Origin of the sequence: Bradyrhizobium sp. AUGA SZCCT0158 (assembly GCF_018130065.1) — a bacterium.
GTDB lineage: Bacteria > Pseudomonadota > Alphaproteobacteria > Rhizobiales > Xanthobacteraceae > Bradyrhizobium.
The window spans coordinates 1-189,604 of sequence record NZ_JAFCME010000015.1; the positions used below are offsets into that span (position 1 = coordinate 1).

Consider the following 189,604-nt stretch of genomic DNA (forward strand, 5'->3'; position numbering starts at 1 on the left):
AAACCAGCGTCCACCGCAACCCGCCCAACGTCCGTGACGACGGCCGACGCCCTTCTGAGTAGGACGGGATGGCGATAGATGCGCACTGATTTGGGTCGGCCAACAACAGAAATATTTTTGATTTACGGAAATTTTCCGCTTGACACGATTTCCGCAAATCAGAACTGATTTGCCCGTCGGGTCGTTTTGTCGCATCTCAGTCCGTCATTGCGAGCCAACGGGTCGCGCGAATGCGCGCCCGATGACAGGCTCCGCGAAGCAATCCATTCCCCGGCTGGGCGCGCCATGGCTTGCTTCGCTGCGCTCGCAATGACGCGGAGAGGACGACGTCCAAATCAAGCTGTCATTCCCCGATCAGCGCCAGCCACTCGTCTTCCGTCAGCACGGCCACGCCCAGCTCACGCGCTTTTGTCAGCTTCGACCCGGCATCCTCGCCGGCGACGACATAGTCCGTCTTCTTCGACACCGAGCCCGCGACCTTGGCGCCGAGCCGTTCCGCCACCGCCTTGGCTTCGTCGCGGGTGAATTTGGTCAGCGAGCCCGTGAACACCACGGTCTTGTCCGAGACCGGCGAGCTCTTGCGCGGCCGCTCGGCCGCCTTCACCTCGATCTCGCCCAGGAGTTCGCCGAGCGCCTTCACATTGCGCGGTTCGGCAAAGAACTCGACAACAGCTTCAGCTACGATTTCGCCGATACCGCCGATATTGTTGAGGTCCTGATAGGCCTCGGTGGTGTTCTCGTCATCCTTCGTGCCCTTGGCGGCCGCCAGCATCGCCTCGCGAAAATGATCGATCGTGTGGTAATGCCGCGCCAGCAATTTGGCATTACCCTCGCCGACATGGCGAATACCGAGCGCGAAGATCAGGCGATGCAGATCGATGCTGCGGCGGGCGTCGATCGCGTTGAACAGATTGCGCACCGAGGTCTCGCCATAGCCCTCGCGTTGCATCAGCTTGCTGGTGGAGCGGGCGTCGCGCTTCTGCAGCGTGAAGATGTCGACCGGCGACATCACGAGGCCCTCCTCGTAAAACTCCTGGATCTGCTTGTCGCCGAGGCCGTCGATATCGAACGCCAGCCGTGAGACGAAATGCTTCAGCCGCTCTGTCGCCTGCGCCGGGCAGATCAGGGCGCCGGTGCAGCGCCGCACGGCCTCATCTTCCTCGCGTACCGCATGGCTGCCGCACACCGGACAAACGTCCGGAAACTTGTACGGTTTTGCGTTCTTCGGCCGCTTGTCCATGACGACGCTGACGACCTGCGGGATCACGTCGCCGGCGCGCTGAACGACGACGGTGTCGCCAATGCGCAGGTCGACGCCGTCGCGGATCGGGTTGCCGTCGTTGCCGATGCCCTTGATGTAATCCTCATTGTGCAGCGTCGCGTTGGAAACAACGACACCGCCGACCGTGACCGGCTCGAGCCGCGCCACCGGGGTCAGCGCGCCGGTGCGGCCGACCTGGATGTCGATGCCGTTGAGGATCGTGGTCGCCTGCTCGGCCGCGAATTTGTGCGCGATCGCCCAGCGCGGGCTGCGCGACACGAAGCCGAGGCGATCCTGCCAGTCGAGCCGGTCGACCTTGTAGACCACGCCGTCGATATCGTAACCGAGCGTGGCGCGCTCCTCGCCGATCCTGCTGTAGAATTTGAGAACGTCATCGACATTCTTGCAAAGCTCGGTCCGCGGGTTGACGACAAAGCCGGCTTTGTCCATCCACTCCAGCATGCCGTGCTGCGTGTCGGCCGGCCGCTCGCTCATCTCACCCCAGGTATAGGCAAAGAATTTCAGCGGCCGCGACGCGGTGATCGAAACATCCTTCTGGCGCAGCGAGCCCGCCGCCGAATTGCGTGGATTGGCGAACACCGTGTCCTCGGCTTCCGCCTGCTTCTTGTTCAGCTCGAGAAAATCCTTCTTGAGCATGTAGACTTCGCCGCGCATTTCGCAGGCCGCCGGAATGTTGCGGCCCTTCAGGGTGTGCGGGATATCCTTGATGGTGCGGACATTGGCGGTGACGTCCTCGCCCGTAAAACCGTCGCCGCGGGTGGCGGCGCGGACCAGTTCGCCGTCCTCGTAGCGCAGCGACAGCGACAGGCCGTCGATCTTCGGCTCGGCGACCAGCGCCGGAATATGGTCGGCATCGAGCTTGAGAAAGCGCCTTATGCGATCGACGAATTCGGTGACGTCCTCGTCGCTGAAGGCGTTGCCGAGCGACAGCATGGGAACGGCGTGCTGCACTTTTGCGAACCCGCGCGCCGGTGCGGCGCCGACCTTTTGCGTCGGCGAATCCTTGCTGACGAGATCGGGAAACTTCGCCTCGATCGCAACCAGCCGCTGACGCAGCGCGTCGTAAGCCGCATCCGACACGGTCGGCGCGTCCTTCTGGTAGTAGCGCTCGTTATGGGCCTCGATCTCCAGCGAAAGCCTGACATGCTCGATCTTCGCCTGGGCCTTGGTGAGCTTGGCGACGTCAACGAGCGGCTTCTTTGCTTTTACAGCCATCGCACCACGCCGCCTTCACGCCGTCGCCGCGCGCAGCAGCCGGTCGGCGGCGGCGCGGGCTTCCGCGGTGATCTCCGCGCCGGCCAGCATCCGCGCGATTTCCTCGCGGCGGTGGTCGGCGGCGAGTGCGTTGACGCGGGTGGCGACGCGCTTGCCCTTGTCCATCGCATCCTTGGAAATCAACAAATGATGGCTGGCGCGGGCGGCGACCTGCGGCGCGTGCGTCACCGCCATCACCTGGACCTTGCCGGCAAGCCGCGCCAGGCGGGCACCGATCGCGTCCGCGACCGCACCGCCGACGCCGGTATCGATTTCGTCGAACACCAGCGTGGGCGCCGAGCCGCGATCGGACAGCACCACCTTGAGCGCCAGCAAAAAGCGCGACAGCTCGCCGCCGGAGGCGACCTTCATCATCGGCCCCGGTTTGGTGCCGGGATTGGTCTGGACCCAGAACTCGACGCGGTCGATGCCCTGCGGGCCCGGTGAATTGGCGTCGGTTTCGACCTGCGCCATGAATTTGGCGCGCTCGAGTTTCAGCGGCGCCAGTTCGGCGTTGACGGCCTTGTTGAGCTTTTCCGACGATTTGGTGCGGGCGGCGGAGAGTTTGGTTGCTGCCGCGGCATAGCGCTTGTCGGCTTCATCGGCGGCGGCTTCCAGCTTCTTCAGTTGGTCCGCGCCGGCATCGATCAGCGCGACGTCGGAGGCATATTTCGCGGCCAGCGCGGCCAACCCCTCGACCGGTGTCGAATATTTGCGCGATGCGGCGCGGAGCGCGAACAGGCGCTCCTCGATCCGCTCCAGCTCGGCCGGATCGAAATCGGCGGCAATCAGCGCGGCGCTGAGATGCTGATCGGCCTCCTCCAGCGCGTTGATCGCGATATCGATCGCCTTGACCGCGGGCTCGACCAGCGACGGCGAATTGGCGGCACGGCGTTCCAGCCGCCGCACCGCGGCCGCCAGCGCCGGCACCGGCGAATGGTTGCCGCCGACGGCCTCCTGCGCCTCGCGCAGGTCGCTGGCGATCTTTTCGCCCTGCATCATCGTGGTGCGGCGTTCGGCGAGCTCGGTTTCCTCGCCTTCCCTGGGCCGCAGCGCCTTCAATTCGTCGGAGGCGTGGCGGAGGTAATCGGCTTCGCGGGCGGCGCGCTCCATGCCGGCGCGGTGCGCGTCGAGCGCATTGTCGGCGGTGCGCCTGAGATCCCACAGCACCTCCAGCGCGGCGACGTCTTTTTCGAGCCCAGCGAAGGCGTCGAGCAGCTGCCGGTGGGTCGAGGCGTCGACCAGCGCGCGTTCGTCGTGCTGGCCGTGGATCTCGACCAGCGCGGCACCGACGGCTTTGAGCGTCTGCACGCTGATCGACTGGTCGTTGATGAAGGCGCGGGTGCGCCCGTCGGCGAGCTGCACGCGGCGCAGGATCATCTCGCCGGTGTCATCGAGACCGTTTTCGGAAAGGATCTTTGCGGCCGGATGGCCCTTGGGCACATCGAAGGTGGCGGTGACCTGGCCCTGCTCCACGCCATGGCGGACCAGCCCGGCGTCGCCGCGGCCGCCGAGCGCCAGCGCGAAAGCATCGAGCAGGATGGATTTGCCCGCGCCGGTTTCACCGGTCAGCACCGCGAGGCCACGGGAAAACTCGATATCGAGCCGTTCGATCAGGACGATGTCACGGATCGACAGACGCGCCAGCATGCGAACTAAATTCCCATAGCGTTTTCACGCGAAGTGGGTACCGGTTCGCATGAAGAAAACGCGTCGAATCAAAGACTAGAGCCCGGTTCTGATTTAATCAGAACCGATGGCTCTAGCCGAGACCCATCTTCTTGAAGGCCCTGGAAATATAGGACCCCTGATTCTCGCTCGGCTCGAGACCGCCGGACTTTACTAGATTATAGGCGTCCTTGTACCAGCGGCTGTCAGGAAAATTGTGCCCAAGGACGGCGGCGGCGGTCTGCGCCTCGCCGACGATGCCGATCGCTATGTAGCCCTCGGTGAGGCGAAACAGCGCTTCCTCGACATGGCGGGTGGTCTGATAGCGGGTGACCACGGTCTTGAAGCGGTTGATCGCCGCGGTGTAGTCGCGCTTTTTCATGTAATAGCGGCCGACATCCATCTCCTTGCCGGCAAGCTGGTCACGCCCGCCTTCGAGCTTGGCCTTGGCGCTGGTGGCGTATTCCGAGGTCGGATATTTGCGAATCACCTCTTCGAGCGCGGCGATCGCCTTTTCGGTGCGCCCCTGATCGCGCGAAATATCCGGGATCTGGTCATAATGCGAAGCGGCGATCAGGTATTGCGCGTAGGCGGCGTCGGGGCTGCCCGGATGCAGCGTGACGTAACGGGTCGCCGCGCCAATGCAGCCGTCATAGTCGCCGGCTGAGTAGAACGAGTATGCCGACATCAGCAGCGATTTGCGCGCATAGTCGGAATAGGGATGCTGCCGGTCGACCTCTTCGAATTTCTTCGTCGCCGCCTTCGCATCCTTGCGCTGGTTCATCAGGTACAAGCCCTCATTGTAGAGCTTGTCCGCGGGCTCCTCGATGAAGGTGTCGTCCTTGGCGGTAAACTTGTCCCACAGCGAACCGGTGCCGCATCCGCTCAAGGGGACGGCCAGCGCGATCAGGCCCGCCGCCAGCCGGAGCGACCGGGCTGCCTGATGAAGGCCGGAAAGTTTGCGTGATTCGAGCGTCATACGCTGTGCCGACATGGAATGTGAGACCTGACGCCTTTAACGCAGTTGGTAGCTACGCAGTTGGTAGCGGTGCGGTTGGTGGTTGAGCCCGTCCATCCATGAACCGCGATCATGAACGCAATATTCCCCGTGCCCCAATATCCCGTAGCGCCAACATTTGCAGCGCCCCGTCTTGCAACCGCGGGCCTATCTAGCCGAAAAATGGTCCTTAACCAACCGAATACGCAGGCATTTCGCCCGGATTAAGGCGGCAGGACATCATCGTTACCAATTGTGGTTACTACGGAAATCGGGATGGAAGCCGGAAAGCCGGCTTCAGGACGTTTCGAAATCGAAAGTCAGGACATTTCGAAAACGAAAGTCAGGACACGTCCGGGCCATAGGCCGGGGCGACCATACCGCCGACCATGCCGGCGCCGGCTTCGACGCGGGGGCGGCGTGCCGGTTCGGCCTCGACCACCCGCCAGGCGCTGCGATCGGCCATCAGGGCCGTCAGCACCGCGTGGTTGAGCTTGTGGCCGCCACGGGACGATCGGTAGGCGCCGAGCAGCGGCAGGCCGGCCAGCGCGAGATCGCCGATCACGTCCAGCACCTTGTGGCGGGCGCATTCGTCGCTGTAGCGCAGGCCTTCGGTGTTGAGCAGACGGGTCTCGTCGAACACCACCGAATTCTCAAAAGACGCGCCGAGCGCGAAACCGGCGCTCCAGAGCCGCGCCACGTCATTCATGCAGCCGAAGGTCCGGGCGCGGGAAATCTCGCGGCGGAAGCTTTCGGGGTTCAGATCGAGCGAATAGCTCTGGCGGCCGATCACCGGATTGGCGAAGTCGATCTCGACCTCGGCGCGGAAACCGTTGGCGTGGGGGCGCAGCTCGCCAAAGGAATCACCGAGCGAGACCTGCACCGGCTTCAGCACCTGGATGAAGCGGCGCGCGGCGGATTGCGTCACGATGCCTGCCTGATCGATGGCGGCAACGAAGGCAGCCGCGCTGCCGTCCATGATCGGAACTTCCGGGCCGTCGACTTCGATGGTGGCGTTATCGACACCCATGCCCCGCAGCGCAGCAAGCACATGCTCGGCGGTGGAAACCAGCGGGCCCTGGCGGTCGCCGAGTACGGTCGCAAAGTCGGTGGCAATCACGGATTCCGCGATCGCGGGAACTTCGCGGTCGGCATCGTCAAGACCGGTGCGGACAAAAATAAAACCTGCGTCGACAGGCGCAGGTCCGATGGTCAGATTTACCGGTATACCGGAATGAACGCCGACACCTGTCACGGTGGCTTGCGACCGAAGCGTTGTCTGACGGCTGAACTTCATTCGATAATCGCCCACTACCGACTTTACCAAAAGACAGGAACTGTTCGCTTTCGCGCCGAATCTGCTTCCGGTATCCCCAAGTCACGGCAGACCATAGTCACTGCCCCCTCGCGCACAACTCACGCTTTTTTACCGATTGTTACCCTATCTCTGCCGCATTCACGCCAAGGCTTAACCAAATTCCGGCGCGGTCCGGCCTCGTTCCGATGGCCGCATCAGATCACGTAATTCATAATTAATCATTTAATATCAGTGGCTTGATGACAAAGCTGTGACGCCTCGCACGGCTAAGAAAAAGGCCCCGGCTGGTTCCGCCGGGGCCTTTTGGGTTGCCTGAATTGTAACAAAACCTCAGTTGGACTGCCGCCGGAGGAAGGCCGGGATATCAAGATGGTCGTCGCCCTGTGGCGCGGCTGCAACAGGTGCGGGGCGACCATGGACGTCCAGACCCTGCGGCGCCGGACGGCGGGCATACTCCGATACCGGCTCGTTACCCATCTGCTGAGCGACGGAACGCTGCGGCTTGCGCTCGGGGAGCGGCGCCATCGCCGGACCGGAGGCGCGGGCCGCGATCGGCGGCTCGCTCTCTTCGTCGCGGCGGCCGAGGCCGACATTGGCCAGGCGCTGCAGCAGCGACAACCGGGTCTTCTGCGGATGCTCTTCTTCCTGCTCGCCGCGGGCCTGCCGGATTTCGGCCTGGGCCGGCATCGGAAGGTCCTCGAACTTGGGCATCCGCGGGCTGCGGGCGGGCGGACGTTCGGCCGCCTGCGGGATGAAGGTCTCCGGCAGCATAGCCTGCGCTTCCGGCTCGGCGCGGGCCGCCTCGTTATGATCGGGGAACAGCGTCGGCTTCTGGGCAATCGGGCGAACCGTGACGTCGCCATAGGAGCCGGGCTGCAACGGCGCCTGGGCCTGCGGCACTTCCGGGGCGACGGCCGCGGCAATGGCGGCGAGCGCGGCACGCTCGACGCTGTTGGACGCGCGCTGCTGCGGGGCGGCGGCGGGAACCGGGGGTGGCGCGGCCTGCTGGGCGGGCGCCTCGAGCTTCTGGGCGCGGTCCGCAAGGCGCTGGTTGTCAGCACGCAGCCGTGCGGTGAGATCGGCCAGACGGGTGTCCGGCGTCGAGGCGGGCGCGTTGGTCACGACAGCGGCGGGCGCTGCCGCGTTGCGCGCGATCAGCGCCTGCTCGATGCCGGTGGCGACGACGGAGACGCGGATGACGCCGTCGAGGTTTTCGTCGAAGGTCGCGCCGACGATGATGTTGGCGTCCTGGTCGACTTCCTCGCGGATGCGGGTGGCGGCTTCGTCGACTTCGAACAGGGTCAGGTCCTTGCCGCCGGTGATCGAGATCAACAGGCCGCGGGCACCCTTCATCGACGAGTCGTCGATCAGCGGATTGGCGATCGCAGCTTCGGCCGCGGTCAGCGCGCGCTTCTCGCCGGTGGCTTCGCCGGTGCCCATCATCGCCTTGCCCATTTCCCGCATCACGGCGCGGACGTCGGCGAAGTCGAGGTTGATGAGGCCTTCCTTGACCATCAGGTCGGTGATGCAGGCGACGCCCGAGTAGAGCACCTGGTCAGCCATCGCGAAGGCGTCGGCGAAGGTGGTCTTTTCGTTGGCGACCCGGAACAGGTTCTGGTTCGGGATGATCAGGAGCGTGTCGACCACCTTGTGCAGCTCGGAAATGCCCGATTCGGCGGTGCGCATGCGGCGCTGGCCTTCGAAGTGGAACGGCTTTGTCACCACGCCGACGGTGAGGATGCCCATCTCGCGCGCGGTCTTGGCGATCACGGGGGCTGCACCGGTGCCGGTACCGCCGCCCATGCCGGCGGTGACGAACACCATGTTGGCGCCGGTCAGATGATCGCGAAGCTCGTCGATGACCTCTTGCGCGGCGGCCGCACCGACATCGGGCTGCGATCCGGCACCCAGGCCCTGGGTCACTTGCGTGCCCATCTGCACGATGCGCTGGGCCTTGGACATGGTGAGCGCCTGCGCATCGGTATTGGCGACGACGAAATCGACGCCCTGCAACCCGGCAGTGATCATGTTGTTGACGGCATTGCCGCCTGCTCCACCGACGCCGAAGACGGTGATCCGCGGTTTCAGCTCGCTGATGTCAGGGGGTGTCAGATTGAGTGCCATGGTTGCCTCTCGATTATTACGCGCGCGTTGGTTCGCCCCGGCCGACGGCCGCGGGAGTGGGTGCAGGAGTTGGTGAATGTGAATGTCGTTTGGTATGAAAACCGGTCATCAGAAGCCCTCTCGCAGCCATCGTCCGACCCTTCCGAAATAGCCGTCAGTCCCTGTCCTGAGCTGCCGCGTATGCCGCGGTTCGACGTGTTCGAGGTGTGCGTATTGCGGATAGACCAGGAGACCCGCCGGCACCGCGAACGAGGCGCTCTTGGCCTCATTGGGCAGCCGGCCGAAGCCGAGCGGGCGGCCGATCCGGACCGGCCGGTTGAGAATACGGGTGGCAAGCTCGACGGTACCGGTGAGCTGGGACGCGCCGCCGCTCAGGACAACCCGCGCCCGCGGCTCTGCCGCAAAGGGGGAATCCGCGAGCCGGTCCCGGACCATTTCAAAGATCTCCTCGGCGCGATGCCGGACGATGTTCGCGATCGTGGCGCGCGAGACGATCTGCGGCGCATCGCGCTCGTCATCGCCTGCGGTGGGTACGGACATCAACTCGCGCGCGTCTGACCCGCCGGTCAGCACGGTGCCGTATAAGGTCTTGATTCGCTCGGCATCCGCAATGCATGCGCCGACGCCGCGTGCAAGATCCATCGTCATGTGTTGCCCGCCGACCGCAAAGCCGGAGGCGTGCACAAAGCGTCCGGCCGAATAGGTCGCGATCGTGGTCGATCCGGCGCCCATCTCGACCACGGCGGCGCCGATGTCGGCTTCATCGTCGGTGAGGACCGAAAGGCCCGCCACATAAGGACTTGCGGCCATGGCCTCGACGTTGAGATGGCAGCGCTCGACCACCAGCATCAGGTTCTTGGCCACCGTGGCATCCGCCGTCACGACGTTCATGTCGACGCCGAACTGCCGCGCCACCATGCCGCGGGGATCGCGGATGCCCTTGACGCCATCCAGCGTGTAGCTGACCGGCAGCGCGTGCAGCACGGTGCGGCCTTCGCCGGTGGCGTGGCGCATGCCGGTGGACGTCACGCGGGTGACATCGTCAGAGGTGACCGAGCCGCCCCTGATATCTGCGGCGGCTTCGACCAGCTGGCCCTGCAGCCGGCCGCCAGAGACCGACAGCAAAACGGATTCGACGCGGACCTTGGCCATGCGTTCGGCCAGCGCCACCGCCTGGCGCACGGCCTGTTCGCATTCGGCCAGATCGACCACCGCGCCGGCCTTGACGCCGCGCGACTGGATCTGGCTGTAACCGATCAGCTCGACCGCGTGGCTGCGGCCGCGCAGGGCCTCGTTCGGCGGCGACGGCTTCAGCCGCGCGATCATGCAGGCGATCTTGCTGGTGCCGATGTCGAGCGAGGCCACCAGCGCGGTGCGCTTCTGCGCCATCGGCCGCGTCTTCGGGGTCTGGTTGCGATCGAGGCCGGTCATGCTGCGTCACCGGCTTTTTTCTTGGGCTTCTTGTCCTTGAACAGTTCCTCGCGGGCCTTCGCCGCGTCTTCGGACAACAGCACCGTCAACCGGTCCGGCAGGCGCATGTCGACCGCGACGATGTCGCGGGAGAACAGCCTGTCCTCCTTGTCGAGCTTGCTCAGCAGCGCCAGCGCATTGCCGACGTCGTGTTCCGGCAGGCGGATATCGAGACCGTCCTTGAGGCGCAGGTTCCAGCGCCGCTCGCCGACATAGATCGCAGCCTTGGTCACGCTGCGGACCTGCGGATAGCGATCCAGCAGCGCCAGGAAGTCCCGCGCCTTCTCGGCGGCGCCCTTGCCCACCACCAGCGGCAGCGAGATGAAGCGCCGCGACATATAGGGTTCGAGCACCGCGCCATCCTCGGCGATGACGGACAGCCGGCCGTCCTGCTGCCACAACGCGAACGCGGTACGCTCGACGATGTCGATCTGCAGCCGGCCGGGATAAAGCTTCAGAATCGCGGCGTCCGATATCCAGGGATTGGTCTTGAGCTTGTCGCGCACGGTGGCGGCATCGAGGAACAGCAGCGAGGAGCGGCCGTTGACGCCGCCGATCGCGAGCACTTCATCTTGGCTCAGCTGCTTGCGGCCGTTGATGGCCACCTCGGTGATGCGGAAGCCGGCCGAATTCGCCAGCGCGTTGCGGGTATCGCTGAGCGCACCGACGAACTCGTCGACATGGCCGCCCTTGACGACACCAAGCGAGGCGCTGCCGAGCAGCATCAGCACGGTCAGGGCGACGCCGGCACGGTTCGGCAGGTAACGTTCGAGCCACAGGATCAGGCGGTTCGGCGGTTCGCGGTCGATCACCCGCTTCGCCCGCACGCGGGCGCGCAGGCCCAGCCGCTCGCGCAACAGCACGACCGCTCCGATGGCGGCGGCTTTCAGGTCAGCTTGGGGCCCCAGCGATCGCAGCGATCGAGCGAGGCGTCCTGCACCATCCATTGCACGAGCTCGTCAAAAAGTTGTTCCCGCAAAAAGGCTTGCGGGCTCTGGCGCACGTGATGTCTCGGTGATGCCGGGCTGGGCTCAAGACCTCGGTTGTGAGGAGGCCATTTTTCCCTCGATGCGATCGTCGAAGCGGAAATCCGCAACAGCTTACGCCCCGGCAGCCAAGCGCCACATGCGCCGCCAGCGTTAACCTTCGGACTTCCTGGTAAACAAAGGGTAAATGTGACCGGTCAGGGGCGTGTTTTGCGCAGCCTTGTGAGTAGTTTGCCGGGCATTGGTTAGGATTTTAGTAATATTTCATCCGGACCGGGCGGGTTCCCTCAACCAGCACGTTAACCCGGCGAATCACCCCCGCCTCTGAAGGCGTTGCTCGGCCAGTACGACCTGGTCGCGCAGGAAATCGGAAAAATCGATTCCCTGGGCCTTCAGCGCCTTCGGATACAGCGAGGCGGCGGTCAGTCCCGGCAAAGTGTTGGTTTCGAGATAGACCAGCCCCTTGGCCGAGACGATGAAATCGCTCCGGGAATAGCCGCTGCAGGACAGTGCTCGGTGCGCCCGGTGCGCCTGGTCCATCAGGTCGGCAGTAATCGCGGGCGAAAACCGGCCCGGGCAGATCTCCTGGGTCGATTTGAGCAGGTATTTTGCCGTGTAATCGAACGCGCCCTCGCCCGGGATGATTTCGACCGGCGGCAGCGGCATGATGGTGCCGTCGGATCGCTCCAACACGCCGCAGGTGGCTTCGACGCCGGAAACGAATGCCTCGATCAGATATTCCTCGGATTTGGCGGCGTTGCGGACCGCGACGAGGTCCTGCTTGGCGTTGACGAAGATCAGGCCGTAGCTCGATCCGTCCCGCGCCGGCTTCGCAATCAGCTTGCCGTATTCGGCGAACGCGGCATCGATATCGTCGAGCGCGATGCCTACCGGCGTCTCCACGCCCGCAATCGCCGCAAAGCGCTTGGCCGCGGTCTTGTCGAAGGCCAGATTTGAAGACGCCGAGCCGGACCCGGTGAAGGGAATGCCGCGCATTTCGCACATCGCCTGCAGTTCGCCATTCTCCGCCCGGCCCCCGTGCAGGCCGAGCACCAGCACGCGATCTTCGGCTTTCGCTTTATCGAGCGCCGCTTCCAGCGCGATGCCGCGATTGCCCGGATCGAATTCGTCCTCGAACGGCCGCTGTTGATTGAGCAGGGCTTCCGACGTCACCTCGTGCACAGTGTCGGCGACGTGCCAGAACCACAGATCCGCCTCCGGCAAGGCACGATGCAGCGCCTGCGCGCTCGCTACCGAAACCAGCCGCTCCTTGTTGGTGCCGCCGAAGAGAATGGTAATCCGCATCAGCCTTGTCCGATTCCGATCCGCTTGATTTCCCAGTGTAACTCGATTCCGGAGTTTTCCTTAACCCGCGCACGCACGGTTTCACCCAGCGTTTCAATGTCATGCCCGGTCGCGTTGCCAGTGTTGATCAGGAAGTTGCAGTGCATTTCCGACACCTGCGCGCCGCCGACGCGCAAGCCGCGGCAGCCGGCGGCGTCGATCAGCTTCCAGGCGCTGTTGCCGGGCGGGTTCTTGAAGGTCGAACCGCCAGTCTTTTCGCGGATCGGCTGCGCGGTCTCGCGATGGGTCTGCACTTCCTCCATCCGCGCGCGAATGGTTTCAGGCGCGGCAATGGCGCCGCGGAAACGCGCCGAGGTGAAGATGATGGAAGGATCGACGCCGCTGTTGCGATAGACGAACTTCATGTCGGCATTGCTGAAGCTGTGCTTCGTGCCGTCGCGGCCGATGCCGGTGGCCTCGATCAGGACGTCCTTGGTCTCGCTACCATTGGCGCCGGCATTCATGCGCAGCGCGCCGCCGATCGTGCCGGGAATGCCAAACAGGAATTCCATGCCGCCGATATTGGCCGTCGCCGCGGTTTCCGCCACGCGCTTGTCGAGCGCGGCGGTGCCTGCGATCACGACGTCGCCCTCGGCACGCGTCTCGCCGAACGCGCGCGGCGACAACCGGATCACGACGCCGGGAATGCCGCCATCGCGCACGATCAGGTTGGAGCCGACGCCGACGACATAGACCGGCAATTCCTGCGGCAGTTTTTTCAGGAAGTACGCGAGATCATCTTCATCCGACGGCGTGAACAGCACCTGCGCCGGACCGCCGACGCGAAACCAGGTGAGTTCGGCGAGCGACTGATTCGCCAGCAGCCGCCCGCGCAAGTCGGGCATTGCGGTTTTGAGATCGGGGGTGATGTCGGGGAAGGTCAACGGAGTTCTCTCGGCTCGTCATGGCCGGGCTTGTCCCGACGATCACACAGTAAAGACGTGGATGGCCGGGACAAGCCCGGCCATGACGGAGTTGGAGGTGATACGCCCCTCACCCCAGCGCCTTCAATTCGCCGGGCAGCGCATAGGCCCATTGCGTGATGTTGCCGGCGCCGAGGCAGACGACGTAGTCGCCGTTATCAGCGATGCCGCTGATCACCTTGGCGAGTTCGGACGAATTTTGCAGCGGAATGACTTCGCGATGGCCGTGTGCGCGCAGGCCGAGCACGAAATGGTCGCGATCGATTCCCTCGATCGGCGCCTCGCCGGCCGGATAGACTTCGGCGACGACGACCGCATCGGCGTCGTTGAAGCAGGTACAAAATTCCTCGAACAGCGATTGCAGCCGGGTGAAGCGATGCGGCTGCACCACGGCGACGATCTTGCCGTTGGTGGATTCGCGCGCCGCCTTCAGCACCGCTGCGATCTCGACCGGGTGATGGCCGTAATCGTCGATGATGGTGACACCGTTCCATTCGCCGGTCTTGGTAAAGCGCCGCTTGACGCCGCCAAAGCCCGCCATCGCCTTGCGGATCACCTCGCCGGAAATGCCGAGTTCATGCGCCACCGCGATCGCCGCCGTTGCATTCGATGCGTTGTGGCGTCCCGGCATCGGCAGCATGATGTCGGATATCTCGTGGGTCGCGCCGGTCTTGCGGTTGCGGAACGCGACCTTGAATCTCGAGCCGCTGCCCATCGGCGTCAGATCGACCAGCCGCACATCGGCCTGCGGGTTCTCGCCATAGGTGATGATGCGGCGATCCTCGATCTTGCCGACGAGGGTCTGCACCACGGGATGATCGGTGCACATCACGGCAAAGCCGTAGAACGGCACGTTCTCGACGAAATTGCGGAATGCCTCCTGGATCGCCTCGAAAGTGTTGAAGTGATCGAGATGTTCGGGATCGATGTTAGTGACGATCACGACATCGGACGGCAGCTTCAGGAACGTGCCGTCGCTCTCGTCGGCCTCCACCACCATCCAGTCGCCCGCGCCCAATCGCGCATTGGAGCCATAGGCATTGATGATGCCGCCATTGATCACGGTCGGATCGAGGTCACCGGCGTCGAGCAGCGTCGCGACCATCGTCGTCGTCGTGGTCTTGCCATGGGTGCCGGCGATTGCGACGCAGCTTTTCAGCCGCATCAGTTCGGCGAGCATTTCGGCGCGGCGCACCACGGGAATGCGCTGGGCACGCGCCGCCATCAGTTCGGGATTGTCGCGCTTGATCGCGGTCGAGACCACGACAACGTCGGCGCCGTCGACATTCTCCGCCTTGTGGCCGACCGAAACGGTGATGCCCTTGTCGCGCAGCCGCGTGACGTTGCCGCTTTCGGAGGCGTCCGAACCTTGCACGGTATAGCCGAGATTGCTCAGGACTTCGGCGATGCCGCTCATGCCGATGCCGCCGATCCCGACGAAGTGGATGGGTCCGATCTCGCGCGGCAGTCTCATGTCTGTCTCGTATGTTCCCGTCATGCCCGGGCTCGTCCCGGGCGTCCACGACTTCTACGTCACTTCATGCAAGACGTGGATGCGTAGGCACTCGGTATACCGAGTGCCGTTCTTTTTTAAAGGGTCAAGTCGGATATATCCGAATTGACATGACAAGCCCGGCCATGACGCAAAAACAATGAAAATCGACCATTGCGGCCTAGATTCCGGCAACTTTCTGCACCAGATCGGCCAGCCGCTCGGCAGCGTCCAGCCTGCCCACGGTGCGGGAGGCGGCGGCCATCTCGGTCAGCTTCGCCGGCTCGGCGGCGAATGCGGAAATTTCGGAAGCCAGCCGGTCCTGCGTGAACTCCGCCTGCGCGATGCGCAGCGCGCCGCCCACCTTGGCCAGCACGCCGGCATTGGCGAACTGATCCTGATCGATCGCGCCGGGCAGCGGCACCAGGATCGAGGGCCGGCCGATCGCGGCGAGCTCGGCCACCGTGCCGGCGCCGGAGCGCGACACCACCAGATGGCTGGAAGCCAGCCGCGCCGGCAAGTCCGTGAAGAACGGCGCCAGCTCGGCGCTGATCTTGAGCCGGTCATAGACCGCGCGCACCCGCGCCATATCCTCTTCGCGCACCTGTTGCGTCAGGATCAGCCGGCTCCACAGCACCGGCTCCAGCCGTTCGATCGCCGGTGGCACGATGTCGCTCATCACGCGCGCGCCCTGGCTGCCGCCGACCACCAGCAACCGAAGCGGCCCGTTCGCCTCGGGCGAGGCAAAGGGTATCGCGGCGGCGGCCAGGATCGCCGGACGCATCGGCGTGCCGACCGTCGTTGCCTTGCCAGCCAGCGCCGGATCGCGATCGAGCACGCCCGGCAGCGAGGTCGCGATCGCGTTGACTCGGCTGGAGAGAAACCGGTTGGCGCGGCCGAGCACCGCGTTGGCGTCGTGAATGAGGCTGGGCACGCCGAGCAATCTGGCCGCCATCAGCGGCGGCAGCGTCGGATAGCCGCCGAAGCCGATCACGGCTGATGGCTTCAGCCGCCGCACCAGATTGAGCGCGATGAGACCGCCATAGCCGAGCATGACAGCGGTGCGCGCCAGCGAGATCGGATTGCGGCCACGCACGGTCTCGCTCGGCACCACGTCGATATTGTCATTGACCCTGGAGAACAGGCCGCTGTAGCGCAGCGCGCGGGCGTCGGTCGCGAGCCGCACGCGAAAACCGCGTTTGATCAGCTCGACGCCGAGCGCTTCGGCCGGAAACAAATGGCCGCCGGTACCGCCGGCCGCGAGGAGGATGAGGGGCGAAGTATTCATGGGGAATTCTTCTATAGCCAATCAGGCGTCATTGCGAGCCACCGGGTCGCGCGAATGCGCGCCCGATGACAGGCCCCGCGAAGCAATCCATAGCGCGGCATAACGGATGGGTGGATTGCTTCGCTGCGCTCGCAATGACGGGTTGGATTTACCTCGCCGTCATGCGTAGCTGCGCACCGAGTTGGCATTGTTCTGCGACTCGATCTCGGTGCGCGGGCGCTGCCGCGTCAGCGCCAGCATCATGCCGACGCCGTAGGCCAGCGAGATGATCGAGGAGCCGCCATAGGAGATGAACGGCAGCGTCATGCCCTTGGCAGGGATCAGCTGCAGATTGACCGCCATGTTGATCGCGGCCTGCACGCCGAACAGGATGGCGAGGCCGGAAGCGGCAAACCGGGAGAACATGTCCTCGCTGGCATAGGCGCGCAGCAAGGTCCGGATCACGATAAAGGCGAACAATGCGACCAGCGCCAGGCAGAGGATGATGCCGAACTCTTCCGCCGCCACCGCGAACACGAAATCGGTGTGGCTGTCCGGCAGGCTGCGCTTGGCGATGCCTTCGCCGGGCCCGAGCCCGAACCAGCCGCCATTCCAGAATGCATCCATCGCCATGTCGAGCTGGAACGTATCGCCCGAGCCGGGATTCATGAATCGTTTGATGCGGTGCGCGACGTGCGGCACCAGCAGATAGGCGCCGAACAATCCGGCTGCGGCGGCGCCGGCAAGACCGACCACCCAGATCATCCGCATGCCCGCGATGAAGAACAGCGCGCCCCACACCATCAGGACCAGCATGGTCTGTCCGAAATCCGGCTCCATCACCAGGAGCGACACCAGCATCAACAGCAGCACCATCGCCATCGAAGTCGCCGGCATCTCCGGACGTTTGGTCGATTCTGCAAACAGCCACGCCGCGATCACGACAAAAGCCGGCTTGGCGGATTCCGAGGCCTGGATGTTGACGCCGAGCAACGTGATCCAGCGCCGCGAACCCTTGACCTCGGCACCGAACATCAGCGTCGCCACGATCAGCACGATCGAGACCGCAAATACCAGCAGCGCCCCACGGCGGATGTTCTTCGGGGACATGAAGGATACCCCGATCAGCACGATGAAGGACGGCAGCAGGAACATCACGTGCCGGTTGAAGAAGTGGAAGGGATCGAGCCCGATCCTTGTCGCCACCGGCGGGCTCGCCGCCAGCGACAGGATGAGGCCGCCCACGACCAGCGCGATGATCGCCGCGAGCAGCAGTCTATCCACGGTCCACCACCATTCCGAGAACGGGGTGCGTTGGTCACGGGCGAGCATGGGCGTCCCCAAATGGCAGAGGTAACGTCCATTGGTGGCGGAGGATGGTTTCCAAGGAGTTAATGAGGTCCGTCAAATTTTCGGTTTCACCAATTGCGCCCTTGGCTTTAGGGTAAGCTCCAATCACAAGGCTTGGGAGGAACCATGCGTTCTCTTACCGCTATCGTCGTGGCATCGCTGTTGGTCGCATCACTTCAGACGGCATCCGCCAAGGATGAAAACTGGGTGGTGTCATGGACCGGTTCGGTCCAAGGACCCTACCCCGTCGGCAACCCGTCCGCCCAGCCCGACCAGAAATTTGCGTTCCCCGATCCTGCGGCCGGCGCGCGGGATCAGACCTTTCGCCTGATCGTGCGGCCCGATCTGTGGGGCCGTCAGGCCCGGCTTCGTTTCAGCAATGCGTTCGGCACCAGGCCCGTGACGTTCGACGGCGTTTGTGCCGGCCTGCAATTGAGCAGTGCTGCGCTGCTCCGCGGCTCCAATCGCCTGGTGACGTTTGGCGGCAAGACTTCCGTCACCGTCCAGCCCGGCGATTCGGTCTGGAGCGACGCCATCACGCTGCCGTTCGGAGGACAGCCCGACCAGCTCGCCGGCCGCCGCCTCGCGGTCAGCTTTCACATCCCAGGTGAGAGCGGTCCGATGACCTGGCACGCCAAAGCGCTGACGACGTCTTACGTCACCGCACCCGGTGCCGGATCCAAGGGCACGTTGGAGGACGAGGCAGCATTTCCGTATACGACCGCGTCGTGGTTCTTCCTCGATGCGATCGAGATGACGGCACCGACCGACGCCTTCGCCATCATGGCGTTCGGCGATTCCATCACCGACGGCACCGCGTCGACGATGAACGGCGACGACCGCTGGCCCAACGTGCTGTCGCGCCGCCTCAAGGCGATCCATGGCAACAAGGTCGCGGTGGTGAACGGCGGCATCGGCGGCAACCAGATCGCCGGGCCGGCCGAATACGGTCCCGGCAAACCGTTTCCCGGCGGTCCGGCCTCCGGACAGCGGCTCGAGCGCGACGTGCTGACGCTGTCGGGCATCTCCAGCCTGATCTGGCTGGAAGGCATCAACGATTTCAGCAAGAACGGAAACGCCGAAAGCGACAAGGTGATCGCCGCCATGAAGGACGGTGTCGCTCGTTTGCGCGCGAAATGGCCGCAGGTTCGAATCTTCGGCGCCACCGTGACGACAGCATTGGGCAGTTCCAGTGCGGCGCATGGTTTCGCCGAACAGGACACCAAGCGAAAGGCGCTGAACGACTTCATCCGCACGTCAGGCACATTCGACGGCGTGATCGATTTCGACAAGGCGACCCTCGATCCGCAATCGGGCGGCCTCAAGGTAGAATTCGTCCCCGACAGCACCACCGGCGGCGCCGGCGACAAGCTGCATCCCAATCGCACGGGTTATCTGGCGATGGGCCAGGCGATCGATCTGGACTTGTTCAAGCCGGTGCACGCGCGTCGGAGTGCGAAGAAGTAGGATGGGTTGAGCGACCGCATCCGCCGAAGCGCAACCTGGCAAAGGTGGGAGCGAAACCCATCGAGGCAATAACGACACGTGATGGGTTTCGCGAAGAGCTCAACCCATCCTACATCGTCACACCACCGGCTTCACACCCGGCATCGCCGTGACGAGATCGCGGAACCTGGCACCGCGGATTTCGAAGTTGCGGTACTGGTCGAACGAGGCGCAGGCCGGCGACAGCAGCACGACGGGGTCGGTGAGGCCCGAGGCTTCGGCGTCGCGCGCGGCGCTGGCGACGGCGACGTCGAGCGTCTGCGAAATCTCGTGCGGCACGCGGGTCCCGAGCGTGCCGGAAAACTCCTGCGCGGCTTCGCCGATCAAATAGGCTTTGCGGATGCGCGGGAAATATTCGGTCAGGCCGCTAATGCCGCCGAGTTTCGGCTTGCCGCCGGCGATCCAGAAAATATCAGCGAAGGACGACAGCGCATGCGCTGCCGCGTCCGCATTGGTACCCTTGGAATCGTTGACGAACAGCACGTTGCCGAGGCGGCCGACCTGCTCCATGCGGTGCGCGAGACCGGGAAAACTGCGCAGGCCGTTCTGCAGAATGTCGGTCGAGATCCCCATCGCCAGCGCGCAAGCCGAGGCGCACGCCGCATTCTGCGCGTTGTGCAGGCCACGCAATGAGCCGATGCCGCCGAGTTTTGCGATTTCGCTCCGCGCGCCGCCGGAGGCCCGGACGATGGTTTCGCGCTCGACATAGACGCCGTCGGGCAGCGGGTTTTTCACGGAGATGCGCACCACGCGCTTGCCGGCCTGATCGAGCCGGTCGGCGATGTTGCGGCACCAGCCGTCGTCGACGCCGACGATGGAGGTGCCCTGCGGCTGCACGCCGGCAACCAGCCTCGCCTTCACCGCCGCGTAATGTTCCAGCGTGCCGTGGCGATCGATATGGTCTTCGCTGACATTCAGCAAGATGCCGACCGACGGATCGAGCGAGGGCGCCAGATCGATCTGATAGGACGACATCTCGATCACATGCACCCGCCCCATCCGCGGCGGCTCCAGCGACAGGATCGCGGTGCCGATGTTGCCGCCCATCTGGGTGTCGTAACCGGCAACCTTCATCAGATGCGCGATCAGCGCCGTGGTGGTGGATTTGCCGTTGGTGCCGGTGATGGCGACGAACGGCGCATCGGGCGCGTGACGCCTTCGTTCCCTGCAGAACAATTCGATGTCGCCGATCACCTCGACGCCGGCCTGCCGCGCCATCAGCACCGACCAATGCGGCGCCGGATGGGTCAGCGGCGCGCCGGGGGTCAATATCAGCGCGGCGAAATTATCCCAGGGGACGTTGCGCAGGTCAGCGGTGATGAAGCCGTCCTGTGCCGCCCTGGCGACGTTATCGGCGCTGTCGTCGCCGGCAATGACTTCGGCGCCACCCGCCTTCAGCGCGTGGCAGCTCGCGAGCCCGGAGCCGCCGAGGCCGAAGACGGCAACTGTCTTGCCTGCGAAGGAAGTGACCGGAATCAAGTTATCACCGCAGCTTCAGCGTGGAGAGGCCGGCCAGCGCCAGCATCACCGAGATGATCCAGAACCGGATCACGATCTGCGGTTCGGTCCAGCCCTTCTGCTCGAAATGATGATGCAGCGGCGCCATCCGGAACACGCGTTTGCCGGTCAGCTTGAACGACACCACCTGCACGATCACGGAAACCGCTTCCAGCACGAACAGGCCGCCGATCACGGCCAGCACGATCTCGTGTTTGACCGCAACCGCGGTCGCGCCCAGCATGCCGCCGAGCGCGAGCGAGCCGGTGTCGCCCATGAAGATCGAGGCCGGCGGCGCATTGAACCACAGGAATCCCAACCCGGCGCCGAGCACCGCGCCGCACAGCACCGCAAGTTCGCCGGTGCCGGCGACGTATCTGATCTGCAGATAGTCGGAGAAGACAGCATTGCCGGTCAGATAGGCGATCATGCCGAAACTGGCGGCGGCGATCATTACGGGGACGATCGCAAGTCCGTCGAGGCCGTCGGTCAGGTTGACCGCGTTGCCGGCGCCAACGATGACGAAGGCGCCGAAGATCACGAAGAACCAGCCGAAATTGAACACCATGTCCTTCAGGAATGGAATCGCCAGCGAGGTTGAGGTCACGTCGCGCCCGAGCCGCACCAGCGCGTAACAGGCGATCAGCGCGATCACGCCTTCGATGGCGAGACGAAACTTGCCGGCAAAACCGCTATGGGTCTGTTTCGTCACCTTTAGATAATCGTCATAGAAGCCGACGAAGCCGAAGCCGAGGGTCACCGCGAGCACGATCCAGACATAGGGATTGAGCGGGTTGGCCCAGAGCAGCGTCGAGACGACGAGGCCAGACAGGATCATCAGCCCGCCCATCGTCGGCGTGCCCTTTTTGGCGATGATGTGCGAGGCCGGACCATCGGTGCGGATCGGCTGGCCCTTGCCCTGCCGAAGCCTTAAGTGATCGATGATCCAGGGACCGAACAGGAACACGAACAGCGCGCCCGTCACCATCGCCCCGCCGGTGCGGAAGGTGATGTAGCGGAAGACGTTGAGGAGGCCGCGTAAAAACGAGAAAGCGGGGACGGTGTTGGAAAGTTCGATCAGCCAGTAAAACATTCAGTATGCCCTATTGCGGCCTGGTTGCGCCGTCTTGCCGGGTAAGCGCATTGCAAGCGCGTTGACAATCGTTTTCATCCTGGAAACCAAGCAAATCTTGGTCACGATCGCGGCGGCGGTTGCGCGAATCACCACGGAAATCACGAGTGGGTCAGCCCGGCCAGTTTACGCTTTTGCCTGTAAGGCGGCCAGCAGCTTGGGCACAAACTTGTTGACCCAGAACATCTTTTTGCTGCCCTTGACCACCACGACGTCACCGCTTTGCAACAATGCGGCGATTTTCTGCGGCTCCAGCGTGGCGGGGTCGTCGTGCCAGCCGAGGGCGCGATCGGCCGGCAAAAGGTCGTACAGATGGCGCATCAGCGGGCCGACACAATAGACGCCGTCGATGCCGGGCAGGTCCCTGGCCAGCCTGACATGATAGGCGGGCGCGTCGGCGCCGAGCTCCAGCATATCGCCCATGATGGCGATGCGCCGGCCTGACTTGACCGGCCGCGCCTTCAGGCTGTCGAGCGCCGCGACCATGCTGGCCGGATTGCCGTTGAAACTGTCGTCGATCACGGTGACGCCGGCGGCGGTCTGCTCCACCCCGCGCCCGGTCATGATGCCGACCTTGCCGAGTTCCTTGGCCAGCGCCGCCTCATCGAGTTTGGCGGCATGGACCGACGCCAGCGCGGCCAGCGCATTCTGCAGCCGGTGCGGCGCGCCCGGCGTCAGGTCGAACGTTATTTGCTTATCCCCGACCTGTGCCGACACGTCCCAGCTTTCGCCATGCGGGGTGTGCTTCAACGCGAGCACTTCCGAGCCATCGCCGAAGCGGACAAGCTTGCCGTTCCATTCCGGCGCTTCGACGTCGGTCGGCAGCACCAGCACGCCATTTTGCGGGAGGCCCTGCGCGATGCTCACCTTCTCGCGCCGGATCGCCTCCAGGCTGCCGAGCTTTTCCAGATGCACGGGCTGGACGTTGACCACCAGCGCCACGGTCGGCTGCGTCAGCTCGCTGAGCCGTGCGATTTCGCCGGTCTGGTTCATGCCCATTTCCACCACCCACAGCGAGGCGCTCGGGCTGGCATTGCACAGCGTCAGCGGCACGCCCCAGAAATTATTGAAACTGCTCGGGCTGGCATAGGCGGCAGGGTACGCGGCGAGATATTCCTTGGTACTGGTCTTGCCGGCGCTGCCGGTGAGGCCGATCACCGGGCCCTTGAACCGCGCCCGCGCCGCGCGCGCCAATCCCCAGAGACCGTCGATCAGCGTATCCTTGACGATCAGCTGCGGAACACGCACGCCTTCGATCCTGTGCGGCACGATTATCGCCACCGCGCCGGCGGCTTCCGCCTTGTCGGCGAATTCCCAGCCGTCGCGCGCGCTCGCAAAACTCGAAATGAAGCCGCCGCTCGGCGTGCCGCTGAGCGCCACGAACAGGCATCCGGGTTTTACCAGCCGGCTGTCCTGCGTAACGAAATCAATCGCGGTGTCGGGAAACGTACCCGCCAGACCTAAAGCCTGGGCCACTTCGGCAATCGTCCACAATGGCGCAGCGCTCATGTAGTCCTCTCCGCCAGCGCGGCTGCCACCGCGTCGTGATCACTGAACGGTAGCGTCTTGTCGCCGACAATCTGGCCGGTCTCGTGACCCTTGCCGGCGATCAACAGCGCGTCGCCCGGCTGCAGTCCGGCAATCCCGGCCCTGATGGCTTCCGCCCGGTCGCCGATGTCCCGGGCGCCCCTGGCGGCAGCCAGAATGGCGGCGCGGATGCTTGCCGGATTCTCGCTGCGCGGATTGTCGTCGGTGACGATGACGCCGTCGGCGTTCTCGGCCGCGATCGCCCCCATCAGCGGACGCTTGCCGGCGTCGCGGTCGCCGCCGCAGCCGAACACCACCACCAGTTTTCGCTTCGCATAGGGCCGCAGCGCCTGCAGCGCTTTCGCCAGCGCGTCCGGCTTGTGCGCATAGTCGACGAAGATCGGCGCGCCATTATGTTCGCCGACTTGTTCCAGCCGGCCCTTGGCGCCCTCGAGATGTTCGAGGCTGGCGAGCACCGCCGCGGCCTCGCTGCCGGTACCGATCGCCAGCCCCGCCGCGACCAGCGCGTTCTCGATCTGGAATTCGCCGACCAGCGGCAGCTTGATCATATGCCTGCGTCCGCGATGTTCGAGCGTCAGCTTCTGCGCAAAGCCATCGACGACAGCATCGACCAGACGGATGCCCCCGTCCGCACCATCTGCGTTGCGGCCGATCGCGATAATCCGCAGTTTCCGTTCCCGCGCGGCGTCGATCACCTCCAGTGAGCAATCGTGATCGGCCGAGATCACGGCTGCACCATCGGCCACGACGAGATCGCGGAACAGCCGTAGCTTGGCATCAAGGTAATGCGCGACGTCGGGATGATAATCCATGTGGTCGCGCGTCAAATTGGTAAATCCGCCCGCGGCGATGCGCACGCCGTCGAGCCTGTATTGGTCGAGCCCGTGCGAGGAGGCTTCAAAGGCGAGATGGGTGACGCCGTCACCGGCGATCTCGTCGAGCTGGCGATGCAGCGCGATCGGATCCGGCGTCGTCAGCGAGCCGTAGACGGTGCGCTTCGGCGAAACGAGACCAATGGTGCCGATGCTGGCGGAGGCATGGCCGAGCCGTTGCCAGATCTGGCGCGTGAACGCCGCGACCGAGGTTTTTCCGCTCGTGCCCGTGACGGCTGCAATCGTCTGCGGTTGCCTGGGATAGAATTTCGCCGCCGCCAGCGCCAGCGCACGGCGCGGATTTGGCGTCGTGACGAACGGCACGCGGCAATCCCTGGTGGGGTGATCACCCGCGACCGCGACCGCGCCTGCGGCAATGGCTGAATCGACGAAGCGCGAACCATCGGTCTTGCTGCCGGCGAGCGCGAAAAACAGATCGCCCGGCTTTACCGCGCGGCTGTCCACCGCCAGGCCCGTCACGTCGATCGCATCCGCGATCTCGACCGCATCCGCGGTCTCGATCGCTTCCGCCTGCGGCTCGATCGCGGCATCACTGCTGAAGAGGTCGCGAAGTCTCATGGTCTTCCAGTCCGGCGCAGCAAGGGGGGCTGCAAGCTTGATCCGAATGGATCATGCTTGCAGCCTCTTGTTTGAGCATGATCTTTGTCGGAAAACCGGTCTCCACTTTTCCGGATCATGCTGTGATCTAACGCCTTACTGGGTTGTCTTCGATGCCGCAAGAATGAGGCGATCCGAGGTCGGCAGATCGAAGCGTGGTTCGACGCCCAAAAGTGGTCCGATTCGGGCGATCACCTTGCCGCCGGTCGGCACCGTGTTCCAGCCCGAGGTGATGAAACCATGGGTTTCCGGCAGCGCCTTGGGCTCGTCCAGCATGATCAGCAGCTGATATTGCGGGTTGTCGGCCGGGAAGATTGCGGTGAAGGAATTGAGCACCTGCTTCTTGGAATAGCGGCCATTGACCACCTTTTCCGAGGTGCCGGTCTTGCCGCCGATGTAATAGCCCTTCACGTCGGCCTTCTTGGCGGTTCCGATCTCGGCGTTCAGCCGCATCAGATAGCGCATCTTGTCCGACGTTTCGGTCTTGAGCACCTTCTTGCCGATCGCCCTGGCTTCTTCTTCCGAGCGCTTGAGGAAGGTCGGCGGAATCAGGTAGCCGCCGTTGATAACGGCGTTGATGCCCATCACCGCCTGCAGCGGCGCCACCGCGATGCCGTGGCCGAACGAGATGGTGATGGTGTTGAGTTCGCTCCAGCGCTTCGGCAGGATCGGCGACGTGCTTTCGGGCAATTCAGTGCGCAGCCGGTCCATCTGGCCGAGTTTCTTCAGGAACGCCTTGTGGGCCTCGACGCCCTGCCCCAGCGCGATCTTGGCCGCGCCGACGTTCGAGGAGAACGTGAATACTTCCGACAGCGTGATCGAGCGGCCGACCGGATGCGTATCGTGGATGGTGAATTTGCCGTACTTCAGCACACCCCGCCCGTCATACAGCGTGTTGAGATTGGCCTTGCCGGAATCCAGCGCCATCGCCAGCGTCAGCGCCTTGAAGGTCGAGCCCATCTCGAATACGCCGGTGGTCAGGCGGTTGATGCGCTCGGGGTCGTGCGCCTCTTTCGGGTTGTTCGGGTCGAAATCCGGCAACGACACCAGCGCGACGATCTCGCCGGTCCTGACGTTGGAGACCAGGCCGGAAGCGGCCTTGGCCTTGTACTTCTCCTTGGCCTTCAACAATTCGTCGCGCAGCGCGTGCTCGACGCGCAGGTCGATCGACAATTCCACCGGCCGCTGCAGCCGATCGGTGGCAAAGCCGGCGCGGTGCAGGTCGGCCAGCCCGTTATTGTCGAGCCACTTCTCCATCCCGGCGATGCCCTGGTTGTCGATATTGACCAGGCCGATCAGATGCGCGACCGCAGCACCGGTCGGATAGACGCGCTTGTTCTCGCGCAGGAAGCCGATGCCGGGAATGCCGAGGCGATGAATGGCCTGCTGCTGCTTCGAGGTGATCTCGCGCTTCAGCCACACAAAGCCCTTGCGCGACGACAACCGCTCGCGGACCTCGGTCGTGTCGAGATCAGGCAATGTCGCGGTCAGAAGCTCGATCGCCTCGTCCTTGTCGATGATGCGGCGCGGTTCGCCGAACAGGCTCGGCGACTTGACGTCGGTCGCCAGGACCTCGCCATTACGATCGACGATGTCGGGCCGCGCGGTCGCGATCGCGTCCCGCGAGCCGGTGCGGGCCGCATTGTGGCTGTCGGCGCCGATCGCAAACATGACGAGGCGTCCGGCAATGATGGCGTACACCAATGCGAACGCCAGCACCGCAAGTCCGACGCGCGCCCGCGCCTTCGCCGCGCGATCGACATTGCGCCCGTAGAGCAGGCTGCGGATCAGCCGCTGCCGCCAGGGCTCGGCAGGCTTTGCAGGTCGGGTGGTGGCAAGCGCCTGATCGGTCATTGCTGATCTCCCGGCGCGGGCACCGAGCCGGTCACGGTCGGCGCATCGGTGGCAGCCTCGATGGTATTGATCATCGCGCCGATCGGATCGGGCGCGCCTGGCCTCGCAAAGCTGGGCGGCCGTTCCGGCAGGTTCTTCAACTGGTCATATTGCGTGGCGACCAGGGACTTCAGCGGCAAATGCCGGTCGGCCAGGCCCTGCAGCCGCAGCGGCGCGTCGAGCTTGGCCCATTCGGCGCGGAGCGCGGCAATGGCGTCGCGCTGCTCGCGGATTTCCGCGTTCAGCCGCAGCACGCGCTCGGTGCGCGAGGTCGATTCCATCTTGATCCGGTAGACATAGGAGGCGGCGAACACCAGCATGCCGATCACGAGGAGGTGGATGATCCGCATGGTCAGCCTCCCCTCATGACGCTGTCGATGGTCGGCCACGCCGGCAATTCGCCCGCCGTATGCGCCGGCGCCGCCGTCCGCTCCGCGGCGCGCAGTTTGGCGGACCGCGCGCGCGGATTGGCCGAAACCTCGGCCTCGCCGGGTGTGACCGGACGCTTGGTCAGGATTTGAAAGCTCGGAACGGCCTGCGCGACCTCGGGCAGATGCCGCGATCCGCCGCCGGACTTGCCGCGCTGGTTAAGGAAATCCTTGACGATGCGGTCTTCCAGCGAATGAAAGGACACCACGACCAGCCGGCCGCCCGGCTTCAGCACGCGTTCCGCTGCCGACAGCGCCAGATGCAGCTCGTCGAGCTCCGCGTTGACGAAAATCCGCAGGCCCTGGAACGTCCGCGTCGCCGGATGAATTTCGTTCGGCTTGGAGCGGACCACCTTGCCGACGATGTCGGCGAGCGCCTTCGTGGTCGTGATCGGCGCTTCCTTGCGGGCGGCGACGATGGCGCGGGCGACGCCGCGGGAGTGACGCTCCTCGCCGAAGATATAGATGATGCTGGCGAGATCGGCTTCGGAGGCTTTCGCGACCACGTCCGCCGCGGTCGGGCCGTCATGCCCCATCCGCATGTCGAGCGGACCACCAAGCCGGAACGAAAAGCCGCGCTCGGCCTGATCGAGCTGCATCGACGAGACCCCGACGTCCATCACGACGCCGTCGACGGCATCAACGCCCTGCGCGGCACAGACCTCGGCGAGATTGGAAAACCGGTCCTCGACCAGCGTCAGCCGGCCATCCGCCTGGTCGACCAGATCGAACCCGCCAGTAATCGCCGACCGGTCGCGGTCGATACCGATCACCCGGGTTCCAGCGGTTTCCAGGATCATCCGGGTGTAGCCGCCGGCGCCGAAGGTGGCATCGACATAGATGCCGCCGTCGCGGGGGGTGAGCATCTCGACCGCCTCGCGGCCGAGAACGGAGATATGGCGGGAGGCAGCCGGGGTCATCCGCCGGCCTTCAGCGTAGTCCAAGGTACGATACAGAAACTGGACGCCAACCGGTCCATTGCGCCTCAAATCCCTGCGCTTCGCCGGGTCGTTCCGGCCAAAAAACCGCTGCGAGGCGCGCTGGCTGTTTCCCGCCCCAGCCCGCAAACCCTGTTTTCCGGACGGAATTTGCTGGGCTGCCATGGCTTTTCGAGCGTGAAAGAGGGCCTCGGCCGTCCCCAAACCGGTTCGGCTCTTCATCACTTAGTAACGGCACTTAGCGTTAAGAAAGCGTTGACGATCGGCCGCAGCTTTTACGCGCTTTGTCGCTACTCTCAAGCCGGTGATGCCCCCGGCTCACTGGCCCAGCCAAGTGACGCCCCGGCTCATCTGGCGAAGCCGGCCGTCTGTCGAAGCCAGTGATGCCCGCCGCACACACTCGGTCAAAATGCGAGAGCGGGCGCGGCTGCCGGATTGCGCGGATGGCTTGGTAAAGGAATAGTAAAGATCATTGTTTTGTAAAATTTGCGGGTTGTCGTTCTCCTGCCCGGTTTGAGCTCATATAATGGCTGCTGGTTCGTTCACGTCTGCTGGTATTGATTCGAAGCGTCAACGTGCCCTTCCCGTTCCCAGGGCCATCGCGGACATGAAGACTTTTACCCCGGATTCCTCGATTGCCTCCGACGTGATCCCGTCGGCGAACTATGGCGACCGGAACAAGGGGCGCCTGCCCGACATGATCCTGCTGCACTACACCGGCATGCCGGATGTGGAAGGCGCAATCGCCCAGCTCTGCACCGCGGGAACCGACGTATCGGCGCATTACATCGTGCTGGAAGACGGCCGCATCGTGCAATGCGTGCCCGAGAGCAAGCGCGCCTGGCATGCCGGCGTATCGTTCTGGGCCGGCGAGGAAGACATCAACTCCTGTTCGATCGGGGTCGAGATCATCAATCGCGGCCACGACTGGGGTTATCCGGATTTTCCGCTACGCCAGGTCGCCGCCGTGATCGCGCTGTGCCGCGGCATCATGCTCCGCCGCAACGTGCCGCCGCATCGCGTGCTCGCGCATTCCGACGTCGCGCCCGCGCGCAAAAAGGATCCCGGCGAGAAATTTCCGTGGCATTCGCTGGCCAATTCCGGCGTTGGCCATTGGGTGCAGCCCTCGCCGATCGTGCGCGGCGAATCGCTCAAGCTCGGCAGCATCAGCGACGATGTCGCGGGCCTGCAGACCGCCCTGGCGCGCTACGGCTACCAAGTGCCGAACCACGGCAAGTATGACGGCCCGACCATGGAAGTGGTCACCGCGTTCCAGCGCCACTTCCGCCCGGCCCGCGTCGACGGCATCGCCGATCATTCGACCATGAGCACGCTGCACGCGCTGCTGGCCACTTTGCCGGCCGATGCGACACCGACGCAGGTCGCGGCACAGTAGCTAGAGCATACCGGTTCCCGCGCTGTCGCGCAGCTGCCGCATAAAATTCTCGTCGTCGTAGCGTGACAGGCTGAGTCGCTCCGCAAACCCGGGCCGCTGTGCGCCTTGAACCCAACTCGCGCAAAGCGCGCCCGTGGCGCAGGCAGCCATCGTTCCGAAACCGGAAAGCGCACCGGCGACGAAGGCGCCTTCGGTCTTCATCGGCCCGATCAGCGGCCAATTCTCTCTGGTCATGGTGTAATAACCGCCGTAATGCGTAATCTGCCGCGGCAGCCGGCCGTAATACTGCTTCAAGAGCGGGTTCAGCCTGCTCGCGCCTCTCAGAACGATATCCGGAAAGTTGGGATCCGTCGGGAGATCGTCCTGCGGCTCTGACGGCTGGCGATTATAAGCCCAGCCGAGCTTGATCCATTTTCCGTGATCGCCACCTTCCGGACGGCAGTGAATTCCGCCCGGCATCGGTCGGGCGAGCCAGGCCGTTGCACTATCCTCCTCGAGGAGCTGACGCTCCTGGTCGGTCCAGTCGATCGTCTGCCCATCCAGATCGATCGAGAACGGCATTCGTCGATCGATGGCGCCGAGATTGTCGGCGAACGCAATCTTCTGGTGAAACACGTTCTCGACCGGAAGCTCTTCCCCCAGCATTCGTGCGATGTCGGCGACATACGGGCCGGCGGCGTTGACCAGGATCGCAGCATGAAGTGTCTGCTCGCCTTCCTCGCCACGCATCTTCAGGGCGAAGCCGCCGTCTTGCCGGACGATTTCGGTGACGCGCGCACGGCTCACTGTGCCTCCGGCTGCCCGGACTTCCTCCAGCATCAGACTTCCAAGCTGCTGCCCGCTGATATCTCCGGCGCGGCGGACGTGCAGAACGGTGGAGACCTCAGGATCAAACGTTGGAAAATGGCGACGGATCAGTTCCGGGTTTTGAAGTACGTCGACACCTTCGGGCGCATCCTGCCAATCCTCCGAGACCGCCGGTATGTAGGACGAAGACGACGCTGCGCCATGCACGCGTATCCGGCGCGCACCTTCCGGCCCGTAACCTGTATGGAGCTCCTCCAGCAATTGGTCCGGCTTCGCCTGACGCGTGGCCAGTGCGTAGCCCCGGCGGGTCATACGGACGCGGTTGTCGTGCCGACGGGCGATTTCCTCGAGCAGATCGATGCTGTAGTCGGTGAACTCAGTCATGATCGGATGCGGCCACCAGTTACGGTAGTTTTCACCCGAAGCCGCCGAGGTCAGACTCATGGGAGCATTCTGGTCGACGATCACGATCCGCGAGCCGGGACGGCTCCTCGCCAGATAATAAGCGCAGGCGAGGCCGACGATGCCTGCGCCGATCACGGCGATATCGGCTTTCCGGGCGTTCATTTCATTTTTTCTCCAGGCTGGCTTCCGCCGGCAACGCGATCAGGGCGCGTGCGTGTTGATGCGGTGATCAATCCGGACTTGCATCCCGTGAAGCGTGACGTTGTGCGGACCTCAGCGTTTTCTGCGTCTGCACGATGTGCTCGCGCAAAAGCCGAACGGCTTTTTCAATCTCGCCGGCGCGACACAATTCGAGCAGCTGGTAATGCTCGCGCTGCGGGCGCTCCTTGCCGGTCGCCCGGGACACCAGAGCCCGCGTAAAACGGCTCACGTGACCATAATTTGCTTCGATCATCGCAAGCAGCCGCGGCCGGTTGCACGGCGCGTAGAGCGTTTCGTGGAATCTCCAGTTGAACGCGCCCCACTTTTCCGGATCGGGCTCCTTGTCGTACGACCGGAGGATCTTGTTGGCATCGTCGAGATCAACCTCTCCCATGGCCGGGATAGCAAGGCGCAGCGCATGACATTCAAGTGCGATGCGAATCTCGAGCAGCTCCACAACCTCGTCGATCGACATATCGGATACGACGGCGCCGCGATTGGGCAGGAACGTAACGAACCCCTCGGCCTCCAGCTGCTTGAGCGCTTCCCTCACGGGAATACGGCTCGTGCCGAACCGTTCCGCCAATTCGTCCTGCCTGAGCTGAAACCCGGGCGCAAACTCGCCCAGGCTGATCGCGAGTCTCAGCGCCTCACGGACGGCGTCCGGCGTGGATCCATGTCCCCCGGCCCCTCGGCTCTTTGCGGATACTCCAGGTCCCATCCGGCCTACTCTGTATAAAATCGATTTGTATATTATACAGTTCATGTGTATAAAATCCAGCACAATCGCGTTCAGCAACGGCCGGTCAGCCGAGTAGGGAGTAAGCCCATGAAAGGACTGTTTTATTCATTGATCCTGGCGACCGCGGTCGCTGTCCCCGCCCACGCACAGTCGCCCGGCGGAACGCTGGCCAAAATCAAGGACAGCGGCGAAATCCGGCTCGGGCACCGGGACGTTTCGATCCCGTTTTCGTACCTCGACGACAATCAGAAGCCGGTCGGGTTTGCGATGGACCTCTGCGGAAGGATTGTCGATGCGGTGAAAAGCGAACTCAAGCTTCCTGCCATTCAGACGAAGCTCCAGCCGATCCAGCTTGCCACTCAAATTCCGCTCATTCAAAACGGGACGATCGATATCGTTTGCGGTCCCGCAACCAACACGCTTGAACGGCAGAAAGTCGTGGCCTTCAGCAACACCATCTTCGTCTCCAGCATTCGCGCCGTGGTGAAAAAGGACGCTGCGATCAAAACCTTCGAAGACCTGAGCGGCAAGCCGGTCTCCCTGACGTCAGGTTCAACGTCGATCGCCCTGCTGACGGCGCGAGGCCAGGAGAAGAATTTCCAGACCAGGAACATCCTGTCGGGTGATCATGCCGGATCGTTCCTTGCGCTGACGACGGGCCGCAGCGAGGCCTTCATCATGGACGACATTTTGCTCGCCAGCCTGATCGCCAACAGCCCCGATCCGGACAACTGGCGCATTATCGACGATAGCCTCCGCACCGAACCGTACGGGCTGATTATCCGCAAGGACGATCCGGAGTTCAAAGCGTTGATCGACAAGACGCTGGTCGCGATGATGAAGAGCAATCAGTTTGCGGATCTCTATGCAAAATGGTTCATGAAGCCCATTCCGCCCAAGAACGTGAACCTGAATTTCCCGATGACGCCACCGTTAAAGGACGCGGTCGCCAACCCGACGGACAAGGGAGTCTGATTTATCCCGATCGCGATAAATCTCGCCTAGGCCTTCGCTCCGGCATCGCGGTCCAGCTCTTCCATCCGCCGTGCGTAAAGCCGCCGCAACGGCTCCAGTTGCGTGGCAGCCGTCGCCGCCTGATAGGCTTCGCGCGCCGCATCACGCCGGCCGAGGCGGCGGAGCAGATCGGCGCGGACGGCCGGCAGCAACTCATACCCTTTCAACCCGCCGCGCGCCTCCAGCGCATCGATCAGGTCGAGCGCCCGCGCCGGCCCATCGACCATCGACACCGCGGCGGCATGATTGAGCTCGATCACCGGCGACGGGCTGATCCGCAGCAACACCTCATAGAGGCCGGCGATCTGCGGCCAGTCGGTGTCGTTATAATTCGGCGCACGCGCGTGCAGCGCTGCGATCGCGGCCTGCACCGCATAGGATTGCGGCCGCCCCGGCATCCGCAACGCCTTTTCGACCAGCTTCAAGCCCTCCGCGATCTGGGCCTGATCCCACAGCGAACGGTCCTGCTCTTCGAGCAGCACGATGTCGCCGCCCGCGGTCTCGCGGCCGGCGCGGCGGGAATCGTGGAGCAGCATCAGCGCCAGTAATCCCTTGATCTCGCCGCGGCCGGGCATCAGCGCGTCGAGCAGCCGCACCAGCCGGATCGCTTCGCGGGCCAGATCAGGCCGCATCAGATCTTCGCCCGAGGTCGCGACATAGCCTTCGGTAAAGACCAGGTAGATCACCGCGAGCACGCCGCGCAGGCGCGGCTCCAGCGCTTCGCGTTCCGGCACTTCGTAGGCGATGCCGGCGAGGCGGATCTTCTGCTTGGCGCGCACCAGCCGCTGCGCCATGGCGTCCTCGCTCGCGAGAAACGCGCGCGCGACCTGCGCCGTCGAGAGCCCGCACACCGTACGCAGCGTCAGCGCCACCTGCACTTCCGCCGCAAAGGACGGATGGCAGCAAATGAAGATCAGCCGCAACATGTCGTCGTCGAGCACATTGTCGGCGGCCTCGTCAAGCGCCGACGCATTGAGCAGGATTTCGCGCGTCAGCTCCTGCTGCTTGTCGCGAAACGCGGCGTTGCGGCGGACGCGATCGATGGCCTTGTTGCGCCCGACATTGACCAGCCAGGCGCGCGGATTGGACGGCATTTCGGCAACGGACCAGCGCTCCAGCGCCACCGCGAAGGCGTCCTGCAGCGCATCCTCGGCGAGATCGAAATCGCCGACGAGGCGGATCAGGGTCGCCAGCGCCCTGCCCGCCTCGTCGCGGAAGATTTTTTCGATCTCAAGCGGCGTCATCGGCGTACTTGCCGTCAATCATAAACCATGATCGGCCGCACCTCGATCGAACCTTTCCTGGCCTCGGGAATGCGCGCGGCGATGGCGAGCGCGGTGTCGAGATCCTTGGCCTCGACCAGGTAATAGCCGGCGAGCTGTTCGCGCGTTTCCGCGAACGGACCGTCGGTCGTGAGCGTCTTGCCGTCGCGGACGCGCACGGTGGTCGCCGTCGTCGTCGGCTGCAAGCCGTCGCCGGCCTTGAAGTGGCCGCTCTGGATGATAGATTGCGTGAACGCGCCATATTCCGCCGACATTTCCTTGCGCGCCGCCGCATCCATTTTGCCGAACTCGGCTTCGCTCCGATAGATCATCAACAGATACTGCATCGCTCTACTCCTCTTGATCGGCTGGATCGCCGACACCCAGTCGAACGGGCCGGACGCGAAACGACATCTTCAGGATAGTTTATTTTCGCGCGTTTCGTGGCTTGACGCCACGCCGCCCAGCGCCCATGCGTAAGGGGTCAGTCGGCCGGACGGCCGCTCCCGCTACGGCCGAAAGGCTGCGGGAGAGGAAAGTCCGGGCTCCATCGACATACGGTGCCGGATAACGTCCGGCGGGGGCGACCCCAGGGAAAGTGCCACAGAGAACGAACCGCCTTCTCCTCCGGAGGAGGCAAGGGTGAAAAGGTGCGGTAAGAGCGCACCGCGGGTCCGGCAACGGAACCGGCATGGCAAACCACACCGGGAGCAAAACCGAATAGGGACGGCACCGCGGGCAGTTCGCGAAAGCGAAAACGCCGCAGGGCAATGTCAGGCTCGCCGTCCGGGTAGGTTGCTCGAGGCCATGTGCAAACATGGTCCCAGAGGAATGGCCGTCACGTATCACTCGCGAAAGTGAGTGGTGCCCTACAAAACCCGGCTTACAGGCCGGCTGATGTTTCTAAAATGAGGGGTTCGGCGTAACGCGCCGGACCCCTCGCCATCTTCAGGAGTGCGCAACGATCCTAGTCGCGCGCCGCTTCCTCAATCGCCTGCGCCAGCCGCGCCGGACTGCTGAAGAACATTTCATGGCTGCCATCGCACTCGACGAGGCGAAACAGGCCGAGGCGCTCCGACAGCCGCGGATGCCAGGGCAGGCTGTGCGGCAAGGCGATGTCCTGCCGGCAATTGACGTAGGACTTGCCGACCGGCAGCTCCGCTAGCGGACGCTTCAAAGCAATCTTGTCGGTGAATGTCCGGTAAGGATGCGGGTTGAGTTTGGCGTACGCGGACTTTGCCAGTTCGAGGTCGGCGTCGTTGATGAAAGCATCGCGCCAGATTTCGAACGGCAGCATGACCGCGTTCTTGTTGGCGGCCGCCACCGCATCGAACAGCCCGACATAATGCGGCGGCACCATGTCGTTGAGACATTGTCCGTCCAGCGGGACGAAGGCATTGACATAGACGAGACGCTTGATGCGATCCGTCAGCCGGTCGGCGACGCCCGAAATCAGCATTCCCCCATAGCTGTGGCCAACCAGCCAGATGTCCCGCAGGTTGTTGGTTTCGATGTAGCTGGTAACCGACGCGATTGCCTGTTCCAGCCCGATCTTGTCGCGATCGTCGCCCGCATTGTTGCCGGCAACCGTCGGGCAATGCACGGCATGGCCGTATTTGCGCAAGTGCCCGGCGACCGCATCCATTTCGGCACCGGTGTGCCACGCGCCGTGTACAAGGACGTAAAGGCCTGCCATTTCCGTCTCCCCCGTTATGGAAGTGGATTTGATAGGTCCGGCAGGTTATGCCGGATGGCCGGATTAAGCCACCATCATCGCCGATTTGCGCCATGGTCTTTGCCTGAACGGGTCAGCGCTGTCGCCTGAATGCGGCCGGTGTCATGCCGAGATATCTGCGGCATTGGCGAATGAAATGGGACGGATCGGACAGGCCGACGCGCAATCCTATCCCGCCGACGCCGATGTGATCGAACCGCGCTTCACTCAGCAACCTGCGCGCGACCGCCATCCTGCAGTCGTTCAGCATGCCGCTAAACGTCAGGCCTGACTTGTTGAGGCAGCGATGCACCGTCCGCTCCGAAACCCGCAGATGCTCCGCGACGGAAGCGGCCGTCAATCCCGGTTCGGCGTAGAGCAACCGGATGGCGCGGCCGATCTGATCCAGCAGGTTGTCAGCCTCGCGCCGCTCCGACGGCGTGGCTGGAATCTCGCTGCCCGCCGCCAGCGCCAGCAGGCCGCCGAGCTGGTCGGTGAGAACCTGCGCGGGCAGCGGCAGGTCGACCGCCAGATGGGGTGATAATTGGCACGCAAATGCGCTGAGCGCCGCGCCCCAGCCGGTGCGCCCGTCGATCCGCTGCCCGGTCCGCCGTTCCGGGTCGGTGACCCACGATTCGACCCACGCGATCGGCAACTCCAGCGACAGCGTGTTCGCAGTCACCGGAAAATTGAATTCATAGCAGCGCCGGGAATCCAGCAACACGAGATCGTGCGGCTGCATCATCGACCGATGGCCGTTCTGCATCACCGTCCAGTCGTTGTCGGTCTTGCAGAGAAGGTAGTAGTAGTTCGACGCACTACGCCCGAGGCTGGCTTTCCTGCGGTAGACGTGCTGCGCCGAGCCCTCGACACGGTTGATGCCGATGGTGTCGAGTTGCCCGCGCTGGACCGAGCAGTCGAAGCCCGACCGGACCTGCGTGGTGATATCCATCTCGAGAAAGCATTCGCAGACGGCGCCGATCCAGTAGTCCAGCCGCCGTTCCGGCTCGACCAGGCCGGTCGACCATTTCTCGATGACTGCCGCCGTCCTGGCCACCATGGCTCGACCTCCCCAATCCTACGCCACGATCTTCTCCAACAGCGCCATCAGCGCTTCCGGCGCGGTGACGTTCGGCGCGTGGCTGGCATCGATCTCGAAATAGCGCCACGCCGGATCGCTCTTTGTCTTCCTCGCAAACGGACCGAACGTATCGGCCGGCGGGAAGCGGGTGGCGTAGATATAGCTTCGCGGCAATGTCAGCCTGCCGCCTTGCAGCTTGAGCCTGGTCTCGAAGCATTTGACCGGCATCGGGGCGCGGCGCGCGGCCAGCCATTCGACGTCTTCAGCCGCGGTGTCCGGCGGCGACGTCATCGGCGGGATGCGCCAGCCATCCCCCTTCTTCGCGCCATCCAGCATCGGCTGCCGGCCCGGCTCGTTGATGTCGAACAGCGACTGTCCGTCTTCCGGCACGAAGGCGTCGACGTAGATCAGCTGCGTAACGCGATCCCTGGCACGATCGGCGACGCCGGTCGCGACCATTCCGCCATAGCTGTGGCCGACCAGCACGATGTCGCGCATATCCTCATATTTGATGACATTGAGCATGTCCTCGATATGGGTTTCGAGATCGATCGAGGGGTTTGCCAGATGCGCACGTTCGCCAAGCCCGGTGTAGCTCGGCGTCACCAGGTGATGCCCCGCGGCGCGCATCAGCGGGTGCATCTTCCTCCACGCCCAGCCCGCCGACCACGCGCCGTGACAGACAAGGAAGGTCTTTGCGGAGGTTGAGCTCATCGAGGCATTTCCATGATTGTTGTTGAAGGCTTGAATTGCGATAGTACCTGTTGGCGTGGGCGTGTAAATATTCGCACCCAATCAACCGTCATTCCGGGATGCGCCTCTTGGCGCAGGCCCGGAATCCATAACCACGATCGGAGTATGGATTCCGGGCTCGTCGCTTCGCGCCGCCCTCAGATGCGCAATTGCGCATCGGGGAATGACGAAGGAGAGAAGAAAAATTGGAAACGTCCACTTACGCGCTGTTGCTTTTTGGCGCGCTCGCCGGGGGCTTCGTGTCCGGCCTTGCCGGTTTCGGAACGGCGCTGATGGCGCTGGGGATCTGGCTCTATGTGCTGCCGCCGTCGCTGGCCGTCCCCCTGGTGCTGATCTGCTCGGTCAGCTCGCAGATCTCGACGCTGCCGACGATGTGGAAGGTTCTCGACTTCAAACTGGCCGCGCCGTTCGTCATCGGCGGGCTCGCCGGCATGCCGATCGGCGCGCTGCTGGTCGCGCAGGCCGAGCCGCAAATATTCAAATTGAGCGTCGGGGTGATGCTGCTGGTGTTTCCCGCCGCGCTGTTTTTCGTCCGCAAGCCGATGGCATTCGCCTTCGGCGGCCGGCCGGCGGACGCTGCCGTCGGATTTGCCGGCGGCATCCTGGGCGGCCTCGCCGGGCTGTCCGGCCCGCTGCCGACCCTGTGGGCCAGCGTGCGCGGCTGGACCAAGGACCAGCGCCGCGGCGTATTCCAGATCTTCAACGGCAGCGTGCTCGGCGCCGCCTTGCTGCTGCAGATCGTCAGCGGTTTCGTCAAGACCGAAGTGTTCTGGCTCGCGCTGCTGGCGCTGCCGGGCACGCTGATCGGCGCATGGATCGGCGCGCGGACCTATCGGGCCCTGAGCGACCGCAATTTCTACGACATCGTGCTCGGCTTGCTGTTTCTGTCCGGGCTCGCACTGGTGTGGAGCAGTATTGCTCCGAGCTAGCGGCGCATGGCCGCCATGTGCTCCGAGTAGATTGCTGTACGCTGATCTGGAAAACAGTTATCCAATCGCTTCATGACCTCTCCAACTTTTTCACGCGCACGTCTCGGTCTGTTGCTGGGTTTTGTCGGCGTGCTGATTTTTGGCGGTACGCTGCCGGCGACGCGGCTCGCGGTGTCGGCAATTGATCCGATTGCACTGACCTCGCAGCGCACACTGATCGCCGGAATATGCTCGCTGATATTGCTGGTCGCGTTACGCCGCCCGCTGCCGCCGCGCGCGCTGTGGCCGCAACTGGTCATCACCATGATCTGCGTCGCCATCCTGTTTCCGTTCCTGATGTCGGTGGGGGTGCAGACCGTCGACGCTTCGCATGGCGGCGTGGTGTTCGGGATCATGCCGATCGCCACCGCCCTGGTGGCGGTCATGATCACCCACGAACGGCCGCGGCCGCTGTTCTGGATCGCCTCGTTCGCGGGCGCCGGATTGGTGATTGCGTTTGCGCTGCGGCAAGGCGGCGGCGAACTGTCGGTCGGCGATTTATACTTGCTTGCTGCGGTGGTCGTGTCCGGCATCGGCTACGCCTTCTCCGGCCGGCTCACCGCGCAGATGCCGGGCTGGGAAGTCATCAGCTGGGTGCTGGTGATCGCATTGCCGCTCTCGATTCCGGCGGCCGCGCTGACGATGCCGGCTGATCTCACCAGCATCCCCCTAAAACCGTGGCTCGGGCTGCTCTACGTCGCGCTGTTCTCGCAATGGATCGGCTTCTTTGCCTGGAATGCCGGCATGGCGATGGGCGGCATCGCGCGAGTGTCGCAGGTGCAATTGCTGCAGCCCTTCGTGGTGTTTGCACTCGCAGCCGTATTCAACGACGAGACCATCACGCCGCAGATCGTGCTGTTCGCTGCCGGCGTGGTCGCGACCGTCGCGATCTCGACCCGCACGCGCGGGCACAAAGCGCCGGATCGTTCGAAGCTGACGTCCGTTCCAGGCGTCACTCCGCCGGCAACGCCGACTTGAGCGGCGCCAGCCGTTTCCTGAACTCCAGATGCAGCAGCCACAAACTCAACGCGGCCTGCAGCGTCGTCGACAGGTTCGACAGGTACCACGCATACTCAATGCGAAGACCTGGCCTTGCCGACAGCCAGAGCACCGGCAAGGCGTAGGTGATCAGACGTATGCCGGAACTCAGCAGCACCGGTTTGGTGTTGCCCAGTCCCTGAAACATGCTGGAGCACACGAAGTTGAATCCCTGCGCGACGAGATTGAGCGAGACCAATTGCAGGAACACGATTGCGACCGCGATCGTCTGAGCGTCGCTCGCGAAGCCGCCGAGCAGCAGCCCGGGCCAGCATTGCGCCAGGATCGTGAAAGCGATCATCACCAACGTGGCGATCAGTGCTGCCTTGGTGAAGGTTTCCTTCACGCGTGCGGCGTTGCCGGCGCCAAAATTCTGCCCGGCGATCGGTCCGGCGGCGAGCGCAATCGCCAGTGCCGGCATCTGGATGAGGCCGAGCACACGCGTCCCGATGCCAAATCCAGCCTGCGCCGCCGCGCCAAAGTCGCGTAACGCGTAATAGATCACGCCCATCCAGAGGAATATGATCGCGAACTCACCGCCGGCCGGCAGACCGACATTGAGGATGCGCGTCCACTGCCGGATCCGCGGGCGCAGTTGCGCGGGATTGAGGCCGACGTAGCGCTCCAGTCTTCGAAAATACATCCACAGCATCAGCGCGCCGATCAGCACCGCAATTGAACTCGCAAGGCCTGCGCCCGCGACGCCGAGCGCGAGGCCGGTGCCCCAGCCGGAGATCAGGACCGGCGCCAGCGCAATATTGATGATCACCGCGAGCACCTGCACGATCATGCTGGGCCGCACGATACCGGTACCTCGCAGCGCGGCCGCCATCACCTGCGTGGCGAATTGCAACGCCAAAGCGGGCATGAACCAAAGCAGATACGTCGTGCCGGCCTCGACGGTGGCCTCGTCGGCGGCGACCATGCGCATGTAACCGCCAGCGAATGCGGATCCTGCCACCCATGTCAGCAGCCCGCACGCGGCCGCCAGGCCGAGCGACTGGTTGAACACCAGATTGGCGTCGGCCTGATCCTTGCGGCCCACAGCATGCGAAATGAGCGCGACGGTGCCCACCCCCAGGACCTGCATCAGGCCGTTGATGAGAAATGCCAGATTGCCCGCCGCCGCCACACCCGCGACGGCGGCATCACCAAGCCCGGCCACGAAATACAGATCGACGAGCTGGCAGATCATGATCGTGATCATGCCGGCGACGATCGGTGGCGCCATGCTCAGGATGTGGCTCACGATGGAGCCCTGCGTAAGGTCTTTCATTTCAAATCCGCCCCCGGCGCGCGACCTTGGAACATCCCAAGGCCGCGCGCCGCAATGTCATTTACTCCGCCGCCGTAATGCGGCCGAACTCCGTCGCCTGCCGCTCGAACAATCCGCGATAGATGCCGCCGGCGCGCGCCGTCAGCATCGCGTGGGTGCCCTGCTCGACGATCTTGCCGCGATCGAACACCAGGATGCGGTCGAGGCTGCGCACCGTCGACAGCCGGTGTGCGATCACGATCGAGGTGCGGCCTTTCATCAGCCGTTCCATCGCCTGCTGGATCAGGCCTTCGGACTCCGAGTCGAGGCTGGAAGTCGCCTCGTCCAGGATCAGCACCGGCGCATCGGCCAGGAAGGCACGCGCCAATGCGACGCGCTGCCGCTCGCCGCCCGACAGCTTGACGCCGCGTTCACCGACCAGCGTGCCGTATCCCTTCGGCAGCCGCAGGATGAACTCGTGCGCGTTCGCCAACCTTGCTGCCTGCTCGACCGCGGCCATACTGGCGCCCGGCCTGCCATAGGCGATGTTCTCGGCCAATGATCGATGAAACAGGATCGGCTCCTGCTGCACGATCGCGATCTGGCTGCGTAGCGAGTGCTGCGTCGCTTTCGCAATGTCCTGACCGTCGATCAGGATCTTGCCGCCGCCGATGTCGTAGAGCCGCTGCACCAGCTTGACGAACGTCGTCTTGCCCGACCCCGAACGACCGACCAGGCCGACGCGCTCGCCGGCACGGATGTCCACCGACAGGCCGTCATAGAGCGGATCGCGATGGCCGCCGTAATGGAACGTCACGGCGTCGAACACGATGCGGCCGCCCTGGATGTCGATCGGCTTCGCGTCAGGCGCATCCGCAATGCCGATCGGCTCGGCGTGGATCGCGACCAGCTCCTCCATGTCGTTCACCGAACGCTGAAGATTGTTGATGTGCATGCCGACGTCGCGCAGGTACGCATGGATGATGTAATAGCTGGTCAAGACATAGGTGACGTCGCCCGGCGTGGCGCGGCCCGCGATCCACAGCAGGATCGCGCCGCCGATCACGGACGTGCGAAAACACAGCAGCACCGCGAGCTGCGCCGTCGAGGTGTAGTTGTAGCGTATCCAGGTCCGCCGCACGCGCCTGCCCCAGCGGCCGATGACGCCGGACAGCCGCCCGTCCTCGCGCGCTTCCGCGCCAAAGGATTTCACCACCGCGTTACACGTCAGCGCATCCGCCAGCGTACCCCCGACCTTGGTGTCCCAGGCGTTGGAGACGCGCGCGGCCGGTGCGATGTAATTCATCGAGAACGCGATCGTCATCGCGACATAGATCACCGTGCCGACCGCAATCACCGCCCCGAGCGAGGGCCAGTGCAGCCCGAGCAGGATCATCGAGCCCAGCAGCACCGTCAGCGACGGCGCCAGCGCCATCAGGATGGTGTCGTTGAGCAGATCGAGCGCCCACATGCCGCGGGTGATCTTGCGCACGGTGGACCCGGCGAAGCTGTTGGCGTGCCAATCGGTCGAGAAGCGCTGCACCCGCATGAAGGCGTCGCGCGACACGTCGGACATGATCTTCAGCGTGAACGGCACGATCGCCTGCAGGCCGATCAGCCGCAGCACCATCGACAGCGCGCCCAGCGCCACGATGCCGCCAAAGGCGATCATCGCCGCGCGTCGCGCGGCGGGATCAGACGCGCCTTGCGTCAGCGCGTCGACCAGATGGCCGGAGAACAGCGGCATGAACAGGTCGGCCGCTGTCGCACCCAGCAGACCGCCGGCAACGACGCTGGCGCGGCCGGGCTGTTCGAGCCAGTGCCGGAACACGAACGGGATCACCACGCGTATCGCGGCGGGACGCTTGTCGGTTTGAACGGTCATGGCCTCATCCGGCACCGCTTGCGCGCATGCCGGCTCCATTTGAAAGGACGCACGGACGGCACAGGGCCGAACGCAAGCGTCGTTGAAAAAAACGGTAACTCGTTGAGATGTTTTGAAGATCGGGGAAGCTTGGGATGATCGGGACGTCAGGCCCGATCAGAGCTGGCGAAAAGTGGCCTCAGAGGCCCGATACGGCGTCCAGCATAGGCATCGAACGCAAGCGGGCGGTCTGCGAATTAGACGAAATCATGCAAATCCTCCCCGGTTCGAGCGACAATGCGCAAGCTTATAAATGCATCACGGGTGATTTGCAATATGACAACCGCGTGAGCGCGCGAAATCAATCAACGCAAGGTTCAGTGCCCAATTCAATGCCCTGAGCCACCGCCCGCCGCCAGCGCCGGCGGCTTGTTCAGCAGCACGACCAGAAGGCTGAGGCCGACATAGAACACTGCCAGCATGAAGAAGGCGTCGCCGAACCCCATCACTACCGCCTGGCGGTGGACGATCTGCGATAATTGCTTCATCGCCATTCGCGCGGCGTCGCCCATGCCCTGCATGCGCTGGGTAAGCATGTTGAGCGTCTCCACGGCGGTGGCGTTGCCCCAGTTCATGCGGTCGTGCAGGCGGGAGATATGCAGGTCGGTGCGCTCGTTCAGCACCTGGTTGATCAGCGCGAGCCCCACCGCGCCGCCGAGATTGCGCGTCAGGTTGAACAGGCCGGAGGCGTTCTTGACCCGCTCCGGCGCCAGCGTGCCGAGCGCGATGGTGTTGGTCGGCACCATCGCGAACATCATGCCGACGCCGCGCAGGATCTGCGGGACCAGCAGCTCGTAGAAATCATATTCGCGGGTGATCCATGTCATCAAATAGGAGCCGAGCGCGAAGCTGCAAAGCCCGAAGGCGATGAGGTAACGCATGTCGACCTTGGTCATCAGCCGTCCGACGAGCGGCGCGGTGAGGAACATGGCGACGCCTGAGACGAACATGGTCTCGCCGATCATCAGCGCGCTGTAGCCGCGCACTTCGGCAAGATAACGCGGATAAACATAGGTCAGGCCGTACAGCCCGATGCCGACGCAGAACGAGATCAGGCAGCCGATGGCGAAGTTGCGGTCGCCGAACGTCCTGATGTCGACGATCGGCTCATGCGCGGTCAGCACGCGCCAGAAAAACGCGATTCCCGAGACGAGGCAGACGGCGGCGCAGACTGCGACCGAGGTATCCTGCAGCCACTGATATTGCGGGCCTTCCTCGAGCACGTATTCGAGCGAGCCGAGGAAGCCCGCCATGAACAGCAGGCCCCACCAGTCGAAATGTTCGAGCAGCTTGAAGTTCGGCTCGTCGAAATCGACCAGGATCAAGACGCCGATGGTGATGCCGATGCCCGGAATGATGTTGATGAAGAACAGCCAGTGCCACGACATCAGGTCGGTGATGTAGCCGCCGACCGTCGGACCGATCGTCGGCGCCAGCGTCGCCACCAGGCCGATGATCGGGCCGACGATGTAGAATTTCGAACGCGGAAACACCGTATAGGCGGAGGCGAACACGGTCGGGATCATGCCGGCGCCGAGAAATCCCTGCAGCGCGCGCCACACGATCATCTGCTCGATCGTGGAGGCGAAACCACAGAAGAAGCTCGCGATGGTGAAGCCGGAGGCGGAAATCGCAAACAGCAGGCGGGTGCCGAACGCACGCGACAGGAACCCGGAAAGCGGAATCGCGATCACCTCGGCGATCAGATACGAAGTCTGCACCCACGACACTTCGCTCGAGCTTGCCGAAAGCCCGGCCTGGATCTCGTTCAGCGATGCCGAGACGATCTGGATGTCCAGGATCGACATGAACATCCCGAACACCATGATGAGGAACGCAAACAGCCGCCGCGGCGGGATGCGCTCGTCCGGCACGCTGGCGGCTGGTATCATCGACGGCGATGCGGTGGTGGCGTCTGCCATGATCTGCTCAGGACGCGCCGGGCTCCCCCTGCGCTGAAAAATTACTTCGGATGCAGCATCGGCGATGCGTCGAGGTCGGCCTCGTTGTCGGCATCGGCGGCGCCGTCACGGGTGTTGACGGTAGTGTAGACCGACATGCCCGCGCGCAGCAGGTTTTGCTTCGCGACATCTTTCGGCACGCGAATGCGCACCGGCAGCCGCTGCACGATCTTGGTGAAGTTGCCGGTGGCGTTATCGGGCGGCAGCAGCGTGAACACCGAGCCCGCCGCGGGCGAGATGCTGTCGACCACGGCGGCGAACTTGCGATGGCCGTAGGCATCCACGGAAATCGTCACGGGCTGCCCGGGACGGATGCGCTTGAGCTGGGTTTCCTTGTAGTTGGCGTCGATGAAGACGTCGTTGAGCGGCACCACATTGCCGAGGCGCTGGCCGGCCTGGATGTAGTCACCGGTGTTGACGATGCGGTTGGAGAAGGTGCCGTCGACCGGCGCACGCACCGCGGTGAATGCAAGATCGCGCTCGGCCTTGGCCAGCGTGGTCTGCAACTCCGCCAGCTGGGCGCGGGCCTCGTTCTGCTGCGCCCTGGTCACCTCGACATTGTCGCGCGCGGCATCAAAGGCCGCCTGCGCCGATTTCACCTGCGCGACACCCTGATCGCGGCCGGCTTCGGAAACTTCAAACGTGGCGCGCGAGGCAAAGCCTTTGGTGCTCAGCGCCTGCTGACGGTCGAAGTCGAGACCTGCGCGCTTCAGCGCCGCTTCCGCGGAGACGAGTTGCGCCTTGGCCTGCTCGACCGCGCTTTCCATCGCCGCCACCTGACGGCCGATACGGTCGATGGTGGCCTGCTGGGTCGCGATTTTGGTGCGCGCGGCATCCACGGCGATCCGGTAATCGCCGTCATCGATCCTGTAGATCACGTCGCCGGCGCGAACGATTGAATTGTCTGTCGGAATGATCGCCGCGATATGGCCCGCGACCCGCGCACCCAGTGTGGTGTTGTTGGCACGCACATAGGCGTCGTCGGTCGAGATATAAAAGCGTCCGATGAATGTGTAGTAGACGCCGTAGCTGACGGCCGCGAGTGCCAGCAACGCGAACACGCCCATCATCACGAATTTGCGTTTGCCGGATTTCGGCGCGGCGGGTTGTGCGGCATCGGCGGGCGCGGCGGTTGCCGGCGCGCCCGGAGCAGTTGCCGGCTGGCGCCTGGTTTCTTCTGCAACGTGAGTTCGAAGCTGGTCGGCCAACTGGGCGGGGTCGCGCGCGGCCTCGCCTTCGGTCGCTTCTCCCTCGGGCTGCTGCCGAGCGACGCGTGCGGCCTGATCTCTCGCTGCGGCCATACCCCGGCCTCCCCATTACTCATGCACGGCGCAGACGCAGCCGAAACCCGGCCGTGAAGGCACCGTCACTTGCAACATTTAGCATTGACCGAACCGTTCGGTCAATATACATTTGCGTGAGGGGGACCATAGAGCGAGAAACCCTTCCGGTATCTAACTCAGGTTGAAATCTTTCCCGAGAAGATAAACCAATGGTTGCAGACACTTCGAACCCGCTTGATGTCGTGATCGACGAGGATTCCTCGAAGCGCCGCCAGATCCTCGACGGCGCGCGAAAGGTGTTCCTGGATCTCGGGTTCGACGGCGCCAGCATGGGCGAGATCGCGCGCTCCGCCGGCGTCTCCAAGGGAACGCTCTACGTCTACTTCGCCGACAAGCACCGCCTGTTCGAAGCCATCGTCGAGGAAGAATCGATCGAACAGGGCAAGACCGCATTCAATTTCGATCCCGACCGCGGCGTCGACATCACGCTGCCGGAATTCGGCCGGGCCTACATCCAGGTGCTTTGTCGGCCCGGCGGCGGCTCGGCGATCCGCACCGTGATGTCGATTGCGGAGCGCATGCCGGACGTCGGCCGCAGATTTTACGACAATGTGCTGGCCCGCACCGTCAATCGCTTCGCCGCCTATCTGGAGGCGCGGGGACGGCTCGGCGAACTCGTGATCGACGATTACGAACTGGCGGCCTGGCAATTCATGCAGATGTGCCAGGCGACGCTGTTTCAGGCTTTCATCTTCCAGGCCAAGCCCTCACCGTCGCCAGAGCAGATCGCAACCGTCGTCGACAGCGCGACGCGGGTGTTTCTGACGGCGTATCGGGCGAAACGGGACTGAGGGCGACTGTAGCTTCCTACAAAGACTGTCATCCCCGCGCAGGCGGGGATCCAGTACGCCGCGGCTTCTCGGTTCAATCATTACCGTCTCTGGGATACTGGGTCGCCCGCCTTCGCGGGCGATGACAGTTGAGTGCGTGTGCTCATGCGGGTGCATCTCCACCCCGCCCTACCGTTCCTTCAAATTGTCCGCAATCGCAACCACGCGCCACCTCTCCGCGTTTGACCCGTGGGAGATATGTGCCATGGCAATTTTCGGTCGAAAGCCCCGGCCCTCTCGCCGGCGAACCAACCAGCCTGCATGGATGACCATCGACGGCAGTTTTGCCGCGCGTCAATGCACCGTCATCGACATTTCGGAAGGCGGTGCGCGATTGCGGGTGGAAGACCCGCAATTCGTCAAGCCGCATTTTCATCTGAAATTCGACCGGGCCTCCCCGGGCAGGGCCTGCAAGGTCGCCTGGAAGAAAGGCGACCTGATCGGGATCAAATTCGTTTAGGGCGGGACGCCACCGCCTGCTTGCGCCGACCGCTGCGCGGCTGCGCGCGATGCGGTGCAACAATCCGCGCACGCCATGGAACAAGTGTTCCCGCCAATAGTTGCCAGCGACGAAACCAAAATCGACCATTGATTCAAAAGCCGGGTTCGTATTTGCACCGACGCAGGCTCTCGAAGCGAGAGACTCGGGGGAAGAATAGCCATGCGTGTCGTTATCCTGGCATTGTCGATCCTGGGAATTCTCGCCTGCTCGGATGCCGCCAGGGCCGGCCCAAGCACGACCACGCGCGATTCGACGACCTCGGTCGATGAGGCGGTCTTCACCGACGAAGCAACCCAGGCAACCGAAGACCGGATCGGCCTCGACAAGCGAAAGCGCCGCGACCTGCAGCGCCGGCTGACCCGGCTCGGCTTCGACACCAGGGCCAACGGAAAGTTCGACGCGCGGACCCGCGCCGTCATCACGCGCTGGCAGGCCGCGCGCGACTATCCCAAGACCGGCTTCCTCAACCCGTTGCAGCATCAGGCGCTCCTGAACGAGTCCGCCTCGACGGCGAACGCCAGCGTCCGCGAAAATGGCAAGTCGGGTAACGAACGTCGAGCCCGTCGACGCGGCGGAAGCAATCCGGTTGGCGTGATCGGCGGCGTCGTTGGCGGCGTGGTCGGCGGAATTTTCGGACGCCGGTGATCCGTAAATGGTCGTGGGCTTGAACCCGGCCGCCGCGACCGGCAGCGAGACGTGGGGCAGTTAGCCGCGCCCCAACACAAATCCGTCATTTGACACTTCGTCTCATTTTGTCAAATTCGTCAAATGAAGCCCCGCGACCGCATCCTCGATGCCGCGATGCTGGTATTCCGCCGGCAGGGGTTTCGGCGTTCGTCGATCGAGCAGGCGGCGGAGGCCGCCGGCCTGACGCGCCAGGCGCTCTACCATCATTTCAAGTCCAGGGAAGAACTGTTCCGCGCCGTGATCGAGCGGCTGCATGAGAACGCGCTGGCCGCCGAGATCGCGGCGGGCGAGGCCACCGAAAAGGCCGGCAGCGGCCTTGCCGACATCCTGATCGCCGAGATTACCGCGCGGATCGGGCAGTTGATCGCGCCGCTCGAGGGTTCGCCCCATATCGAAGAGCTGTTCTCCGAGCACCTGCTGCAGGCCCGCGACATCTACCAGAAATATGCCGCGCATTATGCCGCGCAGCTGACATCCACGATCGAACGGGTCTGCCGCAAGCAACGTCTCGCGATCAAGGACATGACCGCGCCCGACTTCGCGCGATGCGTCGAGATGGCGTTCAACGGCACCAAGTCAGCCTATCCGGCGATGCAGCCGGCTGACGCCTTCCTGCGGGATTTCGGCATCATGGTGCGCACGCTGGTCGCCGGCGCCGTGGGCCCAGCGCCGAAGCGCGGTCCAAGAACAACTACAAAAAAAACTGCAAGAAAACCTGTCGCAAGCAAAACCGCCCGCAAATCAGGAGATCGCAGATGAGTACGATGACGATCAACGGCCGTGTCGCCCCCCTGCCCGACGACATCGACGCCATGCTGATCGATGTGGTCAGGACCGATCTCGACCTCACCGGCACCAAGCTGGTCTGCGGCGCCGGCGTTTGCGGCGCCTGCACCGTGCTGGTGGATGGCGCGCCGGTGGCGAGCTGCCTGATGCCGGCCCGCGCCGCGGCCGGCAAGACAGTCACCACGGTCGAGGGCATTGGCACCGAAAAGCTGCATCCGGTGCAGAAGGCGTTCATGGTGCACGACGCGCTGCAGTGCGGATTCTGCACGCCGGGCTTCATCATCGAGGCTGCGGCGTTCCACGACCGCTGGCGCGCAACAAAGGGAACGGCAACACCTTCGCGCGAGGAAATCGGCGCTGTCCTGTCGGGGCATCTGTGCCGCTGCGGCGCCTATGACGGCATCTTCAGCGCGGTGGCCGCGGCCTGCAGCGGCCAGTTCGATGGAGGCGACATCGTCTCGCCGCGCGTCGAGGCACGCGACAAGGTGACGGGTGCGGCGAAATACACCGTGGATATCAACCATGAAGGCCAGCTCGAAGGCGTTATCCTGCGCTCGGAGATCGCGCATGGCAAAATCGGCGAACTCGATTTCGCGCCGGCGCTGGCGCTGCCGGGTGTCGGCGCCGCGATCTCGCTGCTCGCCGAAGACCGAATCGTCCGCTTTGTCGGCCAGCCCATCGCCGCCGTCGCGGCCAGGGATCGCAAGACGGCGCTGGCGGCGATCGCCGCGATCAAAGTATCCAGCGAAAAGCTACCCTCCGTGATCGGGCTCGATGAAGCCCGTAAGCCGAATGCGCCGGTGGTGTTCGAAAAGGCGGACCGCAAGAAAGCCGGCAACGTCTCCGAAGGCGCCGGCGCACCGGCGCCGTGGAAGGCGAACATCCGCGGACCGTCGGCGGCGTTCTCGCTCAAGCCGAAGCAGGTGCGGAGCTGGGTCGAAAGCGCACGGCAGGAGAAAAATCCGTTGCTGGTCGAAGGCGTATTCCGGACCGGCACGCAATCGCATACCTGTCTGGAGCCGCACGCCACGGTCGCGCATTTCGAAGGTGACCGGCTTACAGTGCACGCCTCGACGCAGAGCGTGTTCCATCTGATGGAGCTGATCGCCAAGCGCTACAAGCTCGACCACGACAAGGTCCGCGTCATCGCCGATCACGTCGGCGGCGGTTTCGGCTCCAAGGCCAGCCTCGGCGCGGAGACGACGATCGCGATCGATCTGGCGCGCGCCGCCAATGCGCCGGTCCGCGTCGCCTTCGATCGCCATGAAGAACTTTCGGTGACCGGCTATCGGCCGGCGTCGGAGGTCAAGCTTGCGCTGCTGCCGTCCGAGCAAGGCGGATTGAAAGCGCTGTCGGTGACCGCCTATGCCGACACCGGCGCCGCGATCAATTCCACCATCGCCACCCTGGCACGGCTGATCTATCCGGCCGAAGGCAAGGAGCTCGCCGATTTCGACGTCATCAGCAATCTGCCGCCGGGGGCGGCGTTTCGCGGCCCCGGCGGACCGCCGATGGCGTTCGCGGTGGAGCAGGCGATCGACGAAGCCGCGCTGCGGATGAAGGTCGATCCGATCGAGCTGCGCAAACGCTGGGATACCGATCCCAACCGGCGGCGGCTTTATGAATGGGCGCAAGGGCTCGACGTCTGGCGCAACCGGAAGTCACCGGCCGAGCAGACCGGCCGCTATCGCCGCGGTGTCGGCGTCGCCACCGGATACTGGCTTTATCTCTGGCAGCCCGGCTCGAAAGTGGAAGTGTCGGTCAAGGGCGGCCGCCTGATCGCAAGCACGGCGATCCAGGATATCGGCACCGGCAGCCGCACCGTGATCGCCAATACGGTGGCGCGCGAATTCGGTCTCGAGCCGCATGAGGTCGAGGTTCACATCGGCGATTCCAAACTGCCGGTAGGCCCGGGCTCGGGCGGCAGCCGCACCACCGCCTCGGTGGTGCCGCCGACATTACTCGCGATCCAAAAGCTGAAGGCCGCGATCGAGAAAAATGCAAAACAAAAGCCGGCGCCGGGATCGAATGCGCCGTGGCGCGAATTGCTGGCGGCCTCCCCCGACCTCACCGCATCAGGCGTGCGGCCGGAAGACAGCAGGCAAATGGCGCCGGGGATTGAGTCGCCGCTGAAGCAGGTGGGTATTCTGGGCTGGATCTTCGGCAAGATGATGCGCTGGATGTCCAACATGGTGATCGGCGCCGGCGTGCCGAGTTCGGTGCAGGTGATCGAGGTCGAAGTCGATACCTGGCTCGGCCATGTCCGCGTCCTCAACGTCCACACCGGCATTGCGGTCGGCAAGATCGCAGCGCCGGCACTGGCGCGAAGCCAGGCGGCGGGATCGGTCATTCAAGGCATCGGCTACGCGCTCTACGAAGCACGCGAGATCGACGGGCGCACCGGCGATACGCTGAGCGGCGGACTGGAGGATTACCGGATTCCCGGGATAGCCGACACGCCTGTGATCGACGTGCATTTCGACGAAGCCGGTTTCGATCACGTGCTCGGCGGCAGCGTCGGCATCGGCGAGGTCGCCACCGTGCCGACGTCGCCGGCGGTCGCCAACGCGATCTACAACGCCACCGGCATCCGGCCGATGGATTTGCCGATCCGCCCCGACCGTTTGATCTCAGCGCTGAAAGGGAGGGCCGCCGCATGACACCGGCCATGACGACCGAATTCCGCGCCGCCGGCACCGATCTTTCCGAACGCCGCCGCAGCGGCGTCTCGAAGGGCCCGCTGATGGATATCGTGCCCGCGTCCGATATCTCGGGCATGCATTGGGGTGCCGACGGCACGCTGCGCATCGGCGCCTACACCACCATCGCCATGATCGCCGCCGATCGAAGCATCGCCGCCGCCTATCCCGGCATTGCGGCGTCGGCGCAGGGCCTCGCGACGCCGCAGATCCGTCACCTCGCAACGCTCGGCGGCAATATCGCGCAGCGCTCACGCTGCTGGTATTTTCGAAATCCGCACATCGCCTGCCTGAAGAAGGGCGGCACCGATTGCCCGGCCCGCAGCGGCAATCATCTCTATCACGTCGCCTTCGATCTCGGCCCCTGCGTGGCGCCGCACCCTTCCACGATGGCGGCCGCGCTACTGGCTTATGACGCGACCATCATCACCTACACAAGAAGTGGGCTATCGATCCCGGACGTGCTCGGCGACGGCTCCAACGGCACCGCCGACAATTTGCTGCAGCCGGGGGAAATGATCCGGGGCATCGAACTGCCCAAGCCGATGCAGGACGAGCGCGCGTTCTACAAGCGCGCGATCAGCCGTGCTTATGCGGAATGGCCGCTGGTCGAGATCTGCGCCCGCGCGGTCGTCAAGGACGGCGCGTTCCAGTTCATCCGCCTCGCCGCCGGTGGCATCGCGCCGGTGCCGCTGCGGCTGAAGGCGGCGGAAGGCGCACTGCAAGGCAAGGCGGCCAATGCGTTGAACATTGAAGTGGCTGCCAAGTTTGCGACCTCGGGCGCCAAGCCGTTGCCGATGACGGGCTACAAGCTCGATCTCCTGGAAGGCGTGGTGCGCGATGTGCTGGAGAAGCTGGCGGCGTAAGCCGGCCGACCCTTCAACAAAAGGTGTCATACCCGCGCACGCGGGTATCCAGTACGCCGCGGCCTCTCGGTTCTATCGCTGATGTCTCTGCAATACTGGATCGCCCGCTCCAGTGCGCAATTGCGCACAAGGCGGGCGATGACAGCTGGGCCTAATGCCCGTCGAACTCGTCTTCTTCGTTGACCTTGCTTGAGTGCCGGTGCGCCTTCCTGCCGCCGAGCGAACCCGTCGTCCAGGGCTCGCGCGACGACGCGTAGGGACTGCGCCCTCCGGCCCTACCCGCGACCTGATCGCCGGACACAGCTGCCGGCTGGCAGATCACCCGCCCGCTGGAGCGGCGCATCAGGTCGACGTGGAGGTGGTCCTCGTGATGGCGGTTGGAGCCCGGCGCCAGCACGGTGTTGAACTGCTGGCAGGCGCTTGCCTGCACGTCGCGCAGAAAGCCCTGCTCTTCCGGCATGCCGCGCCAACCGCCCCTCACCGTCACGCGCCTGCCGTCGGCGAGCACGAAGGCGGAGATATCGAGCGCGTTGCCGAAAGCGTGTTCGGAAATATGCGAGTTCGGATTGCCGTTCATGCCGCGGCAGGAATAGGCGGAGATCTGCTTGATCTCGACCACGCGCACGCCGAACCAGCGCTGAGCGGCGGGCTGTACCGAGTCGGCGAGCCAGCGGTCGAGCACCGAGACGATCGGACAGGCCAGCGTCGCGGTCGGCTTGATCGCGACCGGTCCCACCGTGTTGACGGGATCGCCCAGAACAGGCCCGAGCCGTGGCGGCGGCGCGGCGGCGGGCGCCTGTGAATAGGGTGCCGACGAATAATTCGGGGATGACGGGTAGCGGTCGCGCGGCGGATAGGAAGGCGCGGCCATATAAGAGCCGCCGCGCGGGTCGCGCGATTGCGGCGCGCCTTCGGCCGGCAGATCGATTTCGTCGTCCTGCTGGGCCACGCCCGGCGCGGTCAGCGAGATCGGCCCGTTGGACGGCGCGCCATAGCTCGGCTGGCGCAGCGCCTGATCGGAATAGGTCTGCGATGGTGCGGCGGCAGGCGCCGGCCGAACCGGCCAGCGCGGCTGGTTGCCGATATTGCCGGGCGGCCGCAACTCGTCGGCGAAACCGAAACTCGGGCTGCCCTCGCCGAGGGCCGCGACTTTCAGCGGAAATTGCGCGCCACAGGCGCCGGGACCGGAAATCGGGTCAATCCGGACCAGTTCGGGGGTCTCCTTGACCGCACCGGACTTCAGGCATGCGACCTCGGCCTCGGCCCGCCACGGTTCACGCTCGGCGGACTGAAACAGTCCGCGGCCGCAACCCGCCAAGGAGACAAGGACGAAGGAGCCGACGAGATACAAACGAACTCCACGCGTCATCCGCGCACGTTCGGCGAATTTATTTAAGAAGTCTTCAACACGTTGATTTCATGAATTATTTACCATGTTGCCTGCAACCGCCGGCTGTGGACAGGCGGGGATAGACAGCAACGCTGACTTGTTTTGGCGGGGAACGCTTTGTTAGCGTCGAGCGTTATGAGCGGGCACGACGTGAACCAAGGGAGTATTCCCATATGACCATGGTCAGCAGACTGAGCGTTGTAACCGCGTATCTTGCATTCGCCTTCGTCGGCGCCATTGTGATCGGCGTGTTCTAGGCTTCCCCTTCCAGGCTTGAAGCCAATCGAAAACTGTTCGCCCGGTGGTCGCTACACCGGGCGTTTTTATGCGCGACGATTACGACCGCGGCTCCGCAAGAGTCTGCCGCGATGACATCAGGCTTTCCGCCTTGGCGTTGATCCGGCGCCAGTTGTTGCCGGAGCAGTAGAAGCGGCCGAGCGCACAGGCTTCGACGCGCAGCGTGTTCTGGCCTTTCATATCCATCGTGCCGTAATAGGTGTCGCCGCTGGCCTGGCTGTAGACGCTGCCGGTCCACTGCTTCCCGGTCTTCGGCTTCATGTTGATCAGGACGGCCTCACCCTTGTCGTTGGAGGACGAATTGAGCACGTAGCCGCACAGCGCGTTGCCGCATTTGGCGATACGTACCGATCCCTTGCCTTCGGTCTGCCAATCTCCAACAGGCGTGTCGACATCGTCGGCGAGATCATGCGAGACACGCGAAATCTGTGGCACGGCCACCGGCGCCGGCTCGGCCGGCTTCGCAACCGGTGGCGCAGGCGGCGGTGGCGGCGGTGGTGGTGCAGGCGGAACAGCGAGTGTTGCCGGTGGAGCGGGTGGCTGCGGAGCGGGCACGAGTTGCGTCGCGGCGGCGGCCGGCCTGTACACGGCGGGCGGCGGAGCGGCAACGGATTGAACCGACGGGGGAGCTGCCGCCGGTACGGCTGGTAATGTCCTCGTTGACTCGCTGATCCTGCGATCATCGCGATGGCGATCATCATCGTTGTAACGATCACGGTCGTCATAACGACTTCGGTTGCGCGAGGTGCCCGAAATCGAAACCGAGGCGCAGGAGGTCGAACGGCAGTACCTGGACGCGTCGATCTGGATGCGATGACCGCCGACCACGAATGAAATGGAGTCGCCCGCATACGCGGACGGACTGAGCAGCATCAGCACGGCGAGAAAACAGAAACGCTTCATCGGACCCTCCCCGGGTTGAGCGCGAAAGCTAGGCCGCGGCCGGTTCCCTGGATGTGATTTGAGTCACCTAGGTCCCCCGTGACCTACGTCACAGAAGGCGCACCCGGCCGGGCATAGGGTCTGCGCAAGTTCATCGCCAACCCAATTCACAAGCCGCCCAGGAGGCTCTCATGAAGAAGCTCTACATCCTCGCCGCGCTGATGATGGTCACCACCTCGGCCCATGCCGGTGGCATAACCTTCCAGATCGAAGGCCAGCGCGTCCGCATCGAAGCGCCGCGCGGCTGCGCCTCGCTGTCCTGCATCAACATCACGGCGCCCGGCTTCAAGGGCCTCAAATCCAACCGCAACGACGACGATGACGATGTCGCACCGGCGCCGACACGGCCCGAATACAGCGGCACCAAGCGCTACAATGATGATTACGCGCCGGCGGCCGGCAAGCCCCGCTACAAGGGCGACCAGGCCAAGCGCTACAACGATGACGACTACGCCGCAGCGCCTCCAAGGCAGGACCGCGTTCCGGCCCCGGCTGCTGATCAGGTGGCGGCACCCGCTCCTGCGCCCGCCCCGGCTCCGGCCCCGACGACCTACGCCGCCGCGCCGCCGCAAGCCGACGTCGCACCACCGGCCCCTCCTCCGGCTGCCGAGCCCGCGCCTGCCAGGTACGCAGCGCCCGCTCCGGCTCCAGTTGACGCTGGCCCCGCCTCCGATCCGAACTCGCCGATCGGCGTCTGGGCCACCGAAGAGAACAAGGGCAATGTCCGCATCGAGCAGTGCGGCGACAATCTCTGCGGCTATGCCGTCAAGACCGGTGAAAAGATCCTGATCAACATGAGACCGCAGGGCTCGAAATGGGCCGGCCGGATCAACGATCCCGACAGCGGCCGCAAATACGACTCGACGATGTCGATGAAGAGCAACGGCTCGCTCCGCGTGCAGGGCTGCGCCTTCGGCGGCATGTTCTGCGGCGGCCAGACCTGGAAGCGCGTGAGCTGATACTTCTTCGAGCCCTTTTCGCGTTTCCATCAGTTAACGACTCCTTACTCGCGATCGACGACGAAACAATTCTCCGCGCGACGAAACCGTTTTGGTCCCGCGACGAAGAAATCCCGAAACCAGGCTCACGTAGTTCTCTTGCCCAACGAGGCGCCACCCGGCGCGCAACTCGGGCGCACCACTCACCAAACCTGCAAGAGGGACACACATGGCTTTCGCACGCTCCACCATCCGTAACTGCCAACTGCTGATCGCGGCCACGCTTGCGTTCGGGATGCTGACCACCGTTTCCCAGGCCCATACGCCAGAGCAGGAGCAGATGTGTGCCGGCGACGCGATGCGGCTGTGCGGAGCGGAAATTCCGGATGTCGATCGCGTCACCGCCTGCATGATCCGGCAGCGCGCGTCGCTCAGCGACGGCTGCAAGGCCGTGTTCCGTTACGAGCCCCCGGCCGCGACGCCCGTCAGCTACGCGCCGTCGGCCAAGCCGTCGAAGCCGATGAACCTGGCCCCGCACAAGCGCGGCTGATCAACGCTCTATGTAAGATGCAAGATGAGAAAGCGCCATGCCCGGCAATGCCGGACGCGGCGCTTTCTGTTTCCGTCGCCGGCCATGACGAACCAGCAGGGATTACGCCGCGCGCCGAAACCAGTCTCGCACCTTCTCCATGAAGCTGCGTCGATCTCTGAAATCGCTGATCGTCTCAATCCGCACGGGCTCCGGCGCACGTTCGACTGTCCCGCTCGGCGTGGCATGCTGTGCAGCCATCGCGATCGGCCCGACATTTTCCAGAAACGCGCGCTCATAGCCGCGCGACAGCCGCTCGATCGCGTCCGCCAGCGGCAGCCACTCGACCGCCTTCACGTCGCGCATCAGTTTGCGGACCGGCTCGGCGCCCGCCTCCATCCGCCAGAAGTGCACGACCTTGGAGCCGCCGCGGGATTCGTAAACCAGCGTGCCGAGGAATTCGTGTACGGCGACATCGTGCCCGGTTTCCTCATTGACTTCGCGCTCGGCCGCGTCGCGCGGCGTCTCACCGCGATCGAGCTTGCCCTTGGGCAGAACCCATTCATTGCGCTTGCGCAGGCGCACGATCGCGACCAGCGGCGTTGCCGCCTGCCGCAATACAATGCCTCCCGCCGCCAGCACAGGCGCTCGCGCCATCTTGCTTCCCTGGTTTGCGAAAAAATCGTGATTCGATCGCAACTATATAGGAAAGCTCGCGTGCGGAATCGAGACTAGACGAGAGGTTTCCTCAGCAGCGCTCCGCCGGCACGAACGCGCGCGCCGTCTGCGACATTGTCGGCAAACTCAAAGCTTTCCGGCGCCAGCACAATGATGGTCGAGCCGTGCTCGAACCAGCCGAGTTCATCGCCCTTGCGCATGCTGGCGGTGCAGGGGAAATTCACCGGCCCCCGGCTCTGCGCGTTCAGCGTCACATCCAGAAAGTGCAGGCGGATGCTGGCGACCAGGATCGCGGCGACCGGCACCAGGGTCAGCGCTTCGCCGGAGGCAAGCCGCGTCTCCAGCACCGCGCGCTCGTTCTTGCAGAACAGCCGCTCCACCCTTTTCAACGCAATCGGATTGACGTTCCAGACGTCGCCGTGGATGAACCTCACCCGCTCGATCGTGGCGTCATAGGGCGCGTGAAAACGATGATACATGCTCGAGGTCAGGCGCAGCGTAAGGTAGCGGCCGTTGCGGTGACGCTCCACCAGCGCGGGATCGCCGAGCAGATCCAGCAGCGAATACGGTGCGCCCTTGATCTGGAACAGTTTTGTGTCCTCGATCCGGCCGAACGCGCCGATGATGCCGTCGGAGGGGCTGGCGACAACGCTCGGATCCGGATCGGCGGGCCGCAGGCCCGGGCGCAACTCGCGGGTAAAGCAATCATGCAGGCTCTTGAACTCGGTCTTCTTCGCCTCCGACAGATCGAGATCGGAGAACAACCGCCAGCAGGCGATCGAGGCATCCCGCACCAGCGGGTTCTCGATCTTGCTGAACCACCCCATGAAACGGGTGATGGCCGCCCGGGGAATCCGGTTGGTGAGCAGGAAATTGAGGTCCTCCTGCTGGGTAAAGGCCGAAATCAGGCCTTTGACTGTCATGAATCTGTTAGCAGGATTAGCTAGCGCTGGTGGCATGGATTCGCCCCTTTCGATTCTGTCGCTGTCCGCCGTTGCGATTGCCGGCGCCGCGGTGACCTTCCCCAAATTGCAGGCGCGGCTGGCGCTGTCGCGCGCCAAACACCGCTCGCTGACCGGACATTCCAAGATGTCCAAGATGGTCGCGCGGCTGATGCCGCATTACGAATTCGATATCGGCGAGTTCTTCCGCTCCGACGGCGCGCCGGCCGATGTCGCGGCGCAGCGCCAGGACGGTTTCTTCCGGCTCGCCGGCGTCTATCAGGACCGTTACCCCAAGGGACGGCAGATGACCGCCGAGGCGGCCGAGCACATTTCGGATCTGCAATTCACCGAAGCCTACCGGGTGCCGTTCCAGTACAGCCGGCTGGTGCGCGAGCATCTTTCCACCAGCGCCTTCGTGCAGTCCTCTTCCGGCGTCACCGTCACCGATGTCGACGGCAATGTCTCCTACGACCTGACCGGCTCGTACGGCGTCAACATTTTCGGCAACGACTTCTACAAGGACTGCATCACCGAATCGGAAAAGCGCGCGCAGGCGCTCGGACCGGTGCTCGGCCCCTACCATCCCGTTATCACCGACAACGTCAAACGGCTGTGCGAAATTTCTGGCCTCGACGAAGTTTCGTTCCACATGTCCGGCACCGAGGCCGTGATGCAGGCGGTGCGGCTGGCGCGCTACCACACCAGGCGCACGCATCTGGTTCGCTTTGCCGGCGCTTATCACGGCTGGTGGGGCGACGTGCAGCCCGGCGTCGGCAACCCGGTGTCGCCGCACGAGACCTATACGCTCGCCGACATGTCGGAGCGGACACTGCATGTTTTGAAGACGCGCCGCGACATCGCCTGCGTGCTGGTCAATCCGCTGCAGGCGCTGCACCCGAACGCCAATGCGCCGGGCGATTCCGCGCTGGTCGACAGCTCCCGGTCCGGCAATTTCGACCGCGCCGCCTATACCGAATGGCTGAAGAAGCTGCGCGAAATCTGCACCGAACGCGGCATCGTGCTGATCTTCGACGAGGTCTTTGTCGGCTTCCGCATCGCCGCCGGCGGCGCGCAGGAATATTTCGGCGTCCGCGCCGATATGGTGACCTATGGGAAAAGTCTTGCCGGCGGACTTCCGGTCGGCGTGGTCTGCGGCGCTAAGGACCTGATGCGGCGCTTTCGCGACGATCGCCCCGCCGACATCTGCTTTGCCCGCGGCACCTTCAATTCGCATCCCTACGTCATGACGGCGATGGACGAATTCCTCGGCCGGCTCGCCAGCCCGAACTTCAACTCGGTCTATAACGGGCTTGACGAGACCTGGAACGCCCGCGCCAAGGCGCTCAAGGACCGGCTCGTCGCGCACGACCTTCCGGTGCGCGTCAGCAATCTGTCGTCGATCTGGATGGTGCATTATACCGTGCCGTCCCGCTACAACTGGATGCTGCAATATTATCTGCGCGCCGAAGGGCTGGCGCTGAGCTGGGTCGGCACCGGCCGGCTGATCTTCAGCCTGAACTATACCGATGACGATTTTTCCGCGGTCGCCGACCGTTTCGTCAGCGCCACCGAGAAGATGAAGCGTGACGGCTGGTGGTGGCATGATGCCGCGATCACCAACAAGAACATCAAGCGGCAGATCCTCAAAGAGATGTTTGCCAAGAGGTTCGGTCGCTGAGCGCGCCTCTTCTACAATCTTCATAACCTGGCCAGCTCTTTCGTCATTGCGAGGAGCGAAGCGACGAAGCAATCCATCTATCCCCGCGCGGAGAGATGGATTGCTTCGCTTCGCTCGCAATGACGATCTCATAACTGGTGCTTAAGACGTGGATGCCCGGGACAAGCCCGGGCATGACGCATTTCGTGACAGGTCAAATCGATCAGGCGTGCTTGACGTGCTTCTCGAGGCCCGGGTCGATCAGCTCGCCCTTCATCAGGGCGATCGGCGCCTTGTAGTAGAGCTTGAGGTCGCTGAACGGGTCGGTCACGATCTTGGTCATCCAGACGAGGCCGGTCTCGACGTCGCGGATGAAGAACAGATGGATGGTGCGGAACAAGAGCCCGCCGATACCGATCGCCAGCCAGATCTTGGCGACCTGGCGCATGAAGTCCGCCGACGTCTCCCACGGCGCGAACATGCCGAGCAGGGTCGGATCGAGATACAGCACCGCCGGCGACAGCGCCCAGATCACCATCAGCACGACCTTGCGCTGCAGATTGTAGCCGACCTTGATCTCTTCCTTGTGCTCGTGGGTGGCGTGGTTGACGTGGTCATACCCTTTGGGCTCGAAGAAGAAATGCCCGGCCTGGCGTGACGTCATCGACACCAGCCAGCCGACCAGCGCCGACACCACGGGATCGATGAAGAGCATGACATAGGCGAACAGGAAGCTCGCCGCGCTGACGAAGTGCAGCGACTGGTTGATGCGGCTGTGGTGATAGTAGCGATGGTCGTCCCAGCGCTGGGTTCGCAGTTCCTGCATGAAGTTCTTGATCATGGTCTCCCCCAAAATTCTTTCGGGTTAAGGATTAACGGGATTCGATGTCCGGCGTATGACATCATCTAAATGTCATATGAAGTTTCGCGGCGCAGCGTTGACACAGCGCCGCCGCGGCGCGCTACGCTGCCTTCGCGACGTCGACTTTCCGGAAACGCACCAGCGAGAAGTGACCGAGCGGCGGCACCAGGCGGCGCTCCGCCAGCTCCATGCCGCGCGCGCCGGCCAGCCACTGCGCGTAGCGCGACCAGGCGAACTCGGCGGTGCGGAAACCGAGCGGGCGAACCACCGGCTGCAGGCGCTGCTCGATGAAGCGGCGCATGCCGGCGTCGGCGCTGACGCGGGTCAGGATGATAAGTTCGCCGCCCGGGCGCAGCACGCGGGCGAATTCGTCGAGCGCCGCTTCAGGGTTCGGAACCGCCGTGACGACATACTGCGCCATCACGACGTCAAAGGAGTTGTCGGGGAATTCGAGTTTCTCGGCGTCCATGACAGCCAGACCCTCGACGTTCTTCAGCTTGAGCTCGTCGACGCGCTTCTTGGCCTTCTGCAACATCGCCTCCGAAATGTCGGTGCCGAAGATGCGTATGTGGGCTGCGTATTGCGGCAGCGAGATGCCGGTGCCGACACCAACCTCGAGCACGCGGCCGCCGATCTTGTTGGTGGCCTGAATCGCCGCCTTGCGGCCCTTGCTGAACACGCCGCCGAACACGAGGTCGTATACCGGCGCCCAGCGGTCGTAGGCCTGCTCGACCGTCTCGCGGTCGAAGTCCAACGCCCTGGTGCCGTCAAGCTTGATGATGTCTGCCATGGTCTGCCTTCTCGTCTCTCTTCAGAAGTAGATTGAACTAACCCTGTACGGCGCTGGTGCCGGGGATGCGGCGCGCCGGCAGCGTGGCGCGGCTGGGCTGCAGCGCGGCCAGATTGCCGATGAATTGCCGGGCGCTGTTTTCCCAGGAGCGCCCGAGCGCAAAGTTCCGGCAGGCCTCGCGCGACATCGTCAGCGCGCGCAGACAGGCGCTGCGCAGATTCCAGTCCAGCGCGCCGATCGGATGATCGGCGATGACGTCCAAAGGCCCGGTGACCGGAAACGCCGCAACCGGCGTGCCACAGGCCAGCGCTTCCAGCTGCACCACGCCGAACGTGTCGGTGAGGCTCGGAAACACAAAGACATCGGCGGCGGCGAGATGCGACCTCAGATCCTCGCCCTTCTTCTCGCCGAGGAAGACGGCGTGCGGATATCTCTGCGCGAGCTGCGCCCGCTGCGGCCCGTCGCCGACCACGACTTTCGTTCCCGGCAGGTCGAGCGAGAGAAACGCTTCGAGATTCTTTTCGACCGCAACGCGGCCCATGGTCATGAAGATCGGCCGCGGCAGGTCGATCGTGGCCGGGCTTTCAGGCGAGAACAGATCGGTGTCGACGCCGCGGGTCCAGAAACCAAGCTTGCGAAAACCGCGCTCGCTGAGCTCCTGCCGCAATGAGGCGGTCGCGACCATCGTGGTCGACGCCGCCGCATGAAAATGCCGCAACAAAGCGTAGCCGACGCTGGCCGGGATCATGGTGCGGACCGCGACATATTCCGGGAAGCGCGTGGTGTAGGACGTGGTGAACGCGAGCTTGTGACGGCGGCAATAGCCGCGCACCGCCCAACCGATCGGGCCTTCGGTCGCGATATGGATAGCCTCGGGCGCCGCCGCCTCGATCCGGCGCGCGATCTCGCGGCGGTTCGGCAGCGCGATGCGCAAGCCAGGATAGGTGGGGACGCCGACGGACGGAAATCCGTCCGGGGTCAGGAAGCTGATCTCGGCGTCAAGCTTGGACGCACTGCGCGCCAGCGAGGTTAACGTCCGGACCACACCATTCACCTGCGGATGCCAGGCGTCGGTTGCTATCAATACCCGCATGTCGGGACCCCGGGGTTATCCATGATTCTCACTTCCCGACGTTGGTTCATGGATATTTCAAGCGTATGACGTCATCGATCTGTAAGGATGTTTTTCCGGTCGTCCCGGCGCTTTTTCGTGTAACGTGACAGTACGATGTCAAACCCGAACGCAAATTCCGCTCCCTCCCGCCCGCGCCGGAAGCGAAAGAACAACTCGCTGCTGGTGCTCGCCGCCGGAATTTTCATTTTCGGCGCCGCCGCCGCCACGCTTTATTATCTGTTGCAGCCGGTCACCTTGCGGATCGCGGTTGGCCCTCCCGGCAGCGACGATCAGAAACTGATCCAGCTGATGGCGCAGACCTTCGCGCGCGACCACGGCGCCGTTCGGTTGTCGCTCGTTTCGACCCCGGGCGCGGTCGAGAGCATCGCGCTGTTCAACACCGGCAAGGCCGACCTTGCGGTGGCGCGCGGCGATCTGAACCTGCCGGCCAACGCCGAGTCGGTCGCCATCCTGCGCAAGAACGTCGTCGTGCTGTGGGCGCCGTCAGGCATCGCGCCGAAGGGCTCGAAGAAAACACCGGTAGCCAAGATCAAGAGCCTCGAGGAGCTCGCCGGACATCGCGTCGGCGTGGTCGGACGAACCGAGGCCAACGTCAAGCTGCTGCGCACGATCCTGACCGAGGGCGGTATTAAGGTCGACAAGGTGACGATCAGCCAGTTCGGCGTCAATCAGCTCGCGGAGATGGCACGCGACCAGACCGTCGACGCGTACATGACGGTCGGCCCGCTCAACAGCAAGATCACCGTCGACGCGATCAACGCCACCGTAGCGGTCCGCGGCGAACCGAAATTTCTCCCGATCGAGGTGTCGGAAGCGATTTCGAAGAAGCACCCGGTCTATGAAGCCGAAGAAATTCCCGGCAGCATCTTCGCTTCATCGCCGGCGCGCCCCGAAGACAAGATCGATACCGTCAGCGTCAACCATTTGATCATCGCGCCGAAGTTGCTGTCCGACACCGCGGTCGGCGCGCTCGCCCGCCAGATCTTTACCCACCGCCAGCAGCTCGCGCGCGAATTGCCGATCGCAAGCCAGATCGAGAAGCCGGACACCGACAAGGACGCCGCCTTGCCCGCGCACACCGGCGCCGCCGCCTATATCGACGGCAACGAGCGGACGTTCCTCGAACGAAACAGCGACTACCTCTGGTTCGCGGTCATGGTGCTCTCAGGCATCGGCTCGGCATGGGCCTGGCTGCAGCATTACTGGAAGCGGGACGAACGCGAGCAATATTCCGAGCATCGCGACAATCTGCTCGACCTGATTTCGAAGGCGCGCACCGCCGAAACGCCGGAAGAATTGTTCGAGATGCAGGGCACCGCGGATGCGCTGTTGCGCGAGGCGCTCGACTGTCATGAGGACGGTGCGATCGAGGACGGGGAATTAGCCGCCATCGGGCTGGCGCTCGAACAATTCCACCATGCGGTGACCGACCGCCGCGCCACGATCGGCACGGCCGAGCCCGACATGCAGCGGCTGCGGGCGCTGCAGAGCTAAGCAAGAACGGCAGCCTTTTCTCTATTTTTTTAATGCTTTGCGCACGAACCGCGCCCCCGCTGCCGTCCCCAAGCCCTGCGACGAAGCCGTCCTGAAACAATTCCCTAACGCGACGAAACCATTTTGGCGGCATTGTGCAAATGTCCTGAAACGGTTGGCCTGTACTGGTTTGCCTCAACGACGCGCTGGAACTGGCGCGACAGGGCGCAAACTGAAGGGGACGACCGATGCTCAATTCATTCAAACTGAATACCCGCCTCGCCGCCGCCGCTTTCGGCGCCATCGCGATCGGCGCGACCGCATTTTCCGCACCCGCCGCCGCAGCCCCGCTGCCGCTGTTTCCCTTCTTCATGGCGCCCCCGGTCGAAGCCGCTCCGCCGCCGGTCGCGGTTGCTCCCTCGCAGGACGAAGAGCGCTTCGAGCTGCCCGCCCGCCTGCGCCGCCAGGTCGTGAACTACAACACCCGCGAAGCTCCGGGCACCATCATCATCGACACCCCCAATACCTATCTCTATCTGGTGATGGGCAACGGCCAGGCGATGCGCTACGGCATCGGCATCGGCCGCGACGGCTTCACCTGGTCCGGCACGCAGACGATCACCAAGAAGGCGGAATGGCCGGCATGGACCCCGCCCCCGGAAATGATCGCCCGCCAGCCCTACCTGCCGCGCCACATGACCGGTGGCCCGGGTAACCCGCTCGGCGCCCGCGCGATGTATCTCGGCGGCACCATCTATCGCATCCACGGCACCAATGCTCCCGAGACGATCGGCACCCGCGTTTCCTCAGGTTGCCTGCGCCTCACCAATGAAGACGTCAGCGACCTCTATTCGCGCGTCAGCGTCGGCACCAAGGTGATCGTGCTGCCGATGACGGATCGCCGCGCCGACCTCGGTCGCGCCATCCGCTAAAACTCAAACTTCGAAATCCAAAACGGCTCCGGCATTCGTCGGGGCCGTTTTTGCGTTGCGCAGTTCGCTGCTGCCGGCACCATTCCCCAAAACATCTTCGCGCACGGCCGAAGTGCGTTATGTTGCTTAGAACTCGGCAATCAAGAGCAACGACGCCGTCGGCCGGCACAATGTGCTCGGCGGTCAAAAAGGCGGAACAACGCCGCCGTCGATTGCAGGGAGGATTCATGAAGCTTCAGCGCCGTCGATTTTTGAATCTGGCAGCGGGTGCTGCCGCGTTCCCGGCCGCTTCGCGGATAGCGCGGGCGCAGACCTATCCGTCTCGGCCGGTTCGGATCATCGCCGGGTTCGCTGCCGGCGGCATCGTTGACATCCTGGCGCGCATCATTGGCCAGGCCTTGTCGGAGCGCCTCGGGCAACAATTCATCGTTGAGAACCGTCTGGGCGCCGGCAGCAACATCGCCACCGAAGCGGTGGTTCGCGCGTCACCCGATGGCCACACGCTGCTCCTGATCAGCGTCGGGAATGCAATCAGCCCGGCGCTTTACGGCAATCTCAGTTTCAATTTCATCCGCGACATCTCGCCGGTCGCGGCCATCATGCGTGTTCCGAATGTCATGGAGGTAACTCCATCACTCCCGGTCGAGACCGTTCCTGAGCTTATTGCCTATGCCAAGGCCAATCCCGGCAGCATCAGCTACGGCTCGGCCGGCATCGGAACCTCCGTCCATGTCTGCGCCGAGTTGTTCAAGCAAATGACCGGCGTCGACATGGTGCATGTGCCGTATCGCGGCATGCCGGGCGTGCTGACCGACCTGCTGAGTGGCCGAATACAGGTCGCCTTCGATAACGTCTCCAATTCGATCGAACACATCAGGGCTGGCCGACTGCGGGCATTGGCGGTCACAACCGCAACACGCTGGCATGGCTTGCCTGACATCCCGACGGTAGGCGACAGCGTGCCGGGCTTCGAGGCGAGTGCGTTTTTCGGCGTTGGCGCCCCGAAGGACACGCCAGCCGAAATTGTTGGCCTGCTCAACAAGGAAATCAACGCGATCCTCGCAAGCCCTGTGGCAAGGGCGCGGCTTACCGATCTCGGCGGCGCGATGCTTTCAGGCTCGTCTGCCGACTTCGGCACGTTCATCGCCGATGAAACCGAGAAGTGGGGCAAGGTGATCCGCACGGCAAACATCAAGGCGGAATGACTCAGTCGGCACTTCGCCAGCGATTCCATAAGCTCCATATGGCTTCAGCGCGTTGGCGATTTTCACCGCGTGCTTCTTCCTGCGCCGGACCGATCCTTCGACGCTAGAGGGATCGTCGGCTCCGCTTTATGATTAAGCCGAACGGTCTCGGCCCAAGCGCTCTTCCGCATGACGCGCGATTGATGTAGGTTAACCGGCAGCCGCAAGCGGGCAGTGCCGAAGGCCCGTTGGAGTGCTAGCGGTATTTTGCCCACGGCGGGCTTGCAATGTTCATCTCACGTTTTGGGGGGCCGATCCGTTTTCAATGGAGTCGGCAGGGAGGCGTGCGCCTCGTTGATCAAACACACCCAACAGGAGGACATCATGCATTTTTGTATGACGGCACAATATACGCCTCAAGCTCTCAACAAGATTTTGGAAAATCCCAAGACCAATCGCCAGGAAGCGGCGAAAAAGCTGATCGAAGCAGCTGGTGGCAAATTGCTTTCGATGTACAGCACCGCGGCCGATGGACCCGGCGTTCTGGTAATCTTCGATGTACCTGACCCCAATGCAGCACCGGCCATTTCGGGCACGGTGGTGGCATCCGGAGCCATCCACAATGTAACCCTGACTCGGTTGTGGACGCAGGATGAAATCATGCTGGTTCGCCAGAAGGCGGTCCAGCTTCGTGGCTCATACACACCGCCCGGCGGCTAGTCCGAAAGGTGGAGTGAGCCCAACGGGCGTGCGCAAAGCGCGGCCCGTTGGGCGCCGCTCGTAACTCTATCCTGCGCCCGACGAACAATCGTCGTCCGCGATCGATGTGCGGGGATTTTGGTGCAGATGATCGCGCGGAGTCTTCGCGGAGCCTTGGCTGACCCTTGGCGAAAGCCGGACGCCAGCGAGCCGCCACCCAATCCAGCCTCACGGACAGGATCAACCTCAGCATTGCTGAGGCCTTCGTCAACGACGGCTCGCTGACTTCGAGTGAATCTACACACCCGTCGCCACCAGCGCAAATCCTCGTGCCAGGTCCGGCATGTCCAATGTGAATTTTGCATTGGATCGGTCAGATCGCGCCAACTAGTATCCCGCCGGACATCACGAACAATTCCCAAGACTTGGCGGCAACGACGATGACGCTCCTCGCCGCGCTGTTCCAGGACGCCGTCCGCCTGCGGAGATTGCCAATGAAATGCACGCCTGCCCTGCTTGCCGCCGTGTGCGCCGGATTCATCGCGAACGCCGGCGCAGCCGTCGCACAGACTGCCGATCTCGCCATCCGGGGTGGCACCATCTACACCGGTGGCGACGAAGCCCCGCTTGTCGGCGACATCGCGGTCACCGCGGACAAGATCGTCTATGTCGGCCCTTCCGCCGGCGCACCTGCCGCAACAGCGAACATCGCCGGGCAGGGCATGATCGTGGCGCCCGGATTCATTGACGTTCATACCCACCCGGAGAGCTTCATCCGCTCGCCCGATGCGGCCAAGCGCCTGAACGCGCCGTGGCAGATGCAGGGTGTCTCGACCATCTTCATCGGCGTCGACGGCAGGGGCGATCCGGCGGTGGCCGCCGATCACGCCCGGCTGGAAGCGGAGAAGATCGGCACCAACATCGCCAGCTATGTCGGGTTCGGCGCGGTGCGCGAGGCGGTGCTCGGCCATAATGCCCGCGCGCCCACCCCACCGGAACTGGAGCGCATGAAGGAACTCGTCGCCAAGGGCATGTGCGAGGGGGCGATCGGGCTTTCCGCCGGGCTGTTCTACGCCCCGCAGAGTTTCGCCAAGACTGACGAGGTGGTGGCCCTGGCCAGGGAGGCCGCCCGGCGCGGCGGCATCTATGACACCCATCAGCGCGACGAGAGCTCCTACTCCATCGGCCTGATGAACTCGGCCAGGGAGGTTTTGCAGATCGGCCGCGAAGCCGAGATCCCAGTCCACTTCGCGCATCTGAAAGCGCTCGGCGTCGATCTGCAGGGACAGGTGCCGGATGTGATCCGGTTGATCGAGGCGGCGAGAGCGACCGGCCAGCGGGTGACGGCCGACCAGTATCCATGGCTGGCGTCGAGCACCAGCCTCGACGCTGCGCTCGTGCCGCGCTGGGCGGTCGACGGTGGCTATCCGGCCATGATCCAGCGCTTCGATGATCCGGCGGCGATGGTCAGGATACGCGTTGAGATGATCGAGAACCTGCGACGCCGCGGCGGCGCCGAATCTATCCTGCTGACCAGCGTTGAGCGGCCATGGACTGGCAAGCGGCTTTCGGAGATGGCGGAAACATGGAAGGTCGAACCGGTCGACGCCGCGGTGCGGATTCTCCGCGCCAATGTCAAGGATTCGATCGCCTCGTTCAACATGATCGACAGCGACGTCGACCTCGTCATGAAGCAGCCGTGGGTGGTCACCGGTTCTGACGGCACCGATGGCCATCCCCGCCAATATGCGACCTTTCCGCAAAAATATGCGGTCTATGTCCAGGAGAGGCACGTCATCGACCTGAAGACGTTCATCCGCCAGTCCACCGGCCTGTCGGCCGACATTTTCAAGCTCGACCGGCGCGGTTATTTGAGGCCCGGCTATTTTGCCGACGTCGTGGTGTTCGACCCTGCCCGCTACGCCCCCAGGGCGGACTATGTGCGCCCTCGCGAACTGAGCGTCGGCGTGCAGGCACTATTGGTCAATGGGGCGGCCTCCGTTCTGGACGGCAAACTGACCGCCGTAGCTGCCGGCCGCGCGCTCAAGCACACGCCGCCAGCTGGAACCTGCCCTTGAGAACCGACGGTGCCGCGGGCTGGCCGAACAGCAACGGGCTCGCCAGGCGCCGGCGTTAACGCATCCGACGACCGGCCTGATCCCGCTCTGGCGCCGCCCGCCCCGTCCCTGTAAAATTCCCGCCGGAGCCGGTCGGGCTCCAGCCTTGTTTTTGACGCGTTTTCTTCGCGCGAAGCGGTCCGAAAATGCCAGGGCTCAATCGGTCCGGGGGGACGATGCGTCTGCCGATGCATTCCAAAACGATCCTGATCGGGGCCGCAGTGATCGCGGTTTCGTTTCTGATCAGCCTGAAAGCTATGGATTGGCTGGCGCCGCGCGGCACGGTCAAGCCGCCGGCGCTTGTCGAATTGCCGCCACTCGCTCCCGCCCCGCGCAGCTCCACCGTGATGGCGCCGATCGCGGTCGCGTTGACGGCGATCCGCGACGCCGCCGATCGGGCTTCGCCGCGCGCCTTCAACGGCAAGGCCGAAAATCCCATCTCGCAGATCCTGCAGAACGCCGATATCGGCTGGACCGCCTCGCGCGGACCGATCGCCGCGACCGGCGCGCAGGACGCGCTGACGCTGACGACGCCGCTGACCGGGATGCTCAACGTCACCGGTTCGCTGTCGGCAAAGGCAACGGGGGCGGTCGGCGACGCGCTCGGCGGCCTGCTCGGCGGCAACGTCGCCAAACAGATCGGCAGCGTGAACATCAAGAACCTCAACGCGTCAGCCGAGATCAAGGGCAATGTCGTCATCACCGCGCGGCCCAAGATCGCCGCCGCCTGGCGCATCGAGCCCAATCTCGCCGCCCAGGTGAATCTGGGCGACACCAGCGTGACGATGGCCGGTGCCCGCATCAACGTGCCGGCCCAGGTCAAGCCGCTGATCGACAAGACGGTCGCCGATCAGATCAATCTGGTGCAGGCGCGGATGCGTAACGATCCCACGTTTGAAAACAACGCGAAGGTGCAATGGGCCAAGGCCTGCCGCTCGATCCCGCTGCAGGGCACCGGCGCCAGCTCATCGCTGCCGGCGCTGTGGCTGGAGCTGCGGCCGACACGGGCCATCGCAGCCCAACCGCGCGTCGACGCGCAGGCGCTGATACTGACGCTCGGCATCGAGGCGGAGACCCGCATCACCCCGGTCGAGACCAAGCCCAGTTGCCCGTTTCCCGCGACCATCTCGATCGTGCCGCCGACGCCGGGCCGGGTCGCGATCGGCGTCCCCGTCGACATGCCCTTCACCGACATCAACAAGATCATCGAGGCGCAGTTCGCCGGAAAGACCTTTCCCGAGGACGGCTCGGGTTCAGTCGACGTCACCGTGAAGCGCGCCACGGTGGCGGCATCCGGCAATCGCCTGCTGATTTCGCTGTTGGTGAACGCCAAGGAGAAGAAGAGTTTCTTCGGCTTCGGCGGCGAGGCCAATGTGCATATCTGGGGCAAGCCGGTGCTCGATCAGGCACAGCAGACCCTGCGGCTGACCGATGTCGAGCTCGCGGTCGAGTCGGAAGCAGCGTTCGGCCTGCTCGGTGCCGCCGCGCGCGCGGCGATGCCACATCTGCAGAAGGCGCTGGCGGACAAGGCCACCGTCGACCTCAAGCCCTTCGCCAGCAATGCGCAGAAAAAGATCGCCGCCGTGATCGCGGACTTCCAGAAGAACGAGGACGGCATTCGCGTCTCTGCCGAGATCACCAAGCTGCGGCTGGCCGACATCGCCTTCGATTCAAAAACGCTGCGCGTGATCGCGGAAGCCGAAGGCGCCATCAATGTGTTTGTGACCGCACTGCCGGGATTGTGAGCGCCGTCGATATTAGAAGTCGTCATGCCCGGGCTTGTCCCGGGCATCCACGTCTAGACTTCCGTCAAGCAAGAAAGACGTGGATGGCCGGGCATAGGCTAGCGGAAGCGACGCCGTCCTTCGGACGGCTATGCCCGGCCATGACGGTGGTGGGTACGCGTATATCACCCTTCAAATTTGAACGAGACTTTCACCTTGGCGCGGTAGGCTTCGACCTTGCCTTTGGCGTCCAGTTGCAGATCGAGCTGCACGATTTCGGCGACGCGAAGATCGCGCAAGGATTTTCCGGCCCTCGCCACAGCCGCGGACGCGGCCTTTTCCCAGGAGTCCTTGCTGGTACCGATCAGCTCAATCACCTTGTAGACGCTCTCAGCCATGTCGTCCTCCCGTTGATGTTACAGGCAGGACTTAAAGGTGCTCCTGCCGCGCCTCAGCCTAACATCGGGATTCGGGGCCTGATAGGATGCGGTGCAGCATTCTGTCGTCATTGCGAGCCAACGGGTCGCGCGAATGCGCGCCCGATGACAGGCTCCGCGAAGCAATCCATGCCGCGGCGCAAAGAAGGAATGGATTGCTTCGTGGAGCTCGCAATGACGAAAAACAAAAACGCGCCCGCTGACCGGGCGCGTTTCCGTTAGTTAGTCGAGACTTAAAGTCGCGAGCTTAGTTGGTCGAGTACTTGAACTCGCTCATCGCCTTCAGCTCATCCTTGGTCGCGCTGAGCACGGCGTGATCCGGATACCAGGGATTCGACTTAGCCGCAGGCGCCGTGGCCGCACCCGTGGTCGTGGTCGATCCCGGCCGTGCGCCGCCGCTGGCGGGCGCGTTTGCGGCGCCGGTATAGGCGACGGGCTCCATCACGAATTTGACCTTGTCGAGCGGCACCGCAACCAGATGCTCGCCGACGCCGAGGAAGCCGCCAACGCCGATCACCACGGCCTTGATGTCACCGCTCTTGTCGGTGAGCAGGTCGTTGATCGAGCCGAGGCTTTCATTCTTGTCGTTGTACACGTTCAAGCCGACCATCTTCGAGGCGCGCCAGGTGCCCTGGAACGACGAAGACATGTCAGACGCCGTCGCAGGCGCTGGCGCCTTGCTTGTTTCAGCGGCAGGCGCTGGGGCCTTGCTCGGTTCAGCGGGAGTCGTCGGTGCCTGTGCGAACGCGACCGATGCAAGCAACGCAGAACCGGCCAGGCCGGCGATGGTATATTTGGCTAACATATCGGTTCTCCTCAGTTTCGAAATCGATGCCGAGAAAACCCGCCACATGAGCAAGTGTTCCAATGTTTCGAGAATGGAACACAGGCGCGACTTGATATTTTGCCCGTTTTCTTAACGCGAACCGCTCCCCGCTTCGCTTGAAAACGCTCTAGAATCCGCCCCAGTAAGGCGGCATGCCGTAGTAGCGATGCAGTTCCGCTTCCTGCGCGCGATCGCCCCAATCGAAATCCTTGTCGGCGCGGAACGACGGCGCACGCTTCAACTCTTCATCGTCGATGTCGAGTTCGTAGGCTTCGAATTTGGTATTGTAGCTCAGCCGGCCCCAGGGCAACGGAAGCAGGTTGGTGCCCATGCCGAGGAACCCGCCGAAGCTCAACACGGCGTAAGATACTTTGCCGGAGATCTTGTCGATCATCAGCCGTTCGATATGGCCGATCATGTCGCCGTTCGGTCGTCGCACCGCGGTGCCTTCGACACGATCGCTCGCGATCAACTGATGCGGCTTGGTCATGACGTCGATTGCCATCGGACCCTCCACACATGAATCAAGAGTCTAACGCTCCAGCCGGTGGCCAGTTCCCGCACCGCAAAATGAGACAGCCTCCCTTCCCTTTCGGCAAGGATGGCTGCGAAGGATGGCTACATCGCTCGCTGCGCAGAAAAGACGTCAGCTCCGGTAGTCGATCAGCAACGCCGAGAACGACCCACCGGTGCTCGATGTGCCCGAACTGCCGGTCGCGCTGTAGCTCGTGGATGACGACGCCGACAGTGATTCCTGCAGCGTCTGCAAAAACTGCTTGAGGATGTCGTCGAGCGAAGTGGTGCTCGAAGAAGTGTCGTCACTCGAGGACGCACCGTCCGCGGGCGGCGGACCGCCGGGAGGCGGCCCAACGGCGCCGCCGGGGCCACCCGGTCCGCCAGGACCCGCAAAGGCCGCCGAAAGCTTCAGCCTCAACGGCGCGGCGGCGCCGCTGCCCGAGCGTGGGCCGGAGGAAATCCGCGCGGTCGCACGGGCGCTGAACCGGATGCGCGCGCATCACCGGCCTGATCGACGACCGCACCAAAATGCTCGCCGCCATCAGCCACGATCTGCGTACGCCGATCACACGAATGCGGCTGCGCTCCGAATTCATCGAGGACGAAACCCATCGCAGCCGCATGCTCGACGATCTCGACCAGATGCGCGTGATGCTGGAATCGGTGCTGTCGTTCCTGCGCAACGACCGCAGGCTTGAATCGATGACGCTGGCCGACGTCGCCAGCACGCTGCAGCTGATCACCGATCAATTCGGCGACATGGGTCGCAAGGTCGTTTACGACGGCCCCGCGCATGCGATGGCGACGGTGCGGCCGGACGATCTGCACCGCAGCGTCACCAACCTCGTGGAAAATGCCGTGCGGTTCGGCGCCGAGGCCGTCATCCGTCTTCGCGTGTCTGATGACCGGATCACCATCGACGTCGAAGACGACGGCCCCGGCATTTTGGACGCGCAGAAGCTGAACGTGCTGGAGCCGTTCGTGTGCGGCGACGACGCCCGCAACATGGATGAAGCCGCGGGCTTCGGCCTCGGCCTTTCCATCGCCAACGCCATCGTGCTCGCGCATGGCGGCGCGCTGTCACTGCACGACCGGCAGCCGCATGGGCTGGTGGTGCGGATACAATTGCCGGTTCATCAGCAGAGCATTGCTGCGTAGATCGGGTTTTGTTGTTACTCAGGCCGCCAGTGAATCCGGATGCGATTCCTCGTAGATCGCGACCGCCTCGAACTGATAGTCGCAGACGCGGCAATACCACAGGAAGGACGTACGGCCCGCGTTGCTTTCGATCCAGTCGGGTCTCGAGATCGGCGTTCCGCATTGGGCACAGGGATTCTCACGGGGCAAATAGCTGGAATCCAGTCGAGCCATGGCGCATCTCCCCTCGCTGATATTTTTGTTTTGTATTTGAAATAGACAGGTCTGCTGTCGAAACTGAACAAGCTGTCGCGAGGTTTTAAACCTTCCTCGAATCATTTGCACGACATTCATGCTCGGACGAATCGCCGCAATCCTGTTCGAACCAATCGCCGCAATGGCGTCGAATTTTTCCTCTATTGCCCGTCGATCCACCGCAATAATCGTGTTACGCAAATCGTTAACGCGCAAGTTGCGCTCCCGAGATTTTTTTATGAAAGCTTTGCTGAACTTGGCCGCGTTCTCCGTCGTGGCAACTTTTTTGGTTGCGCCACCAGCTGCAGCGCAACAGCGCGCGCAATATGAAAGCCTGGTCGCCGCCCATGCCCGCGCCAACAATGTGCCGGAAGCGCTGGTGCACCGCGTGATCGTTCGCGAAAGCAGATATCATCCGGATCTGGTCGGACGCGGCGGCACGATCGGGCTGATGCAGATCAAGCTTCCGACCGCGCGCGGCCTTGGCTACGCCGGCGACGCGGCGGGCCTGCGCGATCCCGACACCAATCTCACCTATGGCGTGAAATATCTCGCCGGCGCCTGGCGCGCCGCCAACAGCGATCATGCCCGCGCCATGCGTTTATACGCCAGCGGCTATTATTACGTTGCAAAGCGCCAGCGGCTGGAACGGCTGAACCAGCCGGGACCGGTGCTGGCGAGCGCCCCGCCAAGGGACATCACGCCGGCCAGGGACGCCCCGGTGGAGGCGAAGGAAGCAGCTATTGAGCCGAAAGAAGCTTTGAAACCGGCCGAGGTGGTCGAAAAGCCGAAAGCAGCAGCGACGCTCGTCCCGATCCCGAAGAAGCGTCCGAAGAAACTCGCCGAGGCGAAGCCGCAGGTTCCGCAACCGCCAGACGCCTTATCAGGTGCAAACGCCGCCAAGCCGCGTTGACACGCCCCCACATCGGCTTACATTAGACCTGTTCCGAGGGGGGCTCCGACGAGGAGCTGAGATACCGCAAGCTTGGACCTGCCAAATGGCACGGTTTGGGACCGCGGTGACCCTTTGAACCTGATCCGGGTCATGCCGGCGAAGGGACAGGGATGTTTCAGGGTTTCAAGCCGCGGGGGGATTCCCCTGTATCTATTATCGGCGCCGGCATTGCCGGCGCATGGCAGGCGTTGCTGTTCGCAGAGGCCGGCCACGCCGTCACTCTGTACGAGCGCAGTGACGCCGCGATGACGCTGTCCACCAGCCATTGGGCCGGCGGCATGCTCGCGCCCTGGTGCGAAGCCGAGGCGTCGGAACCGGTGATCGGCCGGCTCGGCATCCGCTCGCTCGACCTCTGGCGCAAGCATTTTCCCAAAACTCCGTTCAACGGATCGCTGGTCGTGGCGCATCCGCGCGACCGTGCCGATTTCGAACGTTTTGCCAAGCTCACGTCAGGCCATGTCAGGCTGGACGCGCTAGCCTTGCGCGAACTCGAACCGTCGCTGGAGGGCCGTTTTCGCGACGGGCTGTTTTACGCCGATGAGGGTCATGTCGAGCCGCGGCGCGTGCTGCCGGAACTGCACGCGCGCATCGCCGCGGCCGGCGGCCAGATCAAGTTTGACCATGACGCCAGCGCGGACGATCTCGACGGCATCGTGATCGATTGCCGTGGCCTGGCCGCGCGCGACACGCAGCCGGAGCTGCGCGGCGTCAAGGGCGAGATGATCATCGTCGAGACGTCGGAAGTGGAACTGGCGCGCCCGGTCCGGCTGATCCATCCGCGCTGGCCGCTCTATGTGATCCCGCGCGGCGACGGCAGGTTCATGCTGGGCGCGACCTCGATCGAGGCCGAGGACACCGGCGTCAGCGTGCGCTCGGCACTGGAATTGCTCGGCGCTGCCTATGCGGTGCATCCGGCTTTCGCCGAAGCCCGCATCGTCGAATTCGGCTCAGGGCTGCGCCCGGCCTATCCCGACAATCTGCCGCGGATCGCAATCAACAACGACAAGATCGCCGTCAACGGGCTCTATCGCCACGGCTTTCTGCTGGCCCCCGCGCTGGCCGAGCTGACGCTCGCTTATCTGCAGCGCGGCGTGATCGACAATGAGGTGATGCAATGCGTGTGACCATCAACGGCGAGGCGCGCGAGATCACCGCCTCGCGCATCGACGCGCTGCTCAGCGAGCTCGAATACGAAGGCACGCATTTCGCGATCGCGCTGAATTACGACGTGCTGCCGAAAAGCCGCTGGGCCGAGACGATGCTGAAAGCCGGCGACGAGATCGAGATCATCACGCCACGGCAGGGAGGGTGAGGATGGTGGTTCGTCAAACTCCGCTGTCATCGCCCGGCTTGACCGGGCGACCCAGTACGCCGCGGCTTCTCGATTCAACACCACGGCCTCTGGAATACTGGATCCCCGCCTTCGCGGGGATGACAGCCTGTATGCTGGGATACCGACCATGCTGAACTTCTACGGCAAAACCTTCACCTCACGCCTGCTGATCGGCAGCGCGCTGTATCCCTCGCCGGCGATCATGCAAGGCGCGATCCGCGCCTCCGGCGCCAATATCGTCACCGTGTCGCTGCGGCGCGAATCCGCCGGCGGCAAGACCGGGGATGCGTTCTGGTCGCTGATCCGCGAGCTCGACGTGTCGGTGCTGCCGAACACCGCCGGCTGCCGCAGCGTCAAGGAAGCGGTGACCACGGCCAAGCTGGCGCGCGAATTGTTCGGCACGCCCTGGATCAAGCTGGAAGTGATCGCCGACAACGACACGCTGCAGCCCGACGTGGTTGGCCTCGTCGAGGCCGCCGGCATCCTGATCAAGGACGGCTTTGAAGTATTTCCCTACTGCACCGAAGACCTCGGGGTTGCGATGCGATTGGTCGACGCCGGCTGCAAGGTCGTGATGCCATGGGCCGCGCCGATTGGAAGTGCAAAAGGCATCACCAACCGCGACGCCCTAAAACTGCTGCGCGACCGGCTGCCTGACATCACGCTGGTGGTGGATGCCGGCCTCGGCGCGCCGTCGCACGCCGCCCACGCCCTCGAGCTCGGCTACGACGCGGTGCTGCTCAACACCGCAATCGCAAAAGCCGCCGATCCCGTCGCGATGGCGAATGCGTTTCGCCTCGGCGTCGAGGCTGGACGTACCGCTTACGAGGCCGGGCTGATGGAAGCCCGCGATTTCGCCTCCCCTTCAACCCCTGTCATCGGGACACCGTTCTGGCATGCCGTATCCTGATAAATTCTATCCTGTCGTCGACAGCGTCAAATGGGTGGCCCGGCTGACCGCGCTTGGCGTCGGCACCATCCAGCTGCGCGCCAAGGACCTGAACGACTCCGAGGCGCTGCAGATCGTCAGCGACGCGCTCGCGGTGACCAAGGGCACGTCCACAAAACTCGTGGTCAATGATTACTGGCGCGCGGCGATCGTCGCGGGCGCAGAGCATCTGCATCTCGGCCAGGAAGATCTTGCCGACGCCGATCTCGACGAAATCCGCAAGGCAAAGCTGACGCTCGGTATCTCCACCCACGACGACGAAGAACTGGCGACCGCGCTCCGCGCAGCGCCGGATTACATCGCGCTCGGGCCGATCTTCCCGACCACGCTGAAATCGATGCGCTTCGCGCCGCAGGGCATTCCGAAAATCACCGAATGGAAAAAGCGCATCGGCGACATCCCGCTGGTCGCAATCGGCGGCATCAAGTTCGAGCAATCAGCCGAGATCTTTGCGGCCGGCGCCGACTCGATCGCGGTGGTCTCAGACGTCACCCAGAACACCGACCCCGACGCGCGGGTGCGGCAATGGCTCGGCCAGGATGCGAAGGCCGCGTGATGAATTCACTAAACCATCGACGTCATTGCGAGGAGCGCAGCGACGAAGCAATCCATCTCTCCGCTTGCCGCACCATGGATTGCTTCGCTGCGCTCGCAATGACGAAAAACACCAATCAGAAATTCAACGGAGGATAACATGAACATCCGCTCCAACCCCGACACCACCCTGCCCGCCGTCACCACCGGTCCCCTTCCCGCCTCGCGAAAAATCTGGGTCACCCCCGATGAAGCCGCCGATGTCCGCGTTCCCCTGCGCGAGATCATTTTGAGCGAAGGCGCCGGCGAGCCTAACCTGCCGGTCTACGACACCTCCGGTCCCTACACCGATCCTGACGTCACCATCGACGTCAACGCCGGCCTGAAGCGCGCGCGCATCGAGTGGGTGAAGGAGCGCGGCGGCGTCGAGGAGTATGAAGGCCGCGACATCAAGCCGGAAGACAATGGCAATGTCGGCGCCTCGCATGCCGCAAAGGCCTTCACCGCGCACCACAAGCCGCTGCGCGGGCTTGACGGCCACATGATCACGCAGCTCGAATTCGCCCGCGCCGGCATCATCACCAAGGAGATGATCTACGTCGCGACCCGCGAAAACCTCGGCCGCAAGGTGCAGCTCGAGCGCGCGGAAGCCGCCATCGCCGACGGCGAAAGCTTTGGCGCCGCGGTGCCGGCGTTCGTGACGCCGGAATTCGTCCGCAGCGAGATCGCGCGCGGCCGCGCCATCATCCCCTGCAACATCAACCATGCCGAACTCGAGCCGATGATCATCGGCCGCAACTTTCTGACCAAGATCAACGCCAACATCGGCAACTCCGCGGTGACCTCCTCGGTCGAGGAGGAAGTCGACAAGATGGTGTGGGCGATCCGCTGGGGCGCCGACACCGTGATGGACCTCTCGACGGGCCGCAACATCCACACCACGCGGGAATGGATTCTGCGCAACGCCCCGATCCCGATCGGCACCGTTCCCATTTATCAGGCGCTGGAGAAGTGCGACGGCGATCCCGTCAAGCTGACCTGGGAGCTCTACAAGGACACGCTGATCGAGCAGTGCGAACAGGGCGTCGACTATTTCACGATCCACGCCGGCGTGCGCCTGCCCTACATCCACCTCACCGCCAACCGCGTCACCGGCATCGTGTCGCGCGGCGGCTCGATCATGGCGAAGTGGTGTCTCGCGCATCACAAGGAAAGTTTCCTCTACACCCATTTCGAAGAGATCTGCGATCTCATGCGCAAGTATGACGTCTCGTTCTCGCTCGGCGATGGCCTGCGTCCCGGCTCGATCGCCGACGCCAACGACCGCGCGCAGTTTGCCGAACTGGAGACGCTCGGCGAGCTGACGCAGATCGCCTGGAAGAAGGGTTGCCAGGTCATGATCGAAGGCCCCGGCCACGTGCCGCTGCACAAGATCAAGATCAACATGGACAAGCAGCTCAAGGAGTGCGGCGAGGCGCCGTTCTACACGCTCGGGCCGCTGACCACGGACATCGCACCGGGCTACGACCACATCACCTCAGGCATCGGCGCCGCCATGATCGGCTGGTTCGGCTGCGCGATGCTCTGCTACGTGACGCCGAAGGAGCATCTCGGCTTGCCCAACCGCGACGACGTCAAGGTCGGCGTCATCACCTACAAGATCGCCGCCCACGCCAGCGATCTCGGCAAGGGTCATCCCGCAGCCCAGCTGCGCGACGACGCCCTCTCCCGCGCCCGCTTCGACTTCCGCTGGGAGGACCAGTTCAACCTCGGCCTCGACCCCGAAACCGCCCGCGCCTATCACGACGAAACGCTGCCCAAGGAAGCCCACAAGGTCGCCCATTTCTGCTCGATGTGCGGCCCAAAGTTCTGCTCGATGAAAATCACGCAGGACGTCCGCGACTACGCCGCCACGCTGAACGACCCCGACAAGCGCGCGGTCGCCGGCAGCGTCGGCATGTCGATGTCAGGCGTGATCGAGGATGGCATGGCGACGATGAGCCAGAAGTTCAAGGAAATGGGCGGACAGGTTTATCTGGACGCGGAGAAGGTGAAGGAGAGCAATCGGGTGTTGTGAGGTACGCGCACTCACCTGGACCGCAATGACGAACGATCTGACCGGCGTCTGGGACGGCACTTATATTCAGCCGTCCGTTGGAATGGTCACGTTTCTGACGACGCTCATCGATTCCGGTGGCGCGCTCGGAGGAAGCGTGACCGAACCGTGCATGACATCAGGCTGCCCGGTGAGCACTCACAACGCCTCGATCGCTGGTCAACGCTCCGGCACCATGGTGTCGTTCGTCAAGACGTACGAACCGCCGGGCTACGGCTATGACAAGGTCTTCTATGAAGGCGCGGTCAATGCCGACGCCACGGAAATCAGCGGCCGCTGGCGCTTGCCGGCCGCCACGCTCTCGGGGACATTTTTGATGGTCCGCTCGACCAGGACGGCGGAAACGGTTGCAACCGAAGAACGGACCAAGGAGCCGGTGCGCTAGCGGACGCGGCTTGTAGGATGGGTTGAGCCCTTGCGAAACCCATCGGATGTCGCGATCGCCTCGATGGGTTTCGCTTCCACCTTTGCCGGGTTGAGCCTCGGCGGACGCGGTCGCTCGACCCATCCTACGAGTTGCAATCACCGCCCCTACCTCTTGAACATCTCCTCAAACAGCGCCTTGGCCCGCTCCAATCCTTCCTGCGTGAAGACCACCGACTTCACCTTCCCCACGGGATCGTGGATCATGCCCTTGTCGTGCAGACGGCCAAGCACGCCCCAATCCATCCCCTTCCAGGCCCTGTTGTCGTCGTGGAGCGTCAGATAGAGCAGCGCCAGCGCTGTGTCGTCGAGTTTGTCGGTGTCGAGGGCCATCGCGAACCTCCCTGCTGCTGGCCGGTTGCGGCTATCGTATTCGGGATCGCGCCGCGCGCAACCTGCAACCAGACTGGTCGCTCGTAGGATGGGTTGAGCCCTTGCGAAACCCATCCGATGTCGCGATTGCCTCGATGGGTTTCGCTTCCACCTTTGCCGGGTTGACCTTCAGCGGACGCGGTCGCGCTACCCATCCTACGAGCCGACATCTCGACAATCCGCCCCTCCGCTATTATCCTTCCTGCATGAACATCATCCGCCGCACCCTGGATATCGACGCTGACACTGACGCTCGCTTGCGCGAGATGGCGAGCGAGCGCGGGCAGGAAGTCGCGGCCGTGCTCGCGGAAGCGGTGGCGCTGCTCGATTCCGTGGTCGATATCGCAGGTCCCGACATCGCGGAGGACCGCCGGCGGCTCGATGCGTTCAATCGGACCCGCGCTGCCGTGCCGCTCGACGACGTGAAGGATTGGGTGGCAAGCTGGGGTTCGGCGGACGAGCTGCCTCGCCCCGCGCCGCGCAAGATCGGATGATCCTGCTTGCGCCCGACGCCGTTGAAGACGTCGAGCGATTGCGAAGCTTTCTCGACCAGAATAATCCCGGCGCCGCGCAACGCGCACTGGCATCGATCTGGACCGCGATCAACCGACTGCAGGAATTTCCTGACCTCGGCATGGCGACCGGGGACGCCGACATCCGGCAGATCGTGGTCCGGTTTGGTGCGTCCGGCTACATCGTGCGCTATGCCGCTCTCCCCGAGACCAAGGACATCCTCATCACCCGGATATGGCACGGCCGCGAGGCACGGACCTGATTTCGCACGACCGCACGCAGACCTTCCCCGTTAGTATTTCGTTAACCATTTCCGCCCACCTTCCCCTCAGCGGCTTGGGGGCCGTTGATTCCTGATGCTTCTGCTCCGTGTTTGGGGGCTAGCGTTGATCGGGAGGTGTTGTATGTCCCAGGATTCTTTCTCCGACGCGCCAGTGTTTTCGTCGCCGGATTCGCAAAGCCTTGCGCCCCATGAAATTGTTCCGATGCTGATCGGCTCCACCGTCGAAGCGGTCGAGCGCGAGCTGGTGGTGCAGACGCTGGTTCGGTGCGACGGCAATCGCACCCGCGCCGCGCGCGTGCTCGGCCTTTCCGTGCGCACGCTGCGCAACAAGATCCGCCAGTACACCACCGACGGGCTTGACGTTCCCGGGCCGGAGTAGACGGAAAGTGTAGGGCGGATTGGAGCGAAGCGTAATCCGCCGCCTTCGGAGTCAACCAAGGCGGCGGATTTACGCCTTCGGCTCCAATCCGGCCTACCGACTGCGTCGCCTCGCGCGCAAGAGCAATCTTGCGATCCGCGTGCTTTGAAAGAGCGTATCATCACCCTTGAGCCAAGTGCGTCGTCCCGCTGGCAAGTAAAATTTCCCGCTTGGACTGCGACAAATCAACCCGACGGGCAAATCAGTTCTGATTTACGGAAAACGTGTCAAGCCCCGAAATAAAAAATATTTCTGTTTACCAGAAGAAAAATCATGTGCATATGTTTGCCCATCCCGTCCCACTCAGAGGGCGTCGGCCGTCGTCACGGACGTTGGACGGGTTGCGGTGGACGCTGATGTCGCGAAGACGTAACGCGACAGAGGCGTACGGCGAAGACGCGTGGTCCTGGCGCCCGTTGCTGGCGTCAAGTTCCTGTGAGGCCAAAAGCTGATCAGGGGCGACGGAGTCAATCAAGAACTCGTCTCCGGGGAGAGCGCGATATAAGCCGTAAAGCCATTGCGCAGGGAATGTCGGATGTTCTCCGCTGCCCTGTATGCTCGTGTGCACTTTGTTTTGTGCAAACCGCACACGAGACCGCGGGTGCAGCGCGCATCCGGCATTCCCTGCGCCCTCTGTTTTGAGAGGGTGGAAGTTCAAGAGCAAACCTCGGGCGCGATGCGTCGCGAGATCGCGAGGGTGTGTTCAGTGCACTGTGCAACAACAACTACGGACGTCGTCCCGGCTCAAGGCCGGGACGACGTAGCGTAACCCGGATCCACCGAGCGACATCCGGGGCTGGCAGAAATCCCGCATGTCGCTATGCTCATGCGGGCTGCAATTCACATCAATCGAGGCGCCCCATGCCCATCCAGCACTTTCTTCCTCCCGCCGGCATCAAGTCGCCGCCGCTGTCGTTTGCCACCCGCGTCGGCGATCTGCTGTTCATCTCGGGGATTCCCGGCTTCGACGACAAAGGCGCGCTGCCCGACGGCTTCGAGGCGCAATTCGGCAACGTCGTGATCAACATCAAGCGTATCCTCGTTGAGGCCAACGCGACGTTTCGCGATCTGGTCAAGGTCAACGTGCTGCTGACGCGCGCGTCCGACGTCGCCACCATGAACAAGCTCTATGCGGAAGCGTTCGGGCCGGCGCCCTATCCGGCGCGCACCACCTGCGTGGTGGTGGCGTTGCCGAACCCGCAGATGCTGATCGAGATCGAGGGCGTGGCGTCGCTGGCGAAACGGTGAGGCGATGCTGACGCTTTACTCCTATCCGGAACTGTTCGGCGTCGCCGACAATAATGGCTATGGGCTGAAAGTGTTCGCCTTCCTCAAGCTCGCGGGCGTGCCGTTCGTCCATCAGCATCTGTTCGATGCCTCGGCGGCGCCGCGCGCGCAGCTGCCTTACATCGTCGATGACGGCGAGACGATCGGCGACAGTGAGACCATCATTGCGCATCTGGTGCGAAAATATCATCTCATCATCGATGCTGCACTGACGCCGGCGCAGCGCATGACCGATCATCTGGTCACGCGCATGCTCGACGATCTCTATTGGGTGATGTCGTATTCGCGCTGGAAGGACGATCGGTATTTCCCCGCGTTCCGCGACGGCTTCATGGCGCAGCATGCGCAGATCGACGCGGCCGGGCTGAACAAGGCGCGGGACTACAACGCGCAGCGCTATTATTTCCAGGGCATTGGCCGCTACACGCCCGACCAGGCCTACGCACGCGGGCTGGCTGACTTACAGGTGCTGGCCGATCTGATTCCGGCGGATGGATATGTGCATGGGGTGACGCCGACCAGCGTCGATGCCGGCATCTACGGCTTCATCGCCAATATCCACTTCTTCCCGATCCCGACGCCGCTGAAGGCGTTCGTGTCGGATCATCCCAATCTCGTGCGCCATTGCGAGGCGATCCACGCGATGGTGAGCAAGAAATCGTAGGGTGGGTCAGCGAAGCGTAACCCACCGATGTCTCACCGCGTGCAAAGATGGTGGGTTACGGCTTCGCCTAACCCACCCTACGCACCATCTATCTCAACGTGATCGCGAGACCGCTCAAATCCGCATTCGCCATCAGCCCAATCTGCTGGCCGGCGAGCTCCAGCACCGCGCCCTTCTGGTTGGTCAGCACGATCGCGCGCGCGCCGCGGCCGATGGCAAGGCCCGCGCCCGCCGCGCCATAGACGCCGGCGACGTCGGACGGGCGATAGATGTTGCTGACGCGGCCGCGCAGCACCGTCTTCGAGCCGCCGAACACCAGGCCGTAATCCAGCCCGCCGGTGGAGAGCGCGTAGCGCCGGCCGCGAAAAGTCAATGTGCCGCTGCCGCCGGAGCCGCCGATGACCCATCCGGCCTTGTAGATCGTCATCGCGATGGTGCCCTCATCGGCACGGGCGACGGAGGACAGCGCGGCGCCGGCGAAAGCGATCAGCGCGACGAGCGCGACGAGCGCGACACGAATGGCGGATGACTTCTTCATGCAGTGTTTCCTTGAGCGTGGAGAGCGAGCGCCGCGACGGTGAATCAGATCGCGGTTCGCCGATTGTAACCGATTGACGGGATCGACAAAGCCTATTCGCGCCGCGCGATTTGCAGGGTTCCACCGCGCTTCAGGCTCGGCCATTTCCGCACCGCGGCTTTGAACCAATCGGGCACTCGCGGGACATAATTCATGACCGGGACATGACGTCTCGGGCGCCTCCCCGATCGGATTTCATTGCCTGGGAGAGCAGCAAACCCCCTGATATCCAGGAGACCCTCGATGCGCCGCCTTTGCCTCTTCGCCGCCACCGCCGCTGTTGCCGTCACCGCGCTTGCCGCCATGAGCCCCGCCGAGGCCTCCTTCCACCTGATCCGCTGGCAGGATTCGGGCTTCTGCCAGATCTGGGACCAGAACATCCCGACCGCGCCGTATCCGGGCAACTACACCGTCGTCGTCGGCAGCGAAGTGCCGACCTTCGGCGATGCGCTGGTGCTGAAGGACGGCCTGCTGCACAACGGCACCTGCTCGTTCTGAGCGCACGTTAACGCTTCGATCAAGGCCGGCCCCACCGGCCTTTTTCGCGGCTAGAAAATTGAACCAATCACGCTTTCGCCACACTCAATGAATGCCCGGATCCCCATCGGGCGCCGTCCCTGCCAGCACGCATTGCGGGGGCCGGCCGACATTTCCCAACAGGAGACCTTTGCCCATGCTTCGAGTTACCGCTCTCAGTGCCGCTGCCGCTATTGCACTGTCCGCTTTTGCCGCGACCGCTCCTGCCGAAGCCGCGTTTCATTTGATCCGCTGGGAAGGCACCGGCGCCTGCCAGATCTGGGACGAAAGCATTCCGGGCAAGCCGATCCCCTCGAACTACAAGACCGTCAGCAAGCCGGTCCCGACCTTCGCCGCCGCGCTCGCAATGAAGGACGGCATGCTCAAGAAGGGCGCCTGCAATATCTAAGACCTTGCATCGGCGGTGGGTTACGGCTTCGCCTAACCCACCCTACGATCAAATCGAAAAAGGCCGGTGGGTGATATCCGCCGGCCTTGCCGTTTCGCCACACGCTTCGCACACACCTGCCCCGCGCATGACGGCAGCCTGCGGGGGCTGACGGCCCGCAATCCGCATCCTAATATGGCCTCACACAAAAACAGAACCGTTGAGGAAACACCCATGCCCCTGCTGCAAAATCACATCGCTGTCATCACCGGCGCAGGCTCCGGCATCGGGCGCGCGATCGCGAAAGGCTACGCCAGCGAGGGCGCGCGCGTGGTGCTGCTCGACATGAACGAGCAGGCCGCGGCCAGCGTCGCCGGTGAAATCCGCGACGCCGGCGGCAAGGCGGAGAGCTTCCTGCTCGACGTCACCAGGCGCGAGGACTGCGTCGCGATCGCCAGGCGCGTCGCCGATAAAGTTGGCCAGGTCTCGATTTTGGTCAACAATGCCGGCATTGCCCGCCGCAACGGCATGCTGGGCGCAGCCGAAGCCGTGATCAATGATTGGGAAGACATCATCGCGATCAACCTCACCGGCGTCTTCAACGTGACGCATGCCTTCCTCGAACCGCTGCGATCAGCCAAGGGACGCATCGTCAATATCGGCTCGATCCAGTCGTTCGTGCATCTGAAGACGCCGAGTTCGCCGGCCTACACCGCCTCCAAGCACGGCGTGCTCGGCTTCACCAAGGCGCTCGCCGCCGAACTCGGCAAGGACGGCGTCCGCGTCAACGCGATCGGCCCGGGCTTCATCGAGACGCCGCTGAACGAAAAGGTGCGCGCCAGCAATCCGGCGCTGGTGAAAGTGTTCGTCGACCACACCCCGCTCGGCCGCGCCGGCACCGCCGAAGACATTGTCGGGCCCGCGGTCTTCCTGGCGTCCGATCTGTCTGCCTATGTCTCGGGGTCGATCGTGATGGTGGATGGCGGCTACCGGACGGTCTGAGCCGACGGGACCCGATATTTGGTGCGGGAACCCCAGAAAAACGGATTGCCGGGTCGGGCCCGGCAATGACATATTTGCCTAGGCAACTAGTTCGCTCTCCCACCCCACGGCAACTGATCATGTCCAACGCCCCGCATTTCGAGATCGACGTATCCACGTTCTGGGCCGATCCCTATCCGGCCCTGGCTCGGATGCGGAAGGAGGCGCCGATCGCTTTCGTGCCGCAGCTGGGCTCGACCGTCTTCACCCGGCGCGACGACATCTTCACCCAGGAAAAACGCATCGACGTGTTCTCCTCGCACCAGCCGGCGGGGCTGATGAACGTGCTGATGGGCCACAACATGATGCGCAAGGATGGCGACGCGCATATGTCGGAACGCGCGGCGATGTTTCCGGCGGTGTCGCCGCGCACCGTGCGCGACACCTGGGTGCGCCAGTTCCAGGCCCATGCCGACCGCATCCTCGACGAGCTCGTGCCGCAGGGCAAAGCCGACCTGTGCAAGGCACTGGCGCTGCCGCTGTCGGCCGAATGCCTGAAGGACATCACCGGGCTGACAAACATGCGCTACCAGGACATGGACGCCTGGTCGCAGGCGATGATCGACGGCATCGCCAATTACACCGGCAACAAGGAAGTCGAGGCGCGCTGCCATGCCGCCACCGCTGGCATCGATGCCGCGATCGACGACATGATCCCGGTGGTGGAGAAACATCCCAACACCTCGATCCTCAGCGTGCTGCTGGCCTCGGGCCAGAACATGGAAAGCATCCGCGCCAACATCAAGCTGGCGATCTCGGGGGGCCAGAACGAGCCGCGCGACGCCATCGCCGGCTCTGTCTGGGCGCTGCTGACGCATCCCGAACAGCTGGCGCTGGTCCAGGGCGGCAAGGCAAAATGGCTGGACGTGTTCGAGGAATATGCGCGCTGGATCGCGCCGATCGGCATGTCGCCGCGCCGCGTTGCGAAACCGTGGTCGTATGGCGGCGTCGATTTCGAGCCGGAGGATCGCGTGTTCTTCATGTTCGGCTCCGCCAACCGTGACGAATCCTGTTTCGGCGACCCTGATCGATTCGACATCACCCGCAACACGTCGAAGAGCATCGCCTTCGGCGCCGGCCCGCATTATTGCGCCGGCGCCTTTGCCTCGCGCGCGATGGTCGCGGATGTCGCGCTGCCCGGCATTTTTGCACGGCTCAAGGGTCTGCAGCTCGACGGAAGCGAGCCGGTGCGGATCGGCGGCTGGGCGTTTCGTGGTCTGCTCAATCTGCCCGTCAAGTGGGACGCGAGCTAGAGGGCAGCGTTAACTTTCGCCATTTGAATCCGGGCGGCGCCAGTCAAATCGGCAAGTCAATGCCCGTACTGATCCAATCCTTTAGTAGCGGACTGTCGCGACGGTCAAGGAACTTTCCGAAGTCAATCCGCTTCGGCTTGCTCTCTTCCAACTTCCTCTCGATGATACCGGTCGCGTATTGCCAGTACTCCTCACCATACCCTGGATTGGATTCAACGAGGGATTTCGCGAGAATTTCTACGTAAATCGCACCGATCGCCCTCCTCCAAAACTCTGACGCTTTTGAATAGTCCGTCAGCGCGCCCGGCCGGCCATACCACATGATCCAGTAGTCCTCTTCTGCGGCAGCCCAACCTTCAGGTGACAGCGTCAGATCAAGGCAGGGCGACCTGCACACCAACGGCTCCTTCATCTCCTTATCGAAGAAGAAGTAGCAGCCCAGCTTGTGATACCAGGAGACCCGCAGGAATTTTCGCACCTCATCCCGATCTTGCTGCAGCGCGACCTGCCGCGCTCCTGTGCGCTTGAGATCGGAGACGATTCCTTCAACTCGCTCTCTGCTGAACTTCTCGACCTCGAAAACCATCCCTTTGTACGTCGGAAACAACTCCTGGAGAATTACCATGATCTCGGAAAAAAAATTGCCGGCAATATTGCCGCCGCGCCAGCACTCCTGCACGCCAATATAATTTCCGTAGATCAATTCGCTGGAAAAGTCATAGGTGAAAAACCCCAAACCGACGGCCCGATCGGCGAGCTTCAATATGAAGTAGCGGGAGTCGAGCGTGTAAGAGATTTCCTTGCCATTCGATATGACAAAACTCCGCCGCACTCCGATATCGCCGTGCAGCGTCCATCGGATAATGTCCTGGGGATCATCCCTTTCGATTGCCGGAAACAGATCTTCATAGAGATCGAAGACTCCGGAATCATAAAATGTCTGATGGTCCCAAAAATCCAGTCGGGTGACCCAAATCGACGGCCTCAGAAATGCAATCAGCCTCTCGTCACTGTCGACCTGCGGATTTGCATATTTGTCGACGCCCCGCACGTCGCCGAGATTGAAAGCCGTCTCGCCGGGTTCACCCGTTTCGAAATCACGCACGGGAAACTGCCGCGGTCGGACGCTGGCTTTTCTCCATTCCGCATCCTTGGCATAAATCGGAATAATGATGGGCCGGTAGTTCTTGCGTTGTTTTTGCAGAGCGACCGCCAGGCCAAGCTCTCTCTGAACCCAAGGCGAGTTCAGCGAATGCTCACTGACCACCAGAAAAAAGAAGTGACACTTTGAAATCCTGTCCCGGACCACATCTTGAACCTGGCTACCCAATTGAAGATCTTCGCCATACTGGAATACGGAGAATCCGGCCTCCTCAAGGACGCGCTCGTAACTTTCGGCCTCGTTGTAGTCCTTGGAGCTATGCGAAATGAACGATGAGATGTATCGCTGGGCGCTGCCTAAGAAACGCAAATTGACCTCCTAATCCGAGAGCAAAATTCCTGTGCTAAAATCTCTTTCGGTAGAACTATCCAAGTGATACTACCTTCAGGCATAGCGTGAGACAACTCGATATCGCGACGCTGGTCGTCTGGCCGCAAACCACGATGCTCCAGCGCTCGAACCGCATGCTGATGATTCTGCGCATAAGCGCGGTTGCGTATCTGCCTGTGATCTGGGTCACGTAGGCAACGAGAGACCTCCCTGTTCGGGCCGAAAAATCGAACTGATATCGACAAGCTGACGACCAATCTCCACACACGCCAACAATGGAGAACGACAATGCTTGCTGAAATCTTTTTGCTGCGCCTGGAAGCCAAGTTGCGCTCGAACCAACAAACCACGCCAGTGAGGAATCCTCGCTTCGTACCGATCGTGCTGCGTTCGTAACCGAACCGTCATCGGGGGCTCGCCAACGGTGACGCCTCCAAGACAATTTCGTTGATGTTGATCAAGATCGACAACTCAATTGAAGTCGTCATCAAACGTCTGATAAGAAGCCCTTCGGAATCATATTCGGAGCGTGCACGTGGCGGACGAAGCAGGTCCCCGGCAGGGACGACAGGGACCACAGGGTCCGCGCGGCGAACCCGGACGTCCCGGGCCGCAGGGGCATCCCGGACCGCCCGGCCTGGAAGGCCCGCGCGGCAAGCCTGGCGCGGACGGCAAGGCCGGCGCGCAGGGTAAAGCCGGACCGCAAGGCAAGCGCGGCGAGACTGGCCCGCAGGGTAAAGCCGGCGCGCAGGGTCCGGCAGGCCCCCGCGGCGGACCCGGACCGCCCGGCCAGCTGCCCTCGATCGAGCAGGTGATGCCGTGGCTGCATCTGATTTTCGATGCCTGGGAAGATCACCGGAAAATGCGCGAGCGCGAGGCGGCGGAACGCGAAGCCGCAGCACTCGCGGACGCCGAACGGGAAGCCGCCGAGCGAGAGGCGCTCGAGACGGCCCTGCACGGTGATGATGGCGACGCTGATGATGACGACGATCGCCACAAGGACAAGAAAAAGCACAAGCGCAAACACAAGGACAGGAAGTAAGCGCGCCGCTCAGCGCCGCGGACAAACAGGCCCGCGAGCGTCGCCTACCATTCGCCCAAAGGGATCGTGGGATCGACCTGGCTACACAGCCAGGCCGTCGCCAGTCCGGTGAAAAACGTCAGCAACGCCCGGCCCAACAAACACGCGATTCAATGTGCGGCGCTGGGCCCGGCGCCAATATCCGGCAGCAGGCGCATCAGCCGGAAGCACCAGCGCATGACGCGATACCAGAGAAAACCCGCAATGGAGCCCGAGATCGCGAGAATGGTGATGATGGCGGGCTCGTAGCTTCCGCCCACCCACAGCATCCAGCCGGACCACAGCACGGTGAAAGCGATGGCGCTCAGTTTCAGGGGAATCGTCGGCTTCATGACACCCTCCACGGCAATCGGATGGTGCCAACCTATGCCCGGGCGACCGGCCGCACTGTGAGCTACGTCACGTGGGCTACCCGGGAAAACGCGATCAGGAACGGCCTCCAATTCAATTGCCGGGCGGCGAACGCAGCCTGTCTTATCCGAATCTCGCCCGCGAACGCTCCCGTGCCTTCTCGGCCTCGACCTCGCGGTCGCGGGCCGGCGCGTTGGTCTGCAGCGACGCCAGCAGGCGGCGGGCGCTGTCGGAAACCTCGGAGACCGCGCGGTTGAAGGCCTCCGCATTGGCCTGCGACGGCGAGTTGAACCCGGAAAGCTTGCGCACGAATTGCAGCGCCGAAGCATGGATTTCCGCATGCGTCGCCGGCGGCTCGAAATTGAACAGGGTCTTGATGTTGCGGCACATGGTTCTCTCCTCGGGGATGCAGGCTGGCCATTCCAAGGACGAACGGCCGATGCAAAATCCGACAGTTTCGACTATTCTGTCATAGATTGAGCGGCGCGTTCACCCTCTCGGCAATGGCAATAGCGAGTTCCCGATGAGCCACGTGACCTACAAGATCGTCGAGCATGACGGCGGCTGGGCCTATACCGCCAATGGCGTTTTTTCCGAACCGTATCCGACCCACGCCGCGGCGCTCGCGGCCGCGCGGCGTGCGGCGGCCGAGCAGCGGGTGCCGGGGCGCACCGAGGTGATCGAATACGAAACCGCAGACGGCAAGTGGCAGACCGAGACCGCGGCCGGCAATGACCGGCCTGAGACCGATGTCGAGGACACCGCCTAGCCGCGAACGCACACAATCCGGTGAACGCGCAAGACAGAAACGGCGACCAACGGTCACGCGCCAGTGAAAGGCATCCGATGATCGTACGGTTCGGCCGCGGCCTAAGCATCCTGCTCGCATGGTTCATCCTGAGCCAAACCAGCCCGGCCCTTGTCTCCTCCGCCCTCGCCTGCGCTTGCTGCACCAATGAAGGTCAGCGCAACGTCGCCACCGTGGCGCTGGATTCCGGCAAGCAGCAGGAGATTGAAAGCCTGCGTTTCGGCAGCAAGGCGACCTTGTTCACGGGCGAAGGCGACGTCGAGGGCATTCAAGGCATTGCCACGCCCGCCGGCACCTGCAAGCTTTCGGCGCAATGGCGCGAGGACCGGCTCGTGCTTTCGTTCCGCGACGCCGCCGGCCGCACCGGCACATTATCGTTGGCGCGTCCCCCAACGATCTCGGTGTTCGAGGTCGACCCGCGCGACGGGCCCGACAGGGGCCAGGGACCGACGCTCTAAAAGGAATGGAAACTGTCAGCGCCCGCCTCCGGCAGCGGCGTCTTTCAGACCGGTATGCGAGGCAGCAAATCCTGACGCTGATCCTGCAGGGCGGCGGCAATTCCTGCACCTCCGGGGTCGACTTTACGCACTGGACGCTGGTGATGCAGGGTCCGAAAGCCAGTTACACGCTGTACGGCAATCTGGTGCGGTGAAACGCCCTTGTGATAGGCTCCTTAACAAGTGGCCCAAGAGAGCGCCGCATCAGGGGAGATCAGCATGAATTTTTTGCAAATCACGTTGACGGCCACACTCGCCTTGACCTCCTTCGCCGCATCTGCCGCAGATTATCCGGCGCCCAAACAGGGCGACTGGATCGCCAGGGATTTCAAATTCCACTCCGGCGAAACCATGGAGCTGCGGCTGCACTACACCACGATCGGCGAGCCGACCGGCCAGCCGGTGCTGGTGCTGCATGGATCGGGCGGCTCCGCCACCAACATGCTGACGCCGACCTTTGCCGGCGAATTGTTCGGCCCCGGCCAGCCGCTCGACGCGGCGAAGTACTACATCATCATCCCGGACGGGCTCGGCCACGGCAAATCGTCAAAGCCCTCCGACGGCATGAAGACGGCATTCCCGAAATACAATTATGAGGACATGGTCGACGCGCATTACCGCCTGCTCAAGGAAGGCCTCGGCGTGAAGCACCTGCGGCTGGTGATCGGTAATTCGATGGGCGGCATGCACACCTGGATCTGGGGCGGCAAATATCCGCAGTACATGGACGCGCTGGTGCCGATGGCCGCGCAGCCGACCGAAATGGCGGCGCGCAACTGGATGCTGCGGCGGATGATGCTGGAGACCATCCGGAACGATCCCGATTACAACCGGGGCAACTACATTACCCAGCCGCGCATGATGAAATACGCCATCGCAGCCTATGGCATCGCCACCGGCGGCGGCACGCTGGCCTATCAGATGCTGGCGCCGACGGGCGCGAAGGCGGACAAGATGGTGGACGATCGGCTGGCGCTGCCGATTACGGCCGATGCCAACGACTTCATCTATCAGTGGGAAGCCTCGCGCGACTACAATCCGTCCGCAGACCTCGACAAGATCGAAGCGACGCTGCTTGCGATCAACGCCGCCGACGATGAGCGCAATCCGCCGGAAACCGGCGTCACCGATGCCGCGATGAAACGCGTCAAGAACGGCCGCCTGTTCCTGATCCCGGCTTCGACCGAAACGCGCGGACACCTCACCACCGGCAACGCCGCATTCTACAAGAAGCAGTTGCAGGAGTTGCTGCAGGCCGCGCCGCAGCGGAACATGTGAGCCGGCGCACAAACCGGATCGCCCGATAGTGGCAGAGCCTATCCGGTAACAGCCGGGCTTACGCCTTGAGACTGCGCCCGGGGGAAGCCTCGACATATTCGATATCGCGGCCGAAACCGGTCAAAGCCGCCTTCACGGCTTTGACATCCTTGGCGTCGGCCTTTGCAACGGTGAAAATCGACGCGAGCTTCGGACGCTTCTGGCCGGGATACAAACTTTTCGCAACGAAACCCGCACGCTCAAGCGCGTCGACAATCTCCTGACGCCTGTCGTGGTCGACGGAATCGCTGAATTTGAACTGGACCGACATTCCCCTTAGTTGGGCCACTCCCATTGGCTAATCAAGGCGATTTCCGTTGGCTACGCCTTCTTTTTTGCTTTCTTCCTAGCCTTCTTTTTTGCTTTCTTCTTCGCACCCGCCTTCGCCAGCGCAGCCGCGAGATCAAGCAGGCCTGAACCGTATTCCTGCGTGAACTTCTTTGTCTTCATCCCGGCCACCTTCTTGGCCGTCGAGGTCAGCCGCTCCACCACGGCGTCGGCCGCGGCTTTCGACTTTGCGGTACGGCCATAAACCAGTGCGGCCGCGCCGGCCACATGTGGAGTCGCCATCGATGTGCCCGGCCAGGAGTCGTAGTCCGTGGTGTCCGCAAAGCTCGCCTTGACGCGCGGCACGGTGGACAGGATGTTGACGCCGGGCGCCACCAGCCCGATATGCGCGCCGGTGCAGGAGAACGACGCCCGCCTGTCGGTTTCGTCGACGGCGCCGACGGCAAGCGCGCCAGGGTAACCGGCCGGGAACTCCTTCGGATTACCCTTCTCGAACTCGTTGCCCATGGCAGCCACGACGACCACGCCGGCATCCGCCAACTCCTGGAAAATGGCGGCCTCCGCCCTGGAATTTTCGGTGCCACCGATGCTGAGGTTGACGACCTTGATGTCCGAATCGAGCGCGGCCGCCAATGCCTGGCTGTAATATTCGAAGTTGAAGTTCTGCTCGGCGCTTCCGGGCTTCGGATCGTCGAATATCTTCCAGCAATGCAACCGGCAATTGGCGACGCCGGCGACCCCGATCGAATTATTGACGATGGCGGCGATCGTGCCGCTGACATGCGTCCCGTGACCGAGAAAGTCCCGGGAGACGTTGCCGTCATGGTGATAGGCGTCGATCGCTTTCTTGAGGTCGGGATGCCCCTCGTCGAGGCCGCTGTCCAACACCGCGACATGGATCTTGCTGGCGTCGGGATGCGATCCGTCGAACCACCGGATCGCACGCAGTCCCCACTGGCGATTGACCATGGGATCCGCCTTGCTCAGCCAGCGGTTTGGAACGGGCTCGACCAGATCGATTGCTTTCGAGGCCCGCAGCCGCTTCAGCAGCGCGGTGGTGGCTTTCTTTTCCTTGACCTCCACGAGTTGAAATCCGGTCAGGGATTTTCTCGAATTGGTCGACGACCTGGCGAGAGCACCATGAACGGATGCGAGCGCCATGACTCCAGGCCGCGAAACCTCCGTCCCCCCGCCGGTAACAAAAAGCGGCTTCATCGACTGAAGACCGGCTTCGTTCCTGAGCATTTCGAGCGGGCCGGCAACTTCGTCCGGCATGGCACGCGCCGCCATGCGGGCGGTCGCCGTCGAGGCCAATGGGCTTGCCGCGACGTGTCTGACGGCAGATGTCTTGAAGCGGATAATGAACTGGCCCGCGACGTGGTTGCTCTGCGAGGAAGTGCGCAGTTCCGCATGTCGTCGTGATCTGCCAGCGGTTTCGACTTGCCTTGTACGTTGTGTTGCCATGGGCCAATTCCTTCAAATAGTAGGAATAAAATAATACCCGTTATAAGCGAAAATATCCTCCCGCGCTACTCCGAACAAGAGCCCGGGACCGGCAATGTCGACGGCACCGCGCAAGTGATGCTAAGGCAACGTTGTGCTGGATGTGAGCGCTCGATGTCGTCGCACCGCTTTCGCTTGATTGCACTTGGTCTGTCCGGAGTGATCGAAGGCTCGCACCAGGGCCACGCCGACTTCCGCGTCGGCAAACGCATCTTCGCTACGCTGGGCCATCCCGACGAAAACTGGGGCACGGTGAAGCTGACGTACGAGCAGCAATCGATGCTGGTAGAGGCGGAGCCCGAAATCTTCCGCCCGGTGCCGGGTGGATGGGGCAAACAGGGCTACACCAATGTTCGCCTGGCCAAGGCCAATGCGGCGACGCTAAAAAGCGCGCTGACAATGGCCTGGCAGAATGTTGCGCCGAAGGCATCCGCCAAGCGACGCGGGATGACGCAATAGCGATTGCTGCAATCATTCCTTTCCATTGCTGCATCATCCGTCGACCTGCCGGGGTATTCGAAACTCGGGACAACTACCCCATGGGACGTTGCGCGCGCGATTCTTGTCGGGGGTACCTTTCAGCCCGGCATGCAGAACGTTCACTTCCTGCAACTCGTATCGGCCGGTGGCAAAGTCATGAGAAAAGATCACGTCAATGGTTGTGTGCGACCATATCAGGCAAAGAACACACACAGGCGCGAAACGCACTTGCGCCAAGTAGTATGTGAAACGGACGCGCGAACCGGAGCGATCCCCTCGCGCATCCGGCACTTCCTGAGTCTGGACGTATTCTGCGCCCATGCTGCGCATAACGGCATGGCCTGAAGCCAGCAGCCGATTCATGGACGCGCCGGGCCCGGCAAGTTCTCTGACATGTGAGAGAAGCTGATCATTGATATTGCTGTTGAAGGTTGCTGTCGGGCCTCGAAAGCCATTGTCCGACGGCCAAAACACCCCATTCGACAGACCGGGCCATACTGTCCAGCGTTGCGCGCCGGCCCGAGACAGGATGCGCTCGTATTCAGCAACGCTAATCGAACCGACGCTGCATTTCTCCAGCCCGACGAGTTCGGTAAAGCTGAAAGCCCAGAGCAAGACGGGGAGCGCAAACAGCAATCCCACGGGTGAAAGCAATCCTATCGCAATCTTCGGGTTCGTGCTCAACGCGTTTCCAATCGTGAAGATTGACCGTAGAGCGGTTCCTTCCCCCGATCACGGGAGGTCAGGCCGGATATTAGGCAACTTGCTGCGCACAGCTCACCACGAATCTGCACGCACGGTCGATAGCACGTTCGTGCTGCGCTTATTTCAAGCCAGCAATCAGCTCGGCACGACGAATGAGCTAGCCTTGCCTCGCATCAAACTGTGTAAGGACGATCAGCCAGCAGTCCCGATTTCGCACCGCATCAATTCCACTTCACTATCGTGCCAGCGCCACGATCGCGGCAATCCGATCGCCGAAGCCGTGGTGCTTACGTGCTTCATCGTGGCAGCATCATCAGCTGTTTTGTGCCGGCGGACGCGGTGCAAGATATCGGCAGTCTCCGGGACCGTAGGACCATTCCAAAAGATAATGGGTGGTCGCCGGAATATCGCGATGGTACCTTCACGTTATCGCGCCGCATTCATTCAGGAGATACGCCTTGACCGACTTTGCCGCCAGCGACCTCGCCGCGATCTATCCTGCCCCCTCGCCGCGCGTGATCGCGAAGGCGCGGCCCGAGATCGACGTCCATGCCAAGAAATTCATCGGCATGTCGCCGTTCTGCGTGCTGGCCACGTCGGGCTCGGACGGCAGCGTCGACGCCTCGCCGCGCGGCGGCAATCCCGGCTTCATCCATGTCGCCGGACCGAACGCGCTGCTGATGCCGGACCGCTCCGGCAACAACCGGATCGACAGCTTTCGCAACATTGTCGAGGGAAGCGGCTTCGTGCAGCTGATCTTCTTCGTGCCCGGGATCGACGAGACGCTACGCGTCGGCGGCAAGGGCAAGGTATCGGCGGATCCCGAACTGATGGCGTCGATGGTGGAGTTCGGCAAGCCACCGCGCGCGGTGCTGCACATCGACGTGCACGAGGCCTATTTCCACTGCGGCAAAGCACTGATGCGCTCAAAGCTGTGGGCGGGCGATACGCGGGTGGAACGCGCCGTGATGCCCAGCATCGGCGAAGTCATTCACGACCAGACCGGCCTTGGCGAGCGGGAAAGCCAGGAAGTGATTTACGAGCGCTACAAGACGCAGCTGTAAGGGAAGGTCGAACCTGGTGCGGTTGCCGGGATCAGCGATCGGTCGCAGGGCTGCTTGCGCTACCGGCCAGGCGAAGTTGGGCCAGCCGCACTTCCCTGTCTGCAATCCATTGCTCTACTTTTTGAGCCTGGCTTGAGCCGAACTCGAATTCCCCCATCGGCGTGCCCGCATCGATCCATCGCCGGTTGCTGGCAGGCAAGAAGCAGACAAGCACGGCAATAGCCGCCGCCACGGCCACAGCGAGCGCGCCCATCACGAAATCGGCCCACAAGAGATAGCCAAGGAAAACGGCAAGCGCGGCGAGCATGAACATGCTGCCGCGCTTCATCACCCGCCCATTACGCTCGAGATGCGCATAATGCGATCTCAGCTCCGCCAGCTCTCGCTCGAGCCGGGCAATTTCCTCAGAGGGCGCCATCGCGCCTCCGCTCAGTGCTCGCTCTCGAGCCCGCCGACATGCTTCTGGGTGTAGAGCTCAAGCCCGATGCGCTTGATCAGGTCGAGCTGGGTCTCGAGGAAATCGATGTGATGCTCCTCGTCCTTCATCAGCTGCTCGAACAGGTCGCGTGAGACGTAATCTTTGACGCCGTGGCAGTGGGTAGCGGCTTCCTGGTAGAGCGCGCGCGCGGATATCTCGGAGGCCAGATCGCATTCGATGATTTCCAGGACATTCTGGCCGATCCGCAAGGGATCGAGAACCTGCAAGTTGGGAAAGCCGTCGAGGAACAGGATCCGGTCGGTGAACTTGTCGGCGTGTTCCATCTCCTCGATGGATTCCTTGCGCCAGACCTTGGCCATATTCAGCAGGCCCCAATTGTTCAGGAGCCGGTAATGCAGCCAGTACTGGCTGATCGCGGTAAGCTCGCTGCGCAGGCCCTTGTTGAGATAATCGATGACTTTTGGGTCGCCCTGCATTGGTGCACTCCGGGTTTTTGAGGCCAAATCGGCCCGAAACTGTATTTAGAACGTTTCTAAATCAGTTTGGAGGCAAGAGCAATGGTTCCCGCAAAAAAGCGGTGGGGAACCGAACTATCCAGCGGATTGGGAAGGTATCAGGAGGCGGCGAGCGCGAACTCGTGGGCCTGCTCCTCGGTCACGGCGTGACTATGCGGGCAGCCCGAACAGCAGGCCTTGGCGCAGGGACCCAGCGCTTCGTCGATGATGGCCTTGATGGTACGCGCGCAGCGACCGCACTCGGCGCTGCAGCCGAGGCATCCGTAGATCTGCTTCGGATTGCGCGGCAGGTCCGAAGCTGCACTGACGGCATTGCGGACATCATGGTCGCTGAGGACGTTGCAGGAACAGACAATCATGAAGTCGGCAGGCCCTTCGGTGATGCTCGTGATCATCGATATTGAAGGGCCGGCCCCGATGCAAAAGGAAAAACCGTACTTTCAAGCAATTCCAAACTGACGCCGGAGCAGTTTGGAACGAGTCTAAAAAGTCCTTGTCTAGCAGGCACAAATGGCAGATTTCCGAGGTAGCTCCGTAACGTCAATCGCTATCACTGCTCCCGTTGTCACTGTCGCTATCGCTGTCACTGTCGCTATCACCACCGCTGTCGTCTCCCCCGCTATCGTTGCTGCAGGAATCGCTCGACGAGCTGGAATTTTCAGACGGATTGGAACTGTCGGACGAACAATTCGAAGTGAAATTGTCGGTCGGGCTGGAATTGCTGGACGAGCAGTTCGAACTGGAATTGTCGCTGCTGAACAGGTTGGCGATACTCCAGCCAGCGCTGCCGCCGCCGCTGCTGGAACCAACGCTGTAATCATTGCGGTCGCGGTCGCTCGCCGAGATGCTGCGCCATACGCTGGTATACTGCGTCCGGGTCATCATCCAATAGCACATCGCTGACATGCTGCCGGCCGCGATCAGAAATGTTGTCACGTCGCTCATCCCGGAATCCTCTTCAAAAGCGGCTGGGAAACGGGCCTTTTGCGCCGCAATGAAGCCCAACCGCACGCCCCTTCGTCGCCAAATGAGGCGATCCCGTTCATTGATAATTTCAGCAAAATATGGAACTTTCCGCTGCGACGGACCGCTTTCCCCGCCGTCCTTTTGCTCCATCAGAAAGGTGAGGCCCATGAAGAAGACATTGATGGCGCTGACTGCCGTCACCGCTTTGGCTGTGTCCGCGGTAGTTGTTCCAGCTCCCGCCCATGCGCAGCGTGGCGTAGCGGCCGGCGTCGCAGCCGGATTGATCGGCGGCGCCATTGTCGGCGGCGCGATCGCCTCGCAGCACGGCTATTACGGTGGTCCGGGCTATTATGCGCCGGCCCCGGGCTATTACGGCGGCCCGGCCTATGTTGCCGAACCCGGCTACGGTCCGGACTGCATCTGGCAGAAGCAGCGCTTCTGGGACGGCTATGGCTGGCGAGTCCGCAGCGTCCGGGTTTGCGACTAAACACCCGTTCACATTCATTAAATCGCACGCAAAGTCCCGGAAAACCGATGGGTTCTCCGGGACTTTGCCGTTCCATGGCCAGAAAAAACCGCTTTTTTCGCCCATCAAACCTGCACGTTTACTTTCGGTTGACCGTTGTGCGCTTTTTTGACTGACGGCCAATTCGAGTACGGCGTGTGTGCCTAACCCTAAACCCGGCGTCGGCTGATCAGGCGCCACCTCCAGGAGAGCCCCCAACATGAAGAAGACATTTGCTGCCTTCGTCGCGGCCGCAACGATTGCCGGTTCGCTCGCTGCGGCACCCGCACCCGCGAACGCCCAGCGCGGCGTGGCAGCTGGCGTGGTCGGCGGCCTGATCGGCGGCGCGATCATCGGTGGCGCGATCGCCTCCAGCCGCCCCGCTTACGGCTACGGCGGGCCGGTCTATGTGGAAGACGCCCCCCCGGCCTGCCGCCTGGTTCGCGAGCGCTTCTGGGACGGCTACGGCTGGGCCTACCGCCGCGTCGAAGTCTGCCACTGATCTGACCGACCGGCGCGCCTGCGCGCCTTGCGAGTTCAAGCCCGGCCGGGATCCTCGGCCGGGTTTTTTCGTTTTGTTTCTTCCTCATCCCCGGACGAACGCACTTGCCTTCGCTCGGGAGGAGCGGTCGTCAGGCCGCGTCTCGAAGGATGCAGGCCGTCTGTGGCCTCATGGTTCGAGACGGCGCGTTGCGCCTCCTCACCATGAGGATAGACCGCGTCAGCGCGACGAGCTGATCGAACGCAGCACCGCTTCGCTCGGCCAGCAATCGACCTTCAATCCCGCGGATTTCTGATAGGCCCCCAGCGCCGCGCGGGTCTGCATGCCGGCCTTGCCGTCGAGCTTGTCCTTGTAGAGGCCGATCCGCGTCAGATGACGCTGCATGGCTTCGACGTCCTTGCTGCGCATTTGCGTCGATGCCGACCATGGCGTCGCGAACGGCAACGGGTTCGACATGCGGTCGGCGAGATGGCCGACGAACAGCACGTACAAATCAGAAAAGTTATATTCCTTGATCACGAAGTAGTTCTTGGTGGTCAGGAACGCCGGACCATAGATGCCTTCGGGCTGCAGCAGCGAGGCCGGCTGGGCCTGTTCGACCGCACTCAGCTTCGCGCCGCGCACCGGCACGAACCCTGCGCGCAGCCATTCGCCGATCGGCTTGCTCACCTCGGGCACGCCCATGGTGCAGTCGGCATTACCAGGCGCACGCACTTCATAGGCCCAGCGCAAGCCCGGCTGCCAGCCTTTGTTGACGAGTTGCTGGGCGGCGGAGGCGAGCGCGTCAGGTACCGAATTCCAGATGTCGATGCGGCCGTCGCCATCGAAATCGACACCATGCTTGTAATATTCGCCCGGCAGGAATTGCGTCAGGCCGGTGGCGCCGGCCCAGGACGAGCGCATGTCCTTGCGCGTCACCGCGCCCTCGCCGAGGATCTTCAGCGCCAGAATGAATTCGGCGCGGTACTGATCCTTGCGCCGGCCGATATAGGCCTGCGTCGCCACCACGCGCACGGTGTCGTAAGGCAATCGATGACGGCCATAATCGGTTTCGCGGCCCCAGATCGCGAGCACGACCGTCGCGGGCACGCCGAAGCGGCTCTCGATCTGGCTGAGCGCTGTGCGATGCTTTTGCATCAGCCTCTGCCCCTCCGCCGCCAGCCGCGCGATCGACGCCTCCTTCACGTAATCGGCCGGCACCTGCACGAACTCGGCCTGCGACGGCGCGCCCGTAGCGGGCCGTCCCGGCAGGATCAAATCGGGCAATTTGTAATCCGGCTCGAGGCCGCGGGTTTCGGCGTCAAACGTCGCCCGCGAAACGCCGGCGGCCTGCGCCTCCGGCCACAGGGAGGCGATGAACTGCGTGAAACCGGCATCCGCGGCGCGGGCTGGGCAAGGCGGCAGCAGAGCCACCAACAGGAGACCAATGGCAGGCAGCGAGCGTACCGCCAATCGAAATGCCTCGCTCACGCGTCGGTCAGGTCGAGACGCCGCTCGATACGCTCGATGCGCACGTCCATCCGGTCGAGCCGATTGGACATGTTGGCATACTGGTTCTCGAGATTGCCGACGCGATGCTTGATCTCGCGAATTTCATCGCGCACGTCATCGATCGCCCCACGAATATGGCGCAAATGCTCAAGCACGATGTTGTCCGTGTCAGCCATGGTGCAAGACTATCATAGCACCCCGTCATTGTGAACCACGACGCTGGGTCCTGACACCGCCCCACCGCCCCTAATGCGAGACGGCGTGTTTGGCATTCTCCGTGGAATCATTCGACAGCTTGTCGACATAGGCAATGCCGATCGCCGACAGAATGAAGACCGTATGGATGATGGTCTGCCACATCACGCCGGTTTCGGTGTAGACGCTCTTGCCCGAGGCCAATGCACCGGCCTCGATGAAAGTGCGCAACAGATGGATCGACGAGATGCCGATGATCGCCATCGCGAGCTTGATCTTGAGCACGCTGGCATTGACGTGGCTGAGCCATTCCGGCTGGTCGGGATGCCCTTGCAGATTGAGCCGGGAGACGAACGTCTCGTAGCCGCCGACGATGACCATCACCAGGAGGTTCGAAATCATCACCACGTCGATGAGGCCGAGGACCGCCAGCATGATCTGCTGCTCGCTGAAATCGAAGGCGTGGGCGAACAGGTGCCACAATTCCTTCAGAAACAGCACGACATAGACGCCCTGCGCGACGATCAGGCCGATATAAAGCGGCAATTGCAGCCAGCGCGAGCTGAAGATCAGCATCGGGATCGGACGTAATGCCTTCCTCTCAGCTGGGGGCGGCAAGGGCGTTTCCGGCGTCATGGACATGATCGGGGATCTCTCTGTGCGGGACTCAAGTGGGCAATCGCGGCCAATCTAATAGCCGGATATGGCACATTCCGGACGAGCGGAACTGAGCGGCCATTTGGCGCAGGCGGAGTAGCGCCTGCGACACGGCTTCGTCATCTCAACGCGAACCACAACTCAGCGCGTCAGCTTCTTGTACTTCACGCGATGCGGGATGATGGAATCCTGGCCCAGTCGACGCATCTTGTCCTTTTCGTAATCCTGGAAATTGCCTTCGAACCATTCGACATGGCTGTCGCCTTCGAAGGCCAGGATGTGGGTGGCGATACGGTCGAGGAACCAGCGATCATGGCTGATGATGACGGCGCAGCCGGCGAAATTCTCCAGCGCCTCTTCCAGCGCGCGCAGCGTGTCGACGTCGAGATCGTTGGTCGGTTCGTCAAGCAGCAGCAGGTTGGCGCCGGACTTGAGCATCTTGGCCAGGTGCACGCGGTTGCGCTCACCGCCCGACAGCGCGCCGACCTTCTTCTGCTGGTCGGCGCCCTTGAAGTTGAACGACGAGCAATAGCCGCGCGAGTTGACCTCACGCTTGCCCAGGAGGATCAGTTCATTGCCGCCGGAGATTTCCTCCCACACGTTCTTCTTGCCGTCGAGGTCGTCGCGCGACTGGTCGACGTAACCGAGATGCACGCTTTCACCGACGGTGATCGTGCCCTTGTCCGGGGTTTCCTGCTTGGTGATCATGCGGAACAGCGTGGTCTTGCCGGCGCCGTTGGGGCCGATCACGCCGACGATGCCGCCTGGCGGCAGCTTGAAGGTGAGATCGTCGATCAGCATGCGGTCGCCAAAGCCTTTGCTGAGGCCTTCGAAATCGACGACGTTCTGGCCGAGCCGCTCGGCCACCGGAATCGTGATCTGCGCGGTCTGGGTCTGCTTCTCGCTGGCCTGTTTCAACAGGTCCTCGTAACGCTGGTAACGCGCCTTGGACTTGGCCTGGCGCGCCTTGGGCGAGGATGCGATCCATTCCTGCTCGCGGGCCAGCGTCTTCTGATGCGCGACGTCTTCGCGGCCTTCCTGCTCGAGGCGCTTCTGCTTCTGCACCAGCCACGACGAATAATTGCCCTCGTAGGGAATGCCCTTGCCGCGATCGAGCTCGAGGATCCAGCTCGTGACGTTGTCGAGGAAGTAGCGGTCATGGGTCACGATCAGGATCGCGCCGGGATAGTTGCGCAAGTGGCCTTCCAGCCACGACACCGACTCGGCGTCGAGATGGTTGGTCGGTTCGTCCAGCAGCAGCAGGTCCGGCTGGTCGAGCAGCAGCTTGCATAGTGCGACGCGGCGGCGCTCGCCGCCTGACAGCTTGGTGACGTCGGCATCGTCGGGCGGGCAGCGCAGCGCGTCCATCGCCTGGTCGACCTTGCTGTCGAGATCCCAGAGGCCTGCGGCCTCGATCTCGTCCTGCAGCTTGGTCATCTCGTCGGCGGTCTCTTCCGAGTAGTTCATCGCCAGTTCGTTATAGCGATCGAGGATCGCCTTCTGCTTGGCGACGCCCAGCATGACGTTCTCGCGGACCGTCTTGGTCTCGTCGAGATGCGGCTCCTGCTCAAGGTAGCCGACCCGGGCGCCCTCGGCGACCCAGGCCTCGCCGTTATATTCCTTGTCGAGGCCGGCCATGATCCGCAGCAAGGTCGATTTGCCGGAACCGTTGACGCCGAGCACGCCGATCTTGGCGTCCGGGTAGAACGACAAATGAACGTTATCGAGTACCTTGCGGGTCGGGTAGCTCTTGGTCAGACCCTGCATGAAATAGACGAACTGGCGAGCCATCGCGATCCCTTGAAACCAGAGGATTTATGGAAATTTTGCTGCCGCTGATGTAGCGGCGCGGCCCCCAAAGGGCAACCGCGGGAACGCGTTTTCTGTTCGTTCACCACGGATGAATACGGGATGGTCACCATGTGCGCCCATGTGTGCGCCGGATCACGACAATTGAAACCAACTTTTAATAAATCAGGCCAAAAGTCGTTCAAGACGCCGAAAAACGGCGTCTCCGCGGCGAAACCGCGAATGGCAACCAGAGACCCTCGTCATGGCGACGACCAACTCAGCATCCCTTTCCACCCCGGCGCACGGCCACGGCCTTGCCAAGCCGCTCGCCGAACTCCGCAACTTCTGGCGCCAGTTCGTGGCCAAGGCCTTCAACACCTACCGTCCGGAACTGCACTATATGCGCGGCCCCGGCCCCGCCTGGCGCGCCAAGCACCTCGCCCGCTCGAACTGAGCTTCCCGGAATTTTGACCTGGCCCTGCTTTTAGGCCGCTTGCGCGCCTGTCGATTGCGCGCGACCATGGTTATCTCCCCTGACGGCCCGATTCCGCCGTCACCCTCGCCATGATCGGACTTTCCAATGACGCGGCTGCGCTGTGCAATCCTCGACGACTATCTCGATGTAGCCTTGAAGGTCGCGGACTGGTCCGAAATCGCCGACCGGGTCGATGTCACCGTCTTCAACCAGCCGTTTGCGAACGCGGAAACCGCCGCCAGTGCGCTGAAGGATTTCGAGATCATCTGCGCGATGCGCGAGCGCACGCCGTTTCCGCGCACGATGTTTGCGGCGCTGCCGAAACTGAAACTGCTGATCACCTCCGGCATGCGCAACGCCGCGATCGACATGGAAGCCGCCAAGGACCACGGCGTGCTGCTGTGCGGCACGCAATGGGGCCGCGATCCCACCGCGCCGCTGACCATGGGCCTGATCCTGGAATTGACCCGCAATATCGGCCGCGAAAACGCGCGCATGCATGCCGGCGAGCCGCTGCAGAAATTCGTCGGCATGGAGATCGAGGGTCGGACACTCGGCGTGATCGGCCTCGGCAAGCTCGGCACCAAAGTGTCAAAACTGGCGCAGGCCTTCGGTATGAACGTGATCGCCTGGAGCCCGAACCTGACGCCTGAGAAGTGCGCGGAAGCTGGCGTCGGCTACGCTACCAAGGAAGAGCTGTTCGCCACATCAGACATCGTCACCATCCATGTCGTGCTGGGCCCGCGCTCACGCGGGCTGGTCGGACGGGAAGATCTCGCCCGCATGAAGCCGACCGCCTACCTCGTCAACACGGCGCGAGGGCCGATCGTCGATGAAGGCGCGCTGCTGGAGGTGCTGACCGAGCGAAAGATCGCGGGCGCCGGCATCGACGTGTTCTCGGTCGAGCCGCTGCCGGTCGACCATCCGTTCCGCAAGCTCGACAACCTCGTGCTGACGCCGCATCTCGGCTACGTCACCGAGGACAGCTTTCGCAACCACTATCGCCAGATGGTCGAAGGCATCGACGGCTGGTTCAAGGGCGAAGCGCCAAGGAAGCTGGCCTGAGGCCGCAGGTCTCAGTCAGGCCGCCGCCTTCTCCGCCGCTTGCCTCGCGACCATTGCAAATCCGTTGCGCCAGGATGCATAGGCCGGCCGCCAGCCCAGTTCCTGCCGGGCCTTGGCGTTCGATCCTCCGCGCACCTTGGTCATCATCGAGACCATGTGCTCACCCGCCAGCAGCCGGCCGAGCCAGGCCGGTACGTGAAACGGCCGTTTGGCGCCGAGAATGCCTGACAGCGCGGGCGGCCAATCCCTGACTTGCGCCGGTTCGTCGTCGACGATGTTGTAGATGCTGCCGGGCCTGCCATGCTCGACGGCGGCTACCGTCGCGGAAGCCGCGTCCTCGACATGCACGAAAGACCACCAGCCGCCGCCGTCGCCGATCAGCGGCACGCGGCGATGGCGCAGCTGGCCGATCATGGCCGGCGACAGCATGCCGGTATCGGGTCCATAGAACGATCCATAGCGCAACACGATGCCTTCGGGCGCGACTGAGGCGGTCACGGCACGCTCCAGATGCTGGATCGCTTCGAGCGTAGGGCGCAACTCCTGCGGCGGATCAGGATCGAGTTCGTCGGCCTCGGTCTTGACCGGTCCGCCACCGCTGCCATAGGTCCAGCCGCAAAAGCTCTGGGCGATGAAACGCTTCGCGCCGGCATCGCGCGCGGCAACCAGCAGAAAATCGGTGCCGCGCGTCCGCAGCTGATTGGTGGCGCTGAAGGCGCGATCGAAACGGCGCAGATCCGTCACCGCGGCAAGATCGGTCATCTCGTCGATGACGACATCGGGCTTCGCCGACATCACGGCGGCATGAACGGCCGGTGCGTCGAGGCCGTCGGCGACAACCGGTTCAGCCCCCAGCCGTTTGATGGCCTCGGCCTTCGCCGCCGTCCGCGTCATGCCGGTGACGGAATGACCGGCCGCAACCAATGCAGGAACGAGTTCGCGGCCAACGGCGCCGGTGGCGCCCGCAACGAAAATTCGCATGCTGAGATCCTTCCTTTGCCGCCCAGCCTCGTTGTCGGCGGCAAATAGTCGGAAGAAATGTGAATTCAAGCGCGCGCCCACCTCGCGCCCAATAAGAAAGGCACGCTTTCGCGTGCCTTTTTTAAATGATGTCGGTCCGAACCAGCGCCTAGCGCACCGTCACCGGCGCGGGCAGCGGGGGCACCACGGTCGGCTGCATGCCGGGAACCGGGGCGAGTTGCGCCTGAGTCGGCCCGCCCTGCGCGGTTGCAGGCGGCAAGCCTTGGGCAGGTGGCAAGCCTTGAGCAGGGGCCAAGCCCTGGGCAGGCGCGGCCGAGGCGGTCGCGGTTCCCGGCGGCGGGCCACCGGGCATCACGACAACGCGGGTGCCGACTTTGACGCGTTCGAACAGGTCGGACACGTCCTCGTTCAGCATGCCGATGCAACCCGACGAGACGAACTTGCCGATCGTCGAAGGCTGGTTGGTGCCGTGGATGCGGTAGACGGTCGTACCCAGATACATCGCGCGGGCACCCATCGGGTTGCCGGGGCCGCCGGCCATGAAGCGCGGCAGATAGGGCTGGCGTTCGATCATCTCGGACGGCGGATGCCAATCCGGCCACTCGGCCTTGCGGGTAACCTTCTGCACACCCGTCCAGGTGAAACCATCGCGGCCGACGCGGACGCCGTAGCGGATCGCGCGGCCGCCGCCGAGCACATAATAGAGGTAGGTGTTCGGCGTATCGACGACCAGCGTGCCGGCGGGCTCCTTGGTCGCGAACGAAACTTCCTGACGGCGCAGATGCGGCGGCAGCTGCGCGGGCGCGGCTTCCGGCTGTTCTTCGGGCGGCAGGGCTGACAGCACCAACGGCTTGCCGTCGGCGCCGACGGCCGGCTGCTGCGGTTGCACGGCGCCGGTGACGGCGGGTCCGCCGCCGACCGCTTCCGGCGGACGCATGCGGTCGTCACCCAGAACGCGACGATCATCACCACGATCCGAATAGATCACGGGTGGCGGACCGGCGGGCCGCCCGTAACGCGGATCATCTGGCGAAAGAATCGGGCCCGTAGGCATCGGCTGGCCGCGGTCCGAATAAACCGGCGCGCCGGCAGGACGACCGTAACGCGGATCATCCGGCGAAAGGACGGGGCCTGTGGGCATCGGCTGGCCGCGGTCCGAATAAACCGGGCGGCCGTAGCGGGGGTCGTTCGGCGACAGCACCGGACCAGGCGGCGGGAGCGCGGTCGAACTCTGGGCGTTCGGCGCGTCGTCGTCGTCATCGTCCAAGGCATCGAAATCCGGCGCGGGTCTGCGGCGTTCATCGACGCCATAACCACCGGGAACATACTGTCCGGCCTGGTAGCCTTGGCCCTGGTAGCCTTGGGCCTGGGCAAGCGAGGTTCCTGCCATTGCAGCAGCGATGGCAGCGCTGATCGTCAGAATACGGTTAATCATCATCGCTCTTGTATAGTCCCCAAGCCACACCGGACCGTTAACGGCAGATGACGGAAGATAGCGGCGCATTCAAGACAAATCCGTCAAATTCGGCCCAAATCGGTCATTTTGTGATGGACCGTGAACGCTGCGGCAAAGATGCCGCACGGCGCGAAAAACATCGTCTACCAGCCCCACGCCGCCATTGGCCGCCAATTTTGTAACAAACAGGTTCGAGGCGTTGAGATACTCTCGAATCGGCCTGATTCGCGGTGCGAATCCAGCCGCTTCCCAGTGGTCACCGCGTTCCCTTGGCATCAACAGCCCTGCATGTTCCCGGCAAGGCGGAACTCGCGTCCATGCTCCCCGGTTTTCGCTTTCTGTTCGCCGCGATCGTGCTGTCGATGTCGGTTCTGGTCTTTGGGCTGGGTGCGGCGGCGCTGCTGCGTGCCTCGCATGAGCAATTTGCCAGCATCCCGTCGCGGCGGCCGCCGCCCGAACCCGTATTTGTCAGGCAGAACGAACCGCCCCAGCCGACCCTGGCCCTGCTGCGCGTCGAGCCCGATGTCGCAGAGAAGGTGCCGGACAATGTGCCGGCGACCATCATCGAGACCGTGACCCCTTCCGCGCCAGCTCCGGAAGCGCCGCCGGCTGAACCGGAAAAGACGGCTGCGCTGAAGCTGGACGAACCCGTGAAGCTGAACGAGGCCGTGCCGGACGAGACGGTGAAAGCGGAAATCCCGGCGGCAGAAACAATACCGGCTGTTCAGGCTGCGCCGGCGGAGATGCCTGCCGCCGAGACTCCTGCTGCCGAGACGCCTGCGGCGAATGAGGAAGTGAAGCTCGCGGCGATCGCGGAAACGCCGCCGCCGGCAACATCAGCCGTATCGACCGAGCCTGCGCCGGTGGCGGAAGCGCCCTCCCTGGCAGACAACCTCGCCGCGATGAAGATCGCCACGCTGGGCGGTCCTTCCGTCGCTATCCAGGAAACGGCTTCGGTGAAACCGGCGGCCGCAAAATCAGAGCGCAGCGTCAACCGGAAGCGGGCGCAGCGCGCCAAAGAGCGCCGGCGCATCGCAGCGGCGCGACGCGCGCTGCAGGCGCGGCAACTGGCTCAGCAAGCGGCCGACCCGTTTGCGCAACTAACCTCGCGCAGCAGATAATAAAACGCGCACCGTTCAGGTCGGGCCGGTCGCAACCGGCGGCCCGCCCTGCACACCCCATTCGGTCCATGAGCCGTCATACAGCGCACTGCCGCGCACGCCGAGGCGATAAAGCGCCAGCGTCAGCACCAGCGCGGAGACGCCGGAACCGCAACTCGTCACGATCGGCGCGTCGAGCTTGACGCCGGCGCCGACAAAAACGGCGCGCAGCTCCTCGAGCGACTTCATCGCACCGGTCGAGGCATCGAACAGCTGGTTGTAGGGCACGCTGAGGCTGCCCGGAATATGACCCGAACGCAGGCCCGGCCGCGGCTCGGGCACCTTGCCCTGATAACGTTCGTTGGCGCGCGCATCGAGCACCTGCTCGGTGCGGCTTTCAAGATTGTCGACCATCTGCTGGATATTGCGCGTGTACCGCGGATCGAACGTCGCCTTGAACGTCGCCGGCTTCGGCGTGACCTCACCGCTGTCAATCTTGCGGCCTTCGGCACGCCACTTCTTCAGGCCGCCATTCAGAATCCGGACGTTCTGGTGTCCGAACGACAGGAACATCCACCACACGCGGGGGGCTGCGACCCATCCGCCGGAATCGTACAGCACGACCGTATCGCCGTTGCCTATTCCAAGCCCGCCGACATCGCGGCCGAACTGCTCGGCGCTCGGGAACATATGCGGCAGCGGATTGGAATGATCGGACACCGCGTCGACGTCGAAGAACACCGCGCCCGGCAGGTGGGAGGCGAGATAGTCGTCCTTCGGCAGCGGCAGAATGCCCGGCATCTTGAACGACGCGTCGATGATCTTGATCTTGGGATCGTCGTAATGCGCGGCGAGCCAATCGGTGGAGACAAGCGGATCGTCGGTGGTGGTCATGTTTGATTCCAATTCTTCGGTAGTGGGGCCGTCGCCCTTCGAGGCGCGCAAGAGCGCGCACCTCAGGGTGACGGGAATCGAAATTCGTCATCCTGAGGTGCGAGCGCTTGCGAGCCTCGAAGGATGACAGCCGGCTGTCAGCCCTTCTTCTTCGGCTCCCACTTCTCGACCGGGCCGCCGGCGTCGCGCCAGGCGGCGAAACCGCCGGCCATGTGCGCGACCGGCTTCAGGCCCATGTCTTTCGCGGTCTTGGCCGCCAGCGCCGAACGCATGCCGCCGGCGCAGTGGAAGATGAATTTCTTGTCCTGTTGGAACACCGGCTTGGCGTAGGGGCTTTCCGGATCGATCCAGAATTCCAGCATGCCGCGCGTGCAGGAGAACGCACCGGGAATGCGGCCGTCGCGCTCGATCTCGCGAGGGTCGCGGATATCGACGATCACGACGTCGTCGCTGGCAGCCGCCTTGATCGAATCCACAGCGCTTAAGGTTTCGATCTCGGCATTGGCTTCGTCGATCAGGGATTTGATACCGCGGTGGATGGTCTGGGGCATTGATTGCACCTTCATTGTTGTCCGCTGTTGTTTTGTTGCCGTCATTCCGGGGCGATGCGAAAGCATCGAACCCGGAATCTCTATCCAGTAAAACAACCTCGAGGTTCCGGCTTCGCCCCGGAACGACGGTGAAAGCCTACCGCACCAATTCCTTCATCGCGCCTTCGAGGCCTTCGATCGTGATCGGGTACATCCGCTCCGAGAACAGCCGGCGAATGATGGTGGTGGATTCCGAATAGTCCCAGTGCTTCTTCGCCACCGGATTGAGCCACACCGCGTGCGGATAGGTGCGAATGATGCGATCGAGCCAGACCGAACCGGCCTCCTCGTTGACGTGCTCGACCGAGCCGCCGGGGACCATGATTTCGTAAGGCGACATCGAGGCGTCGCCGACGAACACCACCTTGTAGTCGTGCGGGTACTTATGCAGCACGTCCCAGGTCGGGGTGCGGTCGGTGAAGCGCCGCTTGTTCTGCTTCCAGACGCCTTCATAAAGGCAGTTGTGGAAGTAGAAATATTCCATGTGCTTGAATTCGGTCTTCGCCGCCGAGAACAACTCCTCGACCTGCTCGATATGCGAATCCATGGACCCACCGATGTCGAAGAAGACCAATACCTTGACCGCGTTGCGCCGCTCGGGGCGCATATGCACGTCGAGATAGCCGTGGTTGGCGGTCTCCTTGATCGTGGTGTCGAGGTCGAGTTCGTCAGGCGCGCCGGTGCGGGCGAATTTGCGCAACCGCCGCAGCGCGATCTTGATGTTGCGGATGCCAAGCTCGACATTGCCGTCGAGATCCTTGAACTCGCGCTTGTCCCACACCTTCACGGCGCGGTTGTTGCGGTTCTTTTCCTGGCCGATCCGCACGCCTTCGGGATTGTAGCCGTGGGCGCCGAACGGCGAGGTGCCTGCCGTGCCGATCCACTTGCTGCCGCCCTGGTGGCGGCCTTTCTGTTCCTCTAGCCGCTTGCGAAGCGTCTCCATGAGCTTGTCCCAGCCCATCGCCTCGATCTGCTTCTTCTCTTCCTCGGTGAGGTATTTCTCCGCGAGCTTCTTCAGCCATTCGGCGGGAATGTCCGCCTTCTCCATGGCGTCGAGCAGGTTCTCCAGCCCCTTGAATACGGAACCGAACACGCGGTCGAACTTGTCGAGGTTGCGTTCGTCCTTCACCAAAGCGGCGCGGGAGAGGTAATAGAAATTCTCCACCGTCTGATCGGCGAGGTCGGCGTCGAGCGCCTCCATCAGCGTCAGATATTCGCGCAAGGTCACCGGGACCTGTGCGTCGCGCAGCGATGTGAAGAATTGCAAGAACATGCAATACAGATTGCCCGCCGCGCCGCTGACGTCAAGGGCTGGCGGATTCCCGACGGGGAAGGCCAGCGCATACCAGACAGGCCTAGACCGGGAGGGTTTTTCCTCTAGAATTGAGCCATAAAGGGCTTATTCCGGCAGGGGAAATTCAATGGGGATCATAGCTGCGCTGATCATCGGCGCGATTGCGGGCTGGCTGGCCGGAAAGATCGTGCGCGGCGCGGGTTTTGGGCTGATCGGCAACATCGTGATCGGCATCATCGGCGCGCTTCTTGCGGGCTGGCTGTTGCCGCAACTGGGCGTCAACCTCGGCGGCGGCTGGATCCGCGAGATCATCAACGCCACCATCGGCGGCGTGATCATCCTGGTGATCCTCTCGCTGGTCAAACGCTGACAGGCGCGCATCACCTTCAATCGCGACCGCCGAGCCGGCGGTCGTTTACTGTTCAGGCCGCTAGCGGCGCAAGAACGAACAACAAGGCAAAAAGATAGATGAAATTTACCGGCACCAAGGACTACGTCGCCACCGAAGACCTCAAGGTCGCGGTCAACGCCTCGATCGTGCTCGAGCGCCCGCTGCTGATCAAGGGCGAGCCCGGTACCGGCAAGACCGTGCTGGCCGAGGAAGTCGCCAAGGCGCTCGGCGCGCCGCTGTTGACCTGGCACATCAAGTCCACCACCAAGGCGCAGCAGGGCCTCTACGAATATGACGCGGTATCGCGGCTGCGCGACAGCCAGCTCGGCGACAGCAGGGTCTCCGACATCTCCAACTACATCAAGCGCGGCAAGCTGTGGGAAGCCTTCACCCACGACAAGCGCCCGGTGCTGCTGATCGACGAAATCGACAAGGCCGACATCGAATTCCCCAACGACCTCCTGCTCGAACTCGATCGCATGGAGTTCTTCGTTTATGAGACCGGCGAGAACATCAAGGCGAGCCTGCGCCCGATCGTGATGATCACCTCGAACAACGAGAAGGAACTGCCGGACGCGTTCCTGCGCCGCTGCTTCTTCCACTACATCAAGTTCCCCGACGCCGACACCATGGGCCGGATCGTCGACGTGCACTTCCCCAACATCAAGAAACGCCTGGTCGAGGAAGCGCTGCGGATCTTCTTCGAGGTGCGCGAAGTGCCGGGCCTGAAGAAGAAGCCCTCGACGTCGGAGCTGCTGGACTGGCTCAAGCTGCTGCTCAACGAGGACATCACCCCGGAAATGCTGCGGGAGCGCGATCCGCGCAAGCTGATCCCGCCGCTGCACGGCGCGCTCCTAAAGAACGAGCAGGACGTGCATCTGTTCGAACGACTGGCGTTCCTGAGCCGCCGCGAAGTGTAATTCGCGAGACGACAGCGCCAGAACCGGGGGTTCTGGCGCTTCGCTTTTGAAACGACAAAATCAACGAAAAGAAGAACAGGGAAGATGAACGTTCAAAGCCAGATTCACGCCGCCTCGCCCGGCCATACCGAGCATTTCGACGTCCTGATCGCGGGCGCCGGCATCTCCGGCGTCGGCGCGGCCTACCACCTCACCACGCAATGTCCGGGCACCAGTTTCGTTGCCCTCGAAACCCAGAAGACGTTCGGCGGCACCTGGAGCACGCACCGCTATCCGGGCATCCGCTCGGACAGCGACCTGCATACGTTCGGCTATCGCTTCAAGCCGTGGACCACGGCGCCGATCGCAAGCGCGGCTGAGATCCTCAAATATATGGGCGATGTGATCGAGGAGAATGACCTCGCCCGCCATATCCGCTACCAGCACACCATCACTTCGGCGACCTGGTCGAGCGAACAGAACCTCTGGACCATCGAGGCCACGCGGAGCGACACCGGCGAAAAGCTTCGCTTCACCACCAATTTCTTCTGGATGTGCCAGGGCTATTACCGCCACACCGAAGGCTACACACCAGAGTGGAAGGATATGGCCAGGTTCCAGGGCCAAATCGTCCATCCGCAGAAATGGCCTGAAGATCTCGACTACAAGAACAAGCGCGTCATCGTGATCGGCTCCGGCGCCACGGCCGCAACGCTGATCCCGGCGCTGGCCAATGACGTCGCGCATGTCACCATGCTGCAGCGTTCGCCGACCTATTTCCGCACCGGCCGCAACGCGATCGAAATCGCCGAGCAACTACGGCAGTTGCAGGTCGACGAGAAGTGGATCCACGAAATCACCCGCCGAAAGATCCTGTTCGATCAGGATGCATTCACCCGCAAGACCTTCGAGGAACCGGAAGCGGCGAAGAAGGATTTGTTGTCGGCGGTGGAAGCCTATCTCGGCAAGGACTACGACATTGCGACCCACTTCACGCCAAAATATCGGCCGTGGCGGCAGCGCATCGCCTTCATTCCCGATGGCGATTTGTTCCAGGGCATCAAGTCGGGCAAGGCTTCGGTCGTCACCGACGAGATCGAGTGCTTCACCGAGAAGGGCATCCTGCTGAAATCCGGCAAGGAGCTGGAAGCCGACATCATCGTGACCGCGACCGGCTTCAACCTCTCGGCCAATGGCGACATCGCATTCGCGGTCGATGGCAAGAAGCTGGATTTCGCCGATACCGTGACCTATCGCGGCATGATGTTCACCGGCGTGCCGAACCTGGTCTGGGTGTTCGGCTATTTCCGCGCCAGCTGGACCCTGCGCGTCGATCTCGTCGCGGATTTCGTGTGCCGGTTGCTCAACCACATGAAGGACACCGGCGCGAAGAAAGTGGTGCCCCAGCTGCGGCCGGAAGACCACAACATGCCGCTATTGCCGTGGATCGATCCGGAAAATTTCAACCCCGGCTACATGATGCGCGGCATGCACTTGTTGCCCAAGCGCGGCGACAAGCCGGAGTGGCAGCACAACCAGGACTACTGGGCGGAGAAGGATGAATTTCCGGCCATCGACCTGAAGGACCACGTGTTCGTTTACGGTTGACCAACCCGGATTGGGTTGAGGCTACTGAACCGCTCCCCGCTCGGGAGCGGTTTTTTATTACCTTTCTCAGAGCAACTAAAGCCAATACTGTATACCGGAATGGACATTTTTCAGCACAACTCATAAAATATCTCGACTTGCGGCCACTAATGTATACAGACTGCACTCAGGCCATAGTATTGGAGTGCAGCCATGCCGTCGTCATTCCCGCTCAATGCCTGGTACGCCGCCGCCTGGGACGTCGATCTCAAGCACGCGCTCTTCCCCCGTACGATCTGCGGCAAGCATGTGGTGATGTACCGCCGCTCCGACGGCCAGGTGGCCGCGCTGGAAGACGCCTGCTGGCACCGGCTGGTGCCGCTGTCGAAAGGCCGGCTCGACGGCGACACCGTCGTCTGCGGCTATCACGGGCTGAAATACAATGCGCAGGGCCGCTGCACCTACATGCCCTCGCAGGAGACCATCAACCCGTCCGCCTGCGTGCGCTCCTATCCCGTGGTCGAGCGGCATCGCTTCATCTGGCTGTGGATGGGCGACCCGGCGCTGGCCGATCCGGCGCTGGTGCCTGACATGCACTGGAACCACGATCCGGCCTGGGCCGGCGACGGCAAGACCATTCACGTGAAGTGCGATTATCGGCTCGTGGTCGACAATCTGATGGACCTCACCCACGAGACCTTCGTGCACGGCTCCAGCATCGGCAACGACCACGTCGCCGAGGCCCCGTTCGACGTCACCCATGGCGAGCGCACCGTGACGGTGACGCGCTGGATGCGCGGCATCGAGGCGCCTCCGTTCTGGGCCGCGCAGCTGGGCAAGCCCGGCCCGGTCGACCGCTGGCAGATCATCCATTTCCAGGCGCCCGGCACCGTCAATATCGACGTCGGGGTGGCGCCCGCCGGCACCGGCGCGCCGGAAGGCGACCGCTCGCAGGGCGTCAACGGTTTTGTCCTTAACACCATGACTCCGGAGACCGACACGACCTGCCACTATTTCTGGGCCTTCGTCCGCAACCACCGCCTGACCGAACAGAAGCTGACCACCGAGATCCGCGAAGGCGTCTCCAATATTTTCCGCGAGGACGAGATCATCCTGGAAGCGCAGCAGCGCGCCATGGATGAGAATCCGGACCGCACCTTCTACAACCTCAACATCGACGCCGGCGCGATGTGGGCGCGGCGCGTGATCGATCGCATGGTGGCCCACGAGACATCGCCGCCGACCGCACAAGCCGCGGAGTGAGGCCATGAGCGAACGCGATTCCGAACGCTCGATTTCGCAGACGGTGCGGGCCCAGCTCGCGCTGCGCGACATGATCCTGTCCGGGCAGTTGCGGCCGGGCGAGCGCATCTCCGAATTGCAGGCGGTCGAGATCACCAACGTGTCGCGGACGCCGGTGCGGCTGGCCCTGGTCCGGCTCGAAGACGAAGGCCTGCTGCAGGCGATCCCCTCCGGCGGTTTCATGGTCAAGGCGTTCACCGAGCGCGACATTTTGGATTCGATCGAGCTGCGCGGTACGCTGGAAGGCCTCGCCGCCCGCTTCGCCGCCGAACGCGGCGCGAGCGCGCGCAGCCTCGAGCCGCTGAAGGAATGCCTCGCCGACCTCGATCAGCTGGTTCGCCAGGATCCGGTCTCGGTCGAAGCCTTCTCCGCCTATGTGACCATGAACGCGCGCTTTCACGCGCTGCTCACCGAACTTTCCGCCAGCCCGCCGCTGATCCGGCAGATCGACCGCGTCTCGGCATTGCCGTTCGCGTCGCCGAGCGGCTTCGTGATGGCGCAGTCGGCGCTGCCGGAAGCGCACCAGATCCTTTTGATCGGACAGGACCATCACCGCATCGTGGTGGACGCGATCGAGAACCGCGAGGGCGCGCGCGCCGAAGCCATCATGCGCGAACATTCGCGCCTCGCCGCACGCAATCTGCGGCTGGCACTGCGCAATCGCACGCATCTCGATTTGCTGCCGGCCCTCGCATTGCTCCAATCCCCGGCCGAATAGGGATCGTCATGCGCTTTGCCGAACAATGGAGCTGGTGCACGGTCGACGCGATCCGTGACGTCACGCCTGGCATCCGCGAATTCCGCCTGCGCCCGGACGGCGGCGTGGCGCCCTACCCGGCCGGCAGCCATCTCAACGTCGCGGTGCTGATCGACGGGCAGCCCGCACGGCGGTCCTATTCGCTGGTCGGCGATCGCGATCCGGAAGTGTATCGCATCGCGGTGCGGCTGGCGCCGGACAGCCGCGGCGGCTCGCGCGCGATGTGGAGCCTCAAGCCGGGCGCGCGGATCGAAATCTCCAATCCAACATCGCTGCTCGATATCGACTGGAACAGGAAAAATTATTGCCTGATCGCGGGTGGCATCGGCATCACCCCGATATCAGGCATCGCCAGCGCCCTGCACCGCCGGAACATCGACCTGCGCCTGCACTACGCAGTAAAATCGCGCGGCGACGCCGCCTATCTCGACGAATTGTCGTCCGTACTTGACGACCGACTGGTCGTCCACGCCAGCGACGAAGGCGAGCGGCTCGATCTCGATGCCACCTTCCGCGCACTGCCATCGGACGCGATGGCCATCATGTGCGGGCCGATGCGGATGCTGGAGGCGGCGCGGCGCGCCTGGAACGAGGCGGGACGAGCGCCCGCCGATCTGCGTTACGAAACCTTCGGCTCCAGCGGCCTGCTGCCGACGGCGGAATTCCGCGTACGTCTGAAGGACACCGGCGCCGAGCTTGTGGTCTCGCCCAACAGCTCAATGCTCGACGTGCTCAACGACGCCGGCTTCGAGGTGATCTCGGACTGCCAGCGCGGCGAATGCGGCGTCTGCGCGGTCGATGTCATCGCCGTCGATGGCGAGATCGACCACCGCGACGTGTTCTTCAGCGACGCGCAGAAGCAGGGCAACCGCAAGATCTGCCCATGCGTGTCACGCGCCGTGGGCGTGGTCACGATCGACACGCTGTACCGGGCAGAGGCACCTCTGCGCGGCTAAACCCGCGCTGCCTCAGGCGCGGCCTTGCCGCGGATCATGTCGGAGGCCTTGTCGGCGATCATCATGGTCGAGGCGTTGAGATTGGCCGAGATCATCCGCGGCATGATCGACGCGTCTACCACCCGCAGGCCCTGCAGCCCGTGGACGCGCAGCTGGTCGTCGACGACAGCCCATTTGGTATCGGCCGGTCCCATCCGGCAGGTGCAGCCGGGGTGGAACGTGGTGGTGCCGCGCTCGGTGGCCGCGGCGAGAAACTCGTCGTCGCTTTGCACCTTGGGCCCGGGGAAATCCTCATAGGCGTAATATTGCGACAGCGGCGCGGAAGCGAGCAGCCGGCGCGCCAGCTTCATACCGGCGACGACGACGCGGCGATCGAGCTCCTCGACCAGATAATTGGTCTGGATGATCGGCGGCGCAAACGGATCGGCCGAGCGGATACGGACAAAGCCGCGGCTTTCCGGCCGCTGCTGCCATGAGGCGATGGTCATGCCAGGCTCGTCCTCGAGCTGGCCCTGCACGCCCTCCTTGTAGCTTGCGGGCGTGAATGTCAGCTGCAGGTCGGAGCTTTCGGTGGTCTCGCCGGAATGCCAGAAGCAATAGACCATGGTCGGCGACAGCGACAGCAGCCCGCGTCGCGTCGTCGCCCATTTCAGCGCCTCGACCCAGAGGCTGAGGCCGCGCCGAAGCTCGTTAATGGTCTTGATGTTCTTGACGCGCGCGACCGAGCGCGGCGCGTAATGATCCTGCAGGCCCTCGCCGACGCCTGATAGCGCGTGACGCACCTCGATGCCGTGCGACTGCAACAGCTCCGGCGAGCCGACGCCGGACAATTGCAACACTTGAGGTGAATTGTAGGTACCGCCGGAGAGGATGACTTCCTTGTTGGCGCGCACTTCGGTGGGCGTGCCGCCCTTGCCGCCCTTGAGGTAACGGACGCCGACGGCGCGCTTGCCTTCGAAGATGATGTTGGTGACATGTGCATGCGTCCGCACATCGACATTCCCGCGTTTTACCGCCGGATGCAGGAACGCGGTCGCGGCGCTGACGCGCAGGCCGTTTTGAATGGTGCGCTGGGCGTAGGAGACGCCTTCCTGGATCGCGCCGTTGTAATCGGGGTTGCGCGGAATGCCCAGACTCATGGCGCCTGCCATGAATGCCTCGCACAGCGGATCGCGCCAATCCATGGTCGTGACGGTCAGGCTGCCGTCGCGCCCGCGATAGGTTTCATCGCCCTCGCCGACGCGCCGCTCCAGCCGCCTGAAGTAGGGCAGAATGTCCGGGTAGCCCCAGCTCCGATTGCCGAGTTGCGCCCAGGTATCGAAGTCCTGGCGCTGGCCGCGGTTATAGATATGGCCGTTGATCGACGACGAGCCGCCGAGCGTCTTGCCGCGCGGCGCGTAGATGCTGCGGCCGCCGGTCCACGGCCCCGGCTCCTGCTGATACGCCCAGTTGACGCTCTTCATATGGAACGTCTTGATGAAGCCGGCCGGCAGATGAATGTAGGGATGCCAGTCCTTGCCCCCAGCTTCGAGCACACACACGCGGGTGCCTGCATCTTCGCTCAGGCGATTGGCGAGCACGCTGCCTGCGGAGCCCGCGCCAATGATCACATAATCGAACGTTTCCATCACACTTTTTTCTGCCGCGGGCTGAAAAACTACCGCAGTCTATCGTTGAGTTGATAATTGAGATGCGCCTTCACCGTCGGCCACTCGCTGGCGATAATGCTGAACACCACGGTATCGCGCAACGTGCCATTCGGCGCGATCACATGGTTGCGCAAGATGCCATCCTGCTTGGCGCCCAGGCGTTCGATGCCGCGGCGGCTCTGCTGGTTGAAGAAGTGCGTGCGGAATTCTACCGCGATGCAATCGAGCGTCTCGAAGGCGTGCGTCAGCAACAGCAATTTGCACTGCGTATTGAGGGCGCTGCGCTGCACGCGCTTGGCGTACCAGGTGGAGCCGATCTCGACGCGCCGGTTGGCGGCATCGACATTCATATAGGTCGTCATTCCCGCGATCTTGCCGTCGGCATCGAACACCGTGAACGGCAGCATCGAGCCTGATGCCTGCAAGCCGAGCCGGCGATCGATCTCCTTGGTCATGTCTTCCGGCGCCGGCACGAAGGTGTACCAGAGATTCCACAGCTCCCCGTCCCGCACCGCTTCGGTCAGGCCGTCGCGCTGATCGTGCGACAGCGGTTCGAGCCGCGCGTAAGCGCCGCGAAGGGTAATCGGTTCAAGCCAGGGCATTCAGGACTCCGCTCTCTATTCCGTCATTGCGAGGAGCGCAGCGACGAAGCAATCCATTCTTTCTTTGCGTGGCGACATGGATTGCTTCGCTACGCTCGCAATGACGTTGATAGGCTCGTACCTATATCACTTATTCAAGAAATTCAGCGGCAGGCCGGGGCGCGGCCAGTCCATCGCGACCAGCTCGCCCTTGCCTGACAGCGTGATGTACGCGGTCTTCAGGTCGGGCCCGCCAAAGGCGATATTGGTGGTCATGCGGTCGCCGGTCGGCACCTGCTCGACCAGGGTGCCGTCGGGGGCGATCACGGAGATGCAGCCCGAGATCAGCGTCGCCACGCAGACATTGCCTGAGGCTTCGACCGCGAGCGAGTCGAACATCTGGTAGCCGCCGAGGCCTGTGATCGGCTTGCCGCGTTCACCGCGATAGATCGGCTCGCGCGGCTTCAGCGTGCCGGACGCGGAAAGTTCGTAGGCCCAAAGCCGCGCGGTCGGCGTTTCGGCGATGTAGACAGTGTTTTCGTCTGGCGACAGCCCGATGCCGTTGGCCGGCAGTACGCCGTGCACGATTTCGACGATCTCCTTCATGCCGGGCTTGACGTAGTAGACGCCGCCGACATCCATGTCGCGGGCCCGGCGCTTGCCCAGTTCGGAGAACCACAGGCCGCCGTGCTTGTCGAACACGAGGTCGTTGGGACCCCGCAGCGGATACTCGCCGCATTTGTCGACCACCGTCTCGACCTTGCCGTTCGAGAGGTCGACGCGCTGGATCGAGCCACCGAGATAGTCATCGGGCTGCGGACCCGGCATGATCACCTTGCCCGTCGGAATCCAGCTAAAGCCGCCATTGTTGCAGAAATACATTTTGCCGTCGGGGCCAAGCGCTGCGCCATTGGGGCCACCGGGGACTTCCGCGACCACCTCCTTGCGGCCGTCCGGCCAGATCCGTGTCAGCCGTTTCCCGCGGATTTCGACCAGCACGACCGATCCGTCCGGCATGACTACCGGGCCTTCCGGAAACTCCAGATCGGTGGCGAGAACGCGGACATTTCCCATGAAATCCTCCCGGCTTTTTATGGCTGCAGGCGGACTCCAAGCTCATTTCCGCACGCGCAACGCTGACGTTGCGTCATGTTATGGCAAAGCAGATCACGCTTGCCAAGCAACCGCAGGCCATTGGGACACGCAGGGCTGCCCTGCGGGAGATTGCGTCTGCCCCTACTCGCGAACCGGTATCCATATTTCCAGTCCGCCATTGCCGGTCGCGGGATCGAACTTCTCGTCATAGCGCTCGAAATTCGGCGCGTCGGCGGCTTTCATGCCGGACGCCGGCAGCCAGTGATTCCAAATCGTGTTGACGGTACGGCGAATGGTCGAGATGTGCTCGGCGTGGGTAAACACGGCGTATTTCTGCTCGGGAATCCGCACCCGCTGGAATTCGCGCGGCAGGTCGGAGAAATCGGTCACTTCGACGGCGGCGACATAGTCGAAATTGCCAGCATCGTCGGCGTTGCAACAGACGCCATAGGCCACCTTGCCGACCCGGCCGGGGACATTGTCGATGGCCTGATTGAAACGCTGCCACAGGCTCGGAATGAAGGCGCCTTCGTTTTCGTGGGTGCAGCGTTCGCCGATACCGGCGACCAGCAAGGCCTTGCCGGTCTCGAAACGCGGGGGCTTGAGATGATCGAGCGCGGTTGAAATCATGACGATGGGCTCCTGAAGCTTGAGACGATCGAGGCACGTTCCCGATCGGACCATCTCAGGCGTGATGCCGAAATGGTCGCGGAACGCGCGGGTGAAGGCTTCGTGAGAGCTGTAATCCGCATCCAGCGCGAGGCTGAGAATGTCAGGGGCGCCGTCGCCAAGCGCACGCGCCGCATTGCTGAGGCGACGCGCACGCACATAGCGCATGACCGAATATCCGGTCGCGGCCGCGAACGCCCGCACCAGATGGAAGCGCGAGACGCCGGCGATCGCGGATATCTCGTCGAGGGTCAACGGCCCGGCGAGATGACTTTCGATGTACCAGAGCGCCTTCTGGGCTGGATTCATCGGTGACAGCTTTCTTGTCGAAGCGGCCGCATCATGAACGCTTGCAACGCGCCGCATTTGACCGGCGTTGCTCTCGCGGCCGCCACAGCGTCGCGGGAACCGCGGGTGTGCTGCGCATCGCCCGGAATGACGGCGTTACTTCGCCGCAGCCGGCGCCGCGTCCTTCGCCGGCGCATCGGCCTTCTTCTTCAATTCTTCCGCCGTCTTCTTCTGCAGATCGTCCACGAACTTCTGCAAGGCGATGACGCTTCCCTTCAACGCCTCGATCTGCCGGTTGGCGGCATCGAGCTTCTGCTGATTGTCCTGCGTCATCTTGTTGATGGTCTTTTGCAGGAAGTCGACATTGCTCTGCAGGCAGGAGGTGCGCCGCTCCATGGTTTTTTCGACGGTGCAGATCTCGATGCCGGGAACATCCTGCGCGTAGCTTGCGCATGGCATCAGCAGCGCTGCGACGGCGGCAGCAGTCGTTGCAATCCGGGCGATCATCCAATCCTCACTTAGACTTCATTCGGTCAATCACATCAATTTGCTCGTATCAGGCCGCAGGCTGCAGCGATACCACACTGATACCGCATTCAGGCGGTGAGCTTCCCCTTTATGGGTGTGGATGGACTTTCGCCGGGGAACCCAAACGTAAGGTTTGCACGCCCCGGCAATGGAGATTGAACATATGGCAACGCGCGAGAAGCGGCTGGCACAGTTCGATGGCAACGGGGAACCGCCGCCGGACCGGCCGGTGGAGGTGCTTTGCGAGGATCACAGCGGCACATATCAGTTACCGTTCGCCTGCCGCTGGATCGAGGGCCAATGGCGCAACGAGCGGACCGGTGGCGCCCTTGAGGCGACCGTGGTCGGCTGGCGGCTGCCGCGGGTCAGCAGTCAGGTTTGACAGTTTTTTTCCGGGGCTAGGCGGTTGCAGGCGCAGCCGCGCGCGCGGCGCATTGTGTCAGAATGCGACGATGTCGCGCGTTGTCCGAAACCGCTCTTAAGTTTTGGAACGCGGACGGAACGAATCGCGCCCGAATCACTGCTTGGCGGCTGTACTCCCCTGTTCACGGCTAGATATCGGCTGGAACGTGATGCGGCGCACCACATGCAGCACCGCCACGATCGGCCGCAACCAGCGGCCGACGACAAGGGTTAATTCCTCCTGGGATGACATGACGATCTCCTTGGCGGTCACTTCCAGGGTGTCGGCGGCGGCACGTGATCGACGGCCGGGTCCACATCGACGGTCTTGAAGTCGGCCGGGCTGACGATCTCCAGGTACTCCATGTCTTGCGAGTAGTCGTAGAGGTAGTGCGTGATGCCCGGGCGCTGATGCACGACGTCGCCGGCTTGCACCAGCGTCGACTTGTCCTCGTACATGAAGCGTGCCCAGCCCTTGGTCATGATCACGATCTGGAATTCGCACAGATGCTTGTGCCAACCGGTGCCTTCTTCAGGCGGCAGATCGGGATTGGCCTTGACCAGATGGCAGATCACCTGGCCGCCGGTGGCGTCGGCGATACCGAGGTCGCGGTAGAGGAAGAAGTCGCGCAGTCCCCCGCCTTCGAAGTCGGTATCGCCGGGTTTGACATGGGAGAATTTGCTGACGATGGCAGTCTGATTCATTGAAGCCTCCACGGTTCTCGTTCGCGAGATCGCGATCACGCAAGGCGTCCAAATTTTCGGCAGCGTCGCATCGTCGCGTTCACGGCTGCATGCTGCTATGCGAAATCTGCGCCAGTCGCGTTGCACTGCGGCGATCACACCAGTGACCGGCCGAAGCGCTTGACGGGAGACTGGAATCCGCGCCCGGTGATTTCTGCCGCAGCGTTGCTGCATCGCGGATGTCAGCGGCGATACACCGCGATGGCACCGGCTTTAAGCAAACCCTGCCCGAAGCTTGAGCCCGTCAAACGGGCAGCGCCTGGCGCGCGCTGCCTAATATTCCACCTCGAGCTCCTCGATGTCGGCGGGCTCGGCCTTGGCGGCTTCGATCCACTCGACCATCTCGGGCATCGCCATGATGGTTTTTGCGTAGGCCGCAAGCTTCGGGTCGAGCTTGACGTCATAGGTCATGAAGCGGGTCACGACCGGCGCGTACATCGCGTCCGCCATGGTGCGTTCGCCGAACAGGAACGGCCCCCCGGACTGGGCAAGGCACTCGCGCCAGATGGTACAGACGCGGTCGATATCGGACTGTGCGCGCGACCAGATCTTGAAGTTCGGGAAATGGCCCTTGAGGTTGACCGGCAGTGAGGCCCGCAGCGTGGTGAAGCCGGAATGGATTTCACCGCAGATCGATCGGCAGTGCGCCCGCCGCACCCGGTCCGCCGGCAGCAGGCCGGCGTCCGGCATCACCTCGTTGAGATATTCGGCGATCGCCAGCGTGTCCCAGACGGTGGCGCCTTCGTGCCGCAGGCACGGCACCAGGATCGACGACGACAGCAGCAGGATTTCGGCCCGCGCCGACGCGTCGTCAGGTGCGGTCACGACCTCTTCGAAGGGAAGACCTGAGAATTTCGCGAGCAACCAGCCGCGCAGCGACCAGGACGAATAGTTCTTGCTGCTGATGGTCAGTGTCGTTTTCGCCATAGGGCCTTCCCTCACGCCTGAACGTCTTCCGCAAGGCTGAGCCGGCCGCACCAGCGCGCCGCCGATAGCTTACGCCGGTCACTTGCGCCGGTCACGTTCCGCAGCAAGCCACGTGCCAGTTTTTCGGGCCGGTTCGCTCCGCTTTGGCTTCGATATTGCATGGCATCATCGGGCAAGGGCGGATGCGTATGATGTCATTGATGTACCAAGCTTATCAGAACCATATGGACCTCACGGCGCCGTGGCGGACCGGGGCCGGAGCGGCGCTGAAATACCTCAACCTCGTGCCGCAAGGCGTGTCCGACAAGGCGTTGGGGCGGCTGGCTGCGGCGCTCGAACTGATCTCGCGCACCTCGCTGACCTACACCCGCCCGGCCTACGGCATCGACAAGGTCATGGTCGGCAATCAGGAACTGGAGGTAACCGAGGAAGTCGCCTTTGCCACGCCGTTCGGATCGCTGCTGCGGTTCAAGAAGGAGCACGCGCCGGAGCAACCGAAGTTGCTGCTGGTGGCGCCGATGTCCGGCCATTTCGCGACGCTGCTGCGCGGCACCGTGAAGACCCTGCTGCAGGACCACGACGTCTACATCACCGACTGGCACAATCCGCGCGAGATCCCGCTCAACGCCGGCCGCTTCGGCCTCGAGGATTACACCGACCACCTCATCACCTTCCTGGGCAAGATGGGCCCGCGCTCGCACATGGTGGCGATCTGCCAGCCCTCGGTCTCGGCGCTGGCGGCGGCGGCCGTGATGTCGGAGCAAAATCACCCGGCGCGGCCTGCGACGCTGACGTTGATGGCGGGGCCGATCGACACCCGCATCCAGCCGACCAAGGTCAATGACTTCGCCAAGAGCAAACCGATCAAATGGTTCAAGGAGAATTTGATCAACTACGTGCCCGTTCAATGCAAGGGCGCGTTCCGCCAGGTCTATCCGGGCTTCGTGCAGCTCACAGCGTTCGTCTCGATGAACCTCGAGCGTCACATCAAACAGCACATCGACCTTGCCCAGCATCTGGCCAAAGGCGAGAAGGAGAAGGCGGAAGTCATCAAGACCTTCTACGACGAATATTTCGCCGTGATGGACCTGCCCGCGGAATTTTACATCGAGACCGTGCGCGACGTGTTTCAGGAGCATCTGCTGCCGCTGGGCAAGCTGATGCATCGCGGCAAGCCGGTGAACCCGGCCGCGATCAAGCGCATGGGCCTGATGACGGTCGAAGGCGAGAAGGACGACATCTGCTCGATCGGCCAGACGCTGGCCGCCCAAGATCTCTGCACCGGCGTGCGCGCCTATCGCCGCGTCCATCACATGCAGGCCGGCGTCGGCCATTACGGCGTGTTCTCCGGCAAACGCTGGAACAACGAGATCTATCCGCTGCTGCGGGATTTTGTTCATGTGAACTCGTGAGGGGCAGGCTTTGGCTTGGCGTCGTTGTGAGCCCGGCTGCTCCACGCACCACTGTCATCCCCGCGGATGCGGGGATCCAGTACGCCGCGGCTTCTCGGTTCTATCATCGGCGCCTCTGGAATACTGGGTCGCCCGGTCAAGGCCGGGCGATGACAACTGAATATGTGGCCGCATTCTCGCGACGCATTGCGCCCGAGGCTTGCCAGAAACTTCCCGCCCTCCATACAAAGGGCGCAGGGAAGACCGGGTGCGCGCTGCACCCGCGGTCTCGTGTGCGGTTTGCACTAAGTAGGCTGCACACGAGCATACAGGGCAGCGGTGAACACCCGGCCTTCCCTGCGCAATGGCTTTACGGCTTATGCCGTGATCTCCCCGGAGACGAGTTCTTGGTTGACTCCGTCACCGCCGGTTCAGCTCACGCCTAGCCGACGGCTTGACGCCAGCAACGGGCGCCAGGACCACACGGTTTTGCCGTACGCTTAATCCACGCCGTCGTCTCAGCGCAAACAAGCGTCCACCGCAACCCGTCCAACGTCCGTGACGACGGCCGACGCCCTCTGAGTGGGACGGGATGGCAAAACATATGCACCTGATTTGCCTTCCGGTAAACAGAAATATTATTTTATTTTGGGGCTTGACATGATTTCTGTAAAACAGAACTGCTTTGCCCCGGCTTCGCCAAGGCTACGCCGGGCGCGGCCGTCGGGTTGATTTGTCGCGCCTTGGCTTGCAGATTGCTATTGCGCGCGCCGCGACGCAGTTCTCAAGGCGCAGGCAGATTGCGGGGTGAACCCATAAGTTCAAGCGATCACCCGGCGTCGGCTTTACCCTGGACTACGGACGCAATTCAGGCGTGGCGTGAGGTCCGGACGCGCCCGAGCTTGAGCTTGGGTAAGGGCGCTCAACAATTGCCACTGCCGGTTTGAAGTGCCGGGCTTTTCCTGACTCCACAGAATTTTGGGAAGATCTTCTTGCCGGGGCGCTTTTCATCCCGAACGAATTTGAACTTGACCGGCGAGGGTCGCGCGAATGCGGCCCTTTTGATGCACAATCACAAGGGGGTGGTTAACAGCGTTGTTAATCGCCCCTCTCGCTGTTTGACTCACACCCAACTGAGGCGGCCCCGACCCCCAATATCAGCGCATGAGCGATTGAAAATATTCCGGTCCCAAGAAAGAGGCCGCCAACATGAGACGGCCCTGCGCTTTGGTCAGAGCCTTCTGGCGAGGCGCGGCAAATCAATCCTTGTCTTGCGCGTACTTCTCCAAAACCAGCCGATTATACTCATCTCTCACAGCTCTCCGTGAGATATGCCCTTTTCGGTCCTTGGCAATCTTCAGAAGATCAGGATCAGTCGGTGCCTGTGATTTCCTTCTGAATCTGGCAAAGAGCCGACTGGTAGGCCCCGAGGCTCTTCTAAACAGCCGGTCAAACCATCCCATTGTGTCCTCACCGGTCATACTGCGAATTACGACACCCTATCATCATGAACTTAGGACACTAGGGTCAAGTACGGACAGTACCCTTCCAGCCCTATGCAGCTGAAAACGCAGGTCGAACTCAATATCGTATGACCGTTCAGGGAAGCTGACATCGGCTATCCCGTCGACCCCTTTCGCCAAGGGCCAATTGCCGACGTTCCATCCGCGCCAGGCTCGCTTTACAGGTGGCCAGCCACGCCCAGTTGATAGTTCACATCTAGCGCAGCACGCTTTTTGTGTGGAGAATCAGGATTCCAACCAACAATGGCGAACATAACGAAGAAGCCCACAATGTACGCTACCGCGACATACCAGCCGTGGCGCAGCCACAAGCCGACCGACTTGGCCTCCGGATACATATTGGAGATCGCGACGCCCGCAGACGAGCCGAACCAGATCATCGAACCGCCGAAGCCTACGGCATATGCAAGGAAACCCCAGTCGTAGCCGCCCTGCTTGAGTGCGAGCGCCGTCAGCGGAATGTTGTCGAACACGGAAGACAGGAAGCCGAGCCCCAGCGCCGTTTGCCACGAGGCGACAGGCAATTCCTCGACCGGCATAAAGGACGCGTTAGTGACAAGGGCCAGGAGGAAGACCGTTCCCTTGAACGTTTCCGGCATGATCGCCCAATCCGGCCGACGCAGCGGCGCGGCCGCGAGAATGACGATCCATACCGCAAGTCCGATCACGGGGATAACATCGAGCACCGCCGGAAACTTCAGGTTGGCGATGACGTTGGCCAAAACAGCGCTGGTCAGGATTGCACCGACAACGCCCGCATAAGTCCAATCGATGTGCAGGCGACGCTGCGTATCCTTCTCTATTGGGGAATGGCGGTGTTGTGCCAGCGAAGCCGGTATCCCGTAGATCAGGAAGCCGGCGACGGCTGCGACGTAGGCTTCGACGACGCGCAGCGGGCTGATGCCGTCGATCCACATCATGGTGGTGGTGGTATCACCGACCACGCTGCCGGCGCCGCCGGCATTGGCGGCCGCAACGATGGCGGCAAGGTAACCGATATGTAGTTTGCCCTTGAACAAGTGCCGCGCCATCGTGCCGCCGATCATGGCCGCGGCAATATTGTCGAGGAAGCCCGACATCACGAATACAGTAGCAAGCAGAACCAGGCAGCCGCTCCAACCGTTTGGCAGCAACGCCGGCATCGCGTCGGGGATTCGACTGTTCTCGAAATGCCGCGACAGGATGGCGAAACCCATCAGCAGCAAAAACAGATTGGCGAGAACAACCCATTCGTGGTGGAGCTGGAGCATCAGGCCGGTCAGGCTCTCGCCTTGCCGGAAGCCGGTAAACAGGAGCTTGTAAAGTGTGACGGCCACGAGCCCGGTCAACGCCACCTCAAGCGTCTTGTGGTGGAACACCGCTACACCCAGCAGTGTCAGGCCGAACAGAATGAAATCAACCGGAATGCCGAACAGGAAGACGGGCTGAGCCGAATACGGGCCAGTTGTGGATGCTGCCGCGACGGGATTTGCGATCAGGACGGCTGGGAGAGCCACCGCGGCTGCAACAAGCAGCAGGGGCACATTCATGGCCTGCCCGGTGAGGGATTGGGCACGGAGGATTTCTTGGGCTGAACGTCGGGGATGCATTGGGCGCACGCTTTCCGCGTGGCGGCCCGACCATCGCTTGACCTGTCACTGCCACATGCAGCGAGCACCCGAGTGCCGTTCTACACGCCAACCGAAAGAAAGCAATGTGTGCTGGAGGCTGATGTCCGCTCTGAGTCATTCGGCGGAAGCTGACGTCCGGGTCGGCGACTTCCGATCTTCCCCTAACAACGGACTTCACTCGTCAGATCGGCTAGTTCTGAAAAGTGCCCAAAAGCAGACATCACGATCTTTGCCGGATTCCTGCTTTGCTCCCAAGATCGGTTCGAGGCGATGACGGAGGCGTTTTCCGTTGGGTGCTAGCTTGCGCCCGAGCCGGGTGCCGGACTGAGCGGAGCGCCCCCTACCGAAAAGGGGCCGACAGGCCTGGAAAGTGGCGGAGGGGTCGGAGGAAGAACCGGAGGGAGTACTTTTCTCGACGCCTGGATGACCCGCGTGCGAGGATTTGGACGTGGGATGCTGGAAGTCGTCAACGGTGCGATGCTGGAAGTCGTCAGCGGTGGCGCCTGATTCTGCAGGGAGCTCACCTGCGCCGTCAGCAGGGAGAGTTGACGGGTTATTCTTTTCAAATCCGCCTGTTGGGCTGCGGAGCTCTGGATCAGCGACATCAACACATCGGCGTTTTGCTCCTGCGACGTCTGAATGTCCCGCAGTCCCGCCCTGACAACCGGATCCGGTACGAGGACCGGAGCCGGGACAGGCGGAGGAGATGCAGCGACGCGATTGTAATTTGGCGGGGAGAAGCGGCTGAAGTCCGGCAAGGACAACCGATCGACGCTCGGCAAAGAGAACTGATTGAAAACCGGCAGTGAGAAGCCGCCGAAACTCGGCAAGGAATTGGCGGTGGCGGCACCAATGACGGCCATGGCAGCCAGCGAGACAGCTAACACCGGCACCGGGCTTGAGGCCACCCGCGGTGCCCCCTCGGGCTGTTTGTCTCCTTGCGTTTCCCTGCCGGGTGCTTCGGTCACCTGCGTTCCCTACGTCTCAGCCCATCGCCGGTCAGCAAAACAAAAGAGCCATCGCGGTGACAAACCAGCAATGGCTCGCGCGCGCTTGCCCACCTGAATTCGGCTCAAATCATGGGCTCGTATGGTTAATGTTCAGTTATTCCAGAGACCAGCCGGCATCGCTGCCCGTCCGAGCCAGGTCGCAAGCGTCATCGTGAACAGGCTTGTGGTCCTGCCGTCGTCAGTTCGGCTTCGTGGCACCTTCTGCCGCCGCCGGCGCCGCCGGCCTTGGGCCGCCGCCGGTGATCCGCTCGATCACCGAGCGAACGGCGTCGCGGGTCTTGCGATCCTTTACCGCATCCAGCAGCGGGGCGGCACCCGGCGAGCGGCGGATCAGGCTTTCGGGATCGGGAAACACCAATGGATCGTCCCAGGGTCCCTGCACCACGAACGGCAGGTCGAAGCCGGGCGGCGCGTTGGGTGCAGACGTCAGACTGGCGACGCCCTTCAGATCGTATTCGCGCGCCGGCACCGAGGCCGTGCCGGTCAGCGTGAGCCGCGTCGTGGGACCCTCGACGCGGACGTCTTCGGCGGTCGCGATGCCGTCGTTGAATTTTACCTCCACGTTGAGCGTATCGAAGGGCGTCGAGCCGTTGCGGAAATTGCCGCTGCCGGACAGCGGCCGCCGCTCCAGCCGCTTCAACAGCTGTTCGACATTGAAGCCGGAGATCGCGCCGTCACGGCCGTTCAGGGTCGCGGTGCCGTCGAGCGAGGTGACGAGCCCGAACGGGCTGGAGCCCGAGGCCACCAGCGAGACATTGAGATTGCCGCGGCCGGAGAGTTTGTTGATGCCGAACAATTCGGATGCGCAGGCGTGCAGGTCGACATCGGTGAACTGGAACTGGGCCTTGACGTCGGCCACCGCGTCCGAGCGCGCGACACCGAACGTGCCCTTGGCGATGCCGCCATACATCTGCGCCTCGGCGACCGAGAGCGCGAGCGCGCCGCCGCGCAGATTGGCGCCGAAGGCGGTGCGGCCGAGCTTGGTCGAACCGACCGTCACCCTGGCGGCCGACAGCCGCATGTCGAGATCGGTGGTCGACAAAGAGTTCAGGTCGAACAATTGCCGATTCCAGTCGCGCGCGCCGCTCGCCAGCAGGCGGAAGGTCGAGATGTAGGGCGTGAAATCCAGCGCCCCGGCGGCCAGCGTCGCCTGCAGCGTCTGTCGGCCGTTATTGGCGAAGGTCATCACGCCTTCGGCGACGTTGCCGTCGAGTTCGACATTCACATTGGTCAGCGCAACGGAAGCGCCGACGACATTGGCGCGGGCCTTCAGCGCGAAGCGGCCGAAGCCGCCGCCGGGCGGCGTCTGTCCCATCCAGCGCAACGCGTTGCGCAGGGACGGGCTGTCGATCGTCACCGTGCCTTCCATCATCAGGCTGGTGCGGTTGGCGAGTGCGCCATCGAATGCCAGTTTCAGCGGTGCGCTGACCAGCCGCGCCTTCACGCCGGAGCGATCTCCCGACAGCAGCGCGAGGAAATCGCTGGCGCTGACCGAGCCGTCGACGCGCTCGCCGCGCCAATCGAACTGTCCGGTGGCGGCGAACGAACGCGAGATCGACGGCCAGGCCAGCGACAGGTCGATATCGCTTAGCGCCTCGGAGGCCTGGCTGGTGGCGTCTTCATAGTTGAGCACGCCGTCCTGGATCCGGATCTCGGAGAACGACACCTGATTCTCGGCGCCCGGCTTCATGGCGCGCGCGATGGTCTCGACGAACGGCGTCCAGTTGCTCTCGCCATGGCCGTTCCTGACGACGCGGATATGCGGCCGCAGCATCATGACGTCGGCGATCTCGAACCGCCGCAGCAACAGCGGCAGCAAGCGCAGATTGGCCGTCAGCACGTCGACCTGCAGCGCCGGGTCGACGGTGGCACCGCCCTTCAGCCTGACATTGTGAAACGAGACATAGCTGCCGGGAAATACCGAGACGTCGATCGCACCCGAGACGACCAGATCGAGCCCGGTGACGGCGCGAATCTGCGCTTCGACCGCCTGGCGCAACGCGTCCCGGTTGAGGAACCAGGAGGTCCCGATCAGGCCAATCAAAGCCAAGCCGAGAAACGCCGCAATCGGCATCCCCAGGCGCTTCATTCCTTGGGCCATCGTCAAAGACATATCCAGGTCGGGTTGAGGTCGAGGGTTTGGTTGTCCGGGGCGGCCGCGCCTAGCTTTCAGCCCTTGCCAACCCACACAACCTGAAGGGTTTTCTTGACGCTTTCAAGGCCATCCTGGCGTTGTGAACCGCCGCCGGTGGTCCAAAAGCGCGCGCATTGACGCAGTGCGAAGATTTCGCCTAATAATCCTTAAGATTATGCCGGCCTTGAGCCGTTTCCTCCATCAGGTCAGACATCCATGAACAAGGTTTACCCCGACGCCAAATCGGCACTCGATGGCGTTCTCAAGGACGGCATGATGATCATGTCGGGTGGTTTCGGTCTTTGCGGCATCGCCGAGACCCTGTCGGACGCGATCCGCGAATCCGGCGTGAAGGGCCTCACCGTCATCTCCAACAATGCCGGCGTCGACGGCATCGGGCTGAGCCGGCTGCTGGAGACGCGGCAGATCAAGAAGATGATCTCGTCCTATGTCGGCGAGAACAAGCTGTTCGCCCAGCAATACCTCGCCGGCGAACTGGAACTCGAATTCAATCCGCAGGGCACGCTGGCCGAGCGCATCCGCGCCGGCGGCGCCGGTATCCCGGCCTTCTTCACCAAGACCGGCGTCGGCACCCTGATCGCCGAAGGCAAGGAAGTGAAGGAATTCGACGGCGAGAAATACATCATGGAGCGCGGGCTGTTCGCCGACCTCGCCATCGTCCACGCCTGGAAGGGCGATACCGCCGGGAACCTGGTCTATCGCAAGACCGCCCGCAATTTTAACCCGATGATGGCGACCGCTGCCAAGATCACCATCGCCGAGGTCGAGCATCTGGTGCCCGCCGGCGAGATCGACCCCGACCACATCCACACGCCCGGCATTTTCGTCAAACGCATCATCGACGTCGGCACCGGCAAGAAGCGGATCGAGTTCCGCAACACCCGTCCGCGCCCCGCAGCGTAACTCAACAGGAAGCAGACACCATGGCCTGGACCCGTGAACAGATGGCCGCTCGTGCCGCCAAAGAGTTGCGCGACGGTTATTACGTCAATCTCGGCATCGGCATTCCGACGCTGGTCTCGAACTATATCCCCGACGGCATCGACGTCAGCCTGCAGAGCGAGAACGGCATGCTCGGCATGGGCCCGTTCCCCTATGAGGGCGAGGAAGACGCCGATCTCATCAACGCCGGCAAGCAGACGGTGAGCGAACTGCCGTCGACCAGCTATTTCTCGTCAGCCGAGTCCTTCGGCATGGTGCGCGGCGGGCATATCGACCTGTCGATCCTCGGCGCAATGCAGGTGGCGCAGAACGGCGACCTCGCCAACTGGATGATCCCCGGCAAGATGGTCAAGGGCATGGGCGGCGCGATGGACCTCGTCGCCGGCGTCAAGCGCGTCGTCGTTGTCATGGAGCATTCCGCCAAGGACGGCCCGAAACTCCTGAAGACCTGCAACCTGCCGCTGACCGGCGAGAAGGTCGTCGACATGGTGGTGACGGATCTGGCTGTGTTCACCATCGACAAGCACGGCAAGGACGGCATGGCGCTGATCGAACTCGCCGACGGCGTCACGCTGGACGAGGTCAAGGCCAAGACCGAAGCCGAATTCCGCGTCGCGCTGAAGAACGCGTAAGGCGCGACTCGCGGTTTATCGTCGTCCCGGGCTTGACCCGGGACCCATACGCCGCGGCGGGTGTTATTAGCAAAGGTCGCTGACGCCGGCGTGCTTGCCGAGGGGCCGCGGCGTATGGGTCCCCCGATGCGCAATTGCGCATCTGAGATCGGCGCTCGCTGTGCTCGCTTGTCCGGGACGACGGGTGTTGTTCGCGCTACGCCGGGCCTGACGGAACGTCGGAGAACCGCGTCAGCCACGCCACCGGGCCGATGCTGGCGGCGACGATCAGCAATGCTGCGAGCGCGCCGTCTTCAAAACTGCCGCGGCTGGCGAACTGGTAGATCGAGGTCGCCAGCGTCTCGACGTTGAGCGGACGCAGCAGCAATGTTGCCGGCAATTCCTTCAGACAGTCCACGAACACGATGATGACGGCGCCCAGCATCGCCGGCCGCAGCAGCGGCAGATGGATCAGCCGCATCGTGGTTGATTGCCTTGCGCCGGCGGCGCGCGCGCTGTCGTCGTAGTCGTGCGGGATTCGCTCGAAGCCTGCCTTGATCAGTCCGGTCGGCACCGCCAGGAAGCGGATCACATAGGCGATCACGACGGCTGCACCCGAGCCGACCAGGAACAGTCCCGGCAGTGAACCTCCGAGCCATCCGCCGAGCGCGCTCAGGCCATTGTCGATCGCGAGCACCGGGGTCAGCAAGCCCAGCGCGAGAACCAGGCCGGGCAGGGCGTAGCCGGTTTGCGAGATGTTCATCGCAACGAGGCGCACCGGATCCGGGCGCCAGCGCCAGGCCAGGATGGTGGCGAAGCCGAGGAAGAGCGCGATCAGTGTCGCCAGCGTTGCGAACGCCACCGAATTGAAGGCATCGCGCCCCAGCGTCATGTCGAAATTGGTCAAGAGCCCGCGCTTGAAACTCTGCTGCAGCAGAAACAGCACCGGTACAATGAAGCCGAGCAGCACCGGCGTGAGGCAGGCGGCAAACGTCCACCAGCCCCGGCTGCCGTGCAATCGCGTGCGCGGCGTCAGCCGCGGGCTCTCGGCGGAAAACCCGGTCGCGACATTGCGGCGGCCATAGCGTTCGATCGCGATCAGGCCGGCGACGATCGCCAGCATGAAGCAGGACAATTGCGCCGCGCCGGCGAGGCTGCCGCGGTTGAGCCAGGTCGTGAAGATCGACACGGTCAGCGTACGGACGCCGAGATATTCGCTGGCGCCGATGTCGTTCAACGTTTCCAGCGACACCAGCGCGACGCCGACCGCCAGCGCCGGCCGTGCCATCGGAAGCGAGACGCGGAAGAATATCTGCAGGCGGCTGGCGCCGAGCGTTCGCGCGGCCTCGGCGAATTCGGCGCTCTGGAACTGAAACATCGTCCGCGCCGAGAGATAGACGTAAGGGTAGAGTACGAGGCCGATGACGATGATCGCGCCCGGCATCGAACGCAGATTGGGCAGGACGGCCACCGTGTCGCGCAGCGGAAACCAGATCGCGAGCGTGCGATGAACCAGGCCGAGCGGCTCGAACAGGTCGGCATAGACGTAGGCGGCGATGTAGGTCGGAATCGCCAGCGGCAGCGGCATCAGCCACAACAACAGCGCGCGGCCGGGAAAGTCATGCAGCGAAATCAGCCACGCGGTGCCGGCGCCGATCACAAGCGCCAGCGCGCCGACGCCGAACAGCAACAGCGCGGTGTCGAGCATCGCCCGCGGCAACACATAGGCGATCAGATCGCGCCACAGATCGGGCGCGGGGTTCATCGCCAGCGCGATGACCGCGATCACGGGCGCGGCGACCATGATCGCGGTCATGACAGCGATGGCCGCCGAGATCCGTCCGGCGTGCGCGGAGGGGTTCACGTAAAAAATTTCTCGGGCGAGAGGTACCGGTAGTTCGACCTGCCGAGGTCTACTCCCTCCCCCCTTGCGGGGGAGGGCAGGGGAGAGGGGTAAGCCACGCCCACCGCCGTTGCCGCCGCCCCTCTCCCTAACCCTCCCCCGCAAGGGGGGAGGGAACAGGGCGGAGCAAGTCCGGGCATCACGGCACAATCAGTCGTCAAAGCATCAATTATCAAAGCCGACCTTGTCTACCAGCGTCGCGGCCGCCTTGCGGTTGGCGGCGACCTTGGCGATCGGCAGGGTATCGGCGTTGAGCTTGCCGTAGCCCGCAATCGTCGGGTTGATGGCGACGCCGGCGCGCACCGGATATTCGTAGTTCTGGTCGGCATACATCTGCTGCGCCTTTTCGCCGGCGAGCCATTCGATCAGCTTGACGCCGTTGGCCTTGTTCGGCGCGTGCTTGGCCAGCAGCACGCCGGACAGATTGACGTGGGTGCCGCCGCCCGCGAACGTCGGCAGGATCACCTTGGTGGCTTCCGCCCACGGCTTCTTTTCCGGATCGTTGTTCATCATCAGCGCCCAGTAATAGGTGTTGCCGATGCCGATATCGCACTTGCCGGCGGCGACGTCGCGCGCGGCCTCGCGATCTCCGCCCGACGGCTTCTGCGCCAGATTGGCCTTGACGCCGCGCAGCCATTCCTCGGCTTTGGCCTCGCCGTACTTCGCGGTGTAGGCCGCGAACAGTCCGTTGTTGTAGATGTGCTGGCCGGAGCGGATGCAGATCTTGCCCTTCCACTTGGGATCGGCGAGCTCTTCATAGGTGATGGCGTCCTGCTTGACGCGATCCTTCGAGGCGTAAATCACGCGCGCGCGCATCGAGATGCCGGCCCAGTGTCCGTCGGGATCGCGGTATTGCGCCGGCACGACCTTGTCGAGCGCCTCCGACTTGATCGGCTGGGTCACGTCGGCCTTCACGGCCTCGTCCATGCGGCCGATATCGACCGTCAGCAGCACGTCGGCCGGGCTGTTGGCGCCCTCAGCCTTCATGCGCTGCTCGAGCCCCGAACTGGCCGAGACGACGTTGACCTTGATGCCGGTGTCCTTGGTAAAGGCATCGAACAGCGGCTGGACCAGCTTGGTTTCGCGATAGGTATAGACGTTGACTTCGCCGTTATCGGCGGAAGCCGTGGTGATGGCCGACGAAGCCAAACCAAGCAACGCCGCTGATGCGGCGAAGACGCGAAATTTAATCATGAGGGCTGCTCCGGCAGGCACGAGGATGATGCCGGTTTCACTAGCCCAGCGGATAGCGCGCACGAAGCGCCGCGATGTCGCGACTGCATTCTTTTAGAGCGATTCCAGATTTTAGTTTAGAAGCATTCCAAAATATCTGTTCGACCTTGGCACGCTCCGTGCCTAATCTCGGCCTTAGCGGAGGTAAGCCGATGCGCGACATTCTCGAATATTGCATTGGCGGTACGAGGCGGAGCGTCGCCGCCGGCACCGAAGTTCTTCATGAGGGCGCCCGCACCGGGCATCTATATGTGCTGATCGAGGGACGGCTCGAGGTCATCAAGGGCGACACCATCGTTGCCACCATTGTCGAGCCAGGCGCGGTGCTCGGCGAAATGTCGGTGCTGCTCGACACGCCGCATACCGCCACCGTGCGTGCGGCGCAGGATTCGGCGATCTACGAGATCGACGATGCCGCGTCCTTCCTGCGGCAGCAGCCGGCGGTGTCGCTGATGATCGCGAGGATGCTGGCGCAGCGGCTCAACGTCGCCAACACCTATCTCGCCGATCTCAAGCGGCAATATGCCGGCCACGGCAACCACCTCGCGATGGTCGGAGACCTCCTGCAGAGCATGATCAACCTTCCGCCGACACAGGTTTCACCAGGCTCGGATCGGCAATCTGATCCAAGGATATGAGCCAGGGCGGCGCGGTTTGAATCGTTGCCGCCGGCCGCTGCAACGGCGCCTTGAGGTCGATCGATTGCGCGTGGTCCGCCGAAAGCCAGAACGCGGTCGCTTCGTCGAGATCGAGCACGATGTAGGTGGGCGGCCGGCCAGGCTGCAATCCGGTATTGAATACCCAGGTATCGCCGAGCCGGTCGAACCATGAGCCCTCGGAAATGAAGGGCGACTGGTGGACATGGCCCGAGATCACCATCGAGGGCTGGTGGCGCGCGATCCACTGCACGAGATCGACATCGCCGAAATACCGCTTGCCGCCCCAGCTGGTTGGCGAATTCCCCGGCGGCGCGTGATGCACCCAGATCCAGTGCGCCAGCCGCTCCACCGAGGCCTTCTGCAACTGCGTTTCGAGGCGCTGCTTGACCAAGGGACCGTCCCACCACGGACAGACCGTGAAGAGCGTGTCGCCGATGGTCAGGCTGTCGCCGTCGCAGGCGATGCCGAGTTCGCGGACCTCGCCGATCCAGCGCGAGATTTTTTCGCCCTCGGCGCTATGGTCGTCGAGGTCATGATTGCCCGAGCAAAGGATCACGCGGGTGATGCGTGAAAGCAGCGAGAGGTACTTCTTCACGACGACGATCTGGGCGCGGAAATCGACCATCGAGCTGATATCGAGCGCGTCGCCGGCAAAGATCACGAGATCGAACCGGGGTGCAGCGCTGAGCAGCCAGTCGAACTGCGGCAATGAATAATGCAGGTCCGCGACGACGAGACAGCGCATAGTGGCCAATCCAGTTGCCTGACAAATAGGCGATCCGGGTCCGGATGCGTTCAGGCAGCTGGATTCGAGCAAAAATTGTGCCGTGCCGCAGCGATCCGGGAGCGGCAGATACCCGCAGTTCGCCTTCTCAGCGCGTGAGGTCGAAATTCACCGCGGCGGTGTTGCCGCCGCTGACGACGACGGCCACGCGTTCGCCGTTGGCCGGCCGATAGGCGCCGGACAGGATCGCCGAAAAGGCGGCGGCGCCGCCCGGCTCCGCCACGATGCGCAAGGCGCGCCACAGCGTCTTCTGCGATTCGGCGATCGCCTCGTCGGTCACCAGCACGGTGCGCGGCGCGTATTTCTGCACGATCGGGAATACACGCTCGCCGACGCGGCGCGGCGCCAGCGAATCGGCCGCCAGCCCGCCGGCCTCCGCATCGACGGGATGTCCGGCCTCCAAAGCCCTGGTCAGCGTCGGCGAGGCAAACGGCTCGACGCCGATCACCTTGATGCGGCCGGCGTACCAGGCCGCTATCCCCGCAACCAGCCCGCCGCCGCCAACCGCAACGAGCACCGTGTCGATGTTGGGAAGTTGTTGGTCGAGCTCCAGGCCGATCGTTCCCTGACCCATGATGGTTTCGTTCTGGTCGAATGCGTGAACCGGCAGCGCGCCGGTTTGCTGCGCCCATGCTTCGCTTCCGGCGAGCGCATCCGCATAGCCATCGCCCTCGATGGTGAGATCGGCGCCGTATTCGCGGATGCGCGCGATCTTGGCCGGAGAAGACACGCTGGGCACGAAAATCTTGGCCGGTATGCCGAGCCGCATCGCCGCATAGGCGACGGCAGCGCCATGATTGCCACCCGACGCCGCGACGACGCCGGCTTTGGGTATCTCGCGGGTCAACAGATTGGTGAAGGCGCCGCGGGCCTTGAATGCTCCCGAGTGTTGCAGCAATTCGAGCTTGAGGCCGATTGCGCCGGCGGACAGCCCGAACTCGCTGCCATCGGTCTCGATCACGGGCGTGCGCCTGATATAGGGCCGGATGATCTTCTCGCACGCTGCGATGGCTTGCGGCGTTACGGCATCATCAGGTTCACCCATGGGAATCTCCGCGGCTTGTCGACATTGACAGGAATTAGTCATTTAGCTAATTAGCAATATGACTTCTTTCGAGGATGACGTCGAGTCTGCTTTTCGTGCGCTCGCGAGCGACCGTCGGCTTTTGATTTTGGAGTGGCTGAAGCGCCCGAAGGCGCATTTCCGCGCCCAGGTCGACGGCGACCTGGTCAAGGACGGGGTCTGCGGCGTGCTGATTGCCGAGAAGCTTGGGGTCAGCCAGCCCACGGTGAGCGAACATCTGAAAGTATTGTCGAAAGCGGGGTTGGTGAGCGCCAAGCGCGTCAAGCAATGGACGTTCTACAAGCGCGACGAAGTACGCATCGCAAAACTGAAGACGGCCATGCTGGCAAAGATCTGACGATTACGATCACACCTTCGCGGCCGCGTGCGAGAACACCACCTCGATCAGCGTGCCCGAGCGCGCGCCGGTCTTGATCTGGAATCGGGCGCGGTTGGCTTCGACCAGCGCCTTGGTCAGCGACAGGCTGACGCCGGTGCCCTCGGAGGCCTGATCGGACGGCGCCGGGGTGCGGAACGGCTCCAGGGCGGCGGCGACTTCATTGTCGTTGAGGCCGTGGCCGGTATCGCGGACCCGCAGCATCACCTCGCCGAAATCGGACAACGCCGTGGAAACGATGACCTGGCCGCCGGCATTGGCGAGATGAATCGAATTGCCGATCAGGTTGAGCGTGATCTGGCGCAGCGCGCGCGCGTCGGCGACCACCGGCGGCAGCGTGTGTGCCAGCGAGGTGCGGATGATGATGCGTTCGCGGTTGGCCTGCGGCTGCAACACGGCGACGCAACTCTCGACCAGTTCGTTGAGATTCTGGTTGGTGAACGACAAATCGAGCTTGCCGGTCTCGATCCTCGACAGATCGAGCAGATCGTTGATGATCGAGATCACCCGTTCGCCGGAAGCGCGGATGTCCTTCATGTATTCGCCATAGCGCTCATTGCCGAGCGCGCCGAAGCGTTCGCCGATCATCACCTCGGAGAAACCGATGATGGCGTTGAGCGGCGTGCGCACCTCATGGCTGATGCGGGCCAGCACGTCGGCCTTGGCGCTGGCGGCGCGCTCGGCCAGCCGGCGCGCTTCGCGCAACTCGTTCTCGCTCTGCTTGGCTTGCGACAGGTCGCGGAACACCGCGAAGAAGTTCGGACCGTCGGCCTTTGTCCGTCCCATGGTCATCGACAGCGGAATGAAGCCGCCCTTGCTCTCGCGCCCGAGCGTCTCGCGGCCGTGCTCGAGCAGGCTGGCGACGCCTTCGGATTTGATGCTGGCGAGATAGTCGAACACCTCGTGCTGGCTTTCCGGCGCAAACAGATCCGCCAGATTGCGTCGCGCCAGGTCCTCGCCGTCATAGCCGAACAGCGCTTCGGCGCTGCGATTGACGGAGCTGATGTTGCCCTCGGCGTCGAACATCACGATGCCTTCGGCCGTGGTGTCGAGGATGGCGCCGAGTTCTTCGGCATCGGCGTGGCCCGCCGGCAACGGTTCGGGGACCAGTGGTTCGGCAACTGGCGGTTCGGCAACCGGGACAGCTTCCGCGATCGCAGCGGCGACGGCGGCGCCTTCGTTGCGCGCGCCCGAGAAGATCAAAGCGAGCGCGGAATCGCCGTCCCATGAAATCGTGTAGAGGCGCGCGTCGGTCGCCGCCGGTGGCGTCGATGCGGGCCCTTCCGGGTCTTCTTGCGCATGTTGCGGCTGGCTCGCGGAGATCATCACCGGCGTGCCGGTGTCCGACGTCGAGGGCGCGCTGGAGACGCCGGGCTCGACATAGAGCGCGTCGAGGCCGCCGGCATCTTCCAGCGCATGCAGGCTCGGATAGCCCATCTGCGTGAGGAAAGCGGGATTGGCGTAGAGCAGCCGATCGAGCCGGTAGATCAGAATGCCGACCGGCAGCAAGTCGAGCAGCGCCTTGTCGCGCCTGCTTTCGCCGCGCGCCGGCGGCTCGGAAGGGGCCAGCCATTCCGGCTGCACCGGGGCATCGCTCGCGGCTTCCTGTGAAACTGCCGCATACGCGTCCGTCGGTGCGGCGTTCTCGACCACGGTTTCATCGAGGCCGGTGACGGCCTGTGTCGTCTCATTGCCGTTCTCGTTCTCGAGCCGCGCCGACAATTGCCGCGCGAGTTCGTTGAAGGCGCTGTTTTCGACCGGCGTCAGTGATGGCGGCTTGGCGTCGCCGGGGGGGCGGAACGGCAGAACGTTCTTCGGCGTTTCCGCCTGCGTTTCTGCCAGAGTATCCTTTGGGGTATCCACGGCGGCATCCAGATCGGTTGGGTGTGAAGTCTCGGAAGCAATTGGCTCGGGCAATTCCGTAACGGGAGGCGACGCGACGCTGGTCTCGATGACAAATTCCGCGGGCCGGTCATCTGCCGCGGTCGGCTGCGCGGTCACGTGCTCGCTGAAGCTTTCGCTGAAATTTTCTTGCGGCAACGCTTCTTGAGGCGCGTCCTCCACGGACGGGCCCTGCGCGGGCAACTCCTGCGCAGTCAAGTCTTGGCCGACCGAATCCGACGCTGGGCCCGCCTGGACGATATCAGCCGAGCGCGGTTCCGGCGCGATCGGCGCGGGTGCTCCACCGAAGAATTCGTAGCGGCGCAAGGCGGCCAGCCGTGCCAGGCCGTCGAGATCGCGGCAAACGCCGAAGCCGCGAAAGCCGGCAAAATGCCGTGCGCGATCGAAGATCGGCAGGCCCGACAATTCGACCGGCAGCCGCGCGCCGCCGTCAACCGGCCAGTTCAGCGTGATGCCGCTCCAGGTCTGGCGCGTGGCAAACGCCTTCGTCACACGGCCTTCGGGATCGAGCCCGAAGGCTTCCGCGATCTCGCTCCACAACCGGCCGAAGCCGGCGGTGGTGTGCGGGCCGATCAGCCGGGTGAATTCATCGGCGCCGAGCGTGAAGCGGCCTTCCTGATCCATCTGCCACATGAAGCGCAACGGAAGCCGCCGCGCATGCGGCGACCGCTCTTCGAACCACGACGGCGCCTTGACGGGTTCGGCGGCGATCGGCGCTATCAGGTTTTCGGCTGATGATTCAGGCGCGGCGTCGGCGAATGCGGGCGTGGCTTCGTCGGCGACCGCTGCGACGTCAGGCCATGGTTCAGGCGGCAACGCGGCGGATGGTTCGCTGCTGGACGGCGCCGCCGCGGCGACCGGCTCGGTTTCGGGTTCTTCCGGCGCCTCTGCGAGGGCGTCGAACAGCGCCAAGGCGGCCGGCGCTTCGCCCGGAGCGGGCTGCTGCGGTTCGGGTGCGGGATCGTTCGCGACAATTCCCGCCACCGGCGGTTCGAGTGGTTGAGGCACTTCTTCTTGCGGCTGCTCTTCTTGTGGCTGCGCGGCCGCGACGGGCTCCGGTGCTGCGGCGTGCACGGCGTCCGGCACGATCAGCGCGACAAGGCCGATGTCGGCGCCAGCGCCAACCCGTTGCAGCACCATGCGGCCGATGTCGATCGCGGTTGCGACGGCGCCCTGCTTCAGCGCGTCCTGGCGCGCATCGTCGAGGCCGGCCTCGACCAGATTGTGAACGCCGAGCAGGGGACGCGCCGCATCGCTGGTGCCGATCAGGATGCCGTCACGGGTAAACGCCGCGACTGGCATCGCGAGACCCTCGACCAGCCGCTGCAGCCGTTCCGTCAGCGGCATGGCGCGGCCAGAGATGTTGCCGGCGGCAACCAAAATACCGTGGCTGCCATCGGGTAGATCGAGACGCGAACAGCCGCAGGTCGCGAGCATGCCGGGCGTCGCGCCAAAACCTTGCAGCCGCTCCAGCCGGACCGCGCCGCCCGCAAGCAGGCGGCCGGCGAGCCGCGCGATCTGCCGCCGATGCGGATCGGCCGGTCCGAATATTTTCCCCGCCAGCGCCGTGCTGTTGGCCGTGCCGAACAAGCGCGCGCCGACCGGATTGGCCCACAGAACCCGCGTGCCGTCGCTCGACCACAGCCACGCGGCCAGGGCGCTCGTCGCGTGCGCCGCCAGCCGCGGATCGCCGAGTGCTAGCATCTGGAGTTCGGCGTTATTCATCAGCGCGACATGACCGTGGATATGAGCCTTCTGCTCGAAGATGGTTTTTGCGAATCGGCGGCCGAACGCTGACTGCCCTGCAGGATCGCAAGTGGATCGCCAGTATCGCAAGCGTGGCGCGGCAGGTCCACGGCCGGCGGACCCAAGCGGTATTCTAAGCCGCGATAACCTTAATCCGGCTGAACCGAATCGGCCTCTGCGGCGTTGAGCTTGTTACAAAAGACCACCGGAGGTTCACGATGTGAACCCGAGGCCACAGCCCAAGGTGCACGATGCGGAACCGCCGACGCGGCATCCTGGACGCCTGCCAAGCAGCCCCCAACGCCACAGGAGTGGGACCATGAGCGACGATGGCCGTTTCGAGATTCCAAAGGAAATGCGGTCGATGGCAGAAGCGAGCTTCGAGCAGGCCCGCCAGACCTTCGAGAAATTCCTGTCCTCCGCGCACCAGGCCGCGGGCACGTTCGAGGATCGCGGCGACGCCGCGCGCACCAACGCCAAGGAAATCGGCAGCAAGGCGGTCGCCTTCGCTGAAAAGAACGTGCAGACCTCGCTCGACTACGCGCAAGCGCTGCTGAAGGCCAAGGATCTGACCGAGGTGATGCGGCTGCACAGCGAGTATGTGCAGGGCCAGATGCGTGCGCTGGCGGAGCAAGCCAGCGAGATGGGTCAGATTGTCAGCCGCGCCGCGATGGACGCGGCGAAGCCCAAGAGCTGAGGAGAGGCCTGAGGGGCATTTGCTTCAAGAGCCTCACCTGTTCTACTTTAGGATCTATAGAGGACTGAAATACACCCAGTACGGGCAATGTATGTCGCAGTGCACATTGTTTTGCTTTGCGTTGCACAAAATTGACATGATAAGGGTGTTTATTGGGCAAGCCCGACGATGGGCACTCCCCAAGACCGGAGTTCGATCCGGAAATATGTACCGGTATTCCGAGAAGATCGTGCTCAGACAAGCAAAGACCGTGTGATCCAGTACGGCGCTACCGGCGTTCACCGGTGGCGGTCGCAAGGGGTCACCACGATTCACCCCGTTGCGAAGGAAGCATGCGAATGACCAGTTCGACCGATCCGTTCTCCGCCTCCATCATTCCGTTCGAAGTCCCCGAGCAGGTGCGTGCGTTCGCCGAAAAGGGCGTTTCGCAGGCGCGCGACAACTACGCCAAGTTTAAGGATGTGGCCGAGAGCCATAACGGCACGATGGAAGCCGTGTTCACCTCGGCCAACAAGGGCGCCAGCGCCTACTCGGCCAAGCTGTTCGAGTTCTTCAAGGCCAACACCACGTCCTCACTCGACTTCGCTCAGGACCTGCTTAGCGTGAAGACGCCGGCAGCCGCCATGGAGCTGTGGACCTCGCACGCCAAGAAGCAGTTCGAGACGTATTCGGCCCAGGCCAAGGAACTCGCCGAACTCGGCCAGAAGGTTGCGACCGAAACCGTCGAACCGATCAAGGCGTCGGCCGCGAAGTACCAGCAGCCGGCCGCCTGAGCCCGCATTAAGGTTCGAAAAAGCCCGGGCAGGTCAGCCCGGGCTTTTTTTGTTGCCCCTGGGCCGGTCCTTCGCCATCGAGGCTCCGTAGCAAATGAACTTTGTCCGCCCCCGAAACGACTGATAATCGGGTGGCTGGTGGCCTTGCCAAAGCGTGGCGTTGCACCTAGTTTCCCGCCCATTCGCTACCCCCTTTTTGTGGGGGCTCGCGCAGGATGCAGTTGTAGCTCAGTCTGGTTAGAGCGCCTGTCTGTGGAACAGGAGGTCGGTGGTTCGAGCCCACCCAACTGTACCAACCCCATCGCGTATATTCCCAAAGACCGCCCGCTTCGTTGCGCTGGCCGCAGCGCGTGTCCGGCCAATGATGCCTGACCGGATCAGACCGGCACGCCCTTCACCTGATGGCCGATCCAGCCGTGCAGCCGCGATGCGGTCGCGGCGGCCACCACCGTCGCCAGCAACTCGAGCGGGCTGTCGAACGCTATTCTGGCTGCGCTCCACCAACTGGGCAGATCGTCGAGGTCGCCGATCAGGCCGACCGCCAGGAGCCCGGCCAATACCGGGAGCAGCACAATAAAAAAGCTTTTCAGGATCAGCCAGCTTCGACCCTTGGTATCCGCCATCACATGGCGCAGCGAGGCACCGGGCGCGTCAGCCGCGATCGCCGGAAAAAGAATAGCCAGCCGCACCAGGACGACGACGATCGCGGTTGCAATCCGGCCGGTGAAATCAGCGCTGGTCGCCGCACTTGTGCTGTGGCGTGTTGTCCACCCCTGCTTGCCAATCCCGGGCGGTTCACCCACAATTCGTGGAATCATTGCCTCGGGGGGATTCATGGCGACTTTTCGGATCAGCAATTGCGGGTTTGGTTTGGTGCTGGCGACGGCGCTCGCATTTTCATCGCCGCCGGCTTCGGGGCAGAGCTACACCCCTGAACAGGAACAGGCCTGCACCAGCGACGCTTTCCGGCTTTGCAGTTCCGATATCCCCAATGTCGAGCGCGTCACGGCCTGCATGGTCGCCAAGAAGTCTCAGCTTTCGCCGCCCTGTCGGGCGCAATTCAGATCCGGTCCCGAACCGAGCCGGGCCGCTTCAGCGCCCGCCGGCAGGCCAATGGCGATCAAGCCGGCGGCCCCGCGCAAATCCGCGGCCAAGGCGCGTAAGCCCAAGAAACCGGCAAAACCAGCCCGGACCTGAGCGCGGCACGCCATTTCAAGCCCCCTTCGCGCGACAGACTGACACCTTGTGCCTCCAGCTGCGAGTCAACATCTCTTCAGCACGAGGAGAGATCAATTGAGCAAAGAATCGCAAATGGAGCTCGACCGGCATTTTGCCTGGTTCGAAGCCAAGCTGCCTGCCGGCCCGGCCAGATTCGTCGGCTGGCTGCGCAAGCCATCGTCGCGCTACGTCAGGATTCCGATCGCCATTCTGCTGATCTTCGGCGGCATTTTCAGCATCTTGCCGGTGCTCGGACTCTGGATGCTGCCGCTCGGACTCCTTTTGTTCGCGCAGGACGTCCCGTTTCTGCAGACGCCGATGGCGAAGCTGCTCGGATGGATCGAGCGCAAATGGATCGAACGACAGCGCACAAAAAGCATGCGCTGAATCGATCAAGCCACTCTGGCGATTCCGTTTTTGCGATTCCGTCACCGATTGCGCGGTCGCACGCAGTGTGACTCAAAAAGCAACTTTATTGGCTAATCAGTGGCTTCTTCGCAATAAGCAGCAAATTTTTCTTTCACGAATCAGTGCGCTGATTCATTTTCGGCTTCTGGGGTCAATCTGGAGGCCAAGGTATGAACGTCATAGTTTTTGCTTCGCGTAAGGGGGGCTCGGGAAAAAGTACCCTGGCTGCTCACATTGCTGCGCACGTCCATAAGTCGACGAAGCCCTGTTTGATGGTTGATGCTGATCCGCAGGGATCGCTTACTCTCTGGCACAAATTGCGTGGAACGAACGAGCCGCCGATCAAGGCCGCGGTAAATTCGGTCAGCGGAATTATTGCCGCCGCCAAGCGCGACGGTATCGAATGGGTGTTCATCGACACGCCGCCGAATTTGTCGGCCGTCGTCGACGACGCCATCAAGAACGCCACGATGGTGATCATTCCGGCGCGGCCCGGCGTGTTTGACGTCAATGCCGTGCAGGAAACCATTCAGACCTGCCGTGCGGCGCGCAAGCCCTACGCGGTCGTCATCAACGGTGCCCCCGCGAGCCGGGACGGCGTTGAAAGCCGCATCGTCACCATTGCGCGTGAAGCGTTGATCAAGTTCCGTGCGCCGGTGTGGAGCGGTCAGATCACCAACCGTGCCGATCTGTTGCTGGCGCTCGGCAACGGCGAAGGCGCCCGCGAATATTATGCGGAAGGCCGGGCCGCTGCGGAAATCAGCCGGCTGTGGGCTGCGATCGAACGTTCGATCAAGGCCATCCGCGGCAACGCGTCGGCTTCCGGCGCCATGCACAAGCAAGCAGCGTAACAACGCCGCTTACGGACTCAAAAAGACGCGCGGGACTCCGCGCGTTTTTCTTTGTCTGCGTCATTGCGAGCCAACGGGCGCGCATTCGCGCGACCCGTTGGCTCGCAATGACGGCGGAAGCAGTCCGCTCACGCCACCATCAGCATATAAAATACGACGACCGGCGACATGGTCAGGATCACCGACCAGATGCCGACCGCCCAAAGAACGTCCTCGGTCGTAAAACCCTGTTGATCAGGGAGAGTATTGTTTTCGATTTCCACGACGCGCCCCCGCGTTTTTCCGTTGTGACGAGCTTGATACGCGACCGCTTTTAAAATCCCGGTCGCAATTTCGCTCGCATTTGACCGCAGGTGCTACCGCCGATTAACCACGGCAGCTCCTGCGTTTTCGTTCAAGCCATCAGCAGACGCCAGGTCGCGACCGGCGCGAAGCCGATCAGCGTCGCCCACAAGGCAAAGGACGAAACCAGCAGAACGTCCTGCACTCGCTGGACGCGTTCGCTGGTCGGAAATTTCCAATTGTCAGTGGTGTGGTCGATCATTTGATGTCCCCCGTTTTCTCAATGAGGACATCAATACGCCCGAGATTTAAAGTTGACGGCAAGGCTTTGGACGATTTTGAAGCGCCACCCTCACCAGCCGTTAACCAGCGTTCCGGAAGGCCGCGGCGTTTGCAAAGGTCACGCGGCGATCGGCTGAGGCGACCGCGGGCGAATGCGGTTAACATTGCGCCAACGCGGTCAGGCAATTTTGCTGGCCGGCGTCCACGCCATTGGAAGATATTCCGGTCACCTTATCCGCCTCCGCATCATCCGAGCCGGTGTGGAGCGACAGAAAAGCCGTCGCCGCGGTCTTCCGCGTGCGGCGGCTTTTTTGTGCGCAACGCTCCCTATAAGCGGGAGGGACCCGGCTGCGACGCCTTGCTACGCCCGCCGCAACAGGGCCGGCGCGCGCCGTTCCCGCTCCGCATCGAGCCGCGCCGCGAGCTCCGCGCTGACTTCCACCATCGGCAGCCGGACCTCGGCACTGTCGATCAGCCCGCTCTGCGCCAGCCAGTATTTTGCAGGCGCCGGGCTGGGTTCGGCGAACAACAGCCGCGTCAGTTCGGAAATATTGTTCCAGCACGCCTGTGCGCCCTGGTGGTCGCCCTGCTGCATCAGCGTCCGCACCGAGGCGAACGCTTCGGTCTCCAGATGCGCCGACAACAGGATAGCGCCGTCGGCGCCGTCGACGAGCGCCTCGTGATAGTGCGCGTCCTCGCCGGTCAGCACGCGAAAGCCTTTCGGCCGCAGGGCCAGGAACTCGATCGACTGGGCGCGGTCGGCAGAGCAATCCTTGATGCCGACGATGTTGCGATGTGCGGCGAGCTGCAGCAGGGTCTCGTTGGAGAGATTGACCGCGGTCCGGTAGGGGATGTTGTAGAGCACGATCGGCCATGAGGCGTGATCGGCGAGCACCGTGAAATGCCGCAGCAGGCCGCGCTGCGACGGCCGCGTGTAATAGGGGCTGGCGATCAAATAGAAGTCGATCGGCCAGGCGGCGGTCTCTTCGAGCGTATCCAGCATCTTGCGCGTGCTGGCGCCGGACAGGCCGAGACAGATCGGGATGTACCGCCGGCTAGCCGAGATCTCGGCCCGGGTCACCGACACCAGCTGCTCGAGCTCGTGGAGGTCCAGCGTCATGCCCTCGCCCGAGGTGGCGGCGAGGATCAAGCCGTCGACCGGGCTATTGGCGTAGTGCCTGATCATGCGGCGCAGCGACGGCTCATCGAGTTCGCCGTTGCGAAACGGCGTAACGAGGGGCAGCCAGAGGCCCTGTAATCGGTCTTGTGGATCGGTAGACATGGTTCCATCTCCTTGAAGGCTATTGCCGGAGACGGGACACATGAAAAAACCCCGTCCAGACGGCGGGGTTTCGGGATCGGCTTGGCGGTTGATCTATCGCGCGCGTCGATCTCGGGTCCCCGGGTGGGGACCTTTTTTCGACGACAGAGCGGCGCACGAATTCGTGATCATGTGACGATGATGATGGCGCAACGGCGCGCTGTCAATCCGCGCACGCTCGATGACGTTTGTTTTACGGAAGAAGAAAAGATCTGGAGACGACGAAGGATCAGCTGAAATCATCTGCAGACGAAACGATCCGGAGAAGAAAAAAAGCCGGGCCCAAAAGAGCCCGGCTTAAGGTATTGGCCACGTGAGGCCGACACAATCACCTTCCAAGAGGGATTACTGAGCGCCCGCGCCACTGGAGGAGGGGGACATATGCGCGACACGATCGCTCAGCGTGTAAGCACTATGATCCCCATCTGCGGCTTGCGTAAACCGGTTAAGCCGCATGTCTGACATGCGGAGACCGGGGGCTTTATAAGAGCCGCTAATCGGGAAGGCGGGAAACGTCAGCCGCTGCGAAAGCGTTTTCGTGCGAAGCCCGTGCCGCACGTGATGCGGGATCGATACCGGCTCGCGTCAAGAAAACGCGTCAAAACAAGAATCTAGAGCTTCGGTTCTGATTCAATCAGAACCGAAATTCCAGTCAGACCGAAATGCTAGGAGGGCCAGCGCTGCGCCTTGCTCACAACGAAATCGCGGAACACCTGCACCCGCGCCACCGTCTTCAACTCTTCGGGATAGACGAAGTAGGTGTCGATCTGGATCGAGTCGGTCTCGCCGAACAGCTGCACCAGACGGTTGTTCTCCTCGACGAGGTAGTCGGGCAGGGCGGCGATGCCGAGCCCCTGCTGACAGGCCCTGACAAGACCAAGGATGTTGTTGACCTTGAAATAAGCCTCGCGCGGACCCGAGCCGTTGCGGCCGGCGTCGATCAGCCAGCTGCGGTTCTGCAGGTGCGGCGGCACCTGGGAATCGCCGAGCATGATGATGCGATGCGAGTCGAGGTCATCGAGGGTGCGCGGCGTGCCGAAGCGCTTGATGTATTCCGGCGAGCAATAGGCATGGAAGCCGATCGAGAACAGCTTGCGCTGGATCAGGTCCGGCTGGGTCGGCTTGCGGGTCCGGATCGCGACGTCGGCCTCGCGCATCGACAGATCGAGATCCTCGTCGGTCACGATCAGCGAGATGCGGATGTCCGGATAGAGGCTGGTGAACTCGTCGAGCCGCGGAATCAGCCAGTTGATGCCGAGCGCCGGCGGCGTGGTGATCTTGAGGTCGCCTGACGGCCGCTCGCGGCTGTCGGTGAGCTTGGCGCGCGCCGCCTGCAGCTGCATGAACACGTCATGCGCGGTGCGGAACAAGAGGTCGCCCTGTTCGGTGAGGATCAGCCCGCGCGCATGGCGATGGAACAGCGATACCGCAAGCTCCTGCTCCAGCGCCGAGACTTGCCGCGATACCGCCGATTGTGAAAGCCCGAGTTGCTCGCCGGCATGGGTGAAGCTGCCCGCTTCCGCCGCCGCGTGAAACACCTTCAGCTTGTCCCAATCCATGTCCGTGAATCCGTCCCGTGTTCGACGCGTAATCATTCTGCTGCCGCCCGATCACTCGCACGCAAGGCGAGAAAGCGCTCGGCCTCGAGGGCCGCCATACAGCCAAGGCCCGCGGCCGTGACCGCCTGCCGCCAGGTTTCGTCCGCGACGTCGCCGGCGGCGAACAGGCCGGGCACCGACGTCGCCGTCGAGTTCGGCGCCACCTCGACATAGCCGGAGGGTTTCAGTTTGACCTGGCCGGCGACGAGTTCGGTTGCCGGCGCGTGGCCGATGGCGATGAAGACGCCGTCCGCGGGCACCTCCGTCAGCGCGCCGCTCTTGACGTTTTTCAGGCGCACATGGGTGACCTTGCCTGGATTTTCGGTGCCGCAGATTTCGTCGATCGCACTGTCCCAGATCACCTTGATCTTCGGGTTCTTGAACAGGCGATCCTGCAGGATGCGCTCGGCGCGGAAATGATCGCGGCGATGCACGATGGTGACCTGCGAGGCGAAGTTGGTGAGGAACAGCGCTTCCTCGACCGCGGTGTTGCCGCCGCCGACCACCATGACTTCCTTGCCCCGATAGAAGAAGCCGTCGCAGGTCGCGCAGGCCGAGACGCCAAAGCCCTTGAACTTCTCTTCCGACGGCATGCCGAGCCAGCGCGCCTGGGCGCCGGTGGCAAGGATCACGGTTTCGGCGAGATAGACCTCGCCGCTGTCGCAGGTCAGACGGAACGGCCGCTGCGTGGTGTCGAGTTTGGTGACGAGATCGGTGACGAGCTTGGTGCCGACATGGGCCGCCTGTTTTTCCATCTGCTCCATCAGCCACGGACCCTGGATGACATCCGCAAAGCCCGGATAGTTTTCCACGTCGGTGGTGATGGTGAGCTGGCCGCCGGGCTGGATGCCCTGGATCAGCACCGGCTCAAGCATCGCCCGCGCGGCGTAGATCGCTGCGGTGTACCCGGCAGGGCCGGAACCGATAATGACGACCTTGGCATGGATAGGCGCGGGCATCGGCAGATTCCCTCTCTTTGGAGGATTTTGATGAGGACTTGTGCGAGGAAGCGCCGGGAAATGCGTCGCGCGGCGCTAAAAGTGTCAAATCCAAGTCTATGATATCTGGGTAGCCATGCAAGATTTGCAATTCAAATAAGCGAATTTTCCCCGGAACTGCGGTATTTTCTCCGGATTCACGCAAAATGGCGCAGTGCACGCGCAATAAAATTGCGCAATCGATGCCAGCTGCGCTAAGAGTGTTGCCTGCAAACACCTTCCCAAGCCAAACCAGCCCCAAAGAACCTAGGGAACCCAAAGGAACCGGACCGCGTGTCGAAGAATCTCGACGAGATCGACCTTAGAATTCTTTCCGAAATCCAGGCCGATGGCCGAATCACCAACGTCGAACTGGCCAAACGGGTCGGCATCTCGCCGCCGCCTTGCCTGCGCCGGGTCAGGACGCTGGAGGAAGAAGGCTACATCCAGGGCTACCGCGGCATGCTGGATCCGCGCCGGCTCGGCTTCGACGTCACCGTGTTTGCCTCCGTGCACCTGTCGAGCCAGGCCGAAGCCGACTTGCGCGCCTTCGAGGAATTTGTCCGCGCCGAGCCGCTGGTGCGCGAATGCTGGATGCTGTCGGGGGAGGTGGATTTCATCCTGAAATGCGTGGCGCCCGACATGGCGACGTTCCAGGATTTCGTCACCCATCTGACGTCGGCGCCCCATGTGCGCAATGTCAGGACGTCGCTGGTGCTGCACAATTCCAAATACGAGGCGGCGGTGCCGCTCGATTTGAAGGTGACGGGATAATGCTGCGCGCTATCCCGTCATTCCAGAGCGATGCGGAGCATCGAACCTCAGATGCGCAATTGCGCACCTGCGGTCTGGTCCTGCGGACCATCCCGGAATGACGGTATTAGCAAAAGTGCCGTTTGCTCCTCAGCTCTTCTTCCGCATGGCGTCGACGCTGATCGGTCCACCGCCGGCGGTCGACAGATAGAGGCAGGCGAAACAGAACAGGATCGCGAGCGTGCCGCCGTTGATGAGCGGATAAAAGCCCTTCGGCGCGTGACCCATGAAATAAGCAAAGGCCATCTCGCCGGCAAGAATGAAGGCGACGGGCCGTGTGAACAGTCCGAGCAGCAAGAGAGCGCCCAGAATCAACTCAATCGCACCGGCGGCTCCGGATAGCGACATCAACTCCACCTTGTTGAGAAAGGCGTAAGGATTACCCTGCGGAATTGTCGGAAACTTCAGAATCTTCGCGACGCCGAATTGAAACAGCAGCAGCCCGGTGATGAAGCGAAACAGGCTCAGTGCTGGCGGCTGGAATTTCGAAAGCAGCTTATCGATTGCGTCCATGTTGTCCCCCAAGTTGGATCGAGTTCCACTTGGTATCGCGTCGCGGCCTTAAGGAAAAGCGCGTGGCGGCCGGATTCCGATGACGTTTTGGCGAGCAGCACGGGATTCTACGGGAGTGCTGACTGTTTGCCACACCGCTGTGCCGGTTACCTCGAGGTGACTTTGCGGCACTGTGCCACCAGCGCAGAAACGCCGGGCACTGGAATCACTGCGTGCCGAGGCAGCGGATGGCTTTGGGCTGACAGGCAATGCCGATGTTGGAGCAGGTCGCGGGCTCATTCTTGGCGCCACGCGTGCAGTTGACGCAGTCGTCGGTCCAGCGGCTGCAGTTCGGCGGACCGGATTGCATCGAAAAATTGCCGGCGTCTTTGGGCGCTTTGCGCGGCGGAATCGCGAGTTCAGTCGCAGCCGAGATGTTGCATCCGGTGATCACGATCGTCAGCGCGAAAGCAAGGCACGCAACGAGATCGTGATCTGGCCGCATGCCGTCTTCCTCAAGGCGATGAACGCATCTCCCGGCCCCGGACCGGCGGGCAGTGCCCGCCGGGGCAAACCTGGCTCCAGCCTAGCGCCACTCGACCTTGGTGATCTCGTAGGCCTTGGCGCCGCCGGGCGCCATGACCTCGACGGTCGTGCCCTTCTTCTTGCCGATCAACGCGCGGGCCAGCGGCGAGGTGATGGAGATGCGGCCCTTCTTGGCATCGGCCTCCGGCTCGCCGACGATCTGCCACACTGCTTTCTTTTCGGTATCCTCGTCGACCAGCGTGACGGTGGCGCCGAACATGATGGTGTCGCCGGAGAGCTTCGAAATATCGATGATGTCGGCGCGCGCGAGCTTGTCTTCGATCTCGGCGATGCGGCCTTCATTATGCGACTGCTCTTCCTTGGCGGCGTGATATTCCGCGTTCTCCGAAAGGTCGCCATGCGAGCGCGCCTCGGCGATGTGCTCGATGATGCGCGGCCGGTCCACCGACTGGCGCTGCTTCAACTCGACCTCAAGCGCGGCATAGCCGCCGGCGGTCATCGGAACCTTTTCCATCATCTCTTCCGTCCTTCGCCCGTGCGAGCCGCTCCTTGAGAAGTTGCGCGCACGAAGCAGTCTTTCGATTTCGATTCGGAGCCATTCGGGCTCGAAACGCGAGCCCGCCAGCCTATTAATTTTCGGCCCCGTCAGGGGCCGATACAACTTCCAAACGAGCGGTGGGTTCCAGCCATATGGCTTTGTTGCCAATCGTTTAGCGGGCAATTTGGCCCGGCGAACGATCAGTTTTCGGAAAAGTAACTCTGCAGCGTGCGGACCTCAAGGTCTCCGCCCAGATAGGCGCGGATGCCCTGTGCGGCCGCCACAGCACCCGAAAGAGTGGTGTAATATGGCACTTTATGCAAGAGGGCAGCCCGTCGCAACGAACGGCTGTCGGCCAGCGCCTGCGGCCCCTCGGTGGTGTTGAAGACGAGCTGGATGTCGCCATTGGTGATCGCGTCGACGATATGCGGCCGGCCCTCCAGCACCTTGTTCACTTTTTCGGTCGGCACGCCCGAATCGGTGAGGAAGCGCTGGGTGCCCGATGTGGCCATCACTCTGAAGCCGAGCGAGTGCAGCAGCCGCACGGCGTCCGCGATGCGAGTCTTGTCGCTCTCGCGCACCGAAACGAACACGGTGCCCTTGCGTGGCACGCGGGTGCCGCCGCCGAGCTGGCTCTTGGCGAAGGCGACCTCGAACGAACGGTCGATGCCCATCACTTCGCCGGTCGAGCGCATCTCCGGACCGAGCACGGTATCGACACCGGGGAAGCGCGCGAACGGGAATACCGATTCCTTGACGCCGACATGGCCGAGCTTGCGCTTCTTCAGATTGAAGTCCGCGAGCTTCTCGCCGGCCATGATCCTTGCCGCGATCTTCGCCACCGGCGTGCCGACCACCTTGGCGACGAACGGCACGGTGCGCGACGCCCGCGGGTTGACCTCGAGCACGTAGATGTCGCCGTCCTTGATGGCGTATTGCACGTTCATCAGGCCGACCACGTCGAGGCCGAGCGCGAGTTCGCGGGTCTGCCGTTCGAGCTCGGTGATCATCGCACCATCCAGCGAATGCGGCGGCAGCGAACAGGCGGAATCGCCGGAGTGAATGCCGGCTTCCTCGATATGCTCCATGATTCCGACGACGAACGTGTCCTTGCCATCGCACAGGCAGTCGACGTCGATCTCGGTGGCGTCGGAAAGATAGCGGTCGAACAGTAGCGGGTTCTTGCCGAGCACGGTGTTGATCTGCCCGGTCTTGTCGTTGGGATAGCGCGCCTTGACGTCGGCCGGCACCAGCTCGGGCAGCGTGCCGAGCAGATAATTGTTGAGCTGCTCCTCCTCGCGGATGATCTGCATCGCGCGGCCGCCCAGCACATAGGACGGACGCACCACCAGCGGCAGGCCCAGATCGGCCGCCACCAGCCGCGCCTGCTCGACCGAATAGGCGATGCCGTTCTTGGGCTGCTTTAACCTTAGCTTGTCGAGCACGCGCTTGAAGCGGTCGCGGTCTTCGGCAAGGTCGATGGCGTCGGGCGAGGTGCCGAGGATTGGCACGTCGGCGGCTTCCAGCGCGCGCGCCAGTTTCAGCGGGGTCTGGCCGCCGAACTGCACGATCACGCCGTGCAGCGTGCCGTTGGTCCGTTCGGTGGCGATGATTTCCAGCACGTCCTCGGCGGTGAGCGGTTCGAAATAGAGCCGGTCCGCGGTGTCGTAGTCGGTCGACACGGTTTCCGGATTGCAGTTGACCATGATGGTCTCGTAGCCGGCGTCATGCAGCGCAAAGCAGGCGTGGCAGCAGCAATAGTCGAACTCGATGCCCTGGCCGATCCGGTTCGGCCCGCCGCCGAGGATGATGACCTTCTTCTTGTCGGACGGCGCGCTCTCGTCGGCAAGATTTCCGGCAAAAGGCGATTCATAGGTTGAATACATATAAGCAGTCGGCGAGGCGAACTCCGCCGCGCAGGTGTCGATGCGCTTGAACACCGGGCGAACCCCGAGCGCGTGGCGTTTGGCGGTCACGTCGGCCTCAGTGGCTTCTGCAAGCACGGCGAGCCGCGCGTCGGAAAAGCCCATCGCTTTCAGCGTCCGCATGCCGAACGCGTTGCCGGGCAGGCCGTTCGCCTTGATCTTGGCTTCCATGTCGACGATGCCGCGCATCTCGGCGAGGAACCAGGGATCGATCTTGCAGGAATTGAAGATCTCTTCATTGGACCAGCCGAGCCGCATCGCCTGGGCGACCTGCAGGATGCGGTTGGGCGTCGGCGTGCCCAACGCGGCGCGGACCGCGTTCTTGTCGTCGCCGCGGCCGAGGTCCTCGATCTCGATTTCATCGAGACCGGTGAGCCCGGTCTCGAGCCCGCGCAGCGCCTTCTGCAGGCTCTCCTGGAAGGTGCGGCCGATCGCCATCACTTCGCCGACCGACTTCATCGACGTGGTCAAAGTGTGGGAGGCGCCGGGGAATTTCTCGAACGCAAAGCGCGGTATCTTGACGACGACGTAATCGATGGTCGGCTCGAACGAGGCCGGCGTGGCGCCGCCGGTGATGTCGTTGGCGATCTCGTCCAGCGTATAGCCGACCGCGAGCTTGGCCGCGACCTTTGCAATCGGAAAGCCGGTGGCCTTCGACGCAAGGGCAGAAGAGCGCGACACGCGCGGGTTCATTTCGATCACGACCATGCGGCCGTCGGCCGGGTTGATGCCGAACTGCACGTTGGAGCCGCCGGTCTCGACCCCGATCTCGCGCAGCACCGCCAGCGAGGCGTCGCGCATGATCTGGTATTCCTTGTCGGTCAGCGTCAGGGCCGGCGCGATGGTGATGGAATCGCCGGTATGCACGCCCATCGGATCGAGGTTTTCGATCGAGCAGATGATGATGCAATTGTCCTTTTTATCGCGCACCACCTCCATCTCGTACTCTTTCCAGCCGAGCACGCTTTCCTCGATCAGCACCTCGTTGGTCGGAGAGGCGTCGAGCCCGCGCTCGATGATGTCGAGGAACTCTTCCTTGTTGTAGGCAATGCCGCCGCCGGTGCCGCCCATGGTGAAGGAGGGGCGGATAATCGCAGGCAAACCGATTTCGGACAGCGCCATCAGCGCCTCGCCGAACGCGTGCTCCTGATAGCGCTTGCGGCGTTCGTTTTCGCCGAGCGTCCATTGCCGCTCGAGTTCTTCCAGCGCATCGCCCGACAGTTTCTCTCGCTCGGCGAGGTATTTGTCGCGGTAGGACTTCTTCAGCGCCGAGGCGTTGGCCAGCCGCGATTTTGGCGTCTCCAGACCGATCTTGGTCATGGCCTCGCGAAACAGCTGGCGGTCCTCGGCCTTGTCGATGGCGTCAGCGGTGGCGCCGATCATTTCGACGTCGAACTTGTCGAGTGTGCCCTGGCGGCGCAGCGACAGCGCGCAATTCAGCGCGGTCTGGCCGCCCATGGTCGGCAGCAGTGCAAAGCCGCCGGGAATGACGTGGCGTTCTTTTTCGATGATCTTGCCGACGATTTCCGGCGTGATTGGCTCGATATAGGTGGCATCGGCCAGTTCCGGGTCGGTCATGATCGTCGCCGGATTGGAATTGACCAGGACGACCCGGTAGCCCTCTTCCTTTAGCGCCTTCACCGCCTGGGTGCCTGAATAGTCGAATTCGCAGGCCTGGCCGATCACGATGGGGCCGGCGCCGATGATCAGGATGGTGGAGATGTCGGTTCTTTTGGGCATCAGGTCTCGCGGACTGGAATTTGGGCACAAAAAAAGGGCGCGCATGCTGCGCGTCCCCTAAGCCAAGAGCGCGGGTTACCCTCGCGCGCGGGTGGTCTTTAGACCAGATTCCGCACCCGCGAAACCCCCAAAAGCGGGCCATCAACCGGCAAATTGGCTATTTTGGGCTGCGGCTTGGTGAGTTGGGAAAGGCTGGCCGAGGCCCGACTTCGCCCTTCGGGCTACGTCGCGGCAGCCTTCGCTACGACGGGGCTTGCCGAGCCGTAGCTTGCGCAGCAAGCGAAGGCTGGAGGCCCGGCCTGGACTTGAACCAGGATAAGAACGTTGCATCGTTCTCGCGTTGTCGCTTCCGCCACCGGGCCAAGGCGATCATTACCGATCACGGGCGGGTGAGCTACGTTTACCTTTTATTAACCCTAACTAGCGCACCGATGGGTGGTGGGCGATGAAGGTCATCCTCCAGGGGTTGTGGCCGATATTTGTCTGCGCGCGCGAAGCGGCGAAGCCGGCCCGCGTCAGCTTGGCGATCATCTCGCTTTCGCTGTAGCGTTGCAGGCCGACACGGGTGCGCAATTGCCGGTAGTCCGACAGCGCGGTTGAGGCGAGGCCGTAGAGCGCGTCCGTCAGGAAGCCGTGGGCGCTTGCGAATTTCAACAGCGCCAGCACGTCTCGCCCCATGCCGACCTCGGGCCGCAGGATATCGCCCAGCACCAGCCGCCCGCTCGGCTTCAACAGCCGGCGAACGACCGCGAATGCGGAATCCAGCTCTTGCTGCGTCATGTATTGCGCCACCGAGTTCATGACGACGAGATCGATCGACTGCGCGTCCATACTCCGGAGCTCATCCAGCGAACGGACGCGGATCTTGGTGTTCGGCGCAAAGCGCGCGATCAGCCGGCCGCGCACGCCGGGGGCGGGTTCGGCGAGATAGAGTTTTGCGCAGGCGTCCGCCACCTTGGCCGCCGACAGCGCCTCGCCGCAGGCATAGTCCAGCACCACGGCGTCAGGGGTTGAGATGTAGCCGATGATGTCGCGCGCGATGATCTGGAAATGCAGGTCTCGATGAAGCTTGCTCGCATAGATCGTATGCGTGGAATCGTAATAGTCGATCCATTCGTCCATCGGGGCTGCGTCCGGCAAACAGGGGTTTCCGGCAAGGAACCGCCGGGAAAGTGATGCGTCAGGGTGTTCGGCGGCCAATGTCCAATGCCACCGCTGTCCGGTTTCCTAACAGGAAGGTTCAACGTGAGCAAAGCCAACAAATCCGAAAAAGTGTCCCCCGATCTCGATACGCCGACCGATCTGCCGCAGGCCGCGGTGGACAAGATTTCGGCGTCGCTCAACGTGCTGCTGGCCGACGCCTTCGCACTCTACATGAAGACCAAGAATTTCCACTGGCACGTCTCCGGCCGGCATTTTCGCGACTACCATCTGATGCTGGACGAGCAGGCGGAGGCGATCTTCGGTACCACCGATCAGCTCGCCGAGCGGGTGCGCAAGCTTGGCGGCATCACGCTGCGTTCGATCGGGCAGATCGCAAAGCTGCAGACCATTCAGGACAACAACGAGGCTTACGTCCCGCCGCGCGAAATGCTGCGCGAATTGATGGAGGACAACAAGCACATGGCCGCCGCCATGCGCAAAGCCCACAAGCTTTGCGACGACCACGAAGATACCGGCACCGCGCAGTTGCTCGAATTGTTCGTCGACGAGACCGAGCGCCGCACCTGGTTCCTGTTCGAAGCCAGCCGTCAGGAAAGCGCCAACGCGGCGTGAGATTGCTTCTTCCCCTTCTCCCCTTGTGGGAGAAGGTGGCGCGAAGCGCCGGATGAGGGGTTCTCTCCTCACGATAAATCTTACGGTGTGGATAGAACCCCTCATCCGTCGCGCTTCGCGCGCCACCTTCTCCCACAAGGGGAGAAGGGAAAAGAGTATGCCGCTAAATCCTGTGCTTCAGCACCTCTTCCTTGAACTGCAGCCCATGTCCCGGCCGCTCCGGCGCGGTGATCATGCCGTTGGCAATTTGCGGCGGATCGACCCAGAGGTCGTCGATCAGCCCCATGTTCTCGCACCAGATGCCGTTCGGGATCGAGGCCAGGAGGTGCACGTTGAGTTCGGGAAACAGATGCGGCGCGATGGTGATGCCCCAGGTGTCTGCAAGGGCTGCGATCTTGCGCAGGTCCGTCATGCCGCCGCGCATCGGGTCGGGCTGCAGGATCGGCAGGCAGGGATTGATAAAGAACGGCCTTAGATCGTAGCGCGTGAAATGGGTCTCGCCGCCGACGACGCGCATGTCGAGAGCTGCGGCAATGCGCTGGTAGCCGGCGAAATCGTCGGCCGGCACCGGCTCCTCGAGCCAGTAGATATCGTACTTTTCGAATTTGCGTCCCATCTCGATCGCGACGTCGGCGCTCCAGCCCATATTGACGTCGATCATGATGTCGATGTCGGGCCCGAGCGCCTCGCGCATGCGGCGTACATTATCGAGGTCCTGCGCGGGCGTGTGCACATGCGCGACCTGCATCTTGATCGCCTTGTAGCCCTGCTTCACGAAGTGCAGCGCCTTCTCGATCATGCCGTCGCCGCCGGCGCCGCGGAAGCAGCCCGAGCCGTAGATCGGGATTTCAGAGCGATAATGACCCCACAACCGGTGCAGCGGCAGGCCGGCGCGCTTGCCGACCGCGTCCCACAGCGCGATGTCGATCGCCGACATCGCCATCGCGGCGATGCCGCCGCGGCCATAGGTCATCGTCGCCGTCCACAGATCGCGCCAGATCGCCTCGATCGCGGTGGCGTCCTTGCCCTTCACGCGCGGGATGATGCACTCCTCGAGACACGCCGCGATCGACTTCATGCCCGGGCGGAACACGAACAGATAGCCCATGCCGGTGACGCCGCCTGCGGTCTCGACTTCGCAGATCAGGATGTCGCGCGTCGGGCCCAGCGCGTGTCCCTTGAGCGAGGGATCGTCGGCCCAGGGCAGGCGCAGCATCGTCACGGTGATGTCGCGGATGGTCATGTCTGGGTTGGCTGTCATTGGACGTTTCCCTGTGCTGGCCGGATCACGTTGGCCTGATCTCGGACAGGGAAAGTCAATCACATAACGGCGGCGCTGATCCAGCACCGTGCGTCATGCCTCCAATGCGGGACTCTATTTTGTTTGCCCTCTCCCCTTGTGGGATCGAGACGAGCGAAGCTCGCTCTTGGGGTGGCTTCGCGAAGCGAAGACGGGTGAGGGGTTCTCTCCTCGCGGCAAGATTTCCAGATGCGGATAGAAACCCCTCATCCGGCGCTTCGCGCCACCTTCTCCCACAAGGGGAGAAGGAAGGAAGTGTCAGCCGCGCTTCCACAGTTTTACAAGCGGTCCATTCGTCCCCATCACCGGATCGGCCTTCGGCAGCTTCACTTCCGGAATCGTCTTCAACGCCTTCGCGTGATTCTCCGGCGTCGCGCGGGTGATCTCGACCGGCGGGCCGGGCGGATAGGCGCCGACGACGGAGAAATCGGCGCTGCAAGACAGACACTGATGCCCGGTGCCCGCGGGCAGGATCGCGACGTCGCCGGCCGCGATCGCGAGATCCGTGCCATTGTCGCCGCCGAACCGAACGACGGCGTTGCCACGGGCGACGCCGAGCACTTCGTGCACGGTCGCGTGGTAGTGCAGATAATCATAGACGCCGTTGCGCCACATCGCGCCCCAGCCATTGGCGCCGAACAGGCCCTCGATGGTCTTTTCGGGATGATCGTTGTCGACGTCGACCGCGCGCTTGTAGACCAGGAACGGCATCTTGCTGTTCGGCACCAGGCCGTCATCGACGAAGTCGAAGGTGAGCGGCTGAAGGTCTTCGCTGACGACGGACATGATCGTTCTCCCACGTACAAACCATACGTCGGGATTCAACCGCTGTCAGGGCCTCGCGTTCCCAGTCTCATCCCTTCGGGATTTCAAACACCAGACAGGTCGTGGTGGCGTGGGCGAGCAGGCGGCCCTTGGAATCGGTGATGCGCGCTTCCGCGGTAGCGGCGCGGCGGCCGACGCTGAGCGTGCGGCCCTCCGACTTCACAGGGCCGGTGTCTTTGGTCATGCCCTTGATGAAGGAAATCTTGAATTCCAGCGTGGTGTAGCCGGTGCCGGCCGGCAGCGTGGTGTGGACGGCGAGCCCCATCGCGGAATCCAGCAGGATCGCGGCGTAGCCGCCATGCACCGAGCCGATCGGGTTGTAGTGCCGGAAGCCCGGCACGCTGTGAAAGGTCACGACGCCGTTCTCGGCGGTGGAATCGAACGGCTCGACATTCTCCATGATCGGCGGCGCCGGCAATCTGCCCTCGAAGATCGCGCGGACGAATTCGAGACCCGTCATCGACGCCATCACGCTGGTCGGCGTCACGCCGTATTCGACCTTGGGGGCGGGGGCGGTGTCCATTGGGCGGTTCCTGTTTAATATTACCGACATCATACTAAGACTTTAGACGGCAATCCAGTGACAGATTGTCATATGCGGACGACAGATTGTCATGCCCGGACTTGATCGGGGCATCCATCAATCTTCAAAGTGGATGGATTGCCGGGTCAAGCCCGGCAAAGACGGTGGCGCTTACGCCCGCTTGTTCGCCCGCATCAGATCCGCGAACCGCTTGAACAGGTAATGCGAATCCCGCGGCCCGGGCGAGGCTTCCGGGTGGTACTGCACGGAAAATACCGGCTTGCCGTCGAGCTGGATGCCGCAATTGGAGCCGTCGAACAGCGAGATGTGGGTCTGCGTGGCGCCCTTGGGCAGCGTGTCCTGGTCCACCGCAAAGCCGTGGTTCATGGACGTGATTTCCACCTTGCCGGTGGTCTCGTCCTTGACCGGATGATTGGCGCCGTGATGGCCCTGATGCATCTTCTTGGTCCTGGCGCCGACGGCGAGGCCCAGCATCTGGTGGCCGAGACAGATGCCGAAGGTCGGCGTGCCCGAATCGATCACCTGCTTGATCACGGGCACCGCGTATTTGCCGGTCTCGGCAGGATCGCCGGGGCCGTTGGAGAGAAACACGCCGTCCGGCTTCATCGCCAGAATGTCTTCGGCCGACGTTGTCGCCGGCACCACCGTGATCTTGCAGCCTTCGCCGGCGAGCAGCCGCAGGATGTTGCGCTTGATGCCGTAGTCGATCGCGACCACGTTGAATTCGGGCGCGGTCTGGCGGCCAAAGCCCTTTTCCCAGCCCCACGGCGTCTCGTCCCAGGTGAAGCGCTGGGCGGAAGTTACCATCGGCACCAGGTCCATGCCTTCGAGGCCGGGCCATTCGCGCGCTTCTTCCTTGAGGCCGTGCAGGTCGAACTTGCCGTCCTTGGCGTGCGCGATCACGGCATTCGGCATGCCCTTGGAGCGGATCAGCGCGGTCAGCGCGCGGGTGTCGATGCCGGAAAGGCCGATGATGCCGCGCGCCCTCAGCCATCCGTCGAGATGTTTCGCCGAGCGGTAGTTCGAAGGATCTGATATGGCGGAGCGCAGGATCACGCCGCGCGCGCCCGGCGTCGCCGCCATGTTCACCGTCTCGATATCCTCGTCGTTGGTGCCGACGTTGCCGATATGTGGGAAGGTGAAGGTGATGAGCTGCCCGGCATAGGAGGGATCGGTGAGGATCTCCTCATAACCGGTCATCGCGGTGTTGAAGCAGACTTCGCCGACCGCCTGGCCTTCCGCGCCGAGGCCAAAGCCTTCCAGCACGGTGCCATCGGCGAGCACGAGGAGCGCGGTCGGTTTGAGGTCCGGCCAGGCTGACGAGTTTTCAGGGATTGTCATGAGCGCATTACATAGTCGGCGTACCCCGCCGCGTGAACCCCCAAAAACGCGGATTCACACGCGTTTCACTGCATATTTGACAGGCTGTGCCACCAGCCTAATCTGGAGTTCCCATTTCATAGCGTTTTCGAGCGAAGTGGACGCCGGTTCGCGTCAAGAAAACGCGTCAAAACAAGAAGCTAGGGCCGCTTTTCACCCCAAGGCGCCCAATCAGGAGTCCGCATGGACAATACGATGCCGATCCTGCTCGTTCCGGGTCTGGCGTGCTCGCCGCGGCTCTTTGGCCCCGTGGTGCCGGCCCTCTGGCAGTTGGGGCCGGTGACAGTCGCCAATCACAAGCGCGACGACAATATGGGCGCCATCGCCCGGCGGATCCTGGCCGAAGCGCCGCCGCGCTTTGCGCTCGCCGGGCATTCCATGGGCGGCTACATCGCCTTCGAGATCATGCGACAGGCCCCCGAGCGGGTGGCGAAGCTGGCGCTGATCAGCACCCAGGCGCGGCCCGACACCGGCGAAGCGACGACGCGCCGCCAGGGCATGATTGCCCGCGCCAAAGGCGGCGAATACCGCGCCGTGCTCGACGAGCTGTTTCCCGGCTTCGTGCACCCGTCGCGGCAGGGCGATGCCGCGCTACGCCAGCTGGTCCATGACATGGGCGACGATATCGGGCCGGAAGGGTTCGTCCGCCAGCAGACCGCCGTGATCGGGCGGCCGGATTCGCGCCCCACGCTGGCGTGGATCAGGTGCCCCACGCTGGTGCTGACCGGCGACCAGGACAACACCATCCCGAACTCGCTCTCGATGGAGATGGCGAGCGGCATTCCCGGGGCCAAACTGGTGGTGCTGGCCAATTGCGGTCACCTGCCACAGGTGGAAGCGCCGCAGGAGACCGCCGACGCGCTGACGGAATGGCTTCGGGGCTAGGTTGTTTCGAGAGCGCGAACAGCCTAGATCAGGGCTCTGATAGCCGAAGGATACGAACATGCTGCGCGACGACATCAACAATGCGGTCAAGGACGCGATGCGGGCCAAGGACGAGCGCAAGCTGTCCACGCTGCGCATGGTCAATTCGACGATCAAGAACGCCGACATCGCCGCACGCGGGGAGGGCAAGCCGCCGCTCAGCGATGCCGACCTGCTCGGCGTGTTCCAGAAGATGATCAAGCAGCGCCAGGAATCCGTCGAACTCTACGACAAGGGCGGCCGCGCCGAACTCGCCGCGCAGGAGCGCGAGGAGATCGCGGTGATCTCCGCTTATTTGCCGAAGCAGATGTCGGAAGATGATGTGAAGGCGGCGATATCGGCCGCGGTCACTGAAACCGGCGCCGCCGGGATCAAGGACATGGGCAAGGTGATCGCGGTGCTGAAGGCGAAATACGCCGGCCAGATGGATTTTGGCAAAGCCAGCGGATTGGTGAAGGCCGCGCTCGCGGGATGAGTGGATATCTCATTGGATGTCGTCCCGGCGAAGGCCGGGACCCATAGCCACCGGCGGTAATTGTTTTTACGCGCTGGTGGTTGTCTTTCTTCTCCAACAACCCCTGCCGCGGAGTATGGGTCGCGGCCTTCGCCGGGACGACGCAAAAATTCGAGGGCCTCTCCGCCATGCTCACCGAAGCCTCCGACTACGAAACCCTGTACCGCAACTTCCGCTGGGATATCCCGGCGCGGTTCAACATCGCGACCGCGTGCTGCGACCGTCATGCCGACGGCTCTGGCCGCCTCGCGCTGATCTATATCGACGAGGACGGCACCGCCACCAAGACCTCGTTCGACGAGGTTGCGGACCTGTCACGGCGCTTCGCCAATGTACTTGAGGCCGATGGCCTCGTGCGCGGCGACCGCGTCGCGGTGTTTCTGTCGCAATCGCTGGAATTGCCGATCGCGCATCTGGCGGCGTTTCGCTCCGGCCTGATCTCGATTCCCCTGTTCGCGCTGTTCGGCGAGGACGCGCTGGAGTTTCGTCTCGGTAATTCCGAGGCCAAAGCTGTCATCACCGACGAGGCCGGCTGGGACAAGCTCGCAAAGATCCGCGACCGCCTGCCCGAGCTGAAGACCATCTATGTGATCGGCGATCGCGCGCCCGCGGGTACCAAGCCGTTCTGGTCTTCGTTGAAAGCCGCATCACCGGATTTTACGACCGTCGATACGTCGGCCGACGATCCCGGCCTGATCATCTACACCTCGGGCACCACGGGAAATCCCAAGGGCGCGCTGCATGCGCACCGCGTCGTGCTTGGCCATCTGCCCAATGTCGAGATGTGCCACGACTTCATTCCAAAACCCGGCGACCTGATGTGGACGCCGGCGGACTGGGCCTGGATCGGCGGGCTGATCAACGGACTGTTTGCCTTCTGGTATCACGGCGTGCCGCTGGTCGGGCACCGCGCGCGCAAATTCGAGCCGCAGGCGGCGATGGCGGTCATGGCCGAGCACGGCATCCGCAACGTGTTCCTGCCGCCGACGGCGCTGAAACTGATGCGGCAGGCCGGCGTGAAGAACGCGGGCGTAAAGCTTCGCAGCATCTTCACCGGCGGCGAGTCGCTGGGCGGCGAACTGCTCGACTGGGTGCGCGCTACGTTCGGCGTCGATGCCCATGAAGTGTTCGGCCAGACCGAATGCAATCTCGTCATCGGCAGCAATTCCAAACTGTTTCCGATCAGGCCGGGTTCGATGGGCCGGGCGACGCCCGGTTTTGACGTGCGCATCGTCAACGACCAGGGCGAGGAGCTGCCGCGTGGTACCCGCGGCGTCATCGGCGTTCGCCAGCCTTGTCCGTGCACCATGATCGAATATTGGCGCAATCCGGAAGCGACGGCGAAGAAGTATGCCGGCGAGTTCTTGCTGACCGGCGATCTCGGCGTGCAGGATGAGGACGGTTACTTCTGGTATGTCAGCCGCGAGGACGACGTCATCACCACGGCCGGCTATCGCGTCGGTCCGTCGGAGATCGAGCACACGTTGATGAAGCACCCGGCGGTGGCGATGTCGGCGGTGGTTGGTATTCCCGATCCGATCCGTACCGAATCGATCAAGGCCTGGATCGTGCTGCGTCCGGGCTTTACGCCCAGTGACGCGCTGGCGCGCGAGATCCAGGAATTCGTGAAAGTGCAACTCGCCGCCCACGAATATCCGCGCTTCGTGCAGTTCGCGGAAAGCCTCCCGATGACCGCGACCGGCAAGGTGCTTCGACGCGAATTGCGGGCGCTCGGGTAACCTCTCCTCAAGCCAATTCTATGCGGTAGGAAAATGCAAAAAACTGTGCCTCACGCCGCGGGCTTGCACCGCGCCTCGCTCAAGAAACTCCATGATTTGGACGCGGCGCTGGAGCTGATGTATTACGGCTGGCGCGGGATGACGCTTTCCGCCGACCAGTATCTTGCGACCCTTGGCCTGTCACGCCCGCACCACCGCATTCTCTACGTGGTTGCCAGGCAGCCCGACGTGTCGATCGGCTCGCTGATTGAAATTCTCGGCATATCCAAACAAGCCCTGAACCGGCCGCTCAGCCTGCTGCTGGAGCGCAAGATGCTGACCTCGAGGCGGTCGCCCGAGCAGCATCGCTCCAAATTGCTGCGGCTGACGGAAGCAGGAAAACGCACGGAACAACGGGCATCGGACTACGAGCGCAAGGTCGTGAGCGAGGCGTTCGATCGTGTCGGCCCGCGTGGCGCTGCCGCGTGGATGGCCGTCATGGGGGCTATCGCCGACAGCAATTGATTTCTAAGGTCAATATAGTTGACTTGAAGATCGTGCCGTGACAACTTTCTCTGCAGTGATGCCGAGGAGGTGCGGGAGCTTGAGCAAACAGACGATGGACCGGGCCGCCGCCGGACGCTTTGTCGAGGCGTGGTGCGCAAGCTGGTGCAAGGTTGATATCGACGCTGTCGTCTCGCACTTTGCCGACGACGCGGAGATGCGTTCCCCCTTGGCCCTCAAACTGACGGATTCTCCTGTGGTCGCGGGCCTTGAGAACATTCGCGCCTACTGGCGCAAGGCTTACGGACACATCGAGAGCGCCGATCTGAAAATCCTGAGCTGGAGCTGGGACGATACGATCGCGCGCCTGACGGTCTGGTGGCAACTGGGCGACACGCGCGCCAGCGAGTTCATGGACTTCGACGCTGCCGGCCGTGTGGTGCGCAGCGAGGCCTTCTACGGAAAATAGCCATGTACGGAAAGTAACGATGCGATTTTCGGATTTCGTCCTGCTGCTCAACACACTCTGGTTCGGCGGCGCCTTCATCCAGTTCAGCATTGCCCAGAGCAATACGCTGAAAATACTGGTGCCGCGGGAAGAGCGCGGAAATCCGATCGCGCCGACCCTATCGGCCAGCGTGGCGTTCCTGGGCGGGATCAATCTGCCAATCGGCCTGCTGTCGCTGTATCTGCTGGCCCGGCCGCCCTTCTTTGGGGCCGCTGACGCGCAGCTTGCGTTATTCCTGTTCTTTGCCGCGTGCCACTTCAGTCAGTTCGCCTATAACCTTCCGGTCCTGATGCGCGGGGGACGCGTCGGGGTGGCGTACTGGCCGGTGTTGAAGGGCCCGATGCTCCGGATATTTGTCATCGACGCGATCCTGTTCGTGGCAAATCTAGTCGTGGTCTTCCTGCTGCTGTCCTCCTAGCCGCTCAACTCTCCTTCAACGCACGCCGCAGCATCAGCGCCAGGTCGTTTCGCCGGTACGGCTTGTTCAAAATTTTCGCTTCGCTGTCGAGGCTGTCGAGCGGCTGGACCGGATGTTCGGTGTGGCCGGAAGTGAAAAGCACCTTGAGTTCTGGCCGCAGCCGCGATGCTTCCCTGGCAAGCTCGGGTCCGAACATGCCGCCGGGCATCACCACATCCGTAAACAGCAGATCGATCTCGCTGCGTTGGCGCAATACCTCCAGCGCCTCGCGGCCATTGCGTGTCACGATGACGCGATAACCAAGCTCCTTCAGCTCCTTTTCAACATACGCGCGGACCAGATCATTGTCCTCGACAACGAGAATGGTCTCGGTGCCGGCATGTGCGGCGAGCTGGTCAGCGGGCGGCGCGGCGCCTCTGTGCGGGGCATTGATGCGGGGGAAGAAAAGCCTGACGGCGGTGCCGCGTCCCGGCTCGGAGCGTATTTGCATCGCGCCGCCGGATTGTTTTGCAAACCCATAGACCATGCTGAGGCCGAGGCCGGTGCCTTTGCCCACCTCCTTGGTGGTAAAGAACGGTTCGAAGGCGCGGCTGGCCACTTCGGCAATCATACCGCTGCCGGTATCGGTCACGGCCACCTCGACGTAATCGCCGGGCCGCGCCTCGCCATTGACGTCGAGGTCGGATTCATCGAGCGCGATGTTGCGGACCTCGACCGTCAGCTTGCCGCCCTGCGGCATCGCATCGCGCGCGTTGAGCACCAGATTGAGCAGCGCGGACGCCAACTGACCGGGATCGACGCTGGCGCGCCACAAGTCCCGATCGAGCAGGAATTCGCATTCGATATGTTCGCCCAGGGTCCGCCGCAGCAATTGTTCCATGCCGAGAATTTTCTGGCCGATGTCGATGTCCTGCGGCGTCAATGGCTGCTTGCGTGCGAAGGCGAGCAGGCTCCTTGTGAGGTCCGAGCCGCGCTCGGCGGCGGTGGCGATGCTGTCGGCGATGGTGTGCAGTTCCCGGTTCGCGGCCAGCTTCTCGGCGAGGTATTCCGCGTTGCCCAGGATGACGGTCAAGAGATTGTTGAAATCGTGCGCGACGCCGCCGGTGAGTTGACCCATCGCCTCCATCTTCTGGGATTGACTGAGCTTTTGATTGAGCTCGTCGATGGCGGCGCGCTGCCGCTCGAGCGACTCGGCGGTGCCGTTGAGCAGCGTCATCAGCCCGCCCAGTTCGCCGCCTGGGTGTGGCTCGGGAATCCGCGCGCTCAAATCGCCAAGGCCGAGCCGCCGCGCCATCCCGGCGAGCCGTCCGACCTGACGGCCGACGCCCAATGTCGCCAGCAGCCAGACGCCTGCGAGCAGCAGCAGCGAGGCCACCGCTAGCATCGCCAGATCCTCGTAGACGCGGCGGTTGGCGGCGGCAACCAGGCCGTCCTTGCGCAGCCCCACCATGATATAGAGGCCGGCGTCCCGGATCGAAGGCGAGCGGGCGACGGCCCATACATGCGTCCGGCCCTCAGCGTCTTGCATCTCGTGGAAGGGTTCGTGATTTGCTGCGGCCGCAAACCGGAACAGGTCCGAGTTTGCGATCGATGCGCCGGCGGGCGTGGTCCACCCCTTTCCCTGCGGGACGACCAGGACGGTGCCTTTCCTGTCAACCAGCAGCACATCCTTGCCGTTCAGCAGGCGCTTGTCGTACTCGGCGAATTTGCGCAAGTTGAACGATGCGAGCAGGATGAATTTCAGATCGCCGGATTCCGAGCGGGTGGGGTACGCGATCTGCAGCACGGAGGTCCCGGTCAGCCGGCCGAACACCGGCTCCAGCGTGACGATACCGTGCGCGGTCAGGGCCTGTTTGAAATAGGCACGATCCCGCAAGTCGAGAGTGCGGTTGGTCCGCAGCGAGTCGCAGAACAGGGCGCCGTCAGGTGTGATGGTCAGGATGCCGGTGAACTGCGGGTATTCCTCGCGCACCGCGGAGAGGAAGGCCGAACAGGCCGCCTTGTCTGACGTGTCGAGGTCGCGGGCGCGGGCCAGACCGTAGTGAAGCTGCGCCGTGCCCTGAATTTTCTCGTCCAGATCCCTGGAAATATCGTCGGCCGTTGCCGACAAATTGGCGAGCGCCGCGTTGATTTCGCTGGCGCGATTTTGGGCGAAGCGCAGTCCCACGAGGATGGCCGGCACCAGCATGGCCGCGATAACGAGTATCAGTAGCCGGGTGCGCAGGCTCATCGGTCGGTAATTTTCGAGCTCGAATCAGACAGTTTCATTTTTAACTAATAATGTGCGGCAATCGTGTGCCGCTCCGTCCGCCGGGGATGGCAAATGCCCCTTGCGAAAAACCGGGCCGGCAGTTCTCAAATGGCTTCTATTGGAGTCCCTCGGAGCGACCCTACAGACTCTGGTCGGCTATCGCAATCAGGGCGGGTGACAAGGGAAGGAACGTGCTGCGGTTAACAGGGCTGGCGTCAACTCCACCGTCGTCCCGGCCTTGAGCCGGGACCCAAACGCCGCGGCCCATCGGTGAGAGCCCAGGTGTTAGATACCTTCCTCGACAACGAACGCCGCGGAGTATGGGGTCCCGGCTCAAGGCCGGGACGACATCAAGGCGTCCCGATCCCCATCGCCTTCAGCGCGTCCAGCATGCGCTGCGGCGGCGCCATCTTGATCGCGAGCGGCTGACCCGTCTCCAGCACGCTCTTGAGGCTGGAGAGGATCGCCGGCCAGCCCTGGCGGCCGCCGGAGAGGATATCGTCGCTGATGACTCGGTCGTGCGATTGCAGCATTGTCAACTTCACCGCCTCGCCCGCTTGTTCGATCTCGTACGTCACCAGCGTCGGCCCAAGCTTTTCGATCAGCGCCGGCCAGTTGACGTTGAAGGTGACGGTCAGCCGCCTCGGTGGATCGCATTCGATCACCTCGCCGCTGATATGCAGCGCGCCATCAGGCGTACGCACGGTGTAGGCGCCGCCGAGCTTCAGATCGACTTCGACGGCATGGCCGAAGAAATATTTTCTGCTGAACTCCGCCGTCGTCAGCGCCTGCCAAACCTTCTCGGGGGTCGAGGCGATGTAGATCGTGTAGACGATCGCGGGTTTGAATTTGTCGATGTTCATGACGCGCCCTCGATTTCGAGCGCGGACAGGGGGACTGCAAGTGCGGTGCCTGTCTCCAGCAGGCTCTTGAGGCTGGACAGGATGGCTGGCCATCCCTTGGAGATGCCTTCCAGCAGCTTGCTGCCTTCAGCAAAGCCTTCGTGGGTCAGCGTCAGTTTGACGAGCTTGCCGTGGGGCTCAAGGTGGAAGACGACCTTCGTCGGCTGCTCGTCGCGCATCTTATCGTCGATCTCATGCTTGAAGGTGTACGAGAGCCGCCGCGGCCGATCGACCTCGAGAATTTTGCCGGTATCCGTGGTCGTGCCGTCCATGATGAGCGCAAACGGCGAGCCGACCTTCCAGTCGGTTTTCAGCTCGGTGCCAAACCAGTAACGCCGCGAAAATTCGCTCGATGTCAGCGCCTCCCACAATTTCTCGGGCGTGGTCTCAATGTAGATGACATAGACGAATTCCGGCTTACTCATCACGCTTCTCCAATTGCCGTTTCAATTCGCTGAGCGCAGTGAGCTTGCCGCGCTCGAATTTTTTGATCCAGCGTTCACCGATCTGATGGATCGGAACAGGGTTCAAATAGTGCAGCTTCTCGCGGCCATGCCTTAACGTGGTGACGAGGTTGGCCGCTTCGAGGATTCCAAGGTGCTTGGTCACGGCCTGCCGCGTCATGGCGAGGCCGTCGCATAGTTCGCCCAATGTTTGTCCGTTCCTGGCATGAAGCCTGTCCAGCAGCGCGCGTCGCGAGGCATCGGCCAGCGCTCGGAAGACCTCATCCATGGCGGGGGGATAATAGGCAACCAAATGGTTGCATGTCAAGGTCTGCTAGGCGCGTTGGTAATGCGATGGAAGGACGGTGAGGCTGCTTTTCTTCCCTTCTCCCACAAGGGGAGAAGGAAGAATGCACCGCTTCCATCTCCCCCGCTCACGTGCATAAATGGCGTAAGCTCCCTCCCATCCCGAGTTCCATCATGTCCCTCCAGGTCTATCTCGCTTTCGTCGCTGCCTGCATCGCGCTGGCGTTGCTGCCAGGTCCGGTGGTCACGCTCATCATCGCCAACGGCCTGCGCCACGGCACCCGCGCGGCCCTGATCAATGTCGCCGGCGCCCAGGTCGGCCTTGCCATCGTGATCGGCATCGTCGCGGTCGGCCTGACCTCGCTGATGGCGACGATGGGCTACTGGTTCGACTGGGTGCGTTTCGCCGGTGCGGCCTATCTGATCTGGCTCGGCATCAAGCTGGTTCGTGAGCCGGTGGTGGGCATCAAATCAGACGAACCGCCACCGCCGCCGCGCGGCGGCTTCTTCCTGCAGGGCTTCCTGGTGCTGCTCTCGAACCCCAAGGTGCTGGTGTTCTTCGGCGCCTTCATCCCGCAGTTCATGGACATGAAGCAGGACCACTTCCCGCAAGTGGCGCTGCTCGGCGCGACGTTCATGGTGACCGCCGCCATGACCGACGCGGTCTATGCGCTGCTCGCCGGCCGGGCCCGGCTTTTCTTCTCGGCGGAGCGCACACGGCTGGTGTCGCGGATCTCAGGCGGCTTCATGATCGGCGGCGGCATCTGGCTGGCGCTGACAAGGGCAAAATAGCACGCCTCGGTGGCTTCATCCTTCGAGACGGCCGCGGTGCGGCCTCCTCAGAGTCTGACTCAAAATGTCGCCAACGAAATAGGACTTTGTAGTGAAACTCTTCATGCCCGGCCTTGTGCCGGGCATCCACGTCTTAGTTTCACTTAAGCAAGAAAGACGTGGATGGCCGGGACAAGCCCGGCCATGACGAGAAAGCGAATCATTTGCAGGCAGCTAGGAAGCGCCCGAAATTGCTGGCTGCTTTTTCGGTCAGCCTCTCAGGATGAGGTCTGAAGGATATTAGACCCTCATGGTGAGGAGCGCGCTCTTGCGCGCGTCTCGAACCATGAGGCCATTGGGTGCGCGGCGGTAATCCGTTTGAACCGCGGCGTCTCGACCCCGCAGGGGGAGAGGGAACGCAGCTTAGGTGTGGCGACTGAAATCTAAATCACTTGCCGAGACCGAAAAATCGTCTCGACCTCACCAAGAATGCGCGCCAGCCGGTCGGCCCACGCTTTCTCGCCGGCCTGATCCGAAATCAGGTCCTGGCGAATCTCGATGCCGGTGTTCATCAGGCCGCGCGCCTCGGCGTGAACGGGAATGGTGTAGTCGGTCTGGTCGCTGACCGCGTAGGGTTCGTTGTCGCCGACGACGAGATCAGGCTCCGCGCGCAGCAATTGCAGCAGCAGCGGCGGCAATAGCTTGTCGCGCTGATAGAGCGTGCCGATGTGCCAGGGACGCGCGATGCCGGCATAGACAGGCGTGAAGCTGTGCAGCGAAACCAGTATCGTCGGCATCTTCCGCTCTCGGCGCGCGTCGATGATCGCGCCGATACGGCGGTGATAGGGCTCGAAGATCTGCGTTCGGCGCAGTTCCGCGGCTTCTCGCGCGATACCTTCATTGGCGGGGATCGTCGTGGTTTCGCTGATCAGCGGGATCGAGCTTGCGACATCAGGCGGGCGGTTGCAGTCGATCACCAGCCGCGAATAGCGCTGCGCGATCAGATGCGCGCCGAGATGTTTTGACAGCATCTCGGCGACCCCTGCGATGCCGATGTCCCATGCGATGTGCCGCACCAGTTCGCTCTCCGGCAATCCGAGATCGCCGAGCACGCGGGGAATCAAGCGGCCGTAATGGTCACAAGTGAGCAGAAACGGCGAGCGTCCCTCGGCATTATATTCGCGGACCGGGGGAACATCCTGAGATCCCAAGAGTAATGATGTGTCGCCGACGTCGTTCAAAACCATTTTTCCTTACGCATTGCCTATCGAAGCGGCATGTCGGCCTACAAATGAGCAGGTTTTTGTATAGATTAGCTGGCCCAGAATCACGATGATTGTTTGACGATGCCGTTACTCACGATTCATCACAAGACCGTATATCGCTACACGCACCCGGTGGCGTTCGGCGAACACCGCATCATGCTGCGTCCGCGCGACGGCCATGATCTGCGCGTGCTGTCCGGCAACCTCGCGATCGAGCCGCAGCCGATGCAGTTGCGCTGGATCCATGACGTGTTCGGCAACAGCGTTGCGATCGCAACCTTTGATGAGCGGGCCGAGACGCTGTCGTTCACCTCCACGGCCACCGTCGAGCACAACCCGGCCGAAGAGTTCGCGCTGACCGCTGATGATCCCGCCTATTTCTATCCGTTCCTGTACGACGAGGAGGAGTTTCCCGATCTTGTGCAGTTCATCACGCCGCAATATGGCGACCCGAATGGCGAGCTGTCGGCATGGGCGCGCAGATTTCTCGACGCCGAAGGGCCGACGCCGACGTTCAATATCCTCAGCGGCATGACCCATGGCATCCGTGACGCCTTCACCTATCGCAAGCGCTACGAGCAGGGCACGCAGCACCCGCTCGATACGCTGCAGACCGGATCGGGCACCTGCCGCGACTATGCGCTGTTCATGATCGAGGCGCTGCGGCGGCTCGGCATCGCCGCGCGTTTCGTCTCCGGCTATCTCTTCATTCCCGGCGACCGTGCACATGGCTATGTCGGCGGCGGTTCGACCCATGCCTGGGTGCAGGTCTATCTGCCGAGCGCGGGCTGGATCGAGTTCGATCCGACCAATGGCATCATCGGCACCCGCGACCTCATTCGCGTCGCGGTGGCGCGCGATCCGCGCCAGGCCATTCCGCTGCACGGCGCCTATCTCGGCTCGGCGGATGCCTTCGTCGGCATGGAGGTCAATATCAACGTCGTCTCCGTCATTGACGAAGCGCAGGCGGAAAAGGTCTGATCATGGAGATCAAGGTCGGCTTCGAGATCGCCTATGCGGCCGTGCAGCCGACGCCGATGGTGATCATGCTCTCGATCCACCCGTCGCGCTTTTCCGACATCGTCGGCACGGAAAGCATTGTCGCCGAGCCTGACGTGCCGATCGGTTTTTATCGAGACATCTTCGGCAATGTCTGCGGACGGCTGGTGGCGCCCGCCGGCGGCGTGACCCTGCGCGGCAGCGCGCTGGTGCGCGATTCCGGCCTGCCCGATATTGTCATGCCGACCGCGCAGCAGATCCCGATCGACCAGTTGCCGGACGAGGTGCTGCAATATCTGATGCCGAGCCGCTATTGCGAAACCGACAAGCTTACCGACGTTGCCTGGTCGCTGTTCGGCAACACGCCGGAGGGCTGGGCGCGGGTGCAGGCGATCGTCGAATTCGTCCATAACCACGTGACGTTCGGCTACCAGCATGCGCATCACATGAAGTCGGCGCATGACGTCTACGAGCAGGGCGCCGGCGTCTGCCGCGATTTTGCCCATCTGGCGCTGACGTTCTGCCGCTGCATGAACATCCCGGCGCGTTACTGCACGGGTTACATGGGCGATATCGGCATCCCCAGGGATCCTGCGCCGATGGATTTCTCCGGCTGGTTCCAGGTCTACCTGTCCGGCCAATGGTACACCTTCGACGCCCGGCATAATCATCCGCGGATCGGCCGCATCCTGATGGGCACCGGCCGCGACGCCGCCGACGTCGCGCTGACCACGAGTTTTGGCCGGATGGATCTTGTGAAATTCGTCGTCGTGAGCGACGAGGTGGTGGTGGCTTAAGACGCGCACTCTCCGCCGTCATTGCGAGGAGCGGAGCGACGACGCAATCCATTCTTTCTTTGCGCGGCAAGATGGATTGCTTCGCTGCGCTCGCAATGACATGAAGGGCCATGATTTCAGATCGTCTGTTCGTCTACGGCACCCTGATGCGCGGCTTCGACCATCCGATGGCGAAGCTGTTGTCGCGCAGCGCCGATTTCATCGGCGAGGCCAATTGCCGCGGCCGGCTCTATCTCATCAAGCATTATCCGGGGCTGGTGCTGTCGGACGATCCTGCCGACACCGTGTCCGGTGAATTGTATCGCCTGCGCGACCGCGATGCGTTGCTCGGCGAGTTCGACATGTATGAGGCCTGCGGCCCGGGGTTTCAGGCGCCGACCGAATATGTGCGGCAGATGCTGAACGTCACGCTCAGCGACGGCAGCGCGAGCGAGGCGTGGACCTACGTCTACAACTGGCCGGTCACCGGCCTGCCGCGCATCGCCTCGGGGAAATTTTTGGAGAACTAGAACACTCTCCGTGTCCCGGACGCGGTGCAGCGTGCAACGCTGCTCCGCAGAGCTCAGATGCGCAATTGCGCATCGGGGGACCCATACCGTCCGTTCCGCGGTGGGCCCCGGATCAGCAGCGCACCGCCAAAGCGGCGCTGCGCAGCATCCGGGGCACGAGAGCTGCGCTAACCCGCGTCCAGCCGTTCTTGCTCAAGCCGCACTTCAATCTCGCGCTCGACGTAATTCCATTCTTCCGTCGCCCGCAGCATCGCGACCAGTTCCTCGAACAGCGCGGAATTCGCCGGGTCGTATTCGAACCAGGTCAGGAAATCGAAGGGCTCGCCGAGGTCGCGGCAGTGATAGAGCTGGCGGGCGATCGCGGGGAGGTATTTCAGGCTGGCGGCGATATGCTGCGACTTGTCCTCGAAAATCTGGCGCCGCTCTTCCTGGGTCAGGTCCCACCACGCGGCGTTCTTCTTGATCGGGATCAGCGCCGCGCGGGTTGCTTCGGGCCGGCCGAGCCCGGCCTGCACCGCCACCAGCTTGTCCTTCTCGGCGCGCTCGGTATAGCGCACATGGCTCGCGACCCCGGCGAGCCGCCAGGAGGTCTGCGAGGGCAGGATCGGCAGCGCGATCGAGGCAGAATGGACGACCGACACCGCCGGCGTCAGCAACAGCTCGGCGCCCTTGACCGCGGCCTGCGACACCACCTGCCAGGCCCCGCTTTGCCCGCCTCTGAAGGTCGTGAACATGGGCCTATGGAAGCGTGGAACCGGGCCGGGTTCAAGATGTCATCCGGGCCATCCGGGATGGCGGGGCCTGTGAATAACGGCAAGAAGCCCAATACGTTTCGTATTTCCCGCCGCCCGCCCTGTATCCATGGCCGGTTGGCCAACTGCTAGAATCCGGCCCAGCGAATCAAGGCCCCAATTCACCCATGCGCTTTACGCCCCAATTCCTCGAAGAACTGCGCGCCCGGCTTCCGGTCTCGGAAGTCGTGGGCCGGCGCGTCAAGTTGAAGAAGGCGGGACGGGAGTGGAAGGGGCTGTCGCCGTTTCAACAGGAGAAGTCGCCGTCCTTTACGGTCAACGACCAGAAGGGTTTTTACCACGACTTCTCCTCCGGCAAGCACGGCGACATCATCTCGTTTTTGATGGAAACCGAGGGCGTCGGGTTTCCCGAGGCTGTCGAACGCCTCGCCTCGATGGCCGGCATGGCGCTCCCTGCGGTGACGCCGGATGCGGCAAGGCACGAGCAGCGCCGCAAGACGCTGTATGACGTGATGGAGCTCGCCGCCAAATTCTTCGCCGACACGCTGGCTTCGCGGGGCGGCGCCAAGGCGCGCGGCTATCTTGCCGACCGCGCGATCTCGCCGGCGACGCAGCTGCAGTTCCGCATTGGTTACGCGCCCGGCGATCGCTTTGCGCTGAAAGAATATCTCGGCGCGCAGGGCATCCCGACCGAGGACATGGTCGAGGCGGGGCTGCTCAACGGCGGCGAAGAAATTCCGGTGCCGTACGACAAATTCCGCGACCGCGTGATGTTTCCCATCACCGATGTCCGCAACCGCGTCATCGCCTTCGGCGGCCGGGCGCTGGAAAAGGACGTCCCCGCCAAATACATGAATTCGCCGGAAACCCCGCTGTTTCACAAGGGTGACAATCTCTACAACCTCGCCACCGCACGGCAGGCCACGCATGACGGCGCGCCCTTGATCGTGGTCGAAGGCTATGTCGACGTCATCGCGATGGTCACGTCAGGCTTCAAAGCCAGCGTCGCGCCGCTCGGCACCGCGCTGACCGAAAACCAGCTGATGCTGCTGTGGAAGATGGTGGACGAGCCGATCCTTTGCTTTGACGGCGACAAGGCCGGCAAGAAAGCGGCGTGGCGCGCGGCTGATCTCGCGCTGCCGCATTTAAAACCCGGAAAGAGTCTGCGCTTTGCGCTGCTGCCCGAGGGACAGGACCCCGACGACCTCGCGCGCTCTGGCGGCCGCGCCGCGATCGAGGAAGTGATTTCGGCGGCGCGTGGGCTCGCCGATATCGTGTGGTCGCGCGAGATCGAAGGTGGCACGTTTGCAACGCCGGAGCGGCGCGCGGCGCTGGAAGCGCGGATCGGCGAACTCAGTAACGGTATCCGCGACGAAGTGGTGCGGCGCTATTATCGCCAGGATCTCTCCGAGCGGCTTCGCAACACCTTTGCGCCCGAAGGCGGCCGCGGCGGCTACGGCCGCGGCAATTTCGGCGGCGGCAATTTCGGAGGACGACCCGGCGAATCAGGCCGCCGTTTTGCCTCCCGCAGCTTCACCCCGGGCGCGGCGGGCCGGGCGGCGCCCTATGGCGGCCGCGGGCAGGCGGGCTCGGCCAGCCAGACCATCAACCGCGGCCCCTACCAGGCCGCGAGCCCCCAGCTCGCCAACAGCCCGATCATGCGCGGCCAGCGCAGCGCGATGTCCCGCCGCGAGGCGCTGATCCTGCAGTCCCTGATCAACCACCCTTGGCTGCTGCACGACCATCTGGAGGAGGTGGCGGCCCTGGAACTGGCCCATCCGGAGGCCAACAAGCTCCGCGCCGGCATTATCGCGGCCTTTGCCGGCGACCATCACCATTCCCCCGATGTCGAAGAACAGGCCGAGAAAATGCGCGCCGATCTCGAAGCGCGCGGATTTTCGCAAGTTCTTCAAAGGGTTGGCGGCGCGATCACGACCGGGGCGGTGTGGGGCGTGCAAATCGGGGCCGCCCGCGAGGATGTTCTTTCGACCTGGCAGCAACTCGTTGCCTTGCATCAGAAAACACACGCCTTACTTAGGGAAAAGAAAGATGCCGAGCTGGCTCTGGGCGAGGAGTCCAGCGAGGCCAATCTGGCGTGGTTAAAGGACGTCAGCGCCCGGCTGGAGTCGCTGGACGGCACCGAGGCCTTGATTGAGGGTTTTGGCGAGCTTTCAGGCCGGTTCCGGCAAGGCGTCTGATTAAGCGTCAGATGAAAAAATGATGCGGACGGCTCGTGCCGGAGCCGTTAAAAGACTCGCCAAACCCATGGTTTGGCTGCAAAAACAGGGTTAAGCGAAGCTTAAGAGCCTTACGGCTAGTAGACATAACCGGCGAAACGGGGATTCGGGGTGGCGACAGTCTGCGCCGCCCTTTCCGCGTCGTGACTTACTTTTCGTATTGCAGGTGCGGCGGCCGCATCCTGCATGAGCGTGTTTCGGGAGCTTGATGAATGGCCACCAAGGCAAAGACGCTGCAGGTTAAAGACAAGGAAAAAGACGACAAGGCAGCGGACGCCCCCGAGAAGGACTCGCCGGACGCCCCGTCGCCGTTGCTCGATCTGTCGGATGCCGCCGTCAAGAAGATGATCAAGCAGGCCAAGAAGCGCGGCTTCGTGACCTTCGATCAGCTCAACGAAGTCTTGCCTTCCGACACCACCTCGCCCGAACAGATCGAAGACATCATGTCGATGCTGTCGGACATGGGCATCAACGTGTCCGAAGCCGAAGAGGCCGATAGCGAGGACGAGAAGGAAGAGGCCGACGACGAGACCGACAACGAGCTTGTCGAGGTCACGCAGAAGGCCGTCACCGAGGTCAAGAAATCCGAGCCCGGCGAGCGCACCGACGATCCCGTCCGCATGTATCTGCGCGAGATGGGCACGGTCGAGCTGCTGTCGCGCGAGGGCGAAATCGCGATCGCAAAACGCATCGAGGCCGGCCGCGAGGCGATGATCGCAGGCCTCTGCGAAAGCCCGCTGACCTTCCAGGCCATCATCATCTGGCGCGACGAGCTCAACGAAGGAAAGATCTTCCTTCGCGACATCATCGATCTCGAAGCCACCTATGCCGGCCCTGACGCCAAGAACAACATGAACCCGGCGATGCTGGCGGCACCCGTCGGCCCCGATGGCCAGCCGGTCGCTGCTGCCAACGGCAATGGCGCACCCGCGCATGTCGCGCCGCCGGCCGCCCCGCCGTCGGCGACGCCGTTCCGCGCAGCCCCTGCGTCCGCGCCCGGTGGCGACACCGAGGAAAAGGATCCGGCCGAAGCCGCCGCCGAAGGCGACATGGACGACGACGAGTTCGAAAACCAGATGTCGCTCGCGGCCATCGAGGCCGAGCTGAAGCCGAAGGTGGTCGAGACCTTCGACAAGATCGCCTCCGAGTACAAGAAGCTGCGCCGCCTGCAGGAGCAGGACATTGCCAACCAGCTGCAGAGCGAGACGCTGTCGCCCTCGCAGGAGCGCAAATACAAGAAGCTGAAGGACGAAATCATCGTCGAGGTGAAGTCGCTGCGGCTCAACCAGGCCCGTATCGATTCTCTCGTCGAGCAGCTCTACGACATCAACAAGCGCCTCGTCTCGTTCGAAGGCCGCCTGCTTCGTTTGGGTGACAGCCACGGCGTCGCGCGCGAAGACTTCCTGCGCAACTACCAGGGCTCGGAGCTCGATCCGCGCTGGCTCAACCGTGTCTCGAAACTCTCGGCCAAAGGCTGGAAGAATTTCGTCCATCACGAAAAGGACCGCATCAAGGATCTGCGCCACGAGATCCAGTCGCTGGCAGCCCTGACCGGGCTCGAGATCGGCGAATTCCGCAAGATCGTGCACGGCGTGCAGAAGGGCGAGCGCGAAGCCCGCCAGGCCAAGAAGGAAATGGTCGAGGCGAATTTGCGTCTCGTGATCTCGATCGCCAAGAAATACACCAACCGCGGCCTGCAGTTCCTCGACCTGATCCAGGAAGGCAATATCGGCCTGATGAAGGCGGTCGATAAGTTCGAATACCGCCGCGGCTACAAGTTCTCGACCTATGCGACATGGTGGATCCGGCAGGCGATCACGCGCTCGATCGCCGACCAGGCGCGCACCATCCGCATTCCCGTGCACATGATCGAGACCATCAACAAGATCGTGCGCACCTCGCGCCAGATGCTGAACGAGATCGGCCGCGAACCGACCCCGGAAGAGCTCGCCGAAAAGCTCGGCATGCCCTTGGAGAAGGTGCGGAAAGTTCTGAAGATCGCCAAAGAGCCGCTCTCGCTCGAAACCCCCGTCGGTGACGAGGAAGATTCGCATCTCGGCGATTTCATCGAGGACAAGAACGCGATCCTGCCGATCGACGCCGCGATCCAGTCGAACCTGCGCGAGACCACCACGCGCGTGCTGGCCTCGCTGACGCCCCGCGAAGAACGCGTCCTCCGCATGCGCTTCGGCATCGGCATGAACACCGACCACACGCTGGAAGAAGTCGGCCAGCAATTCTCGGTCACCCGCGAACGCATCCGCCAGATCGAAGCGAAGGCGCTGCGCAAGCTGAAGCATCCGAGCCGGTCAAGGAAGCTGCGGAGCTTCCTGGATAACTGATTTCAGATTGTCATGCCCGGGCTTGACCCGGGCATCCATCCAAACAAAGCGGCGGGCGAAAGCCCGCCGTTTTTGCTTGGCCTGACCTGCATCAAGCTGCCGCGATGAACTCGATGAAACCGGATTACGCCGCCTCCACGCCACCGGTGCGCTCCCTCTCCCGCTTGCGGGGGAGGGCGGGGTGGGGGTGTCTCCGCGAGCCACACTCTTCGTGAGGAGAGAGCCCCCACCCGGATCGCATCTTCGATGCGATCCGACCTCCCCCGCAAGCGGGAGAGGTGCACCGAGTCTGCGGATACGCAGGTGTGATCGCGCGCCCTACTTCTTCTTCGCCCCGACCCGGCTGATGCTCTTGATCTCCAGCGGCGTGCGGCCGGATTTCTCGGCGATCTCGCGGTCCTGCTCGAGGATGAACGCGCGCGCCGGCTCGTCGCCGTCGAGCCCGCCGAGCAATTCGGCAGGCACGCGCCGGTTGGAGCGCTGCGAGTCGTCCTCATAGACGACATTGAAGAAGGCAAACTCGCCTTTGGGATTGGTCCCGGGTTTCTTGGCCATGCGGGCTTTTGGTCGATAAGGGGGCAGGAGTCAAAGAAAATTGCGGGGCGGTACGAATATCGACCAAGCGCTGGAACATCTTGCTCAACGGTCCTCGGTGGCTCGCGAACGGGTGGCGCGCGTAGGACTTTTTATCGACCCGCGCCGCCTTTCAAAATCCTGTGAAGTATGCAACCGTATGTTGTAGCGTCGTTAGAATCGGAGAATGGGATGCAGGAGTGGGGATCGGAGCTAATAAGCTTTGTGGCAGGGTTGCTCGGCGGTGCAACCATTGGTTCGCTCGTAACGATAAAATTTGTCCGGTCGTCCTCGGCAAACCGGACTGTCCGTCAGTCAGGTATTACTGCAGGTCGCGATAATATTGGCGGCGATCGTACAAATAAAGGTTAGTTCCGATTGCCGATCATTGGCGATAGCACCACGCAAAATGGAATATCTGCAGGCCGCGACAATGCAGCCGGCAACATCACGAACACAAATTCGAACAATCAGACATTCCAATTCAATTTGGCAGGTGAGAAATCACCTATTGCTGCGTGGATGGCGCTTCTTGCGGAGGAGATTAGCACCGATAAGCACGTCAGCGACTTCATCGATACGCTTCAGATGTATCATGAGAAGCACAGCCATGATGGCGTCGAAGGCTTGGAGGCAAAACTCATCTACTCTGGGCGGCATTCGGAGCTCTCGCTGGCGCTCCGCAAGAAAGAGTTGTTCACGCGTCTTCTTGCAAAATATTCAATGTTCGATTCTGCTCAACAAATTCTTGCCTATCTTCTCTCAAAGATGGAGCAGGACTTCCGGTCTTATGTCCTTCCGAATCTTGATGGTGGCTCGCCTGCAGATATCGATCACTTATTTGGCCAATACCTCATTGAACCCTGCGCGAACGAAATAAAGTCCGGTGTTTTCTGTTTGAATGCGGCGATCGCTGCAGGGATGGCATATTGGCTCGCCGAACAGTGCTACATTCGGTGGCACGCATGATTCATCTTTCGTATCACCCGGCTTTTGATGCATTTCACGCGATCTTTCGTTTTCTGCGCGTAAAATTCCGGCAAGACGTTTCAGATATCGAAGTCGATAAGCTCCGTATACTCGACTATTACCTGTTGTTTCCTTGGAGAGCCGCAGCCATTCGGTTGGCTCAAAAGGATCTGGAGGTGCGACGAATCGCCAAGAGACTGGAGCAGAAGCAAGACTATGCAACGTTGCCAAATGGTGAGGCTCTTCTTGAGAGGATGCGAGCGTCACAAATAGCTGCACTGCAGACGATGGCCCAGGATGGGGTCGTCGACGCGAAGCACCTTCGAGATGGGATCGTGAGGTTCAAGGCCTTCTCGTTGCCAAGTGAACTTAAGAAGCGCATCGATAGTAAGAATGACGAAGAGGCAGACAAGATGGCGATCATCGATGCTCTGAGCGCGTATCCGCTTCTTGGCGCTGATGGTTTGAAGGGAAGAACCGCTTTGCTTGAGCACCGCTATGACAAGATTTAAGCCAACCCTTCGGGTTCAGCGGCTCCGGATCGAGCGCCTCGGCACTAGTGTATATGACGAGGTCTTCCACCAAGGGGTCAACATCATTCGAGGCGATAACTCGTCCGGAAAATCTACGATTCTGAACTTTCTTTATTATAGCATCGGGGGTGACATCAGTGATTGGAGTCAGACTGCGCTCTTGTGCACGCGGGTCTTGGTAGAAGTTTCGCTCAATGGGAACGTAGCCACTTTTGCTCGCGACATAACAGAAAAGTCGGGTCAACCGATGGAGATTTTTGCCGGCCCTCTTGAAGAGGCTCTCAAGGCGCCGGCTGCGATCTGGGCGAGATATTCATATCGTCGCTCAGACACACGGGAGAGTTTCTCCCAAGTCTTGTTTCGGCTCCTCGACATACCGGAAGCAAGCAATGAGGCGAGCGGTAACGTAACCATTCATCAGATACTCAGGCTGATGTATGCCGATCAGCTCAGCCCAATAGGCACGTTGTTCAAGTTCGAGCAATTTGATCCGCCCTTACTGCGGGACACAGTCGGCCGGCTTGTCTTTGGTGCCTATGAAAACGAGCTTTACGCAAACGAGCTCCTCTTTCGCGAGCGAGAAAATGAGTTCAAGAACGTCAGCTCTGAACTTGCGGCCATCTCGAAACTAGTCGGGCAAACTGGGCAGATTCTTACGCCATCGTGGCTAGAAGCTGAGCACAGGCGCATTGAGGAGGAGCGTAAGTCGATTGAGGCTCAGATCTCTGAGGTAGAAAGGGCGGTGTACGAGGCTGGTGCCAAAGATTCTCTTTCATTGGAGTCACAGCGACAGGCCTACACCGAGGTTCAACAACTTCAAGCGGAAATCAGCAAAGTTGCTGCTAGCATTGATGCAAGCAAATTTGAAATTGCTGATGCTACTCAGTTCATTTCCGACTTGGAGTCGAAGCTTGCAGCACTGAACGACTCATCTGCAACGTCAGACGCCTTCGGCAGAATCACGTTTCAGTACTGTCCGGCTTGTTACTCCGCAGTTGAGGCCGAGCATCCGGCACATGCTTGCCATCTCTGTAAGAACCCCTTCGATAGCGAGCGGGCGCGCTCGCGGATCGTTTCGCTAGTCAACGATACATCAAGGCAACTAAGGCAATCACGCTCTCTGCAAAAGGAACGATCGGAAGAACGCGTGAGACTTGACGCGAGGTTGGCTGACCTGACGTCGCGTTGGAACGCCGCTTCTGACAAGCTTACGCGCTCTGCGCTAACTCCATCGTCTGAAGCGCGGCAGAGCCTAAGAGTTCTACAGCGGGCCGCTGGTTATGTAGATCGACAGTTGGAAGATCTCAGGAGCAAAGAGCAGCTATCGGCATCTCTCGAAAAGCTAATCGCGCGAAAGGCTGAGCTCAATGCTGAAATGAGCCAGCTTTCGGATCGAAATGCAGCGATCAAACTCGCGCTCAGTCGACGACTCAATGTTGCGTATGCCGCGGTGGAAAAGGAAATTCTTGCCCTGTTGCACGGGGACCTGCCTCGCGAGCAGGCATTCATTCAAGCTACAACTGTTCAGTTTGATTTCGCAGCCAATAAACTCGGGGTGAATAATGAGTCGTATTTCTCCGCGAGCTCGCGCGTAATTCTAAGGAATAGCTTTTTCGTTGGGCTCTTTGCGGCGGCTACAAAAGACACGTCTTTCCGGCACCTACGGCTTTGTATGCTTGACTCTATCGAGGACAAAGGGATGCAGCCTGATAGAAGTCACAACTTCCAGCGAATGCTTGTCGCGGTGTCTCAAGCTGCGCTTTGTGAGCATCAAGTGATTTTCGCGACATCGATGATCGCTCCAGAGCTTAACATTCCCAATCTAACTGTCGGGCATTCCTCTACCCTCAAACAGCCTACTTTAAACATCAAAACGTCCAGTCAACCATCCTTGTGAAGCTACTGATAGACGATTGGCGCACGAAAGAAGCGTGGCCTGCGAGGGACCCTGAGCGTTAACCCCGCCCACCCGCCTACGGCGCCACCAACTCCACCCGTCTATTCATCGCCCGTCCGGCCTCGCTCGCGTTCGACCCCACCGGCGACAGATGCGCCACGCCCGCGGTGCGCAGCCGTGGCGCGCCGATGTGATAGGTCTTCACCAGTTCTTCGGCGATCGCCTCGGCGCGGCGGCGCGAGAGGTCGAGGTTGTAGGTGTAGGGGCCCTGGCTGTCGGTGTGGCCGACGATGAAGACGCTGAGCGCGACCTGCGAGGCCAGGAGCTTTGCGATCTGTTCGAGGGTGGGGCGGCTCTCGGGCCGGATGATCGCCTTGTCGGTGTCGAAGTAGATGCCGTAGAGCGCGACGCGGCCGGTTTCGCGCAGGCCCTTCTCCATGACGGTTGCATCCACCATCTTGTTCTCGATCGCGCCGAGTTCGGCGATCGTGAGCTGCGCGTAGATATCGCGGTTGTTCTCGCTGACGATGACGCTGGCATAGGTCTCGCGTCCGTTCTCGCGCTTGTGCGCCGCATGGTAGCGATAGTTGAAGCCGTCCACCCACATCTGCGGGATCGGCAGCGCCTCGATCGCCTCGGTGAAGGGAATGCCGCCGCAGGCGTCGGTGTCGCAGCTCAGCAGCGTCTCGAATCCGGCTTTTGTTAGCTGCGTCTCGAAATTCCGCGAGACTTCCACGATCGACGGGCCGGGAGCAGAGCGATAGGCGATGCGGGTGATGCGGCCTTCGAGGCGCGGCGTATCCGATGGCTTGCCGTCCTTGAAGACCGCTGCCTGCATGCGCGCGACATCGAAATTCTTCACCTGGTGTCCCGATATCACGCTGCCGGCGAAACGGCCGATGCCGGGGAAATCCTTCGAGCCCGCGACATCGCGGGTCTGCGCCAGGGCCGCGGCCGGCGCGAGCGACAAGGTGAGCAGAACGAGGAGCGGCTTGATGATCTCGTGGGGAAGGGCCATCCGGAAAATCTCTGCATTTTTGGGAAAGATACCGGCCAGGCGGCCCTGCCGCAACGCTCGAAGCGCGGCGGCAGACGTGCTAGAAGCAGGCCTGATATTCCGGCGCCCACACCAAAGATGGTTTCCCATGTACTTCTTTCGCCATGCCTTTGCCTTCTGCTCCCTTGTTCTGGCCGTTTTTCTTGCCGTTTTCCTGGCATCCTTCTCGCAAGCCAATGCCGCGCAATGCGGCAACTCCGCCGCCGGCTTCGAGGCCTGGAAGCAGTCGTTCGCCGGCGAGGCCCGCGCCAAGGGCATCAGCGCCGCGACCGTCCAGGCCATGATGGCGACGAATTACGCGCAGGCGACCATCAACGCCGATCGCGGCCAGCGCAGCTTTCAGCTGACGCTCGATCAATTCCTCGCCAAGCGCGGCGCCAACGCGATCGTCGCCAAGGGGCGTCAATTGAAGAATTCGCAGGCCGCGCTGTTTTCTTCCATTCAGCAGCGTTACGGCGTGCCGCCGGGACCGCTGCTCGCGATCTGGGGCATGGAGACCGGTTTTGGCGCCGTGCGCGGCAACCAGAACATGCTCTCTTCGATCACGACACTGGCCTATGACTGCCGGCGCACCGCCTACTTCACCGAGCACCTTTACGCGGCGCTGCAATTGATCGATCGCGGCGTGCTGTCGCCGAACCAGCGCGGCTCCATGCACGGCGAAGTCGGCCAGACCCAGTTCATGCCAAAAGCCATTTTGGCCTACGGCACCGGCAATCTCGAGAACTCCGCCAACGCGCTGACCTCGGCGGCGAATTTCCTCAAAGCCCATGGCTGGCGCGCCGGCGCCGGCTACCAGCCAGGCGAACCCAACTTCGCCGCCATCCAGGCCTGGAACGCCGCGGGGGTCTATCAGAAGGCGATTGCGCTGATGGGCCGGCAGATCGACGGGGGGAGTGAGTAGGGGTGGTGTAGTGTGAACCACAAATAAAGCTGTCGTCCCGGGCTTGACCCGGGACCCATAGCCACCGGCGGTAATTGGTTTGCACGCTGATCGTTATCTTCCTTTGCCGACAACGGGGGCCGCGGCGTATGGGTCCCGGCTCAAGGCCGGGACGACGAAAATTAGCTCCGCACCCTCATCTCATGGCATGATCGGCACAACCTCGACGCTACAAGGGATTCGCATGCGCAAGTTTTGTCTGGCCGTTTTGTTCGGCGCCGTCATTGCCGCCGGCCCCGCTTACGCCGCCCGCTGCGGCGGCGATTTCAACACCTTCGTGGCGGCGATATCGCAGGAGGCCGCCGCCGCCGGTGTTTCGCAGGGCGTGATTTCGCAGGCGCTGTCGGGCGTGACGCAGGATCCGGCGGTGCTGGCCTTCGACCGCCGCCAGCGCGGCACCTTCAACAAGACGTTCGAGCAATATGTCTCGACCCGCGTCGGGCCCGGGCGGATCAAGATGGGACGGCAGATGCTGCTGAAGCACGCCTCGCTGCTGTCGCGGATCGAGAAGCAATACGGCGTGCCGCCGGAGATCATCGTCGCGATCTGGGGACTGGAATCCGATTTCGGCAAGGGCGACGTCGGCAAGATGCCGGTCGTCCGCACGCTCGCCACCATGGCGCATGATTGCCGCCGCACCGAACTGTTCCAGGGTGAACTGATCGCCGCGCTGAAAATCGTGCAACGCGGCGACCTGCCGCTGCGCGATATGGTCGGCGCCTTCGCCGGTGAAATCGGCCAGACGCAATTTTTGCCGTCGTCCTACATCAAATACGGCGTCGATTTCGACGGCAACGGCCACGTCGATCTGCGCCACAGCGTCCCCGACGTGCTCGCCTCGACCGCCAATCTGCTGCACGTCTCCGGCTTCAAGCCCGGCGCGCCCTACAGCGAAGGCACGCCGAACTTCGAGGCGATGCGCGAATGGAACAGAGCCACGATCTATCGCAAGACGATCGGGTTTTTTGCGGATCAGTTGGCGGGCCGGTGAGTCCATCGGCAATCGCAACTGCGTAGGGTGGGTTAGCCGAAGCCGTAACCCACCATCTTCGCCCACCACGCGGCGGGTTACGCTGCGCTAACCCACCCTACGATCCTCTCTCTCCCCGTCATTGCGAGCGCAGCGAAGCAATCCATGGTGCGCCAAGCTGAGGAATGGATTGCTTCGCTCCGCTCGCAATGACTGCGGGGTGCGACAAATCAACCCGACGGGCAAATCACTTCTGCTTTGCAGAATTCATGTCAAGTCCTAAATTTCCGAAAATCGAAAATATTTTTCTTCCCTCCGACCCCAAATCACCTGCACATCAATAGCCATCCCGTCCCATTCAGAGGGGCGTCGGCCGTCGTCATGACGAGGGGCGGGGATGCGGTGGACGTTGAGGTTGCGATTGACGGTCGCGGCTGAAGCGTACGGCGAAAGCGTGTGGTCCTGACGCCCGTAACGGCGTCAAGTCTTTCGGGAGCCAACGCTTCCGAGGGGCGACGGTGGCAATAGAGGCCGTCTCACCGGGGAGAGCGCGTTATAAGCCGTAAAGCCACTGCGCAGGGAATGTCGGATGTTCTCCGCTGCCCTGTATGCTCGTGTGCAGCATTCTTATGCACAATCGCACGCGAGACCGCGGGTGCAGCGCGCATCCGGCATTCCCTGCGCCCTCTGGATTTTGAGAGGGCGGAACGAATTTGAAAACCTCGGTCGCTGTGCGACGCGAGAACGCGAAACTATATCCACGTCGTCCCGGCGAAGGCCGGGAC

Annotated in this window: 184 protein-coding genes, 1 tRNA gene, 1 other RNA gene, 4 pseudogenes and 1 riboswitch; of the genes and pseudogenes, 87 read left to right on the plus strand and 103 right to left on the minus strand. The window is 62.9% G+C overall.

The window, feature by feature from the left end; all coding sequences use genetic code 11:
• Positions 1–343 precede the first annotated feature (343 nt).
• The 13 genes and pseudogenes from ligA to ftsW form a co-directional block, all read right to left on the minus strand.
• Positions 344–2,497 (minus strand): NAD-dependent DNA ligase LigA, encoded by a 2,154-nt coding sequence (gene ligA / locus JQ574_RS21245; protein WP_212211572.1) that lies wholly within the window; start codon positions 2,495–2,497, stop codon positions 344–346.
• 15 nt (positions 2,498–2,512) lie between these two features.
• Positions 2,513–4,186, minus strand: coding sequence for a DNA repair protein RecN (gene recN / locus JQ574_RS21250; RefSeq protein WP_212211573.1), 1,674 nt, complete (start codon positions 4,184–4,186; stop codon positions 2,513–2,515).
• Between the two features lie 112 nt (positions 4,187–4,298).
• Positions 4,299–5,198, minus strand: coding sequence for an outer membrane protein assembly factor BamD (locus tag JQ574_RS21255; RefSeq protein WP_212383824.1), 900 nt, complete (start codon positions 5,196–5,198; stop codon positions 4,299–4,301).
• A gap of 346 nt (positions 5,199–5,544) precedes the next feature.
• The gene (lpxC, locus tag JQ574_RS21260) at positions 5,545–6,498 is read right to left on the minus strand and encodes a UDP-3-O-acyl-N-acetylglucosamine deacetylase (RefSeq protein WP_212211575.1); all 954 of its coding nucleotides are present in this window, start codon (positions 6,496–6,498) and stop codon (positions 5,545–5,547) included.
• 351 nt (positions 6,499–6,849) lie between these two features.
• A complete protein-coding gene (ftsZ, locus tag JQ574_RS21265) occupies positions 6,850–8,643 on the minus strand; it encodes a cell division protein FtsZ (protein WP_212211576.1) in 1,794 nt (597 codons plus the stop codon).
• A 108-nt stretch (positions 8,644–8,751) separates the two neighbouring features.
• Positions 8,752–10,074: a cell division protein FtsA gene (gene ftsA / locus JQ574_RS21270; protein ID WP_211997380.1), complete on the minus strand. Its 1,323-nt coding sequence runs from the start codon at positions 10,072–10,074 to the stop codon at positions 8,752–8,754.
• Entirely contained in the window at positions 10,071–11,060 is a 990-nt protein-coding gene (locus JQ574_RS21275; protein WP_212211578.1) for a cell division protein FtsQ/DivIB, read from the minus strand. The genes ftsA and JQ574_RS21275 overlap by 4 nt, the downstream gene beginning before the upstream one ends.
• Positions 11,000–11,334: pseudogene (locus JQ574_RS35210) on the minus strand (D-alanine--D-alanine ligase); the annotation flags it as partial. The pseudogene JQ574_RS35210 and the gene JQ574_RS21275, both read right to left, overlap by 61 nt.
• Before the next feature lie 77 nt (positions 11,335–11,411).
• On the minus strand, positions 11,412–12,404 hold the full coding sequence (locus JQ574_RS21280; RefSeq protein ID WP_212383825.1) for a D-alanine--D-alanine ligase: 993 nt from the start codon (positions 12,402–12,404) through the stop codon (positions 11,412–11,414).
• Positions 12,404–13,327, minus strand: a complete 924-nt coding sequence (murB, locus tag JQ574_RS21285) for a UDP-N-acetylmuramate dehydrogenase (RefSeq protein WP_212211583.1) — start codon at positions 13,325–13,327, stop codon at positions 12,404–12,406. Before murB ends, JQ574_RS21280 begins: the two co-directional genes overlap by 1 nt.
• Before the next feature lie 109 nt (positions 13,328–13,436).
• A complete protein-coding gene (murC, locus tag JQ574_RS21290; protein WP_212211585.1) occupies positions 13,437–14,840 on the minus strand; it encodes a UDP-N-acetylmuramate--L-alanine ligase in 1,404 nt (467 codons plus the stop codon).
• Between the two features lie 199 nt (positions 14,841–15,039).
• Positions 15,040–16,146: an undecaprenyldiphospho-muramoylpentapeptide beta-N-acetylglucosaminyltransferase gene (murG, locus tag JQ574_RS21295; protein WP_212211587.1), complete on the minus strand. Its 1,107-nt coding sequence runs from the start codon at positions 16,144–16,146 to the stop codon at positions 15,040–15,042.
• Positions 16,147–16,305: 159 nt separating this feature from the next.
• Positions 16,306–17,457, minus strand: coding sequence for a putative lipid II flippase FtsW (ftsW, locus tag JQ574_RS21300; RefSeq protein ID WP_212211596.1), 1,152 nt, complete (start codon positions 17,455–17,457; stop codon positions 16,306–16,308).
• 144 nt (positions 17,458–17,601) lie between these two features.
• On the opposite strand from ftsW, the gene JQ574_RS21305 reads away from it, so the two are divergent.
• Positions 17,602–18,942 carry a GDSL-type esterase/lipase family protein gene (locus JQ574_RS21305; RefSeq protein ID WP_212211598.1) on the plus strand — a complete coding sequence of 447 codons (1,341 nt, stop codon included), beginning with the start codon at positions 17,602–17,604 and terminating at the stop codon, positions 18,940–18,942.
• Between the two features lie 117 nt (positions 18,943–19,059).
• Here the strand turns inward: JQ574_RS21305 and murD are convergent, their stop codons facing one another.
• From murD to rsmH, 7 genes are all read right to left on the minus strand, one after another.
• A complete protein-coding gene (murD, locus tag JQ574_RS21310; protein WP_212211600.1) occupies positions 19,060–20,460 on the minus strand; it encodes a UDP-N-acetylmuramoyl-L-alanine--D-glutamate ligase in 1,401 nt (466 codons plus the stop codon).
• A 4-nt stretch (positions 20,461–20,464) separates the two neighbouring features.
• Positions 20,465–21,571 carry a phospho-N-acetylmuramoyl-pentapeptide-transferase gene (gene mraY / locus JQ574_RS21315; protein WP_192738075.1) on the minus strand — a complete coding sequence of 369 codons (1,107 nt, stop codon included), beginning with the start codon at positions 21,569–21,571 and terminating at the stop codon, positions 20,465–20,467.
• Positions 21,572–21,736: 165 nt separating this feature from the next.
• On the minus strand, positions 21,737–23,119 hold the full coding sequence (gene murF / locus JQ574_RS21320; protein ID WP_212211601.1) for a UDP-N-acetylmuramoyl-tripeptide--D-alanyl-D-alanine ligase: 1,383 nt from the start codon (positions 23,117–23,119) through the stop codon (positions 21,737–21,739).
• Positions 23,116–24,609, minus strand: a complete 1,494-nt coding sequence (locus JQ574_RS21325; protein ID WP_212211603.1) for a UDP-N-acetylmuramoyl-L-alanyl-D-glutamate--2,6-diaminopimelate ligase — start codon at positions 24,607–24,609, stop codon at positions 23,116–23,118. Before JQ574_RS21325 ends, murF begins: the two co-directional genes overlap by 4 nt.
• A 135-nt stretch (positions 24,610–24,744) precedes the next feature.
• Entirely contained in the window at positions 24,745–26,502 is a 1,758-nt protein-coding gene (locus JQ574_RS21330; RefSeq protein WP_212211605.1) for a penicillin-binding protein 2, read from the minus strand.
• Positions 26,499–26,891 (minus strand): hypothetical protein, encoded by a 393-nt coding sequence (locus JQ574_RS21335; protein ID WP_212211607.1) that lies wholly within the window; start codon positions 26,889–26,891, stop codon positions 26,499–26,501. The genes JQ574_RS21330 and JQ574_RS21335 overlap by 4 nt, the downstream gene beginning before the upstream one ends.
• Before the next feature lie 2 nt (positions 26,892–26,893).
• Entirely contained in the window at positions 26,894–27,889 is a 996-nt protein-coding gene (rsmH, locus tag JQ574_RS21340; protein ID WP_212211616.1) for a 16S rRNA (cytosine(1402)-N(4))-methyltransferase RsmH, read from the minus strand.
• 544 nt (positions 27,890–28,433) lie between these two features.
• On the opposite strand from rsmH, the gene JQ574_RS21345 reads away from it, so the two are divergent.
• Positions 28,434–29,303 (plus strand): N-acetylmuramoyl-L-alanine amidase, encoded by an 870-nt coding sequence (locus JQ574_RS21345; RefSeq protein ID WP_212211618.1) that lies wholly within the window; start codon positions 28,434–28,436, stop codon positions 29,301–29,303.
• Here JQ574_RS21345 and JQ574_RS21350 read toward each other — a convergent pair whose 3' ends face one another.
• Entirely contained in the window at positions 29,304–30,677 is a 1,374-nt protein-coding gene (locus JQ574_RS21350; RefSeq protein WP_212211620.1) for an FAD-binding oxidoreductase, read from the minus strand.
• 67 nt (positions 30,678–30,744) lie between these two features.
• Complete coding sequence (locus tag JQ574_RS21355) at positions 30,745–31,482, minus strand: GntR family transcriptional regulator (RefSeq protein ID WP_312017860.1); 738 nt, start codon at positions 31,480–31,482, stop codon at positions 30,745–30,747.
• A 63-nt stretch (positions 31,483–31,545) separates the two neighbouring features.
• Between JQ574_RS21355 and JQ574_RS21360 the strand changes: the two genes are divergently transcribed.
• The gene (locus JQ574_RS21360) at positions 31,546–32,433 is read left to right on the plus strand and encodes a transporter substrate-binding domain-containing protein (protein WP_212211622.1); all 888 of its coding nucleotides are present in this window, start codon (positions 31,546–31,548) and stop codon (positions 32,431–32,433) included.
• Positions 32,434–32,459: 26 nt separating this feature from the next.
• On the opposite strand, the gene JQ574_RS21365 is transcribed toward JQ574_RS21360, so the two are convergent.
• Both JQ574_RS21365 and JQ574_RS21370 read right to left on the minus strand, forming a co-directional pair.
• Entirely contained in the window at positions 32,460–33,716 is a 1,257-nt protein-coding gene (locus JQ574_RS21365) for an RNA polymerase sigma factor (RefSeq protein ID WP_212211623.1), read from the minus strand.
• Between the two features lie 14 nt (positions 33,717–33,730).
• Positions 33,731–34,081, minus strand: coding sequence for a YciI family protein (locus tag JQ574_RS21370; protein WP_212211624.1), 351 nt, complete (start codon positions 34,079–34,081; stop codon positions 33,731–33,733).
• A 137-nt stretch (positions 34,082–34,218) separates the two neighbouring features.
• Here JQ574_RS21370 and rnpB point away from each other — a divergent pair.
• An RNA gene (gene rnpB, locus JQ574_RS21375) (RNase P RNA component class A) lies at positions 34,219–34,636 on the plus strand.
• A 65-nt stretch (positions 34,637–34,701) separates the two neighbouring features.
• Here the strand turns inward: rnpB and JQ574_RS21380 are convergent.
• From JQ574_RS21380 to JQ574_RS21390, 3 genes are all read right to left on the minus strand, one after another.
• A complete protein-coding gene (locus JQ574_RS21380) occupies positions 34,702–35,430 on the minus strand; it encodes an alpha/beta hydrolase (RefSeq protein ID WP_212211625.1) in 729 nt (242 codons plus the stop codon).
• A gap of 112 nt (positions 35,431–35,542) precedes the next feature.
• Positions 35,543–36,508: an AraC family transcriptional regulator gene (locus JQ574_RS21385; protein WP_212211626.1), complete on the minus strand. Its 966-nt coding sequence runs from the start codon at positions 36,506–36,508 to the stop codon at positions 35,543–35,545.
• Positions 36,509–36,526: 18 nt separating this feature from the next.
• The gene (locus tag JQ574_RS21390; protein WP_212211627.1) at positions 36,527–37,243 is read right to left on the minus strand and encodes an alpha/beta fold hydrolase; all 717 of its coding nucleotides are present in this window, start codon (positions 37,241–37,243) and stop codon (positions 36,527–36,529) included.
• Positions 37,244–37,467: 224 nt separating this feature from the next.
• Here JQ574_RS21390 and JQ574_RS21395 point away from each other — a divergent pair, with 224 nt between their 5' ends.
• Positions 37,468–38,211, plus strand: coding sequence for a sulfite exporter TauE/SafE family protein (locus tag JQ574_RS21395; protein WP_212211628.1), 744 nt, complete (start codon positions 37,468–37,470; stop codon positions 38,209–38,211).
• A gap of 72 nt (positions 38,212–38,283) precedes the next feature.
• Positions 38,284–39,228 (plus strand): DMT family transporter, encoded by a 945-nt coding sequence (locus JQ574_RS21400; protein ID WP_212211633.1) that lies wholly within the window; start codon positions 38,284–38,286, stop codon positions 39,226–39,228.
• On the opposite strand, the gene JQ574_RS21405 is transcribed toward JQ574_RS21400, so the two are convergent.
• The 4 genes from JQ574_RS21405 to JQ574_RS21420 form a co-directional block, all read right to left on the minus strand.
• On the minus strand, positions 39,203–40,564 hold the full coding sequence (locus JQ574_RS21405; protein ID WP_212383826.1) for an MATE family efflux transporter: 1,362 nt from the start codon (positions 40,562–40,564) through the stop codon (positions 39,203–39,205). The two genes, JQ574_RS21400 and JQ574_RS21405, sit on opposite strands and share 26 nt — an antisense overlap.
• 61 nt (positions 40,565–40,625) lie before the next feature.
• Positions 40,626–42,428 (minus strand): ABC transporter ATP-binding protein, encoded by a 1,803-nt coding sequence (locus JQ574_RS21410; protein WP_212211635.1) that lies wholly within the window; start codon positions 42,426–42,428, stop codon positions 40,626–40,628.
• Positions 42,429–42,796: 368 nt separating this feature from the next.
• Entirely contained in the window at positions 42,797–44,389 is a 1,593-nt protein-coding gene (locus JQ574_RS21415) for a DHA2 family efflux MFS transporter permease subunit (RefSeq protein ID WP_212211636.1), read from the minus strand.
• Positions 44,390–44,430: 41 nt separating this feature from the next.
• Entirely contained in the window at positions 44,431–45,729 is a 1,299-nt protein-coding gene (locus JQ574_RS21420; RefSeq protein ID WP_212211637.1) for an HlyD family secretion protein, read from the minus strand.
• A gap of 191 nt (positions 45,730–45,920) precedes the next feature.
• Between JQ574_RS21420 and JQ574_RS21425 the strand changes: the two genes are divergently transcribed.
• From JQ574_RS21425 to JQ574_RS21450, 6 genes are all read left to right on the plus strand, one after another.
• Complete coding sequence (locus JQ574_RS21425) at positions 45,921–46,562, plus strand: TetR/AcrR family transcriptional regulator (RefSeq protein ID WP_212211638.1); 642 nt, start codon at positions 45,921–45,923, stop codon at positions 46,560–46,562.
• Positions 46,563–46,806: 244 nt separating this feature from the next.
• A complete protein-coding gene (locus tag JQ574_RS21430; protein WP_212211640.1) occupies positions 46,807–47,061 on the plus strand; it encodes a PilZ domain-containing protein in 255 nt (84 codons plus the stop codon).
• Between the two features lie 201 nt (positions 47,062–47,262).
• Positions 47,263–47,748 carry a peptidoglycan-binding domain-containing protein gene (locus JQ574_RS21435; RefSeq protein ID WP_212211642.1) on the plus strand — a complete coding sequence of 162 codons (486 nt, stop codon included), beginning with the start codon at positions 47,263–47,265 and terminating at the stop codon, positions 47,746–47,748.
• Positions 47,749–47,871: 123 nt separating this feature from the next.
• Positions 47,872–48,549, plus strand: coding sequence for a TetR/AcrR family transcriptional regulator (locus JQ574_RS21440; RefSeq protein WP_212211644.1), 678 nt, complete (start codon positions 47,872–47,874; stop codon positions 48,547–48,549).
• Positions 48,546–51,236: a molybdopterin-dependent oxidoreductase gene (locus JQ574_RS21445; protein WP_212211645.1), complete on the plus strand. Its 2,691-nt coding sequence runs from the start codon at positions 48,546–48,548 to the stop codon at positions 51,234–51,236. Before JQ574_RS21440 ends, JQ574_RS21445 begins: the two co-directional genes overlap by 4 nt.
• On the plus strand, positions 51,233–52,141 hold the full coding sequence (locus JQ574_RS21450; RefSeq protein WP_212211646.1) for a xanthine dehydrogenase family protein subunit M: 909 nt from the start codon (positions 51,233–51,235) through the stop codon (positions 52,139–52,141). Before JQ574_RS21445 ends, JQ574_RS21450 begins: the two co-directional genes overlap by 4 nt.
• Positions 52,142–52,292: 151 nt before the next feature.
• Here JQ574_RS21450 and JQ574_RS21455 read toward each other — a convergent pair whose 3' ends face one another.
• Positions 52,293–53,510 carry an extensin family protein gene (locus JQ574_RS21455; protein WP_212211647.1) on the minus strand — a complete coding sequence of 406 codons (1,218 nt, stop codon included), beginning with the start codon at positions 53,508–53,510 and terminating at the stop codon, positions 52,293–52,295.
• A 357-nt stretch (positions 53,511–53,867) separates the two neighbouring features.
• On the minus strand, positions 53,868–54,731 hold the full coding sequence (locus JQ574_RS21460; protein ID WP_212211648.1) for a DUF2147 domain-containing protein: 864 nt from the start codon (positions 54,729–54,731) through the stop codon (positions 53,868–53,870).
• Positions 54,732–54,901: 170 nt separating this feature from the next.
• Here JQ574_RS21460 and JQ574_RS21465 point away from each other — a divergent pair, with 170 nt between their 5' ends.
• Positions 54,902–55,729 carry a DUF2147 domain-containing protein gene (locus JQ574_RS21465; protein ID WP_212211649.1) on the plus strand — a complete coding sequence of 276 codons (828 nt, stop codon included), beginning with the start codon at positions 54,902–54,904 and terminating at the stop codon, positions 55,727–55,729.
• Positions 55,730–55,937: 208 nt separating this feature from the next.
• Positions 55,938–56,258, plus strand: coding sequence for a hypothetical protein (locus JQ574_RS21470; RefSeq protein WP_212211650.1), 321 nt, complete (start codon positions 55,938–55,940; stop codon positions 56,256–56,258).
• Between the two features lie 102 nt (positions 56,259–56,360).
• On the opposite strand, the gene JQ574_RS21475 is transcribed toward JQ574_RS21470, so the two are convergent.
• Positions 56,361–56,894 carry an NUDIX hydrolase gene (locus tag JQ574_RS21475; RefSeq protein ID WP_212211653.1) on the minus strand — a complete coding sequence of 178 codons (534 nt, stop codon included), beginning with the start codon at positions 56,892–56,894 and terminating at the stop codon, positions 56,361–56,363.
• A 74-nt stretch (positions 56,895–56,968) separates the two neighbouring features.
• A complete protein-coding gene (gene asd / locus JQ574_RS21480; RefSeq protein WP_212211655.1) occupies positions 56,969–57,838 on the minus strand; it encodes an archaetidylserine decarboxylase in 870 nt (289 codons plus the stop codon).
• A gap of 34 nt (positions 57,839–57,872) precedes the next feature.
• Here asd and JQ574_RS21485 point away from each other — a divergent pair, with 34 nt between their 5' ends.
• Positions 57,873–59,537 (plus strand): aminotransferase class III-fold pyridoxal phosphate-dependent enzyme, encoded by a 1,665-nt coding sequence (locus tag JQ574_RS21485; protein WP_212211657.1) that lies wholly within the window; start codon positions 57,873–57,875, stop codon positions 59,535–59,537.
• A 202-nt stretch (positions 59,538–59,739) separates the two neighbouring features.
• Here the strand turns inward: JQ574_RS21485 and JQ574_RS21490 are convergent, their stop codons facing one another.
• The 3 genes from JQ574_RS21490 to JQ574_RS21500 form a co-directional block, all read right to left on the minus strand.
• Positions 59,740–60,357 carry a hypothetical protein gene (locus JQ574_RS21490; RefSeq protein WP_212211659.1) on the minus strand — a complete coding sequence of 206 codons (618 nt, stop codon included), beginning with the start codon at positions 60,355–60,357 and terminating at the stop codon, positions 59,740–59,742.
• A gap of 121 nt (positions 60,358–60,478) precedes the next feature.
• The gene (locus JQ574_RS21495; RefSeq protein ID WP_212211661.1) at positions 60,479–61,168 is read right to left on the minus strand and encodes a class I SAM-dependent methyltransferase; all 690 of its coding nucleotides are present in this window, start codon (positions 61,166–61,168) and stop codon (positions 60,479–60,481) included.
• A 37-nt stretch (positions 61,169–61,205) separates the two neighbouring features.
• On the minus strand, positions 61,206–62,261 hold the full coding sequence (locus JQ574_RS21500) for a glycosyltransferase family 1 protein (protein WP_212211663.1): 1,056 nt from the start codon (positions 62,259–62,261) through the stop codon (positions 61,206–61,208).
• Between the two features lie 135 nt (positions 62,262–62,396).
• On the opposite strand from JQ574_RS21500, the gene JQ574_RS21505 reads away from it, so the two are divergent.
• The 6 genes from JQ574_RS21505 (at position 62,397) to JQ574_RS21530 (ending at position 70,453) form a co-directional block, all read left to right on the plus strand.
• Positions 62,397–63,797 carry a TAXI family TRAP transporter solute-binding subunit gene (locus JQ574_RS21505; protein ID WP_212211665.1) on the plus strand — a complete coding sequence of 467 codons (1,401 nt, stop codon included), beginning with the start codon at positions 62,397–62,399 and terminating at the stop codon, positions 63,795–63,797.
• A 227-nt stretch (positions 63,798–64,024) separates the two neighbouring features.
• Positions 64,025–64,708, plus strand: a complete 684-nt coding sequence (locus JQ574_RS21510) for a L,D-transpeptidase (protein WP_212211667.1) — start codon at positions 64,025–64,027, stop codon at positions 64,706–64,708.
• Positions 64,709–64,935: 227 nt separating this feature from the next.
• On the plus strand, positions 64,936–65,913 hold the full coding sequence (locus JQ574_RS21515) for a tripartite tricarboxylate transporter substrate binding protein (protein ID WP_212211669.1): 978 nt from the start codon (positions 64,936–64,938) through the stop codon (positions 65,911–65,913).
• Positions 65,914–66,246: 333 nt separating this feature from the next.
• Complete coding sequence (locus JQ574_RS21520) at positions 66,247–66,612, plus strand: GYD domain-containing protein (protein ID WP_249119512.1); 366 nt, start codon at positions 66,247–66,249, stop codon at positions 66,610–66,612.
• Positions 66,613–67,031: 419 nt separating this feature from the next.
• The gene (locus tag JQ574_RS21525) at positions 67,032–68,669 is read left to right on the plus strand and encodes an amidohydrolase family protein (RefSeq protein WP_212211671.1); all 1,638 of its coding nucleotides are present in this window, start codon (positions 67,032–67,034) and stop codon (positions 68,667–68,669) included.
• 215 nt (positions 68,670–68,884) lie between these two features.
• Positions 68,885–70,453 (plus strand): DUF4403 family protein, encoded by a 1,569-nt coding sequence (locus JQ574_RS21530; protein ID WP_212211673.1) that lies wholly within the window; start codon positions 68,885–68,887, stop codon positions 70,451–70,453.
• A gap of 164 nt (positions 70,454–70,617) precedes the next feature.
• Here the strand turns inward: JQ574_RS21530 and JQ574_RS21535 are convergent, their stop codons facing one another.
• The 4 genes from JQ574_RS21535 to JQ574_RS21550 all read right to left on the minus strand — a co-directional run bounded on the left by JQ574_RS21535 (position 70,618) and on the right by JQ574_RS21550 (position 72,629).
• Positions 70,618–70,830, minus strand: coding sequence for a dodecin family protein (locus JQ574_RS21535; protein ID WP_212211674.1), 213 nt, complete (start codon positions 70,828–70,830; stop codon positions 70,618–70,620).
• A gap of 286 nt (positions 70,831–71,116) precedes the next feature.
• Positions 71,117–71,674: a PRC-barrel domain-containing protein gene (locus JQ574_RS21540; RefSeq protein WP_212211681.1), complete on the minus strand. Its 558-nt coding sequence runs from the start codon at positions 71,672–71,674 to the stop codon at positions 71,117–71,119.
• 148 nt (positions 71,675–71,822) lie between these two features.
• Positions 71,823–72,200 carry a PRC-barrel domain-containing protein gene (locus JQ574_RS21545; protein ID WP_212033827.1) on the minus strand — a complete coding sequence of 126 codons (378 nt, stop codon included), beginning with the start codon at positions 72,198–72,200 and terminating at the stop codon, positions 71,823–71,825.
• A 141-nt stretch (positions 72,201–72,341) separates the two neighbouring features.
• Positions 72,342–72,629 (minus strand): hypothetical protein, encoded by a 288-nt coding sequence (locus tag JQ574_RS21550; protein ID WP_212211713.1) that lies wholly within the window; start codon positions 72,627–72,629, stop codon positions 72,342–72,344.
• Here JQ574_RS21550 and JQ574_RS21555 point away from each other — a divergent pair.
• Positions 72,601–73,369, plus strand: a pseudogene (locus JQ574_RS21555) (ATP-binding protein); the annotation flags it as partial. The gene JQ574_RS21550 and the pseudogene JQ574_RS21555 sit on opposite strands and share 29 nt — an antisense overlap.
• 18 nt (positions 73,370–73,387) lie before the next feature.
• Here the strand turns inward: JQ574_RS21555 and JQ574_RS35730 are convergent.
• The gene (locus JQ574_RS35730; RefSeq protein WP_312014678.1) at positions 73,388–73,819 is read right to left on the minus strand and encodes a hypothetical protein; all 432 of its coding nucleotides are present in this window, start codon (positions 73,817–73,819) and stop codon (positions 73,388–73,390) included.
• A 22-nt stretch (positions 73,820–73,841) separates the two neighbouring features.
• Between JQ574_RS35730 and JQ574_RS35215 the strand changes: the two are divergent.
• From JQ574_RS35215 to JQ574_RS21595, 7 genes and pseudogenes are all read left to right on the plus strand, one after another.
• Positions 73,842–74,264: pseudogene (locus JQ574_RS35215) on the plus strand (transglycosylase SLT domain-containing protein); the annotation flags it as partial.
• Positions 74,265–74,542: 278 nt separating this feature from the next.
• Positions 74,543–74,681: riboswitch (TPP riboswitch) on the plus strand.
• Entirely contained in the window at positions 74,669–75,682 is a 1,014-nt protein-coding gene (locus JQ574_RS21570; protein ID WP_212275960.1) for an FAD-dependent oxidoreductase, read from the plus strand. Its footprint overlaps the riboswitch before it by 13 nt.
• Positions 75,673–75,870, plus strand: a complete 198-nt coding sequence (thiS, locus tag JQ574_RS21575) for a sulfur carrier protein ThiS (protein ID WP_212211688.1) — start codon at positions 75,673–75,675, stop codon at positions 75,868–75,870. The genes JQ574_RS21570 and thiS overlap by 10 nt, the downstream gene beginning before the upstream one ends.
• Positions 75,871–76,018: 148 nt before the next feature.
• Complete coding sequence (locus JQ574_RS21580; RefSeq protein WP_212211691.1) at positions 76,019–76,801, plus strand: thiazole synthase; 783 nt, start codon at positions 76,019–76,021, stop codon at positions 76,799–76,801.
• A complete protein-coding gene (locus JQ574_RS21585; RefSeq protein ID WP_212211693.1) occupies positions 76,788–77,396 on the plus strand; it encodes a thiamine phosphate synthase in 609 nt (202 codons plus the stop codon). The genes JQ574_RS21580 and JQ574_RS21585 overlap by 14 nt, the downstream gene beginning before the upstream one ends.
• 138 nt (positions 77,397–77,534) lie before the next feature.
• Complete coding sequence (gene thiC / locus JQ574_RS21590) at positions 77,535–79,451, plus strand: phosphomethylpyrimidine synthase ThiC (protein ID WP_212211695.1); 1,917 nt, start codon at positions 77,535–77,537, stop codon at positions 79,449–79,451.
• A 25-nt stretch (positions 79,452–79,476) separates the two neighbouring features.
• Complete coding sequence (locus JQ574_RS21595) at positions 79,477–79,875, plus strand: hypothetical protein (RefSeq protein ID WP_212211697.1); 399 nt, start codon at positions 79,477–79,479, stop codon at positions 79,873–79,875.
• Positions 79,876–80,021: 146 nt separating this feature from the next.
• On the opposite strand, the gene JQ574_RS21600 is transcribed toward JQ574_RS21595, so the two are convergent.
• The gene (locus JQ574_RS21600) at positions 80,022–80,246 is read right to left on the minus strand and encodes a DUF6429 family protein (protein ID WP_212211699.1); all 225 of its coding nucleotides are present in this window, start codon (positions 80,244–80,246) and stop codon (positions 80,022–80,024) included.
• 134 nt (positions 80,247–80,380) lie between these two features.
• Here JQ574_RS21600 and JQ574_RS21605 point away from each other — a divergent pair, with 134 nt between their 5' ends.
• The 5 genes from JQ574_RS21605 to JQ574_RS21625 all read left to right on the plus strand — a co-directional run bounded on the left by JQ574_RS21605 (position 80,381) and on the right by JQ574_RS21625 (position 83,450).
• Entirely contained in the window at positions 80,381–80,779 is a 399-nt protein-coding gene (locus tag JQ574_RS21605; protein ID WP_249119513.1) for a hypothetical protein, read from the plus strand.
• Positions 80,776–81,060: a type II toxin-antitoxin system RelE/ParE family toxin gene (locus tag JQ574_RS21610; RefSeq protein WP_212211701.1), complete on the plus strand. Its 285-nt coding sequence runs from the start codon at positions 80,776–80,778 to the stop codon at positions 81,058–81,060. Before JQ574_RS21605 ends, JQ574_RS21610 begins: the two co-directional genes overlap by 4 nt.
• Positions 81,061–81,202: 142 nt before the next feature.
• Positions 81,203–81,460, plus strand: a complete 258-nt coding sequence (locus tag JQ574_RS21615) for a helix-turn-helix domain-containing protein (RefSeq protein ID WP_212211703.1) — start codon at positions 81,203–81,205, stop codon at positions 81,458–81,460.
• Positions 81,461–82,360: 900 nt separating this feature from the next.
• Positions 82,361–82,747, plus strand: coding sequence for a RidA family protein (locus JQ574_RS21620; RefSeq protein ID WP_212206591.1), 387 nt, complete (start codon positions 82,361–82,363; stop codon positions 82,745–82,747).
• Between the two features lie 4 nt (positions 82,748–82,751).
• Positions 82,752–83,450 carry a glutathione S-transferase family protein gene (locus tag JQ574_RS21625; RefSeq protein WP_212206589.1) on the plus strand — a complete coding sequence of 233 codons (699 nt, stop codon included), beginning with the start codon at positions 82,752–82,754 and terminating at the stop codon, positions 83,448–83,450.
• A gap of 88 nt (positions 83,451–83,538) precedes the next feature.
• Here the strand turns inward: JQ574_RS21625 and JQ574_RS21630 are convergent, their stop codons facing one another.
• Positions 83,539–83,988 (minus strand): hypothetical protein, encoded by a 450-nt coding sequence (locus JQ574_RS21630; RefSeq protein WP_212206586.1) that lies wholly within the window; start codon positions 83,986–83,988, stop codon positions 83,539–83,541.
• A gap of 282 nt (positions 83,989–84,270) precedes the next feature.
• On the opposite strand from JQ574_RS21630, the gene JQ574_RS21635 reads away from it, so the two are divergent.
• The 4 genes from JQ574_RS21635 to JQ574_RS21650 all read left to right on the plus strand — a co-directional run bounded on the left by JQ574_RS21635 (position 84,271) and on the right by JQ574_RS21650 (position 87,225).
• The gene (locus JQ574_RS21635; protein WP_212206583.1) at positions 84,271–84,525 is read left to right on the plus strand and encodes a hypothetical protein; all 255 of its coding nucleotides are present in this window, start codon (positions 84,271–84,273) and stop codon (positions 84,523–84,525) included.
• A 175-nt stretch (positions 84,526–84,700) separates the two neighbouring features.
• Entirely contained in the window at positions 84,701–84,952 is a 252-nt protein-coding gene (locus tag JQ574_RS21640; protein ID WP_212206579.1) for a hypothetical protein, read from the plus strand.
• A 213-nt stretch (positions 84,953–85,165) separates the two neighbouring features.
• The gene (locus tag JQ574_RS21645; RefSeq protein WP_212206577.1) at positions 85,166–85,933 is read left to right on the plus strand and encodes an SDR family NAD(P)-dependent oxidoreductase; all 768 of its coding nucleotides are present in this window, start codon (positions 85,166–85,168) and stop codon (positions 85,931–85,933) included.
• 119 nt (positions 85,934–86,052) lie between these two features.
• Positions 86,053–87,225, plus strand: coding sequence for a cytochrome P450 (locus JQ574_RS21650; protein ID WP_212206576.1), 1,173 nt, complete (start codon positions 86,053–86,055; stop codon positions 87,223–87,225).
• A gap of 43 nt (positions 87,226–87,268) precedes the next feature.
• Here JQ574_RS21650 and JQ574_RS21655 read toward each other — a convergent pair whose 3' ends face one another.
• Entirely contained in the window at positions 87,269–88,696 is a 1,428-nt protein-coding gene (locus JQ574_RS21655) for a toll/interleukin-1 receptor domain-containing protein (protein ID WP_212206574.1), read from the minus strand.
• Between the two features lie 556 nt (positions 88,697–89,252).
• Between JQ574_RS21655 and JQ574_RS21660 the strand changes: the two genes are divergently transcribed.
• On the plus strand, positions 89,253–89,759 hold the full coding sequence (locus JQ574_RS21660; protein ID WP_212206573.1) for a collagen-like protein: 507 nt from the start codon (positions 89,253–89,255) through the stop codon (positions 89,757–89,759).
• 149 nt (positions 89,760–89,908) lie between these two features.
• Here the strand turns inward: JQ574_RS21660 and JQ574_RS21665 are convergent, their stop codons facing one another.
• Both JQ574_RS21665 and JQ574_RS21670 read right to left on the minus strand, forming a co-directional pair.
• Entirely contained in the window at positions 89,909–90,130 is a 222-nt protein-coding gene (locus JQ574_RS21665; RefSeq protein ID WP_212277134.1) for a hypothetical protein, read from the minus strand.
• Positions 90,131–90,272: 142 nt separating this feature from the next.
• Positions 90,273–90,539, minus strand: a complete 267-nt coding sequence (locus JQ574_RS21670; RefSeq protein WP_211997302.1) for a DUF2277 domain-containing protein — start codon at positions 90,537–90,539, stop codon at positions 90,273–90,275.
• Between the two features lie 133 nt (positions 90,540–90,672).
• On the opposite strand from JQ574_RS21670, the gene JQ574_RS21675 reads away from it, so the two are divergent.
• From JQ574_RS21675 to JQ574_RS21690, 4 genes are all read left to right on the plus strand, one after another.
• Positions 90,673–90,918: a DUF2188 domain-containing protein gene (locus JQ574_RS21675; protein WP_192740030.1), complete on the plus strand. Its 246-nt coding sequence runs from the start codon at positions 90,673–90,675 to the stop codon at positions 90,916–90,918.
• Positions 90,919–90,995: 77 nt separating this feature from the next.
• A complete protein-coding gene (locus tag JQ574_RS21680) occupies positions 90,996–91,415 on the plus strand; it encodes a hypothetical protein (RefSeq protein WP_212206569.1) in 420 nt (139 codons plus the stop codon).
• 5 nt (positions 91,416–91,420) lie between these two features.
• Entirely contained in the window at positions 91,421–91,609 is a 189-nt protein-coding gene (locus JQ574_RS21685) for a hypothetical protein (protein WP_212206566.1), read from the plus strand.
• Between the two features lie 64 nt (positions 91,610–91,673).
• A complete protein-coding gene (locus JQ574_RS21690; protein WP_212206565.1) occupies positions 91,674–92,732 on the plus strand; it encodes an alpha/beta fold hydrolase in 1,059 nt (352 codons plus the stop codon).
• Positions 92,733–92,790: 58 nt separating this feature from the next.
• Here the strand turns inward: JQ574_RS21690 and JQ574_RS21695 are convergent, their stop codons facing one another.
• Complete coding sequence (locus JQ574_RS21695; RefSeq protein ID WP_212206563.1) at positions 92,791–93,042, minus strand: hypothetical protein; 252 nt, start codon at positions 93,040–93,042, stop codon at positions 92,791–92,793.
• A gap of 50 nt (positions 93,043–93,092) precedes the next feature.
• Positions 93,093–94,523 (minus strand): S8 family serine peptidase, encoded by a 1,431-nt coding sequence (locus JQ574_RS21700; protein ID WP_212206561.1) that lies wholly within the window; start codon positions 94,521–94,523, stop codon positions 93,093–93,095.
• Between the two features lie 153 nt (positions 94,524–94,676).
• On the opposite strand from JQ574_RS21700, the gene JQ574_RS21705 reads away from it, so the two are divergent.
• Positions 94,677–95,021, plus strand: coding sequence for an MmcQ/YjbR family DNA-binding protein (locus JQ574_RS21705; RefSeq protein ID WP_212206553.1), 345 nt, complete (start codon positions 94,677–94,679; stop codon positions 95,019–95,021).
• A 33-nt stretch (positions 95,022–95,054) separates the two neighbouring features.
• Here JQ574_RS21705 and JQ574_RS21710 read toward each other — a convergent pair whose 3' ends face one another.
• Complete coding sequence (locus JQ574_RS21710) at positions 95,055–95,726, minus strand: hypothetical protein (RefSeq protein WP_212206551.1); 672 nt, start codon at positions 95,724–95,726, stop codon at positions 95,055–95,057.
• A 479-nt stretch (positions 95,727–96,205) separates the two neighbouring features.
• Between JQ574_RS21710 and JQ574_RS21715 the strand changes: the two genes are divergently transcribed.
• On the plus strand, positions 96,206–96,811 hold the full coding sequence (locus JQ574_RS21715; RefSeq protein WP_212206549.1) for a pyridoxamine 5'-phosphate oxidase family protein: 606 nt from the start codon (positions 96,206–96,208) through the stop codon (positions 96,809–96,811).
• Positions 96,812–96,842: 31 nt separating this feature from the next.
• On the opposite strand, the gene JQ574_RS21720 is transcribed toward JQ574_RS21715, so the two are convergent.
• The 4 genes from JQ574_RS21720 to JQ574_RS21735 all read right to left on the minus strand — a co-directional run bounded on the left by JQ574_RS21720 (position 96,843) and on the right by JQ574_RS21735 (position 98,932).
• Positions 96,843–97,229: a hypothetical protein gene (locus tag JQ574_RS21720; protein ID WP_212206547.1), complete on the minus strand. Its 387-nt coding sequence runs from the start codon at positions 97,227–97,229 to the stop codon at positions 96,843–96,845.
• An 11-nt stretch (positions 97,230–97,240) separates the two neighbouring features.
• Positions 97,241–97,726: a bacterioferritin gene (gene bfr, locus JQ574_RS21725; protein ID WP_192740037.1), complete on the minus strand. Its 486-nt coding sequence runs from the start codon at positions 97,724–97,726 to the stop codon at positions 97,241–97,243.
• Between the two features lie 137 nt (positions 97,727–97,863).
• Positions 97,864–98,124, minus strand: a complete 261-nt coding sequence (locus JQ574_RS21730; protein WP_212206892.1) for a bacterioferritin-associated ferredoxin — start codon at positions 98,122–98,124, stop codon at positions 97,864–97,866.
• A 181-nt stretch (positions 98,125–98,305) separates the two neighbouring features.
• A complete protein-coding gene (locus JQ574_RS21735; protein WP_212206545.1) occupies positions 98,306–98,932 on the minus strand; it encodes a hypothetical protein in 627 nt (208 codons plus the stop codon).
• On the opposite strand from JQ574_RS21735, the gene JQ574_RS21740 reads away from it, so the two are divergent.
• A complete protein-coding gene (locus tag JQ574_RS21740) occupies positions 98,898–99,218 on the plus strand; it encodes a hypothetical protein (RefSeq protein WP_212206543.1) in 321 nt (106 codons plus the stop codon). The two genes, JQ574_RS21735 and JQ574_RS21740, sit on opposite strands and share 35 nt — an antisense overlap.
• A gap of 238 nt (positions 99,219–99,456) precedes the next feature.
• Positions 99,457–99,738 carry a hypothetical protein gene (locus JQ574_RS21745; protein ID WP_212206534.1) on the plus strand — a complete coding sequence of 94 codons (282 nt, stop codon included), beginning with the start codon at positions 99,457–99,459 and terminating at the stop codon, positions 99,736–99,738.
• 219 nt (positions 99,739–99,957) lie between these two features.
• On the opposite strand, the gene JQ574_RS21750 is transcribed toward JQ574_RS21745, so the two are convergent.
• The 4 genes from JQ574_RS21750 to ettA form a co-directional block, all read right to left on the minus strand.
• Positions 99,958–101,175 carry a lytic murein transglycosylase gene (locus JQ574_RS21750; protein WP_212206883.1) on the minus strand — a complete coding sequence of 406 codons (1,218 nt, stop codon included), beginning with the start codon at positions 101,173–101,175 and terminating at the stop codon, positions 99,958–99,960.
• Positions 101,176–101,204: 29 nt separating this feature from the next.
• Positions 101,205–101,405: a hypothetical protein gene (locus tag JQ574_RS21755; RefSeq protein ID WP_212206532.1), complete on the minus strand. Its 201-nt coding sequence runs from the start codon at positions 101,403–101,405 to the stop codon at positions 101,205–101,207.
• 70 nt (positions 101,406–101,475) lie between these two features.
• The gene (locus JQ574_RS21760; RefSeq protein ID WP_212206530.1) at positions 101,476–102,066 is read right to left on the minus strand and encodes a TIGR00645 family protein; all 591 of its coding nucleotides are present in this window, start codon (positions 102,064–102,066) and stop codon (positions 101,476–101,478) included.
• A gap of 156 nt (positions 102,067–102,222) precedes the next feature.
• Positions 102,223–103,872, minus strand: a complete 1,650-nt coding sequence (gene ettA, locus JQ574_RS21765; RefSeq protein WP_212383827.1) for an energy-dependent translational throttle protein EttA — start codon at positions 103,870–103,872, stop codon at positions 102,223–102,225.
• Between the two features lie 262 nt (positions 103,873–104,134).
• Between ettA and JQ574_RS21770 the strand changes: the two genes are divergently transcribed.
• Complete coding sequence (locus JQ574_RS21770) at positions 104,135–104,326, plus strand: hypothetical protein (RefSeq protein ID WP_212206526.1); 192 nt, start codon at positions 104,135–104,137, stop codon at positions 104,324–104,326.
• Between the two features lie 126 nt (positions 104,327–104,452).
• Positions 104,453–105,412, plus strand: coding sequence for a D-2-hydroxyacid dehydrogenase family protein (locus tag JQ574_RS21775; protein ID WP_212206524.1), 960 nt, complete (start codon positions 104,453–104,455; stop codon positions 105,410–105,412).
• A 15-nt stretch (positions 105,413–105,427) separates the two neighbouring features.
• On the opposite strand, the gene JQ574_RS21780 is transcribed toward JQ574_RS21775, so the two are convergent.
• Positions 105,428–106,393, minus strand: coding sequence for an NAD(P)-dependent oxidoreductase (locus JQ574_RS21780; RefSeq protein ID WP_212383829.1), 966 nt, complete (start codon positions 106,391–106,393; stop codon positions 105,428–105,430).
• Between the two features lie 148 nt (positions 106,394–106,541).
• Entirely contained in the window at positions 106,542–107,831 is a 1,290-nt protein-coding gene (locus tag JQ574_RS21785) for a L,D-transpeptidase (protein ID WP_212206520.1), read from the minus strand.
• Between the two features lie 335 nt (positions 107,832–108,166).
• Between JQ574_RS21785 and JQ574_RS21790 the strand changes: the two genes are divergently transcribed.
• Complete coding sequence (locus JQ574_RS21790; RefSeq protein ID WP_212383831.1) at positions 108,167–108,970, plus strand: hypothetical protein; 804 nt, start codon at positions 108,167–108,169, stop codon at positions 108,968–108,970.
• A 15-nt stretch (positions 108,971–108,985) separates the two neighbouring features.
• Here JQ574_RS21790 and sseA read toward each other — a convergent pair whose 3' ends face one another.
• The 3 genes from sseA to JQ574_RS21805 form a co-directional block, all read right to left on the minus strand.
• Positions 108,986–109,843 carry a 3-mercaptopyruvate sulfurtransferase gene (gene sseA, locus JQ574_RS21795; RefSeq protein ID WP_212206510.1) on the minus strand — a complete coding sequence of 286 codons (858 nt, stop codon included), beginning with the start codon at positions 109,841–109,843 and terminating at the stop codon, positions 108,986–108,988.
• 137 nt (positions 109,844–109,980) lie between these two features.
• Positions 109,981–110,394: a rhodanese-like domain-containing protein gene (locus tag JQ574_RS21800; RefSeq protein WP_211997283.1), complete on the minus strand. Its 414-nt coding sequence runs from the start codon at positions 110,392–110,394 to the stop codon at positions 109,981–109,983.
• 136 nt (positions 110,395–110,530) lie between these two features.
• A complete protein-coding gene (locus tag JQ574_RS21805; RefSeq protein WP_212206509.1) occupies positions 110,531–111,706 on the minus strand; it encodes a VWA domain-containing protein in 1,176 nt (391 codons plus the stop codon).
• Positions 111,707–111,854: 148 nt separating this feature from the next.
• Between JQ574_RS21805 and JQ574_RS21810 the strand changes: the two genes are divergently transcribed.
• The 6 genes from JQ574_RS21810 (at position 111,855) to JQ574_RS21835 (ending at position 117,619) form a co-directional block, all read left to right on the plus strand.
• Positions 111,855–112,097 carry a GlsB/YeaQ/YmgE family stress response membrane protein gene (locus tag JQ574_RS21810; protein WP_212033892.1) on the plus strand — a complete coding sequence of 81 codons (243 nt, stop codon included), beginning with the start codon at positions 111,855–111,857 and terminating at the stop codon, positions 112,095–112,097.
• A gap of 98 nt (positions 112,098–112,195) precedes the next feature.
• Entirely contained in the window at positions 112,196–113,038 is an 843-nt protein-coding gene (locus tag JQ574_RS21815) for a MoxR family ATPase (protein WP_212206507.1), read from the plus strand.
• Positions 113,039–113,122: 84 nt separating this feature from the next.
• Positions 113,123–114,625: an NAD(P)/FAD-dependent oxidoreductase gene (locus tag JQ574_RS21820; RefSeq protein ID WP_212206505.1), complete on the plus strand. Its 1,503-nt coding sequence runs from the start codon at positions 113,123–113,125 to the stop codon at positions 114,623–114,625.
• Positions 114,626–114,817: 192 nt separating this feature from the next.
• Positions 114,818–115,867: an aromatic ring-hydroxylating dioxygenase subunit alpha gene (locus JQ574_RS21825; RefSeq protein ID WP_212206503.1), complete on the plus strand. Its 1,050-nt coding sequence runs from the start codon at positions 114,818–114,820 to the stop codon at positions 115,865–115,867.
• Between the two features lie 4 nt (positions 115,868–115,871).
• Positions 115,872–116,624: a GntR family transcriptional regulator gene (locus JQ574_RS21830; protein WP_212206501.1), complete on the plus strand. Its 753-nt coding sequence runs from the start codon at positions 115,872–115,874 to the stop codon at positions 116,622–116,624.
• Positions 116,625–116,632: 8 nt separating this feature from the next.
• On the plus strand, positions 116,633–117,619 hold the full coding sequence (locus tag JQ574_RS21835; RefSeq protein ID WP_212206499.1) for a PDR/VanB family oxidoreductase: 987 nt from the start codon (positions 116,633–116,635) through the stop codon (positions 117,617–117,619).
• On the opposite strand, the gene JQ574_RS21840 is transcribed toward JQ574_RS21835, so the two are convergent.
• The 5 genes from JQ574_RS21840 to JQ574_RS21860 form a co-directional block, all read right to left on the minus strand.
• Positions 117,616–119,247 carry a GMC family oxidoreductase gene (locus JQ574_RS21840; RefSeq protein WP_212206497.1) on the minus strand — a complete coding sequence of 544 codons (1,632 nt, stop codon included), beginning with the start codon at positions 119,245–119,247 and terminating at the stop codon, positions 117,616–117,618. The two genes, JQ574_RS21835 and JQ574_RS21840, sit on opposite strands and share 4 nt — an antisense overlap.
• A gap of 29 nt (positions 119,248–119,276) precedes the next feature.
• The gene (locus JQ574_RS21845; RefSeq protein ID WP_212206495.1) at positions 119,277–119,870 is read right to left on the minus strand and encodes a GNAT family N-acetyltransferase; all 594 of its coding nucleotides are present in this window, start codon (positions 119,868–119,870) and stop codon (positions 119,277–119,279) included.
• A gap of 126 nt (positions 119,871–119,996) precedes the next feature.
• Positions 119,997–120,923, minus strand: coding sequence for an SMP-30/gluconolactonase/LRE family protein (locus JQ574_RS21850; protein WP_212206493.1), 927 nt, complete (start codon positions 120,921–120,923; stop codon positions 119,997–119,999).
• Positions 120,924–121,085: 162 nt separating this feature from the next.
• Positions 121,086–121,922 carry an AraC family transcriptional regulator gene (locus JQ574_RS21855; protein WP_212206491.1) on the minus strand — a complete coding sequence of 279 codons (837 nt, stop codon included), beginning with the start codon at positions 121,920–121,922 and terminating at the stop codon, positions 121,086–121,088.
• Positions 121,923–122,057: 135 nt separating this feature from the next.
• Positions 122,058–122,408, minus strand: coding sequence for a hypothetical protein (locus tag JQ574_RS21860; RefSeq protein ID WP_409363378.1), 351 nt, complete (start codon positions 122,406–122,408; stop codon positions 122,058–122,060).
• A gap of 184 nt (positions 122,409–122,592) precedes the next feature.
• On the opposite strand from JQ574_RS21860, the gene JQ574_RS21865 reads away from it, so the two are divergent.
• The gene (locus JQ574_RS21865) at positions 122,593–122,811 is read left to right on the plus strand and encodes a hypothetical protein (protein WP_212033914.1); all 219 of its coding nucleotides are present in this window, start codon (positions 122,593–122,595) and stop codon (positions 122,809–122,811) included.
• A gap of 135 nt (positions 122,812–122,946) precedes the next feature.
• Here JQ574_RS21865 and JQ574_RS21870 read toward each other — a convergent pair whose 3' ends face one another.
• The 3 genes from JQ574_RS21870 to JQ574_RS21880 form a co-directional block, all read right to left on the minus strand.
• On the minus strand, positions 122,947–123,084 hold the full coding sequence (locus JQ574_RS21870; protein WP_212206489.1) for a hypothetical protein: 138 nt from the start codon (positions 123,082–123,084) through the stop codon (positions 122,947–122,949).
• Between the two features lie 17 nt (positions 123,085–123,101).
• Positions 123,102–123,536 carry a cupin domain-containing protein gene (locus tag JQ574_RS21875; RefSeq protein ID WP_212206487.1) on the minus strand — a complete coding sequence of 145 codons (435 nt, stop codon included), beginning with the start codon at positions 123,534–123,536 and terminating at the stop codon, positions 123,102–123,104.
• Between the two features lie 312 nt (positions 123,537–123,848).
• Positions 123,849–124,502, minus strand: coding sequence for a glutathione S-transferase family protein (locus tag JQ574_RS21880; RefSeq protein WP_212206485.1), 654 nt, complete (start codon positions 124,500–124,502; stop codon positions 123,849–123,851).
• A gap of 188 nt (positions 124,503–124,690) precedes the next feature.
• Here JQ574_RS21880 and JQ574_RS21885 point away from each other — a divergent pair, with 188 nt between their 5' ends.
• A complete protein-coding gene (locus tag JQ574_RS21885) occupies positions 124,691–125,914 on the plus strand; it encodes a polyhydroxyalkanoate depolymerase (protein ID WP_212206483.1) in 1,224 nt (407 codons plus the stop codon).
• A 1,660-nt stretch (positions 125,915–127,574) separates the two neighbouring features.
• Here the strand turns inward: JQ574_RS21885 and JQ574_RS21890 are convergent.
• A complete protein-coding gene (locus tag JQ574_RS21890; RefSeq protein ID WP_249119514.1) occupies positions 127,575–128,945 on the minus strand; it encodes a citrate transporter in 1,371 nt (456 codons plus the stop codon).
• A gap of 1,269 nt (positions 128,946–130,214) precedes the next feature.
• Positions 130,215–132,137 (minus strand): AsmA family protein, encoded by a 1,923-nt coding sequence (locus JQ574_RS21895; protein WP_212207670.1) that lies wholly within the window; start codon positions 132,135–132,137, stop codon positions 130,215–130,217.
• 249 nt (positions 132,138–132,386) lie between these two features.
• On the opposite strand from JQ574_RS21895, the gene JQ574_RS21900 reads away from it, so the two are divergent.
• A complete protein-coding gene (locus tag JQ574_RS21900) occupies positions 132,387–133,094 on the plus strand; it encodes a CoA transferase subunit A (protein WP_212207671.1) in 708 nt (235 codons plus the stop codon).
• A gap of 20 nt (positions 133,095–133,114) precedes the next feature.
• Positions 133,115–133,765: a 3-oxoacid CoA-transferase subunit B gene (locus JQ574_RS21905; protein ID WP_212032632.1), complete on the plus strand. Its 651-nt coding sequence runs from the start codon at positions 133,115–133,117 to the stop codon at positions 133,763–133,765.
• Between the two features lie 196 nt (positions 133,766–133,961).
• On the opposite strand, the gene JQ574_RS21910 is transcribed toward JQ574_RS21905, so the two are convergent.
• Both JQ574_RS21910 and JQ574_RS21915 read right to left on the minus strand, forming a co-directional pair.
• Positions 133,962–135,560: an iron ABC transporter permease gene (locus JQ574_RS21910; protein WP_212207813.1), complete on the minus strand. Its 1,599-nt coding sequence runs from the start codon at positions 135,558–135,560 to the stop codon at positions 133,962–133,964.
• 252 nt (positions 135,561–135,812) lie between these two features.
• Positions 135,813–136,841, minus strand: a complete 1,029-nt coding sequence (locus JQ574_RS21915; protein WP_212207672.1) for a Fe(3+) ABC transporter substrate-binding protein — start codon at positions 136,839–136,841, stop codon at positions 135,813–135,815.
• 191 nt (positions 136,842–137,032) lie between these two features.
• Between JQ574_RS21915 and JQ574_RS21920 the strand changes: the two genes are divergently transcribed.
• Complete coding sequence (locus tag JQ574_RS21920) at positions 137,033–137,518, plus strand: Crp/Fnr family transcriptional regulator (RefSeq protein WP_212207673.1); 486 nt, start codon at positions 137,033–137,035, stop codon at positions 137,516–137,518.
• On the opposite strand, the gene JQ574_RS21925 is transcribed toward JQ574_RS21920, so the two are convergent.
• Together JQ574_RS21925 and JQ574_RS21930 are read right to left on the minus strand one after the other, a co-directional pair.
• The gene (locus tag JQ574_RS21925) at positions 137,457–138,284 is read right to left on the minus strand and encodes a metallophosphoesterase (RefSeq protein WP_212207674.1); all 828 of its coding nucleotides are present in this window, start codon (positions 138,282–138,284) and stop codon (positions 137,457–137,459) included. The genes JQ574_RS21920 and JQ574_RS21925 overlap by 62 nt on opposite strands.
• Positions 138,285–138,411: 127 nt before the next feature.
• Positions 138,412–139,368: a threonine/serine dehydratase gene (locus JQ574_RS21930; RefSeq protein WP_212207675.1), complete on the minus strand. Its 957-nt coding sequence runs from the start codon at positions 139,366–139,368 to the stop codon at positions 138,412–138,414.
• Positions 139,369–139,426: 58 nt separating this feature from the next.
• Between JQ574_RS21930 and JQ574_RS21935 the strand changes: the two genes are divergently transcribed.
• A complete protein-coding gene (locus JQ574_RS21935) occupies positions 139,427–139,744 on the plus strand; it encodes a helix-turn-helix transcriptional regulator (protein WP_212207676.1) in 318 nt (105 codons plus the stop codon).
• 9 nt (positions 139,745–139,753) lie between these two features.
• On the opposite strand, the gene JQ574_RS21940 is transcribed toward JQ574_RS21935, so the two are convergent.
• Positions 139,754–143,410 (minus strand): PAS domain-containing sensor histidine kinase, encoded by a 3,657-nt coding sequence (locus tag JQ574_RS21940; protein WP_212207677.1) that lies wholly within the window; start codon positions 143,408–143,410, stop codon positions 139,754–139,756.
• A 340-nt stretch (positions 143,411–143,750) separates the two neighbouring features.
• Here JQ574_RS21940 and JQ574_RS21945 point away from each other — a divergent pair, with 340 nt between their 5' ends.
• From JQ574_RS21945 to JQ574_RS21955, 3 genes are all read left to right on the plus strand, one after another.
• Positions 143,751–144,128, plus strand: coding sequence for a phasin family protein (locus JQ574_RS21945; protein ID WP_212207678.1), 378 nt, complete (start codon positions 143,751–143,753; stop codon positions 144,126–144,128).
• Positions 144,129–144,466: 338 nt separating this feature from the next.
• Positions 144,467–144,901 carry a phasin gene (locus tag JQ574_RS21950; RefSeq protein WP_212207679.1) on the plus strand — a complete coding sequence of 145 codons (435 nt, stop codon included), beginning with the start codon at positions 144,467–144,469 and terminating at the stop codon, positions 144,899–144,901.
• A 217-nt stretch (positions 144,902–145,118) separates the two neighbouring features.
• Positions 145,119–145,196: transfer RNA gene (locus tag JQ574_RS21955), tRNA-His, on the plus strand.
• 82 nt (positions 145,197–145,278) lie between these two features.
• On the opposite strand, the gene JQ574_RS21960 is transcribed toward JQ574_RS21955, so the two are convergent.
• Positions 145,279–145,737 (minus strand): hypothetical protein, encoded by a 459-nt coding sequence (locus JQ574_RS21960; protein ID WP_212207680.1) that lies wholly within the window; start codon positions 145,735–145,737, stop codon positions 145,279–145,281.
• Between JQ574_RS21960 and JQ574_RS21965 the strand changes: the two genes are divergently transcribed.
• The 3 genes from JQ574_RS21965 to JQ574_RS21975 all read left to right on the plus strand — a co-directional run bounded on the left by JQ574_RS21965 (position 145,736) and on the right by JQ574_RS21975 (position 147,378).
• Positions 145,736–146,098 (plus strand): hypothetical protein, encoded by a 363-nt coding sequence (locus JQ574_RS21965; protein ID WP_249119516.1) that lies wholly within the window; start codon positions 145,736–145,738, stop codon positions 146,096–146,098. The genes JQ574_RS21960 and JQ574_RS21965 overlap by 2 nt on opposite strands.
• Positions 146,099–146,212: 114 nt before the next feature.
• Positions 146,213–146,506, plus strand: a complete 294-nt coding sequence (locus JQ574_RS21970) for a hypothetical protein (RefSeq protein ID WP_409363384.1) — start codon at positions 146,213–146,215, stop codon at positions 146,504–146,506.
• A 191-nt stretch (positions 146,507–146,697) separates the two neighbouring features.
• Positions 146,698–147,378 (plus strand): ParA family protein, encoded by a 681-nt coding sequence (locus JQ574_RS21975; protein WP_192736750.1) that lies wholly within the window; start codon positions 146,698–146,700, stop codon positions 147,376–147,378.
• A gap of 128 nt (positions 147,379–147,506) precedes the next feature.
• On the opposite strand, the gene JQ574_RS35550 is transcribed toward JQ574_RS21975, so the two are convergent.
• The 5 genes from JQ574_RS35550 to trxB all read right to left on the minus strand — a co-directional run bounded on the left by JQ574_RS35550 (position 147,507) and on the right by trxB (position 151,820).
• Positions 147,507–147,641 (minus strand): hypothetical protein, encoded by a 135-nt coding sequence (locus JQ574_RS35550; protein ID WP_283813432.1) that lies wholly within the window; start codon positions 147,639–147,641, stop codon positions 147,507–147,509.
• Positions 147,642–147,772: 131 nt separating this feature from the next.
• Positions 147,773–147,922 (minus strand): hypothetical protein, encoded by a 150-nt coding sequence (locus JQ574_RS21980; protein WP_212207682.1) that lies wholly within the window; start codon positions 147,920–147,922, stop codon positions 147,773–147,775.
• A gap of 381 nt (positions 147,923–148,303) precedes the next feature.
• Positions 148,304–149,224, minus strand: coding sequence for a 4-hydroxy-tetrahydrodipicolinate synthase (gene dapA / locus JQ574_RS21985; RefSeq protein ID WP_212207683.1), 921 nt, complete (start codon positions 149,222–149,224; stop codon positions 148,304–148,306).
• A gap of 704 nt (positions 149,225–149,928) precedes the next feature.
• A complete protein-coding gene (locus JQ574_RS21990; RefSeq protein WP_212032642.1) occupies positions 149,929–150,822 on the minus strand; it encodes a LysR family transcriptional regulator in 894 nt (297 codons plus the stop codon).
• Positions 150,823–150,854: 32 nt separating this feature from the next.
• Complete coding sequence (gene trxB, locus JQ574_RS21995) at positions 150,855–151,820, minus strand: thioredoxin-disulfide reductase (protein ID WP_212207684.1); 966 nt, start codon at positions 151,818–151,820, stop codon at positions 150,855–150,857.
• 312 nt (positions 151,821–152,132) lie between these two features.
• On the opposite strand from trxB, the gene JQ574_RS22000 reads away from it, so the two are divergent.
• The gene (locus JQ574_RS22000; RefSeq protein ID WP_192736745.1) at positions 152,133–152,612 is read left to right on the plus strand and encodes an Lrp/AsnC family transcriptional regulator; all 480 of its coding nucleotides are present in this window, start codon (positions 152,133–152,135) and stop codon (positions 152,610–152,612) included.
• A gap of 129 nt (positions 152,613–152,741) precedes the next feature.
• On the opposite strand, the gene JQ574_RS22005 is transcribed toward JQ574_RS22000, so the two are convergent.
• The 6 genes and pseudogenes from JQ574_RS22005 to JQ574_RS22030 all read right to left on the minus strand — a co-directional run bounded on the left by JQ574_RS22005 (position 152,742) and on the right by JQ574_RS22030 (position 159,014).
• Complete coding sequence (locus JQ574_RS22005) at positions 152,742–153,155, minus strand: DoxX family protein (RefSeq protein WP_212207815.1); 414 nt, start codon at positions 153,153–153,155, stop codon at positions 152,742–152,744.
• Between the two features lie 214 nt (positions 153,156–153,369).
• Positions 153,370–153,648 carry a hypothetical protein gene (locus JQ574_RS22010; RefSeq protein ID WP_212207685.1) on the minus strand — a complete coding sequence of 93 codons (279 nt, stop codon included), beginning with the start codon at positions 153,646–153,648 and terminating at the stop codon, positions 153,370–153,372.
• Between the two features lie 81 nt (positions 153,649–153,729).
• Complete coding sequence (greA, locus tag JQ574_RS22015; protein ID WP_212207686.1) at positions 153,730–154,206, minus strand: transcription elongation factor GreA; 477 nt, start codon at positions 154,204–154,206, stop codon at positions 153,730–153,732.
• A 221-nt stretch (positions 154,207–154,427) separates the two neighbouring features.
• A complete protein-coding gene (gene carB, locus JQ574_RS22020; protein ID WP_212207687.1) occupies positions 154,428–157,892 on the minus strand; it encodes a carbamoyl-phosphate synthase large subunit in 3,465 nt (1,154 codons plus the stop codon).
• Positions 157,893–158,179: 287 nt separating this feature from the next.
• Positions 158,180–158,254: pseudogene (locus tag JQ574_RS22025) on the minus strand.
• A gap of 58 nt (positions 158,255–158,312) precedes the next feature.
• Entirely contained in the window at positions 158,313–159,014 is a 702-nt protein-coding gene (locus tag JQ574_RS22030; RefSeq protein WP_212207816.1) for a class I SAM-dependent methyltransferase, read from the minus strand.
• 123 nt (positions 159,015–159,137) lie between these two features.
• Between JQ574_RS22030 and JQ574_RS22035 the strand changes: the two genes are divergently transcribed.
• A complete protein-coding gene (locus JQ574_RS22035; RefSeq protein WP_212383833.1) occupies positions 159,138–159,668 on the plus strand; it encodes a Dps family protein in 531 nt (176 codons plus the stop codon).
• A gap of 163 nt (positions 159,669–159,831) precedes the next feature.
• Here the strand turns inward: JQ574_RS22035 and JQ574_RS22040 are convergent, their stop codons facing one another.
• The 4 genes from JQ574_RS22040 to carA all read right to left on the minus strand — a co-directional run bounded on the left by JQ574_RS22040 (position 159,832) and on the right by carA (position 163,678).
• Positions 159,832–160,929 (minus strand): mandelate racemase/muconate lactonizing enzyme family protein, encoded by a 1,098-nt coding sequence (locus JQ574_RS22040; protein WP_212207689.1) that lies wholly within the window; start codon positions 160,927–160,929, stop codon positions 159,832–159,834.
• A gap of 297 nt (positions 160,930–161,226) precedes the next feature.
• A complete protein-coding gene (locus JQ574_RS22045) occupies positions 161,227–161,754 on the minus strand; it encodes a hypothetical protein (protein ID WP_212207690.1) in 528 nt (175 codons plus the stop codon).
• Between the two features lie 67 nt (positions 161,755–161,821).
• Positions 161,822–162,316: a PaaI family thioesterase gene (locus JQ574_RS22050; RefSeq protein WP_212207691.1), complete on the minus strand. Its 495-nt coding sequence runs from the start codon at positions 162,314–162,316 to the stop codon at positions 161,822–161,824.
• Positions 162,317–162,487: 171 nt separating this feature from the next.
• Positions 162,488–163,678: a glutamine-hydrolyzing carbamoyl-phosphate synthase small subunit gene (gene carA / locus JQ574_RS22055; protein WP_212207692.1), complete on the minus strand. Its 1,191-nt coding sequence runs from the start codon at positions 163,676–163,678 to the stop codon at positions 162,488–162,490.
• Positions 163,679–163,900: 222 nt separating this feature from the next.
• Here carA and JQ574_RS22060 point away from each other — a divergent pair, with 222 nt between their 5' ends.
• From JQ574_RS22060 to JQ574_RS22085, 6 genes are all read left to right on the plus strand, one after another.
• A complete protein-coding gene (locus tag JQ574_RS22060) occupies positions 163,901–164,602 on the plus strand; it encodes an alpha/beta fold hydrolase (protein WP_212383836.1) in 702 nt (233 codons plus the stop codon).
• A 58-nt stretch (positions 164,603–164,660) separates the two neighbouring features.
• Positions 164,661–165,116 carry a GatB/YqeY domain-containing protein gene (locus tag JQ574_RS22065; protein WP_212207694.1) on the plus strand — a complete coding sequence of 152 codons (456 nt, stop codon included), beginning with the start codon at positions 164,661–164,663 and terminating at the stop codon, positions 165,114–165,116.
• 167 nt (positions 165,117–165,283) lie between these two features.
• Entirely contained in the window at positions 165,284–166,894 is a 1,611-nt protein-coding gene (locus JQ574_RS22070) for an acyl-CoA synthetase (RefSeq protein WP_212207695.1), read from the plus strand.
• 33 nt (positions 166,895–166,927) lie between these two features.
• A complete protein-coding gene (locus JQ574_RS22075) occupies positions 166,928–167,398 on the plus strand; it encodes a MarR family winged helix-turn-helix transcriptional regulator (RefSeq protein WP_212207696.1) in 471 nt (156 codons plus the stop codon).
• A gap of 94 nt (positions 167,399–167,492) precedes the next feature.
• Positions 167,493–167,846, plus strand: a complete 354-nt coding sequence (locus JQ574_RS22080) for a nuclear transport factor 2 family protein (RefSeq protein ID WP_212207817.1) — start codon at positions 167,493–167,495, stop codon at positions 167,844–167,846.
• Positions 167,847–167,865: 19 nt separating this feature from the next.
• Complete coding sequence (locus JQ574_RS22085; RefSeq protein WP_212207697.1) at positions 167,866–168,303, plus strand: hypothetical protein; 438 nt, start codon at positions 167,866–167,868, stop codon at positions 168,301–168,303.
• Between the two features lie 4 nt (positions 168,304–168,307).
• Here JQ574_RS22085 and JQ574_RS22090 read toward each other — a convergent pair whose 3' ends face one another.
• The 4 genes from JQ574_RS22090 to JQ574_RS22105 form a co-directional block, all read right to left on the minus strand.
• The gene (locus tag JQ574_RS22090) at positions 168,308–170,533 is read right to left on the minus strand and encodes an ATP-binding protein (RefSeq protein WP_212207698.1); all 2,226 of its coding nucleotides are present in this window, start codon (positions 170,531–170,533) and stop codon (positions 168,308–168,310) included.
• A gap of 371 nt (positions 170,534–170,904) precedes the next feature.
• Positions 170,905–171,417: an SRPBCC family protein gene (locus tag JQ574_RS22095; RefSeq protein ID WP_212207699.1), complete on the minus strand. Its 513-nt coding sequence runs from the start codon at positions 171,415–171,417 to the stop codon at positions 170,905–170,907.
• Positions 171,414–171,881, minus strand: coding sequence for an SRPBCC family protein (locus JQ574_RS22100; protein ID WP_212207700.1), 468 nt, complete (start codon positions 171,879–171,881; stop codon positions 171,414–171,416). The genes JQ574_RS22095 and JQ574_RS22100 overlap by 4 nt, the downstream gene beginning before the upstream one ends.
• Positions 171,874–172,188 (minus strand): helix-turn-helix transcriptional regulator, encoded by a 315-nt coding sequence (locus JQ574_RS22105; protein ID WP_192736724.1) that lies wholly within the window; start codon positions 172,186–172,188, stop codon positions 171,874–171,876. Before JQ574_RS22105 ends, JQ574_RS22100 begins: the two co-directional genes overlap by 8 nt.
• A 191-nt stretch (positions 172,189–172,379) precedes the next feature.
• Here JQ574_RS22105 and JQ574_RS22110 point away from each other — a divergent pair, with 191 nt between their 5' ends.
• Positions 172,380–172,997, plus strand: a complete 618-nt coding sequence (locus JQ574_RS22110) for a LysE family translocator (RefSeq protein WP_212207701.1) — start codon at positions 172,380–172,382, stop codon at positions 172,995–172,997.
• 422 nt (positions 172,998–173,419) lie between these two features.
• Here the strand turns inward: JQ574_RS22110 and JQ574_RS22115 are convergent, their stop codons facing one another.
• Complete coding sequence (locus JQ574_RS22115) at positions 173,420–174,223, minus strand: N-formylglutamate amidohydrolase (RefSeq protein ID WP_212383838.1); 804 nt, start codon at positions 174,221–174,223, stop codon at positions 173,420–173,422.
• A gap of 99 nt (positions 174,224–174,322) precedes the next feature.
• Between JQ574_RS22115 and JQ574_RS22120 the strand changes: the two genes are divergently transcribed.
• From JQ574_RS22120 to JQ574_RS22130, 3 genes are all read left to right on the plus strand, one after another.
• On the plus strand, positions 174,323–175,222 hold the full coding sequence (locus JQ574_RS22120) for a transglutaminase family protein (RefSeq protein ID WP_212207703.1): 900 nt from the start codon (positions 174,323–174,325) through the stop codon (positions 175,220–175,222).
• A 2-nt stretch (positions 175,223–175,224) separates the two neighbouring features.
• On the plus strand, positions 175,225–176,037 hold the full coding sequence (locus JQ574_RS22125) for a transglutaminase family protein (RefSeq protein ID WP_192736720.1): 813 nt from the start codon (positions 175,225–175,227) through the stop codon (positions 176,035–176,037).
• A gap of 110 nt (positions 176,038–176,147) precedes the next feature.
• Positions 176,148–176,546: a gamma-glutamylcyclotransferase gene (locus JQ574_RS22130; RefSeq protein WP_212207704.1), complete on the plus strand. Its 399-nt coding sequence runs from the start codon at positions 176,148–176,150 to the stop codon at positions 176,544–176,546.
• Positions 176,547–176,713: 167 nt separating this feature from the next.
• Here the strand turns inward: JQ574_RS22130 and JQ574_RS22135 are convergent, their stop codons facing one another.
• Positions 176,714–177,280 (minus strand): chlorite dismutase family protein, encoded by a 567-nt coding sequence (locus tag JQ574_RS22135; RefSeq protein ID WP_212383840.1) that lies wholly within the window; start codon positions 177,278–177,280, stop codon positions 176,714–176,716.
• Between the two features lie 185 nt (positions 177,281–177,465).
• Here JQ574_RS22135 and dnaG point away from each other — a divergent pair, with 185 nt between their 5' ends.
• Positions 177,466–179,496 carry a DNA primase gene (gene dnaG, locus JQ574_RS22140; RefSeq protein ID WP_212207705.1) on the plus strand — a complete coding sequence of 677 codons (2,031 nt, stop codon included), beginning with the start codon at positions 177,466–177,468 and terminating at the stop codon, positions 179,494–179,496.
• A 251-nt stretch (positions 179,497–179,747) separates the two neighbouring features.
• On the plus strand, positions 179,748–181,877 hold the full coding sequence (gene rpoD / locus JQ574_RS22145) for an RNA polymerase sigma factor RpoD (RefSeq protein WP_212207706.1): 2,130 nt from the start codon (positions 179,748–179,750) through the stop codon (positions 181,875–181,877).
• Positions 181,878–182,195: 318 nt separating this feature from the next.
• Here rpoD and JQ574_RS22150 read toward each other — a convergent pair whose 3' ends face one another.
• On the minus strand, positions 182,196–182,432 hold the full coding sequence (locus JQ574_RS22150) for a hypothetical protein (protein WP_192736715.1): 237 nt from the start codon (positions 182,430–182,432) through the stop codon (positions 182,196–182,198).
• 396 nt (positions 182,433–182,828) lie between these two features.
• Here JQ574_RS22150 and JQ574_RS22155 point away from each other — a divergent pair, with 396 nt between their 5' ends.
• From JQ574_RS22155 to JQ574_RS22165, 3 genes are read left to right on the plus strand one after another with little or no spacing between them, the layout of a single operon-like run.
• The gene (locus JQ574_RS22155) at positions 182,829–183,419 is read left to right on the plus strand and encodes an ABC-three component system protein (protein ID WP_212207707.1); all 591 of its coding nucleotides are present in this window, start codon (positions 182,829–182,831) and stop codon (positions 183,417–183,419) included.
• Positions 183,416–183,931, plus strand: coding sequence for an ABC-three component system middle component 5 (locus JQ574_RS22160; RefSeq protein ID WP_212207708.1), 516 nt, complete (start codon positions 183,416–183,418; stop codon positions 183,929–183,931). The genes JQ574_RS22155 and JQ574_RS22160 overlap by 4 nt, the downstream gene beginning before the upstream one ends.
• The gene (locus JQ574_RS22165; RefSeq protein ID WP_212383842.1) at positions 183,918–185,849 is read left to right on the plus strand and encodes an ATP-binding protein; all 1,932 of its coding nucleotides are present in this window, start codon (positions 183,918–183,920) and stop codon (positions 185,847–185,849) included. Before JQ574_RS22160 ends, JQ574_RS22165 begins: the two co-directional genes overlap by 14 nt.
• Before the next feature lie 76 nt (positions 185,850–185,925).
• Here the strand turns inward: JQ574_RS22165 and JQ574_RS22170 are convergent, their stop codons facing one another.
• Complete coding sequence (locus JQ574_RS22170; RefSeq protein WP_212207711.1) at positions 185,926–186,867, minus strand: OmpA family protein; 942 nt, start codon at positions 186,865–186,867, stop codon at positions 185,926–185,928.
• Positions 186,868–186,994: 127 nt separating this feature from the next.
• On the opposite strand from JQ574_RS22170, the gene JQ574_RS22175 reads away from it, so the two are divergent.
• Both JQ574_RS22175 and JQ574_RS22180 read left to right on the plus strand, forming a co-directional pair.
• Positions 186,995–187,810: a lytic transglycosylase domain-containing protein gene (locus JQ574_RS22175; RefSeq protein ID WP_212207712.1), complete on the plus strand. Its 816-nt coding sequence runs from the start codon at positions 186,995–186,997 to the stop codon at positions 187,808–187,810.
• Positions 187,811–188,033: 223 nt separating this feature from the next.
• Complete coding sequence (locus tag JQ574_RS22180; RefSeq protein ID WP_212383844.1) at positions 188,034–188,840, plus strand: lytic transglycosylase domain-containing protein; 807 nt, start codon at positions 188,034–188,036, stop codon at positions 188,838–188,840.
• Positions 188,841–189,604: the final 764 nt, after the last annotated feature.

Coding starts and splice junctions, on each gene's coding strand:
- ligA (WP_212211572.1), bottom strand. CDS start 2,497: ATGGCTGTAAAAGCAAAGAAGCCGCTCGTTGACGTCGCCAAGCTCACC.
- recN (WP_212211573.1), bottom strand. CDS start 4,186: ATGCTGGCGCGTCTGTCGATCCGTGACATCGTCCTGATCGAACGGCTC.
- JQ574_RS21255 (WP_212383824.1), bottom strand. CDS start 5,198: ATGTCGGCACAGCGTATGACGCTCGAATCACGCAAACTTTCCGGCCTT.
- lpxC (WP_212211575.1), bottom strand. CDS start 6,498: ATGAAGTTCAGCCGTCAGACAACGCTTCGGTCGCAAGCCACCGTGACA.
- ftsZ (WP_212211576.1), bottom strand. CDS start 8,643: ATGGCACTCAATCTGACACCCCCTGACATCAGCGAGCTGAAACCGCGG.
- ftsA (WP_211997380.1), bottom strand. CDS start 10,074: ATGACCGGCCTCGATCGCAACCAGACCCCGAAGACGCGGCCGATGGCG.
- JQ574_RS21275 (WP_212211578.1), bottom strand. CDS start 11,060: ATGGATGGTGCAGGACGCCTCGCTCGATCGCTGCGATCGCTGGGGCCC.
- JQ574_RS21280 (WP_212383825.1), bottom strand. CDS start 12,404: ATGCGGATTACCATTCTCTTCGGCGGCACCAACAAGGAGCGGCTGGTT.
- murC (WP_212211585.1), bottom strand. CDS start 14,840: ATGAGACTGCCGCGCGAGATCGGACCCATCCACTTCGTCGGGATCGGC.
- murG (WP_212211587.1), bottom strand. CDS start 16,146: ATGAATACTTCGCCCCTCATCCTCCTCGCGGCCGGCGGTACCGGCGGC.
- ftsW (WP_212211596.1), bottom strand. CDS start 17,457: ATGCTCGCCCGTGACCAACGCACCCCGTTCTCGGAATGGTGGTGGACC.
- JQ574_RS21305 (WP_212211598.1), top strand. CDS start 17,602: ATGCGTTCTCTTACCGCTATCGTCGTGGCATCGCTGTTGGTCGCATCA.
- mraY (WP_192738075.1), bottom strand. CDS start 21,571: ATGTTTTACTGGCTGATCGAACTTTCCAACACCGTCCCCGCTTTCTCG.
- murF (WP_212211601.1), bottom strand. CDS start 23,119: ATGAGCGCTGCGCCATTGTGGACGATTGCCGAAGTGGCCCAGGCTTTA.
- JQ574_RS21325 (WP_212211603.1), bottom strand. CDS start 24,609: ATGAGACTTCGCGACCTCTTCAGCAGTGATGCCGCGATCGAGCCGCAG.
- JQ574_RS21330 (WP_212211605.1), bottom strand. CDS start 26,502: ATGACCGATCAGGCGCTTGCCACCACCCGACCTGCAAAGCCTGCCGAG.
- JQ574_RS21335 (WP_212211607.1), bottom strand. CDS start 26,891: ATGCGGATCATCCACCTCCTCGTGATCGGCATGCTGGTGTTCGCCGCC.
- rsmH (WP_212211616.1), bottom strand. CDS start 27,889: ATGACCCCGGCTGCCTCCCGCCATATCTCCGTTCTCGGCCGCGAGGCG.
- JQ574_RS21345 (WP_212211618.1), top strand. CDS start 28,434: ATGGCTGCTGGTTCGTTCACGTCTGCTGGTATTGATTCGAAGCGTCAA.
- JQ574_RS21350 (WP_212211620.1), bottom strand. CDS start 30,677: ATGAACGCCCGGAAAGCCGATATCGCCGTGATCGGCGCAGGCATCGTC.
- JQ574_RS21355 (WP_312017860.1), bottom strand. CDS start 31,482: ATGAACTGTATAATATACAAATCGATTTTATACAGAGTAGGCCGGATG.
- JQ574_RS21360 (WP_212211622.1), top strand. CDS start 31,546: ATGAAAGGACTGTTTTATTCATTGATCCTGGCGACCGCGGTCGCTGTC.
- JQ574_RS21365 (WP_212211623.1), bottom strand. CDS start 33,716: ATGACGCCGCTTGAGATCGAAAAAATCTTCCGCGACGAGGCGGGCAGG.
- JQ574_RS21370 (WP_212211624.1), bottom strand. CDS start 34,081: ATGCAGTATCTGTTGATGATCTATCGGAGCGAAGCCGAGTTCGGCAAA.
- JQ574_RS21380 (WP_212211625.1), bottom strand. CDS start 35,430: ATGGCAGGCCTTTACGTCCTTGTACACGGCGCGTGGCACACCGGTGCC.
- JQ574_RS21385 (WP_212211626.1), bottom strand. CDS start 36,508: ATGGTGGCCAGGACGGCGGCAGTCATCGAGAAATGGTCGACCGGCCTG.
- JQ574_RS21390 (WP_212211627.1), bottom strand. CDS start 37,243: ATGAGCTCAACCTCCGCAAAGACCTTCCTTGTCTGTCACGGCGCGTGG.
- JQ574_RS21400 (WP_212211633.1), top strand. CDS start 38,284: ATGACCTCTCCAACTTTTTCACGCGCACGTCTCGGTCTGTTGCTGGGT.
- JQ574_RS21405 (WP_212383826.1), bottom strand. CDS start 40,564: ATGAAAGACCTTACGCAGGGCTCCATCGTGAGCCACATCCTGAGCATG.
- JQ574_RS21410 (WP_212211635.1), bottom strand. CDS start 42,428: ATGACCGTTCAAACCGACAAGCGTCCCGCCGCGATACGCGTGGTGATC.
- JQ574_RS21415 (WP_212211636.1), bottom strand. CDS start 44,389: ATGGCAGACGCCACCACCGCATCGCCGTCGATGATACCAGCCGCCAGC.
- JQ574_RS21420 (WP_212211637.1), bottom strand. CDS start 45,729: ATGGCCGCAGCGAGAGATCAGGCCGCACGCGTCGCTCGGCAGCAGCCC.
- JQ574_RS21425 (WP_212211638.1), top strand. CDS start 45,921: ATGGTTGCAGACACTTCGAACCCGCTTGATGTCGTGATCGACGAGGAT.
- JQ574_RS21430 (WP_212211640.1), top strand. CDS start 46,807: ATGGCAATTTTCGGTCGAAAGCCCCGGCCCTCTCGCCGGCGAACCAAC.
- JQ574_RS21435 (WP_212211642.1), top strand. CDS start 47,263: ATGCGTGTCGTTATCCTGGCATTGTCGATCCTGGGAATTCTCGCCTGC.
- JQ574_RS21440 (WP_212211644.1), top strand. CDS start 47,872: ATGAAGCCCCGCGACCGCATCCTCGATGCCGCGATGCTGGTATTCCGC.
- JQ574_RS21445 (WP_212211645.1), top strand. CDS start 48,546: ATGAGTACGATGACGATCAACGGCCGTGTCGCCCCCCTGCCCGACGAC.
- JQ574_RS21450 (WP_212211646.1), top strand. CDS start 51,233: ATGACACCGGCCATGACGACCGAATTCCGCGCCGCCGGCACCGATCTT.
- JQ574_RS21455 (WP_212211647.1), bottom strand. CDS start 53,510: ATGACGCGTGGAGTTCGTTTGTATCTCGTCGGCTCCTTCGTCCTTGTC.
- JQ574_RS21460 (WP_212211648.1), bottom strand. CDS start 54,731: ATGAAGCGTTTCTGTTTTCTCGCCGTGCTGATGCTGCTCAGTCCGTCC.
- JQ574_RS21465 (WP_212211649.1), top strand. CDS start 54,902: ATGAAGAAGCTCTACATCCTCGCCGCGCTGATGATGGTCACCACCTCG.
- JQ574_RS21470 (WP_212211650.1), top strand. CDS start 55,938: ATGGCTTTCGCACGCTCCACCATCCGTAACTGCCAACTGCTGATCGCG.
- JQ574_RS21475 (WP_212211653.1), bottom strand. CDS start 56,894: ATGGCGCGAGCGCCTGTGCTGGCGGCGGGAGGCATTGTATTGCGGCAG.
- asd (WP_212211655.1), bottom strand. CDS start 57,838: ATGACAGTCAAAGGCCTGATTTCGGCCTTTACCCAGCAGGAGGACCTC.
- JQ574_RS21485 (WP_212211657.1), top strand. CDS start 57,873: ATGGATTCGCCCCTTTCGATTCTGTCGCTGTCCGCCGTTGCGATTGCC.
- JQ574_RS21490 (WP_212211659.1), bottom strand. CDS start 60,357: ATGATCAAGAACTTCATGCAGGAACTGCGAACCCAGCGCTGGGACGAC.
- JQ574_RS21495 (WP_212211661.1), bottom strand. CDS start 61,168: ATGGCAGACATCATCAAGCTTGACGGCACCAGGGCGTTGGACTTCGAC.
- JQ574_RS21500 (WP_212211663.1), bottom strand. CDS start 62,261: ATGCGGGTATTGATAGCAACCGACGCCTGGCATCCGCAGGTGAATGGT.
- JQ574_RS21505 (WP_212211665.1), top strand. CDS start 62,397: ATGTCAAACCCGAACGCAAATTCCGCTCCCTCCCGCCCGCGCCGGAAG.
- JQ574_RS21510 (WP_212211667.1), top strand. CDS start 64,025: ATGCTCAATTCATTCAAACTGAATACCCGCCTCGCCGCCGCCGCTTTC.
- JQ574_RS21515 (WP_212211669.1), top strand. CDS start 64,936: ATGAAGCTTCAGCGCCGTCGATTTTTGAATCTGGCAGCGGGTGCTGCC.
- JQ574_RS21525 (WP_212211671.1), top strand. CDS start 67,032: ATGACGCTCCTCGCCGCGCTGTTCCAGGACGCCGTCCGCCTGCGGAGA.
- JQ574_RS21530 (WP_212211673.1), top strand. CDS start 68,885: ATGCGTCTGCCGATGCATTCCAAAACGATCCTGATCGGGGCCGCAGTG.
- JQ574_RS21535 (WP_212211674.1), bottom strand. CDS start 70,830: ATGGCTGAGAGCGTCTACAAGGTGATTGAGCTGATCGGTACCAGCAAG.
- JQ574_RS21540 (WP_212211681.1), bottom strand. CDS start 71,674: ATGTTAGCCAAATATACCATCGCCGGCCTGGCCGGTTCTGCGTTGCTT.
- JQ574_RS21545 (WP_212033827.1), bottom strand. CDS start 72,200: ATGGCAATCGACGTCATGACCAAGCCGCATCAGTTGATCGCGAGCGAT.
- JQ574_RS21570 (WP_212275960.1), top strand. CDS start 74,669: ATGTTTCAGGGTTTCAAGCCGCGGGGGGATTCCCCTGTATCTATTATC.
- thiS (WP_212211688.1), top strand. CDS start 75,673: ATGCGTGTGACCATCAACGGCGAGGCGCGCGAGATCACCGCCTCGCGC.
- JQ574_RS21580 (WP_212211691.1), top strand. CDS start 76,019: ATGCTGAACTTCTACGGCAAAACCTTCACCTCACGCCTGCTGATCGGC.
- JQ574_RS21585 (WP_212211693.1), top strand. CDS start 76,788: ATGCCGTATCCTGATAAATTCTATCCTGTCGTCGACAGCGTCAAATGG.
- thiC (WP_212211695.1), top strand. CDS start 77,535: ATGAACATCCGCTCCAACCCCGACACCACCCTGCCCGCCGTCACCACC.
- JQ574_RS21595 (WP_212211697.1), top strand. CDS start 79,477: ATGACGAACGATCTGACCGGCGTCTGGGACGGCACTTATATTCAGCCG.
- JQ574_RS21600 (WP_212211699.1), bottom strand. CDS start 80,246: ATGGCCCTCGACACCGACAAACTCGACGACACAGCGCTGGCGCTGCTC.
- JQ574_RS21605 (WP_249119513.1), top strand. CDS start 80,381: ATGGGTTTCGCTTCCACCTTTGCCGGGTTGACCTTCAGCGGACGCGGT.
- JQ574_RS21610 (WP_212211701.1), top strand. CDS start 80,776: ATGATCCTGCTTGCGCCCGACGCCGTTGAAGACGTCGAGCGATTGCGA.
- JQ574_RS21615 (WP_212211703.1), top strand. CDS start 81,203: ATGTCCCAGGATTCTTTCTCCGACGCGCCAGTGTTTTCGTCGCCGGAT.
- JQ574_RS21620 (WP_212206591.1), top strand. CDS start 82,361: ATGCCCATCCAGCACTTTCTTCCTCCCGCCGGCATCAAGTCGCCGCCG.
- JQ574_RS21625 (WP_212206589.1), top strand. CDS start 82,752: ATGCTGACGCTTTACTCCTATCCGGAACTGTTCGGCGTCGCCGACAAT.
- JQ574_RS21630 (WP_212206586.1), bottom strand. CDS start 83,988: ATGAAGAAGTCATCCGCCATTCGTGTCGCGCTCGTCGCGCTCGTCGCG.
- JQ574_RS21635 (WP_212206583.1), top strand. CDS start 84,271: ATGCGCCGCCTTTGCCTCTTCGCCGCCACCGCCGCTGTTGCCGTCACC.
- JQ574_RS21640 (WP_212206579.1), top strand. CDS start 84,701: ATGCTTCGAGTTACCGCTCTCAGTGCCGCTGCCGCTATTGCACTGTCC.
- JQ574_RS21645 (WP_212206577.1), top strand. CDS start 85,166: ATGCCCCTGCTGCAAAATCACATCGCTGTCATCACCGGCGCAGGCTCC.
- JQ574_RS21650 (WP_212206576.1), top strand. CDS start 86,053: ATGTCCAACGCCCCGCATTTCGAGATCGACGTATCCACGTTCTGGGCC.
- JQ574_RS21665 (WP_212277134.1), bottom strand. CDS start 90,130: ATGAAGCCGACGATTCCCCTGAAACTGAGCGCCATCGCTTTCACCGTG.
- JQ574_RS21670 (WP_211997302.1), bottom strand. CDS start 90,539: ATGTGCCGCAACATCAAGACCCTGTTCAATTTCGAGCCGCCGGCGACG.
- JQ574_RS21675 (WP_192740030.1), top strand. CDS start 90,673: ATGAGCCACGTGACCTACAAGATCGTCGAGCATGACGGCGGCTGGGCC.
- JQ574_RS21680 (WP_212206569.1), top strand. CDS start 90,996: ATGATCGTACGGTTCGGCCGCGGCCTAAGCATCCTGCTCGCATGGTTC.
- JQ574_RS21685 (WP_212206566.1), top strand. CDS start 91,421: ATGGAAACTGTCAGCGCCCGCCTCCGGCAGCGGCGTCTTTCAGACCGG.
- JQ574_RS21690 (WP_212206565.1), top strand. CDS start 91,674: ATGAATTTTTTGCAAATCACGTTGACGGCCACACTCGCCTTGACCTCC.
- JQ574_RS21695 (WP_212206563.1), bottom strand. CDS start 93,042: ATGTCGGTCCAGTTCAAATTCAGCGATTCCGTCGACCACGACAGGCGT.
- JQ574_RS21700 (WP_212206561.1), bottom strand. CDS start 94,523: ATGGCAACACAACGTACAAGGCAAGTCGAAACCGCTGGCAGATCACGA.
- JQ574_RS21705 (WP_212206553.1), top strand. CDS start 94,677: ATGTCGTCGCACCGCTTTCGCTTGATTGCACTTGGTCTGTCCGGAGTG.
- JQ574_RS21720 (WP_212206547.1), bottom strand. CDS start 97,229: ATGGCGCCCTCTGAGGAAATTGCCCGGCTCGAGCGAGAGCTGGCGGAG.
- bfr (WP_192740037.1), bottom strand. CDS start 97,726: ATGCAGGGCGACCCAAAAGTCATCGATTATCTCAACAAGGGCCTGCGC.
- JQ574_RS21730 (WP_212206892.1), bottom strand. CDS start 98,124: ATGATTGTCTGTTCCTGCAACGTCCTCAGCGACCATGATGTCCGCAAT.
- JQ574_RS21740 (WP_212206543.1), top strand. CDS start 98,898: ATGAAGAAGACATTGATGGCGCTGACTGCCGTCACCGCTTTGGCTGTG.
- JQ574_RS21745 (WP_212206534.1), top strand. CDS start 99,457: ATGAAGAAGACATTTGCTGCCTTCGTCGCGGCCGCAACGATTGCCGGT.
- JQ574_RS21755 (WP_212206532.1), bottom strand. CDS start 101,405: ATGGCTGACACGGACAACATCGTGCTTGAGCATTTGCGCCATATTCGT.
- JQ574_RS21760 (WP_212206530.1), bottom strand. CDS start 102,066: ATGTCCATGACGCCGGAAACGCCCTTGCCGCCCCCAGCTGAGAGGAAG.
- ettA (WP_212383827.1), bottom strand. CDS start 103,872: ATGGCTCGCCAGTTCGTCTATTTCATGCAGGGTCTGACCAAGAGCTAC.
- JQ574_RS21770 (WP_212206526.1), top strand. CDS start 104,135: ATGGCGACGACCAACTCAGCATCCCTTTCCACCCCGGCGCACGGCCAC.
- JQ574_RS21775 (WP_212206524.1), top strand. CDS start 104,453: ATGACGCGGCTGCGCTGTGCAATCCTCGACGACTATCTCGATGTAGCC.
- JQ574_RS21780 (WP_212383829.1), bottom strand. CDS start 106,393: ATGCGAATTTTCGTTGCGGGCGCCACCGGCGCCGTTGGCCGCGAACTC.
- JQ574_RS21785 (WP_212206520.1), bottom strand. CDS start 107,831: ATGATGATTAACCGTATTCTGACGATCAGCGCTGCCATCGCTGCTGCA.
- JQ574_RS21790 (WP_212383831.1), top strand. CDS start 108,167: ATGCTCCCCGGTTTTCGCTTTCTGTTCGCCGCGATCGTGCTGTCGATG.
- sseA (WP_212206510.1), bottom strand. CDS start 109,843: ATGACCACCACCGACGATCCGCTTGTCTCCACCGATTGGCTCGCCGCG.
- JQ574_RS21800 (WP_211997283.1), bottom strand. CDS start 110,394: ATGCCCCAGACCATCCACCGCGGTATCAAATCCCTGATCGACGAAGCC.
- JQ574_RS21805 (WP_212206509.1), bottom strand. CDS start 111,706: ATGTTCTTGCAATTCTTCACATCGCTGCGCGACGCACAGGTCCCGGTG.
- JQ574_RS21810 (WP_212033892.1), top strand. CDS start 111,855: ATGGGGATCATAGCTGCGCTGATCATCGGCGCGATTGCGGGCTGGCTG.
- JQ574_RS21815 (WP_212206507.1), top strand. CDS start 112,196: ATGAAATTTACCGGCACCAAGGACTACGTCGCCACCGAAGACCTCAAG.
- JQ574_RS21820 (WP_212206505.1), top strand. CDS start 113,123: ATGAACGTTCAAAGCCAGATTCACGCCGCCTCGCCCGGCCATACCGAG.
- JQ574_RS21825 (WP_212206503.1), top strand. CDS start 114,818: ATGCCGTCGTCATTCCCGCTCAATGCCTGGTACGCCGCCGCCTGGGAC.
- JQ574_RS21830 (WP_212206501.1), top strand. CDS start 115,872: ATGAGCGAACGCGATTCCGAACGCTCGATTTCGCAGACGGTGCGGGCC.
- JQ574_RS21835 (WP_212206499.1), top strand. CDS start 116,633: ATGCGCTTTGCCGAACAATGGAGCTGGTGCACGGTCGACGCGATCCGT.
- JQ574_RS21840 (WP_212206497.1), bottom strand. CDS start 119,247: ATGGAAACGTTCGATTATGTGATCATTGGCGCGGGCTCCGCAGGCAGC.
- JQ574_RS21845 (WP_212206495.1), bottom strand. CDS start 119,870: ATGCCCTGGCTTGAACCGATTACCCTTCGCGGCGCTTACGCGCGGCTC.
- JQ574_RS21850 (WP_212206493.1), bottom strand. CDS start 120,923: ATGGGAAATGTCCGCGTTCTCGCCACCGATCTGGAGTTTCCGGAAGGC.
- JQ574_RS21855 (WP_212206491.1), bottom strand. CDS start 121,922: ATGAATCCAGCCCAGAAGGCGCTCTGGTACATCGAAAGTCATCTCGCC.
- JQ574_RS21860 (WP_409363378.1), bottom strand. CDS start 122,408: ATGATCGCCCGGATTGCAACGACTGCTGCCGCCGTCGCAGCGCTGCTG.
- JQ574_RS21865 (WP_212033914.1), top strand. CDS start 122,593: ATGGCAACGCGCGAGAAGCGGCTGGCACAGTTCGATGGCAACGGGGAA.
- JQ574_RS21870 (WP_212206489.1), bottom strand. CDS start 123,084: ATGTCATCCCAGGAGGAATTAACCCTTGTCGTCGGCCGCTGGTTGCGG.
- JQ574_RS21875 (WP_212206487.1), bottom strand. CDS start 123,536: ATGAATCAGACTGCCATCGTCAGCAAATTCTCCCATGTCAAACCCGGC.
- JQ574_RS21880 (WP_212206485.1), bottom strand. CDS start 124,502: ATGGCGAAAACGACACTGACCATCAGCAGCAAGAACTATTCGTCCTGG.
- JQ574_RS21885 (WP_212206483.1), top strand. CDS start 124,691: ATGATGTCATTGATGTACCAAGCTTATCAGAACCATATGGACCTCACG.
- JQ574_RS21890 (WP_249119514.1), bottom strand. CDS start 128,945: ATGAATGTGCCCCTGCTGCTTGTTGCAGCCGCGGTGGCTCTCCCAGCC.
- JQ574_RS21895 (WP_212207670.1), bottom strand. CDS start 132,137: ATGGCCCAAGGAATGAAGCGCCTGGGGATGCCGATTGCGGCGTTTCTC.
- JQ574_RS21900 (WP_212207671.1), top strand. CDS start 132,387: ATGAACAAGGTTTACCCCGACGCCAAATCGGCACTCGATGGCGTTCTC.
- JQ574_RS21905 (WP_212032632.1), top strand. CDS start 133,115: ATGGCCTGGACCCGTGAACAGATGGCCGCTCGTGCCGCCAAAGAGTTG.
- JQ574_RS21910 (WP_212207813.1), bottom strand. CDS start 135,560: ATGACCGCGATCATGGTCGCCGCGCCCGTGATCGCGGTCATCGCGCTG.
- JQ574_RS21915 (WP_212207672.1), bottom strand. CDS start 136,841: ATGATTAAATTTCGCGTCTTCGCCGCATCAGCGGCGTTGCTTGGTTTG.
- JQ574_RS21920 (WP_212207673.1), top strand. CDS start 137,033: ATGCGCGACATTCTCGAATATTGCATTGGCGGTACGAGGCGGAGCGTC.
- JQ574_RS21925 (WP_212207674.1), bottom strand. CDS start 138,284: ATGCGCTGTCTCGTCGTCGCGGACCTGCATTATTCATTGCCGCAGTTC.
- JQ574_RS21930 (WP_212207675.1), bottom strand. CDS start 139,368: ATGGGTGAACCTGATGATGCCGTAACGCCGCAAGCCATCGCAGCGTGC.
- JQ574_RS21935 (WP_212207676.1), top strand. CDS start 139,427: ATGACTTCTTTCGAGGATGACGTCGAGTCTGCTTTTCGTGCGCTCGCG.
- JQ574_RS21940 (WP_212207677.1), bottom strand. CDS start 143,410: ATGAATAACGCCGAACTCCAGATGCTAGCACTCGGCGATCCGCGGCTG.
- JQ574_RS21945 (WP_212207678.1), top strand. CDS start 143,751: ATGAGCGACGATGGCCGTTTCGAGATTCCAAAGGAAATGCGGTCGATG.
- JQ574_RS21950 (WP_212207679.1), top strand. CDS start 144,467: ATGACCAGTTCGACCGATCCGTTCTCCGCCTCCATCATTCCGTTCGAA.
- JQ574_RS21965 (WP_249119516.1), top strand. CDS start 145,736: ATGGCGACTTTTCGGATCAGCAATTGCGGGTTTGGTTTGGTGCTGGCG.
- JQ574_RS21960 (WP_212207680.1), bottom strand. CDS start 145,737: ATGAATCCCCCCGAGGCAATGATTCCACGAATTGTGGGTGAACCGCCC.
- JQ574_RS21970 (WP_409363384.1), top strand. CDS start 146,213: ATGGAGCTCGACCGGCATTTTGCCTGGTTCGAAGCCAAGCTGCCTGCC.
- JQ574_RS21975 (WP_192736750.1), top strand. CDS start 146,698: ATGAACGTCATAGTTTTTGCTTCGCGTAAGGGGGGCTCGGGAAAAAGT.
- JQ574_RS21980 (WP_212207682.1), bottom strand. CDS start 147,922: ATGATCGACCACACCACTGACAATTGGAAATTTCCGACCAGCGAACGC.
- dapA (WP_212207683.1), bottom strand. CDS start 149,224: ATGTCTACCGATCCACAAGACCGATTACAGGGCCTCTGGCTGCCCCTC.
- JQ574_RS21990 (WP_212032642.1), bottom strand. CDS start 150,822: ATGGATTGGGACAAGCTGAAGGTGTTTCACGCGGCGGCGGAAGCGGGC.
- trxB (WP_212207684.1), bottom strand. CDS start 151,820: ATGCCCGCGCCTATCCATGCCAAGGTCGTCATTATCGGTTCCGGCCCT.
- JQ574_RS22010 (WP_212207685.1), bottom strand. CDS start 153,648: ATGCGGCCAGATCACGATCTCGTTGCGTGCCTTGCTTTCGCGCTGACG.
- greA (WP_212207686.1), bottom strand. CDS start 154,206: ATGATGGAAAAGGTTCCGATGACCGCCGGCGGCTATGCCGCGCTTGAG.
- carB (WP_212207687.1), bottom strand. CDS start 157,892: ATGCCCAAAAGAACCGACATCTCCACCATCCTGATCATCGGCGCCGGC.
- JQ574_RS22030 (WP_212207816.1), bottom strand. CDS start 159,014: ATGGACGAATGGATCGACTATTACGATTCCACGCATACGATCTATGCG.
- JQ574_RS22040 (WP_212207689.1), bottom strand. CDS start 160,929: ATGACAGCCAACCCAGACATGACCATCCGCGACATCACCGTGACGATG.
- JQ574_RS22045 (WP_212207690.1), bottom strand. CDS start 161,754: ATGTCCGTCGTCAGCGAAGACCTTCAGCCGCTCACCTTCGACTTCGTC.
- JQ574_RS22050 (WP_212207691.1), bottom strand. CDS start 162,316: ATGGACACCGCCCCCGCCCCCAAGGTCGAATACGGCGTGACGCCGACC.
- carA (WP_212207692.1), bottom strand. CDS start 163,678: ATGACAATCCCTGAAAACTCGTCAGCCTGGCCGGACCTCAAACCGACC.
- JQ574_RS22060 (WP_212383836.1), top strand. CDS start 163,901: ATGGACAATACGATGCCGATCCTGCTCGTTCCGGGTCTGGCGTGCTCG.
- JQ574_RS22065 (WP_212207694.1), top strand. CDS start 164,661: ATGCTGCGCGACGACATCAACAATGCGGTCAAGGACGCGATGCGGGCC.
- JQ574_RS22070 (WP_212207695.1), top strand. CDS start 165,284: ATGCTCACCGAAGCCTCCGACTACGAAACCCTGTACCGCAACTTCCGC.
- JQ574_RS22075 (WP_212207696.1), top strand. CDS start 166,928: ATGCAAAAAACTGTGCCTCACGCCGCGGGCTTGCACCGCGCCTCGCTC.
- JQ574_RS22080 (WP_212207817.1), top strand. CDS start 167,493: ATGGACCGGGCCGCCGCCGGACGCTTTGTCGAGGCGTGGTGCGCAAGC.
- JQ574_RS22085 (WP_212207697.1), top strand. CDS start 167,866: ATGCGATTTTCGGATTTCGTCCTGCTGCTCAACACACTCTGGTTCGGC.
- JQ574_RS22090 (WP_212207698.1), bottom strand. CDS start 170,533: ATGAGCCTGCGCACCCGGCTACTGATACTCGTTATCGCGGCCATGCTG.
- JQ574_RS22095 (WP_212207699.1), bottom strand. CDS start 171,417: ATGAACATCGACAAATTCAAACCCGCGATCGTCTACACGATCTACATC.
- JQ574_RS22100 (WP_212207700.1), bottom strand. CDS start 171,881: ATGAGTAAGCCGGAATTCGTCTATGTCATCTACATTGAGACCACGCCC.
- JQ574_RS22105 (WP_192736724.1), bottom strand. CDS start 172,188: ATGGATGAGGTCTTCCGAGCGCTGGCCGATGCCTCGCGACGCGCGCTG.
- JQ574_RS22110 (WP_212207701.1), top strand. CDS start 172,380: ATGTCCCTCCAGGTCTATCTCGCTTTCGTCGCTGCCTGCATCGCGCTG.
- JQ574_RS22115 (WP_212383838.1), bottom strand. CDS start 174,223: ATGGTTTTGAACGACGTCGGCGACACATCATTACTCTTGGGATCTCAG.
- JQ574_RS22120 (WP_212207703.1), top strand. CDS start 174,323: ATGCCGTTACTCACGATTCATCACAAGACCGTATATCGCTACACGCAC.
- JQ574_RS22125 (WP_192736720.1), top strand. CDS start 175,225: ATGGAGATCAAGGTCGGCTTCGAGATCGCCTATGCGGCCGTGCAGCCG.
- JQ574_RS22130 (WP_212207704.1), top strand. CDS start 176,148: ATGATTTCAGATCGTCTGTTCGTCTACGGCACCCTGATGCGCGGCTTC.
- JQ574_RS22135 (WP_212383840.1), bottom strand. CDS start 177,280: ATGTTCACGACCTTCAGAGGCGGGCAAAGCGGGGCCTGGCAGGTGGTG.
- dnaG (WP_212207705.1), top strand. CDS start 177,466: ATGCGCTTTACGCCCCAATTCCTCGAAGAACTGCGCGCCCGGCTTCCG.
- rpoD (WP_212207706.1), top strand. CDS start 179,748: ATGGCCACCAAGGCAAAGACGCTGCAGGTTAAAGACAAGGAAAAAGAC.
- JQ574_RS22150 (WP_192736715.1), bottom strand. CDS start 182,432: ATGGCCAAGAAACCCGGGACCAATCCCAAAGGCGAGTTTGCCTTCTTC.
- JQ574_RS22160 (WP_212207708.1), top strand. CDS start 183,416: ATGATTCATCTTTCGTATCACCCGGCTTTTGATGCATTTCACGCGATC.
- JQ574_RS22165 (WP_212383842.1), top strand. CDS start 183,918: ATGACAAGATTTAAGCCAACCCTTCGGGTTCAGCGGCTCCGGATCGAG.
- JQ574_RS22170 (WP_212207711.1), bottom strand. CDS start 186,867: ATGGCCCTTCCCCACGAGATCATCAAGCCGCTCCTCGTTCTGCTCACC.
- JQ574_RS22175 (WP_212207712.1), top strand. CDS start 186,995: ATGTACTTCTTTCGCCATGCCTTTGCCTTCTGCTCCCTTGTTCTGGCC.
- JQ574_RS22180 (WP_212383844.1), top strand. CDS start 188,034: ATGCGCAAGTTTTGTCTGGCCGTTTTGTTCGGCGCCGTCATTGCCGCC.